This window comes from Mesorhizobium loti (assembly GCA_014189435.1).
Classification (GTDB): Bacteria; Pseudomonadota; Alphaproteobacteria; order Rhizobiales; family Rhizobiaceae; genus Mesorhizobium; species Mesorhizobium loti_G.
The window spans coordinates 3,206,735-3,437,420 of the sequence record CP050293.1 but is presented as its reverse complement, the minus strand read 5'-3'; the positions used below and the strand labels follow the sequence as shown (position 1 = coordinate 3,437,420).

Here is a 230,686-nt window from a genome sequence, read left to right as displayed (position 1 = left end):
AATCGTCGCTGGAAGGGCTGATGGTGATCGCCCGCGCCACCCGCGACCGCGCCCCGCTGCAGGCCGTGGCCGACGAGGTCGCCGCGCTGATTGAAGCCGCGGTGCTTGCCGGCGGAGGCCGCAATCGCGACGCGGCGATTTCCGCGGCCTGATATCGCAACGCGCCTGATGTGGTCGTGCGGGTCGCCGGGGGCCGCGGGCTTTGCGCAGCTAATCTACAATGTCTTTGCGGGCGGCTGAAGCAAGGAAGGCTGAGCGTGTCTGTCCGCGTTCACGAGCCGTCGCATCGATAGCTTCGAGCAGGCCCAGATCGAACGACACGTTGATCCGCGTCGTTGATCCGCGATCACGGATCAGCGGAATGACAGTCGTCATGGCGCCGTCGCGATCCTCCGCAAGTTCGGGATCGCTCATGATGGCATCGAAGTCGCGCGGCGGGGGAACTGGATCGCCGTCCGCTTCCAGCATGCGGACATGGCCGGACAGCGCCTCTACGCCGTTGCGCACGGCTTCATCGATCGTATCTCCCGCCGAGATGCAGCCAGGCATGTCGGGGAAGCTCACGCCGTAGATGCTATCCGGGTCTTTGTGGATGAAGGCGATGTAACGCAAGCTTCTCACTTCTGGTTCAGGAGGCCCGCCTGCTTCAACAAAGCGCGAACGGTTCCTGTAGGCATGTCCTTGCGCGGATGCGGAATTGTAACCTTGCCCGGCTTCGTTGGGTGTTTGAAATGGTGGTGAGAACCGGTCACGCCAATTCTGAACCAGCCATCAGCCTCCAACAATTTGATCAGGGCGCGGCTATCGCGTTCCACAACTGCATTCTCCGTGTAAAATAATACACACGCTCACTGAAATCAACATTCACGAGTGCCGTGCCCTGTAGACATCAGCCAACACCCATTCCGACGCCAGCGGGAACATTAGTTTGACGTCGCGCCAAGCGTTCAGCGCGGTGCGTCGCTCCAATTCAAGTCCTTGTAGTACCATTAGTGAAGTAAACGTCTGGCAAAACAAGAAAGGGCGCCTTTCGGCGCCCTTTCCGTATGCACAAGCCAGATAGCTTGGATTAGAAATCCATGCCGCCCATGCCGCCCATGCCGCCGCCGCCCATGCCGCCAGGCATGCCGCCGCCAGCCGACTCCTTCTTAGGAGCCTCCGCGATCATGGCTTCGGTGGTGACCAGCAGGCCGGCGACCGAGGCCGCGTCCTGGAGAGCGGTGCGAACGACCTTGACCGGATCGACGATACCCATGGCGATCATGTCGCCATACTCGCCGGTCTGGGCGTTGTAGCCGAAGGTCGCGCCCTTGTTCTCAAGGATCTTGCCGGCAACGATCGATGCTTCCGCACCGGCGTTGGCCGCGATCTGGCGGGCCGGAGCCTGCAGCGCACGACGAACGATGTTGATGCCGGCGGCCTGGTCTGCGTTGACGCCGGTGACCTTGATGTTGGCCGAAGCGCGCAGCAGGGCTACGCCGCCACCAGCAACGATGCCTTCTTCGACGGCCGCACGGGTCGCGTTGAGGGCGTCATCGACGCGGTCCTTCTTTTCCTTGACTTCGACTTCCGTCGCACCGCCGACGCGGATCACCGCAACGCCGCCCGCGAGCTTCGCGAGACGTTCCTGCAGCTTCTCCTTGTCGTAGTCCGAAGTGGTCTCTTCGATCTGCTGCTTGATCTGGGCGACGCGGCCCTGGATCTCGGCCTTCTTGCCGGCGCCGTCGACGATGGTGGTGTTCTCCTTGGAGATCGACACCTTCTTGGCGCGGCCGAGCATGTTGAGGCCGACGTTCTCGAGCTTGATGCCGAGGTCTTCCGAGATGACCTGGCCACCGGTGAGGATGGCGATGTCTTCCAGCATGGCTTTGCGGCGATCACCGAAGCCCGGCGCCTTGACGGCGGCGATCTTCAGGCCGCCACGCAGCTTGTTGACGACGAGCGTGGCCAGAGCCTCGCCTTCGACGTCTTCCGAGATGATGAGCAGCGGCTTCGAGGTCTGCACGACGGCTTCGAGAACCGGCAGCATGGCCTGGAGGTTGGAGAGCTTCTTCTCGTGCAGGAGGATGTAGACGTCCTCGAGCTCGGCAACCATCTTGTCGGCGTTGGTGACGAAGTAGGGCGAGAGGTAGCCGCGGTCGAACTGCATGCCTTCGACGACTTCGAGTTCGGTCTCGGCGGTCTTGGCTTCCTCAACCGTGATGACGCCTTCGTTGCCGACCTTCTGCATCGCTTCCGCGATCATCTTGCCGACCGACTCGTCGCCATTGGCCGAGATCGTGCCGACCTGGGCAACTTCCTCGGAGGTCTTGATCTTCTTGGCAGCCTTGCCAAGTGCTGCGACGACTTCGGTCACGGCCAGATCGATGCCGCGCTTCAGGTCCATCGGGTTCATGCCGGCGGCAACGGCCTTGTGGCCTTCCTGGACGATCGACTGTGCCAGAACGGTTGCGGTCGTGGTGCCGTCGCCGGCGATGTCGTTGGTCTTCGAAGCAACTTCGCGGACCATCTGCGCGCCCATGTTCTCGAACTTGTCTTCAAGCTCGATTTCCTTGGCGACGGTGACGCCGTCCTTGGTGATGCGCGGGGCGCCGAACGACTTGTCGATGACGACGTTGCGGCCCTTGGGACCGAGCGTGACCTTCACCGCGTCGGCGAGGATGTTGACGCCGCGCAGCATGCGCTCGCGGGCATCACGGGAGAATTTTACGTCTTTGGCAGCCATTTTTAGCTCCTGGCAAGGGCTTGGGTTAAGCCCGGGAATTCAGTTGACGGTGAGGCCGATATTCAGCCGATGATGCCCATGATGTCGGATTCCTTCATGATCAGAAGGTCTTCGCCATTGAGCTTGACTTCGGTGCCCGACCACTTGCCGAACAGGATGCGGTCGCCAGCCTTGACGTCCAGCGGGACCAGCTTGCCAGCTTCGTCACGAGCGCCGGAGCCGACAGCGATGATCTCGCCTTCCTGCGGCTTTTCCTTTGCCGTGTCCGGGATGATGATCCCGCCGGCGGTCTTGGATTCGGATTCGACCCGGCGAACGACCACGCGGTCATGAAGCGGGCGGAACTTCGACTTTGCCATTTTTTCTTCCTCGATGAGAACGGTGAGAAACAGTTCCTCCATCCGGCGGCGCCGGACATGTGGTTAGCACTCACCAATGGAGAGTGCTAACGTGGCGCTGAAATAGGCCGCTGACCCGCCAGAGTCAAGGCGCGCGGCGCCGACCGGGAGCGTGAAATTTTTCTACGGATCGCAGCCTACAGAAACAGCCGCAGCTGCGTGTGGATGATCGAACGGTAATCTTCGATCGTGCGGCGGCTTTCCGCTTCGCCCTCGGCAAGCGCCAGGCGCACCACGCCGCCGGCGAGCTGGAAGATCAGAAGGACAATGCGTTCGAACTGCTCGCGCTTCTCGGGCGCGAGCAGTTCGATGACATGGTCGCAGAACATTTTGGCTTGATGTCGGGTTTCGGCGATGTCGAGATTCTTGAGCGCCTTGTCGGCCTGGATGGCGTTCTGCAGATCCTGGATGGCCGGATCGCCGGCAACACGGCTGAGGTAATCGTCAAGCAACCGGTCCGCGGCCACGATCACGTCCTTCGCTTCGCGGATGTCAGTGATGATCGTTGTCAGCCGTGCGCGGCTGACCTCTGAAAACCGCTCATAGAGCATTGCCAGGATCGCCGATTTGTTGGGAAAATAATGGTAGACGGTGGCGATCGGCCCGCCCGCCAGCATGCCGACTTCCTTCATGGTGACGGCGTCGATGCCCTTCTCGCCGATCAGCCGCATGGTCGTCGACAGGATCGCATCGATGCGTTCGCGGCTGCGTTCCTGCTTGGGCCTGCGCCTTGGCTCGGTCGCCATTCTCTTCACGTCCGTCATGCACCGATCTTTCGCACGGGTTTCCAAATTCCGGTTGACAAAAAATATGATCAAGTATCAGTTTCTGAAATGCTGACAGGTTGTCAGCTTTTTTGCCGCGCGGCAAGGACGTTGGGAGGCGCCTTTGACTTCGACAAATACCGGCCACGCAGGCAATGGCGACTGGCTGGTCGGCAATCCGACCGGCTGGCAGCTTGCCGCGGCCCTGTGGATCGGTTCGGTCGGCCTGCTCATTCTAGGCCTGCAGCCGGTGCTGCTCGGGGCGCTCTACACCGAGGGCCATGTCAGCGGCGATGAACTGGCGCTGGTCGCCACCGCCGAGATGATCGCCATCGCCATCGGTTCGGCTGTCGTGGCGATGCTGCTCTCGGCGCGCAACATGCGCTGGAAAAGTGCCGTCCTTCTTCTGCTGCTGGCGCTGGCCAATGTGTGGACGGCCTATGCCGCAAGCGCCGGCACGCTGATAGCGGCCCGCGCCCTGGCCGGACTCGCCGAAGGCGGTCTGGTCGCTGTCGCCACCGAACTGATCGCCCGTTCGCGGCGCGCCGAGCGCATCGGCGGCTATTTCGTCACCATGCAGACGTTGGCGCAATGCGCGCTTGCCCTGCTGCTGGCGCTCTATGTCATCCCGGCCGCCGGATCGGCGGGCGGCTTCATCGTTCTCGCCGTCGTCTGCGTCGCGTCGCTGGCGGTCGCCTTCACCGTACCCGGTGACTATGCCGAACTCCCCAAGGAGGAGAACCTGGCCAATGTGCTGACGGTTCCTTCGCTCACCGCGCTGCTGTCGGTCTTCTGCTACTTCATGTTCTTCGGCGCGGTCTGGGCCTTTCTGGAGCCGCTTGGCGCCCAATACGGCATCGATGGCCGCACCGTCGGCCTGATCGTCTCGGCCAGCCTCGCGGTGCAGGTCCTGGGCGCGATGACGGCGACCGTGTTCGAGGCGCGCATCGATTATCGCGCCACCATCGCCACGATCGGTGTCGTGGCGATGGTCAGCTCCCTGGTTCTGGCCAGTGGGCCAGGCCTCGCGACATTCTGGATCGCCGCCCTGGTCATGGGCTTCATCCTCTTGTTCATCGTGCCCTACCAGATCCGGCTGGCGATCACCGCCGACGAGACGCGCACCGCCGTGCTGCTGGTGCCGGCAGCCCAGCTGTTCGGCCTGGCGATCGGGCCGATCGCGGCGTCATTGCTGATCGACGGCAAGGATTTCCGGCCGGTGCCGGAATTCGCCGCCGCCAGTGCTGCTGCCAGCGTGGCACTGCTCGTCGTGTTTGTCCTCGTGGCGCGGCGCCGCCGCGCCGTTGCCTGAACTGGGAGCGCCATGTCGAACAGCTGGAGCAACTGGTCGGGCTTTGTTCGCGCCGAGCCGAAACTGATCGCCAGCCCCGCCGATGCGGGCGAACTGGGTGATCTCATTCGTACCGCACCTGGCCCGGTGCGCGTTGTCGGCGCCGGTCATTCCTTCACCCCGCTGGTAAAATCCGAGGGCACGATCCTGTCCCTGGAGAGACTGGAAGGGCTGGTCTCGCACGACGCCGAAAAACAGCAGGCACGGGTGCGGGCAGGGACCCGGCTCGGCCCGCTGATGCACATCCTGCAAGGCATTGGCCAAGGCCTGCCCAATATGGGCGACATCGACCGCCAGGCGATCGGCGGCGCGCTGGGTACAGCCACGCACGGCTCGGGACCGACGCTCGGCGCCTATCACACGCAGCTGGAGACGGTGCAGATCGTCGACGGACTTGGCAAGGTCCGCGACTTCAAGCGAGCAGGGGATCAGGACATGATCCACGCCATCGGCGTCGCGCTCGGCGCCTTCGGCGTGCTGAGCGAAGTGACGCTGAACAACATCGCGACCTACCGGTTGCGCCGCCGCAAATGGGTGCTGCCGATCGCCGAGATGCTGCGCGATTTCGAGACGATGATGGCCGCGCATCGCTCGGCCGAATTCTACTACATTCCGTTTTCCGGCCATGCTCAGTTCATCGCCAGCGATTTTAGCACCGCGGAGACCGCCACGCGCCCGACCGATGATGATGAGGCGGGGTTGAGGACGTTGCGCAGGCTTCGTACCGCACTTGCCTGGCTGCCATCGCTACGCCGCCGGCTGATCCTGGGCGCCGTCGCGAAAGTGCCGGCCGAGGACTACGTGCAGGACTGGCTCAACGTCTATGCCAGCGACCGCCAGACCAAATTCAACGAGATGGAATATCATCTGCCGTTCGAGGAGGGGCCGAAGGCGCTGACCGAGATCATCGAACTGACCGAAAAGCGTTTTCCCGAGGTCTATTTCCCGATGGAGGTGCGCTCGGTCGCACCGGACCAGTTCTGGCTCTCGCCCTTCCACAACAGGCTCACCTGCTCGATCGCCATCCACCATGACGCGGCGAACGATCCGCTGCCGTTCATGCGGGCGGCCGAACCGATCTTCCGCAGATACGGCGGCAGGCCGCATTGGGGCAAGATGCACAGCCTGAAAGCGGCGGAGCTGAAAAAGCTCTACCCGCGCTGGGACGATGCCATGGCGGTGCGCCGCGACATCGATCCGGAAAACCGCTTCGTCTCGCCCTACATGGCCGGCCTGTTCGGCATCGAGACATGAGCGCCTATTTTTCCACCCTGTCGGATGCGCTGAAGGAAGCTGGCATCTTTCAACCCTGCCTGCTGCTCGATCGCGACCGGCTGGACAGCAACATTGCCCTGGTAAAGCGGCGACTGGATCCCGGCCTTGCCGTGCGGTTGGTCGACAAATCACTCGCCTGCCTGCCGCTGCTTGCGCATATTGGCAAGGCGCTCGGCACCAATCACGTCATGACCTTCCATCCGCCGATCAGCGAGGCGGTGCTGAAGGCGTTTCCGGATGCCGATCTCTTGTATGGCAAGCCGATGCCGATCGGCGCGGCAAGGGCGGTGCTGGTGAAAGCTGACGCCGACTGGTCGCGTGTCTGCTGGCTGATCGACAGCGAGGAGAGACTGGTGGAATATGGCGCGCTGGCAGCCGAACTCGACATCGAACTGCGCATCGCTTTCGAGATCGATGTCGGGCTGCATCGCGGCGGCTTTGCTGATCCCGAAGCCTTGTCGAGGGCATTGAATGCGCTCCAGGCCTACAAACGGCTGCGTTGCGAAGGCGTCATGGCTTACGAGGCGCATGCGCCGCTCATTCCGGGTCTGTTCGGTGGGCCGGCGAAAGCCTTGGCAAAGGCGTCGGCGCAGGCCGCCGCGTTCGTCGCTCGTCTCGGCGCCGACCAGCGCGGCATCCTCAACATCGGCGGCAGCAAGACCGCGCTGCTTCATCACGGCGGCGCGGCCAATGAAGTGTCGATGGGCTCGGCCTTCGTGCTGCCCAGCGACTTCGATACATCAGGCCTCGAAGGCTTCCAGCCGGCGGCTTTTGTCGCCACGCCGATCCTGAAAGTGGTCGAGCCGATGCTGCCCGGCCCGCCGGCGGTCACCCGCCTGCTGCGGGCGATTGGCCGGTTTCCGAGCAAGGGTTGCTTTCTCTATGGCGGCAAATGGATGGCCGAGCCGGTGTTCCCCGAAGGCTTGATGACGAACGGCCTGCTCGGCCTGTCTTCCAACCAGCAATTCATGGGCCTGCCGGCCGATGCGACGGCAAGGCCAGGCGATTACGCCTTCCTGCGCCCGACGCAGAGCGAGGCCGTGCTGCAGCAATTCGGATCGATCGTGGTGTTTTCCGGCGGCAGGATCACCGATCGCTGGCCGGCATTGCCGATGGCGTGATCGCCTAGCCCTTCACCGGTATCCAGATCTCCAGCCCGCCATTGCCGCTGCGCGGATCGAATTCGGGGCCGTAGCGTTCGAATTCCGGCGCATCCGATATCTCGTGGCCGGAGGCCGGCAGCCATTTGTTCCAGATCGTGTTGACCGTGCGCCGGATGGTCGAGATGTGTTCGCGGTGGACAAAGACCGCATATTTCCGTGCCGGCACGCGCACCCGGCTGAATTCCTTGGGCAGGTCGGAAAAGTCCGACACTTCGACGCCGGCGATGTAGTCGAAATTGCCGGCATCGTCGCCATTGACGCAGACGCCATAGGCGACATCGCCGGTCTCGCCCGGAATGTTGCCGATATAGGGGCCGAAGCGCTGCCACTGCATCGGAATGGCGGCGCTGGTTTCGCAGCTGTAGCGTTCGCCGAGGCCGGCGATGAGGAACGGCCGGCTGATCTCGAAACGCGGCGGTTCGAGATTGGGGAGGAAGGACTGGTCCATCAGGATCGGCTCCACGAGGTCGAGCTTATCGAGTGTGCCTTGCGCGCGCACCAGTTCCGGCGTGGTGCCGAACTGGTCGCGGAAGGCACGGGTGAAAGCCTCATGCGAATTGTAGCCGGCGTCGAGCGCGACGCTGAGAATGTCGGGCGCCCCGCCGGCCAGCTTGCGCGCCGCCTCGGTCAGCCGGCGTGAGCGCATGTAGCCCATCACCGAGCGGCCGGTGGCAGCCCCGAAAGCCCGCGTCACGTGAAAACGCGACACGCCGCTGCTTTGGGCGACATCGTCGAGCGAGATCGCTTCCGGCAGATGGCTCTCGACGAACCACAGCGCTTTCTCGATCGGGTTCATTTTTCTCCTCGCATTGGCCAGATCATTATGCCGCTCCCTGGCGCGGTCAGTTTGATCGAAATTGCGCATCCGGCGCAATCCGCGCTGATCCCGTCGCAGTTCGCGCACCGATATGGCCCAACACGTCAAGCGCTTCGCTTGACAGCGCTAGGCGATATCTTCTAGAATGTTATATTATTACAAGCTGCGAGCATGCAATGTCTGCCTCCCTCACGTGGCCCATCACTCCGTCCGAGAAATCCGTTGCGATGCGATCGGCGCAAAACTACGCTGAGGCGGTGATGGTCCCCGAGTCGAAAGGCGAGGGGTGAAAAGGGAACACGGTGAGATCCCCAGGGATCGAGGCCGTGGCTGCCCCCGCAACTGTAAGCGGCGAGCAAAATCCGTGAATGCCACTGGCCGGCAAGGCTGGGAAGGCAGGATGGCGCAACGACCCGCGAGCCAGGAGACCTGCCATCACTGAGTTGACCGGACGGGGTGTGCCGGGAGGAAACGCGAATCTCGGTCTTGTCGGCCGGTTCGCCAGCTTCCTTCCGTCGCCAATTTTGGAAAGTGACGGAAGTGGCCGGCTCCATCGATCCTATCCATCGCATCATCGTGTGCACGCTTTGCCGTGACCTCGTGACCGGGGTCAGGTCCGGGGAAGACCTTTGCAGCGATTTGCGCTCCCGGCTTTCGGCCCACAACGAGCCGGCCGTGGCGCTGGGCTTCGCGGTCGAAGGCGTGGCCTGCATGGCAGGCTGCTCGCGACCGCTGACGGTCGCCTTCCAGGCGCCAGGCAAGGCTGCCTATCTCTTCGGCTCCATCGACGCACGAGCCGATGTCGGCGACCTCGTGCGATTCGCCAGGCTCTACGCGTCGCTCATCGATAGCTGGTGCAGTTCCGGTCAGCGTCCGGCGGGATTGGCGGGCAAGACGCTGGCCCGCATCCCCGGTTCGGGCAATCCGGCGGGCAGCAGCAGATGACCGTGGCGCTTCTCGAAGCACATGACCTCTGCGCCATGGCGAATGGGCGGGATCTGGTTCAGGCGGTCAGCCTGGCGGTGGCCGCTGGCGACCGCCTTGCCATCATCGGCCCCAATGGCGCCGGCAAGACGACGCTGCTGCGCATGCTGTCGGGCATGCTGCGGCCGAGTTCCGGCGAGGTGAAGCTCGGCGGGCGCCGGCTGGACAGGATTTCGGCGGCCGAGCGGGCGTTGCACATCGCCGTTGTCGGCCAGACCGACCAGCCCGATCCGCGGCTGGCGGTGATTGATTATGTCGAGCTTGGCCGCGTCCCGCACGCCGGGCTGAGACGCAGGAGCGAGGAACGCGATATCGTCGTCGATGCGCTGCGCCGGACCGGCCTGCTGCCGCTGCTTGGCCGAACCATCGGCTCGCTGTCGGGTGGCGAGCGCCAGCGCGCCCAACTGGCGCGCGCCATCGCCCAGCAGCCAAAGATCCTGTTCCTCGACGAGCCGACCAACCATCTCGATCCGCGCGCCCGCGGCGAACTGCTCGAACTCGTGGCCGGCTTCGAGATGACGGTGATCGCGGTGCTGCACGATCTGGCGCTGGTGGCGCCGTTCGCAACCAGGGTGGCGGTGATGAACCATGCCCGTCTGCAGGCGCTCGCCGCGCCGCGCGAAGCGCTGACCCAACAGCTGATCCGCGAGATTTTCGGCATCGATGTGCTGCATCTGCGCCATCCGACCGAGGACCGCGAACTGACGGTGTTCGAGGTGCCGAACCGTGCCGCGCCACCGTCCTGACTGAAGCCGTTCCGTATTCGACCCAATCCCATCCACAAAGGAGCAAAACCCGTGAAACGCCTTGCCTTTTCGCTTGCCTTCTCGCTGCTGGCCTCGACCGCCTTCGCCTTCCCGGTCACCGTCGACAGCTGCGGCAAGCCGCTGACCTTCGATGCGGCGCCGAAGCGCGCCGTCATCCACGATCTCAACATGGCCGAGATGGCTTTCGCGCTGAAACTGCAGCCGTCTATCGTCGGCCTGACCGGCATCACCGGATGGTATAAGGTCGGCCCCGAATTCAAGGCCGAGCAGGGTTCGATCCCGGAACTGGCACCAAAGTATCCGACGCTCGAAAACCTCGTCGCGGTCGAGCCCGATTTTTTCTTCGCCGGCTGGTACTACGGCATGAAGCCGGGCGGTGAAGTGACGCCCGACACGCTTGCCCCGCATGGCATCAAGACGCTGGTGCTGACGGAAAGCTGCGTCCATCTCGACAAGAACCGCCCCGCCGCCTCGATGGACCTGCTCTATGGCGACGTCGAAAAGCTGGGCAAGATCTTTGGCAAGGAGGCCGAGGCGGAGAAGCTCGTTTCGGACTGGAAGACGCAGCTCGCCGATATCACGGCCAAGGTCGGCAGCGCCAAGGGCACGCGGGTGTTCCTCTATGATTCCGGCGAGGACAAGCCGTTCACCGCGGGCAAGTTCGCCATTCCGAGCGCCATGATATCAGCCGCCGGCGGCGACAACATCATGGCCGACATGGACACCAGCTGGGGCAACACGGACTGGGAAACGGTGGCGTCGCGCAATCCGCAATTCCTCATCCTGCTCGATTACCAGGACGGTGGCGGCTACAAGAAGCTGCTCGATTTCCTGAAGGCGCATCCGGCGATGAAAGAGACGGACGCGGTCAAGAACGAACGCTTCGTCGCATTGCGCTACGCCGAACTGACTCCCGGACCGGCCAACATCGAAGCAATCGACAAGATCGCCAAGGCCATGCATCCGGAAGCATTTTGAGCTTGCGGCACAAGGCATTCGCACTGGCCATGATGGTGGGAGCGGCGGCGATCGCCGCTCTCGCTCTGCTGTCGATCGCCTATGGTTCGACGCTGATCCCGCTGACCGACGTCGTTGCCGCGCTTGGCCGTGCAATCGGCTTCGGTGGGCACGACGTGGCCGGGCCGGTCGGCAAGATTGTCGTTGATCTGCGGCTGCCGCGCACGATCCTGGCCATTTGCGTCGGCGCGGGCCTCGGCGTCGTCGGTGCGCTGCTGCAGACGGTGACCCGCAACGATCTTGCCGATCCATTCCTGTTCGGCCTGTCGTCGGGAGCCGCTGCCGGCGCGGTTTCCGTCATCACGGTCTTCGGCGACAGCTTTGGCATTTGGACGTTGCCGGTCGCGGCCTTCACCGGCGGTATCTTGGCTGCCGGTGTCGTCCTGCTGCTGGTCGCGCGGGTGAGGGGGCAAGGCCCGGAGCGGCTGATCCTTGCCGGCCTTGCCGTCTCGTTCATGTTCACCGCCTTGACCAACTATTTGGTCTTTGCCGGCGACCAGCGCGCCGCTCATTCGGTGCTGTTCTGGACGATGGGCGGCCTTGGCCTGGCGCGCTGGGACAATATCTGGCTGGGCGCACTGGGTGCGGGCACCATCCTGGCCTACGCGCTGTGGAACCACCGCCGGCTCGATGCTTTCCTGGCCGGCGAAAACGCCGCCGAAAGCCTTGGCGTGCCGGTGGCGCGCATGCGCCGGACGACCTTTCTCGTCGCCGCCTTCTCGACGGCGATCCTTGTTTCGGTCGCCGGCGTCATCGGCTTCGTCGGGCTGATGATCCCGCATCTGTCACGGCCGCTGGCGGGCCCCTTGCATCTGCGCCTGGTTGCCAGCTGTGCCGTCTTCGGCGCGGTGCTGTTGCTGGCCAGCGATCTTCTGGCCCGAACGCTGCTGCCGCCGCAGGAACTGCCGATCGGCATCATCACCAGCTCGGTCGGTGCGTTCTTTGTCGTCACCATGCTCATCCGCAACCGGCTGTGACGGGCAAGAGTTCGCCAGCTCCGAGCTCTCAGACCGTCCAGAAATAGCGCACAATGTGAAAGAACACCGGGGCGGCGAAGACCAGGCTGTCGGTGCGGTCCATCATGCCGCCATGGCCTTCGATCAGATGGCCCCAGTCCTTGACGCCCTGGTCGCGCTTGATAGCCGAGGCGACCAGCCCGCCGAGAAATCCCATCGAGCAGGCGACGAAGGCCACGGCCGCCGCCTGCAGCGGCGAGAAGGGCGTCACGAACGACAACAGCGCGCCGAGCAGGCTCGCCGACACCAGTCCGCCGATCAGGCCTTCCCAGGTTTTCGACGGCGAGACGTTCGGCGAAAACCGGTGTTTTCCAAACAGCTTGCCGAAGATGTACTGCAGCACGTCGCTGCCTTGCACGACGATGATCAGGAAGGCGATCAGCAGCAGGGTGCGGCCTTCGAAGCCAGGCACGTTGAGTGTCAGCAGGGCAGGGACGTGGCTGACGCAATAGACCGAGATCATCACCGCCCATTGCTGCGCGGCGATCCGCTCGAGGAAGCGTTCGGTGTCGCCATGCAGCGCCGTGATGGCCGGCATCAGCAGGAAGCAGTAGACTGGAATGAAGATGACGAAGAGCCCGTACCAGGCGGTCCACACCAGCCAGTACTGAAACGGTATGATAATGCCGAACATGCCAAGCAGCACCCAATGGTCGCTGCGGCGCGTGTGTGTCAGCGTCACGAATTCGCGCAGTGCTGCGAAGGAAATCAGCGCAAACAGGATGGTCATCCCGTAACGGCCGAAGAAGAAGGCGACCGTCATCAGCGCCACCATCACCCACCAGGCATTGATGCGCTGGGTGAGATTGACCAGCGTCGAACTGAGCGGCTTCGGCGCCCGCGCCGAAAGGATGGCGGCGACGATGCTGGCGGTGGTCAAAACCGCCAGCAGGCCGATGATCAGGATGGAAATCTCGTGGCGCATCAATCGTCTCGCTCGGGACGCGGGTTGAGCGCCAGAAGCGTGGCGTGGGCGCGCTCGAGAAAGGCGCGGCGTTCTTCGCCCGGGCCAACCGCGACCGGCGCGCCGAAAACGACGCGGCACAGCAGCGGCACCGGCAGGAACTGGCCCTTGGGCAGCACGCGCGACATGTTCTCGATCCAGCACGGGATCAGTTCGACCTGTGGCCGTGCCATCGACAGATTGTAGAGCCCGGAGCGGAAGGCCAGCAGCGGCTCTTCCGTCATGTTGCGGGTGCCCTCGGGAAACAGGATCAGCGAGTGGCCCTGGTCGAGAACCGACAGCATGATCTCGATCGGGTTTTCCTCAGGCGTCGTCCATTGCCGGTTGATGAGCACGGACGACAGCATGTCCTGCGCGATAAAGCGGCGCAGCCGCGATTTTCCCCAATATTCGCCGGCGGCAACGGCATGGGTGATCGCGCGCTCCTTTTCACTGAGGCAGGCCGACAGCAAGATGAAGTCGCCATGGCTGGTGTGATTGGCGAAATAGATGCGCTGCCGGTCGGACGGCAGGCTGCCGTTCCAGATCGGACGGACCCCGGTCACCATCCAGGCAAGCGCCGAGAGGCCGACGGAGGTTACCGTCTGCAGCAAGGTGAAGGTCTTGAGCGAAAGCTTGTTCATCGCGGCGCCCAGAACGCCGCAGCGAAAAGCATCGCCAGGAACAGGCAGAAGGCGACGCGCTGCTTGAACAGCAGGCGGCGCGTGCCGGCTATCCGGTCATCGAGCGAGCGGGTGGTAGGCGGCGAGGGTTTCAGGCGCATGCGCGCCAGTATGTCATCGATCGCGGCGCCGCCGGAAGCTTCGTCGTCGTGACTGGCCATGATCCGGAACAGCAGCGCGTCGAACGCCAGCAATGCCGACAGCGCCAGCACGGCCACCGCGCTCGCGGCGGCGAGCGACAGAGGAAGAGCCGCACGCAAGGTGTCGAATGCACCGCGCTCCGACGCCGCCAGCGGCTCGAGGATGTTTCCGGCTACCACGACCGCGGCCGGCCACGACGCCTGGACGATCAGCATACGGGCAAAGCGCGTGGTACGGTCTTGATAGGCATTGCCGGTCATGACGAGGCCGGCTCCGCGGCCAGATGCACCGGTCGGCCGGCGGCGGTGAGCATGTTGAGGGCATCTGCCGGCGTTTGCGCCCTGCCGGTCGCCACCAGCCATTCGGCGACGACGCCGGCGCTGCGCTGGAAGCCGAGCGCGCAGCACACCAGCACGGGACCGTCGCGGCGCGCAGTCTCCAGCGCGCCGGCTGCCTGCTGCTGTATTGCCGCCGGCGGCGGCAATAGGTCGATCATCGGAAGGCTGATCCAGCGTCGATCGGCTCCGGTCGGTTTTTCAAGTTCGGCGGCGAGGTCGATGACCGTGCCGAAGCCGTTGGCCTCGCGTGCTGTGGGAAAGCGCCCGAGAAAGACGCCGTCGGCAATCGCTACCTGAGGAGCAAGTTTGCGCGTCCACGCCCATATGTTTGTCCTGGCGCCAAGGCGGTAAGGCAAGAGCAGGATGCGACTTGCAAGCGTGATGTTGCCATCGGCGAATTTCTGGAACACCTTTGCGCCGGCCCCGGCATAGGCGAGGGCGACGATGGCCAGCGCCAGCGCCGGCCAAAGCAGGAACAGCGCGACGGCGCAAAACAAGGCGCCGAGCGCGGCGCCCGCCAGCGCAAGAACGGCGCCCAGCGCATAGAACAGCGCCAGCCGTCGCGCCTTCGCATCATCGGTCAATTGGGTGCCCGAAAACGGCAGTTCGCCACTGCGCGGAAACAGCCACAGCGCAAAAAACCCGAGCAGCGCGCCGGTCGGGATGTCGATGAAATGATGCTGCCAGGTCGTCAGCACCGAGGCGCCGATCAGGAAGCACCAGCCATGCCAGAGCGGCAGGAGAAAGCCGCCGAGCCGGTGGCGCCAATGATCCCAGATGATCACCAGCAGGGCGATGTGCAGCGAGGGCGCCTGGTTGAACGGCTTGTCGAAACCGCCGAGCACGGCAAACAGGAAGCCGGGCAGGCCGGTCGTTGCCGGCCGCACGAAGGTCGCCGTCAGCGGGAACAGGATGAAGCAGGCAACGGCGACGATCTGCGCGGTGAGGTAGCGCCCGGCCAGGCGGTCGACCCCTTGCCTGTCGTTGTTGAGCAGCAGCGACAGGCCGTAGAACAGGTTGATCGACCAGTAGGGCACGATGGTCCAGGCGACGAACGGGATGCGGTGTTCCCAGGAGAACACGATGCTGCCGACGTCGTCGCGCCGCGACGCCAGCCAGTTGGCGAAGCCGTAGCTGAGATAGAAGAACGGCGCCAGGAAGGCCAGCCACAGGGCTGCCCTGATGATCACCCGGCTATAGGGTTCGGCACGCGCCACGGATGCAGGCGATGAGACCATGCTGTTCAGCGGCGCCGCGCAAGCGAGACGGTGAAGATGCCCCATTGGTCGATGCGCTGGTCGAGCTTGTCGAAACCGGCGGCTTCGACGAGCTGGTCCATCTCGCCTTGCGTACGCCGGCGCATCACCCAGGCCTCGCCGCCGCGATGCGAGGTCAGGCTGCGGGCGATCATCTCGAGCTGCGGGTGCCAGGGCTGATTGGTGTAGAGCAGCAGGCTGCCCGGCTGCATCGCGCTGGCCAATCCACCGAGCGAGCGGGCGATCATCGCATTGTCGGAGAACAGCTCGTAGAGGCCGGAAACGATGGCGAGGTCGGGCGCCGGAGCGATCGAAGCGAGCATGTCGGCATCGAAGGCGTCCGCACGCTGGAACGAGACATCAGCCGGCAATTGCCGATCGGCGATCAGCTTGCGGCCAAGCTGCACGTTGAGGTCGGAATAATCCTGCAGGCGCACGCTCGCCGGCTGGTCGGGGCTCTTCACGATGGCGTCGAGAACATAGCGGCCGTGGCCGGCGGCGATGTCGAGAATGTGCGCTGGCCGGCCAGTGGCCTTGAGCGTCGCCAGGCAAGCGCCGATGAGTTCTTCGAGATGCAGCTTGCGCTGGCGGATGCCGCGCCAGCCGATGGCCTCCAGGAAGACACGGTCGACGACGCGGCCGAGAGGTGTAAGACCGCGCGCGTCGTTTTCGTAGACATAGTCCAGCGTCGAGCCGGAATCGAAGCCGGTGGTGACGCCGGCCCTCATGCCCTGGGAAACCCAGGCACCCATGCGAATGGAGGCGCGGCTGAAGGCCCAATAGAGGCCCTTGGGCGACATGAGATCGAGCGGCGAGGCAAGCCTGTCGGCCTCGTCGCGGGTGTAGCCGGCAATGTCCGCCTGCTTCAGGTCGACCGGCGCGTCCGGTGCCGCGAACTGCCTGGCCAGGAATGGCCGGATCAGCTCGAGGGCTTTTGCCCGGTCGCGCTCGCCCAGCGTGTCGTGGAAGAAGCCCGGCAACACGTGGCGTTCCTTGGTGCGGCTGCCGAGATTGACGAAGAATTCGTGCTGCGGGCCATGGCGCACCACCCAGTCGCTGCCCGAGAGCAGAAGCTGCGTCGGCACGGTGATGGCGCGGGCGTCAGCGACGATGCGCGCGGCGTGCTGGTAGAGCTCGACCAGGATGTTGGAGGCGATCGGCCGCGTGATCAGCGGATCGCTCTCGAAAGAGGCGATGCGCACGGGATCGTGGGTCAGGAATTTCGCCTTGACGTAGGAGTTGACGAAGAAGCGGCCCTTGATCTTCTGCCAGAGCGCGATGCCTTCCTTGGCGAAGGGCACGTAGAGCTTTACCGAAAAGGCCGGTGAGGCCAGCACCATGGCGCGCAGCTTCGGCGCATAGTCGTGCACCCAGGCGGCGGCAAGCACGGCGCCGAAGGACTGCGCGATCAGCGCGACATCCTGCGTGGCGAAGCCATCCCTGGCGGCGATCTCGCGCATGAAGCAGTCGATGTCGCGCACCAGGGCCGAGAAGGAGGGGGCATAGCCACGCTCGCCGGACGAACGGCCATTGCCACGCGCATCCCAGGCATAGAAGGCGTGGTCGGGCATCTGCAATTCGTCGACGAGATGGGCCATGCGGCCGCCATGCTCATGGCCGCGATGGAAGAGCACCACCGCGCCCTTGGCATCGGCGGAAGCTGCCGGCCAGAAGCGGTAGAAGATCTCCGTCCCGTCATGGCTGCGGAAGACCCGCTCCTGTGCCTGCCGCTCAAGGTTTTCCGTGGTCGCGGTGGCGATCGGTTCGTGCATCATGGTCTTTCCCTTTGGCGGCATGGCGAGCCTCGATGCTCAACTGGCGCTGCCAATAAGGCCGGCGCGTATCCGGTTTATGGCGGTCAGCAGCGAAAGCGTTGCCATGGCTGGAAACACAAATGGCGCGATGGATGCCGGCCAAAGCCCGGCGGCGCACAAGACGGCGACCACGCCGAGCGCCAGCGCCCTGTCGCTCTTGCCGAACGGCCCGGCATAATTACGTCCGATCTTGGCAGCGATGCCGAGCACGCCGGCGAACTCGGTCAGCACGGCCGATATCGCGAAGGCGACGACGCCCCATGGGGCAAACTGCGGAAAGACGGCAAAAGGGAGAATGAGCGCGAGATCCGAAACGACATCGCACAACTCGTTCAGATACATGCCGAGCGTCGAGGCTTGGCCATGTTCCCGTGCCAACATGCCATCGACGGCGTTCAGCGCCATGCGCACGAACATCACTGCGGGGATCAGCAGCAGCAGCCAGCGCCATTCATGCAGGATCGCGATCGCCGCCCCGGCCGCGACCGACATCACGGCCGCCAGGATGGTGATGCTGTTTGCGGTCACCCCGATTGCCGCCAGCCGATTGACCAGTGGCCGCAGTCGTCCCTGGAAAGCCGGCTTGAGAGCGTAAAGCGTCGGCATTTTCGTGATCCCCCGATCCTGACAGCGGCTGTACATCAATATCTCGGACGCTGCCAGCGTCTCCAAAGGGCGGGGCGCGATCCGACCGACCGCGCACGCTAGCCGTTGCGAAATTGCTAACCATGATTTGCCCGGCATGGCTGTCATGCACATTTGCCCAGCTTTGGCGAAATACGGCACCTTGAATAGTAAGCACGCTTATTATATATCCCGCTCATGGTTTCCGATGGCATCGACAGATTGGGCTTCTTGATCCACGACGTGCAGCGCTTGATGCGCAAGCGCTTCGAGGCGAGGGCCAGTGGCTTGGGGCTTTCTTCGGCGCAATGGCGGCTTCTGGTCCGCGTCGCCAAGGAAGACGGTGTGGCGCAGGCGCGGCTGGCCGAACTTCTCGAAATCGAGCCGATCAGCGTTTCGCGCCTGGTCGATCGCATGGAGGAGGGCGGCTGGATCGAGCGTCGTCCCGACGCCACCGATCGCCGCGTCCGCATGATCTTCCTGACACCTAAGGCAAGCGACGCCTACGCCGTGATCAAGAGCATTGCCGGGGAAGTCTATGAGGAATCGCTGGTCGGCGTGAAGCCGGAAGCCCGTCGCGTCCTCGTCGAGGGGCTTGAGGCGATGGTTCGCAACCTGACCGACGACGAGACGCCGTCCATCGAAAAAGTAAAGAATACAGAGGGCGCAGCAGCATGAACGCGGTAGCCAAGATAGACGAGAATGTGACCGAGTTGGAGATGGAAGCGCCGGCGCAGCCGGCCGCGGCCCCGGTGGCGATTGCTCCTCCGGTGCAGCCAGCCCCGGCGCCTGTGAAGAAAAAGCGTCGGCTGGGCCGTCTTCTGCTGATGGTCGCGCTGCCCGCGGCACTGGCTGTCGGCGGCGGCTATGTCTGGGTCACCGGCGGCCGCTACCAGGAAACGGAGAATGCCAATCTGCAGCAGGCCAAGGTGTCGATCGCTTCCGACACGGCCGGCCGCATCGTTAAGGTCGACATCTTGGATAACCAGCTGGTCAAGCAGGGTGACGAACTGTTTGCCATCGACCCCGAGCCATACCGGATCGCTCTGGCGCAGGCCGACGCGGCGGTGGCGGGAGCGCGTCTCAATGTCGAGCAGCTGCGCGCCGCCTATGGCCAGTCGATGGCTCAGCAAAAATCCGATGCCAGTCAGGTCGTCTTCGCCCAGTCGCAGTTCGACCGCGCCGCCGACCTTGCCCAGAAGGGCATCAACGCCAAGTCGTCGCTGGACGAAGCCAAGAACGATCTCGACAAGGCCAAGCAGCAGCTCGCCGTTGCCGAGCAAGGCATCATCAGCGCCAAGGCAGCCCTTGGCGGCAATCCCGACATCGAGACCGACAAGCACCCGACCGTGATGGCCGCGCTCGCCGCTCGCGACAAGGCGGCCTACGATCTGGCGCAGACCACGGTCAAGGCGCCGGCTGACGGCGTCGTCAGCCAGGCCTCGTCGTTCAAGGTCGGCCAGTATGTCGGCTCCGGCACGCCGCTGTTTTCGCTGGTCGAGACCGGCGACACCTGGATAGAAGCCAATTTCAAGGAAACGCAGCTCACCCACATGACAACAGGCCAGAAGGCCGAGATCATGGTCGACACCTATCCGGGGCGCACCTTCGAGGCGACGGTCAAGGCGATCGGCGCCGGCACGGGAGCCGAATTCTCGCTGCTGCCGGCCCAGAACGCCACCGGCAACTGGGTCAAGGTCACGCAGCGCATTCCGGTGCGTCTCGAACTGACCGATGCCGACGCCAAGATGGCGTTGCGCACCGGCATGAGCGCCACCGTTACCGTCGACACCGGCGTTGCGCGTGGCCTGCCGTCGATCTTCGGTCACGCCAACGCCGGCGAGGCCGCGCAGTAAAAAGTCAACAGAATCCCGCGGGGAACCAGCGGGTGGAGGTGAATGGCAGGATTGGTCTGATGGGAGGAGCTGGAAGGATCAGCGTTTGGCGAAGCCGCGTCGCGGCTCGACCGAAATCTGAAATCTTCGACGCAGACCCGTCGGTCCTCATGTTTCCGGGCGGCAGGCATCCGCTCATTAGAGACTTTCAGTCGATGTAACCCCCACATCGACAATCGCGTCCCACCGCGACGAGGGTCTCTCAACGGAAGGCTTTGCCGCCCGGAAACCCATTGTACACGTTTTTGTTACCTGCTGGAAGTTCCACGTCATGAGCACGCCCGAACCCTTCAAAGAAGTGCCGCATCGCGGCCTGATCACGGTTGCGCTGATGCTGGCGACGGTCATGCAGGCGCTCGACACGACGATCGCCAATGTCGCGCTGCCGACCATGACCGGCGATCTCGGCGCCTCGCCGGACAACATCAACTGGGTGCTGACCTCCTACATCGTTGCCGCCGCCATCATGACGCCGGTCACCGGCTGGCTGGCCGACCGCTTCGGCCGCAAGGAACTGTTCCTGACGGCAGTGGTCGGCTTCACCGTGTTCTCGATGCTGTGCGGCATCGCCTGGAGCCTGGAGAGCATAGTGTTCTTCCGGCTGATGCAAGGCGTGTTCGGCGCGGCGATCGTGCCTCTGTCGCAAACGTTCCTGCTGGACATCAATCCCAGGGAACGCCATGGCCAGGCGATGGCCATCTGGGGCGCCGGCATCATGCTGGGGCCGATCCTGGGTCCGACGCTGGGTGGCTGGCTGACCGAGAATTTCAACTGGCGCTGGGTGTTCTTCATCAACCTGCCGGTTGGCATCGTCGCCTTTCTCGGCATGGCCGCCTATTTGCCTGCCGTTGCCCGGCGCGTGCGCGGCTTCGATTTCTTCGGCTTCGCCATGATATCGCTTGGCGTCGGCGCGCTTCAGCTGCTGCTCGATCGCGGCGGCGAGGTCGACTGGTTTTCATCGGTCGAGATCTGGATCGAGCTTGGTCTTTCCCTCACCGGCTTCTGGGTGTTCATCATTCACACGATGACAGCGGAACACCCCTTCATCGATCCCAAGATCTTCCTCGACCGCAATTTCGTCACCGGACTGGCGTTCATCTTCGTCATGGGTGTGCTCATCCTGGCCAGCATGTCGCTGCTGCCGCCGATGCTGTCGACCATCTTCGGCTATCCGACCGTCACCATCGGCGTCGTCATAGGACCACGCGGTATCGGCACGATGATTTCGATGCTCGTCGTCGGCCGGATCATGAGCAAGATCGACGCCAGGATCCTCGTCGTCATCGGCTTCCTGCTGACCGCGCAGTCGCTCTACACCATGTCAAGCTTCACGCCGCAGATGGACAACTGGCTGATCATCAGCTCCGGCATCATCCAGGGCCTCGGCATGGGCATGGTGTTCGTGCCGCTGTCGACCGTCGCCTTCGCCACGCTCGACGTGCGCTTCCGCACCGATGCCACGGCCTTGTTCAGCCTGGTGCGCAATCTCGGCTCGTCCATCGGCGTGTCGGTCGTAACGGTCCTGATGGTGCGCAACACGCAGATCAACCACACCGAGCTTTCGGCCTTCATCAATCCGTTCAACCCCAACCTTTGGGCGGTCTCTCCGGCAGCCGCGAGCGGTGATCCAATGGCGCTTTCGCAGGTCGATCGCATGGTCAATCTCCAGGCGATGATGATCTCCTACGTCAATGACTTCAAAATACTCATGGTGATGACGCTGCTTGCCATCCCGTTTGTTTTCCTGCTGCGCAAGCCAAAGCAGGCACCTGCCGGTGGCGCACCAGCCGCCGCGCACATGGACTAGATGCAGTCGTCCGCGACGTTGTAAGTCTCCATGGCAACGAGGAGACCATCGCCATGCAGCCTGCCTTCCCGGTGTTCGATCTCGGGCGGTTCGAAAGTGCCGGCGCCGAGGAGAAAAAGGTGCTCGGCGCCGAGGTCGATCGCATCTGCCGCAGCACCGGCTTTCTGGCCGTGAAGAACCACGGCATTCCGCAATCTGTGATCGATGCCGCCTGGTCGAAAGCGCGTGCTTTCTTCGACCTGCCGCCGGAGCAGAAGCAACGCTCGAAGGCGCCTTACAAGGGCTATCCCTACGGTTATCTCGGGCCTGAGCTGGAGGCGCTTGCCAAATCGCGCAACGTCGATACGCCGCCTGATCTGAAGGAGAGCTTCAATGGCGGACCGCTTCGCGTACCGCCAGGCATGAGCGACCCGGAAGCATTGGCCTTCTGCTATGCCGATACGATCTGGCCGGAAGCGCCGGACGGCTTCGTCGATGCCTGGAAGGCCTATTATTCCGCGCTGGAGGATCTGGCGGTGCGCATCATGCGTGTTTTCGCCACCGCGCTTGGTCTGCGCGAAGACTATTTCGACGGCGTCCTCGGCGCGCCGATCAGCGCTCTGCGGGCCCTCAATTACCCCGAGCAGCATGTCGCGCCGAAGCCCGGCCAGATCCGTGCCGGCGCCCATACCGACTATGGCAGCCTGACCATCCTGTTGCCGCAGGCCGGGTCGCGCGGCCTTGAGATCATCACCCCGGACGGCGCGTGGACCGAAGTGCCGCCGATACCGGGAGCCTTCGTCATCAACATCGGCGACCTGATGGCGCGCTGGACCAACGACCGCTGGGTTTCCACCGTCCATCGCGTCGTCAATCCAGCAGCGGAAGAGGGCGGCCGAGGGAGCGGCCAAGGGAGCGGCAAGGACCGGCGCCAGTCCATGGCTTTCTTCCACCAGCCGAACTGGCATGCCGAAATCAGGGTTCTGGACGTTTGTCTCGCGCCGGGAGAAGCGCCGAAATACGAGCCGGTTCTGTCCGGCCCCTACCTCATGGCAAAGTTCAGGGCGACGACCAGGTAGGGGCGATCGGGCGCAGCATCGGGACGCCTCCTACTTCCCGAGCACGAGGCTCCAGTAGCGGAGGTTGGCGTCGCTGCCGTCGCGTACATAGGCAAGGCCGAAGCGGGTGAAGCGCGGGTCGAGCATGTTGCGGCGATGGCCTGATGAATGCACCCAGATATCGAACAGCTTCTGTTGGTCGAAACGGCCCTCGGCAATGTTCTCGGCGGCCGCACCCGCAATGCCATTGCCCTTGACGCGCGAGGCGAAATCCTTGCCCCAGCCGGTGGTGTGGCTCATGCGACGGCGCTGCGCCATGTAGCCGGCCTGCTGCAGGGCGGCCTGCTCGAGCTGCCGGTCGGGGACCAGCGGCGCCAGCCCGGCCGAAGCGCGGATGCTGGCCAGCGTGCCGGTGGCGGATGAGGAAACTCCGGCACCGTCGCCGGTCGGCAGCGAAACCGTACTACAGGCGGCGAGACCGGCCAGCGCGACGAGGCCGGTCAGCACCATGCGCCTGCTCGGCACCGGACGCGGTTCGATGGAATGGGAATGATCAATGGCCATTCTTGTCTGAATAGTCGCGATCATGGCTTTTGACGGGCAAGCGGTGAAAATTGCGCGAGAACCCCATGCGTTGGTTTCGCAAAATGCATCGCGTAGTGTTGAAACGCTCCCTTTCGGGCAAGATAATCCAGACGGCCCATGTGACGTGAGAATCCGATGCCAAAGACTGTCCGCACATTCCCGACGCTCTCCACCTCTCGCCTGCTGCTGCGCGCCCCGACCGCCGAGGATATCGCCGCTTTCCGGGATATACTGTCGGTTCCTGAGGTCACCCGGTTCTCGAACTGGCGGGATGCGCCGTCCAAGGCGGTGGCGGATCGGGCGATGAGATGGATGTGCAAGGCCTTTCCCACCGGGAAAGGCTGCGCCTGGATCATCGAGGATCGCGCTTCGAAGACCATTGCCGGTGCGGTTCGGTACAATTGGTTCGTCCCCAAATCGAAGTGCGGCGAGATCGGCTACGAGCTGCATCCGGATTTCTGGGGCAAGGGCCTGATGACCGAAGCGGCTGCTGCCGTCGCTCTTTGCGGCCATCAGTTCTTCGGCCTCAATCGCATCGAGGCGTGGACGCTGCCGGGCAACACCGGATCGGACCGTGTGCTGGAAAAAGCCGGGTTCCGCTATGAGGGCACGCTACGGCAGAAAGCCCGGTTCAAGGGCGCCTATCACGATCTCAGGATGTTTGGGCGGCTGGCCGGCGACCACGCGGGCCAGAACTGAACAGAGTGCTGGCTGTTCGAAGTCGTTCGAACATGCCTCAAAAGGTTTTTTGCTAAGATGCTCCATCACGTCTCCTTCGGCGTTTCGAATATAGAGCGCGCGACTGCCTTCTACGACGCCGTACTGGGACCGCTCGGCTATATCAGGGTCTGGGACGATCTCCGGCCCGGCGAGCCCGATCAGGCGGTGGGCTATGGGCCTGCCGGTGGCGGCGACAAGCTGGCGATAAAACTTCGCCCGAAAGGGCAGCGTCCGCCCGGTCCGGGTTTTCATCTGGCTTTTGCCGCCCCGGATCGCCAGAGCATCGCGCAATTTCATGCGGCCGCGCTTGCACATGGCGGCCGTGACAACGGTGCCCCCGGCCTGCGCCCAGACTACGGTCCGCACTATTATGCTGCCTTCGTCGTCGATCCGGATGGACATCACATCGAGGCAGTTTTCAATTTGCCGGAGTGATTGTCTCCACTGTCGCCGTGCCGGGATAGGTTTCCAGCATCGGCGAGACCTGGCCGCTCCGGTCGTCTTCGGTCCGTTCCCACCACGAGCCCAGCGCGTCGATGAGTGGCACAAGCCTGCGGCCCGGCGCGGTAAGATCGTAGTCAACCCGCAGCGGATAGCCCGAGCGGGCCGTTCGCCGCACGATACCGGCGTCCTCCAGCTTGCGCAGTTCCAGCGCCAAAATGCGGTGCGACACCGTCGGGTTGTCGCGCCTCAGCTCGCTGAACCGCTTGGTCCCGTCCTTCAGATAATAGAGCAGCAGTGTGGGCCAGCGGCCGCTGAGCACGCGCATGGTCTCTTCGATCGGGCAGCGTGAGACGACGTCTTTCATGGGCGGGTCCTGGTTACAGAATTGTGCGTAATTTACATGGGGCGACCAACGTTTAGGGTCAAGTTTCGCTGCGCGGCGTAATCCCCTCAATCATGGAAGAAAACAATGGAACCTATCCTCCTTTACGGCTTCCCGGCGGGAAGCTCGATGGGGCTCGTCGCCGCCTTTGAACGCGTCGGCCAACCCTATCGCCTGTGCCGCGTCGACATGCTCACCGAGATGAAGAACGACGCTTATGCCGGCATCAATGGCCGGCAGGAAACGCCGGTTTTGATCACCGACGAAGGCACGGTGCTGACCGAGACCATGGCCATCGCCGCATGGCTCGAGGTGCGTGACACGCAACGCCGTATCAGCTTCGACCCGGGCACGCCGCAAGCCGACCGCATGCACCAGTTGATGGCCTTCGTGAACACCGGTTTCACCGCCGCTTTCAGCCCGCTCTGGGTTGCATTGGAAATGGCGGCGGACGAACCGGCGCTGAAGGCGACCTTGCGCGACTTCGGCCGCAAGGCCGTTGCCGAGCGCCACGACCGCCTCGAAGAGATGATCGTCGATACGGACTTCCTGGTCGGCGATCGGCTGACGCTGGCCGATACCACGCTGATTGGTGTGGCCCGCTGGGCAGAGTTCCACCAGGCGGTCGACGGCGCTGTTTATCCCAGGCTGGCCGGGCTGCGCCGCCGCATCGAAGCTGATCCGGTCGTGCGATATGCCCTGGCTGTCGAGGATGGCGAACAGCCCGCCGGTTCGGGTGCCTGCCTTGGCCACGTCCTTCTGGCCGATGTGATCGATCGCTTCGCTGCACCGGCGCAACCGTAGCGATGCTCATTTTCAACTGAATGTGCCTTTGTGAAAGGCACTTGTCTGCCGGAGTGCGGTTGCCGCACTCCGGCGTTGTCGAACGCGACCGCCATTCTTCTCAACGCTGCCGTCGGCGCCTCCGGACGTCAGGTCAAACGTTGGGAGCGGTCTCTCATTTCACGAGAGTGATCATCCGGTCAGCATACACCGCGCGATTTCCAAGCGCAGCCGCGCAGTCCGACGCGACGGACGAGTTTCCGGTCATCTGCACCGTATTTCCGATAAGCCTGAGACAGTCGCCTTGGGCGCTCATATCAGAGTTGCCGGCGTAGGAAATGGGCGCGTCCGGCGCGTAGATGAAACCGCTGAGCACGGAATTTGCGCCGCCATTCAACGTCAGGGCAGACGTATTGCCGTGGTCCTGGAAAATGGTGATACCAGCATAAGGGCCGCTGGTGGGCGGGGAAAGGTCCACCTTCTCATTGGCATTTATGTAGATCTGAGCGCTTTCCATGAGGAATATGGTCACGCCCTGGCCAGTCAGGCTGCCGTTTCCGCCTGGCTTTATGGTGGTGCCGCGCATGATGTAGACGCCCGGATTAAGCGTGATGTTCCCCGACAATGTCTTGTCGCAATAAGTGCCGGGCGACAGCGTGTAGGTTTTGCCGTTCGGGACCTGCAAACACAATGTGTAAGGGGGAGGAACCACGTCGGCCAGTGGATCAAAAGAGGCGTACCGATGTTCGTGCGGCGTTCCGCAGGCGAGACTGGCGCTGGGTGGCAACAGCCCGCTGGTGCCGCCGACGGTCGAGACACAACCCGCCGAAACCAGTGCGGAGCCGCCTCTACTGACAGAATCGGGCGCGTCCGAGTTCGCCGCGATCACGCAATTGTCCATCGAGACGTTGGTCGAGCCCTGCAGGTTCACGGCGGCGGAGGCATGCGGATCGAGCGCCAGAACGCAGGCTTGAGCGCCAGGTTTTATCTTGACCAAGGTCGAGCGGTAGGCTGGCCAGGGGGCCGAGTCGCCGATGAAACTTGGGTGGCTTATGCTCGACGACAGCGAGACAAAGTAGGCGCTTGGGCTGCCACTGGCCGTTGCCGAGAAAGCCGAGACGCCGCCCGAATATTCCTGCGGGTCGGCCGCGCTCAAATTTGCGGCGAAGAATTGCAGGCCAAGCTGCTGAACATCGCCAGCCGCCATCTCGGGAGAGAACTTCGTGCCGATGGCGAGCCCCGCCGCGTCCAGCGAGTTCTGCAATTGCGATGCGTCATGGCTCGTGCCGATCAGATCAATGGCGCCAGCCAAACCAATCATTATCGGCAGTATCGCTATGGCTGTCGCCATGGCAAAGTTGCCACGCTCCGACGACCAGAAGCCTTTCAATGCGAACATCGCCCCTCGCCAAAAACTTGTAGAGCTCAGGTGATACGCCAGGGGTCTCTACGAGCCATTTAAGGAAAAGCTAAAATACGTAAATGCTAAAATGCAGCATAATGGTTGGCCAAAAAGAAAGCCTGCCAAGGCAAGGGCCATGTGAGAGGCGATACGGAGAGATGAGCACAATGAGGAGCTGCTCCCCAGGCCATTGACGCGGCGACAATCGCCGCCAACTCTGCTATCGTGCCTCTCGTTCTTGAAGTGGCAGCTCTGGCGGCCATCCTGGCGGTGACCGCCCCGACACACGGGAGGAAGGTTATGGCCGGCTTTCATGTCATAGCGGACGCACGCGGAATGCATGTGCAGCCCACGGTGCGCCGCATCACCACGTCGGACCTTTGGGATGCGCTGCGCCTCGGTGCCGAGGATTTCTGGGCAAAACCCTCGCACTACGTGTTCCTATGCCTGATCTATCCCATCGTTGGCCTGATCCTGACGCGGTGGACGTCTGGCGCCAATGCCATCCAGCTTATCTACCCCCTGATGTCTGGTTTCGCGCTGGTTGGGCCGTTTGCCGCGATCGGCCTCTACGAGATCAGTCGCCGGCGCGAACTCGGCATGAACACCTCCTGGCGGCATGCACTCGATGTGCGCCGCTCGCCGGCGGTGCCGTCGATCGTGGTGATCGGCATCATGCTGGTCGCGCTGTTCCTGTTGTGGCTCTACACCGCGCAGTCAATCTACACCGGCCTGTTCGGCGATCAGCCGCCGGCATCGATTGGCAGCTTCGTGCGCGAGGTGCTGACGACCGGCAAGGGCTGGACGCTGATCCTTGCCGGCAATGCCGCGGGCTTTGTCTTCGCCGTGGTCGTGCTGGCCACCACCGTGATTGCCTTCCCGCTGCTGCTCGACCGTGATGTCGGCGCCGTTTCGGCGATCGAGACCTCGGCCCGGGCGGTGATGGCCAACCCGCTGCAGATGGCGCTGTGGGGCTTGCTGGTCGCCGTGCTTCTGGTGGTCGGCTCGATCCCGCTGTTTGCCGGGCTCGCCGTGGTCATGCCGGTGCTCGGCCATGCCACCTGGCATCTCTACCGCAAGGTCGTCGAACCGGAGCGGGCGCAGCAGATAAGGCGGCCGATGTAACGAAGCGCTCTCAGCGCTGCGCGTCCGTCGCCATCTTCAACGCGAGTGCCGCCAGCACGGTGCCCATCATCCAGCGCTGGATGACCAGCCACAAGGGCCGCCCGGCGAGGAAGGTGGCGATTGAACCGGCCGTCACCGCGATGATGGCATTGACGCTCAGGCTGATCGTGATCTGCGTGGCGCCCAGCACCAGAAGCTGCGACAGGACATGGCCCTTGCCCAGGCTGATGAACTGCGGCAGCAGCGACAGATAGAGCACGGCCACCTTCGGATTGAGCAGATTGGTCATCAGGCCCATCGCGAACAGCTTGCGCGGCCGATCCTTTGGCAGTTCGCGCACCTGGAATGGCGAACGCCCGCCCGGCTTCACCGCCTGCCATGCCAGCCACAGGAGATAGAGCACACCGGCAAAGCGCAGCGCGTCATAGGCATAGGGCACGGCGAGCAGCAGCGCGGTGATGCCGAAGGCCGCCGCCAGCACATAGAAGAGAAAGCCCAGCGCCACGCCACCAAGCGAGATCAGTCCCGCCTTCGGTCCTTGCGACAGGGAACGCGAGATCAGATAGATCATGTTGGGGCCAGGCGTCAGCACCATGCCGAGGCAGACCAGCGCGAAGGCGAGATGATTGGCGGTTTCGGGCATGGAGGCGTCTCCTGGAAGCGGAGACGATACTCACCATGCGCTTTGGCGCACCGCAAGAGCATCACGACGGGAGCCTTTGCGCCAGTGTCGAGAACTGGCGAAGGCAATGAAGCGCTGATCTCCCCTTTGCGGGCTACGGGATGCACACATTTCCAAGCGGCTGGTCTTTGGCGATAGCGTGCATGGCCGCTTGGCGCATGCCATTGTCTTATGCTGCGCTGGTCGACCCCCACTCCGTCTCGGCTTCGCCGAGCCACCTCTCCCCCGATCGACGGGGTAGAGGAAAGGCGCCAGGCTTTTGCTGTCAACGCTCGTCCAGAAACGCTCCCTTCCTTTCCCTCCGGAGGGGAAGGTGGCGCTGCCAAGCAGCGACGGATTGGGGGAACCACCTGGCAATCAAGCCTCGGGCCGATCAGTCATGCCAGTCGCGGAAGATGTGTGTATAGCGTAGCCTTGCGGGGGAGATTGGCAGTTCCAGCGCTTCAGCCGACGACGCGCAGGTTCGACAATTCGTTGCCGATTTCCTTGAAGTCGTTCGACAAGGTGGCGCCGGTCGCATTCCAGAACAGTTTGGCCGGCTTGCTGGGGTCTGTCGGATCCTTGCGGAAGCGTGAGCCCGACGAGCACGATTTCAGCGCATCGATCGCCTGCTTGTCGGCCGTATTGGTCGTGGACAGGTCAAGCGCCACTGTCATCACCATGATGTTGGCTGCCTTGGCGTTGTTGCAAAGCGTCGCCATCTGCTCGTTGAGTGCGTTGGTATAATTGCCGTTCGAATAGTCGAACTGGCCGATGGTGCTCGACGTGCCCATAAACAGGCGGCCGACCGAAGTGCCGTTATAGCCGGGGTTGAGATAGCCGTAGGACGCATAGGTCGACTTCGAGTCGGCAGGATCGGAATAACCCAGCGATGAGGGCGTGTAATAGGTGTTGGCGCCGTCGGTCAGCACGATCACGACCTTGTCGTTGCCTCTCTCGGTTTCCGGGCGCCCTTGCGTGAACGGCTCGCCGCTCGAAACCACCCGCCAGCCCCAGGCCATGCCCTCGGGAACATTGGTGCCGCCATCCGGCTTCATCAGATCGATCGCGGCCTTGATTGCGGTAAGCCCATCGGCGACGCTGACGTCGGTCAGTGGCGTGATCGGGTTGGTGGAGCAGCTGTAGTTCGGGCCATTGCCGGCCGGCAGCGCCGGTGCATCGATCGGCCGCGGCTGGAAATATTTGGCCATGTTGCGCAGCCGGGATTGGCCGGTGCTGCTCGTCGGATCGTCATTCCACCAGCTGTTGACGGCGTCATAGGTCGTCGGCGCGTCCTCGTCCGGATCCTGGGTGAGCCTCCAATGATTGCCGGGCTCGTCGGGGGCGAACATCGGCACGAACATCGTTGCCGGATCGCCAACCCCTATGCCGGTGTTCGCCGAGCCGCCGGACGGCGCGGCATCGTTGACATTGTAGGGATAGGGCCGGGCCTCGACGCAACCCTGCCAACTGGCGAACGGACCATAGGTATCGATGTAGTCATATTCATCGTGGCTGTCGCTGCAGGTGCTGTTGGAATTGTATTCGTCGCAAACCACACGCTTGCTGCCTTTGACGCGCTCGTGGTTGGTGACAACCTTCATGTCGCGGTAGAGCGAGAACCGGGTCAGCATCTGGCCCTCGTCGGCACCCCATCCCGAACCGCGCTTGTACCAGATGCCATTGGTCTGCTGGGCGTATTTGGTGGCTGTGTTCAGCGTTGACCAGTCGAAATTCTCGTTCGATACCGGCGACAGGCCTTCGGTGTCCATCCAGGGCGCGTTGCCGTTGCCGGGGCCGACATTGACCGCTGCGGCAAACGGCACGAGGCCGAACTGCACCGGTCTGTCGACCTGCTTGATCATGGCCGCCTGCAGGGCCAGCGTGTCGACCAGCTGTTTGGCCGCGGTTTTGAGAAGGTCGATGCGCTTTTGCCCCGAGCCTGTTCCTGTCTTGGTCATCGATCCGGAATTGTCGAGCACCAGGGCAACTTCCAGAGTGTTCTTAAGCCGCACTTCCGAAGTGACGTTGAAGCTGATCGTCTGGTTCGCGTCGGTTGCGGATTTGCCGACGAGCTGGCCGAAGGCGGGATAGAAATAGGGCTTGTAGTCCAGCCGCGCGCTCATCTTGAGCAAGCCGCCACCGGTGGTGTTGCTTGGCAAGGTGACGCTGAGCGTCGTGTTGGCGGGATCGACCTTGTTGAGGTTGGCATTGAAGAAGTCGAGCGCATAGGCTCTCAACTGGTCGTCGGTCGCGCCTTCCGTCAGCCTGCGCGCGGTGGCGAAGTTGGCGGCATCGAGCGCATTCAACACCGTCTGTTTTTCACGGCTCATCTCGGTGAAATCGACCGCTATCGCCAGGCTGCCCATCAGCGGAACCATCGCAACGACCGTCATAAGAGCATAGTTGCCGCGTTTGTCGCGGCAGAACTGACGCCAAAGTTCATGCATGTCTTGCAGCGGCCCCCGCCGACGGATTCTCGGTCGACGCCAGCTTTCCCACAAAACGCTGAAGGCCGTGTTTGGGAAATCGCTCGATTGCCGGGTCAGCGCTTCACCAACCGCTAACCAGTGGGCACCCTCGCTGACGCTGCGCAGATGCCCGGCGAAAGCTGGTGACAGGCCGGGGCGGTTCGGCTAATCCGAACCGGCTGCGGCGAACCGTCGGTCGTGGCGGTCGCAATGATCATGACTGAAGGAAACGGCATGGCGGATTCGCCTGAAATCATCGGCTCGCTCGAAGACGTGTCGAAAGCCTATTCGGCAATCCTGTGCGATGTCTGGGGCGTGGTCCACAATGGCGAGAGGCATTTCCCTGTGGCGGCCTCGGCGCTGGCAAGGGCTCGAGAGGCGGAAATCCCCGTCGTCCTGATCACCAATTCGCCGCGCCGAAGTGCCGATGTCGTGGCGCAGATGAACGCGATCGGTGTTCCGCCATCAGCCTACGACAGGGTGGTCACCTCAGGCGACGTGACCCGGGATCTGATCGCCGAAGGGCCGCGCAAGATTTTCCATATCGGCGCCGACCGCGACTTCACGCTCTATGAAGGTCTCGACGTCGAGCTTGTCGAGGAGTTCGAGGCGTCCGGCGTGGTCTGCACCGGCCTGTTCGACGACGAGGTCGAGAAGCCCGAGGATTACACCGAGCTTCTGCGGCGGCTGCGCGCCAGGAACCTGCCTTTCATCTGCGCAAATCCCGACATCGTGGTCGAGCGCGGCGAGCGCATCATCTGGTGTGCCGGTGCATTGGCACGCGACTATGCCCAGCTCGGCGGCCGCACCTTGATCGCCGGAAAACCTTACGCGCCGATCTATAACCTCGCGATGAAGGAGGTTGCCGAGATTCTTGGCCGGCCGGTCGAGCGCGGCCAGGTGCTGGCCATCGGCGACGGCATGATGACCGATGTGAAGGGCGCCGCCGACAATGGCTTCGATGTTCTCTATGTCTCCGGCGGTATCCATGCCCGCGACTATGGCGATGCACTGCAACCGGATCCGGCAAGGCTGGCGACCTTCCTGGAAAAGCATGGGTATCGTCCGGTGGCCGTCATTCCCAGACTGCGGTAGGTGACGATGGCAACCTTCCAGCGCATTCTGGCAACCGCGCCGCTGCCCGCGGACCTGCGCGGCGGCGTAGTGGCGATCGGCAATTTCGATGGTGTTCATCGCGGCCATCAGGCGGTGCTCGAACGGGCCTCGACTGAAGCCCGGCGGCGCGGAGTGCCGGCCCTGGTGCTGACATTCGAACCGCATCCGCGCAAGATCTTCAGGCCTGATATCCCGTTGTTCGTGCTGACGCCGCCGCCGATGAAGGCGCGGCTCTTGTCGCGGCTGGGCTTTGCCGCGCTCGTCGAGCAGCCGTTCACGCGCGACTTCGCCTCGCTGTCGGCGGAGGCATTCGTCACGGATGTGCTGGAAAGGAACCTTGGCATCACCCACGCCGTGACCGGGTTCGATTTCCATTTCGGCAAGGATCGTCAAGGCGGCCCGGCCTACCTGATGGCGGCCGGCGAGCGTCACGGCTTCGGCGTCACGCTCGTCGACGCCTTCCGTGACGAGGGTGCCGAGGTGGTGTCGTCCAGCCGCATCCGCGGGTTGCTGAGCGAGGGCGAGGTGGCCGAGGCCGCCGGACTGCTCGGCTATCGCTTCACCGTCGAAAGCGAGGTGGTCGGCGGACAGCAGCTCGGCCGCACGCTCGGCTTTCCGACCGCCAACATGAGGCTTTCGCCCGAAGCGACTCTGAAGGAAGGGATTTATGCCGTCCGCTTCCGCCGCGCCGACGGCACGCTTCACGACGGTGTCGCCAGCTTCGGCCGTCGCCCGACCGTCGATGACAATGGCGCGCCGCTGCTGGAAACCTTCGTCTTTGATTTCTCCGGCGACCTCTATGGCGAGGTCTGCCAGGTTTCCTTCTTCGGTTTCCTGCGCCCGGAGGTGAAGTTCGAAGGGCTCGATGCACTGGTCGTACAGATGAAGCGCGATGAAGCCGAGGCACGCGCACTGCTTGCCGGCGTCAAGCCGCTCTCCGACCTCGACGCCGCCATGGCGTTTTGAATCCAGGCGTGATCCCGGTTACTTCTTCAGCGCCAGACCGACGGCGATGAAGGTCCAGCCCTGGAAGATCAGGTCGATCGCCAGGAACAGTCCGAGCACCCACAGGCTGTTGACCGGCCAGCCCATGGCGATGATCAGGCCGGCAAGGGCGCTGATGACACCGGCCGCGACGACCCAGCCCCAGCCGCGTTCCGGCCGGTGGCTGTAGCCGACCCAGGCCCGGAGCACCCCTGACGCGACCAGCGCGATCGCCAGCAGGAACGTCAGCACCGCTGAAGCAAGCAGCGGATTGTCGAAAGCGAAGAAGCCGGCAACGGCGTAGAGCAATCCGCTGAGCAGCCAGTAGAAGAAGCGGCTCCAGGTCTTGACGCCGAACGCATGCACGATCTCGATGATGCCAGCCATCAGCATCAGCCACCCCACGACATAGACGGAAGCCACCGTGGCGATGAACAGATTGCCAAAGGCAATACCGCCGAAGATGAGCAGCAGAACGCCGAGCGCGACAAACCACCCCCATTTTGTCCGTGTCTGCTCGATCGCGATTTTCAGGGCGTCGCCATGCAAGGTCATTGTCGCGGTCTCCATCGAGGGCTGCGGGATACTGCCGGATGGAAGTTAGTCCCGCCATGGGCCAACGTCCAGTCGACGACCGGCGGCGGGATCGCGGCAAACCGCGAGCGGATGTCTCGGGTTTAAATCAAATTTTACCAAACGGCGGTCAAAGCTGTCACCGGTAACCGTGTGTATTGTGTTAGTGGAGTGGCCATGAGTCCGGTCGGAAGAATCTCTCTGGTGTTGGCCGCAGCAGTGCTGGGTGGCGCGGGCGTTGCCAATGCGGGCGAGGGCAGCTGGCTGTCCGGCGACTGGTATCTGACCGTTGGCGCCACTGGCATGATGGCGCCGAATTTCGAGGGCGGCAAGAAGTACCTGCTCAGCGCCTCGCCGATCATTTCGTTGGGCAAGGCCGGGCCGGCGGCGCGCTTTGTCTCGCGCAACGACAACATCTCGCTGGCGCTGGTCGACGACGGCGGTGTCCGCGCTGGCCTGACCGGCAAGTTCCTGTTCTCGCGTGACGATGGCAATGCCGATGAGCTGAAGGGTCTCGATCCGGTGCGCTGGGGCGGCGAAGTCGGCGGCTTCTTCGAATTCTATCCGACCGATTGGCTGCGCGCCCGCGCCGAGTTGCGCCACGGCATTCGCGCCCACAACGGCTTTGTCGCCGACATCGCTGCCGACGCCTTCTATGATGTGACGCCAACCGTGCGGATTTCGGGTGGGCCGCGTGTTTCCTTCGCCTCGGGCAACTATTTCGACGCCTATTATGGCGTCAATGCGCAGGAGGCCGTGGCCTCGGGCTTGAGCGAATATCATCCCGGCGGCGGCCTGAAATCGACCGGCCTTGGCGGCGCCATAACCTGGAAGGTGACCGAGCCGATGACCGCCAGCCTGTTTGGCGAATATTCGCGCCTGATGGGACCGGCGGCCGATTCCAGCCTGGTCAAGGAACGCGGCGACCGCAATCAGTTCATGATCGGCGTGTCGACCACATATCGCTTCGATTTCACGATGTAAGTGAATCGAACGAGAGACGCTTTATTCCTGCGCCTATCTCCGCTAAAAGCCGGGGCATGACGAGCTTTTCGCGCCTCTGCGGGCTGACGATACGAATTATATGCCCGGTGTTCCGGGCGGCCTGAGCGCCGCCGGAGCCGCCGGGAATGTTGCGCGCGGCCTCTCGCGCTTTTTCCAAATCATCAGGCACGTCGCCCAAAGTGGCCCCGGTTTTGGGAAAACGACATGCTCAAAAAGTATAGTTCAACGCCCGAGCTCCTTTGCCGCCGGGCAATGCACATGGCAGACCAATGACCGACACCGCTGAAACGATCGACTATTCCAAGACGCTTTACCTGCCGCAGACGGATTTTCCGATGCGCGCCGGCTTGCCGGAGAAGGAGCCGCTGCTGGTCAAGCGCTGGCAGGACATGGACCTTTACCGCAAGCTGCGCGAAAGTGCTGCCGGCCGCACGAAATACGTGCTGCATGACGGCCCGCCCTACGCCAACGGCAACATCCATATCGGCCATGCGCTGAACAAGATCCTCAAGGACGTCATCACCCGCTCGTTCCAGATGCGCGGCTACGACTCGAACTATGTGCCCGGCTGGGACTGCCATGGCCTGCCGATCGAATGGAAGATCGAGGAGCAGTACCGCGCCAAGGGCAAGAACAAGGACGAGGTGCCGGTCAACGAATTCCGCAAGGAATGCCGCGAGTTCGCCGCGCACTGGATCACGGTGCAGGGGGCTGAGTTCCAGCGGCTCGGCGTCATCGGCGACTTCAAGAATCCCTACACGACGATGGCTTTCCATGCCGAGTCGCGCATCGCCGGCGAGCTGTTGAAATTCGCCATGTCGGGCCAGCTCTACCGCGGCTCCAAGCCGGTGATGTGGAGCGTGGTCGAGCGCACGGCACTGGCCGAGGCCGAGGTCGAGTACCAGGATTATGAGTCCGACACGATCTGGGCGAAGTTTCCGGTCGCCAGCCTGGTCCGTCCCATCGATGATGGTGAAACCAAACTGACGGAGGGAGCGCTCGATCTGCTGCAGGCCCACGTCGTCATCTGGACAACTACGCCCTGGACCATCCCAGGCAACCGGGCGGTCAACTATTCGCCGCGCATCAGCTATGGCCTCTACGAGGTCACGGCGGCCGAGAACGCGTTCGGCCCGCAGCCGGGCGAAAAGCTGATCTTTGCCGACGCACTGGCCGAAGACGCCTCGGCCAAGGCCAAGGTCACCTTGAATCGTATCCGCAGCGTTTCGGCGCAAGAGCTTGGAAGCCTTACGCTTTCGCATCCGCTCAAGGGCTTTGGCGGCGGCTACGAATTTGCCGTTCCGATGCTCGCCGGCGACCATGTCACCGACGATGCCGGCACCGGCTTCGTTCACACCGCGCCCGGCCACGGCCGCGAGGACTTTGACGCCTGGATGGATGCGGCGGTGGATTTGCGCGCACGCGGCATCGACAGCGCCATCCCGTTCACCGTCGACGATGGCGGCTTCTTCACCAAGGACGCGCCGGGTTTCGGCCCGGATCGCGAGGGTGGACCGGCGCGCGTCATCGACGACAACGGCAAGAAGGGCAACGCCAACCAGGCCGTCATCGACGAGCTGATCAAGCGCAACGCCCTGTTCGCGCGCGGCCGGCTGAAGCACAGCTATCCTCACTCCTGGCGGTCCAAAAAACCGATCATCTTCCGCAACACGCCGCAATGGTTCGTCTACATGGACAAGGACCTCGGCGACGGCTCGACGTTGCGCAGTCGTGCGCTGAAGGCGATCGACGACACCCGTTTCGTGCCCGCCGCCGGCCAGAACCGCATCCGCGCCATGATCGAGGAGCGCCCGGACTGGGTGCTGTCGCGCCAGCGCGCCTGGGGCGTGCCGATTGCCGTGTTCGCCGATGCCGACGGCAATGTGCTGAAGGATGAGGCGGTCAACCAGCGCATCATGGACGCCTTCGAACAGGAGGGCGCCGACGCCTGGTTCGCAGCCGATGCCAAGGAGCGTTTCCTCGGCAATCACGATGCCTCCAAATGGAAGCAGGTGATGGACATCCTCGACGTCTGGTTCGATTCGGGCTCGACGCATGCCTTCACGCTGGAGGATCGTCCGGATCTGAAATGGCCGGCCGACGTCTATCTCGAAGGCTCCGACCAGCATCGCGGCTGGTTCCATTCCTCGCTGCTGGAAAGCTGCGGCACCAGGGGCAGGGCGCCTTACGACACCGTCGTCACCCATGGTTTCACCATGGACGAGGATGGCCGCAAGATGTCGAAGTCGCTCGGCAACACCGTCGTGCCGCAGGACGTCATCAAGCAGTCGGGCGCCGACATCCTGCGTCTGTGGGTGGTGACGACCGACTACTGGGAGGATCAGCGGCTCGGCAAGAACGTGCTGCAGACCAACATCGACGCCTACCGCAAGCTGCGCAACACCATCCGCTGGATGCTGGGCACGCTCGCCCATGACGATGGCGAGGAGCTGCCGCTGGAGAAGATGCCGGAGCTGGAGCGGCTGATGCTGCACCGGCTGGCCGAGCTCGATGAGGTCGTGCGCTCGGGCTACGACGCCTTCGAATTCAAGCGCATCACCCGCATGCTGCTCGATTTCATGGTGGTCGAGCTGTCGGCGTTCTATTTCGACATCCGCAAGGACGCGCTCTATTGCGACGGGCCGTCGAGCGTGAAACGCAAGGCTTCGGTGCAGGTGGTGCGCCATCTCTTCAATTGCCTGGTGAAATGGCTGGCGCCAATGCTGCCCTTCACCATGGAAGAGGCCTGGCTCGATCGTCATCCCGACGCCGTCTCGGTGCATCTCGACCAGTTCCCGCAGATCCCGGCGGACTGGAAGAACGAGGCGCTGGCGGAAAAATGGCGCCAGGTGCGGCAGGTGCGGCGTGTCGTCACCGGCGCGCTGGAGATTGCGCGCGCCCAGAAGGTGATCGGGTCGTCGCTGGAAGCAGTGCCGGTCGTCACCATCAACGATGCAGCGCTCGAAGCGGCGATAGCCGATGTCGACATGGCCGAGATGGCGATCACCAGCGATCTGGTGATCGCTCATGGGCAAGCGCCTGCGGGTGCCTTCACGCTTGACGACGTCAGGGGTGTCGCCGTGGTGGTCGAAAAGGCCTGGGATCGCGGCCTGGTGAAATGCGCACGGTCCTGGCGCTACACCGCCGATGTCGGCCAGGATCCGGAATTCCCGGATGTTTCGGCGCGCGATGCGGCGGTGCTGCACGAATTGAAGGCGCTTGGCCGGCTTTGACAGGCCGGCCGGCTAGCTTGATCGGTGCACAAATGCCACGCCGGGCGGGCGAAAACCGCCCGCGCGTTGCCCTTAACGAGTGGTTGAGGTAAACACGCGAAACTCCGGAAGACAAATTGTCGCCGGATTTCCGTCGCAAGTGCTTGGACGATGGGGACTGGTCATGAGGCCGGTGGCAATCGAGAGGCTGTCTACAGTGGGACTTTTTGGCATGACCGAGAGATATAATGCGCGCCTGGCGCTGTTGGCGCCGCTTGTCGCATCGGGCCTGGCTTTGTCCGGCTGCATGGGCTCTCCGACCTATGGCACCGACAAGACCGCCGGCGAACAGCTGGCCGGCGATATTTCGGGCGCCTTTTCATTCGCGCCGAAGCGCAAGGAACAGATCGACTACAAGCCGCGCCCGACGCTGGTGAAACCGGCGCCAGGCCAGAAGGAAGCGCTGCCGGCGCCACAGGACAGCATCGAGACGGCGAGCGCCGAATGGCCCGAATCGCCCGAGCAGCGCCGCGCCCGCCTGCGCGCCGACGCCACCGCCCATCAGAACGATCCGGCCTATCAGTCGGAGATCATCGACGACGTGCAGACCGATCCGGTCTCGGTGAAGAAGGCACTGGCGGAGTCAGGCTCGAGCCACCCGCCGGCGTGGTCGCCCGCGGATTCCGACAAGGGTCGCTCCGCCGAGATCCAGCGTCGTCTCGCCGATAGCAAGCAGGGTGACCCGAACACCCGCAAATACCTCAGCGAGCCGCCGGTGCAGTATCGTGTCGCGGCCGGCACGGCGCCGCAGGGCGAGCTTGGCGAGGACGAATACAAGAAGGAACGCCGTCTCAAGAAAGAGGCGGAAGGCAAGAAGGGCAGCGGCTGGTTCGACTGGATGCCGTCCCTGTAAAAAAACCGCCTCTTTGTTGTTTCTTGCCGAAGGGCGCCCGGTTCAGCCGCGCCGTTCCCGGAAAAATTCTTTGAGCAGCACGGCCGCTTCGGTCTCGCCCATGCCCGGATAGATGTCGGGCGTGTGGTGGCAGGTTGGCGAGGCAAAAAAGCGCACGCCATTGACCACCGCGCCGCCCTTGTCGTCGGCGGCGCCGAAATAGAGCCGGCGCAGCCGGGCAAAGGAAATGGCGCCGGCGCACATGGCGCAAGGCTCAAGCGTCACATAGAGATCATGGCCGGTGAGCCGCTCGGCTGACAGTTTGCGGCAGGCTTCGCGGATGACCAGCATCTCGGCATGCGCGGTCGGATCGGCAAGTTCGCGGGTGCGGTTGCCGGCGCTGGCGACAACGCCATCGCCATTGGCGATGACGGCGCCGACCGGCACTTCGCCACGCAAGGCGGCAGCTTCGGCCTCCTTCAGCGCCAGCGCCATGAAATCGGGCCGCGTCACGCGATTTCCATTCCGATTATCTCCTCGCCACCTGACGGTGATCCTGTTATTGAGCGCATGACCTCGAAAATCGGGACTCGGTTTTCGAAAATGATCATGCGCCACATCAAAAGTGCTACAGCGTTCGTTGCGCGCCCGAAAGGATGCGCCACGCTGTAGCAGCGCAAACGGATAAAGGCCACATGGACGACAACGACAAGAAATTCCGACCCAAGAAGGGGCCGGCCAGGAGTGGCCCGAAAGTCGCGGGACCGCGCGGCCGTGATAGCGGCGCCGGCAAAGGCGGCAAGCCGTCCTTCGGCGCCAAGAAACCTTACACACCGCGTGGCGATCGGCCGATGGCTGCCGATGGCGAGCGGCCGAAGCGCGACTTCAAGGGCGGCGACAAGCCATTCAGCAAAGGTCCGCGTCCCGAAGGCAAACCCTTTGAGAAGCGTGAAGGGCCACGCAAGCCCTATGCACCGCGCGGCGACCGTCCGGTGGCCGCTGAAGGCGAGCGTAAGCCGTATGAAAAGCGCGAAGGGCCACGCAAACCCTACGCACCGCGCGGCGACCGCCCGGTGGCTGCTGAAGGTGAGCGCAAGCCCTATGAGAAGCGCGAAGGCCCACGCAAACCTTATGCGCCGCGTGGCGACCGGCCGATGGCCGCCGAAGGCGAGCGCAAGCCCTATGAGAAGCGCGAAGGACCGCGCAAACCTTATGCGCCACGTGGCGACCGGCCAATGGCGGCCGAAGGCGAACGCAAGCCTTATGAAAAGCGCGAAGGGCCGCGCAAACCTTATGCACCGCGTGGTGACCGGCCGGCTGCGGCGGCAGAGGGCGGCGAAAAGCGCTTCGACCGTCCCAAGCGTGATTTTGGTGACCGCGCCCCGCGCGACTCCGGCGATCGCCCGAAGCGTGACTTCGCTGACCGCCCCAAGCGTGATTTCGGCGATCGTCCCAAGCGGGATTTCAACGATCGGCCGCAAGGCGCGTCAGGCGGCAGCTTCAAGCCGCGCCCGCGTCCCGCCGAGGCTGCGGAAGAGGCAGGCGAACGCATCGCCAAGCGGCTGGCGCGTGCCGGCCTCGCCTCGCGCCGCGATGCCGAGGAACTGATCGCCGCCGGTCGCGTCAAGGTCAATGGCCGCGCCCTGACTTCGCCGGCCTTCAACGTGATGCCTGATGACATCATCCATCTCGACGGCATGGAAATCCCGCCGATCGAGCGCACCCGGCTGTTCCTGTTCCACAAGCCGGCCGGCGTCGTCACCACCAACCGCGATCCCGAGGGCCGCAAGACCGTCTTCGACGTGCTGCCGGCTGAATTGCCGCGGCTGATGACCATCGGCCGGCTCGACATCAACACCGAAGGCCTGTTGCTGCTTACCAACGATGGCGGCCTGTCGCGCGTGCTCGAACTGCCGGCAACCGGCTGGCTGCGCCGCTACCGCGTGCGCGTCCACGGCAAGGTCGAGGAGAGCGCGCTTGCCGGCCTGCGTGAAGGCATTGCCGTCGACGGCGTGTTTTACGGCGCCATCGAAGCGACGCTCGACCGCGAGCAAGGCACCAATGCCTGGCTGACGATCGGCCTGCGCGAGGGCAAGAACCGCGAAGTCAGGAACATCCTCGGCTCGCTCGGCCTCGATGTGACGCGGCTGATCCGCATTTCCTACGGCCCGTTCCAACTCGATGACCTCGCCGAGGGCCATGTGCTGGAGATCAAGGGCAGGGTGTTGCGCGACCAGCTTGGCGAGCGCCTAGTCGAGGAATCAGGCGCCAATTTCGACGCCGATGTCACCAAACCGTTTTCCAACAAGCCGGTGCGGCGCACCGAAATCCGCGAGCCGGAGCCGGAACGGCCGAAGTTCACCCGCGATGGCGAGCGCCGTCCGATCGGCGAGGGCGGCTTGATCAAGAACCGCAAACGCCGCGAAGGCAGCCGCGACGAGGCGCTGGGCAAGCTGTCGACAAGTCCCGACAGAAGCGCAGGGTCCGAGAAGAGCTTTGGCGAACGCGGTCCGCGTCCCGAACGCAGCTTCGGCGACAAGCCCCGTGGTAGCTTTGGCGACAAGCCGCGTGGCGGCTTTGGTGACAAACCGCGTGGTGCTTTTGGCGGCAAGCCGGGCGGCGGCAAGAAATCCGAGCGCGAGCAGCGGCCGATCGAGCCGCCCGGCCAGCGCAAGGCCAATGTCTGGATGGCGCCGGGCGCGCGGCCGATCGGCAAGGGCCGGGCAGAAGCGGACGCCGCCAAGGCGGCTGACGCCAAGGCGCGCAAGGCATCGTTCAAGCCGTCCTATGGCAAACCCGCCGGCGCAAAGCCGTTCGGCAAGCCGCGCGGCGAGCGTCCGGGCGGTGCCGGCGGTGGTGACCGTCCGCGCAATGGTCCCAGGGGCCCCAAGGCGAGATGAGAATCGTCGGCGGTGAGTTTCGCGGGCGTCCGCTGGCGACGCCTCGCTCGAGCGCCATCCGTCCGACGACCGATCGCACCCGCGAGGCGGTCTTCAACGTGTTGGCGCATCGCTTCGCGGAGCAATTGGACGGCGCGCGTGTGCTCGACCTGTTCGCCGGCACCGGCGCTCTGGGACTCGAAGCACTGTCGCGCGGTGCCTCCTACGGCGTCTTCATCGAGGAATCGGCCGAAGGTCGTGGCCTCATCCGCGACAATGTCGAGGCTTTTGGCCTGACCGGCCGCACCAAGATCTTCCGCCGCGACGCCACCGGCCTTGGCGAGGCCGGCACGCTGGCGCCGTTTGGCCTTGTCTTCGCCGACCCACCCTATGGCAAGGGCCTTGGCGAGCGCGCCCTGCAGTCGGCGAAAGCCGGCGGCTGGCTTCGCCCCGGCGCGCTGTGCGTGGTCGAGGAGGCCGCGGTGGCCGCTTTCGAGCCAGGTCCCGGTTTTTCCGTGCTGGACGAACGCAACTATGGCGAGACCGTCATCCGCTTCATCGAGGCGGCCTGATAAGCCTGCGTTCGTGGCCGGCCTCTTTGCCGCCGCCTTTGCCGGCAACATGACCAACAATTCACTTTGCTTGTCGCCAACACCCTGCCTATCGTCCTGCCTAGAGCAATTCCAGGAAAAGTGTGAAGCGGTTTTCAGTCCGGAATTGCGTCAAAACAAAGAGATAGAGCGGTCAACGTTTCCGTGAAACGATGATCCGCTCTACGAAATCGGAGCCGTTGATGACATTTAGGGCTGAATGGCTGCGCGCAACGCTGCTGGCGACGTCGCTGGCTTTCACGATCACAGGCCCGGTGCTGGCCGAGAGCGCGCCGGACGCGTTCAAGGTGACGGACTTCCTGCTCGATAATGGCATGGAGGTCGTCGTCATTCCCGACCATCGCGCGCCGATCGTCACCCATATGGTCTGGTACAAGATCGGCAGCGCCGACGAGCCGCCCGGCAAATCGGGCATCGCGCATTTCTTCGAGCATCTGATGTTCAAGGCGACGACCCACCATGCGGCGGGCGAGTTCGACCGCGCCATCTCCGACATCGGCGGCTCCAACAACGCCTTCACCTCCTACGACTACACCGCCTTCCACGAGACGGTGGCGCCGTCGGCGCTCGAACTGATGATGAGCTTCGAGGCCGACCGCATGCGCAACCTCATCCTCACCGACGATGTCATCAAGACCGAGCGCGATGTCATCCTCGAGGAGCGCCGCTCGCGCATCGACAACAATCCGGAGGCGGTTCTGGACGAGGAGGTCGATGCCACGCTGTGGCAGAACCAGCCCTATCGCATTCCGGTCATCGGCTGGATGCAGGAGATGCAGCAGCTGAACCGCACCGACGCGACCGCCTTCTATGACAAATACTACCGGCCCAACAACGCCGTGCTGATCGTCGCCGGCGATGTCGAGCCGGACACGGTGAAGGCGCTGGCCGAAAAGACCTATGGCAAGGTGGCGCGTGGCCCCGATCTGCCGCCGCGCATCCGTCCGGTCGAACCGGAGCAGAACACCAAACGTACGGTCACGCTCGCCGATGCCCGCGTCAGCGTGCCGAGTTTTTCCACCCAGTGGGTGGTGCCGTCCTATCATTCCGGCAAGCCGGGCGAGGCGGAAGCGCTCGACCTCTTGGCGGAAATCCTCGGCGGCGGCAATCGCAGCCGGCTTTACCAGGCGCTCGTCGTCCAGCAGGGCATCGCCTCCAGCGCCGGCGCCTTTTTCCAGGGCACGATGCTCGACGACACCAATTTCACCATCTACGGCGCGCCGCGCGGCGATGCCAAACTCGCCGACGTCGAAGCGGCGGTCGACGCGGAAGTGGCACGCATCGTCAGGGACGGTGTTACGCCATCGGAGCTGGAAAAGGCCAAGGATCGCTATGTCAGATCGATGATCTTTGCCCGCGACAAACAGGATTCGATGGCCAACATCTACGGCTCGACACTGGCCACCGGCGGCAATGTGCAGGACGTCCAGCAATGGCCGGACCGCATCCGCAAGGTTACGACAGATGAGGTAAAGGCCGTCGCCGCGCGCTATCTGGTGCTTGCCCGGTCGACGACCGGTTATCTCTTGCCGCAGCAACAGGCGGGGAATTGACGATGATGTCGAGATTGAGCGTTGGCGCTGCCCCTCACCTGCCTGCCGGCATCCTCTCCCCGTATAGTGACGGGGAGAGGGGCGCTGTCGTCACCGGTTTCGCCAATCACCAGCGTTGCAAGACGAGCGCCGAGGGTGCGGCCAGCCTCCTTCTCCCCGTCACTATACGGGGAGAAGTGCCCGGCAGGGCGATGAGGGGCGGCGCCGACGTCGACAATTGTTCGTCTGGAACACAAGTTGGAAACTATCATTTGCCTGTAGCGACTATCCCGAGCCGCGCCGCCGCCCCACTGATCACATTACTCCTCTCCATCCTCTTCCTGGTCCTGCCCGTACTCACGGCGCGTGCCATGGACATCCAGTCCGTCACCTCGCCAAAAGGCATCACCGCATGGCTGGTCGAGGACTATTCCGTGCCGATCGTCGCCATCCGCTTCGTCTTCGGCGGCGGCTCGACGCAGGATCCCGTCGGCAAGGAAGGGCTGGCCAACCTGATGACCGGCCTGTTCGACGAAGGTGCCGGCCCGCTCGATTCGGAAGGTTTTCAGATCAAGCTCGACGATGCCGGCGCCGAGATGGGCTTCGACGAGAGCCGCGACGGCATCTATGGCTCGATGCGCATGCTGGCTGAGCAGCGTGACCAGGCGTTCGAGCTGTTGCGGCTGGCGGTCAACGAGCCGCGCTTCGACCAATTGCCGATCGACCGCATCCGCTCCCAGATACTGTCCGGCATCATCGCCGGCGAGAACGACCCCGACACGGTCGCACAGAACAAATGGGCGCGCGCCCTCTATGGTGATCATCCCTATTCCCGCTCCGACCAGGGCACCAAGGAAAGCATCGCCACCATCACGCCGGACGACCTGAAAGCCTTGCACAAGGCGGTTTTCGCGCGCGGCGGCCTGCATGTCGCTGTGGTCGGCGCCATCGATCCCGAGACGCTGAAGAAGAAGCTCGACATGGTGTTCGGCGACCTGCCGCAGAACCAGGCGCTGAGGCCGGTGGCCGATATCGACCCGAAGCTGGCGCAGCATGTCGAGGTCGACTACGACCTGCCGCAGACCTCGCTGCAGCTCGCTTTTCCCGGCGTGAAGCGCAAGGCGGCGGATTTCTTTCCAGCCGTGCTTATGAACGAGATCCTCGGCGGCGGCACCTTCACCTCGCGCCTGTTCCAGGAGGTGCGCGAAAAGCGCGGGCTGGCCTACAGCGTCAACTCCTCGCTGATCAACCAGGACCACGCCAGCGCGCTGATCGTCAGCACCGGGACGCGGTCGGACCGGGCGGCCGAGACGCTGGGCATCGTCCGCGACGTGGTCAAGCAGCTGGCCGAGCAAGGCCCGACCGAGGCGGAGCTTGCGGCGACCAAGAAATATTTGACCGGCGCCTATGCCATCAACAATCTGGACTCGTCGAGTTCCATCGCCGCGACGCTGGTCGAGCTGCAGCTCGACGATCTCGGCATCGACTACATGCAGCGCCGCGCCGGCTACATCAACGCGGTGACGCTCGATCAGGTCAAGGCGGCGGCGAAGAAGCTGCTGTCGGCCGAGCCGACCATCATGGTCATAGGACCGAAACTGGCCGGAGCCGGCAAGGGATGAGCCCGACCTTCGGCATCGCCTTCGGCGGCGGCGGCGCGCGCGGACTGGCGCATATCCATGTCATCGAGGCGCTGGACGAGCTCGGCATCCGGCCGGTGGCGATAGCTGGCTCGTCGATCGGCGCCATCATGGGCGCCGGCATGGCCTCTGGCATGACCGGCAAGGATATCCACGACTATGCCCGCTCGATCCTCGGCCGCCGCGCCGAAGTGGCAAGCCGCATGTGGCGGGCGCGGCCGGGCACCATCGCCGAAGCCATGCAGAACGGCATCCGCGTCAGCCAGTTCAACGTCGAGCGCATCCTGAAAGCCTTTCTGCCCGAGGCCATTCCCGAAACCTTCGCCGAGCTGAAAATCCCGCTCAAGGTGACCGCGACCGACTATTTCGGCCATAAGCTCGCTGTCTTCGAAGACGGCGACCTGCACTCCGCATTGGCGGCCTCTGCGGCCATCCCCGCCGTGTTCCGCCCGGTGACGCGCGACGGCAGGCTGCTGATCGACGGCGGCATCTACAACCCCGTGCCGTTCGACCTGATCGAGAACGATGCCGACATCATCATCGGCGTCGACGTGGTCGGCGCGCCGGAAGAGGCCGACCGCAAGCAGCCGACCTCCGTCGACCTGATGTTCGGCGCCACCCAGCTGATGATGCAGTCGATCATCGCCAACAAGCTGAAGCAGTGCCGCCCCGACATCCTGGTTCGCCCGGCGGTGTCGAGATACCGCGTCCTCGATTTCCTGAAGATCGACGCCTTGATGAACGAGACGGTGGATATCAAGGACGAGCTGAAGCGGCAGGTGGAGAAGGCGGTGGAGGCGAGGAGCGGGGCTGCCGTCAAGGGGCGGCGAGGGAAGAAGGCCGGGTAAGGAGCGGGCGCGACGTCGGATTGTCCAGGGTCGAGCGCTGTTGTCATACAAGCCTGGAAGCCGACTACGACTTCGTCGCCACCGGCGCATACTCCAGCGCCACAACGCCGTTGCTGAACGGCGTGGCCGAAATCAACTCGAGCGGCAGCGACTCGCCGGCTGGGAACAGCGGCTTGCCCTGGCCGACGGCGCCCGGATAGCTGAGCAGCCTGACGCGGTCGACCAGGCCATGGCGCAGCAATTCCTGCGCGACGCTGAGGCTGCCATGCACACAGATGTTGCCGCCGCTGCCTTGCTTCAGGGTCCTGACCGCTTCGGGCAGCGGTCCCTTCAGCAATTCGGCCGGCTTCCAGTCGAGCGTCTTCAGGCTGGTCGAAGCGACATATTTCGGCAGCGCGTTGAACCGGTCGGCAAAATCTCCGGTTTCCTTGGGCCATGATCCGGCAAAGATCTCGTAGGTCGTGCGCCCCAAAAGCATGGCGCCGCTATCGGCAAGCTCGTCTTCCTTGAACCTGTTCATCTCATCGTTCCAGGTCACGCTGGGCAGCTTCTCGACCTCAGCAATGCCATCGACGCTGATGAATTCGGTGACGATAAGTTTTCGCATGGTGCTCTCCTTCTTCCGTCAGAGGACGAACCGCGCAGGGCCTTTGCGACAGGCTTCGTGAAAAATATCGCTGCGCGGTGGAGAGGAGGGGGGAGACGCGCCGCTATCAAGCGGGGGTGGACCGCAGCATCCGGTGCGGAGGGGACGAGAACCACGAGGGTGAGGACGTGAAGAGAAGACGGCCGGGCTGGCGCGAGACAATCGCGAGCCCAGTGAAATGTGGAGATGGCTGGGAAGCCCGTGATCCCAGCGCCGCCCCCTCAGTCCTTCGCCCGCTCCACATAAGCCCCATCGGCCGTCATCACCACCACGCGGGTGCCCGGCGCGATGTGCGGCGGCACCAGCGTGCGCACGCCGTTGGAAAGCACGGCCGGCTTGTAGGAGGAGGAGGCCGTCTGTCCCTTGGTCGTCGGCTCGGTTTCCACCACTTCGAAGGTGGCGCGCTGCGGCAGCACCAGGGAAATGGCGATGCCGTTGAACTGCGACACCTGCACGGCCATGCCTTCCAGCAGGTAAGGCGCCATGTCACCGACCACGGCTTCCGACACCGCGACCTGGTCGTAGCTTTCCGGGTTCATGAAGTGAAAGCCTTCGCCGTCGCGATACAGGAACGTGTGCTCGCGCTCTTCCACATAGGCGCGCTCCACCTGCTCGGTGGTGCGGTAGCGCTCGGACACCTTCACCCCGTCGCCGATGCGGCGCATGTCGAGCTGCGTTACCGGCGTGCCCTTGCCGGGGTGGATGTTTTCGGCAAAGAGGATCACATAAAGCTTGCCGTCCTTGTCGACGACATTGCCTTTGCGGAGCGAACTGGCGATGACTTTCACCACGGTTTTAAATCCTGCAAGAAGAGTTGACCGGCGTTTGCCGGCTTGTGCGGCGCTGGATGGGGGCCTACCGCATCTTGGCCGCCGCCGCCAGCCCCATTCCACCATGATCTGAGCCCCATGACCGAAGCTTCGCCCTGGTGGACGCCGCATGTCCATGCCGACCGCCGCCCGCGGCTGATGCTGCGCAACGCCATTGCCGCCGGCCTGCGCGACTGGTTTGCTGCCCATGATTTCATCGAGGTGGAAACGGCCGCTCTGCAGGTCTCGCCTGGCAACGAGGCGCATCTGGCGGCTTTCGCCACGCAAGCGATCGGGCCGGACGGCGCGCGGTCGCCGCTCTATCTCCACACCTCGCCGGAATTCGCCTGCAAGAAGCTGCTCGCCGCCGGTGAGCAGCGCATTTTCAGCTTTGGTCCGGTCTACCGCAACCGCGAGCGCGGGCCCTTGCACCATCCTGAATTCACCATGCTGGAATGGTACCGGGTGGGCGAAGTCTATGAGAGCCTGATGCAGGATTGCGCGGCCTTTCTGGTGCTGGCCGCGACGAGGGCAGGGGCGACGCGCTTTTCCTTCCGGGGCCGCGACTGCGATCCGTTCGCCGAGCCGGAACGGCTGACGGTGGCGGACGCTTTCACCCACTATTCCGGCATCGATCTGCTGGCCACGGTCGCCGCCGACGGCAGCACCGACCGCGATGCGCTGTACGCCGCCTTGATCCGCGCCGGCCTGCGCACCGCGCCCGACGATAGTTGGGCCGACCTGTTCAGCCGGGTCATGGTGGAAAAAATCGAACCGTTTCTCGGACAGGGGCGGGCGACCATCCTGTGCGAATATCCGGTGGCGGAGGCGGCATTGGCGCGGCCGAGCCCGCGCGACCCGCGCGTCGCCGAGCGTTTCGAGCTCTATTGCTGCGGCGTCGAGCTCGCCAACGGCTTTGGCGAACTCACCGACGCCGAGGAGCAGCGCCGGCGCTTCATCATCGAGATGGACGAGAAACAACGCATCTATGGCGAGCGTTATCCGCTGGACGAGGATTTTCTCGCCGCCCTCGCCATCATGCCGCCGGCCAGCGGCATCGCGCTCGGCTTCGACCGGCTGGTGATGCTGGCGACCGGCGCGCAAAAGATCGAAGACGTCATCTGGACGCCGGTCGCCTGACGCGCGGGAAGATCTGGCCCATTCGATTTCAGGGATGAAGGCTGGACCCTGACCCCGAACCAAGAGACCACATGATCGGTACGGGATTTCAAGGTCAATCGGGAAGATCCAGCAGTGGCAGCACAGGAAACCGTTGAAATCGCCATTGTCGGCGCTGGCGTGGTGGGGCTGGCGACGGCGCTCCGCCTTGCCGCGGATGGCCGCGAGGTCCTGCTCATCGACCCCAACGAGCCTGGCTCCGGCGCCTCATCAGGCAATGCCGGAACGATTGCCGAATACGCTTGCATGCCGGTCGGCACGCCTGCCGTGCTGCGCGCTTTGCCAAAGCTGCTGCTTAATCCCGACAGCCCGTTTTCGCTGCGCTGGCCGGCACTGCTGCAGCTGGCGCCATGGCTGGTCCGGTTCATGCGGCAATCGCTGCCGGCGGCGACCCGGGCCAATGCGCTGGCGCTTGCCGGACTGCTGGCCGACGCCTTGCCGGCCTGGGAGGAAATGGCTGGGGCGGCCGACCTCGGCGGTCTGCTGCGCCGCAATGGCTGCCTCTACCTCTATCGCCGCGAAAGTGATTTTGCCGCCGGGGCCGGTGGCCGGGCCATGCGCGCCGGCTTCGGCATTCACCAGGAGATTTTGAAGTCCGACGAGGTGGCAGCACTCGAGCCCGGCCTGCCGGCGAGCGGGACGCGTGGGCTGTACTTCCCGGATTCGATGAATGTCACCGACCCGAAGGCGGTGATGCAGAGATTGCTGGGCGCAGCCACCGCCCGTGGTGTGTCGGTGACGCAAGCTGAGATTACCGGGCTGCAGGTCGAGGCAGGCGGTGTCCAGCTCCGCGGCCCCGGCTTTCGCATCAAGGCGGGTACGGTGGTGATCGCCGCCGGTGCGCGCTCGCGCGCGCTGGCTGCGCAAGCCGGCGACAGGATTCCGCTCGAGACCGAGCGCGGCTATCACCTGGAATTCCAGATCGACGCGCCGCTGCTGACCAGGCCGGTCTGCCCCGTCGATCTCGGTTTCTACCTGACGCCGATGACTGGCCGCTTGCGGGTCGCCGGAACCGTAGAGCTCGGCGGGCTCACCGCGCCGCCAAATCCGCGCCGGCTGGCGCTGCTCGACCGTGGCGTCAGGCAAATCTTTCCCAAGCTCGGCTCACCGTCGTCGCAATGGCTCGGCTTCCGGCCGTCCCTGCCGGATTCCCGACCGGTCATCGGCCCTTCATACGGCAGTTCCCGGGTGATCCATGCTTTCGGTCATGGCCATCTCGGCCTGACGCTCGCCCCGATCACGGCGCGGCTGGTCGCGGACCTGATCGGCGGACGCGGCGATCCCGCGCGCCTCGCACCCTTTGCGGCGGATCGTTTCGGTCGTTGATCGGCCGGTGCCTGCGTCCTGATTTAGTGCGCGAAAACCTGCTCCAGCGAACGAAAGCCCTTGAATTCCAAGGCATTGCCCGAGGGGTCGCGGATGAACAGTGTTGCCTGTTCGCCGGGCTCGTCCTTGAAGCGGACCATCGGCCGTTCCAGCCAGTCGATGTCGTCGCGCGCCTCCAGTCGCGTCGCCAGGCGCTGCCAGTCGTCCATCAAGAGCACGGCGCCAAAATGCGGGATCGGCACGACAATGCCGTCGACCTTGCCGTCGCTGGGCGCCTGTGCGGCCTGCGGCCGCAGATGCGCCGACATCTGGTGGCCGAACAGGTCGAAGTCCACCCAGGTCGCCGACGAGCGGCCGATCGCGCAGCCCAGCACCTCGCCATAGAAAACGCGGGTTTCATCGAGATCACGGACCGGGAAGGCGAGATGGAAAGGCGTCATCGAAAATGCTCCGAGCGGGCGATAGGGCCAGGTTGCGATGCGACAGTTCGCGATTTGAACCGTCAACCCTGCATCTTGATTGAAGCCTATGCCATTGCACAAGCCGGACCGGAACAATAGATGGGTGGGCAGCGGCCAGACGCCGGCCGCACCAGCAGGATTTCAGGCATGACCGATATATCAGACGCAGCAAAATTGACCGACCGCGTCGCGGCTCTGGTCGAGGCTGCCAAAAAGGCCGGCGCCGATGCCGCCGACGCGGTGGCTGTGCGCGGCCGCTCGACCGGCGTGTCGGTGCGTCTCGGCAAGGTCGAGGGCACCGAATCGTCCGAGAGCGAGGATGTCGCGCTGCGCGTCTTCGTCGGCGGTCGGGTGGCAAGTGTCTCGGCGACAGCGGCCTCGGATCCGAAGGTGCTGGCCGAGCGCGCCGTGGCGATGGCAAAGGTGTCGCCGCAGGACCCCTATCAGGGGCTGGCCGACCCGGCATTGCTCTCCAAACAGACGCGCGATCTCGACCTGTTCGACGCCACCGAAGTCTCGGCCGACCAGTTGAAGGAGGCAGCCCTGGCGGCGGAAGCGGCCGCCCTTGCCGTCAAGGGCGTGACCAATTCGGCCGGCGCCAGCGCCGGTGCCGGCCTGGGTGGTCTGGTGCTGGCCACCTCGCACGGCTTCCTCGGCCATTATGTGGGTTCGCGTTTCTCGCGCTCGGCCAGCGTCATCGCTGGCGAGGGCACGGGCATGGAGCGCGATTATGAATTCTCCTCGCGCCAGCATTTTGCCGATCTCGATGCGCCCGAGGATATTGGCCGCAAGGCCGGCGAACGCGCCGTGCGCCGCATTGGCGCGCGCAAGGCGGCGACCGGACCGGTAGACGTGGTGTTCGACCCGCGTGTCGCGCGCGGCATCGCCGGCCATCTTGCCGGCGCCATCAACGGCGCCTCGGTCGCGCGCAAGACCTCGTTCCTGCGCGACATGATGGGCAAGCAGGTGGCTGCGTCCGCCATCACCGTCACCGACGAGCCGCTCAGGCTGCGTGGCCAGGCCTCGCGTCCGTTCGACGGCGAAGGCGTCGAAGGCGAAAAGCTGTTGATGGTCGAGAAGGGCGTACTCAACCACTGGTTCCTGTCGACATCGGCCGCGCGGGAACTGGGCCTCGTCACCAATGGGCGCGGCGCGCGCGGCGGTTCTTCCGTCTCGCCATCCTCCACCAATCTCGCCATCGAGCCTGGCGAGCGGTCGCCGGAAGAGCTGATCAAATCGCTCAAGACCGGATTCTACGTCACCGAGGTGTTCGGCCAGGGTGTCGATATGGTCACCGGTGAATACAGCCGTGGCGCCTCGGGCTTCTGGATCGAGAATGGTGAACTGGCCTATCCGGTCGCCGAGGTCACGATCGCCTCGAACCTGAAGACCATGTTCCTCAACATGGTGCCGGCAAGCGATCTCGACCGCAATTTCGGCACCGCGGCCCCGACGCTCCTGATCGAAGGCATGACCCTTGCCGGAGCATGACCTCATCACTGCCGGGGCCACCGAAGACTTGCCGTTGCTGCGCGATGCCGCCCGCGAGGCAGGGGTCATCGCCATGCGCTACTTCGGCAACAGCCCACAAGTCTGGATGAAGGGCGGCACGTCGCCGGTGAGCGAGGCCGACCATGCCGCCGACGCCTATCTGCGCGAAACGCTGCTGGCAGCGCGGCCGGACTATGGCTGGCTGTCGGAAGAGACAGTCGACGATCCGGTTCGGCTTTCGGCACGCCGCACCTTCGTCGTCGACCCGATCGACGGCACGCGCGGTTTCCTGGAAGGCCAGCGCACCTGGTGCGTCAGCGTTGCCGTCGTCGAGCAGGGCCGCACGCTGGCCGGCGTGCTGGAATGCCCGGCGATGGAGGAGACCTATTGGGCGCTGCCTGGCCAGGGCGCCTTCCGCAACGGCAAACGCATCGCGGTGCGCAAGCTGGGGGATACGGCCGAGATTTCCGGGCTGAAGCAGCTGACAGACCTGATGCCGGCCGAATGGCAGGCGCGGCTGAAGCGGGCGCCCTACAGCCCTTCGCTCGCCTATCGGTTGGCCATGATCGCCAATGGCGCGCTGGATGCCACTTTCGTCAAGCCGAACGCGCATGACTGGGACATTGCTGCGGCCGATCTCATCCTTCGCGAAGCCGGCGGCCAATTGCTCGACCAGCATGGTCGCGCCCCGCTCTACGCGGGCGAAGTGACCCGCCACGGTGCGCTTGCCGCCGGCAGCGGTGAATTGCTGGCCGTGCTCGCCGGCGTCATCGCTGGGCTGGATGCGTGAAAGCGTTTTCCCGTGCGAGATGAATTCATCTCGCTCTAAAGGTTCCAAAGTCGGCGGCTTTGGTCTAGACCTGTCACAAACTCACGATATGTGAAGGACCGACATGGCCGCGGAAGACGGAAAGAAACAGCTTTTGCATCTGGTGTTCGGTGGCGAACTGAAGAAGCTTGGCGGCACCGAATTCCGCGATCTCGACGGGCTCGACATTGTCGGCATCTATCCCGACTATCAATCCGCGCACACGGCGTGGAAAGCCAAGGCGCAAGCCAGCGTGGACAACGCCCACATGCGTTATTTCGTCGTTCATCTGCACCGGCTGCTCGACCCCGACGACAAGGCTGCCGGTTGACTTCGATGGAGCATGATCTGGCGAAAGGGCCAGCGAGCGAGGCCGCCCCCACCGGCAGGGGACGCAGCCGCACGACCAAGGCCTTTTGGCGCAAGATTCGCCAACCGCTGGCGCAGTCACGATTCGTCAAGAACGCCATCGCCAGCCTGTTCGCCCAGTTCGTCCGGTTCGTGCGCCTCACCAATCGCCTCGTCGAAGGATCGGCGCGGTTTTCAGGCGGGGCTTATACCGAGTTCGAGCCGGGCATCATCGCCCTGTGGCACGGCCAGCATCTGCTGACGCCAGCCTACTACCCCAAGCGCAAGCCGCTGGTCGCCATGGTCTCGCGTAGCGCCGATGCCGAGCTCAACGCGTTGATGCTGGAGAAATTCGGCATCGAGGCGGTGCGCGGTTCGGGTGGGCGTGAAAACGCCAGGCATCTCGACAAGGGCGGGGCAAAAGCGCTTATCGCCCTGAAAAAGTCGCTCAGTGCCGGCAAGAACGTCGCCATGATAGCAGACATCCCGCATGGTACGCCGCGAGACGCAGGACTTGGTATCGTTCTGCTGGCGCGGCTCTCCGGTCGGCCGTTGCTGCCTGTCGCCATCACCACCAGCCGCCGCAAGGTGCTGGAGAAGAGCTGGGACAAGACCACCATAAACCTGCCGTTCGGCCGCTCGTCGATCGTCATTGGCACGCCGATCTTCGTGGCGGCCGGCGCCGATGAAGCCGAAATGGAGCGCAAGCGCCAGGAAGTGACCGTCGCGCTCAACGCCGCGACCGCCGAGGCCTACCGTCTCGTGGATGCTCCGCGATGAGCGGTTTCTGGGCGCGAACCATGCTGTCGGCATATCGTTTTGCCGGTGCCGCCGCCTATCCGCTGGTCGGACCCTATGTCGCCTGGCGCACCTCGCAGGGCAAGGAAGACCGCAACCGCCGCCGCGAGCGCTATGGCGTCGCCGGTCGCGCGCGCCCCGACGGGCCGGTGATCTGGATCCATGCCGCGAGCGTCGGTGAGACAATAGCCGTCGTGCCGCTGGTCGAAAGCATTCTCGACTATGGTGTCAACATCGTGCTGACGACCGGCACGGTCACCTCGGCGCAGGTTGCCGACGAGCGGCTCGGCGATCGCATCATCCACCAATATGTGCCGCTTGACCTCAAGCCGGCAGTCAGCCGGTTCCTCGATCACTGGCAGCCGGATTTGGCGATCATCGCCGAATCCGAGATCTGGCCGATGACCATCCTCGAGCTTGGTGCGCGCCGCGTGCCGCAGGTGCTGGTCAATGGCAGGCTGTCCGACCGCTCGTTCAAGTCGTGGAAGAAACGGGCCAACATCGCCGAGGCGTTGTTCGAGAACCTGGCTCATGTGGTGGCGCAGTCGGATGTCGATGGCGAGCGGTTTCTCGCGCTCGGCGCGCGGCCGGTCACCGTGTCCGGCAATCTCAAGGTCGATACCTCGCCGCCGCCGGTCGACGAACGGGCGCTGGCAACGCTGCGGCGGCAGATCGGCGCGCGCCCGACCTGGGCGGCGATCTCGACCCATGACGGCGAGGAGGTGGTCGCCGCGGAAGTCCACGCGACGCTGCACAAGCGTCACCATGGTCTTCTGACGATCGTCGTTCCGCGCCATCCCGATCGCGCCGAGGCGCTTGCGGCACAGATTTCCGGCATGGGCCTGAAGGTTGCGCGGCGCAGCAAGGGCGACAGGATCGCTGCCGACACCGACATCTTGCTTGGCGATACGATCGGCGAGATGGGGCTCTATCTCCGGCTGACCGAAATCGCCTTCGTCGGCCGCTCGCTGACCTCCGAGGGTGGCCAGAACCCGCTGGAGCCGGCCATGCTCGACACGGCGGTTCTCGCCGGGCGCAATGTGCAGAATTTTCGCGAGGCCTACCAGCGTTTGCTCGACAGCGGCGGCGCCAAGCTGGTGCGCGATCGCGACATGCTGGCCGGCGCCGTCAATTTCCTCCTGACCAACGAAGTGGCGCGCCACGAGATGATGGCGGCGGGTGTGGCGACCGTCGACGAGATGCGCGGTGCGCTGGCGCGCACGCTGAAATCGCTTGAGCCCTACATCCAGCCGCTGGTCGTCAAGTCGCGCCTGAAGGGCGCGAACGGGCGCTAGCGTGGCTTCCGAAGCACCACCATTCTGGTGGGAAGAGCCGGACTGGCGGGTCCTGGCACTGTCGCCGCTATCGGCCATCTACGCGGCCGCCGCCGGTCGCGGCATGCGGCGGGCCAAGCGCGAGAAGATCGAGGCACCGGTTCTGTGCATCGGCAATTTCACCGTCGGCGGCACCGGCAAGACTCCCGTGGCCATCGCGCTCGCCCAACAGGCCAAGCGCATGCATCTGAAACCCGGCTTCCTGTCGCGCGGTCATGGCGGCTCGTTTGCCGAGCCGCATGTCGTTGATATCCATCACGACAGCGCCAGGCATGTCGGCGACGAGCCGCTGCTGCTGGCCGAACACGCGCCGGTGGCGGTGACGCCGAACCGCGCCGCCGGCGCCCGGCTGCTGCTGGAACGGCATGGCTGCGATTTCCTGATCATGGACGATGGGTTCCAGAGCGCCCGCATCCACATCGACTACGCGCTGGTCGTCGTCGATGCGCGCTATGGGATCGGCAATGGCCGCGTCATTCCGGGCGGTCCGCTCCGCGCCAGGGTCGTCGACCAGCTGGTTTTCACCAGCGGGCTGTTGAAGATGGGCGAGGGCACCGCCGCCGATGCGGTGGTGCGCCAGGCGGCCCGCGCCGGCCGGGCGATCTTCGAAGCCCATACTGAACCAAGCCGCAAGCAGGGGTTTGCCGGCAAGCGGTTCCTCGCCTTCGCCGGCATCGGCCATCCCGACAAATTCTTCGACACGGTGCGCGAGGCCGGCGGCGAGGTGGTTCTCTCCAAACCCTTTCCGGACCATCATTTCTACGCCGAGGACGAGCTCGCCGAACTGGCGGCGACTGCGCGCGCCGAAAGCCTCGGCCTCATCACCACCGCCAAGGACGCCGCCCGGCTGCGCCATGGCGCCTCGCAGGACTTTCTCGACCGGCTCGAGGTGCTGGAGATCGACACGGTTTTCGAGCTCGACAATGTTCCCGAGCGCATCATCGGCGAGACGCTCGATGCCTGGCGCCAGCGCAAGCTGAAGGGCTAAAGCAATTCCAGGAAAAGTGTGAAACGGTTTTCCCGGGAAAAGCGCATAGCGCTTTCCCTTGGGAATTGCGTCAAAACAACTAGCCCCGCTTACGCAGCTCCGGATGCATCTCGATTTCACGGCGCAGCGAAGCGGTGGCGTTCACGTAAGGCTCCTGCCTGGCGACGCTCCAGTATTTCAGCTCATCCAAGGGGATGTTTTCCCCGGTCACCGCGCAGCGCACGAATGCGCCGGGGCTGGTGACCTGGAAGTCGCCATCGAGGTAGCGGATGCGGGCTTCCTTGCCGCCGGGGCCTTCGAAACGGTTCATCATGCGGGGACGCCGAGGTTCATGGGGATTTCATCGCCATAAATTCCCGGCGAGGTCAAGCATGTGACAAGCCTGAGACAATGCTGCCCCCCTATTGTTGGGGAGAAAAATGCTGATGTCGGGGCACTATGGACATTTCCTCCGCCCGCCTTGCCGCCTTGCTTAGGGAAACGATGACGCCCCAGGCCGTGCCGTCGGCAAAGGCCGACCCAGCCATGACGGCACTGGTCAAGGCGCTGGTCCAGCCGCCTGCGCCGTCCATGCTTGCGCAACAGACAGCGCCGGCATTGTTGGCTTTGCCGGCGGCGCCGATGGTCGTCAAATCGCAACAGATCGCGTCGGCTGGCATCGTCGAGGCCTACCTTGCCCAGCTCGAGACGGGAGAAGAGGCGGCATTGGCAACGGCCGTGGCGAGAAAGGCAGAGCCGCAAGCCGAAACGCAGCGAGCCGTCTTGCCGCCTTCGGCAACGGCCAATGACAATGCCCCCGCCAGGGTTGCGGGGTTGTCATTGCTCTCGCTTATCCCGCCGCAGGCTCCGGTCCCGCGCAGCGCTGCCGCCCTGGATACGCCAGCGGGCCGGCACTGGCCGGCCAATCAATCCCGTGGCGGTGCGGCGCCGAACCCCGAGCACCTGCTGGTGAAAATCGGCTTCGTTTCGACAATGGCCGGTTTGCTGGGAACCGTGGTCCTGGGGTTTGTTCTGTTGTTGCTTCGCTGAGCTTCGAAGCGGCTGGGTTTTGGGATGTGCCGGGCGGAAGGCCTACCGCTCGGCCTCGATGAAGGCCTCCATCTTTTCCGGCGCCAGCCCTGCCTGCACCGCGACACGGCGCGCCAGTTCCGCCGCGGCGGCACGTGGCCGTCCCATCGGCCGGTCGAGCCAGTAGGATACCGGATTGAGCGCGGTGCGCTCGTCGACGGGAGTGATGCGGCCCGACTTCAGCTGATGTTCGGTCAGCGGCGGGCGCGCCAGCGCGATGCCGAGCCCGTAGGCAGCGGCGTCGAGCACCAGATTGTAGTCCTCGAAGCGGCGGTCCTGCGGGCGCGGGCGGTAGTCCATGCCTTGCGCGGCAAACCAGGCGCGCCAGGCCGACGCGTCGGAATCGTTGATCAGCGGATATTTGAGCAGCCGGGCAGGGTCGCCGCGGCCGATCTCGCGGGCAAGCTCGGGTGACGCGACGGGGAAGACATGTTCCTCGAAAAGCTGCACCGAGATGCGGCCCGGAATGCCCCCGCGGCCACAGCGGATAGAGAGATCGATGCCCTCATCGGCAAGGTCGGCCTGACGGATATCGACGTCGAGCACGATGCGCAGCTTGGAGGGATTGTTCTCCAGCGCCGCCATGCGCGGCATCAGCCACAGCCCGCTGACCGAGGGGATCGAGGTCAGCCGCACCACCGCCGTGCCGCGCGGCTCGACCCAGCGGTCGGAATGGGTAGATATCAGCGCGAAGGCTTCCGCCGTGCGCAGATGCAGCCTGTTGCCCTCGATCGTCAACGAGACGCCACGCGCGCCGCGATCGAACACTTTCAACCCCAGCCAGTCCTCGAGCTTGGCGATCTGCCGGCTGACGGCGCCGTGGGTGATGTTGAGCTTTTCGGCCGCCGCCGAAAAGCTGCCTGTCCGCGCCGCCGCATCGAAGGCGCGCAAGGTTTCAAGTGGTACCATTGTGTCGGAGCTGTGATCCATAGTCACAGGTGATCCTCGATTTGGTCGTTTGTCAACTGGCCTGAAATGGCGTTTTCTGCACCTCGAGACGGAAGAACACGAGGACAGTGAGATGAGCGCGATGACGGGCACGTTGAATTCGACACAGCGGATGGACACCACGGCAGCCATCGCCGTGGCGCTGACGGTGGTTGGCTGGGCCTCTGCCTTTCCGGCGATCCGCGCCGGCCTCGCCGCTTTTGGACCACTGGAACTGGGTGCGTTGCGCTTTGCCATTGCCGCCGTGCCGGCGGCGATCTTCCTCGCCGTCAAGCGCCCGGCATTGCCCAGGCTGGACGAAGTGTGGCGCCTGGTCTTTGGCGGCGCCATCTTCGTCGCGCTCTACACCGTCATGCTCAATTTCGGCGAACTGACCGTCTCGGCCGGTGCCGCCGGCTTTATCATCAATGTCAGCCCGATCTTCACCGCCATCATGGCAATGGCGCTGCTTGGCGAGCGTTTTTCGGGCATGGCCTGGGCAGGCACCGTGATTTCCTTCGCAGGCATTGGCATCATCGCCATGGCCGACGGGCAGGGCCTGTCTTTTAACACCGGCGCTCTCCTGGTGCTTGGCTCGGCCTTGTGCTCGGCCGTCAACACCATCGTCCAGAAGCCGCTGTTTGCCCGCCATCATCCATTGACCATTTCAGCTTCCAACATGGTGCTCGGCGCACTCTGCCTGTCGCCCTTCCTGCCGAGCGGCTTTGCGCAGGCAGCGGTTGCCGACGCCGCCGGCCTAGGCGCTGTGATCTTTCTCGGCATCGTGCCCAGCCTGATCGCCTATGCCGCCTGGGCAACCGCGCTGTCGCGTCTGCCGGCCGCACGTGCGTCGAACTTCCTCTATCTGGTCTCGCCCATGTCTGCCCTGATCGGCTTCTTCTGGCTGGGCGAAGTGCCTACGCTGCTTGGCATAATCGGCGGCGCGCTGGCGCTTGGCGGCGTCATCGTGGTGAATTTGAAGCGTTAAGTCAGAGGGTTGGGGGTATTCCTTGACGCGACAAGAGCCGCTGAAAGCGGCTCTTGTCGGACCCCACCCCGCTGCTTCGCAGCGACCCTCCCCACAAGGGGGAGGGTGAGGAAGCGCGGCGCCGACTCTGCATAAAAGCGCTCTTGTGGAGATGCGGAAAAAAGCTCGGCGCCCTACCTCCCCCTTGTGGGGAGGTCGGACCGAAGGTCCGGGTGGGGGGTGCTTGGCGCAAACCTCAATAGGTCTGCTTACCGCCTCCCGAACAGCCTTTCGATGTCCGCCAGCTTGAGCTCGATATAGGTCGGGCGGCCGTGATTGCAGGTGCCGGAGCCGGGCGTTGCCTCCATCTGCCGCAGCAGGGCGTTCATTTCCTCGGCCTTGAGCAGGCGACCGGAGCGCACCGAGCCGTGGCAAGCCATGGTCGCGGCGATCTTGTCCAGCCGTTCCTTCAGCGTGTCGACCGTGTCGTTGTCGGCAATCTCGTCGGCGAGGTCGCGCACCAATTGCCCGACATTGGTCTCGCCCAGCATCGACGGCGTCTCACGCACGGCGACGGCGCCCGGGCCGAAGCGCTCGATGCCGAGGCCGAAGCGGGCCAGTGTTTCCGAATGCAGCGCAAGCCGCTCGGCATCCTCTTCCGGCAGGTCGATGATTTCAGGCAGAAGCAGCATCTGCGAGGGCACGGGGCGCGAATGCAGCGCATTCTTCAGCGCTTCGTAGACCAGCCGTTCATGCGCCGCATGCTGGTCGACGATGACGAGGGAATCCCTGGTTTGGGCGACGATGTAGTTCTCATGCACCTGCGCACGCGCCGCACCCAGCACCGCGCCAAGCAACGTCTCGGCCGCCTCATCCTGCCCGGCGCGCGCATCGGCGCTGTGCTGCGGGCCGGCATCGAACGCTGCCTGCTCGCTCTCACGCAAACCACGATGCTCGAAGCCCGCGCCCTCGAAACCCCTGTCGAGCGGTCGTTGCGGCGACCGGGCCGGGTCGAAGCCGGACGGGCCTGACGCGCGGTAGGCTGCGTCGTAGCTGCGGTGGCCGTTTGCCGGGCCGCCGTGACCGTAGGATGCGGCGCCGGGCCGGAAGGCCGCCATCATGCCGGCAGCACCCGTCGTCGCTGAACGGATGCCGGAATCGGCCAACGCCTGGCGGATGGCGCCGACGATCAGCCCGCGCACCAGGCCGGGATCGCGGAAACGCACATCGGCCTTGGCCGGATGGACATTGACGTCGACGATGGCCGGATCGAGCGACAGGAACAGCACCGTCACCGCATGGCGATCGCGCGGCAAGACGTCGGCATAAGCACCGCGAATGGCGCCGGCGATCAGCTTGTCGCGCACCGGCCTGCCGTTGACATAGGCATATTGCTGCAGCGCATTGGCGCGGGTGAAGGAGGGGATCGACACATGGCCGGTCAGGTGCACGCCCTCGCGCATCGCCTCGATGGCAATGGAATTGTCGGGAAAATCGGCACCCATCACCTGGGCGACGCGACGCAGGCTGCCTGCCGCGCTGTCGTCGGTCGCCGGCAGTTCCAGCGTCGAGCGGTCCGAGCCGGCCAGCGTGAAGCGCACGGCAGGGAAGGCGATGGCGATGCGCTTGATCACATCGCTGGTCGCCGAGCTTTCGGCGCGCTCGCCCTTCATGAATTTCAGTCGGGCCGGCGTGGCGAAGAACAGGTCGCGCACCTCCACCGTGGTGCCGCGATTGGCTGCCGCCGGCCTCACGGGCAAGACGCGGCCGCCATCGATGCCGATCTCGGCGGCACTGTCGCCGGCGGCCGTACGCGAACGGATCGACAGCCGTGACACCGAGCCGATCGACGGCAGCGCTTCGCCGCGGAAGCCGAGTGAGCGGATGTCGTTGATATCCTCGGTGAGCTTGGACGTGCAGTGACGCGCAATCGCCAGCGCCAGCTCCGGTTCGGGGATGCCGGAGCCGTCATCGGTGACGCGGATCAGGTTGAGCCCGCCTCCGGCGGTGACGATCTCCACTTTGCCGGCACCGGCATCGAGCGCGTTCTCGACCAGCTCCTTGACCACGCTTGCCGGACGCTCGATGACTTCGCCTGCGGCGATCTGGTTGATCATCGTGTCGGAAAGCTGGCGAATGGGCATGGAACCACTATAGGCGGATTCGTAGCTCGTGCGGAAGCTTTCGATGCTGGCGGGCCAGCACCCTCCTCTGGCCTGCCGGCCATCTCCCCCGCAAGGAGGGAGATCGGATGTCGCCACGGCTTTCGCCAATCTTCAGCGCTGCAGGAAGGGCGGCGAGGTTGGAACTGCCAATCTCCCCACTTGCGGGGGAGATGTCCGGCAGGACAGAGGGGGGTGCTGTCCCGCCGACTTCCAAGGGACTGGGAGGCACTGCCCCTCAAGCCTGCGCGGCCAGCCAGTCGCGCACCTTGCGCGCATTCTCACTAAGCTCCCGGTTCTTCGGCCAGACGACATAGAACGCCTTGCCCGTCCTCAGCACATGATCCGTCACCGGCACCAGCAGGCCGGATGCCAGCAGCCGCTCGGCAAGGTGCCGCCAGCCAAGCGCGATGCCTTGCCCTTCCATGACGCCCTGGATCACCAGGCCATAGTCGTTGATGCGCAGGCCGCGTGCGGTATCGTTGAGACTGGCGCCGGCCGACTGGAACCATTCGTCCCAGCTCGCGGCCTCGCGATACGGCTCTTCCAGATGGATGAGCCGGTGCGTGGCCAGTTCCGCAGCGGATTTGGGCAAGCCGAACTTAGCCGCATAGCTGGTGCCGGCGACGGGAAAGATCTCCTCGTCGGCCAGCGGCAAGGAGTGATAGTCCGGCCAGTCCCGCGGTTCGCCGCCGCGCACGCCGAGCGGGATGCCTTCCGCGATGATGTCGAGGTCGCGGTCGGCGGTCTGGATGCGCAGGTCGATGCCCGGCAGTTCGTCGCGGAACTGCTGCAGGCGTGGCATCATCCAGAAGGAGCCGAAGGCGGTCGACGCGGCAAGCGTCACATGGCCGCCGGTCGCCTGCAGGCGCAGATCCTCCGCCGACTTGCGGATATGCGACAGGCCGAGCGACACGTCGGCATGGAAGCGCTCGCCGGCCTCGGTCAGGATGACCTGGCGGTGACGGCGCTGGAACAGCTTGGCGCCAAGCTGTTCTTCCAGTCCTCGCACGGCATAGGAGACGGCGGCCTGCGTCATGCCGAGCTCACGCCCGGCGGCGGTGAAGCTCGACAGGCGCCCGGCGGCCTCGAAGACGATCAGGCTGCCGGCGGAAGGCAAGAGGTGGCGTAGGCTTCGCATAAGCCCAGCTTATACAAGAGATCAGGATTTTCCAGCGTCACATCCCCATTTTGTCTGCGTAGATTGTCCTCAGGAACAAGATGGAGGCTCCATGAACGCACCGGCCGCCGAGACGACAATCGAACCCGCCAAGCGGCGTGAGCGCGGTGGTGGCCGCATCGCCCGGCGTGAACTGCGTTCACACGGCTCGGAAGGGCTCAGCCGGCCCTACATCGTGCGCAACATCCCGACCTACGACATCCTGTCGGAAGAGAACCTGCTTCGTATCGAGGCGACCGCCGACCGGATCCTGGCCGAGATCGGCATAGAGTTCCGCGACGACCCAGTGGCCCTGGCGCACTGGAAGCGGGCAGGGGCGTCGATCGACGGCGTGCTGGTCAAATTCGAGCCGGGCATGTTGCGCGAGATCCTCAAGACGGCGCCGGCGAGCTTCACCCAGCATGCCCGCATTCCGGCCAATTCGGTCGAGATCGGTGGCAAAAGCGTCGTCTTCTCGCCGGCCTACGGCTCGCCCTTCGTCATGGATATCGACAAGGGCCGCCGCTACGGCACGATCGAGGATTTCCGCAACTTCGTGAAGCTGGCGCAGTCCTCGCCCTGGCTGCACCATTCCGGCGGCACCATCTGCGAGCCGGTCGACGTGCCGGTCAACAAGCGCCATCTCGACATGGTCTACAGCCACATCAAGTATTCCGATCGCGGCTTCATGGGCTCGGTGACGGCAGAGAGCCGCGCCGAGGATTTCGATCGACATGGCGCGCATCGTCTTCGGCCGGGATTTTGTCGACAAGAACTGCGTCATCCTCGGCAATGTCAACGTCAATTCGCCGCTGGTCTGGGATGCGACGATGACGACGGCGCTGCGCGCCTATGCCCGCGCCAACCAGGCGGCTGTCATTGTGCCGTTCATCCTTGGCGGCGCCATGGGCCCGGTGACCAATGCCGGCGCCATCGCCCAGTCGCTCGCCGAAACCATGGCCGGCTGCGCGCTGACCCAGCTCGAACGGCCCGGCGCGCCGGTCATTTTCGGCAATTTCCTATCATCGATGTCGCTGCGTTCGGGCTCGCCCACCTTCGGAACGCCGGAGCCGGCGATCGGCTCGATGGTCATCGGGCAACTGGCGCGGCGGCTGAACCTGCCGCTGCGCTGCTCCGGCAATTTCACCACCTCGAAATTGCCCGACGCGCACGCCATGAACGAAGGCACCATGTCGATGCTGGCGGCCGTGCATTGCGGCGCCAATTTCATCCTGCATTCGGCCGGCTTCCTCGACGGCCTTCTGTCGATGTCCTACGAAAAATTCGTCATGGACGCCGATTTCTGCGGCGCGCTGCACACCTATCTCGACGGGGTGAAGATCGACGACAACCAGCTGGCGCTCGACGCCTTCAGGGAGGTTGGTCCCGGCAGCCATTTCTTCGGTTCGGCCCATACCTTGGCCAATTACGAGACGGCCTTCTGGGATTCCGAGATCGCCGACAACGAACCTTACGAGAAGTGGGAGGCTGCCGGATCGGAAGATGCCGCCATTCGCGCCAACCGGCGCTGGAAGAAGGCGCTGGCCGAATACCAGGCACCGCCGCTGGACCCTGACATAGACGAGGCACTGCAGGACTTCATGGGCCGTAAAAAGCTTGAGATGGCGGACGCCTGGTACTGAGCATCCGAGAAGGGCGATCAACGCCACGCATCGAACAAGGAAAAAAGCGGAGGAAAAAATGACATTCTTCAGAAGCAGTGGCGATCGCGTGCCGAGCGCTATCAAGGCGATGGCGCAAGACGCCCGCGCGGGTAGCATGGACCGGCGCGAGTTCCTGGCGCTGGCAAGCGCCTTCGGCGCATCGACCGCGCTTGCCTATGGCATGATCGGCCTTGCCGTGCCGGATCGGGCCTTGGCCGAGGAGCCGAAGAAAGGCGGAACGCTGCGCGTCTCGATGTCGGTGAAAGGGCAGAAGGATCCGCGCACTTACGACTGGGTCGAACTGGCCAACATTTCGCGCTGCTGGCTGGAGCCGCTGGTCCGCTACACCAGACAATTCACATTCGAGCCGGTCCTGCTCGAAAGCTGGGATATCAACGACGACGCCACTGAATATGTGCTGCATGTGCGCAAGGGCATCACCTGGAACAACGGCGATGCTTTCAACGCCGATGACGTTGCCTACAATCTGACGCGCTGGTGCGAGAAGGGCGTCGCCGGCAATTCGATGGCCGCCCGTGTCGGCGCGCTGATCGACGCAAAGACCGGCAAGGCCAGGGACGGCGCGATCACCAAGGTCGACGACAACACGGTCAAGCTGAAGCTGAGCGAGCCCGACATCTCGCTGATCCCGAACTTCACCGACTATCCGGCGCTCGTCGTGCATCGCAACTTCGATGCCTATGGCGCAGACCCGATCAAGAAGCCGATCGGCACGGGAGCGTTCGAACTGGTCTCTTACGATGTCGGCCAGAAGGCGGTCGTCAAGCGCCGTGAGAATGGCAAATGGTGGGGCGGTGAAGCGCCGCTCGACAGTGTCGAATTCATCGACTACGGCACGGATTTCAATGCCTCGATCAATGCATTCGACTCCGGCGAGATCGACCTCAATTTCGAGACGCCCGCCGACTTCATCGACATCCTCGACAAGATGGGTCTGGTGAAATCGGAGGTCGCCACGGCGACGACGCTGGTTGCCCGCACCAACATCACCCACAAGCCCTATGACGACCAGCGGGTGCGCAACGCCCTGCAAATGGCCGTCGACAACAATGCGGTTCTCGAACTTGGCTATGCCGGGCGAGGCACGCCAGGTGAAAACCACCACGTCGCCCCGATCCACCCGGAATACTACCCGCTGCCCAAGAAGACACGCGACGCGGCCGGCGCCAAGAAGCTGATGGCGGAAGCCGGACAGGCCGACTTCGAGCATGAACTGATCACCGTCGAGGACGATTGGCAGAAGAACACGGGCGACGCCATCGCCGGCCAGCTGCGCGATGCCGGGATCAAGGTCAAGCGCACGGTGCTGCCCGGTTCGACCTTCTGGAACGACTGGACGAAATATCCCTATTCCATGACGATCTGGTACATGCGCCCGCTCGGCGTCCAGGTGCTGGCGCTCGGCTACCGCACCGGCGAGGCCTGGAATGAATCGGCGTATTCCAACCCAGACTTCGATGCCAAGCTCAAACAGGCGCTTTCGCTGATCGACGTGGCCAAGCGCAAGGAGGTGATGAAGGACGTCGAGCAGATCCTGCAGGATTCGGGCGTCATTGTGCAGCCGTTCTGGCAGAAGCTCTTCAGCCACATGAACAAGAAGGTGAAGAATTACGGTGTCCACCAGACCTTCGAGATGGATCTCCAGAACGTCTGGCTGGACGGCTGAAACGAGGCGCTGCGGGACTTCATGAGTCGCAAAAAAGCCGATATGCAGGATGCGTGGTGTTGATAGGCTCAAGCCATCAAAAGCCGGAGATTCTGCATGAGACGGACAGTGCTCGTTGCCGCCCTTTCGATAGCCATGCCGGCGGCCGCGTTTGCCGGACCGGCGTCCAACGCCGTGAAGTTCTTCTATGTTCCGGCGGTCAAGTTCGAGGCCGACGAACAATATCGGGATCGGTTCACCGAGCCGGTGACGAAACTGTTCGACCTGAACGACCAGGCAACGAAAAAGAACCCGGACGAGGTCGCCTGCATCGATTTCGATCCAGGTCTCGACGCCCAGGATTTCGATCAGAAAGCCGTCTCGAAAACGCTGAAACTGTCTGAGAAGCTGGATGGCGACAACGCAGAGGTTACAGCGTCCTTCAGCCTTTTTCGGAAGGCGACGATTCCAAACGTGAAATGGTCTGGTCGCTCAAGAAGATCGACGGCAAATGGAAGATATCGGACATCGCCTCCAAGACCAGCGACTGGACGCTCAGCGCGCTGGAATGCATGGCCGGCCAGACACCGGAGTGATGCGATGGCCCTTCGCCCGTTCCTGGCACTGTCGACCATGTGCCTGCTGGCGGTGGGTCTGAGCGGCGCCGCCGCGCAAGGGTTGTTGGGTGCGCCGCCGGCAAACGCCCCGGCTGACGCTGCGCCGGGTGACGGCGGGACACTGCCCGCAAATGTGCCCGGAACCGGGGTGGAACCGGCAACGCCCCCGGTTGGATGGTCGCCAGCCGAAGCCGCGCCGGCGGCACCCATCCAGCCCGGGTCGCCGACGGCGGTGGTGCGGCCGTTTTACGATCAGGTCGGGCTGGAGATCGATCCGGCGCAGCGAAGCCATTTCATCGACCCGGCCAAAACCGTTCTCGACAAGAGCGACGCCTTGCGCAAGTCCGGGCAGGGCGAGTGCCTCGACCCCAACATGGCGCTCGACAATGCGGATTATGACAAGGCCGAGATCGACAAGAGCCTGAAGACGCTCGAGGCGATCAACGGCGACCAGGCCAAGGTTATCGTCGCCTTCGTTGTCGCTGGCAATCCGCACCGGCTGGAGTGGAAATTCAAGAAGGTCGACGGCGACTGGAAGATCACGGACCTGTTGTCGGTGACCGGCGAATGGGCACTCAGCCAGTATCAGTGCGAATGATGGGCGAGCTAGCCGCGCCCGCGATAAGGCGCGACGCCGGTGTCGGGCAGCCAGCTGCCTTCCGGTGGCGCGCCGGTCTGCCAGAACACGTCGATCGGAATGCCGCCGCGCGGATACCAATAGCCGCCTATGCGCAGCCACAGCGGCTTGGTTGCCGCCACGATGCGCCGGCCGATCATGACCGTGCAGTCTTCATGAAAGGCGCCGTGGTTGCGGAACGAAGTCATGAACAGCTTCAGCGACTTCGATTCCACCAGGGCCGCATCGGGTGCGTAGTCGATGACGATATGGGCGAAATCCGGCTGGCCGGTAACCGGGCACAGCGAGGTGAATTCCGGGCAGGTGAAGCGCACGATTGCCGGCGGCCCGTCGCCGCGTGTGTACGGCACGGTCTCCAGGACCGCTTGTTCGGGGCTCTGTGGCGTCTCGACGTGGGCGCCGAGCTGGGTGAGGGTTTTGGTATCGATCATCGCGGTTGTCCTTGGATTTGCCGCTCATTAGCACAATTTGAAAAAGCAGGAAGACGATGACGAGTAACGATCCGCTTCTCCAGCCCTACCAGCTCAAACATCTGACGCTGAAGAACCGGGTCATGTCGACCAGCCATGAGCCGGCCTATTCGGAAGACGGCATGCCCAAACAGCGCTACCGGCTCTACCATGCCGAGAAGGCCAAGGGCGGCATGGCGCTGACCATGACCGCCGGCTCGGCGATCGTTTCGCGCGACAGTCCGGCCGCCTTTGGAAATCTGCACGTCTATGACGACAGGATCGTGCCGTGGCTGGCCGAACTCACAGAGGCCTGCCACGAGCACGACTGCAAGGTGATGATCCAGATCACCCATCTCGGCCGTCGCACCGGCTGGAACAAGGCCGACTGGCTGCCTGTGCTCTCGGCCTCGCCGGTGCGTGAGCCGGCGCATCGTGCCTTCCCCAAGACCATCGAGGACTGGGACATCGAGCGCATCGTCGCCGACTATGCTTCGGCCGCGCAGCGCTGCCAGGCCGCCGGTCTCGACGGCATCGAGTTCGAAGCTTACGGCCATCTGATCGACGGCTTCTGGTCACCGGCCACCAACCAGCGCGACGACGAGTTCGGCGGTTCGCTCGACAACCGTCTGCGCTTCACCAACATGGTGCTGGATGCCGTGCGCGCGGCGGTCGGCGAGAAATTCGTCGTCGGCATCCGCATGGTCGCCGACGAAGACTTCGACAAGGGCCTATCGAAACAGGAGGGGGTCGAGATCGCCAGGCGGCTGGCCGGCTCCGGCAAGGTCGATTTCCTCAACATCATCCGTGGCTCGATCGAGAGCGACGCGGCACTGACCAAGGTCATCCCGGTGGCCGGCATGCGTTCTTCGCCGCATCTCGATTTCGCCGGCGAGGTGAGGGCGGCGACAAAATTCCCGACCTTCCACGCGGCACGCATTTCCGACGTCGCCACCGCGCGCCACGCCATCGCCACTGGCAAGCTCGACATGGTCGGCATGACCCGCGCCCACATCGCCGATCCGCACATCATGAAAAAGGTGATGGAGGGCCGCGAGCACGAGATACGCCCATGTGTGGGCGCCACCTATTGTCTCGACCGCATCTACGAAGGCGGCGAAGCGCTGTGCGTCCACAATGCGGCGACCGGCCGCGAGGCCGATCTTCCGCACATCATCGTCAAGACAGAAGGGCCGAAACAGAAAATTGTCGTGGTCGGCGCTGGCGCCGGCGGGCTGGAGGTGGCGCGGGTGGCGGCCGAGCGCGGCCACAAGGTGACGGTGCTTGAAGCGTCGAGCCAGGCCGGCGGCCAGGTGCGACTAGCGACGCAGAACCCGCGCCGCAAGGAATTGATCGGCATCATCGACTGGCGGCTGGCTGAACTCGACCGGCTCGGCGTCGAGATCCGCTACGACACCTGGGCGGAGAAGGATGACGTTCTGGCGCTGTCACCCGACGTGGTGGTGGTCGCCACCGGCGGTCTGCCGCAAAATCCGCCGCTGACCGCGGGCGACAACCTTGTCACCTCAAGCTGGGACATCATGGCCGGCAGCGTCAAGCCCGCCGAAAACGTGCTGCTCTATGACGACAATGGCGGCCATCAGGGCATGGGCGCGGCCGAGCTGATCGCCAATGCCGGCTCGAAACTCGAACTTGTTTCGCCGGAGCGCTTCTTTGCCCCGGAAATGGGTGGCATGAACCACGTGCCCTACATGCGTGCCTTCCAGGAAAAGGGTGTCACCATCACCATCAACACACGGCTGCGTTCGGTGCGGCGCGAGGGCAATCAGCTGGTCGCGGAGCTGGCCTCGGATTTTGCCGACGGTTGGCGCGGCGAAAGGTGGGTCGACCAGGTGGTGGTCGAGCATGGCACGCTGCCGCTCGACGAACTCTACCTCTCGCTGAAGCCGCTGTCGAAGAATGGCGGCGCGGTCGACTATGAGCGTCTGGTGAGCGGTGGCGACATCTTTCCGGCCCGCAATCCGCAAGGCGGCTTTGTGATGTTCCGCATTGGCGACGCGGTCGCCTCGCGCAACATCCATGCCGCCATCTATGACGGCATCAGGTTCGGCTTGCGGATCTGAAATCAGCTATCGCGAGGATCGGTGGCGCGCGGTCGGACCTGCGTACGAGAGCCCGTGTACCTCAGTCTGACCGCGCGCCCGCACGTCATTGGCTCGTCGCCAGACAACGTACGATTCCGTGAAATTGTGCTGCGTCTCAGACCATCCTCGCGACAGCCATGCACAGCACCGTGACGACCAGCAACCAGGCGGCAATGCGTTCGCCCGTTGCCATTCTGGCGCGCAGTTGCGTTTCGGTTTCCGCATTCGCACCGGCAAGTCGTCTGCTGGGCGCCCTGACCATGGCGCCGAGCACGCCGGCGGCGGCGAAAGCGGCAAGGATGCCAAGCGCCAGCACCATTTCCGTCGAGCCGAAATAGGCGCCGTGAAAGAAGTACCACAGCAGCGCTCCGGTCAGGAAAACCATGCCGGCCGCGCCCATCTGCGGCTGGATGAAGCGTTCGACCCGGATGTCAGGATCGCGCGCCAGCGTGATCGTGGTGCCTGCCCAGAAAACACCGGCCATGACGTGAAGGCCGATAACGACGATGTAGACATACTGCATGACCGGATCTCCTCTCGCGTCTGCCGTCGCAAACAGTTAGGTATCGAATGATTAGATGTCAATGTATAAAAGACAGCCAGTTCCCTCTGCGGAAAACACCGTCTAGTGTCCTGTAATGACACCCTTCGAACGCCCGCCAATCGGCATGAATCTCGGCCGAACCGCCAAGCTGGTTGCCCAGGCTTTCGACGCCGCCTTGGTCGAGGCCGGCGGTACGTTGCCGGTCTGGCTTACCTTGCTGTCGGTCAAGTCGAGCAAACTTGCCAATCAGCGCGAGCTGGCCGGCATGATCGGCATCCAGGGGGCGACGCTAACCCACCACCTCAACGCGATGGAGGCGCAGGGCCTGCTGACGCGCCGCCGCGATCCCGTCAACCGCAGGGTTCACCTGGTCGAATTGACTGCGGCCGGAGAAGCGGTGTTCGAGACCTTGCGCCAGGCCGCGCTTGTCTTCGATAAGCGGTTGCGCGTGGGGTTGTCCGACGAGCGTCTGGCGGAGTTCGCGCAGGTGCTGGCAGCGTTGCGGGGCAATGTGGGAGGGTAGGCGTGCGCGCCGATCATCGGCTCAGTCGTCGTAGCCCTGGATTGTCCCAAAGGTGTAATGGCGCAGCTTCAGCGCGGTGATCAAATCGGTCAGGTTCGTCTTGCCGTCGAAGCGGTCCTGGAACATCTCGTCATGCATCAGCAGGATCAGCTTGCCGGGCTTGACGAAGCGGCCGTAGCCGAACAGGTGATCGATCTCGCTGACCAGATGGTCGACGCTCTGCACCGGCTCGCCGCTGTCCTTGTGCACCCATTCATGGTCCCATCCGTAGAGATAGAAACCCGAGGCCGCGACAAACTCGTAGTCGGGTTCTTCTCGCCCCTCCTGGGCGAGGCCAAGCGAGGTATCGTTCTTCGACATAGAGGGCAGCCTGAACACGTCGCGTCCCGGCAGCCGCGCATGCACCACGGGCTTCAAGCCAAGCACGGCGTTTGCCCGCATCATGTCGGCGACGACCCCTTCGGTGTCGGCGTAAAAATGCTGGTAGCGGTTGTTGGCGTGGCTGTAGCTGTGGTTGCCGAGCGTCACCAGCGCAAGCTGCTTGGCACGCCGGACGAGCGCCCCGTTGCCGGCGCTCGCCTGCGCATGCATGCCGACCATGAACATGGTCGCCGGAACCTGCTCGGCCTCCAGCACATCGAGGATGTTGCTTGTGCCGTTCAGCGGGCCATCGTCGAAGGTGAGATAGATGGTGCGATCGGCGCCATGGGCGGGGAACGCAAGGATCAACAGTGCCGCCAGGACAAACCGAAACGGTGTCATCACCCGCAATATCCGGTTGCAATCACGACAGGCGGCCATGCCCACAACGGCTTGTCAAGGCGAGCCGGTGCATGTCGCCCAAAAGTGCGCAGCGGTTTTGGGACAACGACATGCACAAACAAAAGGCAGTACCTACGCCAGGCTTCCCTGCAGCACTGTCAGCTTGGCTTTCTTCGGCATGCGGGCGGTCAGCCATTCCAGCGCCTTGTCGTGCGGCATCGGGAAGGCGATGGAGTAACCCTGCACCTGGTCGCAGCCGATCGCCATCAGCGAATTGAGCTCGGCCTCGGTTTCGGCGCCTTCGGCAACGATCGAGATGCCAAGGCCACGCGCCAGTTCGGTGATGGCGCGCACGATCTTCGAGTTGTCGCCATTCTCATGGATGTTCTGGACAAAGCGGCGATCGATCTTCAGCCGGTCGATCTCGTTCGGGTTGACATGGCTGAGCGAAGCATAGCCGGTGCCGAAATCATCGAGTTCGAGATGCACGCCGGCTGCCCTGATGTGGCGCAGCTTGGCGGCGATGCCCGTTTTTTCGTCGTCGAGAATGACGGATTCGACAATTTCCAGCGACAGTTTCTGCGGCGGCAGCCCGGCCTTTTCCAGCGTCTCGAACAAAAACGCATCGAAATCGTGTTCGCGCAGTTCTGTTCCGGAAACATTGACGGCAAGCCGCCCGAAGGCAATCCCGGCGCGGTTCCATTCGGCCGCCTCGTTGATCGCCTTGGTGATGACGATGCGGCCGATCTCGGGCATGAAGCCGCATTTCTCGGCGACCGGAATGAATTCGCCGGGTGGGATCATGCCGCGCTCGGCATGGTTCCAGCGCACCAGCGCCTCGATGCCGCTGATAGTGCCGTTGGTCAGCGAGACCTGCGGCTGGAAATAGACCTGGAAGGCCCGCTCCGCGATGGCGACCTTGATGTCGTGCTCAAGCTGCTTGCGATAGTCGAGCTCGCGGCGCAACTCCTCGGAGAAGAAGGAGAAGTTGCCGCCGCCCAGCTTCTTGGCGGAGTAAAGCGCCAGATCGGCGTGGACCAGCAGGTCCTGGGCATTGTCGGCGTCGATCGGATAGACGGCGATGCCGGCGCTGGCGCCTGGGAGAATGGTCGTGCCCTGGAAAACGATCGGCTCGTTGATGTGCGCCAGGATGCGCCGGGCGAGCATGTTGATGTCTTCGGTGCCGCCGGCGCCGCCGAGGATCATGACGAACTCGTCGCCGCCCAGGCGCACGCACAGATCCGACGCCCGGCAGGAATCGCGCATGCGCTGCGCCGTGATGACCAGCACATAGTCGCCGGCTGCATGGCCGAGCGTATCGTTGATCTGCTTGAACCGGTCGAGGTCGAGCTGGACGACGGCAAGACGTTCGCGACGCCGGTGCGTGCCCTTGATCAGCGTGTCGAAATGATCGGTCAGGAAGGTGCGGTTGTGCAGGCCGGTGAGGCCGTCATGCACCGCGATGAAGGCCATGGAATTGCGCGCGTCGATCAGCTCATGCGTCTTGCGCAGGATGGCGTTCGACATCGGCCTGAAGATGAAGAGCGCCACCAGGATGATGACGCCGAGCGTGGCATAGAACAGCGTGCGATGGAGGGCGAGCAGCTTCTCCGAGCGCTCGTCGGCGTCGGCGCTGATGCGTTGGCCAAGCGCGGCGTAGCCCGACAAGGTCGCGTTGGCGACAGAGGCATCGAGATTGACGCGCTCGTCGCCGCCCTTGTAGCCGCCATTGCCGGTGAATCGCGATTCATAGGCCGAGATCAGGCGATCGCCATTGGCGATCAACCCGATCGAGAAATAGTCGAGGTGGAAGGGCTTGGCGAAAAGGACGCTTTCGATCGACTTCGGGTCTAACTTGGCCGGCGATTGCGGATCGGCTCCCGTCTGCTCGAGCAGCAGATCGTAATTCGTCTCGAACTCCGCTGTTGCCTGCTTGAGTGCGCTGACCAGCGCCGGCTGCTTGTCGCGCGAACCGGCACCCGTTGCACTGGCAAGGAAGACGATGCGCTGCGACAGCGTCTTTTGCGTGCTGACAATGTCGAGCAAGGTGTGGTTGTGCTGTTGGGTGGCCATCATCTGCTGCAGCAGGATGAAGGAGGCTATCACCATGGCCGCAATGATCAGCAGGGCCAGCCAATAGCCAGCCTTGATCAGCAGTATGAGCTTGCCTGAAACGGTCTGCACCGGCTGCTGCGACATGTTCGGGGGCGGCCCTCTCGCCAACGGATTCCTGTATGAGCACCATTGAACTGCAAACGTTAACAGGACTGGAAATCGACAGCCGGCCGGCAAGGGGGAGCCGTGGAAAGATCGCGAAATGGTTATCGGCTCGTTTAGCGCTCTACCGGCATTTGAGCGGTCGTCGGCCTGCCGCCTTTGTCGTGGCCTCGCTTCTGCGGCCGCATGACAATCCACATCGCAGCAACATCGGGCCGCTTGCCACCGATCCGGTCGTTTTTGCGATGGATTTTTCGCGCGGACGAGACGACAGTCGGCCCACGTCAAACGAGGCTAGATCATGACCGCAGCATTCCTCTCCCACATCGACAGCGAGCTCGCGGGGCTCAAATCGGCGGGCCTCTACAAATCCGAGCGGGTGATCTCTTCGACCCAGTCAGCCGAGATCGAGGTCGGCGGGCAGAAAGTGCTTAATTTCTGCGCCAACAACTATCTCGGCCTCGCCGACAGCGCCGACCTGCGTGCGGCGGCCAGCCAGGCGCTCGACCGGTATGGCTACGGCATGGCATCGGTGCGCTTCATCTGCGGCACGCAAGTGGAGCACAAACAGCTCGAGGCGACGATTTCATCCTTCCTCGGCCTGGAAGACACAATCCTCTACGGCTCTTGCTTCGACGCCAATGGCGGCCTGTTCGAAACGTTGCTCGGTGAGGACGACGCGATCATTTCCGATGCGCTGAACCACGCCTCGATCATCGACGGCGTGCGGCTGTCGAAGGCCAAACGCTTCCGCTACGCCAACAACGACATGGCCGATCTCGAGGCGCGTCTGAAGGAAGCCAAGGACTGCCGCTTCCGGCTGATCGCCACCGATGGCGTGTTTTCGATGGACGGCATCATCGCCAATCTCGGGGGTGTCTGCGACCTCGCCGAAAAGTACGACGCCATGGTGATGGTCGACGACAGCCATGCGGTCGGCTTCGTCGGCCAGAACGGCCGCGGCTCGGCCGAGCATTGTGGCGTCGAGGGCCGGGTCGACATCATCACCGGCACGCTCGGCAAGGCGCTCGGCGGCGCCTCGGGTGGCTACACCTCGGGCAAGAGGCCGGTGGTCGACTGGCTGCGCCAGCGCTCACGGCCCTATCTCTTCTCCAACACGCTGATGCCGGCGATCGCCGGCGCTTCGATCAAGGTGTTCGACCTTGTCCGCAATGGCGATGCCTTGCGCCAGCGCCTCTATGCCAATGCGGCGCGGTTCCGGTCGCAGATGGGCAAGCTCGGCTTCACGCTGGCTGGCGCCGACCATCCGATCATTCCGGTGATGCTGGGCGACGCGACGCTGGCGCAGGAGATGGCAGCGCGCATGCTGAAGCGCGGCATCTATGTCATCGGCTTTTCCTTCCCGGTGGTGCCGAAAGGCCAGGCGCGCATCCGCACGCAGATGTCGGCGGCACATTCCAGCGCCGACATCGACCGTGCGGTGGAAGCGTTTGCCGCCGTCGGGCGCGAACTCGGGGTCATTGGATAAGGCTTCTTAACCTCCCCCTTGTGGGGAGGGTCGACGAGCGACCGCTTGCAAGGCAAGTGGTCGGGAGACGGGGTGGGGGTACGCACAGATCTCCACCAACAACTTTTGGACCCCCCACCCGGCCCTTCGGGCCACCCTCCCCACAAGGGGGAGGGTAAGGAGCTAGATATGTCGAACATGATGAAGGCGCTGGTAAAGGCCAAGGCCGAACCGGGCATCTGGATGGAAGAGGTGCCGGTGCCGGAAATCGGCCCCAACGACGTGCTGATCAAGATCAAGAAAACGGCGATCTGCGGCACCGATGTCCATATCTACAATTGGGACCAGTGGGCGCAAAAGACGGTGCCGGTGCCGATGGTGACCGGCCATGAATTCGTCGGCACGGTCGCCGATTTCGGCGCGGCGGTCACCGAATACAAGGTCGGCCAGCGCGTGTCGGGCGAAGGCCACATCGTCTGCGGCCATTGCCGCAACTGCCGCGCCGGGCGAGGGCATCTCTGCCGCAACACGCTCGGTGTCGGCGTCAACCGGCCCGGCGCCTTCGGCGAGTATCTGGCGATCCCGCAGCACAATGTGGTGCCGATCCCCGACGATGTGCCCGACGAGATCGCCGCCATCTTCGATCCCCTGGGCAATGCCGTCCACACGGCACTCTCCTTCGATCTGGTCGGCGAAGACGTGCTGGTCACCGGCGCCGGGCCAATCGGGATCATGGGCGCGCTCGTCGCGCAGTGCGTCGGCGCGCGAAAAGTCGTCATCACCGACATCAACCCGGTACGGCTGGCGCTGGCGAAGAAGCTCGGCGTCCAACATGTCGTCGACGCGTCGAAGGAAAAGCTGCGCGATGTCATGCCGGCGCTCGGCATGACCGAGGGTTTCGACGTCGGCCTCGAAATGTCGGGCGCCGCCCCCGCCTTCCGCGATATGATCGACACCATGAACAATGGCGGCAAGATCGCCATTTTAGGCATCGCGCCGACCGGCTTCGAGATCGACTGGAACAAGGTCATCTTCAAGATGCTGCATCTCAAGGGCATCTACGGCCGCGAGATGTTCGAGACCTGGTACAAGATGATCGCGCTGGTGCAGGGGCCGCTCGATGTTTCCGGGCTTATCACGCACCGCATCGGCATCGATGATTTCCAGGCGGGCTTCGATGCGATGCGCAGCGGCAGCTCCGGCAAGGTGGTGATGGACTGGTAGGCGCAGAGAAGCCCCGGCGGGGAGACCGAATTCGTTCGGTAGCGATCCTTCGCGCCCCCCTCTGTCCTGCCGGACATCTCCCCCACGAGGGGGAGATTGGCGGCTTCGGCGCTCCGCTCGGCCCTGCGACGTTCGAGACCGGCGGAAGCCGAGATGACGTTCGATCTCCCCCTCGTGGGGGAGATGTCCGGCAGGACAGAGGGGGGCGCTGTCCCGCCAGCGTATCAACAATTCTGATGGTATCTAACCCTTGCCCAATGCTGCCTCCAGCGCAGCCAGTCCTTCGGCGATCGCCTCACGCTCTCCGACGCTCAGCTTTGCCAGCAACTCCCGCTCGAACGCCTTCGCCAGCGGCACCATTTCGCGATAGGCGGTAAGGCCGGCCTTGGTAAGCGCCAGATGTTCGACCCGGCGGTCTTTCTCATCAGGTGTCCGCACAAGCCAGCGCCGCCGTTCCAGTTCAGCCACGGCGCGCGACACCTTGGTCTTGTGCATGGCCGATTGCTCGCCGATTGCGGACGCGGTCATCGTTCCATGCTGCCCCAGCCCCGAAAGGGTGCGCCATTCGGGTCGCGTCAAGCCATGGCTGTCCTTGTATATCCGCGAAAATTCGCGGCTGACGGCGTCGGCAAGCCGGTAGAGCCGGTAGGGCAGGAAATCTTCCAGATTGAGAATTTCAGGCGCGTCGGACGCCTCGCTCTTGATCGCCATTTTTCAAAGCCGCCATTGATGGTTACATTTTCAATGGTTACAAATGAAACCAGTTTGGTCAATTGAGATCCATTCCGGGAGGAAGCGATGGCCTTTTCCTACATGCCGGGTTTCGGCAACGATTTTGAAACCGAGACGCTGCCCGGTTCGCTGCCGCAGGGGCGCAATTCGCCGCAGCGGCCGGCCTACGGGCTCTACGCCGAGCAGCTTTCGGGTTCACCCTTCACCGCGCCGCGCGGCACCAATGAGCGCTCCTGGCTCTACCGGATCCGGCCGAGCGTGAAGCACACCGGCCGCTTCAAACCGGCAAACTATCCGCTGTGGAAGAGTGCGCCCAATGTCGGCGATCATGAACTGGCGCTTGGCCAGTATCGCTGGAACCCGGTGCCGATGCCTAAGGAGCCAACCGATTTCATCGCCGGGATGCGCTCGATCACCACAGCCGGCGACGTGCTCGGGCAGACCGGCATGGCGGCTCATGTCTATGTCGCCAACCGCTCGATGGTCGACGACCATTTCTTCAATGCCGACGGCGAGTTGCTGGTCGTGCCGCAGGTCGGCGCCTTGCGCTTCGTCACCGAGATGGGTGTGATTGAACTGCGGCCCGGCGAGATCGCCGTGCTGCCGCGCGGCCTGGTCTTCAAGGTGGAGCTCGTCGATGCCGAAGTCCGCGGCTATGTCTGCGAGAACTACGGTGCCAAGCTGACGCTGCCCGACCGCGGCCCGATCGGCGCCAATTGCCTGGCCAATCCGCGCGATTTCAAGACGCCTTGCGCCTGGTTCGAGGAGAAGGAAACGTCGTGCCGGCTGACGGTGAAATGGTGCGGCAATTTCCACGTCACCGAGATCGGCCATTCGCCGCTCGATGTCGTTGCGTGGCACGGCAACTATGCGCCTTACAAATATGATCTGGCGACGTTTTCGCCGGTCGGAGCGTTGCTGTTCGACCATCCGGACCCGTCGATCTTCACGGTGCTGACGGCGCCGAGTGGCGAGGAGGGTACCGCCAACATCGACTTCGTCATCTTCCCGCCGCGCTGGCTGGTGGCCGAAGATACGTTCCGGCCGCCCTGGTACCACCGCAACATCATGAGCGAGTTCATGGGCCTGATCCACGGCCAGTACGACGCCAAGGAAGAGGGTTTTGTGCCCGGCGGCATCAGTCTGCACAATCTGATGCTGGCCCATGGGCCGGATGCGCCTGGCTTCGAAAAGGCCTCGCGTGCGGATTTGAAACCGGTCAAGCTCGACAACACCATGGCCTTCATGTTCGAGACCCGATACCCGCAGATGCTGACCCGCTACGGCGCCGAACTGGAAACAAGGCAGGACAATTACATCGACTGCTGGGCGGACCTGAAGAAGCGTTTCAACGGCACGCCCGAGGGCGACTGGTCTTGAGCACCGAGCCAATCCCGGATCGGCTGGTGATTTTGGGTTCGAAGGGCGGCCCGGCGCTGCGGCCGGGTGGTCCATGGCCGAGTTCGTCGCTGCTTGAGATCGGCGGCCGCAGCATCGTCGTCGACTGCGGACTTGGCGTGACGCGTGGTCTGGTCGATGCCGGCATCAGCCTGAAGGCGCTCGACCTGATCTTCATCACGCATCTGCATTCCGACCATGTGCTGGAACTGGGGCCGTTGATCCACACCGCCTGGACGGCGGGTCTGGCGACGCCCGTCGGCGTGTTCGGCCCGCCCGGCACGGGTCATTACTGGCGGCGCTTTTGTCAGGCGATGGAGTTCGACATCGAGATCCGCATCGTCGACGAGGGCCGGCCGGATATTCGTGAGCTGGTTTCGATTGTCGAATTCGGCGAAGGCCAGGTGGTCGAGCAGAGCGGCTTGACGGTTTCGGCGCTGCGCGTCGAGCATCCGCCGGTGACCGACTGTTTTGCGCTGCGCTTCGAGCATGGCGGGAAAAGCGTGGTGTTCTCCGCCGATACGGCCTTTTATCCGCCGCTCGCCGATTTTGCTCGGGGCGCCGATATCCTGGTCCACGAAGCCATGCTGGAAGAAGGCATCGAGCGGCTGGTGGCCAGGACCGGCAATGGCGCGCGGCTGAAAGACCATCTGCTGGCCAGCCACAGCTTTGCCGAGGAGGCAGGCAGCATCGCAAGCGATGCCGGCGTCAAGAGGCTGGTGCTCAATCATCTCATTCCGGCCGATGATCCCGGGATCGGCGAGGCCGACTGGATAGCCGCTGTCAGGAAAACATGGGCCGGCGACTTGACGATCGCTCGCGACGGCCTTGTTGTGGGGTTAAGCAGCGCCAAAGCTGCAGCAGGAGAGGAAACCGCATGAAGCTTGCCACATTGAAGGACGGGACGCGCGACGGAAAACTCGTCGTCGTCTCGCGTGACCTGACACGCTTCACCGACGCCTCGTTCCTGGCGCGCACGCTGCAGGCGGCGCTCGACGACTGGCTGCGCATCGCCCCGCATCTCGCGACAATAGCGGAATCGCTGGAGAACAATGCGGTGCCGGCGGAGCGCTTCCACGAGCATGACGCCCATTCGCCGCTGCCGCGTGCCTATCAATGGGCCGACGGCTCGGCTTACGTGAACCATGTCGAACTGGTGCGCAAAGCGCGCGGCGCCGAGATGCCGGCGAGCTTCTGGACCGACCCGCTCATCTATCAGGGTGGCGCGGACTCCTTCATTCCGCCGCGTGATCCGATCCGCATGGCTGACGAAGCCTTCGGTATCGACATGGAGGGCGAAGTCGCCGTCATCGTCGACGACGTGCCGATGGGTGCAAGCCTCGATGAAGCGCGTGCCGCGATCCGGCTGGTCATGCTGGTCAACGACGTTACGCTGCGCGCGCTGACAGGGCCGGAGCTCGCCAAGGGATTTGGCTTCTTCCAGTCAAAGCCGTCCTCGGCGTTTTCGCCTGTCGCGGTCACGCCGGACGAACTGGGCGACGCATGGGATGGCGGCAAGGTCAGCCTGCCGTTGCTCGCCGATCTCAACGGCAAGCCGTTCGGCCGGGCCAATGCCGGCATCGACATGACCTTCGATTTTCCGGCGCTGATCGTTCACGCCGCCAGGACAAGGCCGCTGGCCGCCGGCACGATCATCGGTTCCGGCACCGTCTCCAACAAGCTCGACGGCGGGCCGGGCAAGCCTGTTTCGGCCGGTGGCGCCGGCTATTCTTGCATCGCCGAACTGCGCATGATCGAGACCATTGTGTCAGGCCAGCCCAAGACGCCGTTCCTGCGCTTCGGCGACACGGTGCGCATCGAGATGAAGGACAAAGCTGGGCATTCGATCTTCGGCGCCATTGAGCAGAAGGTCGAGAAATACGAGAGGTAAGGGCATGACGGGGGTCTATCTGCTGGCCGGTGTCTGGGCACTCGCCATACTGGCCGTGTTCATCCAGGCGATCCGGCTGAGCTACCACATCGAGGCGCGCTCGCCTGACCTGACCAACCGCAGCGGCTTTCCGCGCAAGGCGATGATGTTCCACACCATCACCAACATGAAAGTCGCGCGGGATGAGGAGACGCAAGCCATGCGGCGACGCATGAACGGGCTGCTGTTGATCGTTCTTGCCGGATTCGCGATTATGGGGGTGGGCTTGTATCTGGTGCGGTCAACCGGATGAATTCATGAACCTGCTGGACCACCTGCGCCGCATGGCCGGCAACAATCTCTGGTCGAACGACCGGCTTTACCGTGCCGTGTTGCAACTCAGGCCGGGCGAGTTCGAGGTGGAACGCACCAGCTTCTTTCCATCGATCAAGGCAACGCTCAACCACATGCTGGCGGTCGATTATCTCTATCTCGATTTTCTCGAAGAGGGTGGTCTCGGTGCTGCCGCCCATGACGACTTCGTGCCGCTCGACGAACCACAGGCGTTGTTTGCCGCCCAGGTCGCAGCCGATCGGCGGCTGATCGCCTTTTGCGACAGGCTGTCGGCCGACGATCTCGACCGTCGCGTGATCACCGACCGGCGCGAGGACGGCATGATTCCTGAGCGCATCGGCGATATCCTCGCCCACGTCTTCCTGCACGACATCCATCACCGCGGCCAGGTGCACGCCATGCTGTCCGGCACGTCGGTCAAGCCGCCGCAGTTGGACGAGTTTCTGCTCGATTATGATGTGAAGCTGAGGGAGGTGGAAGTCGAGCGGCTTGCGGTTGGCGGTGGTCAATTATTGTAGTTACGAAAATTGTTGACTTAATTGTTGTAGGTACATAAATTCCCATGAAGATCGTTTGGGACGAACCAAAGCGGTTGGCCAACATCGAGAAACACGGCTTGGATTTTGCCGCACTGGATGGCGAATTCTTCTTGGGCTCGACGATCCGGGCGGCCAAGGCCGGTCGTTTCATGGCAATCGGGCAGGTCGTCGACGGCGTGGTTGCCGTGATCTTTGCCCGACTTGGCTCCGAGGGCATTTCGATAGTTTCGATGCGCCGGGCCAACCCGGTTGAAAGGAGGTTGTTCGATGACAAAGCGTAAGTTGAGGACTGAATTCCAAGCGGGTCGCGGCTACAGCAAGGAAGACTGGGATGCCGTTTTGGACAATCCCGGATGGAGTGAGGAGGACTTCCGAAATGCCCGTCCCTTTGCCGAAGTGTTCCCGGAACTCGCCGAAGGGATTCGTCGTTCGCGCGGACGGCCAGCGCTCGACAATCCGAAGAAGCAGGTGACGCTCCGGCTGGACAGCGATGTGGTTGCCCAGTTTCGTGCCGGCGGTCCCGGTTGGCAGAGCCGGATCAACGACATTCTGCGCAAGGCAGTGGGCCTCGCCAAATAGACGCTTGCGCCTCGCGCGGTCGGCCTACTCCGCCGCCTGAACCTTGATCACCCCGCGCTTGATCTGGTCCTGCTCGATCGATTCGAACAGCGCGCGGAAATTGCCCTCGCCAAAGCCTTCGTCGCCCTTGCGCTGGATGAACTCGAAGAAGATCGGGCCGATCACCGTCTTCGAAAAGATCTGCAGCAGGATCTTGGTCATGCCGCCGTCGACGACGCCTTCGCCGTCGATCAGGATGCCGTGCTTCTTCATCCGCTCGATCGGTTCGTCATGGCCGTTCACCCTGGAATAGGACATGTCGTAATACGTCTCCGGCGGGCCGGGCATGAACTTCAGCCCGTTCTCGGCCAGCCTGTCGGTGGCGGCGTAAATCTCGTCGGTGCCGACAGCGATGTGCTGGATGCCCTCGCCATTGTACTTCTTCAGATATTCGGCGATCTGGCTGGTCTCGTCCTTGGACTCGTTCAGCGGAATGCGGATCTTGCCGCAAGGCGAGGTGATGGCGCGGCTGACCAGGCCGGTGATCTTGCCGTCGATATCGAAGAAATGGATCTGCTTGAAGCCGAACAGATTGCGGTAGAAATCCCACCATTTGTCCATCTGGCCGCGATAGACATTGTGGGTCAGGTGATCGAGATAATAGAAGCCGACGCCTTCCGGCCGTGGGTCGCGCGCACCCAGCCACTCGAACTCGGCATCATAGGCCGAACCCTTCTTGCCGTAGGTCTCGATGAAATAGAGCAGCGAGCCGCCAATGCCGACGATCGCCGGCACGTCGAGCGCCTTGTCGGTGCCTTCGTAAGGCGTGGCGCCCTTGGCAACGGCATGATCGAAGGCGTGCTTCGCATCAACCACCCGCCAGGCCATCGAGGCAGCACAGGGCCCGTGCTTGTCGACGAACTTCATCGCATGCGAGCCGGGCTCGGCATTGACGACATAGTTGATGTCGCCTTGGCGCCAGATGGTGATGTCTTTGGAACGGTGCCTGCCTACCGCGACATAGCCCATGCGGGTGAACAGTTCGGCCAGTTTTTCCGGCTCCGCATGCGCGAACTCGACGAACTCGAAACCGTCGGTGCCGGCCGGGTTGTCCTTGCTGATCCTGGCGGGTGGGGCGTCGTGCGGGAAGGGACCCATGGTATTCCTCCGAAAGCTGGCTTGGCCTGAAAAGGCTCATCTTGCGCCATCATAGCGCCGATGGCGTGCATGGTGCTTGCATTCAAACGCTTGAAATGATCATCTCATGCGCGAAGTGTGCATGATATGAGATAAAACCATGGATGAGACGCGCATTGATCAGTTCGACCGCAAGATAATGGCGCTGTTGCAGGGTGATGCGCGGCTGACCAACAACGATTTGTCGGAGCGGGTGAACCTGTCGGCGTCGCAATGCTCGCGCCGCCGTCAGCGGCTCGAGGAAGACGGCTTCATCAAGGGCTATCGCGCCGTTCTCGACCGCGACAAGCTCGGTTTTTCGCTGGTCAACGTCATCTCGGTCACGCTCGCCACCCATAACCGCGACAATGCGCGGCGCTTCGGCGAACTGGTGGCGCGGCTGCCCGAAGTGCAGGAAGCGCACGCTCTGACCGGCGAGATGGATTACATCCTGAAAGTGGTGACGCCCGATTTGAAATCGCTGTCGGAATTCGTCAACGGCGTGCTGCTGCCGCATGAATCGGTGCAGCATGTGAAGACGGCGATCGTGCTGGAAACGCTGAAGGAAACCGGCGCGCTACCGATTTAATCTGAGCGATTCTATTGGATGCGTCGGCGGGACGGCGCCCCCTCTGTCCTGCCGGACATCTCCCCCACAAGGGGGAGATCGGATAGCGCGCCGGCTTTCGCCAACCTCAGAGGTCGCAAGATTGAGCGAAGCGCAGAAGCTGCCAATCTCCCCCCTCGTGGGGGAGATGTCCGGCAGGACAGAGGGGGGCGCGAAGGAACGCTTACCTCGAGAAAGTGGCTTCGCGAGAAGCCAATCACCCTCTCTGCTGCTGGATCAGCCCATAGAGATTGGTGCAGCGCGCGCCGGAGCGGCAATAGGCGAAGACCGGGCCGTCGAGCGCGTCGAGCGCTTCGGCCTGATCCTCGACATTCTCGGCCGTGATCTGGCCGCTGATGACGGGGATGTAGCGGAAGGCAAGGCCTGCGGCTTCCACCGCTGCCTTGACGGTGTCGGCGGAAGGCTGGCCGGGCTGTTCGTCATCGGGCCGGTTGCAGATGATGCTCTTGAAGCCGGCTTCCTTGATGGCGGCGACGTCTTTCGGCTGGATCTGGCCCGAGACCGAATAGTCCTCGCTGATTTCGCGGTATTCCATGGCAGTGTCCTCGCAATCTGATTTGGCTGGAGTCTTGCCACTCCCTGACGTGGCCGGCAACTCGAATCCTATGCCGCGGCCGGTTGAGCGAGCCTTGCCCTGGCGAAACGCGCCACGACGATGCCGGCAATCACCGCCGCAACGAAGATCGCTGTCGCCGAATAGCCAAGGCCAAGGGCAGGGATGGCTCCGCCGGGACAGAAGCCGGCAATGCCCGAGCCGATGCCGAAGACAGCGGCGCCGCCAACCAGTTCCGTGTCGATGACGCGCTTTGTCGGTAGTGCGAAGGCGGTTTCGAACACCGGCGTCTTGCGCCGAGCGAATACGAGGCGATAGCCGACGAAGGCGACCGCAAGGCCGCCAGCTATGACGAAGATCAGGCTTGGATCCCATGTGCCGGCAATATCGAAGAAGTTCAGCACTTTTGCTGGATTGATCATGCCGGAAATGGCGATGCCGAGGCCGAAAACTCCGCCGATCAGGAATGCCGAGACGAGCTTGGTCATCGGCTCAGCCTCCGATCACGTGGCGGATGATGAAGACGGTGGCGAAGGCGGTGACCATGAAGGTCGCGACGGCGACGATCGAGCGTGGCGACAGGCGCGCCATGCCGCAAATGCCGTGCCCGCTCGGGCAGCCGCCACCGAAATGCACGCCGATGCCGACCAGGAACCCGCCGGCCACAAGTGCCAGCGTTGGCACCGGCACGCTGAAGGCGATCTGCCCGCCGATGGCGAGGAACACAAGCGGCGCCGCCACGGCGCCGGCAAGAAAAAGCGGCCCGCCATTGCCAGTCAGGTGCAAGCGGCGGGAGGATTCCGGTCAGAATGCCGGTCATCCCGGCAATCCGGCCATGCAAGGCCATCAAGAGCACAGCCGACAGGCCGATGAGAGCGCCGCCAAGCAGCGATTGAAGAGGCGTGAAGTCTGTCATGCCGGCTTTCGATCCGTGGTCCATCCGCGTTCTGTGCGGACCGACATCATAGCGCAGATCGGCATCGCCGGCACAACATCCGGTTTCAGCCTGCCCACGCAGGAAAGGGATCGGGCAACCCGCGCCAGAGTTCAGGCAGGAAATCCTCGTCCTCGACCAGGCAGTCATCCAGCTCGGCACGGATCTGGGCCTCGTCCATCGGCTCGCAGCCGATGAAGACCAGTTCCTGGCGGCGATCGCCCCAGACGGGATCGAGATAGGGGGCCATGCTTTCGCGCCATTCGGCATGATCGGGCCATCGGCTTTGCGGAACGGCCGCCCACCAAAGGCCACGCCTTTCAGTTCTGACCAGCGCTCCGGCATGGCTCATTTCGCCGACATGACGTGGCCGTGTCGCCAGCCAGAAGAAGCCCTTGGCGCGAACCACGCCTGGCCATGGGCGATCGATGAATGCCTGGAACCTGGTCGGCTCGAATGGCTTTCGCGCCCGGTAGACGAAGGAGCGGATGCCGTATTCCTGGGTCTCTGGAATATGGTCGCGAAAGCCGTTGAGCTCCTTGAACCAGAGCGGGTTCTGCTGCGCCTTGTCGAAGTCGAAACGGCCGGTCGCGAGCACCTTGTCGAGCGGCACCTTGCCGAAATCGGCTTCCACGATCTCGGCGGCGGGATTGAGCGCCCGCACGATCAGCCGCGCCATATGCAGCTGATGCCGGCTTGCCGCGCCGATCTTGTTCAACACCACAATGTCGGCGAACTCGATCTGCTCGACCAGAAGGTCGACCAGCGCGCGCCCATCCTGCTCGCCGAGCGACTGGCCGCGTTGCTTAAGAAAATCGGAGGACGAATAATCCTTGAGCAGGTTGAGCGCGTCGACGACAGTCACCATTGTGTCGAGGCGGGCGACATCGGAGAGGCTGTAGCCGTTCTCGTCACGGAAATCGAAGGTCGCCGCGACGGGCAGGGGCTCGGAAATGCCTGTGGATTCGATCAGCAGATAGTCGAAGCGACCCTGTTCAGCGAGCGCGCGAACCTCCTTCAAGAGGTCGTCGCGCAGCGTGCAGCAGATGCAGCCATTCGACATTTCCACCAGTTTCTCGTCGGTGCGCGACAGGTCGGCGCCGTCACGCACCAGCTCCGCGTCGATGTTGATCTCGCTCATGTCGTTGACGATGACGGCAACGCGGCGGCCTTCGCGGTTCGACAGGATGTGATTGAGCAGCGTGGTCTTGCCGGCGCCGAGAAAGCCGGAGAGCACGGTGACGGAAAGGCGTTTGAAGTCGGGTGTTTGAAGCATGATCTGTTTCCGGAGGTTCGGACAAAATGAGCACTGACTTGTGATTTGTAATGTTATTTAATAACAGGTGATGATCTAAAAAAGGCGGAGACTTGCTCCGCCTTTCCGAGAAGAGCTTTGATCAGCTGCCGAGAATGGCGCCTTTGATCTGACGGATGTTGTTGTGCATCATGTCGATATAGGTCGCAGCCGGGCCGTCGGGCTGCGACAGCGCATCCGAATAGAGCGTGCCGCCCACCTTGATGCCGGTCTCGCTGGCGATCTGCTCGATCAGGCGCGGGTTGGTGATGTTCTCGACGAAGATCGCCGCGGCCTTGTCTTGCTTCACCTGGGTAACCAGCTTGGCGACGTCGGCGGCGGACGGTTCCGAGTCGGTCGAGATGCCTTGCGGGGCAAGGAAGGTCAGGCCGTATGCGTGCTCGAAATAGCCGAAGGCGTCATGCGAGGTGATGACGACGCGCTTTTCCTGCGGGATCGAGGCGATTGCCGCTTTCACTTCGCCTTCGACCGCATCGAGCTTCTTGGTGTAGGCGGCGGCATTGGTCTGGTAGCTGACGCAGCCTTCCGAATCGGCCGCGCAGAAGGCATCGGCGATGTTTTTCACATAGATCCTGGCATTGGCGATCGACTGGAAGGCGTGCGGATCGGTGACCGTCTTGCCGCCGCCGGTGCCGGCGCCTTCGACCGCGTCGGCATCGGCGAATTCAGGCTTGAAATCGATCGGCGTCACGCCCTTGGTCAGGGTGATGATCGAGGCCTTGGTGGCGCTGGCATCGACCAGCCGCTGCAAAAAACCTTCGAAGTGCAGGCCGTTGACCAGCACGATGTCGGCCTTGGCCATGGCCACCGCATCGGCCGGGCTCGGCTCGTAGACATGGGCGTCGCCATCCGGCCCGACGATGGTGGTGACATCGATGCGGTCGCCGCCGACATTTTTGGCGAAATCGGCAATGACGGTGAAGCTGGCGACCACTTTCAGCGGCGCCGCGAAGGCTGACGATGCGCCAAAGGCGGTTAATGTTATAACGCTCATCGCCAGGGCGGCATGGATCGATTTCAGCATGGACGGGTCTCCTTCTAGGGGCGGGGGATCAGGCCGTTCTGTGACGGTGGTGGATGATGCGCGCGCGCAGAATGCCGCGCGTGCCAAACAGGATCGAGGCGAAATAAACGACGCCGGCCGACAGGATGATCGCCGGGCCGGATGGCAGCGACGCGTGATAGGACAGAAGCAGCCCGGCGACGCAGGACGCAAAACCGATCAACACGGCCAGCACGCACATAGGCTCGACGCGCACCGTCCAGAAGCGAGCAGCGGCGGCCGGCAGCATCATCAGTCCGACCGAAAGCAGCGTGCCGAGCGCCTGGAAGCCGCCGACGAGGTTGAGCACGACGAGGCCGAGAAAGATGAAATGCACCGGACTGCCGAGCCGGCTGACCGAGCGCAGGAACAGCGGATCGAGGCATTCGGCGACCAGTGCCCGCCAGAAGATGGCAAGGCTGACCAGCGTCACCGCGACGATGCCGCCGATCAGCGTCAGGGCTTCATCGTTGAGCGCCAGCACGGTGCCGAACAGCACATGCATGAGATCGACGCTGGAGCCCCGGATCGACACCATCAGCACGCCGATGGCGAGCGAAATCAGATAGAAAGCCGCCATCGAGGCGTCCTCGCGCTGGATGGTGAAGCGCGAGACGGCGCCGGCGCCGAGCGCGACGATGACGCCAGCGATCAGGCCGCCGATGGTCATCGGCAGGATTTCCAGCCCATAGAACAGGAAGCCGGCGGCCGCACCCGGCAGGATGGCATGCGCCATGGCGTCGCCCGACAGGCTCATGCGCCGCAGCATCAGGAAGACGCCGATCGGGCAGGCGCCGAGCGACAGCATCAGCGAACCGATCAGGGCCCGCTGCATGAAGCCGAAATCGGCGAAGGGTGCGATGAAAAGACCGTAAAGCGTATCCATCAGGCAGCCCTCGGTCCGACGCCATGGTGATGGTCATGGTGGTCGTGATCGTGGCCATGACCATGAGCGTCCTCGCCTGGCTCGCACCAGGGCGCATTCTCCTCCCAGGGTTCGTGGAAGCGGCGGGCGCGCAGCAGGTTTTCCGGCTTCAGCGTTTCCCTGGTTTCGCCCCAGGCAATCGGCTGGCGGGCAAGCAACAGTGTTTCCGGGAAATTCTGGCGCACCAGGTCCAGATCGTGGACGACCACCATGATGGTGCGTTCCTCGCCATGCCAGTGCTTGATCAGGGCAATAAGGTCGCCGACCGTCTTGGCGTCGACGGCGTTGAAGGGTTCGTCGAGCAGGATGAGGTCGGCGTCCTGCAGCAGGACGCGCGCAAACAGCGTGCGCTGCAACTGGCCGCCCGACAGGGTATCGATCGGCCGCTTCTCGAAGCCGCCGAGGCCGACCGCCATCAGCGCCTTGCTGACGTCATCGCGATCTTGCTTGGTGTAGCGGCCAAGCAGGCCGCGCCGTGGCCACAGGCCGAGCGAAACCAGATCCACCACCCGCGCCGGAAAGGAGCGGTCGAGCTCCGATTGCTGCGGCAGATAGGCGGCGCGAACGCCGGGCGCGCGGATAACCTCGCCGGCCATCGGCTTCAGGACGCCGACAATACCTTTCATCAGCGTCGATTTGCCGGAGCCGTTGGCGCCGACGACAGCCGTCAGCGAGCCCTTGCGGATGGTGCCGTCGAGATGATGGATCGCAGGATGGCTGCCATAGCCAAGCGTCAGGTCGCGGAATGTCAGGCAGGTGTTTGTCATTCTGCGATCCGTGGGGGCGGCGAAATCCGGCTGCGGGCAGCGGTCGACTGGATATGTGATGTTATTACATTAGTCAACAAGCCAATCCGGCGCAATTGCGGCTGGCGGTCAACTTGCCGTGTGTGGATATCATATGCCCTTGGCCCAAGGGGATTCGACTTGGCGACCTTGCCCGAAGCCGGCCGCAACTCTAAAGAGGCGCAACCGCCACAGGAAGGAACCATCCAATGAGCATTCGTCGCATCGATGTTGGCCCGCGCATGAGCCAGATCGTCATTCACGGAGATACCGTCTATCTGGCCGGCCAGGTCGGTCAGCCGACCGGCAACGTCGCATCGCAGACCAGGGACATCCTGGCGGCCGTCGATGGGCTGCTGGCCAAGGCCGGTTCCGACAAGACCAAGATCCTGCAGGCGATCATCTGGCTGGCCGACATGAGCACCTTTGCCGAGATGAACGCGGAATGGGACAAGTGGGTGCCGCAAGGCAACACGCCAGCCCGCGCCACCGGCGAAGCAAAGCTCGCCGGCCCGGAATATCTGGTCGAGATTATTATTACGGCGGCGATTTGAGGCGTGAAGCTGCCAATCTCCCCCCTTGTGGGGGAGATGCCCGGCAGGGCAGAGGGGGGCGCTGTCCCGCCAGCTTTTCTGTTTTCTATATATAAATTCCCGGCAGGCACATTCGAAGTTCGTGCTCTACGGCGCCCCCCTCTGGCCTGCCGGCCATCTCCCCCCACAAGGGGGAGATCACTCACCCCTGCGACGGCCTGAACCTTGCCACCAGCGTGTGGCTCTCGGCCGCGTAGGTAAAGCGCACATGGGTGACCGGGTGATCGGCGCTCCATGTCCGACGCTCGACCACCAGGCACGGCGCGCCGGCTGCGATATCGAGCGCAGCCGCGATATGCCTGTCGGCGGCGACAGCGCGAATCCGGTGCTCGGCCTCGCTCCACGGCACGCGGCCAATCAGCCATGGTCCAGGTGCGATGGCCAGGAATTCCTCGTCCGCCGCTTCGGGCACGGCGGTGAGATTGATCAGCCGCTGTTCATGCGCGAACGGCCGCTCGCCGGCGAAATGCCCGCACTCCAGCGCCAGCACCGGCCCGGCCACGCCCAGCTCCAGCAGGGCGCGATCCTCGGCGTTGCTGCGCCTTTTGTGTCTCGCGACGCGCTCGTAGCGGTAGGGCAGGCCGAGCGCTTCAACCTCGATCCGGATGTCGTGGATTTCCAGCACCGCCGCTTGCGACTGCGGCCGGCGCACAAAGCTGCCGGAACGGCGGCGCCGCTCGATCAGTCCGGCCTTGGCAAGCTGCGACAGCGCCTTGTTCACCGTCATGCGCGAGCAATTGTATTGCGCGCTCAGTTCGTGCTCGAACGGGATGCGGTGACCAGGCGCCCAGGCGCCGGACATGATGCGTTCGCTGATGTCGGACAGGATGCGCTGGTGCAGCGAGACGCCAGCTTCCGCATCCGCGGTCTCGACAATGCTCATGCCGAAAGCGCCGTCATCACGCTGCGAAACCGTTCAGCAACGGCCTCGCGCTTGACATGTCTGCCGCCGCTGACCTGTTTGAGGCCGTGCACCCAGACGCAGTCGACCTTGCTGCCATTGGCGAAGATCCAGGCGTCGAGGATCGCGTCACCGCTCTTGCCGGCCAGCGAGGGATTTTTGGGATCGAGCGAGACGAGATCGGCGGATGCGCCGGCGGCGATCTGCGAGGCGTCGGCGCCAAGCGCTACGCTGCCGCCGTCAAGCGCGGCGTCGAACAGCGCCCGGCCGGTCGAGCCGCCGGCGACCGCCAGCACATTGCGGGCGCGGTGGGCAAGGCGCTGCGAATATTCAAGCTGGCGCAACTCGTCGGGCAGGCCGATCAACACGTTGGAGTCGGAGCCGACCCCGAAGCGGCCACCATGTTCCCTGAACAGCGGCGCGGCAAATGTGCCGTCCCCAAGATTAGCCTCGGTGATCGGGCAGAGGCCGGCGATGGCGCCGCTTTTGGCCATCGCAACGGTTTCCGCATCGGTCATGTGGGTGGCGTGGATCAGGCACCAGCGCTTGTCGACCTTGGCGTTGGCGAGCAAAAACTCCACAGGCCGCGCGCCGGACCAGGCAAGACAGTCTTCGACTTCCTTCACCTGCTCGGCAATGTGGATGTGGATCGGCCCGTCCGGCGCAATCGCTGCAACGGCGGTGAGTTCCTCCGGTGTCGCGGCGCGCAAGCTGTGCGGAGCAACGCCAACGACAGCCTGATTCAACACGCGAACCGATTCGCGGCATTTCTCAACAAGCCGGGCGAACCTGCCCACATCGTTGATGAATCGCCTCTGGCCTTCGTTTGGCGCGGCGCCGCCGAAAGACGAGTGCGCGTAAAACACCGGCAGCAGCGTCAGGCCGATACCCGTCTCATTGGCCGCGGCCGCGATGCGCTCGGCCATCTCGGCAAGATTGGCGTAGGGTTTTCCATCACGGTCGTGATGCAGGTAGTGAAATTCGCCGACGCGTGAAAACCCAGCCTCCAGCATCTCGACATAGAGTTGTGCTGCAACCGCCTCGACCTGATCGGGCGCCATCGACAGGGCGAAACGGTACATCACCTCGCGCCAGCTCCAGAAACTGTCGGCGGAAGGGCCGCGAAGCTCGGCAAGGCCGGCCATGCCGCGCTGGAAGGCGTGGCTGTGCAAATTGGGCATGCCGGGCAACAGGATTGCGTGACGTTCGTCGCCGGCTAGCGCGGTAGCTCCAGGCTCGACGGTCGTGATGCGTCCCTTGGCGAAGGTGAGCCGCACATTGTTGTGCCAGCCATTGGGAAGGAGTGCCTGTTCCGCAAAGATCGCTGCCACTTTTCTCTCCAGTTCTCTGTCTCTCATGCGATGATGGCACTTGCAGTGCGTTTCAATATGTATATACATAATCGCCGTCGATTGAAACGGAAAAGATGATGGCTGCAGAGAGCAAAGACCGGGCAGGGGCGGTTCGCATCTGGCGCAATGCGCGTCTGGCGACCATGGCCGAAGGGTCTGCCGGACTAGGCATCGTCGAACGCGGCGCGGTCGCTGCCCGTGACGGGCGCATCGTCTATGCCGGCCCCGAGTCGGAGCTGCCCTCAACACTTGCCCAGGGCGCAGGGGCGGTCGATTGCGAGGGCCGCTGGATCACGCCTGGCCTCATCGACTGCCACACCCATCTGGTCCATGCCGGCAACCGGGCCAACGAGTTTGAGATGCGGCTGGCTGGCGCGACCTATGAAGAGGTCGCCAGGGCCGGTGGCGGCATCGTCTCCTCGGTCAAATCGCTGCGCGCCGCCAGCGAGAGCGAGCTGGTTACCCAATCGCTTCCGCGCCTCGATGCGCTGATCGCCGAAGGCGTAACGTCAGTGGAAGTAAAGTCGGGCTATGGCCTCGACCTCGAAAACGAGAAGAAGTCGCTGCGTGCGGCCCGCCAATTGGGTGAACGGCGACCGGTGACGATTCGCACCACCTTCCTCGGCGCTCACGCGCTGCCGCCGGAAGCCAAGGGCGACAAGGACGCATTCATCGATCTGGTCGCCAAAGAAATTCTTCCGTCGGTTGCCGCCGAGGGACTGGCCGACGCCGTCGACGGGTTTTGCGAGGGCATCGCCTTTTCGCCGGACCAGATGGCGCGCGTCTTCGATGCGGCCAAGGCGGCCGGCCTGCCGGTCAAGCTCCATGCTGACCAGCTGTCCAACCTGCATGGCGCCGAACTCGCCGCCCGTTACGGTGCGCTGTCGGCTGACCATCTCGAATACACCGATGAGGCGGGTGCGGCGGCGATGGCCAAGGCAGGAACCGTGGCGACGATCCTGCCCGGCGCCTACTACTTCATTCGCGAAACAAAAAAGCCGCCGATCGGCCTGTTTCGCCAGCACGGCGTCAAGATGGCTGTCGCTACCGACAACAATCCCGGCACCTCGCCGCTGACCTCGCTGCTTCTGACCATGAACATGGCCGCAACCCTGTTCGGCCTGACCGTCGACGAATGCCTTGCCGGCGTTACCCGAGAAGCTGCCCGTGCGCTTGGTTTGCTGGGGGAAACCGGCACGCTCGAAGCCGGAAAATCCGCCGACTTGGCGATCTGGGACATCGAGCGCCCCGCCGAACTCGTCTACCGCATGGGCTTCAACCCGCTGCATGCCCGCATCTGGAGAGGACAATGACCGAACTGACCCTGAAGCCCGGCAATGCGACGCTGGCCGACTGGCGCGCGATCTATCGTGGCGCCGCACTGAGGCTGGACGATGCCTGCCGGCCGAAAATCAAGGCGAGCGCCGAGGCTGTCGCCAGGATCGTTGCCAAGGGCGAGCCGGTCTATGGCATCAACACCGGCTTCGGCAAACTGGCCAGCGTCCGCATCCCGGCCGCGGATCTCGAGACCTTGCAGCGCAACATCGTGCTGTCGCACGCCGCCGGCGTTGGCGAGCCGATGCCGGTTGCCGTTTGCCGGCTGATGATGGCGCTGAAGCTCGCCAGTCTGGCGCAGGGCGCCTCCGGCGTGCGGCCGCAAACCATCGAGTTGCTCGAAGCGATGCTGGCCAACGACGTCATCCCGGTGGTGCCGGCGCAAGGCTCGGTCGGTGCGTCGGGCGACCTTGCCCCGCTGTCGCACATGACGGCGGTGATGATCGGCGTCGGCGAATGCTTTACCCCGCATGGCCGCTTCCCGGCCAAGGTCGCCTTTGTCTCGCACGGGCTGAAGCCGGTGACCTTGGGCGCCAAGGAAGGCCTGGCGCTGCTCAATGGCACCCAGTTCTCGACCGCCTACGCGCTGGCCGCTTTGTTTGAGGCCGAAGTGCTTTACCAGTCGGCGCTGGTCGCCGGCGCCTTGTCGACCGACGCGGCTAAGGGCTCCGATGCGCCCTTCGATCCGCGCATCCATGTGCTGAGAAAGCATCCCGGCCAGATCGAGACGGCGGACGCGCTGCGCAATCTGATGGCCGGCAGCGCCATCCGTGAATCGCACCGGGTTGGCGACGAGCGCGTGCAGGATCCATATTGCCTGCGCTGCCAGCCGCAGGTGATGGGCGCTGCACTCACCGTGCTGCGCCAGGCGGCCGACACGCTGGGCACCGAGGCCAATGGCGTCACCGACAATCCGCTGATCTTCGCCGAGGATGACACTGCCCTTTCCGGCGGCAATTTCCACGCCGAACCAGTGGCTTTCGCCGCCGACATGATCGCGCTTGCCGTCTGCGAGATCGGCTCGCTGTCGGAGCGTCGCATCGCCATGCTGGTCGACCCCGCGCTGTCGGGCATGCCGGCCTTCCTGACGCCGAAGCCCGGCCTGAACTCCGGCTTCATGATCCCGCAGGTGACGGCGGCGGCGCTTGTCTCGGAAAACAAGCAGAAAGCCTATCCGGCGAGCGTCGATTCTGATCCCCACCTCGGCCAATCAGGAAGACCACGTTTCGATGGCGGCGCACGGCGCACGCCGGCTGATCGGCATGGTCGAGAACGCCACCGCTGTCATCGGCATCGAATTGCTGGCTGCGGCGCAAGGCTGCGATTTCCATGCGCCGCTGGCGTCGAGCGCGGCACTTGAGGCCGTGCGCAAGCTGGTCCGGGCCGAGGTGCCGCATCTCGACAATGACCGGCATTTCCACCCCGATATGGAAAAGGCGATAGCCATGGTGCGCAGCGGCGCGACCATCAAGGCAGCCGGCGCGATAGCGCTGCCGTCGATTTCTGGAGCGGCATGATGACGGGGACACCCTGGCTTACGGTGACGCGCGGCACGTCCCCGCTGCTGGTGTCGATTCCGCACACCGGAATCGATCTCGCCGGCCTGGAGAACCGGCTGGTGTCACCCTGGCTCGGTCGCCGCGATTGCGACTGGTGGATCGAAAAGCTCTACGATTTCGCGACCGACCTCGGGGCGACTGTCGTGCATACGGCGATCTCGCGCACTGTTATCGACGTCAACCGTGATCCGTCCGGCGCCTCGCTCTACCCCGGCCAGGCGACGACCGGTCTCTGCCCGACCGAGACTTTCGATGGCGATCCGCTGTATCGAGAGGGCGAAGAGCCGGGGCCGTCGGAGATCGACGAGCGCCGCGAAAAATTCTTCGTGCCCTACCATGCCGCCTTGCAGGCCGAGATCGGCCGCTTGCGGGGGCTGCACGAAAAGATCGTCCTCTATGATTGCCACTCGATCCGTTCGGTGCTGCCGCGCCTGTTTGAAGGCACGCTGCCGGTGTTCAATCTCGGCACCAATGACGGCAAGAGCGCCGATCCGACGTTGCGGGCGATAGTCGATCAGATCATGGCCGAGACCGGCGAGACCTCCGTCGTCAACGGCCGTTTCAAGGGCGGCTGGATCACGCGCCATTTCGGACAACCTCAAGATGGCGTGCATGCGCTGCAGATGGAGCTGTCCAACCGTGGCTACATGCGCGAGCCGGAAGGCAAGGGCGTGCCGGACAACTGGCCGGTGCCTTACGATGCCGAGTTTGCAGCACCGATCCGCGCCACGCTGCGGAAAATCCTCGAGACCGCGACATCCTGGGCGCGCGGCTGACATCGATCCTTTTATGGAGTGACGCCATGAACAATCCTCGCCACAATATCCGTGAAGTCCGCAGCCCGCGTGGCACCGAAATCAGCGCCCGCTCCTGGCTGACGGAAGCGCCGTTGCGGATGCTGATGAACAATCTCGACCCGGACGTCGCCGAAAACCCCAACGAGCTGGTCGTCTATGGCGGCATCGGCCGGGCGGCGCGGACCTGGAACGATTTCGACCGCATCGTCGCCTCGTTGAGGACACTGGCCGATGACGAGACTTTGCTGGTGCAGTCCGGCAAGCCGGTCGGCGTCTTCCGCACCCATCCCGATGCACCGCGCGTGCTGATCGCCAACTCCAACCTGGTGCCGCACTGGGCGACCTGGGAAAAATTCAACGAGCTCGATAAGAAGGGCCTGATGATGTACGGCCAGATGACGGCTGGCTCGTGGATCTACATCGGCACGCAAGGCATCGTGCAGGGCACCTACGAGACCTTCGTCGAGGCCGGCCGCCAGCACTATGGCGGCAATCTCAAGGGAAAATGGATCCTGACCGGCGGTCTCGGCGGCATGGGTGGCGCCCAGCCGCTCGCCGCCGTCATGGCCGGCGCCTGCTGCCTGGCGATCGAATGCAACCCGGACTCGATCGATTTCCGCCTGCGCACCCGCTACGTCGACGAGCGCGCCGACACGCTCGACGAGGCGCTGGAAAAGATCGAGCGCTGGACCAAGGCCGGCGAGGCCAAGTCGGTCGGCCTGCTTGGCAATACGGCCGAGATCGTCCCGGAAATGTTCAGGCGTGGCATTCGCCCCGATATGGTCACCGACCAGACCTCGGCGCATGATCCCATCAACGGCTATCTGCCGAAGGGCTGGACGATGGCCGAGTGGCGCGAGAAGCGCGTGAGTGACCCCAAGGCGGTCGAGAAGGCGGCTCGCGCTTCGATGCGCGAACATGTCGAGGCGATGGTGGCGTTCTGGAACGCCGGCGTGCCGACGCTCGACTATGGCAACAACATCCGCCAGGTGGCCAAGGAGGAGGGGTTCGAGAACGCCTTTGCCTTCCCCGGTTTCGTGCCGGCCTATATCCGTCCGCTGTTCTGCCGCGGCATCGGTCCGTTCCGCTGGGCAGCGCTTTCCGGCGATCCCGAGGATATTTACAAGACCGACGCCAAGGTGCGCGAACTGACGCCCGGCAACACCCATCTGCACAACTGGCTGGACATGGCGCGCGAGCGCATCGCCTTCCAGGGCCTGCCGGCGCGCATCTGCTGGGTCGGCCTCGGCGACCGGCATCGGCTCGGCCTCGCCTTCAATGAAATGGTGGCCAAGGGTGAGTTGAAAGCGCCCGTCGTCATTGGTCGCGATCACCTCGATTCCGGTTCGGTCGCCTCGCCGAACCGCGAGACGGAATCGATGAAGGACGGCTCGGACGCGGTGTCCGACTGGCCGCTGCTCAACGCGTTGCTCAACACAGCGTCTGGCGCCACCTGGGTGTCGCTGCACCATGGCGGCGGCGTCGGCATGGGTTTTTCCCAGCACGCCGGCATGGTCATCGTCGCCGACGGCACGCCGGACGCAGCAAGGCGCCTGGAGCGGGTGTTGTGGAACGACCCGGCGACCGGTGTCATGCGCCACGCCGATGCAGGCTACGACGTCGCCATCGAATGCGCCAAGGAGCACCAGCTCAACCTGCCAGGCATTCTCGGCTGATTGACTGAGCCGATGCGCATCCTGCGGGCAGCCGAATACCGGTCGATGCCGTGGAAGAACGGCGGCGGCGTGACGACGGAAATCGCCGTCTCGCCCAATGGTGCCGGTCTCGACGACTTCGACTGGCGCGTCTCGATGGCGCGCGTCGAATTGAGCGGTCCTTTCTCGCAGTTTGCCGGTATCGATCGCACCCTTGCCGTGCTTGAGGGCGAGGGGATCGTCCTCGAGATTGCCGGCTATCCGCCGACATCCATAAACAGGGCAACCGCCCCGTTTTCCTTCCCGGCCGACGTGCAGACCTCGGCCACGCTGATCGGCGGACCGATCACCGATCTCAATGTCATGACCCGCCGAAGCCGGATGACGCATTCGGTCGAACGCCTGGTGATTTCGGCTCCCGTGGAAATCCGGACTGAGGCCGGCACAACCCTCATCCTGTGCTTGAACGGCGACGTCATCGTGCTCGCCGACGAACCGGTTCACCTCGGGCCACTCGACACGCTGCTGCCCGATCCGGACAGCGCCAGCCTGCTTGTCCAGCCAGCCCACGAGGCAACGCTGTTCGTGATCCGGATCGGCCCCATCTCCGGCAACGATTAACGCTTGTTTCCAAACATGATCGCGATGCCGGCGAATTATAGCGTAAGCTGACGGCGGGCATCACGAAAAAGCCCGAATCCTCTCCGTCGATCGATCTCGACGGGAGGAGGGGTGCTCGTCATTGTTTTTCGCTGAGGGATGACGCCCTGTCGTGGTGCGGAAACAAACTTTCGGCAAATGGGGTTTATGCAACCAATTGCATTTGAATCGGTTTTAGGGCCATTGCCGTGGCGGTGACGCCGCTGACTGCCCGCTTACGGAATTTTCAATGAATATTCAGACGAACCCTGCCCAGATCGAGAAGACAAGCGCCAGCTTCCCGGCCATCACCGAAGAGCCGATCCGCTCCAATTACCTGCCCGAAGAGCGCCTTCGGCTGCTCGGTGAAAGCCTGGCAAAAGGCGACCTCACCGATCTGTTCGGCCTGACGCCCTTCGATTTCCAGGCCCGTATCCGCGACAGCGCCAAGAAGATCCTGGAGGTCTACCGGTCGACCAATGCGGCGCAGGCCAGAGGCGAGACGATCACGCCGGCGGCACAATGGCTGCTCGACAACAATTATCTGGTCGAAGAGACCATTTTCCAGGTCAAGCGCGACCTGCCACGCCGGTTCTATCGTCAGCTGCCTACCTTGAAACTGCCTGACGGCGGCAGCGTGCCGCGCGCACTGGCACTGGCCTGGACCTATGTGGCGCATTCGGACAGTTCCGTCTCGGCGACGATGTTCAAATCCATCGTCCAGGGTTTTCAGTCGGTCGAGCCGCTCAAGATCGGCGAACTCTGGGCGCTGCCTTCGCTGTTGCGCTTCGTCCTGATCGAAAATCTCCGCCGGCTGGCGGTCAGGGTCAACCGCACCCGCCAGATGCGCCAGATCGCCAACGATGTGGCGGACAAGGTTCTGGCGACCGACGACAGCGCCGACCGGCAGGCGATCCTGTCCAACTTCGGCGCCCACGCGCAGGACACCACCTTTGCCACCCAGCTGCTCTACCGCTTGCGCGATGGATCGCAGAATGCCGGCAAGGCCCTGGAATGGCTGGAAGGCGAGCTCGAAAAGACCGGCTCCGACGCCGAGGAAATCATCATTTCCGAACATCACACGCTGTCCAGCGGCAATGTGACGACGGGCAACATCATTCGCGGCCTGCGCCTCATCAACGACGTCGATTGGACGGTGTGGTTCGAAGGCGTCAGCCGCATCGATACCGTGCTGCGCGAGCGCACCGATTTCGCCGCGCTCGATTTCTTCTCGCGGGACCAGTACCGGACCGCGATCGAGGAACTGGCGCGCCGCTCGGACCTTTCGGAATATCGTGTCGCCGAGATGGCCATCGAGCTGGCCGGCCACGCCACCGGCGAGACCATCACGGGCGATGCTGAAGGCACTGCCGTCCCAACCGCGTCCGCCCACACAGATGTCGGGTTCTTTCTCGTCGGCCCACGCCGGCTGGAACTGGAGAAGGCGATCGGCTACCGGCCCACCATCAGCCAGACGATCAAGCGCGCCTTCCGCAAGACCGGATGGCTCGGCATCGTCGTACCGGTGTTTGCGCTGACGGCCCTGCTTCTCGTCCTCTCCGGCAACGCACTCGCCAATCTCGGCCTGTCGGTGCCGTCGATCGTCCTGATGCTGGCGCTGTTTGCCGTGCCGGCCAGCGAGGGCGCGCTCGCCTTCTTCAACACTGTCGTTTCGCTGTTCCTCAAGCCGACGCGCCTCGTCGGCTACGATTACAGGCACGGCGTACCGCCCGAGGCGCGCACGCTTGTTGTGGTGCCGTCGCTGATCGGCTCGCGCGACGACGTCGAGGAAAACATCCGCAACATCGAGGTGCATCATCTCGCCAACACGGCCGATGAAATCCATTTCGCGCTGCTGTCGGACTGGCCAGACAGCAAGACCGAGATCGATGCGGCGGATACCGAAATCCTCGAATTCGCCCGCGCCGAGATCGCCCGTCTCAACGCCCGCTATCCCTCCGAAGGCGCACCGCGTTTCTACATCCTGCACCGGCGCCGGCTGTTCAATGCCGCTCAAGGGTCCTGGATGGGCTGGGAGCGCAAGCGCGGCAAGCTGCACGAGCTCGACCTTCTGCTGCGCGGCGACAGCGACACCACATTCCTGCCGCTCGACGTGCCGCTGCCGGAGAACGTTGTCCATGTGATGACGCTCGATGCCGACACGCGCACCACCCGCGATGCGGTCGCGACCCTGGTCGGCAAGCTTTGCCACCCGCTCAACCGCCCGCATTTCGATGCCAGCAGGCGCGTCGTCACGGCGGGCTATGCGATCCTGCAGCCGCGCATCACCGCGTCGCTGACATCAGGCGACGATGCATCGTTCTTCCAGCGGGTCTTCTCGGCCAATCGCGGCCTCGACCCCTATGTCTTTGCCGTGTCCGATCTGTATCAGGACGTCTTCGGCGACGGCTCCTTCACCGGCAAGGGCCTCTATCACGTCGACGCCTTCGAGGCGGCGCTGCAGGGCCGCATCGAGGAAAACACCATCCTCAGCCACGATCTGCTGGAAGGCGCGCTGGCGCGCTCGGCGCTGGTCACCGACGTCGAGCTGGTCGAGGATTATCCGACGCGCTACTCGGTCGATGCCTCGCGCCACCATCGCTGGGCGCGCGGCGACTGGCAGCTGCTCGGCTTCATGCTCGATCCGCGCTCCGGCGTGCCGGCCCTGTCGCGCTGGAAGATGATCGACAATCTGCGCCGCTCGCTGACGCCGATCTTCTGGGTGATGGCGGCGATCGCCGGCTGGACGCTGCTGCCCTTCACGCAGGCCGCGCAATGGCAGGCTTTGCTGATCCTCAGCCTGTTCATGGCGCCGACATTCGACATCATCAACGCCATCCTGCCCAAGAGCGGCGACCAGACGCCGCGTGGCCATTTCTCGGCCCTGGCGCGCGACGTCGCCTTCGGCACCGCCATGGTGGCGCTGAAGATCGTGCTGATGGCGCATAACGCCTGGATGATGGGCGATGCCATCGTGCGCACGCTCTACCGGCTGTTCGTCAGCCGCCAGAACCTTTTGGAATGGCGCACCGCCTCGCAGGCGCACAAGGCGGGCGACAATGATATCGGATCGTATTACGGCATGATGTATGGCGCCGTGATCATCGGCTTTGTCGGCCTTGCCATTCCGGTGCTGGCCGATTCTGACCGGCGCCTTCGTTGCCTTCTTCTTCGCCCTGTTCTGGATTGGCTCGCCCGCCATCGCCAGCTGGATCAGCCGTTCGGCTGAAACCGAGGATCGCTTGCGCATATCGCAGGCTGATATCCATACGTTGCGCACGGTGGCGCGGCGCACATGGCACTATTTCGAAAGCTTCGTGACCGCCGAGCATCACCATCTGCCGCCGGACAATTTCCAGGAAAGCCCGGCGCCGGTCGTGGCGCCTCGCACCTCGCCGACCAATATCGGCGTCTACCTGCTGTCCGTCGTCTCCGCCCGCGACTTCGGCTGGATCAGCCTGTCCGACGCCATCACCCGCATCGACGCCACCATGTCGACCATCGAGGGCATGCCGCGCGATCGCGGCCACCTCTTCAACTGGTATGACACGACGACGCTGAAGCCGCTCTATCCGCTTTACATCTCGGCTGTCGACAGCGGCAATCTCGCCGGCCATCTGGTGGCGGTGGCGGCGGCTTGCGCCGAATGGGCCGAAGCGCCCTCCGTCCATCTCCAGGGCGATTTCGAAGGCATTCTCGACACCGTCACCATTCTCAGCGAAAGCCTTGACGAGTTGCCCGACGACCGTCGCCAGCTACGCCCCCTGCGCCAGCGCCTCGCCGACCGCCTCGACGGCATGCGGCGCGCGGTCGACACCATCAAGGCGCAGCCGGAAATGGCGTCGATCCGCACCATCAACCTGGCCGTGCTGGCTGGCGAGATCCGCAAGCTTGCCACCGCCATCCATACCGAGGCGGCATCGCCGCAGAGCGACGTCATCGTCGACTGGGCGGCAAGGCTCGAAGCCACCTGCGAAGCGCATGTGCATGACGCACACAGCGACGACAATGCCGTCGAGGCGCTGCGTGCCAAGCTGCTCACCTTGCGCGAGCGCACGCGCCGCTACGCCTTCGAGATGGATTTCTCCTTCCTGATGCGGCCGGAGCGCAAGCTGCTGTCGATCGGCTACCGGGTCGAGGAACACCAGCTCGATGAAAGCTGCTACGACCTTCTGGCCTCCGAGGCGCGGCTGACCAGCCTGTTCGCCATCGCCAAGGGCGACCTGCCGACCGAGCACTGGTTCCGGCTGGGCCGGCCGATCGTCGAGATCGGTTTCCAGGGCGCGCTGATGTCCTGGTCCGGCTCGATGTTCGAGTATCTGATGCCGCCGCTGGTGATGAAGGAGCCGCAAGGCTCGATCCTCAACCAGACCAGCAAGCTGATCATCAAGCGCCAGATCCAGTATGGCCGCCAGAAGAACGTGCCATGGGGCATTTCGGAAGCGGCCTACAACGCCCGCGACCGTGAACTGACCTACCAGTACACCAATTTCGGCGTTCCCGGCCTCGGGCTGAAGCGCGGCCTTGGCCAGAACACGGTGATCGCGCCATACGCCACGATACTTGCGGCCCAGTTCAACCCGCGCGAAGCCGTACAGAACCTCGCCCGCTTGCGGGAGATCGGCGCGCTTGGCCGTCACGGTTACTACGATGCCGTCGACTTCACGCCGCAGCGCGTGCCGGAAGGCACCGATCATGTCGTCGTGCAGAACTACATGGCGCACCATTCGGGCATGTCGATCGCGGCGGTTGCCGACGCCATCTTCGAAGGCCGCATGCGCGACCGCTTCCACAGCGATCCGGTCATCGAATCGGCCGAACTGTTGCTGCAGGAGAGGGCGCCACGCGACATCCCGACCGCGACCGTCAGGACCGAGGCCGACGAACGCGCCAAGGACGAGACCGAAGTCGAGAGCCCCGACACCCGCATCGTGCTCAACCCGCTGCAGTCGCTGCGCTCGACCAGCGTCATGTCGAATGGCCGCTATTCGGTGATGGTCACCGCGACCGGCTCGGGCTACAGCCGCTGGGGTGACCTCTCCGTCACCCGCTGGCAGCCGGATCCGACCGAGGACCGGCTCGGCTCCTACATCTTCCTGCGTGACGCCGGCACCGGCGACTGGTGGTCGGCGACGTCAGAGCCGAAGCGTGCGGCCGAGGAAAAGGCGCAGACCCTGTTTTCCGACGACAAGGCGAGCTTCGTCAAATCGGTGGGCACGTTGCGCTCCGAGGTCGAATGCATCGTCATCTCGGAAGGCAATGGCGAGGGCCGTCGGGTCACGCTCTACAATGACGGTCCGTCCGATCGTCACATCGAAGTGACCTCCTTTGCCGAACTGGTGCTAGGCCTGGAAGCATCCGACAATGCGCATCCGGCCTTCTCGAAGATGTTTGTGGAAACCGAAATCGCATCGAATAACGCGGCGATCTTCGCCACGCGGCGCAAGCGCGAGACCAGCGAACCCGATGTCGCCATGGTGCATTTTGTCACCGATCCGTCCGGGTCGGCGCGCGATGCCGAGGCCGAGACCGACAGGCGCGCCTTCATCGGCCGTGGCCGTACCATTGTCGACGCGGCCGCCTTCGATCCAGGCGCCAGGCTTGGCGGCCATTCAGGCTTCACGCTCGATCCCGTCGCCTCGCTGCGCCGCCAGGTGCGCGTGCCGGCCAACAAGAAGATATCGCTGACCTTTTGGACGGTCGTCGGCGCCGGCCGCACTGAACTGGACGAGGCCATCGCCCGCCTCGACCACCCGGAGAGCTTTGCCCGCCAGGCCATGCTCGCCTGGACGCGCAGCCAGGTGCAGACCCGCCATATGGGCCTCAGCCTGACCGATGCCGCCAATGTGCAGAAGCTGGCGCGCTATCTGATCTATCCGGATCCGTTCCTGCGTCTTCCCGCTGAATCCATTGCTACGGGGCTGGGCAAGCAGTCGAGCCTGTGGCCGACCAGCATTTCCGGTGATTTCCCGATCTTCCTGGTCAGGATCGGCGACGTCGCCGATCTCGAAATCGTCGCCCAGGCGCTGCGTTTCCAGGAATATATGCGCACCCGCGGCATGATGATCGACTTCGTCGTCGTCAACGAGCAGGCATCCTCCTATGTCCAGGACCTGCAAAGGGCGGTCGAGACGCTGTGCGAAAACAGCCGTCTGCGCGGCAAGGAGCTCGGACCTCGCCAGCACATTTTCGCGGTGCGCCGCGACCTCATGGACGAGACGACCTACAAGACGCTGCTCGCCGTCGCCCGGGTCGTCCTGCACACGCGCAACGGCACCATCTTCGACCAGATCGAGCGGGCCGAGGCGGCGGCCCTGCAGGCGCGCGACGCCCTGCTGCCGGCAGCATTGCCGGTTCCGCGTGAACTGCCGTTGCTGACACCCACGACGCATGCATTTGCCTCGCAGGCGGTGGCGAATGTCAGCGCCGATGGAAGCGGGCTCAGCCAGTGGAACGGGTTTGGCGGTTTCGATGGCGATGGGCGGCACTATGTCGTGCGCCTGGCCGGCCGGCGCACGACGCCGCAGCCATGGATCAACGTCGTCTCCAACGCCTCGTTCGGCTTCCACACCTCCGCCGAGGGGGCTGCCTTCACCTGGAGCCGCAACAGCCGAGACTACCAGTTGACGCCATGGTCGAATGATCCGGTCTCGAACCGGCCGGGCGAGGGCCTCTACATCTACGATCAAGCCAGCGGCAAGGCGTTCTCGCCGCTCGCCGCCATGGTGCGCGATCCCTCGATGACCTACGAGGCATGGCATGGCCAGGGTTTCTCGACCTTCCGCTCGAAGCGCGGGCCGTTGTCGATGGACCTCACCCATGTCGTCGACCCGGTTGATCCCCTGAAGATCTCTCGGCTGCGCATACAGAATTCCGGCTCGGTGCCGGCGCGGCTGCGTGTCTATGCCTATGCCGAATGGGTGCTCGGCGGGCATCGGTCGCGCACGGCGGCAACCATCGTCCCGTCGCGGGACGCCGCCACCGGTGCGTTGCTGGCACAAAACCCCTACGGGCTCGATTTCAGCGAGCGGGTGGCCTTCCTCGCCGCCGACGGCGGCGTCCATTCGGTTACGACCGACCGCTCCGAATTCCTCGGCCGGCATGGCTCCAGCGAGCTTCCACAGGCGGTGCTGAGCGGTGCTGCGCTATCTGGCCGTGTCGAGGCCGGCGACGATCCGTGCGCGGCGATCGCCCGCGACATCGAGATTCCGGCCGGCGGCGACGTGACCCTGCTCTGGCTGCTCGGCGACGCCGAGTCCGCCGAGGAGGCGAGCGCGCTGGTCCAGGAGCACCGGGTCAAGGACTTCGACCAGCGGCTGGCCGACAATGAGCGCGTGTGGCGCGGCTTCCTCGACACCATCCAGGTCGAGACGCCGGACAAGGCGCTCGACGCCATGGTCAATCACTGGCTGCCTTACCAGAGCCTGGCCTGCCGCATCCGTGCCCGCTCCGCCTTCTATCAGGCCAGCGGTGCCTTCGGCTTCCGCGACCAGTTGCAGGACACGCTGGCGTTGCTGGCGCATGATCCGCAGCTGGCGCGCGACCAGATCCTCAACGCGGCGCGGCGGCAGTTCCCCGAAGGCGATGTGCAGCATTGGTGGCTGCCGCGCACCGGCGCCGGCGTGCGCACGCTGATCTCCGACGACGTGGTCTGGCTGGCCCACGCCACGGCGCGCTACCTGCTGGTCACCGGTGACGCCACCATCCTCAAGGAGCAATTGCCCTTCATCGACGGGCAGGCGCTGGGCGAGGGCGAGCACGATGCCTTCTTCACCCCGGAAATTTCGAAGAAGACGGCGTCGCTCTACGACCATTGCGCGCGTGCGCTCGACCTGGCCATCAAACGCAGCAGTCCCGCGGGCCTGCCGCTGATCCTCGGCGGCGACTGGAACGACGGCATGAACCGTGTCGGCGAGCACGGCAAGGGCGAGAGCGTCTGGCTCGGCTGGTTCCTGCTGAAGACGCTGGGCGACTTCGCCCCCGTTGCCAAGACCGAAGGCGATGCCAAGCGTGCACAGGCCTGGGCAAAACATGCCGATGTTCTGAAGCGGGCGCTTGAGAGCACGGCATGGGACGGCGAATGGTACCGGCGCGGCAGTTTTGATGACGGCGCGCCGCTTGGTTCGCGCACGTCTCAGGAGTGCAAGATCGACTCGATCGCCCAGTCCTGGAGCGTGCTTTCGGGAGAGGGTGATCCGGCACGGTCGACGACGGCGATGGAGCGGGCGACGAAGCTGCTCGTCGACGACAAGCTCAACATCGTCAAGCTGTTCACGCCGCCCTTCTCGAAGACGGAGAAGGATCCGGGGTACATCAAGAGCTATCCCCCCGGTGTGCGCGAGAATGGCGGCCAGTACACCCACGCCGCCACATGGTTCGTCATCGCGCTCGCCGAGATGGGGCAGGTCGACGAGGCCTATCGTTGTTTCTCGATGCTGAACCCGGTCAACCATGCGACCGACGAGGCCTCGGCCGAGCACTATCGTGTCGAGCCCTATGTCGTGGCGGCCGATATCTATGCCGGGGACGACAATGCCGGCAACAGCAAGGGCGGCCGTGGCGGCTGGACCTGGTACACCGGCTCCGCGGGCTGGCTCTACAGGGCGGCGGTCGAAGGCATTCTCGGCATCGAGCGGCGCGGCAAGCGCGTCCAGTTCAAGCCGAAGCTGCCAAGCCACTGGGATGGCTATTCGGCAAATCTCAAGATGCTGGGTGCGGAACTCAGGGTTCGTGTCATCCGCGACAATAAGGCCAAGGCCGTGTCGCTGGAGGTGAATGGGGCCAAGACCAAGGGTTCGGCAGTCGAACTGAAGGACGGCGAAGTTGCCGAGATCCTCATCAGGATCCCGGCCTGAGGCACTTCACCCAACTATAATCCCCTCGGGCTCAAGCCCGGGGAGGGAGCGGTTTTCGGCCTCACGACAGCATGAAAGGGCGGCATGCCGCCCCTGTTGCCATCGGCTCGGCCGAAGGGCACATGGCTGAGAAGCCCATAAAATCAAAGGCTTGATGCGCATCGCAAGGAGCGTCCCAGGCGGCGAGGCTCGGCGTCCCGTATCCTTGGGCGCGCGCAAGGCCGCTTAGTTTCGCTCTATACTGTGCAAAAGGCGATTTCGGCCTTAGTCATCCGCCCGACATTGTTGCTGATTAAAATTGTGGCAGCACGTGCCAACTGCCATGATTTCGCCGCATGCCTGACATTTTACCTGTCTTCTCAAACCGTTAGGTGATCACGGCAGATTTCGGAACGTCGCCATCTTTTGTTCGCTCTGAGGGAACTGAAGAGGTACACGGCCATTGTTTTGCGACGTATCAACCGGTACGAGTCAAATGATGCAGTGCACAATAAACAGCGTGGCGGAGTAACTGGGGTGACCCTTCTGCAAATCTACTGGCGAGCTCTCGGTTATCTGGCCGCGGACAGGAAACGCGTTGCGTTGATCTGTTCGGCCAACGTGGCTCTCGCCATTGTGGCGCTTCTCGAGCCGATCATGTTCGGTCGCGTCATCGGCGCCATCTCCGAGCGTGGCTCTGTCTTCACCACGCTGGTCATGTGGGCCGGTCTTGGCGCCTTCAACATCGTTGCTTTCGTCATGGTGGCGCGCGGCGCTGACCGCTTTGCCCATGCACGGCGCAGCGAAGTTCTGTGCCAGTCCTTCGAGCGCGTGATCACCATGCCGCTCGCCTGGCACCATCAGCACGGCACCTCCAATGCGTTGCACACGATGCTGCGCGCCGTCGAAACCCTGTTCAGCCTTTGGCTTGAATTCATGCGCCAGCATCTGTCCACGGCTGTCGCCCTCGTACTGCTGGTCCCAACCGCGATCAGCATGGACCTGCGCATGTCGCTGGTGCTGCTTGGCCTCGGACTGCTCTATGTCGTCATCGGTCGGATGGTCATGCGCCGCACCAAGGCGGGCCAGGCTGCGGTCGAGCGCCACTACCACCAGGTGTTCGCGCATGTGACCGACTCGGTCAGCAACGTTGCCGTGCTGCAGAGCTACAACCGCCTCGGCCACGAGGCCGATACGCTGCGCCGCTACGTCAAGAACCTGCTCGACGCGCAGAACCCTGTGCTCGACTGGTGGGCGCTGGCCAATGCCTTGCACCGTCTGTCGTCGGCAATCTCGATGCTGATCGTGTTGTCGATCGGCGCCTATCTCGTGACTCATGGTCAGTTGGGTATCGGCGACGTCATCGCCTTCACCGGTTTTGCCACGATGCTGATCGCTCGCCTCGACCAGATGTCGGCTTTCGCCAACCAGATTTCCGAGGCGCGCGCCAAGCTTGAGGATTTCTACCAGCTCGAGGACTCCGCCGCCGACGCCGCCGAGCCGGATGGGTTGCGCGATCTCGCCAATGTCACCGGCCATGTCCGCTTCGAGAATGTCGGCTTCGAATTCGCCAATTCGGGCCAGGGCATCGACGACGTGTCGTTCGAAGTCCAGGCCGGTCAGACCGTCGCCATCGTCGGACCGACCGGCGCCGGCAAGACCACGCTCATCAATCTGCTGCAGCGTGTCTTCTCGCCGTCCCATGGCCGTATCCTGATCGACGGCGTCGACACCCGCACCGTGACCCGCAAGTCGCTGCGTCATTCGATCGCCACCGTGTTCCAGGACGCCGGCCTGCTCAACCGCTCGATCGAGGACAACATCCGCGTCGGCCGCGCCGAGGCGACCAATGACGAGATCCATGCCGCCGCCGACGCGGCCGCGGCGCGGGACTTCATCCTGTCCAAGAGCAATGGCTACGACACGGTGGTCGGCGAACGTGGCGGCCAGCTGTCGGGTGGCGAGCGTCAGCGCATCGCCATTGCCCGCGCCGTGCTGAAGGATGCCCCGATCCTGGTGCTCGACGAGGCGACCAGCGCGCTCGACGTCGAGACCGAGGACCGCGTCAAGGATGCGATCGACGAATTGCGCCGCGACCGCACCACCTTCATCATCGCCCACCGCTTGACGACCGTCCGCGACGCCGATCTGGTCGTGTTCATGGACAAGGGCAGGGTGGTCGAAATGGGTGGCTTCGCCGAGCTGTCGCTGCGCAACGGCCGCTTCGCCAGCCTGCTGCGCGCCGGCGGCCTGCTCAACGACGAGGAGGTTCGCCGCCTCAGCCGCACCGTGCAGCAACAGCAGGAAGCGGCCGCCTGAGCTTCTTTCTTCCATCTCCCCCTTGTGGGGAGGTCGGACCGTAGGTCCGGGTGGGGGGTACAGGCGCCACCGCCGCTCCCCCACCCCGCTGCTTCGCAGCGACCCTCCCCACAAGGGGGAGGGTAAGCAGCCCTGCGACACCACCGCTCGATTGCCCCAAACGCACCGGCGGTCTATGTAGAGCCGCATGAGCGACACGACTTCACGCCTGACCGGCTGGATGGATCTTGCCAACCCGACGCGCTTCGTCGGGCTGGCCGACAGGCTCGTGCCGTGGCTGGCGTCCATCGCCGCACTCATCCTCGCCGTCGGGCTCTATATGAGCTTCGCCGCACCTGAGGATTTCCAGCAAGGCATTACCGTCCGCATCATGTACATCCACGTGCCTTTCGCCTGGCTCGCCATGATGTGCTACACGCTGATGGCGGTCTCGGCGCTCGGCACGCTCGTCTGGCGGCATCCGCTGGCCGATGTCGCGCTGAAATCCGCCGCGCCCATCGGCGCCGTCTTCACCGCGCTGGCGCTGATCACCGGCTCGATCTGGGGCAAGCCGATGTGGGGCACCTGGTGGGTCTGGGACGCGCGGCTGACCTCGGTCTTCGTGCTGTTCCTGATGTATCTCGGCATCATCGCGCTGACCCGCGCGCTCGACGATGCCGGGCGCGCCGCCTGGGCCGCCGCCATCATCACGCTGGTCGGCTTCATCAACATCCCGATCATCAAATTCTCGGTCGACTGGTGGAACACGCTGCATCAGCCGGCCTCGGTGTTCCGTATGGGCGGCTCGACCATCGACCCCAGCCTGCTCTGGCCGCTGCTGGTGATGGCGCTCGGCTTCACCGCGCTGTTCTTTACGCTGCACCTGATGGCGATGCGCACCGAAATCCGCCGCCGCCGGGTCATCGCCATGCGCAGGGTCGCGGCACGCCAGGCGGAGCGGTCGTAGGGCTAGCCGACGCCCGTCGAGTTCCTTCGCGCCCCCCTCTGTCCTGCCGGACATCTCCCCCACGAGGGGGGAGATTGGCTGTCGCGTATCGTTTCGCCAATCTCCAACGCTGCAAGAGAAGAGCCGGCGTCAAATCTGTCGATCTCCCCCCTCGTGGGGGGAGATGGCCGGCAGGCCAGAGGGGGCGCTGTCCCGCTGGCGTTCAAAGAACAGTGCTTGTAGCGTGCTTCTCACCCCATCCTTCCGCGCGCCGCCACCGGCAGGGTTTCCAGCACCTTGTCGCCGTCGATCAGATTGACCTCGTTGAACAGGTTGGTGACGACGCAGCAATGGTCGGGCACGACACGCACGCGATCGCCGATGCGCAGCTTGCCATCGCCCGAAAGCGTGACGGTGCCGTGCTCCTCGCTCAAGCCCGTAACCCGCGCACCGGAAATGCCGAGCAACTCGCCGAAATCGACGAGCCCCAGCGTGTCGCTGGACAGCGCCTTGCTGCCGGCATCGAGGATGGCGCGCGTCGCTGTGGGGTGGCTGACCACTGTCGACAGCACTGTCAGCGCGCAATCGTCGAGAGTGCCGACGCCTTTGGCGACCTGATAGCGGTCGAGATAGATGTAGGTGCCTGGACGATACTCCGTGACCACCGATGCCTCGCTCGAGCGCCACATATCCGGCGTCCCGCCGCTGGAGAGGCGTTCGCAGGCGAGGCCTGATGCGGCCAGCGCCTGCTTGGCCTTGGCGAGCCAGGTTTCGGCCTCGGCGGCGCGACCGGCGGCCGGGTAAGTCATCAGTCCGCCGAAGGCGAGGCCACCGGCTCTGTCGATCTGTCTTGCCAGCACAACCGCCTCGTCAGCCGTCTGCACGCCGCAGCGGCCCATGCCGGTGTCGCATTCGACCAGCACCGGCAGGCGATGACCGGCATCGGTGAAAATGGCAGCCAACCCTTCGAGTGTCTCTGTGCTGTCAGCCGTCACCGACAGCGTCACACGGCGATGCAGCGCCAAAAGCCGCTCCAGCTTGGCGCGCCCAAGGATATTGTAGGGAAGAAAAATGTCGGTCAACCCGGCGTCAGCCATCACCTCGGCCTCGCCGATCTTCTGGCAGGTGATGCCGACGGCGCCTGCCGCGACCTGCTTCTTCGCCCAGTAGGGCAGTTTGTGTGTCTTGATATGCGGCCGCAGCTTCAGCCCGTTCTTGTCGGCATGGGCCTGCGCACGGGCAATGTTGGCTTCGGCGCGCGCGGCGTCGATCAGGATCGATGGCGTATCGAGGTCGTGGACGGTCGGCATCATCTGTCACCCTGTGAAAATCCGCAGGGGTTATGGCCCTGAAAGAGCGTGATGTCACGCGGCCAGCGAAGCGGATCTGTGGTCCATGCCAAGGCGTAAGGCGAGGCCGGCTGGCAAGATGGATCGACACCGGATCGGCGTTCGGCTATGCGATTTGCCAGACAAATCCATACGAAGGACCATGATCATGAAACGCTCCGCCATCAACGACATCATCCGCGAAGCCGACGCTTTCATCCGCTCTTTCGGCTACATCATGCCGCCCTTCGCCTACTGGTCGCCCGAGGAGGCGAAGGCGCGCCAGGCCGACTCCGCGGCCGTGTTTACCTCGCGGCTCGGCTGGGACATCACCGATTACGGCCAGGAGAAATTCAAGGAGCTCGGCCTGTTCCTGTTCACGGTTCGCAACGGCCGCTACGAGGACATGAAGAAGGGCATGGGCATGCTCTATGCCGAGAAGATCATGATCTCGCGCAAGGACCAGCTGTCGCCGATGCACCGCCACAACATCAAGGCCGAGGACATCATCAACCGTGGCGGCGGCAAGCTGGTGCTGGAACTGTTCATGCACGATCGCGACGGCGGCATCGATCCCAAGGCCGAGGTCTCGGTGCCGGTCGACGGAACCATCCACAGGCTGCCGGCAGGCGGGCTGTTGAAGCTCGACCCGGGCCAGAGCGTGACGCTGCTGCCGGGCGTCTGGCATGCCTTCTGGGCCGAGGGCAAGGATGTGCTGATCGGCGAGGTGTCGACCGTCAATGACGATCTCACCGACAATGTCTTTCGCGAACCGATCGGCCGTTTCTCCAACATCGATGAGGACGTCGCCCCAGTGCACCTGCTGGTGTCCGACTATGAGAAGTGGCTGGGCTGAGAGAGAGTCGAGAGGCCGGCGACGGTTATTCTTCCCAGTTCAGCTGCTGATGGAACGTCCAGATACTGATCGTGCTGTCGTCGCGCTCGCTCACGCTTTGCATTGACAGAATGATGTCCACGAGCGGCGGAGCCTCTATCCTTGTTATGATGAAGCGGGCTCCGTCAGGTAGTATTTCTACACCGGAGGCCATTTTCCAATTCACTTTCGACGCCTGAAGCCGTTGGGAGGAATCTTCAAATTGCTCCTTCATCGATGCATCGTTCGGAAAAGGTGCATCGGTGAGATTGCTGAATTCTTCCCAGGAACCGGAGATTGCGGCTCGAATTGCACGTTCGATTCTGGCGTTCTCGGCATGGCTGGTTTTGAGTTGCACTTTTGTCAGGACCTCCATCTACCGTGCGTATCTTCATTCCAAAGGGCGTCTCACGCAGCCTCAATGACAACACCTTGGCGCTGACTGAACGCTCGTCCGGCACAGGCAGGATGAGGTGATCGGCACATCCGCCTTGGCCAGTGTGATGGCGAGCCTTGCCTGCAGCACCGGCAGTTCTTCGCTCTCGCCGCGTCGTTTCAGGCATTCCACCAGCCCGTGCAGCGCCCAGACATTGTTGGGGTGCTGGGCGCAACGCTGCACCTTGCCGCTGAGACCCAGATCGTCGCGATAGACCTGTTCTGCTTCCTGCGCGTGGCCCTGGTCGAGAAGCAGTGCCGCCAGCGCATGGCGGGGCGGATGCATCCACGCCCATGGCTCGGTGTAGGACAGATTGTCGTCGAGCTCGACTGCTTGCCGCAGATGGCCGTAGGCCTCATCATGCCGGCCTTGGTGATAGGCAAGCTCGCCGTCGAGCAGGGCGGCACCGACAGCCAGCGAAGCCCGTGTCGGGTTGCTGAGAAAACGTCGCTCGGCTGGAATGCCTTCCAGATGCCGGTGGAACCTTTCGCGCGCTCGCTCGGCCTCGGTGAAATGCCCGAGCGTCGCATGCGCGACACCCTTGGCATAATGCTGCATGGCCGCCGTCAGCACATAGAGGCCCGGCTCCGCGGTTTCAGGCTCGTCGATGATCTCCTGCCAGCGGCCGAAGCGCACCTGCACATGCGATTTCATCGCATGGTAGCCTTCCACCGTCTGGGTGAGCTTGGGCCGGTCCTGGATGGCGACCACGTCGCGCGCGACCAGGCTGCGCACCTTGTCGGCGGCCCGCAGCGCCGGCTGGTACTGGCCTGACAACATGCACGTGAACATCATCAGATGCAGGTCATGGCAGCAGCCGAGCAGGTAGTAGGTCGGCTCGTCCGCATAGGCGAGATAGAGGTCGTTGGCGCGGACCGCCTTCTCGCTGGCAAGCTTCGCCTTCTCGTACTCGCCGCACAGCACATAGATATGCCCCGGCATGTGGTTCATGTGCCCGGCATCGGGGCACATTTCGCCGAGCAGATCCGCCGAGCGCATGCCGCGTTCCGGCATGATGGACATTTCCAGGAGATGGATGTGCAGGTGAACGATCGCCGGATGCTGGGCGATGCCGGCCTCGTCGGCTGACCGGATTGATCGCTCGCACACCTCAAGCGCCTCAAGGACATCCGAATTCGGCGCCGGCGCGCCGGTCTTGAGGTTCCAAAGCCGCCGCACGGTGCGCATCATCAGCGCCTCGACGAAAAGCGCCATCACATCGTGGTCGTCGGGAAAGCTCTGGTACACAAGCCGCATCGCGGCGGCATAGGCGTCATCCCACTGTTCGAATTCCTGCGGCGTCACCCGGTGCGGTTTCTGGAAACGGCACGCCAGCGCCTCGATCAAGCGCCTTTCGAGCTCGCTGGCGGCAGCCGCATGGGCGCGGGCAAGCTGGACATGTTCGAAACAGCGCTTGGTTGCGCTGTTGGCCTCGGCCTCGCCATGCTCCTTCCAGGTCAGATTGTAGAAAGGCCCGGCGGCATAGGCGATGCCCCAATGCACCATCGAACAGTCAGGATCTGTTTCGAGCGCCTTCTCAAAACACTTGATGCCTTCCTCATGGTTGAAGCCGTAGCACCAGTTCAGCCCGATATCGAACCAGCGCTGGGTTTCCGCAGAGCGAGTGGAGATGGGGCGGCGGTAGGCGCCGAGGTTGAAGCGGTCCATGGAGTCTCATTTCAATTCTGATCGCCAGCGCGCCGGGCTCTGGTCAGATTCCTTCGTCATCAGTGTGTGACGAAATCTCCAGGCATGGCAAACGCAACGCGTGCCGCCCCTAGCTGGTCCCTTCGGGCGGTGTTTCATTTTGCCAGCCAGCCAGCTCAGGCAGGTCGTCCAGCCAACTTTTTTCCGTCATCAGGGCATCGCCGGCCTGCGGGGCAGCCTCGGTGGCATTTTGAATGAGCCAGTCCATCCACTTCCGATAGGCAACCGGGTCCAGCTGGGGCGGCAGCACCTTGGCCTTGGCCAGCATGCGTTTGCGGAAACTAACCTGCCTGCGGAGTTTGGTCGTCGTGAATTTGATTGCCTTGCCTTGGTATTCAACCGTCCAGCGCCCATCTCCATGGCTGGTGAGCCTGTCGATGGCGAAACCGGCATCGACCGGCCTATCCCGCCAAGGAAGCTCGACGGCATTCTTCCTTAGATCGAGTGCCCATCGCCTGTACGCGGTTCCGGCACGCTGGGGCGGCAGCACACCGGCCTGTTCGAGTATCTTCCTGCGGAAGGTAGGCTGCTTCTTGAGTTGGCCTGTCGTCAGCTCAACGCGATGCCCACGAAATTCGACGTGCCATCGGATCCTCCCGTTGCCGAAATACTTCACCAGCCTGTCGATGACGAACTCGTCGTCGGTAAGCATCACGCAGCCTTGGCTGATGCTTTCGAGAATGTACTGGCTATCACTGGGCATTACGCGGCCTCGTGCAGGAATCTTTCACGAAGCTTAGCCGTTGGCACGCACGGGCGGCCACCAATTTGCTCCGGGAATCTCGCCTGCCTCAATCAGCCCGAACTGATGCGCGGGTTGCCATAGATATGCAAGGAGAGGTGGCACGCGCATCGCAGACGACAGGCTTGGAGGGAGCGTAAGGCCCGTGGACGAGCGGCTGAAGTTCATAGCCCCGCTGCTGGACGGCGCGACGCTCGTTACTTCTGGCGAAACGCGGAGTGGAACGACACAACCAGTGGGCCCAGAATGTAGTCGAGTGCCGTGCGTTCCTCGGTGACGATCATGACTGACGCGGGCATGCCCGGATAAAGCGCAATCTGTGGGGCTGCAGCCAATTCCGCCGGATCGACCGCCACATCGGCAAGATAGTAGGGAAACCCGGTCTTGCTGTCGGTGATGCGATCCGCCGAAATGCGGGTGACGCGTCCATGAATTATGGGTATCGAGCGCTGCTTGTATGAGGTGAAGCGAACTTCGGCTGCCATGTCGGGTCGCAGGTTCGATATGTCCTCGACGCGAACCTGCGCCTGGACGATCAGCGAATTCTCGGTCGGCACGATATCGAGGATGGTCTGGCCCGGCGAAACGATCGCGCCGATCGAGAAGACGCTGAGATCCATCACCTGGCCATCATAAGGCGCGCGCACTTCGGCTCGGTCCATGGCAGCCTGGGCGGCAAACATCTTGGGCACGAGGTCGGCAAGGCTCGATTGCGTATCGATCAGCATGGCAGACAGCTTGGCTCGGCGCTCATTGGTCAATTGTGCGATCTGGCTATCGAGTTCGGCTTTGCTCTGTTTGCTGCCGGCTATGGCGCCGAGGTTCTCGTCGATCAGGCCCTGCAGATCCGAGGCGGATCTTTCCAGTTCCAGAATGCGCGGGCGGGTCGTCAATCCGGCCTTGAGCAGCTTTGACAGGCTGGCCTTCTCGTCGATCGTCGATTTCAGCTGGGCCTGGTAGGATTCGACCCGGGACTGCTTGCCCTGGATCTGCTCCTCAAGCTCGGCAATCCGCCGCTCGAGGATCTGCCTGGCGCCGGCCATCGAAGCGCGCTGGCTTTCCAGGTCGGCGATCTGGTTTGCCATGGCATCCCTAAGGTAGGCCTCGTGCTCCTTGAGGATGTCCTTCGGGAAGGCAACAGCCTCGCTGCCGTCCAGTTCGGCCCGGATCCTGGCATCAGTTGCACGCAGCAGCGCATATTGCTGGGCATAGAGATTGAACTCGGACCGGATCCTGGTGTCGTCCAGCTTCAGCATGATGTCGCCCTTCCTGACGACGTCGCCATCCTTGACGCGGATTTCCTTCACGGTTCCGCCGTCGAAGTGCTGTACGCTCTTGCGATTGCCTTCCACCTTGACGACGGCGTCGGCGAGCACGGCGCCGTTCAGCGGGGCAAAAGCCGCCCAGCCGCCGAAGATGCCGAAGAAGGCAACGATGATCAGCAGGCCGATATAGGCTGGCACCCGGATCGAATCAGGGGCCAGGATACCGGTTTCGCCGGGCAGGCTCCGGTAGGTGAGGGCGCCGTCGCTCATCGATCTCTCCGGCCACAGCTCATTGGGTTGCTACCGCCATTGGAGCCGCGCGCTGGTTGAGCAGCGCCACGATCTCGTTTCTCATGCCGAAGGCCTCGACGGCGCCATCGCGCAACAGAAGGATCTTGTCGACATTCGCCAGGGTCGAGGGCCGGTGCGAGACGATGATCACCGTGCTGCCGCGGCGCTTGAGCTCGATCGCGCAGTCGCTCAGCGCGCGGTCGCCATCGGCGTCGAGATTGGAGCTCGGCTCGTCGAGAATGATCAGGTTCGGCGTTCCGAACACCGCCCGGGCGAGAGCGATCCGTTGCCGATATCCTCCCGACAGCACTGCGCCGCCTTCGCCGATCTGGGTCTCATAGCCCTGCGGCAGGCGGATGATCATCTCATGCACGCCGGCGAGCCGCGCGGCCTCGATCACCTCCTGGTCGACATTGGTCTTGAAGCGGCCGATGTTGGCGGCGACCGTATCGGAGAAGAGTTCGATATCCTGCGGCAGGTAGCCGATGTGGTCGCCGAGCGCGTCGTGCCCCCATTGCGACAGATCGGCGCCGTCCAGCCTGACAGTGCCACGGCTGGGTTGCATGACGCCCGCGAGATGACGCGCCAGCGTCGACTTGCCGGCGCCGGAAGGGCCGACGATTCCCAGCGTCTCGCCTGCTTCGAGCCGGAACGATACGTCCCGGAGAAGCACTTTCTGCTGGCTGGCAATTGCAAAGCTGACCTGCTCGACCGAAATCTTGCCGGTGGGCTTGGGCAGATTGAACGATCTTTCGTTCCGCGCGCCCCCGTCCAGCAGCTTTTCGACCCTTGCCAATGCCGCCCGCCCCAGGATCAGGTTGCGCCAAAGGCCGACGATCTGCTCGACCGGCTGTAGCCCCCGGCCCAGCAAGAGGCTGGCCGCGAACATGGTGCCGCCGGTGATCTGCCGCTCGATCACCAGATAGGCGCCGAGGCCGAGGATCAGCGACTGCATGGTGAGCCGCAGGAAACGGATCAGGCCGGACATCAGGGCGGCGCGATCGCTTGCCTCCGCCTGGCGCCGCAGCGCCAGGTTGCGGTCGCGCCCCCAGCGGCGGATGAGACCATCGATCATTCCCATGGCGCGAACGACTTCCGCGTTTCTGAGGCTCATCTCGGTAAAGTTATAATTGGTCGTCGCCAGGTCGTTGGCCTGCTTCAGCGGCGAACGCACGATATACTCGTTGAGCACCGCCATGGCGATCAGGAGCAGCGAGCAGCCCAGCGCGAAGAAGCCGAGCCAGGGATGCAGCAGGAAGATGATGCCGATGTAGATGGGCGACCATGGCAGGTCGAACAGGGCATGGATGCCGCTGCCGGTGATCATCTGCCTGAACGTGTCGAAATCGCGGATCGGCTGGCTTTGCGAGGAGCCCGGCGATGGCGTCTCGACCGACGCGGCGAGGACTTTTGCCGAGAGCAACCGGTCGAGCCGCGCGCTGGCACGCGTCAGGATGGAGGCGCGCACCAAATCGAGGCCGGCCAGCGAAAGGAAGGCCGCCAGCAACACCAGGGTCAGCATCACCAGCGTGGTTTCGCTGCCGCTGGTGACGACCCGGTCGTAGATCTGCAGCATGTATAGTGGGGACGCGAGGTAGAGCAGATTGATCGCCAGGCTGAATGCCGCCGCGACCAGGAAATAGCGGCGGCAGGCCCGAAGCGCATCCTTCACAATTCGCGATTTGCTATCCACTTCCAGAACCCCACTCGATACGCGTCAGGCCAGGTGAGCCGCCGCTGACGGCGGCCCTTTTGGTTCACACCACGAAGTCACTTGAAATTCCTCCATTGCCGACGCCCGTCAGCGTGAACTCCGCCGGATTGTACGAAACGGCGGTATGGCCTTGGCCGTCATCGGCGAGCTTGAAGCCGTTTGCATCATAGGAGCCGACCAGATGCAGCGCGGTACCGTGGGTGCCGTCCGAAACGGTCAGCGTTCCGCCGCTGCCATCCTGGTTTGCCTGATAGACGGCCGTCGTTCCCGCACCGAACAGGATATCCTCGAGCTCCAGCCTGTCGTCATTGGTGATGCCGCCGATCCGCCCGCTGAAGTCGAAGGAATCGTCGAGCTGCAGCGTGCCGGCCGCATCGTGCGCGAAGGTGACGTCCGTCGAGGAGGCACCGCCGAATTCGAGCTTCGACAGATCGCCGATCGTGGCATCGCCGTCGCCGGTAACCTGGCCATGGATGACGATGTCGCCGCCATTGGCCAACAGCATGCCGGAATTCGCCAGCCCGCCGGTGATCGTCAGGCCGCCTGAACCGGTCGCCTCCAGTGTGCCGGAGTTGGTGACGACGCTGCCCCCGGTATCGATGACCAGCGCATTCGAGCCGGAGGCGATGATGGTGCCCTGGTTGTCGAGGCTCAGCATCCCGCCGCCCAACTGGCCGGCGCCCGATATCGTGTTGTCGACATTGACCAGAGTGACATCCGGCCCCGTGCCGGAGATCATGTTGGCGGCGCTGTCGGACAGCAGGACCTGCCCGCCACCCTGCAGGGTCACGCCATGCTGGATGATTTGCAGCAGCGTTTCACCGCCGCTCGAGTCCAGCGAGATAAGGCCGCTATTGTTGATCGTGCCGCTCAGCGGCAGCAAGGCGCCGTCGCCGATCGTCATGGTCCCTGGATTGTTGACCACCGGTGTCTGGTCGAAGACGAAATTGCTTGCCGTCAGCGCGCCTGAGTGCACGCCATCCAGTGTGATCGACTGCCCGTCGCCGAGCGCGATCACCGCGTTGCCGTTGGCATCGTCGGCTATGTGCGTCTGGAGATCGGAGAAGCTTGCCAATCCATTGTAGCCGATAAGGTCGATCTGGTCAGCCGCGGCGTCGAAATTATGCACCGTGTCGAAGCCGATCGGCTGCGAGAAGACAAAGAGATCGTTGCCGCTCGATCCGGTCAGCACGTCGTCACCGGACCAGGCGAAGATCGGCGAGCCCTGGGTATAGGCCTCGACATTGTCGGCAACCGACATGCTTCCCGTCGTGCCGTCCGCGTTGATCCAGGTCATCGAGACATCAAGCACTGCTGCACCGGTGAATTCTGACGGCGTGGTGACCGTCAGGGCTTGTAGGTCGTTGGTCTGTGTCGTCCAGGTTCCGTCGGCGTTGTGCGTCGCGCCGTCGATGGTCCAGCCCGAAGGCACGTCCTTCACCGTGACCGTGATGAGCGCGCCCTCATGCGAGGGGTCGGTCAAGGCGAGATTGATGGGCTCGCCGGAGGTGCCGGCGGGCGCTTCATGCGTCATCGAGAACGTGTTCCCGGCTGGATCCGTAGCAGTTACGGTCAACGTGTGGTGTTGGAGCTGCGCCCCATTTGCGATATCTGTAAAGGTCCAGGTGGTACCGATCTTGACTATCGAACCCCAGGTGAGCGGTGTTCCGGCATCGGTAATGGTAAAGCTGGAGACCGCGTCGGAAACGCCTGTCACCACAATCCTTTTGCCCGATCCGCCGGATGTCTCGTAAGTCCATGCCGTAAATGTCGGATTCTCCCGGTCGATCGCAACGGTGTCGGAGCCAGCACTACCGGTGTTGCCGGCGGCGTCAGTGTAGCTGCCAGCCGTCACTGACACTGACCCGGTCGCGGAAATCCCGTCTGTCGCCGTGAAGGTGGCGTGGTAAGTGGTCGCGGTGTCCTGCGTGATCGGACCCAGTGTCCCACCCGCCATCGTCAGATCGCTGGCGTCAAAGCCGACCGGTGCCTCACTGAAGGTGAAAGTCACATTCGAGCTGGGGGTGCCGTCGCTGAGCGAAGCCGCCACGATGTTGACCCCGACGGTCGGGTTGAGCCTGTCGATCGCAACGGTGTCGGAGCCAGCACTACCAGTGTTGCCGGCTGCGTCGGTGTAGCTGCCGGCCGCCACTGACACTGACCCGGTCGCGGAAATCCCGTCGGTCGCCGTGAAGGTAGCGTGGTAAGTGGTCGCGGTGTCCTGCGTGATCGGACCCAGTGTCCCACCCGCCATCGTCAGATCGCTGGCGTCAAAGCCGACCGGTGCCTCACTGAAGGTGAAAGTCACATTCGAGCTGGGGGTGCCGTCGCTGAGCGAAGCCGCCACGATGTTGACCCCGACGGTCGGGTTGAGCCTGTCGATCGCAACGGTGTCGGAGCCAGCACTACCAGTGTTGCCGGCTGCGTCGGTGTAGCTGCCGGCCGCCACTGACACTGACCCGGTCGCGGAAATCCCGTCGGTCGCCGTGAAGGTAGCGTGGTAAGTGGTCGCGGTGTCCTGCGTGATCGGACCCAGTGTCCCACCCGCCACCGTCAGATCGCTGGCGTCAAAGCCGACCGGTGGCTCACTGAAGGTGAAAGTCACATTCGAGCTGGGGGTGCCGTCGCTGAGCGAAGCCGCCACGATGTTGACCCCGACGGTCGGGTTGAGCCTGTCGATCGCAACGGTGTCGGAGCCAGCACTACCAGTGTTGCCGGCTGCGTCGGTGTAGCTGCCGGCCGCCACTGACACTGACCCGGTCGCGGAAACCCCGTCGGTCGCCGTGAAGGTAGCGTGGTAAGTGGTCGCGGTGTCCTGCGTGATCGGACCCAGTGTCCCACCCGCCATCGTCAGATCGCTGGCGTCAAAGCCGACCGGTGCCTCACTGAAGGTGAAAGTCACATTCGAGCTGGGGGTGCCGTCGCTGAGCGAAGCCGCCACGATGTTGACCCCGACGGTCGGGTTGAGCCTGTCGATCGCAACGGTGTCGGAGCCAGCACTACCAGTGTTGCCGGCTGCGTCGGTGTAGCTGCCGGCCGCCACTGACACTGACCCGGTCGCGGAAACCCCGTCGGTCGCCGTGAAGGTAGCGTGGTAAGTGGTCGCGGTGTCCTGCGTGATCGGACCCAGTGTCCCACCCGCCATCGTCAGATCGCTGGCGTCAAAGCCGACCGGTGCCTCACTGAAGGTGAAAGTCACATTCGAGCTGGGGGTGCCGTCACTGAGCGACGTGGCGACGATGTTCACGAGCACCGTCGGCGCAGTTGCGTCGATGATCTGCGCTGTCGCCGTGCCGGTGCCAACCACCAGGTGTTCGAAGTTGCCGCCCGAGGTGCCGGTGATGGCGGCGGTCAGGCTTGATGCGTTGGGGGTTGCAATCACCAGAGTACCAACCGTCTGGCCGTTGGCGATGGTGATGTCGCCCTGGTCGGTGTGGATCGTGGTGACGCCATGCGAGGCGTCCGATAGCGTCGCCGTGAAGGTGACGTTGGCATCGTGATCTGTGACGTCGGACGTGCTCAGGTCGACCGTCGCGTCGGTGATGGTGTCGTTGACGTTGGCCGTGGCGCTCGCCGTGCCGATCGTCAGGTTCTCGAAGTTGCCGCCCGAGGTGCCGGTGATGGTGGCGGTGAGGTGCGAGGCGTCGTTGTAGACGTCCTCGCCATTGCCCGAGGCGATCGTCAGCGTGCCGGTGGTCGCGCCAGCCAGGATCGTGATGTCGCCCTGGTCGGTGGTGATGGTGACATCGGTCCCGGCCGCATGCGACAGCGTCGCCGTGAACACATAGCTCGTGTCGGCGGCATTCTCGAGCACTGTCGAAGCGCTCAGGTCGACCGTCGTGGCGGTGATGGTGTCGTTGACGTTGGCCGTGGCGCTCGCGGTGCCGACCACCAGGTTCTCGAAGTTGCCGCCCGAGGTGCCGGTGATGGTGGCGGTCAGGTGCGAGGCGTCGTTGTAGACGTCCTCGCCATTGCCCGAGGCGATCGTCAGCGTGCCGGTGGTCGCGCCAGCCAGGATCGTGATGTCGCCCTGGTCGGTGGTGATGGTGACATCGGTCCCGGCCGCATGCGACAGCGTCGCCGTGAACACATAGCTGGTGTCGGCGGCATTCTCGTTCACCGTCGAAGCGCTCAGGTCGACCGTCGTGGCGGTGATGGTGTCGTTGACGTTGGCCGTGGCGCTCGCGGTGCCGACCACCAGGTTCTCGAAGTTGCCGCCCGAGGTGCCGGTGATGGTGGCGGTGAGGTGCGAGGCGTCGCTGTAGACGTCTTCGCCATTGCCCGAGGCGATCGTCAGCGTGCCGGTGGTCGCGCCAGCCAGGATCGTGATGTCGCCCTGGTCGGTGGTGATGGTGACATCGGTCCCGGCCGCATGCGACAGCGTCGCCGTGAACACATAGCTGGTGTCGGCGGCATTCTCGAGCACTGTCGAAGCGCTCAGGTCGACCGTCGCGTCGGTGGCGGTGTCGTTGACGTTGGCCGTGGCGCTCGCCGTGCCGATCGTCAGGTTCTCAAAGTTGCCGCCCGAGGTGGCGGTGATGGTGGCGGTGAGGTGCGAGGCGTCGCTGTAGACGTCCTCGCCATTGCCCGAGGCGATCGTCAGCGTGCCGGTGGTGGCGCCAGCCAGGATCGTGATGTCGCCCTGGTCGGTGGTGATGGTGACATCGGTCCCGGCCGCGTGCGACAGCGTCGCCGTGAACACATAGCTGGTGTCGGCGGCATTCTCGAGCACTGTCGAAGCGCTCAGGTCGACCGTCGTGGCGGTGATGGTGTCGTTGACGTTGGCCGTCGCCGTCGCGGTGCCGATCGTCAGGTTCTCGAAGTTGCCGCCCGAGGTGCCGGTGATGGTGGCGGTGAGGTGCGAGGCGTCGCTGTAGACGTCTTCGCCATTGCCCGAGGCGATCACCAGCGTGCCGGTGGTCGCGCCAGCCAAGATCGTGATGTCGCCCTGGTCGGTGGTGATGGTGACATCGGTCCCGGCCGCGTGCGACAGCGTCGCCGTGAACACATAGCTGGTGTCGGCGGCATTCTCGAGCACTGTCGAAGCGCTCAGGTCGACCGTCGTGGCGGTGATGGTGTCGTTGACGTTGGCCGTGGCGCTCGCCGTGCCGATCGTCAGGTTCTCAAAATTGCCGCCCGAGGTGCCGGTGATGGTGGCGGTGAGGTGCGAGGCGTCGTTGTAGACGTCTTCGCCATTGCCCGAGGCGATCGTCAGCGTGCCGGTGGTCGCGCCAGCCAGGATCGTGATGTCGCCCTGGTCGGTGGTGATGGTGACATCGGTCCCGGCCGCATGCGACAGCGTCGCCGTGAACACATAGCTGGTGTCGGCGGCATTCTCGTTCACCGTCGAAGCGCTCAGGTCGACCGTCGTGGCGGTGATGGTGTCGTTGACGTTGGCCGTGGCGCTCGCGGTGCCGACCACCAGGTTCTCGAAGTTGCCGCCCGAGGTGCCGGTGATGGTGGCGGTGAGGTGCGAGGCGTCGCTGTAGACGTCTTCGCCATTGCCCGAGGCGATCGTCAGCGTGCCGGTGGTCGCGCCAGCCAGGATCGTGATGTCGCCCTGGTCGGTGGTGATGGTGACATCGGTCCCGGCCGCATGCGACAGCGTCGCCGTGAACACATAGCTCGTGTCGGCGGCATTCTCGAGCACTGTCGAAGCGCTCAGGTCGACCGTCGTGGCGGTGATGGTGTCGTTGACGTTGGCCGTGGCGCTCGCGGTGCCGACCACCAGGTTCTCGAAGTTGCCGCCCGAGGTGCCGGTGATGGTGGCGGTGAGGTGCGAGGCGTCGTTGTAGACGTCCTCGCCATTGCCCGAGGCGATCACCAGAGTACCAACGGTCTGGCCGTTGGCGATGGTGATGTCGCCCTGGTCGGTGTGGATCGTGGTGATGCCTTGCGAGGCACTGCTCAATGTCGCCGTGAAGGTGTAGTTGGCGACCGCTCCCTCGTTCACCGTCGAGGCGCTGAGGTCGACCGTCGCGTCGGTGGCGGTGTCGTTGACGTTGGCCGTGGCGCTCGCGGTGCCGACCACCAGGTTCTCGAAGTTGCCGCCCGAGGTGCCGGTGATGGTGGCGGTGAGGTGCGAGGCGTCGCTGTAGACGTCTTCGCCATTGCCCGAGGCGATCACCAGAGTACCAACGGTCTGGCCGTTGGCGATGGTGATGTCGCCCTGGTCGGTGTGGATGGTGGTGATGCCTTGCGAGGCACTGCTCAATGTCGCCGTGAAGGTGTAGTTGGCGACCGCCCCCTCGGCGACCGTCGAGGCGCTGAGGTTGACCGTCGCGTTGGTGACGGTGTCGTTGACGTTGGCCGTGGCGCTCGCGGTGCCGACCACCAGGTTCTCGAAGTTGCCGCCCGAGGTGCCGGTGATGGTGGCGGTGAGGTGCGTGGCGTCGTTGTAGACGTCCTCGCCATTGCCCGAGGCGATCGTCAGCGTGCCGGTGGTGGCGCCAGCCAGGATCGTGATGTCGCCCTGGTCGGTGGTGATGGTGACATCGGTCCCGGCCGCGTGCGACAGCGTCGCCGTGAACACATAGCTGGTGTCGGCGGCATTCTCGAGCACTGTCGAAGCGCTCAGGTCGACCGTCGCGTTGGTGACGGTGTCGTTGACGTTGGCCGTCGCCGTCGCGGTGCCGACCACCAGATTCTCGAAGTTGCCGCCCGAGGTGCCGGTGATGGTGGCGGTCAGGTGCGAGGCGTCGTTGTAGACGTCTTCGCCATTGCCCGAGGCGATTGTCAGCGTGCCGGTGGTGGCGCCAGCCAGGATCGTGATGTCGCCCTGGTCGGTGGTGATGGTGACATCGGTCCCGGCCGCATGCGACAGCGTCGCCGTGAACACATAGCTGGTGTCGGCGGCATTCTCGTTCACCGTCGAAGCGCTGAGGTCGACCGTCGTGGCGGTGATGGTGTCGTTGACGTTGGCCGTGGCGCTCGCCGTGCCGATCGTCAGGTTCTCGAAGTTGCCGCCCGAGGTGCCGGTGATGGTGGCGGTGAGGTGCGAGGCGTCGTTGTAGACGTCCTCGCCATTGCCCGAGGCGATCACCAGCGTGCCGGTGGTCGCGCCAGCCAGGATCGTGATGTCGCCCTGGTCGGTGGTGATCGTTACATCGGTCCCGGCCGCATGCGACAGCGTCGCCGTGAACACATAGCTGGTGTCGGCGGCATTCTCGTTCACCGTCGAAGCGCTCAGGTCGACCGTCGTGGCGGTGATGGTGTCGTTGACGTTGGCCGTGGCGCTCGCGGTGCCGATCGTCAGGTTCTCAAAATTGCCGCCCGAGGTGCCGGTGATGGTGGCGGTGAGGTGCGAGGCGTCGTTGTAGACGTCCTCGCCATTGCCCGAGGCGATCGTCAGCGTGCCGGTGGTCGCGCCAGCCAGGATCGTGATGTCGCCCTGGTCGGTGGTGATGGTGACATCGGTCCCGGCCGCATGCGACAGCGTCGCCGTGAACACATAGCTGGTGTCGGCGGCATTCTCGAGCACTGTCGAAGCGCTCAGGTCGACCGTCGTGGCGGTGATGGTGTCGTTGACGTTGGCCGTGGCGCTCGCGGTGCCGACCACCAGGTTCTCGAAGTTGCCGCCCGAGGTGGCGGTGATGGTGGCGGTGAGGTGCGAGGCGTCGCTGTAGACGTCTTCGCCATTGCCCGAGGCGATCGTCAGCGTGCCGGTGGTGGCGCCAGCCAGGATCGTGATGTCGCCCTGGTCGGTGGTGATCGTTACATCGGTCCCGGCCGCATGCGACAGCGTCGCCGTGAACACATAGCTGGTGTCGGCGGCATTCTCGTTCACCGTCGAAGCGCTCAGGTCGACCGTCGTGGCGGTGATGGTGTCGTTGACGTTGGCCGTGGCGCTCGCGGTGCCGACCACCAGGTTCTCGAAGTTGCCGCCCGAGGTGCCGGTGATGGTGGCGGTCAGGTGCGAGGCGTCGCTGTAGACGTCTTCGCCATTGCCCGAGGCGATCGTCAGCGTGCCGGTGGTCGCGCCAGCCAGGATCGTGATGTCGCCCTGGTCGGTGGTGATCGTTACATCGGTCCCGGCCGCATGCGACAGCGTCGCCGTGAACACATAGCTGGTGTCGGCGGCATTCTCGTTCACCGTCGAAGCGCTCAGGTCGACCGTCGTGGCGGTGATGGTGTCGTTGACGTTGGCCGTGGCGCTCGCGGTGCCGACCACCAGGTTCTCGAAGTTGCCGCCCGAGGTGCCGGTGATGGTGGCGGTCAGGTGCGAGGCGTCGCTGTAGACGTCTTCGCCATTGCCCGAGGCGATCGTCAGCGTGCCGGTGGTCGCGCCAGCCAGGATCGTGATGTCGCCCTGGTCGGTGGTGATGGTGACATCGGTCCCGGCCGCATGCGACAGCGTCGCCGTGAACACATAGCTGGTGTCGGCGGCATTCTCGTTCACCGTCGAAGCGCTCAGGTCGACCGTCGTGGCGGTGATGGTGTCGTTGACGTTGGCCGTGGCGCTCGCGGTGCCGACCACCAGGTTCTCGAAGTTGCCGCCCGAGGTGCCGGTGATGGTGGCGGTGAGGTGCGAGGCGTCGTTGTAGACGTCTTCGCCATTGCCCGAGGCGATCGTCAGCGTGCCGGTGGTGGCGCCAGCCAGGATCGTGATGTCGCCCTGGTCGGTGGTGATCGTTACATCGGTCCCGGCCGCATGCGACAGCGTCGCCGTGAACACATAGCTGGTGTCGGCGGCATTCTCGTTCACCGTCGAAGCGCTCAGGTCGACCGTCGTGGCGGTGATGGTGTCGTTGACGTTGGCCGTGGCGCTCGCGGTGCCGACCACCAGGTTCTCGAAGTTGCCGCCCGAGGTGCCGGTGATGGTGGCGGTGAGGTGCGAGGCGTCGCTGTAGACGTCTTCGCCATTGCCCGAGGCGATCGTCAGCGTGCCGGTGGTCGCGCCAGCCAGGATCGCGATGTCGCCCTGGTCGGTGGTGATCGTTACATCGGTCCCGGCCGCATGCGACAGCGTCGCCGTGAACACATAGCTGGTGTCGGCGGCATTCTCGAGCACTGTCGAAGCGCTCAGGTCGACCGTCGTGGCGGTGATGGTGTCGTTGACGTTGGCCGTGGCGCTCGCGGTGCCGATCGTCAGGTTCTCAAAGTTGCCGCCCGAGGTGGCGGTGATGGTGGCGGTGAGGTGCGAGGCGTCGTTGTAGACGTCCTCGCCATTGCCCGAGGCGATCGTCAGCGTGCCGGTGGTGGCGCCAGCCAGGATCGTGATGTCGCCCTGGTCGGTGGTGATCGTTACATCGGTCCCGGCCGCATGCGACAGCGTCGCCGTGAACACATAGCTGGTGTCGGCGGCATTCTCGTTCACCGTCGAAGCGCTCAGGTCGACCGTCGTGGCGGTGATGGTGTCGTTGACGTTGGCCGTGGCGCTCGCGGTGCCGATCGTCAGGTTCTCAAAGTTGCCGCCCGAGGTGGCGGTGATGGTGGCGGTGAGGTGCGAGGCGTCGTTGTAGACGTCCTCGCCATTGCCCGAGGCGATCGTCAGCGTGCCGGTGGTGGCGCCAGCCAGGATCGTGATGTCGCCCTGGTCGGTGGTGATGGTGACATCGGTCCCGGCCGCGTGCGACAGCGTCGCCGTGAACACATAGCTGGTGTCGGCGGCATTCTCGAGCACTGTCGAAGCGCTCAGGTCGACCGTCGTGGCGGTGATGGTGTCGTTGACGTTGGCCGTGGCGCTCGCCGTGCCGATCGTCAGGTTCTCAAAGTTGCCGCCCGAGGTGGCGGTGATGGTGGCGGTGAGGTGCGAGGCGTCGTTGTAGACGTCCTCGCCATTGCCCGAGGCGATCGTCAGCGTGCCGGTGGTGGCGCCAGCCAGGATCGTGATGTCGCCCTGGTCGGTGTGGATGGTGGTGATGCCTTGCGAGGCACTGCTCAATGTCGCCGTGAAGGTGTAGTTGGCGACCGCTCCCTCGTTCACCGTCGAGGCGCTGAGGTCGACCGTCGTGGCGGTGATGGTGTCGTTGACGTTGGCCGTGGCGCTCGCGGTGCCGACCACCAGGTTCTCGAAGTTGCCGCCCGAGGTGCCGGTGATGGTAGCGGTCAGGTGCGAGGCGTCGCTGTAGACGTCTTCGCCATTGCCCGAGGCGATCGTCAGCGTGCCGGTGGTCGCGCCAGCCAAGATCGTGATGTCGCCCTGGTCGGTGGTGATCGTTACATCGGTCCCGGCCGCATGCGACAGCGTCGCCGTGAACACATAGCTCGTGTCGGCGGCATTCTCGTTCACCGTCGAGGCGCTGAGGTCGACCGTCGCGTCGGTGATGGTGTCGTTGACGTTGGCCGTGGCGCTCGCCGTGCCGATCGTCAGGTTCTCGAAGTTGCCGCCCGAGGTGGCGGTGATGGTGGCGGTGAGGTGCGAGGCGTCGTTGTAGACGTCCTCGCCATTGCCCGAGGCGATCGTCAGCGTGCCGGTGGTGGCGCCAGCCAAGATCGTGATGTCGCCCTGGTCGGTGGTGATGGTGACATCGGTCCCGGCCGCGTGCGACAGCGTCGCCGTGAACACATAGCTGGTGTCGGCGGCATTCTCGAGCACTGTCGAAGCGCTCAGGTCGACCGTCGTGGCGGTGATGGTGTCGTTGACGTTGGCCGTGGCGCTCGCCGTGCCGATCGTCAGGTTCTCAAAATTGCCGCCCGAGGTGCCGGTGATGGTGGCGGTGAGGTGCGAGGCGTCGTTGTAGACGTCCTCGCCATTGCCCGAGGCGATCGTCAGCGTGCCGGTGGTGGCGCCAGCCAGGATCGTGATGTCGCCCTGGTCGGTGGTGATGGTGACATCGGTCCCGGCCGCATGCGACAGCGTCGCCGTGAACACATAGCTGGTGTCGGCGGCATTCTCGAGCACTGTCGAAGCGCTCAGGTCGACCGTCGCGTCGGTGATGGTGTCGTTGACGTTGGCCGTCGCCGTCGCGGTGCCGATCGTCAGGTTCTCGAAGTTGCCGCCCGAGGTGCCGGTGATGGTGGCGGTCAGGCTGGTGGCGTCGTTGTAGACGTCCTCGCCATTGCCCGAGGCGATCGTCAGCGTGCCGGTGGTGGCGCCAGCCAGGATCGTGATGTCGCCCTGGTCGGTGGTGATGGTGACATCGGTCCCGGCCGCGTGCGACAGCGTCGCCGTGAACACATAGCTGGTGTCGGCGGCATTCTCGAGCACTGTCGAAGCGCTCAGGTCGACCGTCGTGGCGGTGATGGTGTCGTTGACGTTGGCCGTGGCGCTCGCCGTGCCGATCGTCAGGTTCTCAAAATTGCCGCCCGAGGTGGCGGTGATGGTGGCGGTGAGGTGCGAGGCGTCGTTGTAGACGTCCTCGCCATTGCCCGAGGCGATCGTCAGCGTGCCGGTGGTCGCGCCAGCCAGGATCGTGATGTCGCCCTGGTCGGTGGTGATGGTGACATCGGTCCCGGCCGCATGCGACAGCGTCGCCGTGAACACATAGCTGGTGTCGGCGGCATTCTCGTTCACCGTCGAAGCGCTCAGGTCGACCGTCGTGGCGGTGATGGTGTCGTTGACGTTGGCCGTGGCGCTCGCGGTGCCGACCACCAGGTTCTCGAAGTTGCCGCCCGAGGTGCCGGTGATGGTGGCGGTGAGGTGCGAGGCGTCGCTGTAGACGTCTTCGCCATTGCCCGAGGCGATCGTCAGCGTGCCGGTGGTGGCGCCAGCCAAGATCGTGATGTCGCCCTGGTCGGTGGTGATCGTTACATCGGTCCCGGCCGCATGCGACAGCGTCGCCGTGAACACATAGCTGGTGTCGGCGGCATTCTCGTTCACCGTCGAGGCGCTGAGGTCGACCGTCGTGGCGGTGATGGTGTCGTTGACGTTGGCCGTGGCGCTCGCGGTGCCGACCACCAGGTTCTCGAAGTTGCCGCCCGAGGTGCCGGTGATGGTGACGGTGAGGTGCGAGGCGTCGTTGTAGACGTCTTCGCCATTGCCCGAGGCGATCGTCAGCGTGCCGGTGGTCTGGCCGTTGGCGATGGTGATGTCGCCCTGGTCGGTGTGGATGGTGGTGATGCCTTGCGAGGCACTGCTCAATGTCGCCGTGAACACGTAGGCTGCCGTCGGCCCCTCGGCGACCGTCGAGGCGCTGAGGTTGACCGTCGCGTTGGTGACGGTGTCGTTGACGTTGGCCGTGGCGCTCGCCGTGCCGACCACCAGGTTCTCGAAGTTGCCGCCCGAGGTGCCGGTGATGGTGGCGGTGAGGTGCGAGGCGTCGCTGTAGACGTCCTCGCCATTGCCCGAGGCGATCACCAGAGTACCAACGGTCTGGCCGTTGGCGATGGTGATGATGCCCTGGTCGGTGGTGATGGTGGTGACGCCGTGCGAGGCACTGCTCAATGTCGCCGTGAAGGTGTAGTTGGCGACCGCTCCCTCGTTCACCGTCGAGGCGCTGAGGTCGACCGTCGCGTCGGTGGCGGTGTCGTTGACGTTGGCCGTCGCCGTCGCGGTGCCGACCACCAGGTTCTCGAAGTTGCCGCCCGAGGTGCCGGTGATGGTGGCGGTCAGGTGCGAGGCGTCGCTGTAGACGTCTTCGCCATTGCCCGACGCGATCACCAGAGTACCAACGGTCTGGCCGTTGGCGATGGTGATGATGCCCCGGTCGGTGGTGATGGTGGTGACGCCGTGCGAGGCGTCCGACAGCGTCGCCGTGAACACGTAGTTGGCGACCGCCCCCTCGGCGACCGTCGAGGCGCTCAGGTTGACCGTCGCGTTGGTGACGGTGTCGTTGACGTTGGCCGTCGCCGTCGCGGTGCCGATCGTCAGGTTCTCGAAGTTGCCGCCCGAGGTGCCGGTGATGGTGGCGGTCAGGTGCGAGGCGTCGCTGTAGACGTCCTCGCCATTGCCCGAGGCGATCACCAGAGTACCAACGGTCTGGCCGTTGGCGATGGTGATGATGCCCTTGTCGGTGGTGATGGTGGTGACGCCTTGCGAGGCACTGCTCAATGTCGCCGTGAACGTATAGGCCGCCGTCGGCCCCTCGCTCACCGTCGAGGCACTGAGGCTGACCGTCGCGTCGTGTTTGAGGTCGATGTTCTCGATCGCCGAGATCTTGAGGTTAATCGTCTTGAATTCATAGACGGATTGGTCCGCCTGGCCCGTGTTCTTGTTCGCGTGGGCCGGAAGCCAGACATTTTTGAAGTAGGCGATCTCAGCGTTCAGAGCCGCCATGAATGTGGCATCGTTAGACTGTTGGACGCTGACGACAATTCTGAGCGTGTCGATCTCGGCCGTACCGCCTTTTGCGGTTCCGTTGCCACCATCATAATTGTCATATCCGGTGAACGCCGTTTGCCCGGTTTGCAGCACGCCATCGTTGTATATGGCGCTGCCTAGGCGGTACTGGTTCTCATAGGATCGGAAAATCAGAGTATCGGCACCCGACCCACCTAGAAGAGTGTCGATACCGCTCCCGCCGTCCAGGGTGTCAGCGCCAGACCCACCATTAATATAGTCATTACCGTCACCGGCGTAGATGACGTCGGTCTCGCTCCCGCCGATAAGCTTGTCATCCCCATCAGTCACCACGCCGACGTAGCTGCTGCCACTCGCACCCATACTAACCTCCCAAGATCATGGATTGAGACGGGAAGGCGATGACGACCGTATCCTCGGCTAAATTGAAAACGTCATCCTTCGCCTGCGGCGTGTTTGAAAAAGACGCAGTGGTTCCACCGGCATCGGCGATTTTAGAAGCCATTTTCAACCCCCCTTTTTAAGAACAGACGCCCCATCTGTTTTATCGGCAGTACTGAACGACCGGCTGCTTCCAGCCGAAGAATGACCGCGCGATCGGTATGCGAATTCGGGGAGGCATCAATTGTCAGCGCCATCCAGACGAGCCACCGCATTAAACAACCGGCTTGCGCTGGCTATTCACGGATGGATGGTGGCTCGATAATGATGGCAGCGACGACTTTGGTCGCCGCGCTGCTTGTTCCTACCCCGACTGCAACGTCTTAACTCGTTGGTTACCGATCACGAGTTTTAGAAAGCCCGTATATTAGGAGATTCTTAACCCTACCGCAGGGCGAGCGTCAATGGCCAACTTGACGGAACAGTTAATAGTCGAAGTGAAAGTCAAAGTATCCCCAGCGGTCCTACTGGCCGGCTGGAGTTTTCCCACCACATATGTAAAAGACCGGCGGGCACGTTTGTAGACCGACATCGCCGGCATTGGAGCTCGGCATTCATCCTGGACGTCTGCTCGGCGATCCGCGCGAAAGCTGCAGCCTCAACCTCGGCGGCCGACAAGCCTGTGAGCGCCACGTCGTGGGCGCCTCGGGGTAGGTGCCAGCCAGCGAAACAAGTTCGCCGTCACACAAGTCCATAGGGGAGCAATGCCACCGCGTGTTGCAGTCGTGCGGCACTGGCAGCAGGCTGGGATACGTCCGGACAGCAAGGTTGGGCACTGCGGGGCTAGATACAACACGACCGTGTCGCGGCGATGCCATCTAACTACCTGATTGTATTGCCTAAATAGCTGGCTGGGAACCTGGATTCCCGGACAGAGAAATGCCGCATCCAGCTAGATCATTGAGATCGCTAGGAAATTCAGTCTACCAAAGTGGCTCTGCCACAATTTGTGCATCACCTGTGTGCCCAGACCCGCAGGCGGCGTCAAGAGCCCGATTTCAGGGATTTGAAAGATCAAGCGGAAGTCTCAGAGATCGCTGGGCAAACTTTGCCTAGGTCCGAAGTCGACCCGAAAACGACTTCGGTCGGCCACCGCGTGGACGACCGCTTTGCGCCTCATAGCGGCTGTAGAACCCCGTCCTGCTAACTACTAAAGGCAGACGTTGACGGCGACCACGCTGGAGGTCGCGGTTGCGTCACGACGATGTAAGAGATAGCCCGGCCTAACCCCGCGGTCGAGTGGTCGAGCCGCGGACCAAGAGCTCGACCGGTATGATCACCTGGCTCGGGGCGCCGTTTGCAAACACCGTCGTGGCGGCAAGTCTCCCCTTCCCGACAATGTCTTGGGCCACTGTCGTGAGCGGAGGCGTGGTGCGCGAAGACTCTGCGGTGCCATCGAAGCCGACGACCGACATGTGCTCGGGTATCTTGATATTGCGCCGACGCGCTTCGTCCAGGACGGTGATTGCCTGCCAGTCCGACATAGTCAAGATCGCCGTTGCTTGCGGAACCCGGTCGAATACGACCGCTCCTGCCGAAGGCTCACCTGGAGTCGTCTCGATGATCGGGACATTGTCGATTGACAGACCGAGCTCAGCCAAACCCTGGGCGAAGCCGAAGAGTCTCTCGTGATCAAGTTGAAAACCGGCAGAGATAGCGCGCGGGGCATTGCCCGGCAAATGGACGATGGGCGGCCCCGATGTGCGCCGAATGGACAGGATTGCAAAACGCTGATGTCCAAGAGCAGCCAGATGCCTGATGGCCGCCAGAGCCCCGCTCCTGCCGTCTATCCGGATCGAATTGACGTCCGGACCGGCATCGCTTTCGAGGATGACGAAGGGCAGCCGCCGGCGCCGTAAAGAGGCGATCAATTCGATGTCCGCGCTGTGGCCCAGGATGAAGCCGTCAACCAAGGCCTCGCGAATGGTGGAGATGCGCGTTTCATCCGTACCATTGACCAAACTCAGCGTCGCTCCAGCCTCGTCACAAGCAAGCGAAACGCCAAGCACCAGCTCCCGCAGATATGGGCTCCTGATCATGTCGGCAATAGCGTATGCACCCGGGGGATCAGGCCGATGGCGTTGAACTTGCCGTCGCGCAGCACGCGTCCTCTCGGGTCGGGGCCATCGTAACCAAGCTGGCGCGCCGCGGCCTCAACGCGCTGACGCAGATCGGACCGCACTAGGTCCGGATGGTTGAATACATTGGAGACAGTACCGCGGGAGACTCCCGCGACCCGGCCGACATCGGCGAGCGTAGGCATTTTGGAAACATTCATTTCCCTCAGTTAGACAATTTTTTGGAGCGCTCCAAGTTTTTTCTTGACGCTAAGCCTTAAATGTTGGATTTTGCATTTGGAGCGCTCCAAAGATTGAAAAATTGCAGGGTTTCGGCATCTGCGCCGAACATCGGCCAAGCGTGCCTGATTTCGCAAAATCATCGAGGAGGATTAGGATGACTACGACCAATGGTGCCCCGACCTCGCTCGTCGGGAAGACTTTTGATTGCTCGTTCGGACAGTTCGTACCGAGGTTGACGGTCCTGTCGCCGACCGAATTGCGGGTGCAGGCGACGATCGGCGCTACCGAGATCGACGAGGTCGTTCAGAGCAATCTGACCGGCGTTCGACCCGGACTTTTCATCATGAGTTGGACCGAGCAAGGCGGCAACTTCGTCGTGCAGGTTCAAGATCACGAGAACCAGATCGTTCATAACTATGCGCGACTGGCGGACGGGCAGCAGTTCTGCGCGCAAGGTACAATTCATCCGGTGGCGACGACGTGATGCCCGCCTGTGTATCTGAGAGGAGATTACGCCATGACCACCAACATGATCGACCAGACCGACCCTCTGCAGTGGGACCCCAAGCTTGACGCCGTGATCGCGGCGCCCGCAAACCACAAGGTATTGTTTGAGAATGACCGGCTACGTGTGCTTGAGGTAATCCTCAAGCCCGACGAGGAAGAGCCGACACATCACCACCGCTGGCCTTCAGTATTCGTGTTCGATCAGGTGGAAGGCCCTATCCACGACTTCGCGCCGGATGGGACCATGATGCCGCCCAATCGAGATGTCATCCAGGCGGTCCAGGCATGGGACGGCCAAGGCTGTCTCGTGGTGCATATGGCCCCCCAACCGGCGGGTCGCGTGCTCAACGCTTCGAGCAAGACCCTGCATGGTATCCGTGTCGAGATGAAGTCATAAGCAGACTTGACCCTGGCCACCGGAACTCGCGCACGCTGAACGTCCACTTTTGACGATTCAAGCCTTAAAGCTGCCAGTCCGCTTGCGGCCCATAGGGGAAACCTCAGTGGCTTTCGGCGGTTTGGATATCCTCGTCAACAACGCTGGCTATGGCCTGTTCGGCGCGATCGAGGAAGCGACGCCCAATGAAATAGACGAAATCAAATGGCTATAAGAACTCGTGTGCAACAGCTGCACACGAAAGTTCTCCTTCTCTTCCATCTCCGTTCTTACGATGAGGTGGCCGAGAGGCCTCCTAGACCTGCGACCGTCCGGCACAACGCTAAAGAACATCTGCACAGCAGCGAAGTCGAACCTGACCTCGCCGCTGTGACAGCGCCGCCGGCGCGATCAGAAGAAGCCGAGTTTTTTCGGGCTGTAGCTGACCAGCATGTTCTTGGTCTGCTGATAGTGGTCGAGCATCATCTTGTGGGTCTCGCGGCCAATGCCGGACTGCTTGTAACCGCCGAACGCGGCGTGCGCCGGATAGGCGTGGTAGCAGTTGGTCCAGACGCGGCCCGCCTGGATGGCGCGACCGAAGCGGTAGCAGCAATTTGCATCACGGCTCCAGATGCCGGCGCCGAGGCCGTAGAGGGTGTCGTTGGCGATCGACAGCGCCTCTTCGTCATCCTTGAAGGTGGTGACGGAGACCACCGGTCCAAAGATTTCCTCCTGGAAAACGCGCATCTTGTTGTGACCCTTGAACACGGTCGGCTGGACGTAATAGCCGCCGGCAAGGTCGCCCGGAAGTTCGGCGCGCCCGCCGCCGGTCAGCACCTCGGCGCCTTCCTGGCGGCCGATGTCGAAGTAGCTCAATATCTTTTCGAGCTGCTCCGAGGACGCCTGCGCGCCGAGCATGGTGGCCGGATCGAGCGGATCGCCCTGCACGATCGCCTGGACGCGCTTCAGGGCCGTCTCCATGAAGCGGTCGTAGATCGACTCGTGGATCAGTGCACGGCTCGGGCAGGTGCAGACCTCACCCTGGTTGAACGCGAACATGACGAAACCCTCGACCGCCTTGTCGAAGAAGTCGTCGTCTTCCGCGAGCACATCCTGGAAGAAGATGTTGGGTGACTTGCCGCCGAGTTCGAGGGTTACCGGAATGAGGTTCTGGCCGGCATATTGCATGATCAGCCGGCCGGTGCTCGTCTCACCGGTGAAGGCAATCTTGGCGATGCGCGGCGACGACGCCAGCGGCTTGCCGGCTTCAAGGCCGAAGCCGTTGACGATGTTCAGGACCCCTGGCGGCAGAAGATCGCCGATCAGATCGGCCCAGAGCAGGATCGAGGCCGGCGTCTGCTCGGCCGGCTTCAGCACCACGCAGTTGCCGGCGGCAATCGCGGGCGCCAGCTTCCAGCACGCCATCAGCAGCGGGAAGTTCCAGGGAATGATCTGGCCAACCACGCCGAGAGGCTCGTGAAAGTGATAGGCAACGGTGTCGTCGTCGATCTGGGAGAGGCTGCCCTCCTGGCTGCGCAGTGCGCCGGCGAAATAGCGGAAATGATCAATGGCGAGCGGCACGTCGGCGGCGGTCGTTTCGCGGATCGGCTTGCCATTGTCCCAAGTCTCGGCGAGGGCGAGGAGGTCCAGATTGTCCTCCATGCGATCGGCGATGCGGTTGAGGATCAGCGCACGCTCGGCAACGCTGGTGCGGCCCCAGGCGTCCTTGGCGGCATGCGCGGCATCGAGCGCGGCTTCGATATCGGCCGCGTCGGAACGAGCGACTTCGCACAGCAGCTGGCCGTTCACCGGCGAATGATTGTCAAAGTACCGGCCGGCGTGAGGCTCGGCCCATTTGCCGCCGATGAAGTTGCCATAGCGCTTGGCAAAGGGGACCTTCACCGCGCGCGAAAATTCTACCTTGTTCATGTCTTCCTCCCGAAAGCGACGCCGCGGGATGCGGACGTTCCGGTTGAAAGCGTTGCAGGATGGATGCAGCAATGTCAGCCCCGTCCGGGCGCCGGACCAGGCCGACCTGTCGCAGAACTGCGACAGGTCGGGGCGCGAACATCAGTGTGGGCGGCGGATACCGAACCGGGCGAGCTTGCGATGCAGCGTGGCGCGAGAGATGCCGAGGTTCTGCGCGGCTGCAGAAACGTTGCCCTCTGACCGGGCAAGCGCGCGCTGGACGGCGGAACGCTCGGCTTCCGTCAAGTCTTCCGATGCCGCCGGCGCGTCGCCCAGGAGGTCGGCGGCGGGCAATGGCTTGGCCAGGCAATCCTGCGTGATGCCAAGCGCCAGCCGCGCGGCACGGGTCGCTCCGACCACGAGGTCGTCGGCATCGACCGCCACCAGCGCGCCTGTACTCCTATCGGCGACCGGTGCCAGCAGGATGCGCGCTTTCGGAAACGCCATGCGGAAATTGTCGGCTTCGATACGTCGGGCGGCTTCATTGACAGCCATGGCGATCAGATTGACGAAGCCCTCCGTCAGGTCGGCCCGACAAGACGACACGTCGAGCGCGGCGACGAGGTTGCCCAGATGATCGTAGACTGGCGCCGTGGTGCAACTGAGCAGCGTGTTGCGGGTGAAGAAGTGCTGGTCGCGGTGGATGGTGAGTGCGCGCTGCTCTACCAGGCAGGTTCCGATGCCGTTGGTGCCCTCGCTGTGTTCACTCCACACCGAGCCGGTCCACAGGCCCCAGGAATGAAAGGTATCGTCGTCGACCGGCGCACCACGGCGATCGACCGGCACACCATCGCGATCGGCCAGCAACACGCAGCAGCCGACACCGCCGACGGCAAGATAGAGCCTGTCGAGACTGGACTGGGCGGCAGCGAGCAGAGGCTCGACCTTTTGCCGGGCGACGCTCAATTCGATGTCCGTCAACCGCCGGGGTGACTTCTGCCCTGCAGGATCAAGCCTGTGCAACGAGGCCGAGCGCCGCCACGAAGCGACCAGCGCCGATTTTGCAGCGGCATCCGATGCGATCGATGCTTGAATACGGTCCGCATGCAATGTGGCCATGTGCCGGTCCATGCCTTCCTCCCGAAGCCTGAACGCCGATAGACTTGCCCACTGTTTCCTCAATCTTCCAGCGGCAAAAAATAGATGTCCTCCGCGCTGCTATCTTGCTCTTGGTGCCCCGCTGTCAATTGGTCTGAAGTGCTAGAACCATCCAGGAGTCGGAGCGCAGCTCATTCGCTCATCGCATGAAGCGCATCATGCCTGACGATTTCGATGCTGCGCAGGCTGAGCAGGCGGATGACGCCCTTGTCCTTCAGCCGGGTGAAGATCCGCGATACCGTCTCGATGGTGAGGCCGAGATAATCGCCGATGTCCATGCGAGACATCGGAAGTTCGACCTGCCGCAATCCGCCCTGCCGTTCCGCTATGTCGACGAGGAACGCGGCGACGCGTTCGATGGCGCTCTGGCGACCCAGGACCAGAAGGTGTTCCTGAGCTCTGGTCAACCCCTTGAGCGCCAGGGGCAGCAGCTGACGGGACATATCCGCTCCAGCCGTCAGGCGGAAGGCGCGGACCCCGGTGGAATTGATCGCCTCAGCAAAGAAATGGTGCGTCGAATCGGCTTCGAAACCGAACGTCTCTCCGGCGAGGTGAAAGGCACTGATCTGCCGGCGTCCGTCAGCAAGCAGGCGGTAGACGCGGACGGCGCCGAATTCCACCTGGTAGAAGGCTGCGGCCTTTTCGCCCTGGGCGTAGATTTCCGCGCCGGCGGGATAGAAGCCGAGTGGTTGCAGCGGCGCGGGCTCGAAAGCCTCCGACAGGTTGGGCAGCGCAGACCGTGACGGCAGCGAAATTCTGGAGGCGGTGTAGGCGTGCATGGCTGTCTTCCCGGTTGATCCGTGACACAGCAATCGCGCGAATCCGCGGGTCGCGAAATTCGGTTTTATCCCTACGGGAAACTACCTAGAGCCGCTCCTCCCGAACCGGTCCAGCGCCGGTAGCGGCAGTGACGGCAGCTATTCACTTGCTTCGCGGCCCGACACCTGTTCGATCAAGATACGGAAAAAAACGTGGGGTGCGCTGTCCGACACCGGAGGCATGACAGGCTTGAGGGCGCCGGGCTCCCACCAGTCAGCATGCTTGCTCAACACCGACCATGCATGGTCGCGCTCGAGCTTGTGACCAATCCGGTCCGGCAGTTCCTCATAACGGCCATCGACGACGACGCTTTTCCAGCCTCGGCCCTGGCCGCGTTCACCCACCTGGACGGACACCAGCGGATTGGCACGCATCCAGTCGATCTTCTTGCCGGGCATGGAAAACGCGTAGAGGTGATTGTCGGCGTGCGCATAGTGCACCGGCACCACGTAGGGCTGCCCATCCTTCGCGCATGCCAGATGGCCGACACGGTTGGCGGTCAGCAATTTCGTGCATTCCAGGGCGGATAATGTGCGGATCAGCATGTGCGATCTCCTGAGTTTATTGATCGTCCCACCGACTGTTGGCCCAGTCGCCGGGGGCGGTCATTGATCGCGATCAAGGCAGGCTTGCCGCTCGCGCGCAGCGGTACCAGCACAATTTCGGAAAATGATTCAAATCAAGGCGCTGCTTGCCACTTCCCCCGATCATGGGGAGATGTGGAAGCCAATCCTGAGCGCTCCGTTTGGTCGCGAACTCGAACTCGCCGTCTTCGACGAGGACGGCGAACATGCGCTCGTATTTCCCTGCATAAAAGGCTGGCAGGGTTGGAAGCACGCCGGGACTGGTGTGCGCGTCGATATCCGCCCGACCCATTGGCGTTACTGGAAGTCGAAGACAGTGCCGACAGACGACGGCAAGTCTGTCGGGGACGCTTGCTAGGGTTTGGATTCCACAATCAACGCCATACGCACGAGATGCGACAGGCTGCCCGCGGCCATCTTGCTCATGACATTGGCACGATGAATCTCGACGGTGCGCGGACTGATACCCAGATCATAGGCGATCGTCTTGTTCGGCAGACCCGAGACAAGCCCATCCAGAACCTGCCGCTCCCGCTCCGAAAGTGTGGCCAGGCGCCCGTGGATTTCAGCGGATTGCGGATGCGTTGCACCTGCCTGATTGCGGTTGTCCAACGCCGAGCGGATCGCATCGATCAAAACCTGGTCGTCGAACGGTTTTTCAATGAAATCGGAAGCGCCTTCCTTCATCGCCTGAACGGCCAGCGCCACATCCGCGTGCCCCGTCATGACGATCACCGGGAGCGTATGCGAGCGCATTCTGAGTTGGCGCAGGAACTCGATGCCGTCAATGCCGGGCATGCGCACGTCGGTCACGATACAGCCGTCGAGCTGGCCTGTCGCCGTGGACAGAAATGCTGTGGCCGATTCGTGCAGGCGCACGGCGAAGTCGGCCGTTCCTAGAAGAAAGCCAAGCGATTTGCGGACGTCCACATCGTCGTCCACCACATGCACGACATCGTTACCGGCCATTGGCAACCTCTTCCCTTTCAACAATGCGCAAGGTGAAGCGGAAAGCTGTGCCTCCACCGGGAACGGCTTCTGCCCAGATGTGGCCGCCATGCGACTCGACGATGGTACGGCAAATGGAAAGACCGACACCCATACCCTGCTTCTTGGTGGTGACAAAGGGCTGGAAAAGCTGGGCCGAGACTTCCGGCGCAATCCCTGTGCCCGTATCGATCACGCTTACCTCGGCCATCCCGTCATTCCGGGCGACGGTCATGACATGCAATTCGCGGCGCGGCACACCTTGCATGGCCTCCACCGCATTGCGCATCAGATTCAGCAGAACCTGCTGGATCTGGATGCGGTCGGTCAGGACCAGTTCGGCGGCGGGATCAAGCTTGTAGCTGACGCGCATATCGATTTCCCGTGCACCGACCAAAGCAAGTGAGGAGGCTTCGTCGATCAGCACCGGCAGATGCTCGACCTGACGCTCGCTCTCGCCTCTCGCGACGAAATCCCTGAGGTGCCGGATGACATCTCCGGCGCGCAATGCCTGCTCGGCGGCCTTTTCGACGGCCTCACGCAGCATCGGCGCGTGCTCATCAGAGCTCTTCTCGAGCAGCCGCCGGCTGCCCTTCAGGTAGTTCGTGATGGCGGTGAGCGGCTGGTTGATCTCATGCGCGAGCGTTGAAGCCATTTCGCCGAGCGCGGTGAATCGCGCCATGTGGAGCAATTCCAGCTGCTGTTCCTGGATTCGCGCTTCCGCCCTGTGGCGCTCGGTCAGGTCGCGGCAGAAGCCGGTAAAGAAGCGCCCGGTTCCCGGATTCATCTCGCCGACGGAAAGCTCCATCGGAAAGGTCGAGCCATCCTTGCGCATCCCGGTGACGGTGCGACCAAGCCCGATGATCCGCCGTTCTCCCGTCGTCAGGTAGCGATGAAGGTAGGCATCATGCTCGCCACGATAGGGTGACGGCATCAACATGTTGACGTTCTTGCCGATGACTTCGCCTGACTGATAGCCAAAAAGCGTTTCGGCAGCGGTGCTGAAGGATTGGATCCGGCCTTGTTCGTCGATGACGACCATTGCGTCAGGCACAGTCGCCAGGATCGATCGCAAATGATCTTCGCGCAATTGAAGAGCGGCGTTTGCGAAGGAAAGCTCGCTCACGTCGGTGCCTTCGACAAAGATAGCCGTGATGCGGCCGTCATCGGCCTTGATGGGCTGATAGACGAAATCGAGAATGCGCTCTTCGGCAGGTTCGTCACCCTTGCGAAGCGCGACTTTCACGGCCCGTCCCCTGTACGGTTCACCCGTTTCATAGACCTGGTCCAGTAGTTCGTAGAAGCCTTGGCCTTCGAGTTCGGGAAGGGCGTCGCGCACCGACTTTCCAATCACTTGCCTGTGGCCGATCAGCCGTTGGTAGGCAGTATTGGTCAGTTCGAAGACATGATTTGGCTCACTCATGAGAGCCATGAAGCTCGGAGCCTGTTCGAACATTTGCGACAAGACTGTCTTAAGCGTCATCCCGCCGGCCGACAAAATAGGCGCTTCGTCTTGGCTCACCCGAGATCCCTGGATTCGATACGCCTACAAGAGAGGCTAACTATCACTTCTCTCCATACACGCAAAACGGATCGAGGCCGACGTTTTCGCCTGCGGATGCAATTGGCGGGTTCCTTGACGTGCATCAAGGCCTCGTGAGCTGGCGAATGCAATTCATCGCGTCGTTGCCACAATCGATACGGACCGCGACGAGAGCATCCGCGACAGTCTCGCCGATGTCGCGGTTTTTCTGGAACATCACGGCATCATGGCACGAACCGAACTGATTGCCGGCGAGGCTGACGGCGATCAGTTGCTGACATTTGCGCGGTCGATCCATGCCGACCTGATCGTCTCGGGTGCCTATGGGCACAGCCGTCTGCGGGAATGGGCGTTCGGCGGGGTCACGCGCTCGCTGATTGAGGAAAGCGGCATCAACCGCTTCATGTCGTATTGATGGGTCGACGTCCCAGCAGCCGCGTGCGCGGCGGTGGGTTCAGGAACTTCAATCTACCCCCTTCGCCGCCTTGGCCTGGCAACGGCTCCGTCTGTTGACCGAGATCAAGTCGTTGGCCGTCTGCATTGCTATGAGTCTCAAAAGGCAGGAGTGACCAAGATGAGCTTTCTCGATTATCTGATTTCAGTCGACGCCAGGGCCGCGTTGATGGGTCGCATGATGCGCAAGCTTGGTGTCGACAGGCAGTTGAAAGTGGTGGCGGACCACGCAGCCGTCACCGATCGGGCGGTCAACCGCTGCCGATCCTGCGGCCATCAGGACGAATGCTCGACTTGGCTCGATCAACACGAGCAAGCCGATGCTCCGCCAGATTATTGCCGCAACCGCGACCTGATCGCACGGCTGCAGCATGCGGCCGGCCAGCGTTAGAACGTCGAGCGGCTAAGCACACAGTTCGCCTCGGTAAAATGCTGGCGGTACCCCTTGGCTACGAGACCAGGATGACGGACAACGGCTCGGCGCAAAATAGATTGTCCTCAACGCCTTTGACGCCGGCGACATTTTCCGCCGCGACGATGGCCGCCTGGCGCTCGCGTTCGTCGAAGATGGCGCCGCTCAGTTTTACGATCCCTTTGTCGACAGTGACATTGATCAGGTCCTCGCCAGCCCATTTCTGCGCTGCAAGCTCCGCGACGATGCTCTGGCGTATCTGTTCGTCGTCAATGGCTGTCGAGGTTGAGGCCGGCTGCGTGCGGAGCAGCGCACGAAGAAGATCGGAGCGGGCAATCATGCCGACAACTTTACCACCGTCGACGACCGGGACACGTTTGATGCGGTGATGCGTCATCAACTCGACGACCTCGGCAAGCGATGCATTGGGGGGTGCCGTGACGACGCTGTCGGTCATCACCTCCTCGACCCGCCGTCCGTTGGCGAGGACATATTCTTCGGCAACTCTTCCCGGGCTGACAAGAAACTCCAGCCAGCGTGGGCGCTTGCGCTGAGTGCCCAACTCTCCGCGGCGCAGGAAATCACCCTCGCTGATAATGCCCACCAGCGCGCCGTCGCTGCGAATGACGGGAAGCCCGCTGATCTTGCTGGAGAGCATCAATCCGGCCGCTTCGGCGATCGACGCAGACGGATCTATTGCGACGACCGGTGTGGTCATTATGGCTTTGGCCTGCATGCCAACCTCCTCAGATACTTTATCCCTTTGCTTATCGAGATCGCGCGCGCCGTGTCTTGATCTGAATCATTTTCAGATTGCGAAAGCGCAACGAAGGCGACCAAAGCGGGATTTATGAAGAGGCCTCGCAAATCGCGGAGACTTCATCGTGAAGCAGCGCAGTTCGATCAGTCCGGACACTGTCGTTGACGAAATCATGAGAAAGTGGCCGGCAACGGTGGCAGTGGTGCTGAGATACAAGATGCTCTGCGTCGGCTGTCCGATCGGCACATTCCATACCGTGGCCGAAGCATGCCGGGAACATCGGATCGATGAGGCCGACTTTCTTTTGGACTTGGAATCGGTTGTTCGAGGAGAACGGTGACGGTCAGCCCTTGTCCCGGTTCTCAGCCAGAACCACTAGGCGATGCGCATCCTTGATTGTGACTTTCTGGCGCCCGCTGACGATGATCCCCTTCTCTTCCCACTTGCTGAGCAGCCGGCTGACGGTGTGAAGCGTCGTCCCTGTCATCTCGGCGATGTCCTGCCTGGAAATCGGGAAGTCGATTTCGATGCCGCCGTCGGTCTTTCGGCCGGTCTGGTTCGCCAGTCGCAGCAGTGCATGCGCAACCCGCTGCTCCACCTGCTCGGTGGACATCTCCACCACCCGCGTCTGCGTCTCCTGCAGCCTGCTTCCAACCGTCCTGTAGGTAGCCGCCCCAAACACGGGGAAGCGTCTCGCCAACTCCGGCCACAGGGCGTTGGGCCACGCCAACACCACGCAGTCCACCGCCGCGACTGCGCTGGCGGGGTAGGTCGCCCGGCCAAGGGCTGCGGCGACGCCAAAGATCTCGCCTTCGCTGATGTATCGGGCGATGACCTGCTGCCCATCCGGCGTGGTGCGGACGACGCGTATGTGCCCGGCGATCAGCACGAAGAAGGAGTGAGCCCCGGCCTCCTGCTCGAAGACTGCTGCCTCCTTGGCATAGCGAGACGACCGCGCATTTTGCAGGATCTCGCTCTGCTCGTCAGGTGTCAGCCCCTGGAAGAGCGGCAGCCGCGATATCAGCGATCGGTCCAGCGCAGCCAAGCGGATCCCTCACAGCCCTGTAGTTCCGCATCAGTCATGCGGGAGACCTTTCTACCCCGAGTTTGCGCCAGCGCAAATTCTGCTGGGGCTTATCAGGCTAAATGGCATGGAACGGCCAAATGCCGCGAAGACGAAACAAAGGACAAACCGATGAAACTCTCCATCCTCGCCGCCGCAATCTCCATCCTCGCGCTCGCCGGCGGCGCAAGCGCGGAAGAGCATGTGGTGCAAATGCTCAACAAGGGCGAAAAGGGCGCCATGGTTTTCCAGCCGGCCTTCGTCAAGGCAGCCCCCGGAGACACCGTCAAGTTCGTGCCGACCGACAAGACGCATGATGCCGAGTCGATCAAGGGCATGCTTCCGGACGGCGCCGAGCCTTTCAAGGGAAAGCCCAGTGAGGAAATAACCGTCACGCTGACGAAGGAGGGCGTCTACGGTGTCAAATGCGCGCCCCACTACGGCATGGGGATGGTGGCGCTGATCGTTGTCGGCAAACCGGCCAACCTCGATGCCGCCAAGGCGGTCAAACACCCCGGGAAGGCCAAGACGGTGTTCGCCGACCTGTTCACCCAGGTTCCGGCCAACTGACCAGCATACAGCCTGCCTGCCATAAATGGGGTGGGCATGGGCCGGACGGACCGAGGGCGGCGGTTCATCCGGCCCTGTTCATTTGGAGACGCAAATCATGGGGATTCCACGCCTGCGGGCCTACACAGGGCCTGCATTTCTTTCTTACGGATTCAGGCCCTTCTTCTTCCTCGGGTCGCTGTATGCCGCGCTCTCCATTCTGCTTTGGCTGCCGATCTATGCCGGCGAACTCGATGCCCACAGTGCGTTCGTTGCCGTCGACTGGCACATTCACGAGATGCTGTTCGGCTACCTGCCGGCGATCGTTACCGGGTTCCTGCTGACCGCCATCCCGAACTGGACCGGCCGGCTGCCCGTGCAAGGCCTGCCGCTGCTGGCGCTGGTTGTCCTGTGGCTTGCCGGCCGCGCCGCTGTCTTCTTCTCGGCGGATATCGGTTGGCAAACAGCCGCTGTAGTCGATGGCTCTTTTCTGCTGGCGGTCGCTGCGGCGGCGGCACGCGAAATCGTCGCGGGACGCAACTGGCGCAACCTCAAGGTGCTGCTGCCGCTTGCCGTTCTGGCGTGCGCCAACGGCGCGTTCCATATCGAGGCGCACAGCCAAGGCATATCGGACATCAGTCGCAGGCTCGGTATGGCTGCGGCGATCGTGCTCATCTCGCTGATCGGTGGGCGCATCATTCCGAGCTTCACGCGCAACTGGCTCGTTCGCGAAAACCCGGGCAGGCTGCCTGCGCCGTTCGGCCGTTTTGACATCGTATCGATAGTCATCTCAGCTATCGCGCTGGGAGCATGGACGTTCGCCCCCGACAATCGCGCCTCGGGAATGCTTATGGCCATCGCTGCAATCTGTCAGGCGTGGCGTCTGTCGCGCTGGGCTGGCGAGCGCACATTGCGGGATCCGCTCGTGCTCATCCTCCATCTTGCATATGCCTTCGTGCCGGTCGGCCTCGCCCTTATATCGGCTTCGATCTTCTTTCCTGCCGCCGTGCCGGCCGCTGCAGGGCTCCACGCGCTCGGAACGGGTGCGGTCGGCGCCATGACGCTCGCCGTGATGACCCGCGCAACGCTCGGGCACACCGGACGAGAACTCAAGGCTGGGAACGGCGCCTCGTTCATCTTCGTGGCCGTCCTGCTCGCGGGATCATTGAGAATCCTGGCCGCTTTCGTCCCCTCAGGCGCGGTGATCGATATGGCCGGCGCCGCATGGGTGGCGGCATTCGCCGGCTTCCTCCTGATCCACGGAACTGCGTTGACGACACCAAAGGTACGGTGAGGCGAGGGAAGGGCGACGGGCGGGCTCGCGACGGTCGAGAAGACGTGGCCCGCTATTCCTGCTTTCAGACGATGCCAAGCCAGCCAAGAATCCGGCTTGCCCATCCCGAATGGTCCCGGACCAATCTGAATCCCAGATTGTCGGGAGGCGTGCCAACCGCACAGCCTCCGCTTTTCCCGTCACTGACGAAGTTCGACATGTAGGCTCTGTGAAGCCCTTCAAGCACGTGGACGCCGCAATTGTCGACCGAGCTCGCAACACCGCTTCCATCCGCAGCCAACGTGGTGCGCACATAGCAGGTCGAAGTCCACTCCCAGACGTTGCCGGAAAAGTCGGCGAGGCCCAGGGAATTGAAACCAAACGAGCCGCGGCTCTTGGGCATCGGGTCCGGTTTGCGATTGAGGTCCACCTCGGCCTTGTAGCTGGTGAGCCAACGTCTGGCGGGGTTGCTGGCATCGTTTTCGACACCCTCGAATTCGCCTGCGAACCGCTCCGCGGCGGCAAAGGCCCACTCTTCGTCGGATGGCAGCCGCCATTGGCCGCCGGTCACATGCGAATACCACCGGGCGTAGGCATTCGCATCGAGATAGCTCACTCCGGTGACAGGAGCATTGCTCGGGATCGCGCGCGTCTCCTGTGTCGGGTGACAGGCGCTAGCCGACACGCAGTCCGCATAGTCGGCTGCGCCGACCTGGTAGGCCATGATTTCGAGAGGTCTGTCGAGTTGCCGCTCGAGGCGGGGATTGCCTTGCGGGCGTCCCTCTTTCAGGAACTCGCCCGGAGTCGGATAGATGATCGAACCGGAAAGCAAGATAACCGTCGTGGCGATGGGGTGGGGTTGTCGATCTCCGAAGGCCGCCTGTAGCGAGAGCCCTACAGGAACAGCAGCGGCGGCCAGGGTGACCGGCAGGACCTTCAGGATGAAAAGAGACATGGCTTTTGTCCATGCCCGGACAGCGACGCCGTCCGGGCATTTTGGAGTGCCGTCAGTTGATGGCTATGGGTTTGGGCGCCTCGACCTGCGTCATCAGGTCGTCATCCCACTCGCCTTCGACCATGAAGTGAGCGGTCGCTCCGAGTTCCACAGCCTCAATCAGATTGTGATTGACGTAGGCGTAGACACCCGGCTGCAGGAATGTGTAGAGCGCCGAGCCCGCCGAGCCGCCGCGGATGAACCAGGTTTCCAGGTCCTTGGCCGGCGGGTTGGCGAATTTGCCCTGTTCCCAGACATAATCGCCGTGCCCGCCGATCAGATGCGGCCGGGTATCGCGGTTGGCCTGCGAATGGACGATCAACACGGTCTCGCCGACTTTCGCCTTCATGGCGTTGTCGCCGGTCAGGGAACCGACCTTGCCGTTGAACACGACATGCGTCGGGATCAGCCCGCGCATGACCTTGACGATGTCATCGTACCCGTCGCCGGCCGATTCGTAGCTCTTGAAATTGCCCTTGTCGTCGCGCGGAATATAGAAGTCGTTCTCGCCGATGTAGAAGATCTTATCGTATTTGACCGGCTCGCCCTTGTCGTTCCTGAGCCCATCGCGCGGCAGCACCATGATTGCGCCGCTCATGCCGGAGACGACATGCCAAGGGATCATCGCGCCACCAGGCGCGCAGTGATAGACGAACGTTCCCGTCCGCGTTGCCTTGAAGCGCAAAGTCACCTGTTCCCCGGGATTGATCAGCGTGAGACCGCCGCCGCCCAGAGCGCCCGTCGCGGCGTGGAAGTCGATGTTGTGGGCGAGTGAGTTGGTGTCGGGATTGATGAGCGTCAGCTCGAGATAGTCGTCCTGATGCACGACCATCAGCGGGCCCGGGATCGAGCCGTTGTAGGTCATCGCATTGAGCGTCGTGCCGTCGGCGTCGATGACAAGAGGCTTTTCCTCGATCGTGATGGTGAACTCGACGATCTTGGGTCCACCCTTGGCGACCTGATCGTGCGGATGCACGAAGGGCGGCGCGACGAGCTTGATCTTTTCGCGGGCGAGCCCTCGAATGTCCGCCTTTGCCACAGGTGCCGAAAATGCAGGCAGTGCTGCCACGGCGGCAGCGCCAATCGCTGCCCCGAACAGAGCTTCACGTCGCGTGATCATGTCAGTCTCCTATCCCTCAACCGTTGCGGATGAGCAGAACCTAGCTGACCTGACGCAGCGTTTCTTTGCGCTGGCGCAAATTGGCGGAATTCAGTCTTGGGAGGCAAGAGCCTCGGATGCATCGATCTTGCGCGCGATAGTCAAGGTCGAGAAGGTCGTGGTTCGGTTATTTCACCAGCACTTGGCTGACGGCCGAGCTTGTCTTCCCGATCGATAAGGATCCGCTCGGCGGCGCCGTCGAGATCTTCGTACTGGCCACTCTTCAAAGCCCACAGGAAGCCCCCCAGGCCAAGCGCACCAAGGAAGAGGGCCACAGGTATGAGGTAGGCAAGGGTCGTCACGAGAATCGAGCCAATCTGGTGATGTCGGAACGGCTGTCGCGCCGCACATTTTTCGCTGGCGAACTTGGTATGGAGCTCTGCAGACGCAGCGCATTTCCGATCACAAGCAGCGAAGAAGCGGACATGGCAATCGCTGCGATAAGAGGCGTGACGTGACCCAGGATGGCGATCGGCACGGCGACGGCATTGTAGACGATCGCAATCGCGATGTTCTGGCGGATCAGGTGTCCCGCCTTGCGCGAGACGTCCAGCGCGAGAGGCACTGCCAGAAGGCTTTCGCGCAGGAATACGAAGTCGGCCGCATTGCGGCCGATGTCGGCGGCGGTGGCAGGTGCGATCGAGACATGCGCCGCGCTCAGTGCGGGCGTGTCGTTGAGGCCGTCGCCGACCATCAGAACCTTGTGTCCGTCTTTCGCCTGGGTCTCGATGCATTCGACCTTGCCGGACGGCAGCAGGCACGGAACGAAGTCGTCGACACCCAGCATTTCTGCAACTTCGCCGCAGGCGCCCGCGGTATCGCCCGACAGCATTTGCACCGACACCCCGGCATCGCTCAATTGCCCGATCGCCGCCTTGGCGTCGGCGCGCGGAGCGTCCTCAAAATCGAAGGTGGCGACAATGAACCCGTCTCTTGTCAGCACCGTTCCGCCATAGCCATGTTTGCCTTCGCCGCCGGTCCGGGCCTTCCATCCAGCCCATCCGCGTCGACCCAGCCGCCAGATACTTCCGGCGACAGTGGCTTCGATTCCGAACCCCGGATGTTCGGTGACGGCATCGAATTTGCGCTGCCCGCTAGGGGCAGCAAAACCGGCTATGGCCTTTGAAAACGGATGCCGGGAATGCGCGGCCATGTCTCCTGCGATTGCCAGCATGCCCGGATCAATCGAGCCTGCATTGACCAGCCGGGGCTGGCCGAGCGTGAGCGTTCCGGTCTTGTCGAACACCGCTGTATCAATCGTCGCCAGGCGCTCCATGGCCGAACCGTCCTTGACCATGATGCCGTTCTCGAACAGGCGCCGCGCGGCGACCACCTGAACGATCGGCACGGCGAGGCCGAGCGCGCACGGGCATGTGATGATAAGAACGGCAATGGCGATGGTTATCGCCCTATGCCAGTCGCCGGTTGCCGCCATCCAGCCAAGGAACGTCACGAAGGCGGTCAGATGAACCACCGGAGCGTAGAGCGCCGAAACGCGGTCGGCGATCCGGCGATAATGCGCCCGGCCGCCCTCCGCAGCCTCCATCAGCCGAACCATTTCCGCCAGGAACGAATCCTTCGCGGCGGCTGTCGCCTCGATTGTCAGCGAGCCGGTAAGATTGAGGACGCCGGCCTGCACGGGTCCGCCTGGCGCCACGTTTCGGGGCGTGCTCTCGCCAGAAACCAACGAGCAGTCCAGATCCGAGGTCCCCTGAATGATCTTGCCGTCGACGGGGATCCTTTCGCCGGCTGCGATCAGCAGCAGCATGCCTGGTTCGATCTCGCCAACCGGCAGGTAGTCGCGTGTACCATCGCTGCGCAGAACCATGGCGCCACGCGCCGCCAGCTGCGACAGGCCTTTCACGGCGGTCCGGGCGCGCTCCCGCATGACATGATCCAGCGTGCGGCCGATCAACAGGAAGAACAGCAGCGATACCGACGCGTCGAAATAGGCGTGATCGCCATGGTTGATCGTCTCATAGAGGCTCATGGCGTAGGCAAGCGACACCCCGACCGCGATCGGCACGTCCATGTTCATGCGGCCGTGGCGCAACGCGTTCCAGGCCGACCGGAAGAAGATGCCGCCGGCGAAGGCCAGTGCCGGGATCGCGATCAGCGCTGAGACCCAATGAAACAGATCCCGCGTTGCGCCTTCGGCGCCGGACCAGACCGAGACTGAAAGCAGCATGATATTGCCCGCCGCAAAGCCGGCGACAGCAACGGCGCGGATCAGCTCCGAAAGCGTCTTGTCCCTGTTGTCGACCTCGGGGTCGAACAGATGCGCCTCGTAACCCAGCCGTCCCAGCGCGGCGACGAATAGTGGTACCTGGTTTCCACGCCAGCGGACCGCGACCCGCTTCGTCGACAGGTTGACACGAGCGCTCTCGACTTGATCGAGCTTTCCCAGTGCTGTCTCGATCGCCTGGATGCAGGCCGCGCAATGAACCGCGGGGACTGAGAGGTCGGTCTGGTGAAGATCATCGCCAAGCGATCGGCTCGCTAGCCTGATCTCCTGGCTGGACGGCAGGACCGATCCGGTGTTGACCAGATCAAGCGCCATTTCGGCGCCCGGTGCACAACAGCTCATTGCAGCGCTCCATGGGAAATCATGATCCGGCGCACGTCGCGGTATGGTTTATCCAGACCGGCATCGGCGTCGACCTCGACAATCCAGACGCCGTCTTTCGGCATGTGTTGGGCTGCGAATTCCTGGTCCGAGGAGGGTGCGAGGGTGACCGACTTGTCCTCTTTCTCGTAGGCGGGATGGCGAAACAGCACCTTGACGCCGTGCAAGGGAACCGGCTTGCCGGCGTCGTCGGTGAGGCCATAGCGAACTTCACCCCATGCGATGGTCAGCTTGCCGGTCCAGCCAAGGGCTGCCTGCGCGCGACCCTCCTCGGCCTTCTTGTTGAATTGCTGGCTCGCCACATAGGTGTTTTCGACGACAAGGCCGGTCCAGCTCGTATTGGCGAGCGTGGCCATCGTCAGATTGACCGCGATGACCACCCCGAAGAAGGCAAGGATGGTGAACAGCATATGCCTGCCTGTGAATTCGCGGGTTTTTTGAGTTCTGACGCTCATCTGGCAGTCTCCGGCGCGTTGAAGGTGGCGGTGTATTCGTCCGACTCGAAGCTCGCTCTGTCCTCGACACGGAACGTGAAGGTCTGCGCTGTGCCCTGGATTTGATCCGCCGGCTGGCGCACGAAGACCTTCAGCATTTTCAGGCGATCAGGCTCGACCGGGATGGCAAAGGAGCGGCCTGCCTTAATGTCGTCCCCGACCACGCTCATTTCGCCCCCTTGCAAGCCCTGCATAGTGACAACAATGGTCCGCGGTTCGGGGATCATGTTGAGCAGCTTGACGGTGTAGCCGTTGCGGATCGAGCCGTCGGACAGCGTGACGAATTGCGGATTGCGGTCATGCAGCACGTTGACTTCGAGCCGATCGCGCGTCAGCAACGAATAGAGCAGACCCAGGCCGATCAGCGACCACATACCCATGTAGACGTAGGTGCGCGGCCGAAAGATCTTGCTGACATGGAAATGCGCCACCTTGTCGGAGAACAGGCCGTCAGCGGTCCTGACCAGCGACGGATTGACTGAACTGGAGCCGCCCGCGGTCGCCAGCATCATGTTGGCGTTGTAATCGGAGAGCGTCGCGTAGGAAATCAGCCCGCGTTCCCTGCCGAGCTTGTCCATGACGCCGTCGCACGCGTCGATGCAAAGCGCGCAGGTGATGCATTCGAGCTGCTGGCCGTCGCGAATGTCGATCCCCATCGGGCAGACCGCGACACAGGCATTGCAGTCGACGCAGTCGCCGACGGACTGTCCTGTGGCTTGCACCTTCTTCGCATGACGCGAACGCGGTTCGCCGCGCCAGTCATTATAGGTGACGGTGAGCGAACTTTCGTCCAGCATCGCTGCCTGGATGCGCGGCCATGGGCACATATAGGTGCAGACCTGCTCGCGCATCAGCCCACCGAACGTATAGGTCGTGGCCGTCAGCACGGCGACGGTGATGTAGGCGACGGGTGCCGCGGTGCCGGTGAAGAGTTCGCCAACCAGCGTCGGCGCATCGGCAAAATAGAAGATCCAGGCGCCGCCGGTCGCCGCTCCTATGACCAGCCAGATGGCGTGTTTCGATACCCGCAGCGCAAGCTTGCGGGCGGTCCATGGGCCGGCATCGAGTTTCATGCGTGCGTTGCGATCACCCTCGATGGCGCGCTCGACGACCAGAAACAGATCGACCCATACAGTCTGCGGACATGTATAGCCGCACCAGGCACGACCGATAGTCGACGTGATCAGGAAAAGACCGACGCCGGCCATGATCAGAAGGCCGGCTACATAGTAGAATTCCTGCGGCCAGATCTCGATGAAGAAGAAGTAGAAGCGCCGGTTGGCGAGATCGAGCAGCACGGCCTGGTCCGGGGCGAACGGGCCACGGTCCCATCGCAACCACGGTGTCAGGTAGTAGATACCGAGTGTGATCGCCATAACCAGCCACTTGAACCGGCGAAAGCTTCCCGTTGCCCGTTTCGGGAATATCTTCTTGCGCGCGGCATACATTGGCTGCCGCACTTTGGCGGAGTTCACCGCTTCGGCTTCGAGCCGCTCTACCTGCGTATTGTCCAGCACATGCATCTCCACTCGCGCAGGCGACAATCCGCCCATGCCCGGGCTGCCAGCGTATGGGAGTCTTGCCGCGGGGCGGGGGCAGGCGCGTTGATGCAAGTCAATTGCCGGTGCCGAATACAGGTCGAGGCCCGGCACGGCCGGGCCTCGTCGCTTGGTTGGCGAAGGGCCGGGAACAGGTCCCCGCTTTCTATTCCCCACCACCAAGCGAATGGATGTAGACGGCGAGTTCCTTGACCTTGGTCTCGCCCAGGCGCGCGCCCCAGGCCGGCATGACGCCCTGTTTTGGCGCACGGACCTGTGCGGCGATGGCTGCCTCGCCGGACCCGTAGAGCCAGATCGCATCGGTCAGATCGGGCGCGCCGAGCTCCTTGTTGCCCTTTGCATTGTCGCCATGACAGGCCACGCAATTTTCGGCAAAGACCTTGGCGCCGGGCTCGACGAGGCTGGCATCCTGGACCTTTCCCGACAGGCTGGCGACATAGGTGCTGACCTGAGTGATCTGGTCAGTGGTTATGATGTCGCCAAAGGCAGGCATTTCCGACAGGCGCGTGTCCGCATCGGACGCGAAGCGGATGCCGTGCGTAATCGTCTGCTGGATCTGCTCGGCCTTGCCGCCCCACAGCCAGTCGTCGTCGTTGAGATTGGGAAAGCCCTTGGAACCTTGGGCGCCGGAACCATGACATTGTACGCAATTGACCTTGAAAGCGGCGCCACCGGCGGCGATTGCGAATTCGCGCAAGCCATCGTCCGCGGCGATCTCCGAGACACTCTTGGACTCCACCGCCGAGATGTATTTGCCCTTGGCGGCCTCAGCCGCAGTCAGCTCGTTCCTGACCTCGTTGCGGCTGGAATAGCCGAGCAAACCCTTCGTCGCCGAGTGCAGCAGGGGCCATGCCGGATAGGCGATGGTGTAGCCTATCGCCCAGACAATCGTGACGTAGAAGGTCACGACCCACCAGCGCGGAAGCGGGTTGTTCAGCTCCCGGATGCCATCCCATTCGTGGCCGGTGGTCGAGACGCCAGAGATTTCATCGATGTGCTCGTCGCTCATGATCACTCGTCCTCAAGGGGAATCCGGGCAGCTTCGTCGGCCAGCTTGCGGCTGCCGGGGCGGAGCGCGAAGGCAATTGCGCCGACAAAGAAAAGTGCCATGGCGACCAGGCCCCAACTGTCCGCAAACTCTCGCATCAGATTGTAATCCATGGATAAAACTCCCTCAGCGGTAGCCGGCGGCTTCGTCGTAGTTCTTGAAATCGACCAGCGTACCGAGCATCTGGAGATAGGCGACGAGGGCATCCATTTCGGTGACCTGTTGCGGGTTGCCGTCGAAGTCGCCGATCTTGGCTTTGGGGTAGCGGGCTTCGAGGCCGGATGTATCGGCGTTGGGATCGGCTTGCGCCATCAGGTCGACATTGGCGTGGGCGATCATGTCATCGTTGTAGGGGACACCGACACGCCTGTTGGCAACCAGATGCGTCGAGAAGTCCTTCACCTCGATCGGCGTGTCTTTGAGGAACGCGTAGCTCGGCATGATCGATTCCGGCACCACCGAACGCGGATCCGCGAGATGCTCGACATGCCACACGTTCGAGTAGCGGTCGCCAACCCTGGCGAGGTCCGGCCCGGTACGCTTCGATCCCCACTGGAAAGGATGATCGTACATCGACTCGGCGGCCAGGCTGTAGTGACCGTAGCGCTCGACTTCGTCGCGGAACGGCCTGATCATCTGGCTGTGGCAGAGGTAGCAGCCCTCGCGCACATAGATGTTGCGCCCGACAAGTTCGAGCGGCGAATAGGGGCGCATGCCTTCCACCTTCTCGATCGTGTTGTCGAGATAGAAGAGCGGTGCGATCTCGACGATGCCGCCGACGGTCACCACAAGAAGAGAGCCGACGAGAAGAAGCGTGGCGTTCTTCTCAATGAGTGCGTGTTTGTCCATCAAGCCCATTGTCTGGCTCCTTATTCGGCAGGCTGAAGGGCGGGAACAGAGCCCGGCATCGGCTCCTCCTCGCGCTGGTATCCGAGGATGGTCATGGCGATGTTCCAGGCCATGATCAGGGCGCCGGAGAGATACATCGCCCCGCCAATGGCGCGCATGACATAGTAGGGATGCATGGCGGCCACGGTTTCGGCGAAGGAATAGACCAGGAAGCCCTGCTCGTCGTATTCACGCCACATCAGGCCCTGCATGACGCCGGAAACCCACATGACGGCGGCGTAGACGACGATCCCCAGTGTCGCCAGCCAGAAGTGCCAGGTGACGAGCCTCAGCGAGTAGAGCCGCTCCCGGTTCCAGAGCTTCGGCACCATGAAGTAGATCGCGCCGAACGAGATCATGCCGACCCAGCCGAGCGCACCGGAGTGCACGTGGCCAATGGTCCAGTCGGTGTAATGCGACAGCGAGTTGACCGTCTTGATCGACATCATCGGACCTTCGAAGGTCGACATGCCGTAGAACGCGATCGCCATCACCATCATGCGGATGATGGGGTCTGTGCGCAGCTTGTCCCAGGCGCCGGACAGCGTCATCAGGCCGTTGATCATGCCGCCCCATGACGGCATCCACAGCATGATCGAGAACACCATGCCGAGCGTCTGCGCCCAATCGGGCAGGGCGGTGTAGTGCAGGTGATGCGGCCCGGCCCAGATGTAGAGAAAGATGATCGCCCAGAAATGGATGATCGACAGCCGATAGGAATAGACCGGCCGGTTCGCCTGCTTGGGCACGAAGTAATACATCATGCCGAGGAAGCCGGCAGTGAGGAAGAAGCCGACGGCGTTGTGGCCATACCACCATTGCGTCAGGGCGTCCTGGACCCCGGAAAAGGCGGAGTAACTCTTTGAGCCCAGGAACGAGGCCGGCATCGACAGGTTGTTGATCACATGCAGCATCGCGATGGTCACGATGAAGGAGAGGTAAAACCAGTTGGCGACGTAGATGTGCGGTTCCTTGCGCTTGAAGATCGTGCCGAGGAACAGGATGAGATAGGCGACCCAGACGATGGTCAGCCAGATGTCCACGTACCATTCGGGTTCGGCGTATTCCCGGCTCTCGGTGATGCCGAGCAGATAGCCGGTCGCGGCCATGACGATGAAAAGCTGGTAACCCCAGAATACGAACCAGGCGAGATCGCCGCCGAACAAGCGCGCGCGGCAGGTGCGCTGCACGACGTACAATGACGTGCAAAGCAACGCGTTGCCGCCGAATGCGAAGACCACTCCGGACGTATGCAGCGGCCGCAAACGGCCGAAGTTGAACCAGGGCTGGATGTTGAGATCGGGGTAGGCAAGCTGCAGCGCGATGACCACGCCGACAAGCATGCCGACGACACCCCAGAACATGGTGGCGATGGCGCCGTAGCGGATTGGACCATCCATGTAAGCGGATGGGTCAATCGGAGCGGCCACCTCGAAATTCGTGTTGCGGATGAGGATGGCGACAAAACCAAGCAACACAAAAAACAGCACCCACATATGCTGTCGAAATGGCTGGTCCACGCCGAAGCCCGCGGCTACCAGGGCTGCAAATGTGAACAGGCCCAAAGCGAAGATTTGTGTGCCGAACTTCATGAGATATCCCCGACCTCGGATTCCGATGCGCGGACGCCAATCCGCGCAGACACCAATTCAGCAGTCGCGTCGTCGCCGCCTTGATCCATGTCAAAGCTCAGCCCTTTCTGATTGGGCAGCGTGGTCCTGCAAACGAACGGAGGCCGCCATTGAGCCGGAAGAAAGGGCTGGGATCGTCGCTGCCAGAAGCAGGCGATGAAAATCCCGCACCAACCGATCGATCCAACAGGGAAGCGGTCCCAGCCGCGGTGATGAAGCGCGCGCACAGGGAAAAGCTGCAACTCTGCGACGCCCTGGAAAGAGATCGCGGACGCCTTGCCCAGCGTCGATCGTCTGAAGTGTCTCGGCGCGGCTAACGCGATCGTTCCGCTGCTGCGCAACATTCATCAATACGAAGAGACGGTCATCTTTCCCGCTTACGAGGACGCCGTGGTCGGCAGCAATGCGAGCCTTGCCTCAACCCGGCGATTGCGGGTCGAACATATGGAAGATGAATGCTTCGCCGGCGAGGTAACCGAAATTCTGCTGGCCATCGGTCATGGCGAGACGGTCGAGAATCCCGAAGCCATCGGTTTCATGTTGCGCGGCCTGTTCGAGAATCTGCGCCGGCACATCGCGTTTGAACGCGAGCATGTCCTGCCGATGATCGGGATCGTCGACCGGGACTAGGCGTCGGAGATCAGGCGCCGGAGCGGCTCGCCAACCGGGCAAGGCTGTCCACAGTCACATGGCGGTTGTTGTCGATCCGGATCACGCCGTCTGTCCGCAGCCGGGTCAACTGGCGGCTCACCGTCTCGATTGTCAGGCCGAGGAAGTCGGCGATGTCGGCACGTGTGAGCGGCAGCTCGAAGCTCGTCGCGTTGGTGTTTGGATCGAGCGTGGGATCGATGTTTCTGGCAATCATCAGCAGAAAGCTCGCCACTTTTTCGGCGGCGGTCTTGCGTCCCAGCGTGACCATCCAGTCGCGTGCGTCGTCGAGTTCGTTCAGCGTCTGCTTGAGCAGGCGGTGCTCGAGCTCCGGCGACTCCCTCATCATCCTTTCGACGGACGCCCTTGGAAATGAACACAAGGAGACGGCCGTTGCCGCTTCCGCGTTGATCGCGCTTTCCACCTTGAACGGCCGTCCCAGAAAATCGGGAGCAAACTGAAGGCCGACGATCTGCTGGCGCCCGTCCGAAAGGCTTTTCGTCAGCTTCACCACGCCGGAAAGCACGTTGGAATAGCTGTCGACGGTTTCGGCGTCGCCAATCAGTTCTACCCCCGGTTCAATGGTGTGCTTTGACGAGGTCCTGGCGAGCCCGACCAATTGATCGGGATCGAGCGCGCCGCAGACACCATGGTGGCGCGCTTCGCATGATTGGCAAAGCACGGGAATGCCGGCGCTATGAACATCCTGACGCACTGTCATCACGATCGTCCGAGGATCCAGAGTATCGGTAAGATAAGCATCGGCCATTGAAAAAGCCTTGTGGCAGTTTGTCCGGTGCAAAGGCTTTGACCGAAATCAAGGTATCGGCGTGCCATTGCGGTCATTTTCCTGGCCATGCAACCACGGGGATGGCGACATGCGACCGGAACTAGCTGCCAGACTTGGCGAGAACGTGCCGCGCTACACGAGCTATCCGACCGCGCCGCATTTCCATCCGGGGGGTCGATGCCACTGTCTGTCGAGGCTGGCTGGAGGCGCTCGAGAACGGCGATGAGATTTCACTCTATCTGCATATTCCCTACTGCGACAGACTCTGCTGGTTCTGTGCCTGCCACACCAAGCAGACACGTCACTATGAGCCGGTAACTGCCTATCTCCGCTCGTTGCACGCGGAGATCGCCACCATTGCCCGTATTGTCGACGGCAAGGCTGGCGTGCGCGCCGTCCACTTCGGTGGCGGCTCTCCGACGATGCTGAAGCCCGAGGACATGGTGGTGCTGGGGAAAGCATTGCGGGCCAGCTTCGATTTCCTTCCGGACGCCAAGATCAGCGTCGAAATCGATCCCAATGATATGGACGACGCCCGCCTCGATGCGCTTGCCGAGATCGGGATGACCCGGGCGAGCCTCGGAGTCCAGGATTTTGACCTGAAGGTGCAAAAGGCAATCAACCGCGAGCAAAGTTTTTTGCAGACCAAAGCGGTCGTGGACGGCGTTCGTTCGCGCGGCGTCGAATCGGTCAATCTGGACCTGCTCTACGGCTTGCCGCACCAGACCAGGGAGAGCATCTCCTCTACCGTCGCGCAGGCACTGACCCTGGAACCGGATCGGATGGCATTGTTTGGCTACGCGCATGTGCCGTGGTTCAAGAAGCATCAGACGATGATCGACGAGGCATGGTTGCCGGGTCCGGCAGAGCGGTTTGCTCAGTCGCAACTGGCCGCGTGTCTTATGCTGAACGCGGGGTATGAGCCCGTCGGCTTCGACCATTTCGCCAAGCCCAACGATGCGTTGGCCGTAGCGGCCCGAACCGGCTGCTTGCGCCGGAATTTTCAAGGCTACACCGAGGATCGCTGCGAAACCTTGATCGGCCTCGGCCCATCATCCATCAGTCAATTTCGCCAAGGCTATGCGCAGAACATGCCGTCGACCGCGGAGTATGGACGCATGGTCTCAGACGGTGGGCTGGCGGCTGTCCGCGGTATCGCGTTTTCCGATGATGACCGCGCTCGCGGCTGGATCATCGAGCGGCTGATGTGCGACTTCGGCTTCTCGGCGATCGAACTGGTGGAGCGCTTTGGCGAAGTTGGCCAAAGACTTCTGATGAAAGCAAGTTCCACGGCTCTTCACGATCCTGCGCGGTTGCTTGAACTCGACAGTGACCGCTTCGTCGTGCCGGCGGAAAGTCGGCCCTTTGTCAGGAGCATCGCGGCAAAGTTCGACAAGTATTTTGAAACGGGCAAGGCCAGGCATTCGGTGGCGGTCTGAGCATCGCCATCAGAAATGCTCGCCGGCCTTGAATGGACCGATGCGCGTTCCGGCAGCGATCAGATAGGCGGTCGACCAGCCGATGAGCAGAAACCCGTTTACGCCCTCGAGCGCCGCCAGGACACGCCACGCATGAGCGGGCACGATGTCGCCGTAGCCGACCGTCGAAAAGGTGATGGTCGAAAAATAGAGTGCAGTCTCGAAGTCGGCGAAGATATCGAGCAACCGGTATAGCCCTGCCCACAGGACCGTCAGACTTATGACGATGGTACCGATGAGCAGATTGAGGACCATGCGCGGAACCTAGCCATCCAGAGGCCTTCCACCTGGAGCAGCAGCGCATTGAGCCGCCGCCCTACCAGTGACGCCTTCTTACGGTCGGAGAGCCTAAGGCTCAGTGAAAGCCGCGCGTTCCTAGTCGAGGCGGCAAGCCCCGCCGGGATGCGTGCCCGCCAGTAGAAGATCGGCCCCCTGAGGACGAGGTTTTCGACCTCATGCCTGCGCAGTCCCATCCGCCCTTGCTCCGCTGGTCCAGGGCGGATGGACACCAGCCCTGGACATCAGTTGTGGGCACCACTTGGGCAAGGCCGATTCGGCATGGAACGGCGGCGTTCCCGGAGGACCGGAATTTGGCGGATTTCAAGGATTTCTGAGAGCGGTTGGCTGGGGAACCTGGATTCGAACCAGGACTAACGGAGTCAGAGTCCGTGGGTCTACCGTTAACCTATTCCCCAGCAGGCACAGTCATGGACCGTGCGGGCCGAGCGGGCAAGCCGCTTGAGCGCTGCCTTGTAGCCGCCAGCGGAAAATAGTCAAGCCTGCTTTGCAGTTCAATCGCTACGTTTCGTCAGTCGGTTTCGGGCACGACGTTGCAGGCGGAGTCCGCGAACTCCGAGTTCAATCCTGCGCCCTCAACCCTCCGTCCGGCTGAACTGCGACCGCTCGAAGAACAGCACCACCCCCAGACCCAGAATCAGCGGGATGATCAGGTAGAACAGCCGGAACACCAGCAGCGCTGCCAGCACGCCAACCGGGTCCATGTCGGACAGGCCGGCGAGGAACACCACTTCGAACACGCCGAGCCCGCCCGGCGCATGCGAGATCTGCGCGATCGAGAAGGAGACGAGGAAGACGCCCAGCACGACGAAATAACCGGGATTGTGGGCTTCGGGCAGGGCAAAGAAGATGATCGCGGCGGCCGCCAGCAGTTCGATCGGGCCAATCAGCAATTGCCGTGCGACGATCGGCAGCGCCGGATAGTGCAGCTGGAAGCTGGCGATCTTCAGCGGGCGCAGGTGCAGCCAGCTACCGAATATGTAGGCGGCGACGAGGATCAGCATGGCGATGCCCGCCGCTTCCGACAGGCCGTGGTGGGCGATGCCGGAAAACCGGTCGAGTATCTGCGGCTCGAAGACCAGAACGAGCCCCGAGGCGAGAATCGTCGACAGCACGAAGGTGATCCAGCAGACCGCCACCAGCACGCCGACATCCTGTCCGGTCAGACCCCTGGTGCCGTAGGCGCGGTATCGGATGACGGCGCCGGAAAACACCGAGCCGCCGATGTTGTGCGACAGCGCATAGGTGGTGAAGGAGCAGAGCGTGACGAACAGCCACGACACGCGCTTGCCGATGTGCAAGAGCGCGATGTGGTCGTAGCCGGCGAGCGAGGCATAGGCGATGACCGAACTCACAGCCGCGAGAATCCAGCCGCGTGTCGGTATGGCTGATATGCCGTCCCAGACATCGTCGAGCGAAATGCCGCGCAATTCGTGCCAGAGCAGCAGCAGTGAGAAGATCACCGCCGCGATGCCGACGACCGGCCAGAAATAGCGTCTCCAGTTCATTGCCTGACTGCCATGCGTTGCGGGTCCGCTTCCTTTTCTGTTGGTGATGGGAGGAGACCGGTCGCGCCGGATTCTTCCGCACATTTCAGAAATGCCTCATCGAAGCCGGCTATTCAACCGCGAAGGTTTTTCGCGGTGGCAACCGGCAGGATTTGTCCGTGCTGCAAGCTGAAAGGGAGCCGGCAGGGGGTGCGCGTACCAATCCAGGCTTGCGGATACATTACGCAATGCTGCCGGAACGGTGGTTTGCTGGCCCAGCCGGCAAAATTCGGCACGCGGCTCTTGGTGATCGGGCGCGGCACTGTTAGTCTGGCGGCAACTTAAAACACTGAAGCGCCTGCTGCGTCCGTCATCGGTTCGCGCGGCGCCGGAAGGAACGACAGTGGAAGACCACGACACCGGCGCCGGCGCGCCGGAGGTGGGCGTGTCCAGCGCTTCCCATAGGTCAACCGGCCCGGGAGCCGCCAGCTGGCAGCAACGCCGCCCGATGGAGCCCCGCTCCGCAGACGGGCAGGCGGGCGACGCGCCCCAGAAGGGCAAGCCCAAGAAGCGGCGCAAGCGAAGGCGCGGGCGCAAGGTTTTTGCGCGCGACGAAGCGCGTCCCGCGGAGAATCGATCGCCGGCGCCAGGCAAAACCGGTGCCCCGGTGATGGAAGCGCACAGGCCGACGGAATCGGTTGCCTCGCCCGCCACTGTAGTGGCACGGCCCGAACAGGGCGCCCGTCGGCCGCCCGTTCACGAGCTGCCCGTGTTTGCGGCGCTTGACCTCGGCACCAACAATTGCCGGCTGCTGGTTGCGGTTCCGACGCGGCATGGCCAGTTTCGCGTCATCGACGCCTTTTCGCGCATCGTGCGGCTGGGCGAGGGGCTCACCGCCAATGGCCGGCTCGGCCAGCCGGCAATGGACCGCGCGGTCGAGGCGCTGAAGATCTGTGGCGACAAGCTGCGCAACCGCAAGATCCGAAAAGCCCGGCTGATCGCCACCGAAGCCTGCCGCACCGCCGACAACGGTGTCGAGTTCCTCGACCGCGTCGAGCGCGAGGCCGGCCTGAAGCTCGAGATCATCGATCGCCAGACCGAAGCGCGGCTGGCGGTTTCCGGCTGCGGCTCGCTGGTCGAGCGCGACACGCAAGGCGTCGTCCTGTTCGACATTGGCGGCGGCTCCTCCGAGATCGCGCTGATCGACCTCGCCGGCCGCCGCTCGCCCCGGCTCGCCAACCATATCGTGTCGTGGACGTCGCTGCCGGTCGGCGTCGTCTCGCTGGCCGAGCGCTTCGGCGGCCGTACGGTGACGCGCGAGATCTTTGCCGCCATGGTCGACGACGTCGCCGGCCGGCTGGCCAATTTCGACGGTCGCGACCGGCTGAGCCATCTCAAGGCCAGCCCGAATTTCCACCTGCTTGGCACGTCCGGAACGGTGACGACGCTGGCCGGTGTTCACCTCGACCTCGAGCGCTACGACCGCCGCCGTGTCGACGGGCTGTGGATGGACCGCGACAGCGTCGACCGCATGGTCGAAAAACTGGTCGGCTGGGATTTCCAGCAGCGCTGCGCCAACCCTTGCATCGGTGCCGATCGCGCCGATCTGGTGCTGGCCGGCTGTGCTATCCTCGAAGCGATCCGCGCCGTATGGCCGTCGGAGCGGCTGCGCGTCGCCGATCGTGGCCTGCGCGAAGGCATATTGAGCGAGCTGATGGCCGAAGACGGCGTCTGGCGCAACGATGGGCGTGGCCGAGCATGAATGGTCGACCCCCACTCCGTCGAGCTGCGCTCGACACCTCTCCCCGATCGACGGGGGAGAGGAAAGGCGCGAACTTATGCCGGCTGGCACCCTTCCTCTCCCTCCGGAGGGGGAGAGGTGGCGCTGCGAAGCAGCGACGGAGTGGGGGAAGCCGTTCATGAAACGGGCAGACGTCGAACAAAGACCACAACTCGGCGAGCGAGAAAACTCGGACCAGAAATCGGGCAATGACCAAGAAACCGGAAAAACCAGGATCCGCCAGCATTCGCGTGCTGAAGACGCGGATCAAGAAGAAGAGCGGGCTGAAGGAATCGTCGCGCCGCTGGCTGCAACGCCACATCAACGATCCCTATGTCCAGCGCTCCAAGGCTGACGGCTATCGCTCGCGCGCGGCCTACAAGCTGATCGAGATCGACGACAAGCACCATCTCCTCAAGCCCGGCATGAAGGTGATCGACCTCGGTGCGGCTCCCGGCGGCTGGTGCCAGGTTGCAGCTGCGCGCACGAAATCGACGGCCGACAAGCCGCACGTCATCGGCATCGATTATCTCGAGATGGACGCCGTGCCCGGCGCGCCGGTGCTGTTGATGGATTTCCTCGATCCGCTGGCGCCGCAAAAGCTGGCCGAGGCGCTGGGTGGCGATCCGGATATCGTGCTGTCCGACATGGCGGCCCCCACAACCGGTCACAAGCGGACCGACCACATCCGCACCATGCATCTGTGTGAGGTGGCGGCCGATTTCGCGCTGTCGGTGCTGAAGCCGGGCGGGCATTTCCTCGCCAAGACTTTTCAAGGCGGCGCCGAAAACGAGTTGCTCTCCATGCTCAAGCGCAACTTCCGCTCGGTCCATCATGTCAAGCCGCCGGCGTCGCGGGATGAATCGGTGGAGCTTTATCTCTTGGCCAAGGATTTCAAGGGGCGAGAGGCCGGTCCGCCGTCAGGCGGATCGGAACGTCCAGTGGACGTTCCGAAGGCCTCGAGCGCCCGGAGCGACAGCGAAGGGCAAGGGGGCTCCGAAGACTGATTGGCTCTCGCCGGCAGCCGCTAGGCCCAAAGGCGAATCGGAACGTGCAGAGGGCGAGCCCGAAGCGTGAGCCGCATCAATTGCCTGGCGGGCTTACCGCTTCCAACGTCTTGGGCGTGGTCAATCGACCATGTCCGGAGACAGCGTTGCCGGCATCTGGCGCCAGCCGCATGAACGACAGCGACGCGGCGGCGGAAATCACCGCGACGACGAAGAACGCGGTGTGGAAATCCGCCAGCGTCAGTGACCTGTCGTTCAGGCTCGTGGACACCTCCAGAATGCCGCCGGCCACCGCCACGCCAAGTGCGATCGACAGCTGCTGGAAGACGGCGGTAATCGGCGTTGCTTTGCTTGTGTCTTCAGCTGAAACCTCGGCGTAGGCGAGCGCATTGACGCCGGTGAAGAACATCGAGCGGATGAAGCCGCCGACGAGCAGCATGGCCAGCATCAAGAGATAGGGTGTGTCGGGCGTGAACAGGCCGTTGATGGCGATCGAGGCCGCGGCGACCAGCGAACCGACGACCAGCACGCGGCGGAAGCCGGCGACGCGGAAGATCAGTGCGGTGACGAATTTCATGCCGATGGCGCCGATCGCCGAGACGAAGGTGATCATGCCGGACTGGAACGGCGTCAGCCCAAAGCCGATCTGGAACATCAGCGGCAGCAGGAACGGCACGGCGCCAATGCCGATGCGGAACAGCCCGCCGCCAAGCACCGAGGAGCGGAACACCTGGTTGCGGAACAGTTCGAGCGCCAGCAGCGGGTTTTTGGCGTGGCGCGCATGCAGCAGATAGAGCGCGCCCGACACGAGGCCAACCGCTACGGTGACGACACCGACGATTGGCGGCAGATAGGGCAAGCTGACCACTGACAGGCCGAACACCACGCCGGATGCCGCCAATCCGCTCAGCACGAAGCCGATGAAATCAAGTGGTGGGGTCTGCGCGGGTTCGGTCTCCGGCAGGAAACGTGTCGCCAGCCAGATGCCGATCAGACCGATCGGCACATTGATCAGGAAAATCCAGTGCCAGGTGAAATAGGTGGTGATGAAGCCGCCGACGGGCGGACCGACCAATGGCCCGACCAGAGCCGGAACCGTCAGCCAGGACATCGCCGCGACGAGTTCGCTTTTCGGTGTCGCGCGCACCAGCACCAGCCGCCCAACCGGCGTCATCATGGCGCCGCCAATGCCTTGCAGGAAGCGCGATACCACGAATGCAGGCAGCGAACCGGAGAGCGCGCAGGCGATCGAGCCGACGATGAAGACGGCGATCGCGGCGCGAAAGACGTTCTTGGCGCCGAAGCGGTCGGCCATCCAGCCGCTGATCGGAATGAAGATGGCCAGCGACACCAGATAGGCGGTCAGCGCCAGCTTGAGCGCGATCGGGCTGGTGTGGATGTCGACGGCGATCGCCGGCAGCGATGTCGCGATAACGGTCGAATCCATGTTTTCCATGAAGAGAGCGACCGCCAGGATCAGCGGAATGGTGCGATTCACGAGCGCGTCCGGATGTTGGTTTGCGGCGCTGATTGGTTTGCCGGCCCTGGAGGCGAAACCGGCAGGAAAGGCGGTTATCACCCCTTGGCCGCGCTGTCGTGTTAATTTCCTGTCACGTTTGTGCGATCGGCCGGGTCGAATCCGTCGGTGTTGTTCGTGGCGGTCGATGCTCTCATGGCGGCATGTCCGCCCGCTTCACGGTAGTGTCTCGGTTTGATTCTACGTTTCGCCGTCAGACCGCCATTGGGGATCGGCATATGGAAGACTTGCAAGCGGCCATCACGGGCTCCGTGCGGTCCAGGGACGGCACCACCATCGGCTATCGGCAAATGGGCAGCGGCCCCGGTCTCGTTCTCCTGCATGGCGCGATGCAGAGTTCACATAATTTCACGGACTTGGCGGCGGCACTTTCCGACACGTTCAGCGTCTACATTCCCGATCGGCGGGGCCGCGGCCTGAGCGGACCGCACGGCGACGGCTATGCACTGCAAAAGGAGGTCGAAGATCTGGACGCATTGCTTGGCGCTACCGACAGCATCAATGTCTTTGGCCTGAGTTCAGGCGCCATCATCACCCTTGCCGCAGCACTTGCCGTGCCGTCCTTGCGCAGGATCGCGCTCTTTGAGCCGCCGCTGGACGTCGGCAACGTCCCGTCTCCGCAAGATTGGGTGCCCGGCTACGAGAAGGACCTGGCGAGAGGCGACCTGGCGTCCGCGATGGTCACCGCCATGAAAGGCACCGATCCGTCACTGTTCACCGCGCTGCCGCGCCTCATCCTGGTCCCGCTCATCAGGCTTGGGTTGCGAGCCAAGCCTGATGGGAGGGACAACGGCAAGGTGCCGCTGGACGTTCTCATTCGTTCGGTCCATTTCGACGCTTGCCTCGTCGCGGAGACCGTGGGCATGCTTGAGAGGTTCAAGGCCGTCAACGCCGACGTGCTGCTGCTCGGCGGCACCAGAAGCGTATCCTATCTGCCGGCAGCGCTTGACGCATTGCAGGGCGTATTGCCGACCGTGAAGCGGCGCGTCGCATTCCAGGGACTTGGCCATTTGGCAGCCGACAATGATGGCCAACCGAAGCGTGTCGCAAATGAGTTGCGCAACTTTTTCCTGGGGGCGTCGGTTTCAGGCTGAGACAATATCTGCCTCACCATCGGCTTTTCATCGGCGCCGGGACGTGGTACCAGCCAGCGCCAATCCTGAAAGGGAAGAAACGAGTCGGCGCTGTCCATTCCGGTCCAGCGCTTTTTTGTATTCCGAGGGCTGGCCATGGCAAAAATCATCGAAACGTCCACCGGCGCATTGGCGCTGACCTTTGACGACGTGCTGCTGCAGCCGGGTCATTCCGAGGTCATGCCTGGCGAAACCGATGTCCGCACCCGCATCGCCGGTGATATTGACCTCAATGTGCCGATTCTCTCGGCGGCGATGGACACCGTCACCGAGGCGCGGCTTGCCATCGCCATGGCCCAGGCCGGCGGCATTGGCGTCATCCACCGCAATTTCTCGCCGGCCGAACAGGCCGAGCAGGTGCGGCAGGTCAAGAAATTCGGATCCGGCATGGTGGTCAATCCCGTTACCATCGGTCCCGATGCGACGCTCGCCGACGCGCTGGGCCTGATGCGCAGCTACTCGATCTCGGGCATTCCCGTGGTCGAGAACGGCGGCAGCGGCGGCCACAAGATCGGACGGCTGATCGGCATCCTGACCAATCGCGACGTGCGCTTCGCGTCCGATCCGGCGCAGAAGGTCCATGAACTGATGACCCGTGACAACCTGATCACGGTCAAGGAGAACGTCGACCAGGACGAGGCTAAGCGGCTTCTGCATCAGCACCGTATTGAAAAGCTGGTGGTCGTCGACATCAGGGGCAATTGCGTCGGGCTGATCACCGTCAAGGACATCGAGAAGTCGCAGCTCAACCCGCACGCCAGCAAGGACTCGCAGGGTCGCTTGCGCGCCGCCGCCGCCACCAGCGTCGGCGATGACGGTTTCGAGCGCGCCGAACGCCTCATCGATGCCGGTGTCGACCTTCTGGTGATCGATACGGCGCATGGCCACTCGCAGCGCGTGCTGGACGCCGTCACGCGCGCCAAGAAGCTCTCCAACTCGGTTCGCATCCTGGCCGGCAACGTCGCCACCGCCGCGGGCACGCAGGCGCTGATCGACGCCGGGGCCGACGCCGTCAAGGTCGGCATTGGTCCGGGTTCCATCTGCACCACCCGCATCGTTGCCGGCGTCGGCGTGCCGCAACTCTCGGCCATCATGTCGGCGGTCGAAACAGCGCACAAATCAGGCGTCTCGGTGATTGCCGACGGCGGCATCAAATATTCCGGCGATCTCGCCAAGGCGCTCGCCGCCGGCGCAAGTGCCGCCATGATCGGCTCGCTGCTGGCCGGAACCGACGAAAGCCCGGGCGAGGTCTATCTGCACCAGGGCCGCTCCTTCAAGGCGTATCGCGGCATGGGCTCGGTCGGCGCCATGGCCCGCGGCTCCGCCGATCGCTACTTCCAGGCCGAGGTGCGCGACACGCTGAAACTAGTCCCGGAAGGCATCGAAGGGCAGGTTCCCTACAAAGGACCTGTGTCTGGCGTGCTGCACCAGCTTGCAGGCGGGCTGAAAGCCGCTATGGGTTATGTTGGTGGCCGCGACCTTGCCGATTTCCGCGAACGCGCCACCTTTGTACGCATATCCAATGCCGGACTTCGTGAAAGCCACGCCCATGACGTCACGATTACCCGCGAAAGCCCGAATTATCCCGGTGGAGCCTGACCAATACGGGCTCGGGCGGAGCCTGACGGCGACGATCCTGCGGCTGTCGCGCCACGCAGGCGCGCTCTGTTTCCTGTCGGCGGCGGTGTTCATCGCCATGACGGTGCTGGAATTCTTCTACTTTCGCCGGTTGAGCGGCGGCTTGCCGTCACTCGACATGCGTATTTTCGGTTTCACCCCGGACGAAGGCATGGCCTGGCTGACGGCGCTTGGCCGGCGCGGTGGCGAGATCATTCTCGTCTGGCACTATCTGACCTTCGATCTGCTGTTCCCGGCGCTGCTGTCGGTGACGCTGGTCAGCCTGATCCTGGCCACCGGCCGGCGATTGAAGGCTTTCCGCGTGCTGCCGGCGCAGCTGCAGTCGATCTTCGCGATGGTTCTGGTGCTGCCCTACACGCTTGCCGACTACGTCCAGAACATCGCGGTGGCGCGGCTTCTGTCCGATTTCCTGTCGGCGAACCCGGATTCGCTGTCTTTCGCCTCGTCGCTGATCGTGACCAAGTTCGCGCTTTTCGCCATCCCGGTGATCGTCATCGCCGCCTTCTGGCTGGCAGGCCAGAAACGCCAGGCTTGATGCCGTACGCAAGGCCCAGCCGGGCAGGGGACGCTTCATGAACCAGACCACGATCTTCTGGCCTGTTCTGGCGCATGTGCTGCTGATCTACATGGTCTACGGCGTCCTGGGTCGCCGCAGATACGGCGCAGTCAGGTCGGGCGAAGCCAAGGCCGGTCAGTTCAAGGTGCGCTCGACCGAGCCGGCCTCCAGCGTCACCGTTGCCGCCAATCTCACCAACCAGTTCGAACTGCCGGTGCTGTTTTATGTGCTGTGCCTGACGCTGCACCTGACCAATGGCGTCAACTATCTGACCCTGGCGCTGATGTGGATTTTTGTCGCGTCGCGCTATTTTCACGCCTGGGTTCACCTGACCAGCAACAACCTGCTGCTGCGCCGCCGCTCTTTCTTCGTCGGAGCAGTGATTCTCTTGCTGGGATGGATCTGGTTCGCGCTGCATCTGCTCGGGGCAGTCTGAAGCCACCTGCACGGCTGTGAGGCGTCATAACTGGGTTGGTTTTCGTCAGTCGAGTCTGAGTCGGAAGTTGAACGACAGCCCCGTCACAAGCCCAACGGCGCCCCCTTCGATCCTTCGACGAAATCTATGCTCGACCGCCCAGGCCACGAACGCCGCCAAGCCGAGCACGACGGCAAACGCTACGCCGATTCGAAGACACGGTGAGCCGATCCACTGAGCCAGCCACCGTATGATGGCGACACCGATATTCTGGTGCAGAAGATACAGTGGATAGCTGATAAAACCGACATAAGTCACGCATCGCCAAATCCTGATGTCGCGCAACTGAACCCCGATGACACCGAGAATCGAAAGCGCAATTACCCATACGGTGAATGTGGTGACGCCCCACAACCCGACGGCGATTGCCAAGCATCCTGCCGTTACAGCCATCTGCACGATCCAGTTCGATCGGCGCGCCGCAATACCCATCAAAAAGAAAAGGCTGTAAGGGAAGAAAAAATAGCTGATGGCGACGCCCTGGAACGGATGGATCAAAGCTTGATGGTCCGCCCATAGGCCTGAAAAGTGGACTGCCGCGCCCACTGCAGTGAAGCTTGCGAACAGGACAAGTGCGCCTTTCGCCCAAAGATAGAAGATGAGGCCGAATACGAGGTAGAACTTTGCCTCCGCAAACAGGGACCAGTAGGCGCCGTCGACAAGTGGCGTGGAGAAAAACAGAGGTCCCCAAGCTGCGTTGCGCAGGCCATCGGCGGCTGAAACCTCTCTATCGGGAAGACCTAAGATCGCAACTATGACAAGCGTGATCGCTATGCTGGCGATGAGCGCGGGTTCCAGGCGTGCGAACCTGCGCAGCCAAAACGTCCAGATGGTTTCCGCCCGCTCTGCCGTCCTCGCAATGCAGTAACCGCTGATGATGAAAAAGAGAAAGACACCAACGATTCCGTTCCATGGCACAGTCATCTGATGCGGGAAACGGATGTAATCGGCGGGGAAGCGCGACGTATAGTGGAAAATCAGAACCAGCATCACCGCGATTGCGCGCAATGCGTCAATCGCATCGTATCTTCGGTTCTCGTCCTGATCCGAATTCATCGCAACGAACTAGCAGCATTCGACACGGACGAACAGATTGCTCCGATGCCTCAGCTCCGGAGTCTCTACAGGTCGAACACGGCGATCTTGCGCTTGTCGAACTTGATGCCGATCTCGCCGCGCACCAGCTTGAGCGCCGCCTCGCCGAACACCGCGCGCCGCCAGCCCTGCAGGGCGGGTACGTCGGCTTCCTCGCCCTCGGCGGCGATGCGGTCGATGTCGTCGCTGGAGGCCAGCACTTTCGAGGCGACGCCCTCTTTTTCGGCGACGATCCGCAGCAGCACCTTCAACAGCTCCGCCGCGGCGTTCGAGCCCTCGGGCGGCTGGAAATTCTTCGGCAGTTTCGGCATCTGCTCCTTGGGCAAGGCAAGCGCGGTGTTGACCGCGCCGAGCAGCGCCGTCGCCGTCGAGGAGCGCTCCCAGCCCTTCGGCGTCGTGCGCAGTTTGCCAAGGGCTGCCGCGTCGCGCGGCGCCTGCTGCGCCACCTCGTAGATCGCATCGTCCTTGAGCACGCGGCCGCGCGGCACGTCGCGTTCGCGCGCTTCGCGCTCGCGCCATGCCGCCACGCCCTGCACGATCGCCAGTTCCTGCGGCTTGCGCAGCCGCATCTTCAGCCGCTTCCAGGCGTCCTCGGGATGCGGGTCATAGGTCTCGCGCGAGGTCAGGACCTCCATTTCCTCGTTGAGCCAATGGGCGCGGTTTTCCCGCACCAGCTCGGCGCTGAGGTGCTGATAGACCTCGATCAGATGGGTGACGTCGGCCAGCGCGTAGTCGAGCTGCTTGTCGGAAAGCGGCCGGTGGCGCCAGTCGGTGAAACGCGATGACTTGTCGAGCCGCGCCCCGGTGATCCGCTGCACGAGCTGATCATAGGAAACACTGTCGCCGAAGCCGCAGACCATCGCCGCCACTTGCGTGTCGAACACCGGATGCGGAACCAGATCGCCGAGGTGGACGATGATTTCGATGTCCTGCCTTGCGGCGTGGAAGACTTTGACCACCGCCTCGTTGGCCATCAGCTTGAAGAACGGCTTCAGGTCGATATCAGGCGACAGCGGATCGATCAGCGCCGTCACGCCGGGCGCGGCCATCTGGATCAGGCACAGGATCGGCCAAAAGGTCGTTTCTCGAATGAATTCGGTGTCGACGGTGACGAAATCCGACTTTTCGAAAGCGGCGAGAACGGTCTCGAGTTCTTTCTGGGTGGTGATGACGTGCATCAAATCGCTTTTGGCAGGAGTAAGGTCTTCCTAGATTTCAGCCGGCGGGGCTTTCGTCAAGCGTTGGCGCCATCGTCACGACCCGGCCGGCCCGTCGGAATCGCTGTTTCTCTTGGCCAGCCGTGCGAAAACCGTCGAAGTGCGCAACAGTGCGGTGAAGCGGCTGCGCCTGCCTGCCGGCACGCCGGACCGGGCCTGCATCCGGTAGAGAATGACGGCGATGAAGATCGCATAGACGACGGCGCTGAACACGAACAGCGCGCTCGGCCCGAAATACTGCATTGCCGTCGAGGCGGCGAACGGGCCGCCAATGGCGCCGAAGGAATAAAACAGCATCAGGGCCGCGTTGATCAGCACGAACTCGCCGGTGTCGGCGCGATCGTTGGAATGCGCCGCCGACAGCGAATAGAGCGGCATGGCGAAACAGCCGAAGATGAAGATGATGATGAAGTTGAGCAGCGGATTGCTGCCGGCGATGAACACCAGCGCCAGCGCTGAAAGCATCGCGCAGCAGGTGGTGATCAGCAGCACCCTGCGCCGGTCCCAGCGGTCGGAGAGGTAGCCGAGCGGATACTGGATGATGGCGCCGCCGAAGATGCCGACGCTGACGAAGGTGACGATATCGGCGACCGACATGCCGATCTGCTCGGCGTAGACCGGCGACAATGTGCGAAAGGCGCTGTTGGTGACGCCGACGGCGATGCAGCCGAAGCAGCCCAGCGGCGAAATCCGCCAGACGCGCGCCAGGTCGAGCTTGACGTCCTCGGGCGGCGTCGGGTTGGAGCGGTCGCCGAGCGATACCGGCACCAGCGACAGCGTGATCATGATCGACATGATGGCGAAGATGGTGAAGCCGCCGGCGCCGAAGACCGGGATCAGGAACTGGGCGCCGGTGACAGAACCGGTGTCGACCATCCGGTAGATCGCCAGCACGCGGGCACGATCCTTGTTGGCGACGCCGGAATTCAGCCAGCTTTCGACGATGGTGAACAGCCCGGCAAAGCAGAAACCGCCGGCAAAGCGCACCGCGCACCACATCACCGGATCGAGAACCAGCACCAGCAGCAAGGTGCCGACCGAGGCGATCGCCGCCAGCGCCGAAAATGCCCTGATGTGGCCGACCGCCTTCATGATGCGGGTGATCGCCAGGCAGCCGAGCAGGAAGCCGGCGAAATAGAAGGTGCCCATCAGACCGATGTCGGAGGCCGAAAACCCCTCCTGCGCGCCACGCAGCGCGATCAGCGTGCTCTGCAGCCCATTACCGCCAAGCAGGATGCCGGCGGCGAGAAGGAGCGGGATCAGTGGGCGGATGGAGGACATGAAGCAATCACGTGTCGGTGATCCCTTCTTGAACCATCGCCTTGGCCAATACCAGCGGCAATTCCTGGCTAACTACAGCAAGGATCTGTCCAATTGCTCGTGGAAGGCCACCCGCGTCACGAGAACGGTCAAGCCTCGCCGGTCCGCGCCAGCATCTTGCCCCGCTTTGGTTGGAGCAGCTCGTCAGCCGGCGCGGCGGGTTTGACCGCGGGCGGCCGCCGCCCCAGCGATCCCGCCGTAACCAGGCTGAGCACGATGAACGGAATGCCGATGGCAAAGGCCGAGCGGATGCCCCAATGGTCCGAGGCGAAGCCGAGCAGCGGCGGGCCGAGCAGGAAGGCGACGAAGGAGATCTGCGACAGCGCCGCGACATTGATTGCCGCTGGGCGATCCGTCCGCTGAGCGGCGGCGGAGATCGCCAGCGGGAAGAGGGCGCTGGTGCCGATCCCCAGGAAGGCAAAGCCCAGCATGGAGAAGAACGGCGCGGGCGAGAAAAAGATTATCAGCACGCCCGCGGCCATCATCACCAGCAGCACCCGCGCCACGCCGCTTGGCGAGTAGCGGTCGACGAAACTGTCGGCGAAGAAGCGCGTGGTTGCCTGGGAAAGGGCGAACAGCGCCACGGTGAAGCCGGCGACGAAGGGGCCTGATTCAAACACGGTGCGCATATAGATCGCCGACCAGTCGATGCTGGCGCCTTCCATCAGCATCGCGGAGAGCGTCACGGCCACGAGGACGAGGATCGGCAGCGTCGGCCGCGCCAGCACGGGTGCCTTCTCGCCCGTGCCGGCGAAACGGCTCGGCGCCGGCTGGTAGCCGCCGAGGAACAGCGCCATCGAGGTCGCGACGATCGGCACGATCAGCGCCAGATGCAGTTGCGGCGATATGCCGAGATGCGCGAGCGCCGCGCCGAACAGGCCGGCGCCGAAAAAGCCCATGCTCCAGAATGAATGCGCGCGGTTCATGATACGGCGCTTGACCAGGAATTCGGTCCGGTCAGCCTCGACATTGAGCATGATCTCGACGCTGCCGATCATCAGGCCGACGGGAAGGAGCATCAGGAAAAGCGCAAGCGGGCCCGGCGCATGCACCGCGATGGCATAGGCAAGCGCCACCAGCGGGACCAGGACAAGCAGCGCGCGGCGGAAGCCGACGCGCTCGAGAAGCGGTGTCGCCAGCGTCAGCGCGGTCAAGGTGCCGATCGGCGTTCCGATCAGGCTGAGCCCCAGCGTGCCATCCTCGATACCCATTGCGTGTTTGATGTCGGGCAGCCGCGGAAAGATGTTGCCCATCGCGAACGAATAGATCGCAAACCCGGCATAGACCCGGTGTTGGGGAGCAAGGTTGAGGCTCATGGCGCGGTGCTTTCGACGAAAGAGAAGACGTTGGTGGGTTGTCCAGCAGCGGAATGCCTGTCTCCTTGCATAAACGTGCATAACATGCAAGAACACGTATAAAGAAGCAGGATCATGCAATGTTGACCGATGAGCGGCATCGAATCATCCGCGACCGCCTGGCGGCGGAGGGAAGTGTGTTGGCCGGTGAACTGGCGGTCAGCTTCGGCGTCTCGGAGGACACCGTCCGCCGCGACCTGAGGGAGCTGGCGAAGTCCGGTCAATGCCGCCGCGTCTATGGCGGCGCGGTCGCGCCTGCACCTTTCGCGACCACGCCGGTTGGCCTGCGCGCCAGCCATGCGGCCGAAGAGAAGACGCGGCTGGCCCGAGCGACTGTAGCGTTGCTCGTGCGCGGACAGACTTTGTTCATCGACAGCGGCACGACCAATGCCGCGATCGCCAAGGCCATCCCGCGTGACCTCGATCTGACCGTCGCCACCAATTCGCTCGAAGTTGCCTCGGCGCTTTCAGACCACGCCCTGATCGAGCTGACTGTGCTGGGAGGCAGGTTCGATCGCCACCTCGGCGCTTGCGTTGGCGCCGACACGCTTGCCGCCGTCGCGCAGCTTGGCGCGGACCTTTTTATTCTGGGCTCCTGCGGTCTCGATGCCTCGCGTGGCGTGACGGCCTTCGATTCAGCGGAGGCCGAGGTGAAACGGGCCATGGTCAAAAACAGCGCAGGCATCGTCATCGCCGTCACCAATGACAAGCTGGCAACCGCGGCGCCCTATCGCGTCGCCGGGGCCGACGCGATCCGCCATCTGGTGGTCGAAAAGACTGCATCGGCCGCAATCCTTGCGGATTTCGAACGTCAGGGCGCTGAAATCCACTTCGCTTGAGGTGGGACGAGACGGGACCGGTCACGGCACTTTGGTTTCGGGTTCGGCCGAAGTCCCGGGCTGAAGCGAAAGAAGCGCGGGCGACCTGCTTGCCTTGACAAATCCAACCTCCCATGCGCTTTTCGCGCAAATTTTCAGGCCGGGCCGTGATGCTTCGGCCCGCAACCCAGCACCCCGGACTTTACCAATGACAATGCACCGTTACCGCAGCCATACCTGTGCCCAGTTGAGGAAGAGCGACGTTGGCTCGACCGTTCGCCTGTCTGGCTGGGTGCATCGCGTGCGCGATCATGGCGGCCTGCTCTTTATAGACCTGCGCGACAATTATGGCCTGACCCAGATAGTCGCCGATCCGGATTCGCCGGCCTTCAAGGTCGCCGAGACCCTGCGCGGGGAATGGGTCGTTCGCGTCGACGGCGAGGTCAAGGCGCGCTTGGCGGAGACGGCGAATGCCAATTTGCCGACCGGCGAGATCGAGATTTTCGCCCGCGAGATCGAAGTGCTGTCGGCGGCCAGGGAATTGCCGCTGCCGGTGTTCGGCGAGCCTGACTATCCCGAAGACATCCGGCTGAAATACCGTTTCCTCGACCTGCGCCGCGAGACGCTGCACAAGAACATCATTGCGCGGACAAAAATCATCGCTGAAATGCGCAAGCGCATGGGCGATGTCGGCTTCACCGAATTCTCGACTCCGATCCTCACCGCCTCGTCGCCGGAAGGCGCGCGCGACTTCCTGGTGCCGTCGCGCATCCATCCCGGCACCTTCTACGCGCTGCCGCAGGCGCCGCAGCAGTACAAGCAGCTGATCATGGTGTCGGGCTTCGACCGCTACTTCCAGATCGCCCCCTGCTTCCGCGACGAGGATCCGCGCGCCGACCGTCTGCCCGGTGAATTCTACCAGCTCGACCTCGAAATGAGCTTCGTCGAGCAGGACGACGTGCTGTCGACCATGGAACCGGTCATGCGCGGGGTCTTCGAGACTTTCGCCAACGGCAAGCCGGTGACGCAGAAATTCCAGCGCATTCCCTATGACGTCGCCATGCGCAAATACGGTTCCGACAAGCCGGACCTGCGCAACCCGATCGAGATGCAGGCCGTCTCCGACCATTTTCGCGACTCCGGCTTCAAGGTGTTCGCCAACATCCTGGCCAACGACCCGAAGGCCGAGGTGTGGGGCATTCCGGCAAAGACCGGCGGCAGCCGCGCCTTCTGCGACCGCATGAATTCCTGGGCGCAGGGCGAGGGCCAGCCGGGGCTCGGCTACATCTTCTGGCGCAAGGAAGGTGACAAGATCGAGGGTGCCGGTCCGCTGGCCAAGAACATCGGCGAGGAGCGCACCGAGGCGCTCCGCCTTCAGCTCGGCCTCGCCGACGGCGACGCCGCCTTCTTCGTCGCCGGCGATCCGAAGAAGTTCGTCTCCTTTGCAGGTGCCGCGCGCACGCGCGCCGGCGAGGAGCTGAACCTTGTCGACCGCGAGCGTTTCGAACTGTGCTGGATCGTCGACTTCCCGTTCTTCGAGTGGAACGAGGAAGAGAAGAAGATCGACTTCGCCCACAATCCGTTCTCGATGCCGCAGGGCGGCATCGATGCGCTGAATGGCGAGGATCTGCTCGGCATCAAGGCGTTTCAGTACGACATGGTCTGCAACGGCTTCGAGATTGCCTCGGGCGGTATCCGAAACCATCTGCCCGAAACCATGGTCAAGGCGTTTGAAACGGTCGGGCTGGATCGCGCCACGGTCGAGGAGCGCTTTGGCGGCCTCTACCGCGCCTTCCAGTATGGCGCGCCGCCGCATGGCGGCATGGCTGCAGGCGTTGACCGCGTCGTCATGCTGCTGCTCGGGGCAAAGAACCTGCGCGAGATCACCATGTTCCCGATGAACCAGCAGGCCTATGATTTGTTGATGAACGCGCCTTCGGAGGCAAGCCCGCAGCAGCTTCGCGACCTGGCGCTGCGCGTTGCTGTGCCCAAGAAGGACGCCTGATCGCGCTCGGGCGATGCTTTAAAGAACCGCCCGAACCGATTCTTTCGATTCGCTAATCCCATGAAAAAGCCCGGCATCGCTGCCGGGCTTTTCGCATATTGGGATCGCTTCGATCAGTCTTCGTTGGCCTTGACGGTGACGCCGAGCGTCTTCGGCAGGTCGAGCGGGTTGGACATGGCGCCAGCCATGATCAGCGCGAACGGCACCGATGCCGGCGGCTCGGCCGAGACTTCGAGGCTCTTCGGATCGTCGAGATACTTGCTGACCGCGGCTGTGACCTGTGCCGTCAGCTCTGGATTGTTGAGCTGCGCCATGCCGAACGGCACGATCGCCTTGGCCTGGTTGGCGATGTCCTTGCCGGACATGCCTTGCTGCTTGCCGACATAGTCCAGCACCTTGTTGGTCAGCGAATCGTCGTCGAAGCGGATCGAGGCGCTGTTGAACGAAAGCTGCTGCAACAGGCCGAGCATCGCCATGCCTTGCGCCGAATTGTCGGCGCCTTCGGGCTGTGCCGCCATCTTCTTCTGCATTTCCTGCAGCGACTTGATGAAGTCCATCGTGTAGCCGCCGAGATCGAAGGTCATGCCGAGCGTGCCTGCATTCTCGACGGAGATGTCGTATTTCGACAGTTCCATTTTGCCGTCGGTGGGCTGCCAGGTGCCGGCCATCTCGAGATTGCCCGCGATGTTCTGGTAGCCGAGCGCGTTGATGACTTCCTTGGACTTGGGATCGTCGACCAGCGTCAGGTCGGCATTGAACTTTTCCGTGGTGGCGGTGAATTCCATCGCCTTGCCGTCCGCCGGCGGCGTGATCTCGATGGCAAGCCCGTCCATCGAGAAGGCGGTCTTGTCGGCGACCTTGACGGTCATGTTCGAGAGTTCGGCGGACTTGTACATCATCAGCGAGCCCAGCGGGCTGCTGGAACCATCCGCCGGAACGGTCATGTCATGGATGACGAAGGGGCTGAGGTCGAGGGTGACGCCGTCCTTGCTGTGCGTGAAGGCCGCGGTCGACACGGTGGCGATCTCATAGCCGCCATTTGCCTCGGTGACCCCTTCGAGTTTGACGTCGCCGATGGTGAGCGCTTCCTTTTCCGCCGCCGGTTTGACGGCAACGCCCTGCAGCACCATGCTGGTGTTGTCACCGGTCACGCCGGTCCAGGTGATGTCGACGCCCTGGGCGGAGAGTGCCGCCTTCAGCCGGTCGGCAACCGCCGCATCCTGGGCGAGGGCGGCGTTGAGCGGCAGGGTGAGCAAAAAGGTCGAAAGGGCGAATTTCCTAAGAGTTGAGCGTTTGATTGTCATCGCAAGGTCCCTGAGAGTGTGCTGAAATTGTTTTTCAATTCTTTGCGCCATCACCATTCCGTGACGAACTGGACGGGAAAAAGGCGTGTCCCGGCACAATGGTCAAAAATCACGGTGAAAGGCAAACTCGATCCCACCGTCTTTGCGCAAACCGGTGAATTTGTCATGAAGAGCCGGTAGTCAGATATCATCAGGCTTGGCCATAGAACTCGCATGTAACAGGCTGATGTTGGCCGGCATCCCTTGGCGCATGGTTTCATGTTGCAGAAGGGGCGGCATAGCGGTCTGCCTCTTGCCGCGAATCACCCGCTCGGCTAGTCCCAGCCCATGGCAAAAGGGTTTTGCCGCCTCAAGATGGCGGCGGCGATCACATTGAACCGGTGGATCTGAAGAAGGCGCTGGAAGAGCGCTATCTGGCCTATGCGCTGTCGACCATCATGCACCGGGCGCTGCCCGACGTGCGCGACGGACTGAAGCCGGTCCATCGCCGCATCATGCACGCCATGCGCCTGCTGCGGCTCAATCCGGACCAGGGCTTTGCCAAATGCGCCCGCATCGTCGGCGAGGTGATGGGCAAGTTCCATCCGCATGGCGACCAGTCGATCTATGACGCGCTGGTGCGGCTGGCGCAGGATTTTTCGATGCGCTACCCCTTGGTCGACGGACAAGGCAATTTCGGCAACATCGACGGCGATAACGCCGCCGCCATGCGCTACACCGAAGCGCGCATGACCGACGTGGCGACCGAACTCTTGTCCGGCATCACCGAGGACGCCGTCGACTATCGGCCGACCTACAATGAAGAAGACGAGGAGCCGGTGGTTTTGCCCGGCGCCTTCCCGAATCTGCTGGCCAACGGCTCGTCCGGTATCGCGGTGGGCATGGCGACATCGATCCCGCCGCACAACGCGGCCGAGCTGTGCGACGCGGCACTGCACCTGATCGAACACCGCGACGCGACGGTGGCGAAGCTGATGGATTTCGTCCAGGGCCCGGATTTCCCGACCGGCGGCATCATCGTCGACAGCCGCGCCTCTATCCTCGAAGCCTATGAAACCGGCCGCGGCGGTTTTCGCGTGCGGTCGAAGTGGATCCAGGAGGACCAGGGCAGGGGCACCTGGAGCATCGTCGTCACCGAAATCCCTTATGGCGTGCAGAAGGCGCGGCTGATCGAGAAGATCGCCGAGCTCTTGATGGCACGCAAGCTGCCGCTGCTCGAGGATATCAGGGACGAGAGCGCCGAGGACGTCCGCGTCGTGCTGGTGCCGAAGAGCCGTTCGGTCGATCCCGGCATCCTGATGGAATCGCTGTTCAAGCTGACCGAGCTCGAAAGCCGCTTCCCGCTTAACATGAACGTCCTGTCGCGCGGTAAGGTGCCGAACGTGCTGTCGCTGAAGGGCGTGCTGCAGGAGTGGCTCGAGCACCGCCGCGAGGTTCTGGTCCGCCGCTCGAAACATCGGCTTGGAGAGATCGAAAGACGGCTGGAGATCCTTGCCGGCTACCTGATCGCCTACCTCAACATCGACGAGGTGATCAGGATCATCCGCGAGGAGGATGAGCCGAAGCAGGTGATGATGGCCCGCTGGTCGCTCACCGACACTCAGGCCGAAGCCATCCTCAACATGCGGCTGCGCGCTCTGCGCAAGCTTGAAGAATTCGAGATCCGCAAGGAATTCGACGGCCTGAGCGCCGAGAAGAAGCAGATCGAGGCGCTGCTTGCCTCAAACGAGAAGCAGTGGGCGACGATCAAGTGGGAAGTCACCAACATCCGCGACAAGTTCGGCCCGGAGACCGAGCTTGGCAAACGCCGCACCCAGTTCGCCGACGCGCCCGAGCATGATCTGACCGACATTGCGCATGCCATGATCGAGCGCGAGCCGGTCACCGTGGTCGTGTCGGAAAAGGGCTGGCTGCGGGCGATGAAGGGGCATCTGGCCGACCTTTCGACGCTGACCTTCAAGGAGGGCGACAGCCTCAAGCTCGCCTTCCATGCCCAGACCACCGACAAGGTGCTGGTCTTCACCACCGGCGGCAAGTTCTACACCATCGGCGCCGACCGGCTGCCCGGCGGGCGTGGCCATGGCGAGCCGATCCGCATCATCGTCGACATGGACAATGACCAGGACATCGTCACCGCCTTCGTCCACGACCCGAAACGCAAGCTGCTGCTGGCCTCGCACGACGCCAATGGTTTCATCGTGTCGGAGGAGGAAGTCGTCGCCAACACCCGTAAGGGCAAGCAGGTGATGAACGTCAAGGCGCCGGACGAAGCCAAGCGCTGCATCCCGGTCACGGGCGACCATCTCGCCATCGTCGGCGAGAATCGCAAGATGCTGGTGTTCGCGCTCTCCGAGATTCCGGAAATGGGTCGCGGCAAGGGCGTGCGGCTGCAGAAATACAAGGACGGCGGCCTTCTCGACCTCAAGCCGTTCACGCTAGAGAGCGGCCTCTCCTGGCAGGATTCAGCCGACCGCACCTTCACAAGGTCGCGCGAGGAACTGGCAGAATGGATCGGCGCGCGTGCCTCGGCCGGCCGCATGGTGCCGAAGGGATTCCCGAGGACGGGGAAGTTTGGGTAGCGGGTGAAGCTGCCAATCTCCCCCTCGTGGGGGAGATGTCCGGCAGGACAGAGGGGGGCGCTGTCCCGCCGACTGTCGAGGTCACAGATACCTAATTGTGCCGGTTGCGGTTCGTCACGGTCCAAACCCAAGGCTGCGATCCTTGACGCCCCCCTCTGTCCTGCCGGACATCTCCCCCACGAGGGGGGAGATTGGCAGCTTCTCCATCATCATTTGGACTATCGTCACGATTGCTGCACTATATCAGTGCATAGAAGGGAAGGGTGTTTGGGAGAGCCAGGCGTTTGAAGGAAGCAAGAATCCAGAAGCCGGAACGGCAGCAGCGCCTGTTCGGCCTGTCGACGCCGCTGCGGGCCGCCGTCATTCCGCCGCTGTCGGCGGCGCGCTGGCTGCTGGTGCTGATCGTCGCCGCCGGCGTCTATTTCTTCCACGGCTTCCTGTTTCCAGTGCTGGCGGCGCTCGTCATCGCTTTCGCCAGTTGGCCGCTCTATCGCCGCCTGCTCGTTGCAGTCAGCGGCAACCGCACCATCGCCGCGACCTTTGCCATCCTCTTCATCCTCGCCTTCCTGGTGATACCGATCGCGCTCGCCGGCACCTATGCGATCAACGAGGTCCGCGAATGGGTCGCCTGGGCGATCGAGACCAACCGTCACGGTGCCGTGACACCGCACTGGATCGCCACCATGCCTGTCGTGGGCGAGTGGCTGAACGAGCAGTGGACGACCAATTTTGGCCATCCCGGCGGCATTGGTGAGCTGATCCAACTGGTCAGCGGCGCCAACATCGGCAGCATCTATCGCGGCGTGTTGGCCGCCGGCGGCAGTGCTTTCGGCCTGCTGTTGACACTCTTGTTCATGATGATCGCGCTGTTTTTCGCCTATCGCGACGGCGAGCACTTTGCCGGTCAGGTCGACCGCCTTGGCGAGCGCATCCTGCCGACCAGATGGGAGCGGATCTCGCGCGTCGTGCCGGCGACGATTTCGTCGACCGTGACCGGCATGACCGTCATCGCCATCGGCGAAGGTCTGGTGCTGGGTATTGCCTACTGGCTGGCCGGCGTGCCGTCGCCGGTGACGCTCGGCGCCCTGACCGGCGTCATGGCGCTGATCCCAGGCGGTGCCCCATTGTCCTTCACGCTGGTCTCGATCTACCTCGCCGCCAGCGGGTCGCCGATGGCCGGGCTGGCGCTGTTCCTCTGGGGGGCGGTCGAACTGTTCATCGTCGACAAGACATTGCGCCCGAAACTGGTCGGCGGGCCGATAAAACTGCCCTTCCTGCCGACCTTTTTCGGTCTGATCGGCGGCGTCAAGACCATGGGTTTTCTCGGCCTGTTCATCGGCCCGGTGCTGATGGCCCTGCTGGTCGCGATCTGGCGCGAATGGCTGCGCGAGGTGGAACTGACCGACGAAATCGCTGCAGCGGCACCCGTGGAACTGGAGGGTGGTCCACCGCAGATCGAGATCGTCGCCGATAAAAAGGCCAGTGCCTGAAGACCCCGCTCACTGAACTATCCGCCGCGACCCCGAGCGACTATTGATCCATTTCCGGTCAGAAATAATATCCTGCGCATGTTTTTGCGATTTGTTCGGTCAAATGCCATTAAGGGAACGCATGCGCGCGAAGGTTTTTTGGCGCTGCCTATGAATTGCAGGGTCAACCGGATGTTGATCGACATACATTGGACCAGCTGGAAGACAGTCTTGCCTGGTTTCGACAGAACCTCGCAATACCGCCGCGTTTCAACCTCTCAAGATCGAAAGGTTTCTACCGGAGAGAGACGACCCAAGGATTGAGCTGGTTCAAACCAACGGCAACGGAACATCTGGCAAAGGCCTTTGACCTCGCGGCGCTCCTCGCGCAGCACGGGCATCATGTTGACGTCATGAAGAGTTCTCGTCTGGGATATGTCATCTATGAGGACGAATACCAGATCGTTGCAGAGCCTTTTTCAGATACGGCAACCGGTTGATCGCACCTGGCATATCGGCACTAAGATGCTCAGACTGGATGATGCACCGCAAGGTCGCTACGGCGTTTGCGGCCCTCGTGCAATTGCCACAGCGAATGCGCAATCAGCGTGACGATCAGGATGGCGCCGCCGATCAGGCTGTTGCGGGTCGGTGTTTCGGCAAAGATCATCCATACCCAGACCGGCGCCAGCACGGTTTCGAGCAAATAGAACATCGCCACTTCAGGTCCCGAAATGTATTTCGGCCCATTGGCGAGGCAGAAGAACGCTATCGGCATGATGACGGCGCCGTTGAGGATGATCCACCATGGCGCCTCCACCTGAAAGCCGGTCTTGGAGACCATGAATGCCGCCAGCCCAAAAGGCAGGATGACGCCGATCAGCGCGGTAAAGCCCATATCCTTGCCGCTGGCGCGCGAGATGGTGATGGCGCAGGCGATCAGGAAGGCCGAGCACAATGCCATCAGGTCGCCGAACAGATTTCCGGTGCCGACGGAATCGCCGACGATGATGGCGACGCCGACGATCATCATTGCCAATGCCGCAAGGGTCAGCGGCCGCGGCCGCTCCTTCAGGAACACCCACGACAGCAGTGCGGCGAACATGGTGGTGAAGGCCAGGATGAAAACCAGATTGGCGGTCGAGGTGTTGTAGACGCCGGTGATGAAGGCAGTCGCACCGAGTCCGTAGATCGCGGCAACGATCAGGCCCGACCAGCCCGGGATGAGCTGAGGCGCATTCTTGCTGAACGAGCGCCAGACGGTCCACACGATCAACGCCGCAGCCAAGGTGCAGCCGGTGCGCAGCAGCAAGATCGTCCACGCCTCGCCATGGGCGAGCCGGATCAACGGGATATCCACGGTCAGCGTCAGCCCGCCAAATGCGGTGAGCAGAAGTCCTTTGGTGTGAGCATCGTGAGACGACATGCAGCGACTTTCGCAATGAATTCGGGAGAGGACGGCGGGTCGGCGCAATCGCCCACTCTCCGCCAACCAGCGGAAAGACCGGCATCATCTCAAGTGAAAAATGTTTAGGCCCGGACTTGGGAAAGGATAGTTAGCGCGTGACCGCTTCGTTGGTGTAGCGCTCCCAGCCTTTCGGGCCGAGATGCTCCTGCGGCATGAAGCGCATCTTATAATTCATCTTGCGCGAGCCGTTGACCCAGTAGCCGAGGTAGACATGGGGCAGGCCCATCGCCCTGGCGCGGGCGATGTGGTCGAGGATCATGAACGTGCCGAGCGACCGCTCGTCGAAATCGGGATTGAAGTAGGAATAGACCATCGACAGGCCGTCGGCCATCTTGTCGGTGAGCGCCACCGCGATCAGCTCACCCTGTCCCTTGCCCGTGATGAAGGTGTCGGGCCCGCGCCGCCGATACTCGATCACCTTGGTGTCGACATGGGTGTCCTCGACCATCATGGCATAGTCGAGCACCGTCATGTCGGACATGCCGCCACGGCGATGGCGGGCATCGAGGTAGCTGCGGAACAGGGAATATTGTTCGGTCGAGGGTTCGGCATTGTGCATGTGGCCGACGAGATCGGAATTGTGCTGCAGCACGCGTTTCATGTTGCGGCTGGCGACGAATTCCTGGGCCAGGATGCGTACCGAAACGCAGGCGCGGCAGGTCTCGCATGCCGGCCTGTAGGCAATATTCTGCGAGCGCCGGAACCCGCCTTGCGTCAGCAGGTCGTTCATCTCCGCCGCCTTGTCGCCGACCAGGTGCGTGAACACCTTGCGCTCGAATTGGCCGTCGAGATAGGGACACGGCGACGGCGCGGTCAGGAAGAACTGCGGCGACTGGGTCGGATGCTGCGTCATCGAGCCTTGGAAACACTCCTTCGAATCGCTCTACCTTTGGCGCGGATGGCGAAAAATTCAACAGGATTGTGGAGGCGTGGTCGACTTGACGCCTTCACATTTGCGCTCAATCGGTTGCGACTGCTCTTTAGAGGGCCGTTTCAGCGGTCGGTACGGCTGACGACCGTGCCAAGCAAAAGGTCGTGCAAGGTGCGCTTGCGGTCGGAAAACAGCGTTACCAGCAGCACGAGCGGCGACAGGATGACGTTGCCGGCCCAAAACAGCACCGAATGGACGACCGCAGTGAGGCCGTCGATCGGCCTGCCGTCGAGCCGGTCGAGCCGAATGCCCATCATCTTCATGCCCGTGGTGGCCTGGTCGGTGCTGCCCAGCGTGTTCCAGATATAGAGGATGGCCACAGCCGGCACCAGGATGCCGAACAGCATCCAGCCAAGGCCGAGGGTCAAAAGCCCGAGGAAGAACACCAATATGGCAAACGGAATGGTGAGCAGCGCGACGATGATGTAGTCGATCACGAAGGCCAAGATACGCTTCGTGCGCACGCCGTCATAGGCCCTGACATCGTCAAGCCTGCTGGTGATGATTTCGCCGTCGAGAACGCGCGCGTTCATGTCATTTCCTCGTAACAGGAGCCCTGCATAGGGTGCTGGCTGCTCAGCAATGAAATGGTGAGGGCCCGGCGCGGAATCAAGATCGGGCTTTTTACGGCGCACGAGCTCAAACAGCGCGGGATGCAATCTGAACCGGTTGAATTTGCGGCGCGGATGGCATTAGCTTGCTGCGGCGCAACAAAGCGCTCAGGTGGCGCAACAGCGCTCAGGGGTAGGGGACGGGGCAAGATGGACTACGACATGCTGGTCATCGGCAGCGGCCCTTCCGGTCGCCGTGCTGCGGTGCAGTCAGCCAAGCTCGGCAAATCGGTGCTGGTGGTCGACCGCGGCCGGCGCCTGGGCGGTGTCTCGGTGCATACCGGCACCATCCCGTCGAAAACGCTGCGCGAAACCGTGCTCAACCTCTCGGGCTGGCGCGAGCGCGGCTTCTACGGGCGCGGCTACCGGGTCAAGCAGGACATCTCGGTCGGCGATCTGGTCGAGCGCCTGCACAAGACGCTCGACCATGAGGTCGAGGTGCTGCAGCACCAGTTCATGCGCAATACGGTCAAGAGCGCCCGCGCCGCGGTGAAATTCCTTGGCCCCAACAAGGTCAGCCTGACCACGGATACCGGTGACTACAGCGAGGTTGGTTTTGCCAATGCGCTGATCGCGGTCGGCACCAGGCCGCACCGGCCGCGCGACGTGCCGTTCGACAAGACCCGCATCTTCGACAGCGACGAGATGCTGGAGCTTGATCGTTTGCCGCGCACGCTGACAGTGATCGGCGCCGGCGTCATCGGCGTCGAATATGCGACGATCTTTTCCGCGCTCGACGTGCCGGTAACCTTGGTCGAGCCGCGCAACTCCATCCTCGATTTCGTCGACCGCGAGCTCGTCGACGATTTCATTCACCAGATGCGCGATCGCGGCATGACCATCCGGCTGGGCAGCGCGGTGAAGGAAATCCGCTCCAAGCCGGACGCCGCCGAGGTCGAACTGGCCGATGGCCGCACCATTCGTTCCGAGGTCGTGCTCTACGCCGCCGGCCGCACCGGCAATGTCGGCAGCCTGGGCCTGGATGTCGTCGGCATCGACGCCGACTCCAGGGGGCGTATCAAGGTCGATCCGCAATCCTTCCAGACCAGCGTGCCCAACATCTACGCCGCCGGCGACGTCATAGGCTTTCCGAGTCTGGCCTCGACGTCGATGGAACAGGGCAGGGTGGCCGCCTGCCATGCTTTCGGCGTGCCTTTGCCGCCGCCGCCGGAAACCTTTCCCTACGGCATCTATGCGGTGCCGGAAATTTCGACGGTCGGCCAGTCCGAGGAACAGGTGCGCGAGAGCGGTGCGGCCTATGAGGTCGGCGTGGCGCGTTTCCGCGAGACCTCGCGCGGCCACATCATGGGCGTCAACACCGGATTCCTGAAACTCTTGTTCTCGATCGAAACGCGCCGCCTGCTCGGCGCGCACATCATCGGCGAGGGCGCCACCGAGCTCATTCACATCGGCCAGGCGGTGATCAACCTTGGCGGCACCGTCGACTTTTTCGTCAACAACACCTTCAACTATCCGACGCTCGCCGAAGCCTACAAGATCGCCGGGCTGGATGCCTGGAACCGGATGGGACGAGGGTAAATCTACCCTTCCATCTGGGCGAGCAGCGCTAGCATCACATCGGCCGAGGGCATCGGCAGCACAGCCTCGATTTCGGCCGGGCGTACGCCGGCGATCGCTGCATCGGCGCCGCCGGTGACGGTGCCGAGCGGTCCGCGAAACCCGTGCTTCGACCAGGCGAGCTCCTGCAGCTTCGCGCTGGTCAGCGCCTCCAGCAGCCTGTCGGCGGCCGGATCGATGACGATCAGCGGATGCGCCGAGTAGACGGTTGGTCTGGGATAGAGGATCTCGGGCTTGGCGCCCATGCCGGCCTGCACCCTTTGCCAGCGTGCCGGATCGGCGAGTGCCCACTCGACCAGCTGGTTTTCATAGCCGACCACCATCGGCTCGGCGCCGAGGCCACCGGCAATGTACTGGTCGAACAGCTTTCCCGACGACGACGACTTCAGTCCCATGCTGCGGAAGATCGCCTTGGCTTCGTCGCCATGCTGCGCCAGCAGTTCCCGCGTCGCCACGTCGCCGCTCAGCAGGCTGAGCACAAGCCCGGCGAACATGAAGCCGGAATTGGATCGGTTTGGGTCGGTGGAGACGATGCGCGCCCGGCCATAGAGCTCGTCTATGCCGAGATCCGACCAGTTCTTGCCGGCCAATATGGCGTCAAGCAGCGCCTTGAGGTCGAGCTGGTTATAGCCACCCTTGGCGGCGACCGTGACCAGCCCGCTCTTCTTCAGCCCTTCGACCACCGGCCCCCATGTGTAGACGACGATCGGCGAGTTGAGCACCACCTGGTCGTTGCGGATCGCCACACCGCTTTTGCGCGCCAGGTCGACCATGATCGACGATGACGGCCACAGGAACTGCGGCTTCTGCGACAGAAGTGCGGCTTCCCGCACCATTTCGACGGAGCCGGCAACGCGTGCGTCGAGTTCCAAGCCATAGCCACCCAATGCACGGACGACATCCGGATCGGCCAGGAAGGCCTGTTTCTCGCCGCCGATGAAGCCGAACAGATGCGCCTTGTTGCCGAGATAGCCGCGGAACTCCGGGCGGTCCTTGAGTGTCAGGTAGCCGCCGGTGCCGGCGGCGGCGGCACCCAGCAGACCCAGTCCGAAAGCGCGGCGCGAAATGGCCATCAGCGACCGATATCCTCTTTCAGCGACTCCTGTATGAGTCGCAGATCAACGTCGAGCGTGCCGAGTTCACTGTCGGCCAGGCTGTCGGCATAGTGCACGAAGGCGTCCTGAAGCTTGGTGATCACCGCGCCGACATTGGAGAGCCGTGCCTGACTTGGCGCACGCCGGTTCGCCAACGCCGCGTAACCTTCCGACACCTCGGCCGCCTGTGGCACGTAATAGGTGAGAAATCGCCGCACGGCAGGTGCACTTTCGGGCTTGGCTTCGACCCTGGCGATCACATCGGCGGCGATGTCCGACAGGTTCTTCACCTTCGCCGCCATGTCCTTGTCTGGAATGGTGCGGGCGGTTGCGGCCAGGCGGTCCGCCGCCGGCTGGGCCTGCGCCAGCAGCTCACGCGCAAACGCAACCCGGCTGCCACTGAGCGAGCTGAGGTCGAGCCCTTCGAACAGCTGACGCGGGGCCAGCACGAACACAAGCCCGGCGAAGACCAGCGCGGCGATAACCGCCGACACCAGGAACGGGAAATGCGTGAGAAAACTCAAGCCGATCAGCAGCGCCGCCGAGACGAGGCCTGCCACGATCCAGTTCCAGTCATTGCCGAACAAGCCACGCATCCTAGCCGCGCATCTCAGTTGTAGCCTCGGGCGGCGCGGAAAGCCCCTGCCAGATCGCCGCTGCCATCGAATACGCGCGCCGAAGTTGCCTTGGCAAGGCTGTCGAGCTGGCTCTTGTCGGCATCGCCGAAGGTGATGCCGAACACCGGCACGCGCACCGGCGCGCTGCGCCACTGGCTTAGAAACAGGTCGGCGCTGCCATCGGTGCGGCCATCGGTCATGATGACGATCGCCGGCAGATATTTCGACAGATCCGCTGTTGCCGTGATCTGCTGCAGCGCCTGCTGGGCACAGGCATACATGTCGGTGCCGCCGCCGGCATGCTGGTCCGCGACGGCAGCCAGCAAGCGGGCTTGCCCGGCAGCATCGCCGGTCGCTTCGAAATTGGCGCGCACGGCACTGTCGAAAGGCAGCACGAAGATGTGGTCGGACGGCGTCCATTGCACCAGCACCTCGCTGGCTTTTTCCGGCGTGAACAGGAACTGCGCCGCCGCCTGCAACTGCTTCTCGCCCTGGTCTTCCATGGAGCCGGAGAAGTCGAAGCACAGCGCCGTCAGCGAAGGCTTGCGCAAGGCTTCCTGATAGAGATCGAGCGCCTTGCGGATCACCGCCGGCTCCGGCATGCGGATCGAGGTCACCAGCTTGCCCGGATCGAAATTCCAGTCGGGGTCGGCCGCGGCCTGGATCGCCGAGCCGCCAAGCGGCAGCCGCCGGCCGGTGTCGGCGATGCGTTTGCGCACCGCATCCGACTGCAGATAGGCGAGCAGGTCGGTGAAGAATTTTTCGACCTCCGGGCCGCGCCCATGGTCGATGAAGCCGAGCGGCGAATCGCCGACCGCGACGCCGTCGGCCGGATAGACGGCATAGAGCGGTTCCTTGCCCATCTGCTTCAGTTTGTCGTTGGTCTCCTTCAGCGTCGCCTCATAGTTCCACATGGCGTCGTAGACGGTGCCCTTGCCGGCGCTGTCGACATAGAGGTCTGCCAGCCAGCCCGAGGAACCTGACGAGCGCTCGACGCCTTGCAGCAAAGCGCTCACCGTCTCACGCACATTGGGATTGTCGAGATCGCCGGGCTCGATCACTTCCTTGCCGCCGAGTGCGCTGGAGAGCATGGCGAGATAGGCGCTGGCGCCGGAATTGGATTGCGTCGCCGACGTCATCAGGAATTTGAGCTTGCCGTCCTTCACCGCGGCCAGAATGTCCTTCATGAAAACGGGCTTGCCGACCCAGCCGAGCTCCGCGGCCTTGGATTTGCGCACGCCCAGAATAACCGGCATCTGCGCGATCGAGGTCAGGTTGCGCACCTTGCGGCCGGAATCGAACAGGTCGACCCAGACGCTCGAGGCCGGCCAGACCGCGTCCGCGTCGAGCCCCGCGGGTCGTTGCAGGCCCAAGCCGATGTCGAGCGAACCCTCATAGGCGAAGGTACAGGTGGCCCCCTGTTTGTCGCAGAACTCCTGCACGATCGGCTGCAGCACCGTGTTTTCCGAGCCCGAAACGATGGCGAATTTGACGTGGCTGGCGTTGCAGGCGGCCAGCAACATCGCGAAGGCCAGCAGCAGAACGGACGTCAGCGTCTTCGGCATGGCGGTTCCGATCAGGACTGGGTCAGCGCTTTCTTCAGATCAATCGTCATCTGGTCCATCTGCTTTTCGGCATCGGCCCGCTTCTGGCGGCCCTCCTGCTGGACCTTCAGCACGCCCTGCACGGTGTCGATGAGATCGCGGTTGGCCTGCGCAAGCGTCTCGACATCGACAATGCCGCGTTGCGCCTGCTCCTCGATCGAGATCGCCTGATCCTTCATCATCTTGGAGGTCTGCCGGATCATCTCATTGGTGGCGTCCGTCACTGTCTTTTGCAGTTCGAGCGCTGATTTCTGATTGGTCAGACCAAGCAGGATGACCATTTTCTGCTTCCAGGCCGGCACGGTGAGCGCCGAGGTCGCTTGCAGGTTCTCGATCAGCGTCTCGTCGCCGGACTGGACGATGCGGATCTGCGGCAATTGCTGGATGCCGAGTTGGCGTGCCTGCACCAGGTAGAAGACGCGCTTTTCCAGACGATCCAGCGCCTGAACCGCATCCTGGTAGGTCTGCGCCTCCAGCGTGCCGCCGACATCGCCGCCGGACGAATCCGCCGCGGCCTTCAGCTTGGGCAATTCGTTGGCGCGATAGTCCTCGACGAATTTCTTGCCTGCCTGCACATAGGCGTCGAGCTTGAGGATCGAGTCCTTGGTCTGCTCATGCAGGTCGTCGAGCACGGCGATGTCGCGCCGCAGCGTGTCCTTGTGGCGGTCGAGCTCGAGGCCGATGCGGTCGATCTGGCCGGCGACGTCCTCATACTTTTCCTTGAAGCGTTCGAGCCGCGCCTTGAAGGAGGAAAACAGATTGCCGAGAAACCCTTCGTCGTTCAGCGAAGCCGGATCGAGGTTCTTGGCCTTCATGATGATGTCGGTCAGGAGATTTCCGGTGTCGCCGAGATCGCGATTGCGAAGCTGGCCCAGAATCTTGTCGGCATAGTCGCTGACAGCCTGCTGGGCACGGTCGCCATAGACCGAAATGCCGGCGCGATCCCTGACGTCGATCGTGCTTTCGATCCTGGCGATGTCGGAGGGATTGGCAACGATTGCCGGCAATGTCGAGGTGTCGTCAAGCAGAGTGGTGCTGTTCTTGTCGGCCATGCAGACCTCTCCTCAAATGAACAGTATCTCCATAGGCTGTGTGTGACAGGGATATGTCGGCATTGTGGATAAGGGAAGGGGCCGACCCGGCTCTGGGCGCAAAACATGCGGGTTTCAGCCTGAAAACGGGCAGAGTTTGCGGGGATTCGATCCGGTGGACAAGTTCAATCCGCCGGCTACTGTCCATCAGTCTTGTGCGACGGCGGCGGGCAGCCATTGCCTGACGATCGCCGCGTCGGCGCTGCCGAATTCATGACCCGATGCAACAATCCGGGCATCGATCTCCGCGCCATGCTGGCTGAGCAATGTCACCAGCGCCGGCGCGAACGGGGCGTAGGTAAGGTCGGCGGCGCCGGCGATCATCAGCACCCGCACCTTTGACAGATCCGTCTCCGGCACGTGATCGAGCACCGGCATCGGCCGCAGCAGTGCGGCGCGCTCGACAAGACCCGGATGCAGCAGCATCAGGCTCGAAACCAGATTGGCGCCGTTCGAATAGCCGAGGAAAATCGTGCGGGAGAGATCGAGATGGTGGCGTGTGGCCGCGGCGGTGACGAAGCCCGCAAAGGCATCGGTTTCGGTGCGGATGCTGTGCTGTTCGAAGCGCGTCGGCGTGATCCGTGCGAACCAGCGGAAACCGTCCTCCTGGGCGATGCGGCCACGCACCGCGATCAGCATGGCACGCGGTGCGATCTCTTGTGCCAGTGGCACCAATGTCGTCTCGTCGACACCCGACCCATGCAGCAGGAAGAAGCATTCGCCAGTCGAATCCCCCGGGCTGTAAAGGCGGTAGCTGAAGGCGAGATCCCGCCGCAACGCACCATTTTGCGAGGTCTCTTCGATCATGGCCCCATCCTCTTGATTATATGAGGTTTCGCTCAATTTGCCGGCTTCAAAACGCAATATTTTCAAGCTCCGCGAAAGTTGATTGAACCGGGCGCATTCCAGTCCGTTTCTTCGCCGATACCATTGCTTCGGGAGGAATCGAAGCGGTGCGCCGGGGGTCGCATTGCCGGCATGAACAACCAGCTTTGAGGCCTTTTGTCGATGACCACCCCCATTTCCCCAGACCGCGATTCGCGTGTCCCGGACCGCGATTCGCGTGTCCCAGAGCGCGACACGCGTATCGCCGATCGCGACACACGTATCGATGTGTTGCGCGCTCTCGCTCTGCTGACCATCTTTGTCGACCATGTGCCAGGCACCGCCTTCGAGTCTCTGACCTACAAGAACTTGGGCTTTTCGGACGCGGCGGAGGTCTTCGTGCTGATCTCCGGCATCTCGGTCGCGCTCGCCTACGGCAAGAAATTCCAGCCTGGAAACCGGCTGTTGGCAACCTTGAAGATGTGGCGAAGGGCCGGTGTGCTCTATGCCACCCACATCGTCACCACCATGGTGGTGATGGCCATCTTCTGCGCCGCGGCGGTATTCGCCAGGCGGCCGGAGCTTTTGACGATGATCAACATGGAGCCGTTGATCAAGAATACCCCACAAGTGCTGATCGGCATCGTGACGCTCGGCCACCAGCTCGGCTACAACAACATCCTGCCGGTCTATGCCGTGCTGTTGTTGTTGGCGCCGGTCTTCCTGCTCTTGGTCAGCTACCGGCCATTGCCGGCGCTTGCCGCATCCGGCGCGCTGTGGCTGGTCGCTGGGATCTACCAGATTGCTCCGCCCAACTATCCCGAGCCCGGCTTCTGGTTTCTCAACCCGCTGTCGTGGCAGTTCCTTTTCAACATCGGCCTGGCAGGCACGCTGCATGTGCGTCGCGGCGGCACTATCCCGGTCAATCGCTGGCTGGTTGGCGCGGCCTTGGCCTACACCGCGACCGCGCTAGTCTGGGTGCACAGCCCGCTCTGGGGGCAGATCTCCTGGTTGGGCCTGCCTCCGGTGCTGACCGGCTTCGACAAGACGTTCCTGTCGCTGCCGAGGCTGCTGCATATAGTGGCGGTGAGCTACCTGATCGTGGCATTCCCCGCCATCTCGAACCTGTTTCGCACCGGGCGCGATCATCCGCTTGCGATATTGGGCAAACGATCGCTGCCGGTTTTCATTGCCGGCACGGTGCTCGCAATGGCGGCGCAGGTGCTGAAGCTGATCAATCCGGGCGGATTTGCCTATGACAGCCTGTTGATATCGGCCGGCATCGTCATGCAGTTCGCGCTCGCCTACTATCTCGAATGGCTTTCGGACCTCGGCTGGTCCGGGAAAAGCAGGCCGGCTCACAACGCCGCACCGCCCGCCCATGCGTCCTTCGGCATGTCGTCGATGGCGACAAGGATGGGGCGTTGAGGTGTCGCCGGCTCAGGCGGGCGAGGGGCCGGATGAGGCTCGCACCAGGAGTTCGACCGGCAGCGATTGCCGGCTGAACGAGCCGTCATTTTCAAGGATCGCCTTGACGGCAAGGCGGCCCATCTCGGCGATCGGCTGGACGATCGTGGTCAGCGGCGGACTGGAAACCGCTCCTTCCGGAACACCGTCGAAGCCGACGATCGAAACGTCGCCCGGCACCGCGATGTCACGCTGCCGCAGCCAGTCCAATGCATGCAAGGCCATCCTGTCTGACATGGCCAGGATGGCGGTCGGTGTCTCGGCGCCGGCGAAAATATGATCGAGGCCGGCCCACACGCTCTCCTCGTCATTGACGGTTTCATAGATCGGCACACGCTCGACGTCGATGTCGACGCGGGAGAGTTCCGCGAAATAGCCACGCAGGCGGTCGCGCGTCCCGGAATAGAGGGCCTTCTCCATCTGCTCCCTTGTGGTGGGGCCGAAGCCGGAGTCCGCGACGGGCAGGGCAAGCACGGCAAAGCGACGATGCCCAAGCTCTGTCAGATGTCGGGCCGCCAGGCCGGCCCCGGCGATGTTGTCGACACCGATGGCGGCGACCGCCTCGTCGTCGTCTGAATCGAGATCGAGCGCCACGAAGGGGAGTTTGCGGTCGCGCGCCAGTTCGACCAGCTTTGAACCGCCATCGACGCAGAAGACGATGAAGCCATCGACAAGCGCGCTCTGGATGTTCCAGGCGAGCTGCTCATTGTTGGCGGCGGAGACCAGCGAGATCCCCGCACCGGTCGCATCGCAAGCCTGCGAGATGCTGGCCATCATCACCCGGGCGAAAGGGTCGTTGAAGAAATAGGACAGCGGCTCCGCGGTCGCGACACCGATGGCGTTGACCTTGCCGGCGCGCAGCAGCCGGCCCTTGGGGTCGGGCCCGCCATATCCCATAGCCTCGGCTGCCGCCTTGACCCGTTCACGGACCTCCTCGCGCACGATCTCCGGGCGGGCGAAGACGTTGGACGCGGTGCCATGCGAGACGCCGGCCGCTTTGGCAATGTCTGCCAGCCGGACCGGTCTTGTCTTTCCAGAGGCCAATGGCGCCATCTTCGTCTCCTCAATTCATCCCATCTAACACTTTCGTTGGATCGGTTCAAATTTTGACTTGATCAAGGGATCGGCGCGGTGTATATTTGAATCGATCCAATCCTTAGCCGTTCTTTTGATTGGATCGATTCAACAACCGGAAAGGGAGATGTGTCATGCACCCCGTCAATTTTCTGTTCGAAGACATTTATCGCAACGACTGGAGCATCTCGTCGAACACCACGACGCAGAAGCGCCGCGGCAAAGCCAGTCCATGGGTCCGCGAACTGCGGTTCCTTGTGGAGCGCAAGCGGAGCTGATCGGGCTCGGTTTTTCGCGCCCACTGATTGGATCGATTCAAGTACTGAAAGGAGTGCACATCATGCATCCCGTGAGCTATCTGTTCGAAGACATCTATCGCAACTACTGGGGCATCGCGCCGGCTTCCGAACGGCCGGAGCGGCGTCGGTTGGCAAGGCTGCGGCGGCGCAATCGCGAATTGCTCATCCAGCCCGAGCGCCGGCAGGACTAACGGCACTGCAAACGACGTTTGACAGGCGGAGGTCTGTTATCGGGCAGGGCGCCCAAAGGCGTCAGGAACGCACGCGCACCAGCCCCGAGGCGGCGATCGCCAGCCAGCCGGCGATGAGCAAGGTGCCGCCGATCGGCGCCGACAGCGGGAACAGCCGCGACCCGATAAAATCGCGGGCCAACAGGTCGCCGCAGAACAGCAGAAGCCCGACTAGCAGGATCAGGCTGCCGATGCGCAGGATCCGGTTCGCGCCAAGCAATCCGGCGGCGAGGAAGACCGGCGCATGCATGATCAGGAAGGATGCGGCAGTGCCGACGAAGGCCCCGCCCAGATGCGCCGCCGCGGCCGACAGCGCCACGCCGGCGGCGCCGCAAAGACCCCCGGCCAGGACGAGGATACGGCCGATATTGCCGGAAGGTTGCTCGGCCGTGCTCATGTCCGTGGCTCCGTGATATCAGAGGGATATGCCGACCCCGTCAGGGCTTGCCGGCGTTGGCGAGCATGTCCTGCGCGCGGCGTGACTGCGCCAGCCAGTTATACACCGCGCCCCCGGCCATCAAGACGGATGTGCCCAGAAACACAGAACGCATGCCGAAATGGCCACCGGCAAAGCCGCCGAGCAAGGGGCCGGCGACCTGCCCGACATACTGGGCGGAGATCGACAGCCCGAGCACGTTGCCGCCGACCCCATCGGGAACATTGTGGCGGATGACGCTGGTGATGCAGGGCAAGAGACCGCCAAGCGCGAGGCCCATCAGGAAGCGCAGGCCGATGAGTTGCCAGCTCTGCGTGACGAAGGCCTGCGGGATCAGCAGCAGCGCCGAGACGGCAAGCGCGCCGATGATGACGTTCCAGTGGCCGACGCGGTCGGCGAGCTTGCCCAGACGCGAAGCCGACAGGATGGCGCCAAGGGCCGCCGCCGACATGACGATGCCTGATATCAGCGTGACGCGGCTCTGGTCTTCGATCAGCTGCTGCACATAGACGGTGATGATCGGCTCGATCGACATGGTGGCGAAACTTAACAGCATGCCGGTCGCCAGCATGGCGACGACAGGCCGTTTGTCGGGGATTTGTGCCCAGCCGCCTTTCGGCTTCTGCTTCGACGCGGCTTCTGCTGTTTTCGGCCGGGGATTCTCCTTGATCAGAAACGTGGTCGCCAGGAACGCCAGGAAGATGACGCCGCCGGACAACAGGAAGGTGGCGCGGATGCCGATCAGCGGCGGCAAGATACCGCCAACCAGTGGGCCGACCAATGCCCCAGCCGTGATGCCGGCAGACAGCAGGCCGAGCGCCCAGCCGGAACGCTCCTTCGGCGTCTGCATGGCGACGAGGATGGTCGATCCCGACGAATAGCCGCCGGCAAAACCGATCAGCAGCCGCAGCAGTACCAGTTGCCAGACGGTCTGCACCATGCCGGTCAGCGACATGCATATGGCCATGCCGAAGCTGGCGCGAACCAGCATCACCTTGCGGCCGTAGCGGTCGCCGAGACGTCCCCAGAGCGGCGCCACCAGCGCTGCCGCGAAGAACGTCGCGCCATAGGCGATCCCCGACCATTGCACGATCGCTGCGTGGCCCTGGGCACCGAGCTGCTCGATATAGAGCGGCAGGAACGGCAAAAGCAGCGTCATGGCGACAAGCGTCGAAAACGAACCGGCGAAGCACACGAACAGATTGCGCCGCCAGTGGATGTTGTAGGTGCTGTCGGTCGCCGGGGGCGTATTCTGCGGCATGTCATGTGTCCTGTCCGAGCAACGCGGAGCTGTGGGTTGCTGCGGATACCAATTTGGGATACCAAGATGGTGCCCGTCATGGACGCAAGCTTGGCCGCTGTCAATGTGGCCCTGTCAGTCGTGAACGGGAACCGCGGCCGGCAAGCCGATCGCCGGCAACGGCCCGAACCAGCAACCGCCAGAAAATGGAAACGACAATGTCGCAGATGCAGAGCGTCGAAAAACAGCTTCGGCAGATGATCCTGGGCCTCGAGCTCGGTCCCGGCGAGAAGCTGACCGAGCGCTGGATCGAAAGCCGCTTCGGCGCGTCGCGAACCCCGGTCAGGGCAGCACTGCTGCGGCTCGAGACCGAGGGCCTGGTCGGCAGGGACGGACGTGGCTGGACGGTGTCGCCCATCAATCTGGCCGAACTCGAGCAGATCGCCGTCTACAGGGAAGCGGTCGAGGTTGCGGCACTTCGCCTGACATGCGGCTTGGCGGATAGGAGCGCCGTCGATGTCATCGAGGCGATGCTCGAATCCTGCGACAACGACACGCCGCGCGAGGAATGGCATCGGGTCGGCATGGATTTTCACATCGAACTGGCGCGTCTGTCGGGCAACGAATTCCTGTTCCGGGCGGTCCGCGATGCCATGACGCGCCTGTCGCGGGCGCGTTGGCTGGAGGTTCGCGACGAAGCGGCCCTTGCCCGCGCCTGGGTCGAACATCGCGCCATTCTGGCGGCGGCACGCCTTGGCGATGCCGATGAAGCCGCGCGCCTGCTTTCAGGCCACATTGTCGGTAGCCGCGACCGGCTGGTGACGTCGCTCGCCAACGATCGCCGCGGTCTTCGCGCCAGAGGCTTTGCCGTCGTCGCCGCCTAAGGCGGGGCGCGCAAAAGGCGACATCCGGATCTATGGTTACTTTCGGCCTCGCTTCACAGACGCCGATGGCGTAAGGAGCGGCGATGGAAAACAACCGATTTGAAACACCTGTGACTGTGAAGTCAGTCGCGGCGGGAAGCACTCAGCTCTTGCGTACGGCGCGTGAGGCTTCCGACTACCTTCTCAACAGCTGGCCCGGCAAGCGCAGCCCCAAGCATCGCGCGGCGCTGCAGGCCTGCCATGACGCACTCGCCGGCGACAAGCCGGCGATGAACGCCAGGCGCGCCTTCATCGCGGCAGCGCGCGAAGTGGACGTCTTTGTCAGCGACAAGGCGCCGGCCTGACACAAGCCGGCCATCGGCGATCTGATTGAGGCATGGCCCGCATCCGCGGGCCTTTTGCCGTCACTTCGCCGTTTCGGTTTCGCCTTCGGTCTCGTCCTCGGGCTTCGAACGTTCCCGCGCCGCAACCTTGGCTGCCAGCTTCTCGGCCTTCTTGGCCGCCTTCTGGCGGTCGCGTTCCTTGCGTTCCTGATCGTAATTTGGTGGTCGCGCCATATCGGCTCCTTTTCACTGCCTCGCGGCTCTGGTCCTGCCTAGGAGCATTAGCCGTCAAACACAACAGCTGAAGCGATCGTGCCCGGCCGTTCGCGTCGATCACGGCCCGGGGCTTGCAAGATGCACGACACAATGGTGTAGGAGAGCCGGGGCACCAGTCTATTGCGAGCTGCCCGTTTGTTTTTGATCAAGTGACCGATGGCCACAATTGCGCGAACGACGGCAAAGGTTTTCTACTACGCGCGAAACCTCGCGTGCGATGTCGCCCCACAGGCACTGTTTCGCCGCAGATTGGCCGCCCGCCTCGAAAGGGCCAGCCTCTCGGACGACTCGGTTCGCCGGCGGCTGAATTACTACAACAAGCTGCACGATGCGTTTACGCCCAGCCCCAATGCCGTACGCGTCGGCCAGCTGCCTTTTACACCGACCATGTACTATTACGACCTGAAGGAGTTTGCCCGCTACTTCGACACCGAATTGCTCATCGATGTGGAATTCGGCGATGTCATCAAAGTGCCGAAGGTGCCGACGATCGTCAAGGATCGGCCGATCCGCGTTGATAACAGCAATGCGGTCATCATGAAGCTCGACAAGTTTCGTCACTTCCAGATGCCTGCCGATGCAACCGCCTTCGCCGACAAGCTCCCAGCCGTGGTCTGGCGCGGTGACCTCAACAATTCGAAACGGACAGCATTTCTCGACGCCGTGCGTGACTTGCCGTTCTGCGATGCCGGCTCACACAAGCCGAACGCGCCGGCCGAGTATAGCAAGCCCTTTCTCAGCATCAGCCAACAGCAGCGTTATCGCTACATCGTCTCACTCGAAGGCAACGACGTGGCGACCAACCTCAAATGGATCCTGAATTCGAAATCGCTCTGCCTGATGCCGTTGCCGACATACGAGACATGGTTTGCCGAAAAGCAACTCGAGGCCGGTGTCCACTATGTGCCGCTCGACCCGGATTTCGCCGATGTCGCGGACAAGGTGCGCTATTTCGAGCGTCATCCGGCCGAGGCGCAACGCATTGTCGCCGCGGCCAATGCCTATTGCCGCCAATTCTCCAACGAGCAGGACGAGCAGGCGATCTCCCTGCTCGTCCTCTACAAATATTTCGTCCTCAGCGGCCAGATCGAGCCCGACCCCGAGGTCTGGCGTTTTGTCCAGGGTTAGAACGTCGCCCCTATCAAACCTCGCTCGTCAGATGCCGCTGCGATCAAGAACAAGATCGGCGGGGCCGAAGCGGTCCTTTGCCGTCAATTGCTGGTGCCAGTAGGGGTAGAGCAAGGGCGGCCGGCTGACTGAATCGAGGCGGCTGCGTTCGTCGTCGGTGAGCACTAGGCTCGCCGCCGCAAGGTTGTCCTTCAGCTGGGCTTCGTTGCGGGCGCCGATCACCAGCGAACTGACAGCCGGCCGGCCGAGCAGCCAGGCCAGCGCCACCTGCGCCGCCGACACGCCGCGCTGCGCGCCGATCTCGACAAGCACATCGACGATCCGCCACAGCCGGTCCTCGTCGCGGATCGGCGGTTCGGACCAGCCGGCGAGCTGGCGGGCAGTGGGGCTGTCGCGGCGGTATTTGCCGGACAGCAATCCGCCGGCAAGCGGGCTCCAGACCAGCACGCCCAGCCCCTGATCGACGGAAATCGGCAGCAATTCATACTCCGCCTCGCGCGCTTCCAGCGTGTAGTGGATCTGCTGGGTGACGAAGCGCGGCTGGTGATGGCTGTCGCTGATGCCGAGCGCCTTCATCACCTGCCAGCCGGAATAGTTGGAACAGCCGACATAGCGGATCTTGCCTTGGGCAACCAAAGTATCGAGCGCCGCGATGGTTTCCTCCAGCGGTGTTGCGCCATCCCATTCGTGCAGGAAGTAGATGTCGATGACGTCGGTCTTGAGCCGCTTCAGGCTCTTCTCGCATTCGCGGATCAGGTGATGGCGCGACAGGCCTTCATCGTTCGGACCGTTACCGATCCGCATCCGCGCCTTGGAGGCGATCAGCACGTCGCCCTTGCGCTTGCCGCCGAGCGCTTCGCCGATGATCTCTTCCGAAATGCCGTTCGAATAGACATTGGCGGTGTCGATGACGTTGATGCCGGCATCGATACAGAGATCGATCATCCGGCGTGCCTCGTCGAGGTCGGTCTTGCCGACCGCCGAAAACGCGCCGGCGCCGCCGAAAGTCATGGTGCCCATGGTCAGTGTCGAAACTTTCAGGCCGGAACGGCCGAGGGTGCGGTATTCCATGTCAGTCCTCGCGATTGCGTTGGGAAGGGGGCTGGGGAGGGCGCCCCGAATGTGGCCGCTATTTGTAGGACAATTTGGGCGACTTGTCGCCATGCCAGGACGACGGATCGATCATGCCTGGCGGGATTGGCGGCGGCGGTGATCACGCTGCCACTGCAATAAAACCGTCATTGCCGGCCTATATTGAAGTCGGCTCAGGTGTTCCCGTTCCGGGCCGTAAGCCGGGAGTTTGGGGCGCCGGACATGGATCGACAGAGCTTGCAACCGGAGCAGCCGATATGACCGAGCTAAGACAGAATTCTCCTGCCAAGGACTGGCTGGAAGCCGAACTCGCCGACACGCTCGACGAGGACTATGAGCTCGAAATGTCGGAGCCGGCGCTGTCGATGGAGATCGCCAAGATCTACAAGAACGCGCATCCGCCTTCGATCGATCGCATGCAGTATTTTCGCGACCTGATCACCTTGCAGTCGGAATTGATCAAGCTGCAGTCCTGGGTCGCCTACCACAAGAAGAAGCTGGTGGTGATCTTCGAGGGTCGCGACTCGGCCGGCAAGGGCGGCGTCATCAAGCGCATCACCCAGCGGCTCAATCCGCGCATCTGCCGTGTCGTCGCACTGCCGGCGCCCACCGAGCGCGAGAAGTCGCAATGGTATTTCCAGCGCTATGTGCCGCATCTGCCGGCCGGCGGCGAGATCGTGCTGTTCGACCGCTCCTGGTACAACCGCTCCGGCGTCGAGCGCGTGATGGGCTTTGCCCAACCCGATCAGGTGGAAGAATTCTTCCGCGACGTGCCGGAGTTCGAGCGCATGCTGGTCCGCTCGGGCATCACCGTGGTCAAATACTGGTTCTCCATCACTGACGAGGAGCAGCAGATGCGCTTCCTGATGCGCATCCACGATCCAATGAAGCAGTGGAAACTGTCGCCGATGGACCTGCAGTCGCGCGTGCGCTGGGAGCAGTACACCAAGGCCAAGGAAGAGACCTTCGTGCGCACCAACATCCCGGAGGCCCCCTGGTTCATCGTCGAAGGCAACGACAAGAAGCGGGCGCGGCTGAACTGCATCGACCATCTGCTCCAGCAGATGCCCTATGAAGAGGTTCCACACGAAGAGATCACGCTGCCGGAGCGCGTCTTCAATCCCGAATACGAGCGCCAGACGCTGCCGCGCGAGCTCTATGTGCCGGAGAGGTATTGAGGGGAGCTCCCTTCTCCCCGTCACTATACGGGGAGAAGGTGCCGGCAGGCGGATGAGGGGCGGCGCTGACGTCGACAGTTGGCTCCGGATAAGTCGCTGCACGGGCCAAACTTAGTCCGCCGCCATATTGCCGCCTGTGGCATTCCCGACAACACAATATTCGACCGGTAGCGCTGCCCCTCATTGCCCTGCCGGGCATTTCTCCCCGTATAGTGACGGGGAGAAAGGGGCCTGCACCGAGGGTTTCGCCATCAAGCCCGCTTGATGACCACCGGGCTTAAGCCCGCTTGATGGTGACGTGCGTGGCGAGCGGCGTCGCCACCTGCTCGCTGCAGACATAGCCGAGCTTGAGCATGTCGAGGCCGGCAAAAAGGTTCTCGCCTCGGCCGAGCAGCAGCGGCGAGATCGCCAGATGCATCTCGTCGATCAGCTTCTCCTGAAGATATTGCCGGATGGTGGCGACGCCGCCGCCCACCCGCACGTCCTTGCCATCCGCCGCTGCTTTTGCCTGTTCAAGCGCCGAATGGATGCCATCGGTGATGAAATGAAAGGTCGTGCCGCCCTCCATTGTGATCGGTTCGCGCTGGTGGTGGGTCAGCACGAAAACCGGCACGTGGTACGGCGGGTTGTCGCCCCACCAGCCCTTCCAGCTGTCGTCAGGCCATTCGCCGCGGATCGGCCCGAACATGTTGCGGCCGAGGATCCAGGCGCCGACATTCTCGAAGCTGCGCGCCGCGAACGCCTCGTTGATGTCGTTGGTGCCGCCATCTTGTCCGAGCACCATCTCACGGAAGGTGCGGGTGTCGACAAACCACTTGTGCAAGGATTCCCCGCCGACACCGAGCGGATTTTGCAAATCCTGATCGGGACCGGCGCCGTAGCCGTCGAGCGACAGGGTGAAAGCGTTGACGCGTAGTTTGGACATGCGAGCCTCCTCGGAAACCAGTTGTCTTTTGCAAGTGGTATTTTGATAGCAAACTGATTGCGAATTGCAAGTGGTATTTTCGAGCGGACAATCGGACTGTCGGTTCTGAAGTCAAGCCGGCAGCCGCGCCGGCGAAACAGGACGCGGCCGCAGCCTGTCTGTTAGCCACAATTATTGGCGCTGCGATGCTTCGAGCATACGTTCAACAGCAAGACGTAGTGGCGGCAGGCTGTCGGTCACCACAGCCCATACTATCGCCCCCGAGGTCTTGTGATATTCGTGACGCAAAATGTTGCCTATCCCACGAACTTGTTTCCATGGAATCTCGGAGGCAAGGGCTGCCAGATCCTCCGGAATGTGCCGGGCAGCCTCGGAAATGATTTCGATCCCGCGCTCGATGCCATGTCGAAGCAGCCAGTCGCGATTGAAGTCATCCAGAGTCTTGCCTGCGGTGGCAGCAGCGATGCCGTCCAAGGCCTCTATGATTTCGGCTAGAATCGGTTCGATCCGGCGCACTGCCATCAGAATATGCGCACGGCAGATCGTTCGATATCGGCCTTCAACATGGGATTGAGGCTGTCGCGGGTGGTGATATCGATCTCCGCTGACATCTTCTCTTCAAGGAATTGCTTGATGCCGACCAGATCGATCAGCGAAAAGCGCCTTGCAGGATCATAATCGATGAAGAGGTCGAGATCGCTATCGGGCCCTGCGTCGCCCCGCAAAGTCGATCCGAAGAGATAAAGCGAAGTCGCGCCCATGCCTTTGATGGCATCTGCATTTCTCAGCAACCGCTTTATGACCTCATTCCTGCTCATGAATTCATTCTAGCGGATTGCGTAAAAATTCCAAAACGACCTAGCGGCTATCCCTTCAGCAGCTCCGCCACCTCTGGCGCGAAATAGGTCAAAATGCCGTCGCAGCCGGCGCGCTTGAAGGCGAGCAGCGATTCCAGCATCGCTTTCTCGCCATCGATCCAGCCATTGGCGGCGGCCGCCTTGATCATCGAATACTCGCCCGACACCTGGTAGGCGAAGGTCGGCATCTGGAATTCGTCCTTGAGCCTTCGGATGATGTCGAGATAGGGCAGGCCGGGCTTGACCATCAGCATATCGGCGCCTTCGGCAATGTCCTGTTCGGCCTCGCGCACCGCCTCGTCGGAATTGGCGTGGTCGATGTAATAGGTCTTCTTGTCGCCCTTGAGCAGGCCGGCGGTGCCGACGGCCTCGCGATAGGGGCCGTAGAAGGCCGAGGCGAATTTGGTCGCATAGGACATGATCGCCACATCCTGGAAACCATTGGCGTCGAGTGCGTCGCGGATGGCGCCGATGCGGCCGTCCATCATGTCGGATGGGGCAATGATGTCGGCGCCGGCTGCCGCCTGGATGACGGCCGCGGCGGTCACCTGTTCCACCGTCTCGTCGTTGACGATGATGCCGTCGCGCAGGATGCCGTCATGGCCGTGGCTGGTGAACGGGTCGAGCGCGGCGTCGGTGATGATGCCGATCTGAGGCACTGCGTCCTTGATCGCGCGGGTGGCGCGGTTGATGACGTTGTTTGGGTCGAGGATGTGCGAGCCGGTCTGGTCGCGCAGCGAGATGTCGACATTGGGGAAGGTGGCAAGGGCGGGAATGCCGAGCTTTGCCGCGCGTTCGGCCTCCTTGACCGCGAGATCGATCGACAGGCGGAAGACGCCCGGCATGGCGGCGATCGGCTCGCGGATATTCTTGCCGTCAACGACGAAGATCGGCCAGATCAGGTCGTCGACCGAAAGCCTGTTCTCCTGCACGAGACGGCGCGACCAGTCGGCCTTGCGCATGCGGCGCAAGCGGCGGCTGCCGGTGATATCGTCGACGCTGCGCGCGCCGGCTGGCTTCGTCAGGGTGAATTTGTTCATCGCCAAAACTCTCGTTCGGCGACTTTTACCACGAGGCCTTGCCGCTGACCAATGCGACACGTTTGTGCCAGGCCGAAGCTTGGGTTCCTCGCCCCACGGAAGTGGGGAGAGGTGGCTCGGCGAAGCCGAGACGGAGAGGGGACTGCGCCCTACGAAGCCCTCTCTCCGGCCGCTGCGCGGCCACCTCTCCCCGCGCTTCGCGGAGGGCGAGGAACCCAAGCTGGAATTAAGGTTGCCCGTTGCCCGAAAGAATCTGCGCCGCGCCCTTGATAGCAACGCGGAAAGCCTCATCGAAGCTGACACCGCGCACTTGCCAGATGTAGGTCTTGCCGGCCATGGCCAGCCGCCAGTCGGCGATCCACCCCAACTCCTTGTCGCTCCACACGACGCTGCCGGAAAGTGCCTGGTCGGCACCGGCCTTCGTCGCGATGGTATCCAGCTTCGTCATCTCGGCGTTGCGAAGCGCCTGATCGGCCAATCCAGCCTGCGACAGCAGCGCTGCCGTGGGAAAAGCCACCCGCATCGCCAGCGGTGCTGCGGCATTGCTGAACGATTCGCGCATCAACACGCCGCGCTCGTCGTCGGCATCGAGCGCGAAATTCTGGGTACCGCGCTCGGTCGCCAAAAACACCGCCAGCCGTGGCCGCTCGGTCAGCCACGGCCTGCTGCCGAGCGAAGCCAGCACCAGGTCGATGTCAGCAGGCTTGTACTGGCAGTAGAGGTTGTGAGGCCGATCGTACGTGCCCTGATCGTCATGGTTGGGAATGCCTTCCATGCGGTCGCGGTAGCTAAAGCTGGCAACGAAGCTGCCGGCCTTGTCGCGCAGTGCCGCCATCTCCGGTTTCGCCGGCAGGCGCTGATCGCCGGAAACCCGGACCAGAACCGCGTCGAGGCAGCGCTTGAAGCCGGCCTGGCGGTTTTTCTCGTACTTGCCGTTGACGATGGTCTGGGAGCTGTAGAGGTCGTCGATGGAGGCCGCCCTGGCCGGGCCATTGGCGGCTAAGAGAACTCCAGCCAGAACAAGGGGTACGCGCAAAAGATACCGCATGGCTCACCGCCCGGTTTGAGGCCTGTCCATCTATATGCTGGATCACTCTGCATCCAGCCTCGAAGGCGGCAGGTTACAACGCATGTCGGCCCTATCTAAAGTCAAATCCTTTGGATTCGACACACTGTACATGAGCACCCGCTGGGATTGGTGGAAGGGTTATTATTGCGTCTCTTCTCGTCAGATCTTCCAATAAGTGCCCAAAGCACTCATCAAATTTATCGGTGTTGAGTTCGATCGCGGATTTAAAGCAAGAAACAAATTGCTCATCATGGTACCTCGCGTTCTCGCCGGAGGAAACGCGCATAACAAGGGCTTGAACAAGAGTTAGAGGGACAAGCAAAGAGTCAACCTTATAGCCTTCGCCCAATTCTTCCAATTTAGGAATTTGCCCGTAGCGGTGAGCCAGAGCCGCCAGGGAAAAAGCAATGTCGTCATTTTGCTTTGCGTCTGCTGGTTGCCAAGGATGCTCTCCTCTGGCCGCGAGAGCCGAGAGCATAAGATACGAATATGTCTCATTGTTTTCACGGGTCGACCAAAACAGATGCCAAGCCCCGTCGCAGTCGTTGATTTCGTTGAACTTTGACAGCTTGGCGTTGACGGTATCCCACGTTTCGCCTGATGCCGGTTCTGCGGGCGAGCATCCTATAGCCAGGGCGGCCGTCAAAAAACCTGTCGCAAGAAACTGTTTTGCAATCATCTTTGCCACCCTCCGTCCCCTTGCATTCTAAGTCGCGGCCGCGTTCTGAACAAATCTCGTGAAGTCGGTTGGCGGGTGTCCGGTCAAATGCTCGCAGGCGGCCGCAACCCGCTGGTAGCGGCCCTCTTCAATGGATCCGCAAAGCGTCGAAAAGGCATGCGGCCAAGGATCCTGCATTTCCGACCAGGCGCGTTGAAGGTAGTCGGCTGGCGAACAGGGAGCGAACTCAAGACGACGACCGAAGGCCGAGCCTGCGGTCTCGGTCATTTCGTGAAACGACAGCTTCCGTGGCCCCGTCAGCTCATAGATCTTTCCTGCATGCTTCTCTGGTGATGCGACCACCGCCGCTGCCGCCAGGGCAACATCCTGTCGCGATACTGGCGCAACCTCTCCAGCGCCCGTGGGAAGCGAAAGCGTTCCAGACGGAAAGGCGGGTTTGATCCAGCTGTCCAGAACGAGATCCGAATACAGGCCGCATCTCAGGATCGTCCAGGCCAGCCCGCTCTCGCGCAACCTGCGCTCCGCATCCCGGTAGACGGGTGTGAAATAGAACGGCGAGTCCGCGTCGATATCGATGATGCTGGTGAAGACGATCGAAGACACTTTCAGGGAAGCGGCTGCCTCTATCGCATTGGCGTGCTGGCGAAGGAGGTCCCGGCCGTCTGCGTCGCTCGACACGAGCAGCAGCGTCGAGACGCCTTCGAAGGCGCGCGACAAACTCCTGGGATCGTCGTAGTCCGCGATCCGCAACGGCGTTTCGGCAGGCAGGCCCGCTACACGCTTTCCGGTGGCCCTGACCATGCCCGCCGCCGGAAGGTCCTGGCGCGACAATGCGGCAAGCGCTTTGCTCCCGACATATCCGGACGCTCCGGTTACAAGGATCATGCGTTCGCCCTTGAGCCTCACAGACGGATAAGTTGCACCCATTTGGCCTGAGCGCAAAGGATAGCGGCCGGGCTTGGCATTGACGCACCCATGCGCCACGCTTTAGCACTTCAGTCCCGCCGGCGCGGGGGAGGGATTCTTTCACGATGGATTTTGGCGGCGGCGACGAGATCCGCTTCGAACATCTGGGCCGGGCCGGCGTCGTCACCTTGACGCGGCCGCAGGCGCTCAATGCCTTGACGCACCGCATGGTCAGGGCGCTCGACGCTGCTCTCTCCGCCTGGGAGACCGACCAAGGCGTCGACGTCATCGTCGTCAAGGCCGAGGGCAGGGCCTTTTCGGCCGGCGGCGACATCCTGCATGTCTATGAGACCGGCCGGGCGGGAAACCCGCCGGTCGAGTTCTTCGCCGACGAATACCGGCTCAACGCCCGCATCAACAGTTTCAGGAAACCCTATGTCGCCCTGATCGACGGCATCGTCATGGGCGGCGGCGTCGGCATTTCCTTCCACGGCTCGCACCGGGTGATGACCGAGAATGCCCAGTTCGCCATGCCGGAGGTCGGCATCGGCTTTTTCCCGGATGTCGGCGGCAGCCACCTGCTGCCCGATCTCGGCGGCTCCTTCGGCATGTATCTGGCGCTGACCGGCAATCGCATCCGCTATGGCGATGCGCTGTGGTCGGGTCTGGTCACCCATACCATCAAGGCCGAGGACCAGGGCGGCTTCCTCGACCGGCTGACGCTGACCGGCGACCCGGAATCGGTGCTGCGCGGCTTCTTCGTTCAGGCAAGGCGGGAGACCGACAGGCCGACGCTGGAGGCGATATCCAGCCATTTTTCGCGACCATCACTGAAACACGTCGTCGACAGCCTGGAGCGCGCGGCGGGTGCCGACGAGTTCGCGGCAAAGACGCTGGCAACGATCCTGACCCGCTCGCCGACCAGCCTGCGCGTCGCCTGGCGCCAGATCAGCGCCGGGCTGACCCTGTCGATGGAAGCATGCATGAAGATGGAGTTCCGCATCCTCAACCGGATGCTGGCCGGCCATGATTTCTACGAAGGCATCCGCGCCGCCATCATCGACAAGGGCTCGAAGCCGCAATGGCGGCCAGCGAGCCTCGCTGCGGTCAGCGAGGCCGATGTCGACGCCTATTTCGCTCCGCTGGGCGAAAGGGAGCTCTTGATATGAGCGAGGTAACCTCGAGACGCGTCGTGCTGCAGCCCTCCGGAGTGGAGGTGATCTTCGCCTGGTTCCAGCGCGTCATCTCAGGCTACTGCCTGCTGTTCGGCATTCTCTACTGGATCAAGCTGATCGGCTTTTATCCGGGCTCGCTGTGGCGTTTCGACCTGATGCCCGTGCACTGGCAGGTCGCGGCGGTGGTGCTCGCAGTTTTCTTTCCCTTCGCCGCTGCCGGCTTGTGGATGCTGGCGTCCTGGGGCCCGGTGATCTGGTTCATCTGCGCGGTGACCGAGACGGTCATGTATGCCGGCTTTCCCGAGCTTTTCGGCCACCGGATGCTGATTGTCGTCTCTCATGCCGCGGTGGCGGTGCTCTACATCGTCTTCCGCGTCGTCATCTACCTGCAGAAGCGCCCTGTCCGCCACTAAGCCCTTGAGCACATTGACGACCTGGCGGTGGCCTGGATTCGGTCTCCAAATTGTTGCCGAAATCTTTAGGTTAATTATCCTTGCTTGGGTGACCGTTCGTTAAGCCTCTTTCGAAACCTCTTACCGGTAAGCTCTTGTTAGCCCTAGCGTTTAAGTCGAATTTTATGAGTATTCGATAGTGTCGCGATCAAGGTGAAAAACAAAAAATCACCAGGGCGACAAACGAGAGGCAAAGACAATGATCAATTCGCGTCCGGCGGCGAAGACCGCCAACGTATCCGACGATCGCCGCGAGGCTATCCGTTCCCTGTACATGGAATCGCTGCAGCTTGTTGAGCGGCTGCACCGCCGCCTGCTTGATGTGATCAAGGACGAGTTCGACCGCAACGGCCGTTCCGACATCAATGCCATCCAGGCGCTGCTGCTGTTCAACATCGGCAATTCCGAGCTGACCGCCGGCGAGCTGCGCTCGCGTGGCTACTATCTCGGCTCCAACGTCTCCTACAATCTGAAGAAGCTGGTCGATCTCGGCTTCATCAACCACCAGCGCTCGCGCATCGACCGCCGTTCGGTCCGCGTCTCGCTGACGCCGAAGGGCAACGAGGTGGCGGAGGTCGTCGCCGGCCTTTACGAGCGTCATGTCGGCTCGATCGAGCAGGTCGGTGGCATCAACACCGACGAGTTCAAGCAGATGAACCGCGCTTTGCAGCGGCTCGACCGCTTCTGGAACGACACCATCGCCTACCGGATGTAAGGCGCGCAGAGATCCGGCCCGTGCCATAGAAGCGCGGCCGAAATATCGACCTTCAGTCAGGGCCGGTGCCGAAAGGCATCGGCCTTTTCTTTTCGTGCCCAAAGCCCCGGCGCCCGGCAGGCACGATCCTGCCAGGTTTGCTTTCGCTGCAGCAGTGCCTAATGTCATGGCCTGGAGGGCGGCGCATGACGGGTCTGGGAAAACGCTCGCAGATTTGCGCGGTTGCGGTGGCGCTTTTGTTGGTCTCGCAAACGGCTTTTGCCGAGGAGTGGTGGAAGGATTCCTTCGCCGGGGAAGGCAGCGAGCCCTGTGACAACAATGACTCGATCGTGACGGTTACCGACAAAGCGATGGAGATGTGGGAGGTCCGCTGCACGCTGGACAAGGTTCAGAAGATCAACCGCCTCGATGTCGTCATCCTGGACATGACATGTACGGACGGTGAGAGCACAGACAAGAGACGGGAGCTGCTGCTCAAACTGGAGGACGACAAAGTCCTGCGCTATCCCCAGCATGAGGTGTTGCAACGGTGTTCGGAATTGAAGGCGAAGCCGGGTCCGGACTCAAACGTTGAAGCCCCACGCTGAGGCATCCTGAGATAGTCAGTCGGACGGGATCCTGAAAGGTTCGTCGGCCTGCTGCCCGTATCGGGATCGCGCCCTGTTCCAGGCCATGCACGAAACAGGCGACCGTCTCCTCCGGCGTCGGTGGGCTGGCGTTCGGGCCTCCGGCCAAGGCGAATGCCGCGATGGCTGCAATGGCACCAGGCATAGCCTCGTTCCTCGCGTTGGGCGAGATGTCGGTGTATCATCAAGTGCTTGTGGTTCACCGGTCGATATTGGCGGGCGATCGCGGATCGGTGCCGAAAAAGCACGGGTCTTTTCACTTCGCTGCGCTTGCCGGGCCAAATTCAACCGAAAGCCACGTTGCCGCCATATTCCAATGGAACCGAGGATGCCGGTGATGCTGCGGTCAAGGCCGCGCGTCACCCGGAACCCGTATCGTGCCCCGAGCGTTTGTGGCCGAACTGATACGGACATGGTTGGCGGATTGTTAAGATTGCCAACTCTAGAGTACGGGCAAGAGCGCCCTATAACCTGATGCAGCAGATCGAACGCTACAAGAAATGTCTGGAACGTCCATGAAAGCCAGCCGCCGCCTTTTCCTCTCCGGAGCCTCCGCGCTCGCAGCCGCGATGGTTGCTGGCGGCGCCAATGCGCAGGACGTGATCGGGGATATCCTGAAATCCTCGACGCGCGGCAATTGGGACGACCAGTTCGACGCCCGCGCCAGCGAGGGCGGCAAGGTGGCCTCGACGCTGCCGATCTTCAGCCCGCAGACCGTCGCCTTTACGGAACAGGCGGTCGCACAATATCAGAACATTGTCGGGCAGGGCGGCTGGGTCGAGGTTCCCGCGACCAAGAAACTGCAACTCGGCGTCGATGATCCCGATGTGGTGCCGCTGCGCAAGCGCCTGATGGTCGCGGGCGACCTGTCGCAGAGCGCCGGCATTTCGACGGCTTTCGACTCCTATGTCGACTCGGCGGTCAAGCGCTTCCAGTTGCGTCACGGCCTGCCGGCTGATGGCTCGATGGGCAAGTACACCTATGCGGCGATGAACGTTTCGGCGCAGATCCGGCTTGGCCAGCTGCAGACCAATCTGCAGCGGCTGCGCGAGAAGGCCGGTACGCTGGGCAGTCGCTATGTGCTGGTCGACATTCCGGCAGCACAGATCGAAGCGGTCGAGAACGACCGCGTCGTGCTCCGTCACACCGCGATCGTCGGCAAGATCGACCGCCAGACGCCGATCGTCAATTCCAAGATCAACGAGATCATCGTCAATCCATACTGGAACGCGCCGGTCTCGATCGTGCGCAAGGACATCATTCCGCTGATGCGGAAGAATCCCGATTATCTGAAGGACAGCCATATCCGCCTATTCGCGCCGGACGGCAGCGAAGTCGATCCGATGAATGTGGACTGGTCGACCGACGACGCGGCCAAGTATCGCTTCCGCCAGGATCCGGGCGCGGGCAATGCGATGGCGTCGGTTAAGATCAATTTCCCGAGCCCCGACGGCGTCTACATGCACGATACCCCACAGCAGAGCCTGTTTGGCAAGATGATGCGCTTCGATTCCTCGGGCTGCGTGCGCGTGCAGAATGTGCGCGACCTCGTCACCTGGATCCTGCGCGACACGCCGGGCTGGGACCGTCAGCATTTCGAGGCGGCGATCAAGACCGGCGAAAACACGCCGATCCAGATTACCAACCCGGTGCCGGTCCACTTCCTCTATCTTTCGGCCTGGTCTACGGCCCCAGGCGTCGTGCAGTTCCGCGACGACGTCTACGCGCTCGACGGCAACAATGAGCTGCAGATCACGTCATCGCTTTAAGTAGCTGATTTTCTTATAGAAAAGGCCGCCGTTCAGGGCGGCCTTTTTCGTTGTTCGGGTGCCGCTGCGTTTTTTCGCGGGAGGGGCGGCTGGACGGATCGGCCGGCTTTGCGCATGGTCGGCTGACAAGTCTGGAACCGGATCATGGAAGTCGCCGTCTTCATTCTGGTCGTGCTCGTCTTCGTCGCGCTTTCCGGCGCGCTGGTGCGCCTGGTGCGGGTGCCGCTGCCGGTGCTGCAGATTGCCATCGGCGCGGCACTCGCCTGGCCGGTGCGCGGCATCCATGTCGAGATCGATCCGGAGCTGTTCCTGCTGGTGTTCATTCCGCCGCTGCTGTTTGGCGATGCCTATGGCGCGCCGAAGCGTGAACTGATGGCGCTGCGCGGACCGATCCTCGATCTTGCCATCGGGCTGGTGTTCTTCACCATCGTCGGCTTCGGCTACGCCCTGCACTGGCTGGTGCCGAGCATCCCGCTGGTGGTCGCCTTCGCGCTCGCCGCGGTGCTGTCGCCGACCGACGCTGTGGCCGTGTCCTCCATCGTCGACAAGAATGTCGTTCCGGCGCGGCTGATGCATATCCTCGAAGGCGAGTCGCTGCTCAACGATGCTTCCGGCCTCGTCATGTTCCGTTTCGCCGTCGCAGCAGTGTTGACCGGCAGCTTTTCATTCGCCGCCGCTTCGCTCAGTTTCCTCTATGCCATCGTCGCCGGCATCCTGGTCGGCGTCGCGGCGCTGTTCGTCGCCGCCAAGCTGCTGCAACTGCTCAACCGCATCGGCGGCGTCCCGGCAGAGGCGCAGGTGCTGGTGATGATCCTGCTGCCCTTCATCGCCTATCTCGGCGCCGAGCACATCGGAGCGTCCGGCATCCTGGCGGCGGTCACCGCCGGCCTGCTCACCGGCGGCTCGGGCGTGTTCCGCTTCCTCGGCGTCTCGGCGCGCATGCAGACGATGTCGCTGTGGACGACGCTTTCCTTCGTTTTCAACGGCGCTCTCTTCATCGTGCTCGGGCTGCAGCTTCCCGATATCATCCGCCATGTGCCGCCGGAACTCATGAACATGCATCCGATCATCCAGCCGATCGCGACCGTCATCGCGCTGACGCTGTGCCTGATCGCGCTGCGCTTCCTGTGGATATGGGTCGGCGATATCGCTGCCGGCATTGCCGCGCGTCTGGGCAAGCGCAAGGTGGAGCCTTTCGGGCTGCGCGTGCGGCTCGCCGGTTCGGTGGCCGGTGTGCGTGGCGCGATCACGCTCGCCGGCATATTGTCGCTGCCGCTCGCCATGCCGGACGGTTCGCCGTTTCCGGCGCGTGACCTGGTCATCTTCCTCGCTGCCGGCGTCATCATCTGCTCGCTGGTTTTTGCCAGCCTCGCTTTGCCAACGATCGCCAGGGGACTGGTCGAGCCCGGTGAGGATGCCGGTGCCGCCGAGGAGCGCCTGGCGCGTGTCGGCGCCGCCAAGGCGGCAATCGCGCGCATCGAAAGCATCGCCGGAGCAACTGATGATGAGGGAGGCGAGGTGCCCGGCGCCAGGCTTGCCGCCGCCGAGAACATCGTCGCCGGCTACCGGCGCCGCATTGCCGCCTCTGACGAAGCGGATGAAGCCCGCGCCCAGGCCCGCGAAGCTGGAAGGCTGGAGCTGGAACTGCGGCTCGCCGGCATCGAGGCCGAGCGCGCAGCCGTGCGTGACATGTTTCGGAGCGGCGAGATCAACGACCACACGTCGCAGGCGCTGTTTACCGAGATCACGCTCACCGAGGCCTTGCTGAGGGGCCGGAAGGCGAGGAAATAGCGACCTGAAGGCTTCGCTGGCGCAATCCGGCCAGCAAATTTCGCGTGGCAAACGTGGCGGGGCGAAAACAACTGTGTTAATGGCGCGGCAAATGCATGTCGCCCAAAAGTGTGCAGCGGTTTTGGGACAACGACATGCATAAATCAAAAATTGCCCCCGAACCCCGAGGATTTCAGGCCATGGCAACAGCAGCGGCAGTGTCGAACAAATTCGAGATCCTTCTTCGAAACCACGCTGGCCGACGCCGATCCGGAGATTTTCGGCGCCATCCGCAACGAACTCGGTCGTCAGCGCCACGAGATCGAGCTGATCGCCTCGGAAAACATTGTCTCCCGCGCCGTGCTTGAAGCGCAGGGTTCGATCATGACCAACAAATATGCCGAGGGCTATCCGGGCAAGCGCTACTACGGTGGCTGCCAGTTCGTCGACGTGGCCGAGGAACTGGCCATCGAGCGCGCCAAGAAGCTGTTCGGCTGCAACTTCGCCAACGTCCAGCCGAATTCCGGCAGCCAGATGAACCAGGCCGTCTTCCTGGCGCTCTTGCAGCCCGGCGACACGTTCATGGGCCTCGACCTCAATTCCGGCGGCCATCTGACCCACGGTTCGCCGGTCAACATGAGCGGCAAATGGTTCAAGGTCGTCTCCTATGGCGTGCGCCAGGATGACCATCTGCTCGATATGGACGCCATCGAGAAGACCGCGCATGAGACCAAGCCGAAGCTGATCCTGGCCGGCGGCACTGCTTATTCGCGCGTCTGGGACTGGAAGCGTTTTCGCGAGATCGCCGATGCGGTCGGCGCCTATCTGATGGTCGACATGGCGCACATCGCCGGCCTGGTCGCCGGCGGCGTGCATCCGTCGCCGCTGCCGCATGCCCATGTCGTGACCACCACGACGCACAAGTCGCTGCGCGGCCCGCGCGGCGGCATGATCCTGTGCAATGACGAGGACATCGCCAAGAAGATGAATTCGGCGGTGTTCCCCGGCCTGCAGGGCGGCCCGCTGATGCATGTCATCGCCGCCAAGGCTGTCGCCTTCGGCGAGGCGCTGAAGCCTAGCTTCAAGGTCTACGCCGAGAGCGTCGCCGCCAACGCCAAGGCGCTTGCCTCCAGCCTCAAGGAGACCGGTCTCGACATCGTCTCCGGCGGCACCGACAACCATCTGATGCTGGTCGACCTCAGGCCCAAGAACGCCACCGGCAAGCGCGCCGAGGCGGCGCTCGGCCGCGCCAACATCACCTGCAACAAGAACGGCATCCCGTTCGACCCGGAAAAACCTTTCGTCACCTCCGGCGTGCGTCTCGGCACCCCGGCCGGCACCACGCGCGGCTTCGGCCAGGCCGAGTTCCGCGAGATCGGCAAGCTGATCGCCGAAGTGCTGGATGGTCTCAAGGTCGCCAATTCCGACGAGGGCAACGCCGCTGTCGAAGCAGCGGTCAAGGCCAAGGTCGTGGCGCTGACCGATCGTTTCCCGCTCTATCCCTATCTCGGCTGACGCGATAGGAAGTCTTACCGCCTGCTGCGGACGACAAGCGTCGTCTCAGCAGGCCGGGGCGACCGGCAGGAGCCTTGATGATGCGACTATTTCGTTTCGCCGACCTTGGCGCCGTTGGCGTCCTGACCGCTTTGATTGTCCTGCCGCTCTCCGGCGTCGCCCTGGCGCAAACTGCACCCGCTCAGCCGACGCAACCCGCACCTCCGGCCGCACCCGCTTCGCCCGCCCAGGCGGCACCCAAGCTCGAAACCTTTGGCAGGTGGTCGACCCTGGTTGACGAGGTCGACACCGGTGAGGATCTGCGCAAGACCTGCGCTGCCTCGACCGCCTTTGTCGGTGCCGGTGGCGTGCCCGGTACCCTGACGCTCATCATCACGAACGGCGATGCACTGCCGCCGGATGCCTACCCGTCCGTAACGATCGCCGTCGACAACAAGGATCTGCCGGCCGGCAAGTCCGTCGCCGCCACCTTCGGCGACGACAAGGGCCACGTTGCCGCAAAACTCCATTCCGATGGCGCCGTCAACGGCCGGCTCAGCTGGACCGTGGACAACCAGGCCAAGACCAGCCTGGCGCTCTTGCGCGCCATGCGGCGGGCAGCGGTGCTTGATGTCTCCTTTGGCGACGCGCCGGTTGGAAGCATATCCATGGACGGGTTCACCAAGGCCTATCGCAGTCTCGGCGCATCGTGCGGGTTTCCGACCGCCGACGTCGCCCCCTGAGGCGACCGGACGGATCTTTCCAGGAGGCATTCGATGGACATTGTCTGGAAAGGCCTGATCGGCGGGCTGGTTACGGCTCTGATCGTCTGGGCATCGAAACGCGGCAATGTGCTGCCTGGCATCTTGCCCCTGGCGCCCACCTTTGCTGTCATCGCCTTGCTGGCAGTGGGCGCCAAGGGCAGTGCATTCGGCTTTCGTGAGGCCTGCGTTGCCGGCGTGAAAACCATTCCAGCCTATCTTGCCTTCCTCGGCGCCTGTTGGCTTTTCATCGACAAGGTCGACTACCGGCTGGCTGTGCTTGGCGGCATCGTCGTCTGGCTGGTTGCGGCCCTCGCAATTTTCCTTGCGCCTCGCTATCTCTGAGGGGCGAGGGGCTGGTGGCAATACTTTGCCATCGTTGCAAAAACCTCTAAGCCTTTCGCTTCACCAGATTCGCCAACCAAAGGCTTCTCCATGCGCTGTCCCTATTGCCAGTCAGAAGATACGCAGGTGAAGGATTCGCGCCCCGCCGAGGATGGCGCGGCGATCCGCAGGCGCCGCGTCTGCCCCGATTGCGGCGGCCGCTTCACCACCTTCGAGCGCGTGCAGTTGCGCGACCTCGTCGTGGTCAAGAAATCGGGCCGCAAAGTGCCGTTCGACCGCGACAAGCTGCTGCGCTCGGTGGAGATCGCCGTTCGCAAGCGCAATGTCGATCCCGAGCGCATCGATCGCGCGGTGACCGGCATCGTGCGCCAGCTCGAAAGTTCCGGCGAGACCGAAGTTGCTTCGGGAGAAGTCGGCCGGCTGGTCATGGAAGCGCTGAAATCGCTCGACGACGTCGCCTATGTCCGTTTCGCCTCGGTCTACCGCAATTTTCGCGAGGCCAAGGATTTCCACGAATTGCTGGGCGAACTCAAGGGCGACGAAATCAAAGGTGAAGAGGAAGCCAGCTGAGTATGACTGCAAGCGAACAGGCCGCCCTCGACCACCGTTTCATGGCGGCGGCACTCAGACTGTCGCGAAAGAATGCCGGGCGAACCGCGACCAACCCGTCTGTCGGCACGCTGATCGTGCGCGATGACGGCAATGGCCCGATGATCGTCGGCACCGGCGTCACCGCCGTCGGCGGTCGCCCCCATGCCGAGACCGAGGCCCTGGCAGAGGCCGGCGAGCTGGCGCGCGGCGCCACCGCTTACGTCACGCTCGAACCTTGCGCCCACCATGGCCGCACGCCGCCTTGCGCCAATGCGCTGGTCAACGCCGGTGTTGTGCGCGTCGTCGGTGCGGCCAGCGATCCCGATTCGCGCGTGTCCGGCAAGGGCTACGCGATCCTGCGCGACGCCGGCGTCGAGGTGGTCGAGAAGGTGCTGGCGGCGGAAGCCGCCGAGCAGATGGCCGGCTATTTGATCCGATCGTTGAGAAAACGCCCCGAAGTGATTCTCAAGCTTGCGCTTTCCAGCGACGGCAAGATCGGCAGGGAAGGCGGTGGGCAGGTGTCGATCACCGGCGATATTGCGCGCCGCGAAGTGTATCTGATGCGGGCCGAGGCGGATGGCATACTGGTTGGTATCGGCACGGCCCTTGAGGATGATCCGGCCCTGACGGTGCGTTTGCCGGGGCTGGAGAACCGTTCGCCCGCCCGCATCGTGCTCGACCGCCAGATCAGGTTGCCGGAGGCCTCGAAGCTGGTTTCGGGCGTGGATCGGGTGCCGCTCTATGTCGCCGCTTGCCTGGAGGCCGATCCGCTGCGGCGGGCAGCACTCGAACGCGCCGGCGTGCGCTTCATCGGCACCGAGACGCATGAGGGCGGCGTCGCGCTGCCGGAACTGCTCGAGGATCTGGCCGCGCTCGGCATGGCCAGCGTGCTGGTCGAAGGCGGCGCCAAGGTGGCGAGCGCCTTCCTGGCCGATGGGCTGGTTGACCGCATCGTGCTGTTCCAGGGGCCGGAAGCGATCGGCGATGACGGCATTGCATCGCCGATCGACGCTGACCATATCCCGGCAGGATTTCGCAAGCTGCGCGAGATGCGTTTCGGCGAAGATAGTTACGCCGAGTGGGTAAGAGACCTCTAGGGATCAGCATCGATGTTTACCGGAATTGTCACCGATGTCGGCACTGTCGCTTCCGTCAAGCCGCTCAGGGAAGGGGTGGGTTTGCGCATCGACACCGCCTATGACCCAAACACCATCGCCATCGGCGCCTCGATCTCCTGCGGCGGCGTCTGCCTGACCGTCACGGCCTTGCCCGACAGCGGCTCGAACGCACGCTGGTTCGAGGTCGAGGCCTGGGAAGAGGCGCTCAGGCTGACGACGGCGATGGGCTGGAAGTCGGGCACGCGGATCAATCTGGAACGGGCGCTGAAGATCGGCGACGAACTCGGCGGCCACATCGTTTCGGGTCATGTCGACGGCATGGCCGAGATCATCGAGCGCAAGGACGAGGGCGATGCCGTGCGCTTTACGCTGGAGGCGCCGCGCGAATTGGCGAAATTCATCGCGCCAAAGGGCTCCGTCGCGCTCGACGGCACATCGCTTACCGTCAACAGGGTAGAAGGCACGCGCTTCGATGTGCTTTTGATCCACCACTCGCTGACCGTGACCACCTGGGGCGAGCGCAAGATCGGCGACCGCGTCAATCTCGAGATCGACACCATGGCGCGCTACGCGGCGCGGCTGGTGGAGGCCGCGAAAGAAGGGCTTTGACGGCTTAAGGATAGACGGATCTCGGTTTTGCCGGAAGAGGAATACCGGCGACGGACGCCTGAGGCCTTGGCCGATGTGGACGCTGGTCGTGTGATTGATCATCAGGCCGTGCTGGCTTGGGTTGAGAGCCTCGACGGCCATCTCAAAAACGAGGTTGGTGAACCTGAATAGGTCGGCAAACCGGGCGCGCGTAACATCTTCGCTTGCGATGAACCCGGCTTCGGCCTAAGTCACCGGCAACCCCCGGAGACTTTTATGGCTGGTACATCCCAACACGGCAAAGCCTTCATTCGTCCGAAGACGAAGGCGCATCTGCTCATTGTCGAAGCGCGCTTTCATGACGACCTTGCCGACGCGCTGCTCGACGGTGCGACAAGCGCGCTCGATGAAGCGGGCGCGACTTACGACGTCGTCACCGTTCCGGGTTCGCTCGAGATTCCCGCGGTGATTACCTTCGCACTGGACGGTGCGGAAGGCGGCACACAGTATGATGGCTTTGTCGCGCTCGGCACCATCATCCGCGGCGACACCTATCATTTCGATATTGTGGCCAATGAATCCAGCCGCGCGCTTATGGACCTGAGCGTGCAGGACTCGGTCTGCATTGGCAACGGCATCCTGACCACCGAGAACGACGAACAGGCCTGGACTCGGGCCAAGCGCTCGGAAGGCGACAAGGGTGGCTTTGCCGCGCGTGCGGCGCTGACCATGATTGCCCTCAAGGAACAACTGGGAGCGCGATCGTGAGCGAGCCCGCTTCGCCCGGCCAGCCGGCAGTGCGCCACGCCAACAAGCGCGGCGCTGCCCGTCTGGCCGCCGTGCAGGCGCTCTACCAGATGGATGTCGCCGGCAGCGGCGTCTTCGAGATCACCGCCGAATACGAGGCGTTTCGCCTTGGCAAGGAAGTCGACGGCGCGCTGTACCGTGAGGCCGATGCGCAATGGTTTCGGGCCATCCTGGCGGGTGTCGTCGAGAACCAGAAGACCATCGATCCCATCATCCGCCAGGCGCTGACCGAGGACTGGCCGCTGTCGCGGCTCGATTCGACGCTGCGCGCCATCCTGCGCGCCGGCGTCTACGAACTGATGAAGCGCGAGGATGTTCCCGTCGCGGTCATCGTCTCCGAATATGTCGACATCGCCAAGGCTTTCTACGAGGAAGACGAGCCGAAGCTGGTCAATGCCGTGCTCGACCGTGTGTCACGCCGGGTGCGTGGCGAGGGGCGCGGCAAGGACGCATCATGACGGCAATCGCCGTCGAGGCAGCGGGCAAGGAGGCGCGGCGCACCGCGCTGATCCTCGCCGCCTCGCAGGCGATCATCGGCTCGGCCGCCCCCATCGCCATCTCCATGGGAGCGCTGGCCGGGCAATATCTGCTTGGTCCCGACAAATCGCTGGCAACGGCGCCGATCACCGGCTTCAACATCGGCGTGGCGCTCGGCGCGCTGCCCGCGGCGGCCATCATCCGCAGCATGGGGCAGCGCGGCGGCTTCATGACCGGAACCATCGTCACGGCGCTTGGCGGCCTCGTCGCCACGCTGGCGCTCTTTCAAGGCAGCTTCTGGCTGTTTGCCTTTGGCTTGCTCACGATCGGCGTCGGTGGCGCCTTCGTCCAGCAGTTCCGCTTCGCCGCCGCCGACAACGCACCGCCGGAGTTCAAGGCGCGCGCCATCTCCTTCGTGCTGGCCGGAGGCATCATCACCGCCATCCTCGGGCCGCAGATCGTCATCTTCACCCGCGAATTGTTGGCGCCGGTGATGTTTGCCGGTTCGTTCATCTCCATCCTGCCGCTGGCCGCGGTCGGCGCCATCATCCTGTCGTTCCTGCGGCTGCCGGCGAAAGCACCCGGCAAGGTGGAGATCGCCGCCAGCGACGCCAGGCCATTGGCCGAGATCGTCACGCAGCCGCGTTTCGTCGCCGCGCTTTTCTGCGCGGTCGGCAGCTACGCGCTGATGAGCTTCGTCATGACGGGCGCACCGCTGGCCATGGTCGGTTGCGGACTGTCGGAGACCGACGCGACGCTCGGCATCTCCTGGCACGTCATGGCGATGTTCGCGCCAAGCTTCTTCACCGGCTCGCTGATCCATCGCTTCGGAGCCGAACGCATCGTGGCCATTGGCCTGGTCCTGCTCATCGGCTGCGCCATTGTCGCCCTGTCGGGCCTGGCGCTGTGGCAGTTCTGGACGTCGCTGATCCTGCTCGGCCTCGGCTGGAATTTTGGCTTCATCGGCGCCACGGCGATGGTGGCGGCCAGCTACCGGCCCTCGGAAAAGGGCAAGGTGCAAGGCTTCCACGACTTCGTCCTGTTTGGTTCCGTCGCCTGCGCGTCGCTCCTGTCGGGCATGGTCTACAACGCCTGGGGTTGGGAAATGCTGAACTGGATGATCTTTCCGGTCACTGTGCTCTGTTTCGTGGCGCTAGGCGCGCTGAAGGTGACGAGCGCGCGCCCGGTTTGACGCCAAATCTATGCGTCCGGCGGCAACACCTGAAGCACCCGCGCTATGAACATGTGGAACTCAGCCATATAGTTGCGTAGGAAGTCCTCGGTGGATTCGACCGTCACTTCGCCATCGTCCGTTATCAGTCCCGGCGTGAACTGGATATAGGCTTCCGGCGCATTCATCTGAGGTGAGTTGCAGAAGCTCAGGACGCTGCGCAGGCTTTGTTGGGCAACAGCGGTTGCGATGGCGCCCGGCGATGTTCCGATGACGGCGGACGGTTTGCGCGCGAATGAATTCTTTCCATAAGGGCGGCTGGCCCAGTCGATCGCGTTCTTCAATCCGCCAGGGATCGAGCGATTGTACTCCGGCGTGACGAACAGCACGGCCTGAACGGAGGCGATCGCCTTTTTGAAATCCTGGGCGACCGGTGGGAAATCGGCGTCATAGTCGTAGCTGTAAAGGGGCAGATCCCTGAAGGCGATTTCCGTCATCTCAAGTTCCGGAGGAGCCAGTTGAACGAGCGCCTTCGCAAGCTTGCGGTTGATGGATTCCCGGGCAAGACTGCCGATGAGGTAACCGACTTTGTGTATGGCCATGACACGCTCTCCGTGTTTGCCACCCGCACCGTCTCTGCATTATCCGCCAGATGGCAGCAGATCGCCAGTGTCGCCTCGAAATTTGACCTTCCCAACAAAAATATTGCGTCTGTGCCTATTGTTATGAAACCGTGTGCCCCGACTGGCCGTTGAAGCCATGCTCATATGCGGCCACCGCATTTCGGTTCACAGCAAGGGGTTTTCACGATGTTTTCGGTCAAGGTTCTGGCCAGCGCGGCATTGGCGCTCGGCGTAACAGTGGTTTCCGCCAGCGCCCAGGTGGTTGTCTCTTCGAAGATCGACACTGAGGGCGGCGTGCTCGGCAACATCATCCAGCTCGTCCTCAACGCCAACAACATCAAGACATCAGACCGTATCCAGCTCGGCGGCACGCCGGTGGTGCGCAAGGCGATCACGGCTGGCGAGATCGACATCTATCCCGAATACACCGGCAACGCCGCCTTCTTCTTCGAAAAGGCCGACGACCCGGTCTGGAAGGATGCCGCCAAGGCCTATGAGACAGCCAAGAAGCTCGACTATGAGGCCAACAAGATCGTCTGGCTGTCGCCGTCGCCCGCCAACAACACCTGGGCGATCGCGCTGCGCAAGGAGGTTGCTGAGACCAACAAGCTCGCCACGCTCACCGACTTCGGCAAATATGTCGCGGGCGGCGGTCAGGTGGTGCTTGCGGCTTCCGCAGAGTTCGTCAATTCGGCCGCCGCTCTGCCTGCCTTCCAGACCACCTATGGCTTCACGCTGAAGCCCGATCAATTGATCACGCTCTCCGGCGGCGACACGGCTGCAACCATTGCCGCGGCCGCCAACCAGACCAGTGGCGCCAACGCCGCCATGGTCTACGGCACCGATGGCGGCATCGCACCGTCCGGGCTCGTCGTGCTAGACGACGACAAGGGCGTACAGCCGGTCTACCAGCCGGCGCCGATCATCCGCGAAGCGGTGCTGAAGGAACATCCCGAGATCGAGACGCTGCTGAAGCCGGTCTTCGCCAAGCTCGACCTCGTCACGCTGCAGGAGCTGAATGGCCGCGTGCAGGTCGGCGGCGAGCCGGTCAAGGGCGTCGCCGAGGACTTTTTGAGGAAGAACGGGTTTTTGAAGTAGTCAGCGCGTTTCAACAAAGTGACGTTGGTGCGAAGCACCCCCTCTGTCCCGCCGGACATCTCCCCCTCAAGGGGGAGAGTGGCAGCATCGGCGCCGGAACTCAGCTTGCACTGCTGAAAGTTGGCGAAAGCCATCGAGGCATCCGATCTCCCCCCTTGAGGGGGAGATGGCCGGCAGGCCAGAGGGGGGCGCCTCGCGCAGATGTCACAATCCTGTAGCTGCATCTTCCTCAGGGTACGTCGCTTTGCAGGCGCGCGCGCCATGACCCTCCGGTTCGACAAGCTCGGTGTGGTCATCGCCGCGATCACTGCCTATTCGGCGTTCCTGGCCCCTTTCGCTACGTTCCGCGCCAACCGCATCGTTCCTGGCCAGGCGCGCTCGATTCTCGAGGCGCTGCCGGCAACGACGGGCACGCTGCTTCTCGCCATCATCGTCGTTGCCGCGCTCGTTGCGCTGTTCAGGACACCGCTTGCGCTGCGCCTTGCCGCCAGTGTGGTGGCGCTTGCCGCGCTCGCGCTGTTGATCGGCGTCGCCGGCACATTTCTCACGCCGGCGGGCAACACCTTTGCCAGGATCTCACCGGCCTCCGGTTTCTGGATTCTTATCTTTGCCTTCACGCTTTTGCTCGCCGACGTACTGACACGGCTCAACCTGTCGCCTTTGGCACGAGTGGGCGTGCTTGTTGTCGCGGCTTTGGCGATCGGGCTGTTGTTGATTTCGGGAAGCTGGGACAATCTGTCGATCTTGAAGGAATATTTCAACCGCGCCGACAGTTTCTGGGCGGAGGGCTCCAAGCATGTGACGCTGGCGCTTGGTTCGCTGGCTGCCGCGGTGATCGTCGGCCTGCCGCTCGGCATTCTGTGCCATCGCGTCGAAAGGCTGCGGGCCGGCGTTCTCAACGTGCTCAACATCATCCAGACCATTCCCTCGATCGCGCTGTTCGGTCTGCTGATCGCGCCGCTTGGCTGGGTTGCCACGCATGTGCCGGGGGCGGCCGCGCTCGGTATTCGCGGCATCGGCACGGCGCCCGCCTTCGTCGCGCTGTTCCTCTATTCGCTGCTGCCGGTGGTGGCCAACACCGTGGTCGGTCTCGCCGGCGTGCCGCGTGCCGCTAACGACGCGGCGCGCGGCATGGGCATGACCGACAAGCAGCGCCTGTTCGGCGTCGAGTTTCCGCTGGCCTTTCCGGTGATCCTCACCGGCATCCGCATCGTTCTGGTGCAGAACATCGGCCTTGCCACCATTGCCGCGCTGATCGGCGGCGGTGGGTTCGGCGTGTTCGTCTTCCAGGGCGTCGGCCAGACGGCGATGGACCTTGTGCTGCTTGGCGCCGTGCCGACGGTCGCACTCGCCTTCGCCGCCGCCATTGTCCTCGATGCGGTGATCGAAATGACTGCCACCAAGCGCAGGGTTGAAACGGCATGATCGAGATCGAAGGCATTACCAAGCGCTATGACGCGACAACGGTGGTCGATGACGTTTCGATGGTCATCGAGCCGCGCACGATTTGCGTCATTGTCGGCACCTCCGGTTCCGGCAAGACAACGCTGCTGCGCATGATCAACCGGCTGGTCGAGCCGACCTCGGGCATCATCAAGCTCGACGGCGCCGACAACCGTTCGCTACCTGGTTACGAACTTCGCCGCAGCATCGGCTACGCCATCCAGGGCCATGGCCTGTTTCCGCATCGTACGGTGGCGCAGAACATTGCCACCGTGCCGGTGCTGCTCGGCTGGGACAAGGCCCGCATCAAGGCCCGGGTCGACGAGTTGATGACCCTCTATCAGCTTGATCCCGAAGCCTTCGGGCCACGCTACCCGCACGAACTGTCCGGCGGCCAGCAGCAGCGCGTCGGCGTTGCCCGCGCGCTCGCCGCCGAGCCCAACGTGCTGTTGATGGACGAACCGTTCGGTGCGCTCGACCCGATCATCCGCACCAAGGCGCAGGAGGATCTGCTGGCGATCCAGAAGCGCTTCGGCACCACCATCATCCTCGTCACCCATGACATGGAAGAGGCCGTGCATATGGGCGACAAGATCGCGGTCATGGATGCCGGCAAGCTCGTGCAATACGCCAAGCCCGCCGAGATCCTGGCAAAGCCGGCCAGCGCCTTCGTCGAGACCCTGGTCGGCGCCAGCGAAAGGCCGTTCCGGTTGCTGTCGCTCGGCCGGGTCCGCGATGCCGTGGAGAAGGGCTCCGCCGAAGGCGAGGCGATCCCCGGCGATGCCAGCCAGCGCGACGCGCTGGCCGAATTGTTGTGGTCGGGCCGGCCGGCGCTGCCGGTCAAAGGCGCCGACGGCAAGCCGCTTGGCCGCGTCACGGTCGACGGTCTGGTGAAGCGCGCGGCGAGGCCGGCATGAAGGCCTGGCTTCCATCGCTGCTCAGGCTGGCCTTGGTGGTGCTGCTCGTTGCCTTCGTCACCAATCCCGGCTGGTTCGAGCCGCTGCTGAAGCCGCTGACCGAGAACAATGCGCCGGTGATCTACAATCAGGGCAGCCTGCTGACGCTGACATTGCTGCATTTGCGCACGGTTCTGATCGCCACCGTGGCCGCCACCATCGTCGCGGTGGCGCTTGCCATCCTGGTTACCAGACCGGCCGGCGCCGAATTCCTGCCGCTGTCGCGCAGCCTGGTCAACATCGGCCAGACCTTTCCGCCGGTGGCAGTGCTGGCGCTCGCCGTGCCGGCCGTCGGCTTCGGCGAGAAGCCGACACTGATCGCGCTGTTTCTCTACGGCCTGCTGCCGATCTTCGAAAATGCGCTGACCGGCCTGACGACGCTGCCGGCCAATGTGGTCGAGGCGGCGCGCGGCGCCGGCATGACCGGTTGGCAAAGGCTCACCAAGGTCGAGCTGCCGCTGAGCGCTCCGATCATTCTGGGCGGCATCAGGCTGTCGGTGGTGATCAGCCTTGCCACCGCCACCATCGGCTCGACGGTGGCAGCAAAGACGCTGGGCGAAGTGATCATCGCCGGGCTGTTGTCCAACAATCTCGCCTTCATCCTGCAGGGCGGCCTGATCGTGGCGGCCCTTGCCGTGCTGATCTATGACGGTCTGTCGGCGATCGAGCGCTACACGGCGCGCCGCATGGGGCGGGAGGCGGAATAGCCGCCGGCGCACGGTGGCTTGGCAAGGCGGTCGAGAGTTGGCTCCAAGGAGCGCCGACTTCTCAAGCCCCTTTCGTTCTCAAGCCCCTTGCCATTGTCTTGAGAATTGCAAAGCTTGTTCAACGAAGGTGGGCACAACACAGCAGGCGCAACAGCAAGAGGTGAGGCGGGAACATGGATTGGCTGTCAGGCCTCGGCTGCCGGCTTTGGCGCCCCAGGCAGGCAAAACCGGCGCGGCCGGTCGATTTCCCGATTGCGATCCTTTCGTTCGACAGGCCGGACTACCTGTGCCGGGTGCTCGACAGCCTTCGCCCCCAGATCGCCGAGCCGGACAGGGTTGTGCTGTTTCAGGATGGCGGCTGGAACCGCTGGAGTGGTCGCCAGAAGGGCCGTGCCGAACTGATTGCACGATGCGTCGCGGCCTTTCGCCGGATTATCCCGTGGGGAGAGGTGGTCGAGGCGCCGGAAAACCTCGGCATCGCGATGAACTACGAACGCGCAGAGCGTCATGTGTTCGAGGATTTGCGGGCAGAGAAGGCCCTGTTTCTCGAGGATGACCTGGTGCTTTCGCCCAACTACCTCGGTGTTGTCGGGCAACTTCTCGATCTCGCCGAGCAAGATCAGCGCATAGCCTATGTCGCGGCCTATGGTGATCTCTGGGCCAGCCGGCGCGTGCAACGGCACCGAGCCCATGATCTCATCGCGATGCACGAGAACTGGGGCGCCGCGCTCACCCGGCGTGCCTGGCTGGCCGAGCGGCCGTTTCGCACGCAGTATCTCGAACTGGTCGGCGAGTGCGACTACTCCAGGCGCGATCATGAGGCGATCAGGGCTTTCTACGCCGGACGCGGCTGGAGCAATACGATCACCAGTCAGGATGCCGCCCGCTGGATAGCCTGTGCCGAGCGTGGCGCGGTTCGCGTATCCACGTTCGCCTGCCATGCACGCTACATCGGCAAGCGTGGCGAGCACTCCACTCCCAAGCTGTTCAAGGCGTCGAGATTCGGCAAGACGGTGATGTTCAGGGGCACTCCACCTGATCTGGCGGCCCCGACGGATGGGCAGGTGGCGCAGTGGCTGGGCGACGAGCGCCAGCGCTTTCAGGGCGGCGGCAAGCCGTTCTATGCCGGGCACGGTTTGGCCTGAGTGCAATTCAATCGGTTTGCACGAACGCAATGCGGCGAAAGCCGGGCAAAAACCGAACAATATCTTGACGTTCGCAGCCCTGTTTCGCATACACCGCTGCGAAGAGGCGGATTCCGTGCACGGAATCCGGTCTTTGTCTCAACGGCCCAGGGAGGGGTTCTTTTGGGCCATCAATCGAGGAAAATCCGGCAATGACAATTATTTCCGCCGTCATCGCCTGCGGCCTGCTTTCAATCCTTTACGCCATCTGGGCGACACGTTCGGTCCTTGCGGCCGATCAGGGCAATGCACGCATGCAGGAAATCTCCGCGGCCATCCGCGAGGGCGCACAGGCCTATCTGGCGCGTCAGTACACCACCATCGCCATCGTTGGCGTCGTCGTCCTCGTGCTCGCCTGGTGGTTGCTGTCCATCACCGCCGCGATCGGCTTCCTGATCGGCGCAGTCCTTTCGGGCGCCGCCGGCTTCATCGGCATGCATGTCTCCGTTCGCGCCAACGTTCGCACGGCGCAGGCCGCATCGAACAGCCTCGCTGCCGGCCTCGACATCGCCTTCAAATCGGGCGCCATCACCGGCATGCTGGTTGCTGGCCTGGCCCTGCTCGGCGTATCGATCTACTACCTCATCCTGACCCACTTCATGGGCCTTCAGCCCAATGACCGCATCGTCATCGACTCGCTGGTCTCGCTCGGCTTCGGCGCATCGCTGATCTCGATCTTCGCCCGTCTCGGCGGCGGCATCTTCACCAAGGGTGCGGATGTCGGCGGCGATCTCGTCGGCAAGGTCGAAGCCGGTATTCCCGAAGACGATCCGCGCAACCCGGCCACCATCGCCGACAATGTCGGCGACAACGTCGGCGATTGCGCCGGCATGGCCGCCGACCTGTTCGAAACCTATGCGGTGACCGTCGTCGCCACCATGGTTCTGGCTGCCATCTTCTTTGGCGGTACCGCCGTTCTGGGTGCGGCCATGCTTTATCCGCTTGCCATCTGCGGCGCCTGCATCCTGACCTCGATCGTCGGCACCTTCTTCGTCAAGCTCGGTTCCAACGGCTCGATCATGGGCGCGCTCTACAAGGGCCTGATCGTCACCGGCCTCTTGTCCATCGTCGGCCTCGGCGTCGCCACTCAGGTGACGCTCGGCTGGGGCGAGATCGGCACCGTTGCCGGCATGACTATTACCGGCAAGAACCTGTTCATCTGCGGCCTGATCGGCCTCGTGGTGACCGGTCTCATCGTCGTGATCACCGAGTACTACACCGGCACCAACAAGCGCCCGGTCAACTCCATCGCCCAGGCGTCGGTCACCGGTCACGGCACCAACGTCATCCAGGGCCTCGCGGTCTCGCTGGAATCGACGGCGCTGCCGGCCATCGTCATCGTCGGTGGCATCATCTCGACTTATCAGCTTGCCGGTCTCTTCGGTACGGCGATCGCGGTCACGACGATGCTCGGTCTTGCCGGCATGATCGTTGCGCTCGATGCCTTCGGTCCGGTTACCGACAATGCCGGCGGCATTGCCGAAATGGCCGGCCTGCCCAAGGAAGTGCGCCACTCCACCGACGCGCTCGACGCGGTCGGCAACACCACCAAGGCGGTGACCAAGGGCTACGCCATCGGTTCGGCCGGTCTCGGCGCACTGGTGCTGTTTGCCGCCTACTCGAACGACCTGAAGTTCTTTGCCGCCAATGGCGACAAATATCCCTACTTCCAGGGCATGGGCGAGATCTCCTTCGATCTCTCCAACCCCTACGTCGTCGCCGGCCTGATCTTCGGCGGCCTGATCCCGTATCTGTTCGGCGGCATCGCCATGACGGCCGTCGGCCGTGCGGCGGGCGCCATCGTCGAGGAAGTGCGCAAGCAATTCCGCGAGGATCCGGGCATCATGGCCGGCACCTCGAAGCCGAACTACGCCCGCGCGGTCGACCTGCTGACCAAGGCGGCAATCCGCGAGATGATCATCCCGTCGCTGCTGCCGGTGCTGGCGCCGCTCGTCGTCTATTTCGGCGTGCTGCTGATCTCGGGTTCGAAGGCGTCCGCCTTTGCCGCCCTTGGCGCCTCGCTGCTAGGCGTCATCGTCAACGGCCTGTTCGTCGCCATCTCGATGACTTCGGGCGGCGGCGCCTGGGACAA

203 protein-coding genes, 1 tRNA gene, 10 pseudogenes and 1 riboswitch (2 of these 215 cut by a window edge) are annotated in these 230,686 nt (G+C 63.2%); of the genes and pseudogenes, 114 read left to right on the top strand and 100 right to left on the bottom strand.

The features are described from left to right. A protein-coding gene (locus HB777_16855; GenBank protein QND65405.1) for a TetR/AcrR family transcriptional regulator crosses the window boundary here: on the top strand, positions 1–152 show its 3' end. 463 nt of this gene lie to the left of the window's left edge; only the last 152 of its 615 coding nucleotides appear in the window; the start codon falls outside the window, past its left edge; its stop codon occupies positions 150–152. A 58-nt stretch (positions 153–210) separates the two neighbouring features. Here HB777_16855 and HB777_16850 read toward each other — a convergent pair whose 3' ends face one another. The 5 genes from HB777_16850 to HB777_16830 all read right to left on the bottom strand — a co-directional run bounded on the left by HB777_16850 (position 211) and on the right by HB777_16830 (position 3,887). Further along, positions 211–612: a CopG family transcriptional regulator gene (locus HB777_16850; protein ID QND65404.1), complete on the bottom strand. Its 402-nt coding sequence runs from the start codon at positions 610–612 to the stop codon at positions 211–213. A gap of 5 nt (positions 613–617) precedes the next feature. Continuing rightward, on the bottom strand, positions 618–815 hold the full coding sequence (locus HB777_16845; GenBank protein ID QND65403.1) for a type II toxin-antitoxin system HicA family toxin: 198 nt from the start codon (positions 813–815) through the stop codon (positions 618–620). A 254-nt stretch (positions 816–1,069) separates the two neighbouring features. Then, the gene (groL, locus tag HB777_16840) at positions 1,070–2,725 is read right to left on the bottom strand and encodes a chaperonin GroEL (protein QND65402.1); all 1,656 of its coding nucleotides are present in this window, start codon (positions 2,723–2,725) and stop codon (positions 1,070–1,072) included. Between the two features lie 62 nt (positions 2,726–2,787). After that, the gene (locus HB777_16835) at positions 2,788–3,084 is read right to left on the bottom strand and encodes a co-chaperone GroES (GenBank protein QND65401.1); all 297 of its coding nucleotides are present in this window, start codon (positions 3,082–3,084) and stop codon (positions 2,788–2,790) included. 176 nt (positions 3,085–3,260) lie between these two features. After that, complete coding sequence (locus HB777_16830; protein ID QND65400.1) at positions 3,261–3,887, bottom strand: TetR/AcrR family transcriptional regulator; 627 nt, start codon at positions 3,885–3,887, stop codon at positions 3,261–3,263. A gap of 124 nt (positions 3,888–4,011) precedes the next feature. Between HB777_16830 and HB777_16825 the strand changes: the two genes are divergently transcribed. From HB777_16825 to HB777_16815, 3 genes are read left to right on the top strand one after another with little or no spacing between them, the layout of a single operon-like run. Continuing rightward, complete coding sequence (locus HB777_16825; GenBank protein ID QND65399.1) at positions 4,012–5,199, top strand: MFS transporter; 1,188 nt, start codon at positions 4,012–4,014, stop codon at positions 5,197–5,199. Between the two features lie 12 nt (positions 5,200–5,211). Then, positions 5,212–6,492, top strand: a complete 1,281-nt coding sequence (locus HB777_16820) for an FAD-binding protein (GenBank protein QND65398.1) — start codon at positions 5,212–5,214, stop codon at positions 6,490–6,492. Further along, a complete protein-coding gene (locus HB777_16815; protein QND65397.1) occupies positions 6,489–7,634 on the top strand; it encodes a DSD1 family PLP-dependent enzyme in 1,146 nt (381 codons plus the stop codon). The genes HB777_16820 and HB777_16815 overlap by 4 nt, the downstream gene beginning before the upstream one ends. 4 nt (positions 7,635–7,638) lie before the next feature. On the opposite strand, the gene HB777_16810 is transcribed toward HB777_16815, so the two are convergent. Further along, positions 7,639–8,472, bottom strand: coding sequence for an AraC family transcriptional regulator (locus tag HB777_16810; GenBank protein ID QND65396.1), 834 nt, complete (start codon positions 8,470–8,472; stop codon positions 7,639–7,641). Positions 8,473–8,737: 265 nt separating this feature from the next. Further along, a riboswitch (cobalamin riboswitch) is annotated at positions 8,738–8,945 on the top strand. A gap of 88 nt (positions 8,946–9,033) precedes the next feature. On the opposite strand from HB777_16810, the gene HB777_16805 reads away from it, so the two are divergent. The 4 genes from HB777_16805 to HB777_16790 are packed head-to-tail and all read left to right on the top strand — an operon-like array spanning position 9,034 to position 12,238. Continuing rightward, positions 9,034–9,438, top strand: a complete 405-nt coding sequence (locus HB777_16805; GenBank protein QND65395.1) for a DUF1636 family protein — start codon at positions 9,034–9,036, stop codon at positions 9,436–9,438. Then, positions 9,435–10,223: an ABC transporter ATP-binding protein gene (locus tag HB777_16800; GenBank protein ID QND65394.1), complete on the top strand. Its 789-nt coding sequence runs from the start codon at positions 9,435–9,437 to the stop codon at positions 10,221–10,223. The genes HB777_16805 and HB777_16800 overlap by 4 nt, the downstream gene beginning before the upstream one ends. A gap of 51 nt (positions 10,224–10,274) precedes the next feature. Then, on the top strand, positions 10,275–11,222 hold the full coding sequence (locus HB777_16795) for an ABC transporter substrate-binding protein (protein QND65393.1): 948 nt from the start codon (positions 10,275–10,277) through the stop codon (positions 11,220–11,222). A gap of 2 nt (positions 11,223–11,224) precedes the next feature. Continuing rightward, a complete protein-coding gene (locus tag HB777_16790; GenBank protein ID QND65392.1) occupies positions 11,225–12,238 on the top strand; it encodes an iron ABC transporter permease in 1,014 nt (337 codons plus the stop codon). A 28-nt stretch (positions 12,239–12,266) separates the two neighbouring features. Here the strand turns inward: HB777_16790 and HB777_16785 are convergent, their stop codons facing one another. Genes HB777_16785 through HB777_16760 form a run of 6 tightly spaced genes read right to left on the bottom strand, consistent with a single transcriptional unit; the run spans position 12,267 to position 18,058 of the window. Then, positions 12,267–13,202, bottom strand: a complete 936-nt coding sequence (locus HB777_16785) for a phosphatidate cytidylyltransferase (protein ID QND65391.1) — start codon at positions 13,200–13,202, stop codon at positions 12,267–12,269. Further along, complete coding sequence (locus HB777_16780; GenBank protein QND65390.1) at positions 13,202–13,864, bottom strand: 1-acyl-sn-glycerol-3-phosphate acyltransferase; 663 nt, start codon at positions 13,862–13,864, stop codon at positions 13,202–13,204. The genes HB777_16785 and HB777_16780 overlap by 1 nt, the downstream gene beginning before the upstream one ends. Beyond that, on the bottom strand, positions 13,861–14,304 hold the full coding sequence (locus HB777_16775) for a hypothetical protein (GenBank protein QND65389.1): 444 nt from the start codon (positions 14,302–14,304) through the stop codon (positions 13,861–13,863). Before HB777_16775 ends, HB777_16780 begins: the two co-directional genes overlap by 4 nt. Then, positions 14,301–15,620, bottom strand: coding sequence for a phosphatase PAP2/dual specificity phosphatase family protein (locus HB777_16770; GenBank protein ID QND65388.1), 1,320 nt, complete (start codon positions 15,618–15,620; stop codon positions 14,301–14,303). The genes HB777_16775 and HB777_16770 overlap by 4 nt, the downstream gene beginning before the upstream one ends. Positions 15,621–15,625: 5 nt before the next feature. Next, positions 15,626–17,410, bottom strand: a complete 1,785-nt coding sequence (locus HB777_16765; protein ID QND68796.1) for an alpha/beta fold hydrolase — start codon at positions 17,408–17,410, stop codon at positions 15,626–15,628. Positions 17,411–17,449: 39 nt separating this feature from the next. After that, positions 17,450–18,058, bottom strand: coding sequence for a CDP-alcohol phosphatidyltransferase family protein (locus tag HB777_16760; GenBank protein ID QND65387.1), 609 nt, complete (start codon positions 18,056–18,058; stop codon positions 17,450–17,452). Between the two features lie 216 nt (positions 18,059–18,274). Between HB777_16760 and HB777_16755 the strand changes: the two genes are divergently transcribed. The 4 genes from HB777_16755 (at position 18,275) to HB777_16740 (ending at position 22,836) form a co-directional block, all read left to right on the top strand. Continuing rightward, the gene (locus HB777_16755) at positions 18,275–18,754 is read left to right on the top strand and encodes a MarR family transcriptional regulator (protein QND65386.1); all 480 of its coding nucleotides are present in this window, start codon (positions 18,275–18,277) and stop codon (positions 18,752–18,754) included. Beyond that, positions 18,751–19,932: an HlyD family secretion protein gene (locus tag HB777_16750; protein ID QND65385.1), complete on the top strand. Its 1,182-nt coding sequence runs from the start codon at positions 18,751–18,753 to the stop codon at positions 19,930–19,932. The genes HB777_16755 and HB777_16750 overlap by 4 nt, the downstream gene beginning before the upstream one ends. Before the next feature lie 310 nt (positions 19,933–20,242). Then, positions 20,243–21,778 (top strand): DHA2 family efflux MFS transporter permease subunit, encoded by a 1,536-nt coding sequence (locus tag HB777_16745; GenBank protein QND65384.1) that lies wholly within the window; start codon positions 20,243–20,245, stop codon positions 21,776–21,778. A gap of 53 nt (positions 21,779–21,831) precedes the next feature. Further along, positions 21,832–22,836 (top strand): isopenicillin N synthase family oxygenase, encoded by a 1,005-nt coding sequence (locus HB777_16740; protein QND65383.1) that lies wholly within the window; start codon positions 21,832–21,834, stop codon positions 22,834–22,836. Positions 22,837–22,866: 30 nt separating this feature from the next. On the opposite strand, the gene HB777_16735 is transcribed toward HB777_16740, so the two are convergent. After that, entirely contained in the window at positions 22,867–23,379 is a 513-nt protein-coding gene (locus HB777_16735) for a CAP domain-containing protein (protein ID QND65382.1), read from the bottom strand. 156 nt (positions 23,380–23,535) lie between these two features. Here HB777_16735 and HB777_16730 point away from each other — a divergent pair, with 156 nt between their 5' ends. Further along, positions 23,536–24,099 (top strand): GNAT family N-acetyltransferase, encoded by a 564-nt coding sequence (locus HB777_16730; protein QND65381.1) that lies wholly within the window; start codon positions 23,536–23,538, stop codon positions 24,097–24,099. A 57-nt stretch (positions 24,100–24,156) separates the two neighbouring features. Continuing rightward, positions 24,157–24,555: a VOC family protein gene (locus tag HB777_16725; GenBank protein QND65380.1), complete on the top strand. Its 399-nt coding sequence runs from the start codon at positions 24,157–24,159 to the stop codon at positions 24,553–24,555. Here the strand turns inward: HB777_16725 and HB777_16720 are convergent. Beyond that, the gene (locus HB777_16720) at positions 24,539–24,928 is read right to left on the bottom strand and encodes a helix-turn-helix transcriptional regulator (GenBank protein QND65379.1); all 390 of its coding nucleotides are present in this window, start codon (positions 24,926–24,928) and stop codon (positions 24,539–24,541) included. The genes HB777_16725 and HB777_16720 overlap by 17 nt on opposite strands. 105 nt (positions 24,929–25,033) lie before the next feature. On the opposite strand from HB777_16720, the gene HB777_16715 reads away from it, so the two are divergent. Next, positions 25,034–25,750 carry a glutathione S-transferase family protein gene (locus tag HB777_16715; GenBank protein QND65378.1) on the top strand — a complete coding sequence of 239 codons (717 nt, stop codon included), beginning with the start codon at positions 25,034–25,036 and terminating at the stop codon, positions 25,748–25,750. Positions 25,751–25,904: 154 nt separating this feature from the next. On the opposite strand, the gene HB777_16710 is transcribed toward HB777_16715, so the two are convergent. After that, on the bottom strand, positions 25,905–27,128 hold the full coding sequence (locus HB777_16710) for a pilus assembly protein (GenBank protein QND65377.1): 1,224 nt from the start codon (positions 27,126–27,128) through the stop codon (positions 25,905–25,907). A 303-nt stretch (positions 27,129–27,431) separates the two neighbouring features. Between HB777_16710 and HB777_16705 the strand changes: the two genes are divergently transcribed. Continuing rightward, positions 27,432–28,256, top strand: a complete 825-nt coding sequence (locus HB777_16705) for a DUF2189 domain-containing protein (GenBank protein ID QND65376.1) — start codon at positions 27,432–27,434, stop codon at positions 28,254–28,256. A 10-nt stretch (positions 28,257–28,266) separates the two neighbouring features. Here HB777_16705 and HB777_16700 read toward each other — a convergent pair whose 3' ends face one another. Together HB777_16700 and HB777_16695 are read right to left on the bottom strand one after the other, a co-directional pair. Then, positions 28,267–28,899 carry a LysE family translocator gene (locus HB777_16700; GenBank protein QND65375.1) on the bottom strand — a complete coding sequence of 211 codons (633 nt, stop codon included), beginning with the start codon at positions 28,897–28,899 and terminating at the stop codon, positions 28,267–28,269. 482 nt (positions 28,900–29,381) lie between these two features. Continuing rightward, positions 29,382–31,367 (bottom strand): pilus assembly protein, encoded by a 1,986-nt coding sequence (locus HB777_16695; protein ID QND65374.1) that lies wholly within the window; start codon positions 31,365–31,367, stop codon positions 29,382–29,384. A 255-nt stretch (positions 31,368–31,622) separates the two neighbouring features. On the opposite strand from HB777_16695, the gene HB777_16690 reads away from it, so the two are divergent. Continuing rightward, complete coding sequence (locus HB777_16690; GenBank protein QND65373.1) at positions 31,623–32,483, top strand: TIGR01459 family HAD-type hydrolase; 861 nt, start codon at positions 31,623–31,625, stop codon at positions 32,481–32,483. A 6-nt stretch (positions 32,484–32,489) separates the two neighbouring features. Next, the gene (locus tag HB777_16685; protein ID QND65372.1) at positions 32,490–33,470 is read left to right on the top strand and encodes a bifunctional riboflavin kinase/FAD synthetase; all 981 of its coding nucleotides are present in this window, start codon (positions 32,490–32,492) and stop codon (positions 33,468–33,470) included. Between the two features lie 18 nt (positions 33,471–33,488). Here HB777_16685 and HB777_16680 read toward each other — a convergent pair whose 3' ends face one another. Beyond that, positions 33,489–34,043 (bottom strand): HdeD family acid-resistance protein, encoded by a 555-nt coding sequence (locus HB777_16680; protein QND65371.1) that lies wholly within the window; start codon positions 34,041–34,043, stop codon positions 33,489–33,491. Between the two features lie 195 nt (positions 34,044–34,238). Between HB777_16680 and HB777_16675 the strand changes: the two genes are divergently transcribed. The 3 genes from HB777_16675 (at position 34,239) to HB777_16665 (ending at position 39,191) form a co-directional block, all read left to right on the top strand. Then, positions 34,239–35,045 carry a MipA/OmpV family protein gene (locus HB777_16675; protein QND65370.1) on the top strand — a complete coding sequence of 269 codons (807 nt, stop codon included), beginning with the start codon at positions 34,239–34,241 and terminating at the stop codon, positions 35,043–35,045. Between the two features lie 260 nt (positions 35,046–35,305). After that, a complete protein-coding gene (locus tag HB777_16670) occupies positions 35,306–38,299 on the top strand; it encodes an isoleucine--tRNA ligase (protein ID QND65369.1) in 2,994 nt (997 codons plus the stop codon). A gap of 139 nt (positions 38,300–38,438) precedes the next feature. Then, positions 38,439–39,191, top strand: a complete 753-nt coding sequence (locus tag HB777_16665; protein QND65368.1) for a hypothetical protein — start codon at positions 38,439–38,441, stop codon at positions 39,189–39,191. Between the two features lie 42 nt (positions 39,192–39,233). On the opposite strand, the gene HB777_16660 is transcribed toward HB777_16665, so the two are convergent. Further along, entirely contained in the window at positions 39,234–39,683 is a 450-nt protein-coding gene (locus tag HB777_16660; GenBank protein ID QND65367.1) for a nucleoside deaminase, read from the bottom strand. 182 nt (positions 39,684–39,865) lie between these two features. Between HB777_16660 and HB777_16655 the strand changes: the two genes are divergently transcribed. The 5 genes from HB777_16655 to HB777_16635 all read left to right on the top strand — a co-directional run bounded on the left by HB777_16655 (position 39,866) and on the right by HB777_16635 (position 46,680). Next, entirely contained in the window at positions 39,866–42,070 is a 2,205-nt protein-coding gene (locus HB777_16655) for a pseudouridine synthase (protein QND65366.1), read from the top strand. After that, the gene (gene rsmD, locus HB777_16650; protein QND65365.1) at positions 42,067–42,621 is read left to right on the top strand and encodes a 16S rRNA (guanine(966)-N(2))-methyltransferase RsmD; all 555 of its coding nucleotides are present in this window, start codon (positions 42,067–42,069) and stop codon (positions 42,619–42,621) included. Before HB777_16655 ends, rsmD begins: the two co-directional genes overlap by 4 nt. 221 nt (positions 42,622–42,842) lie before the next feature. Further along, positions 42,843–44,213 carry an insulinase family protein gene (locus HB777_16645; protein ID QND65364.1) on the top strand — a complete coding sequence of 457 codons (1,371 nt, stop codon included), beginning with the start codon at positions 42,843–42,845 and terminating at the stop codon, positions 44,211–44,213. Positions 44,214–44,464: 251 nt separating this feature from the next. After that, positions 44,465–45,814 (top strand): insulinase family protein, encoded by a 1,350-nt coding sequence (locus HB777_16640; protein ID QND65363.1) that lies wholly within the window; start codon positions 44,465–44,467, stop codon positions 45,812–45,814. Continuing rightward, entirely contained in the window at positions 45,811–46,680 is an 870-nt protein-coding gene (locus tag HB777_16635; protein QND65362.1) for a patatin-like phospholipase family protein, read from the top strand. The genes HB777_16640 and HB777_16635 overlap by 4 nt, the downstream gene beginning before the upstream one ends. 64 nt (positions 46,681–46,744) lie before the next feature. Here the strand turns inward: HB777_16635 and HB777_16630 are convergent, their stop codons facing one another. Together HB777_16630 and efp are read right to left on the bottom strand one after the other, a co-directional pair. Continuing rightward, positions 46,745–47,287, bottom strand: a complete 543-nt coding sequence (locus HB777_16630) for a dihydrofolate reductase (GenBank protein ID QND65361.1) — start codon at positions 47,285–47,287, stop codon at positions 46,745–46,747. Between the two features lie 260 nt (positions 47,288–47,547). Next, the gene (gene efp / locus HB777_16625; protein QND68795.1) at positions 47,548–48,114 is read right to left on the bottom strand and encodes an elongation factor P; all 567 of its coding nucleotides are present in this window, start codon (positions 48,112–48,114) and stop codon (positions 47,548–47,550) included. A 120-nt stretch (positions 48,115–48,234) separates the two neighbouring features. Here efp and genX point away from each other — a divergent pair, with 120 nt between their 5' ends. After that, on the top strand, positions 48,235–49,275 hold the full coding sequence (gene genX, locus HB777_16620; GenBank protein QND65360.1) for an EF-P lysine aminoacylase GenX: 1,041 nt from the start codon (positions 48,235–48,237) through the stop codon (positions 49,273–49,275). A gap of 114 nt (positions 49,276–49,389) precedes the next feature. Next, positions 49,390–50,640, top strand: a complete 1,251-nt coding sequence (locus HB777_16615; protein QND65359.1) for an FAD-binding oxidoreductase — start codon at positions 49,390–49,392, stop codon at positions 50,638–50,640. A 23-nt stretch (positions 50,641–50,663) separates the two neighbouring features. Here HB777_16615 and HB777_16610 read toward each other — a convergent pair whose 3' ends face one another. Next, positions 50,664–51,080 (bottom strand): dioxygenase, encoded by a 417-nt coding sequence (locus HB777_16610; protein QND65358.1) that lies wholly within the window; start codon positions 51,078–51,080, stop codon positions 50,664–50,666. Between the two features lie 168 nt (positions 51,081–51,248). Between HB777_16610 and HB777_16605 the strand changes: the two genes are divergently transcribed. From HB777_16605 to HB777_16580, 6 genes are all read left to right on the top strand, one after another. Further along, complete coding sequence (locus tag HB777_16605; protein ID QND65357.1) at positions 51,249–52,592, top strand: TldD/PmbA family protein; 1,344 nt, start codon at positions 51,249–51,251, stop codon at positions 52,590–52,592. Next, positions 52,579–53,382, top strand: coding sequence for a 3'(2'),5'-bisphosphate nucleotidase CysQ (locus HB777_16600; protein ID QND65356.1), 804 nt, complete (start codon positions 52,579–52,581; stop codon positions 53,380–53,382). The genes HB777_16605 and HB777_16600 overlap by 14 nt, the downstream gene beginning before the upstream one ends. Positions 53,383–53,485: 103 nt before the next feature. Then, complete coding sequence (locus HB777_16595) at positions 53,486–53,731, top strand: DUF4170 domain-containing protein (protein ID QND65355.1); 246 nt, start codon at positions 53,486–53,488, stop codon at positions 53,729–53,731. Between the two features lie 5 nt (positions 53,732–53,736). Next, positions 53,737–54,528, top strand: coding sequence for a DUF374 domain-containing protein (locus tag HB777_16590; protein QND65354.1), 792 nt, complete (start codon positions 53,737–53,739; stop codon positions 54,526–54,528). Beyond that, complete coding sequence (locus tag HB777_16585) at positions 54,525–55,841, top strand: 3-deoxy-D-manno-octulosonic acid transferase (protein ID QND65353.1); 1,317 nt, start codon at positions 54,525–54,527, stop codon at positions 55,839–55,841. The genes HB777_16590 and HB777_16585 overlap by 4 nt, the downstream gene beginning before the upstream one ends. Position 55,842: 1 nt before the next feature. Further along, the gene (locus tag HB777_16580; protein ID QND65352.1) at positions 55,843–56,868 is read left to right on the top strand and encodes a tetraacyldisaccharide 4'-kinase; all 1,026 of its coding nucleotides are present in this window, start codon (positions 55,843–55,845) and stop codon (positions 56,866–56,868) included. A gap of 79 nt (positions 56,869–56,947) precedes the next feature. On the opposite strand, the gene HB777_16575 is transcribed toward HB777_16580, so the two are convergent. Next, positions 56,948–57,181 carry a DUF2093 domain-containing protein gene (locus tag HB777_16575; protein ID QND65351.1) on the bottom strand — a complete coding sequence of 78 codons (234 nt, stop codon included), beginning with the start codon at positions 57,179–57,181 and terminating at the stop codon, positions 56,948–56,950. 125 nt (positions 57,182–57,306) lie between these two features. Here HB777_16575 and HB777_16570 point away from each other — a divergent pair, with 125 nt between their 5' ends. Then, positions 57,307–57,897 (top strand): hypothetical protein, encoded by a 591-nt coding sequence (locus tag HB777_16570; protein QND65350.1) that lies wholly within the window; start codon positions 57,307–57,309, stop codon positions 57,895–57,897. A 42-nt stretch (positions 57,898–57,939) separates the two neighbouring features. On the opposite strand, the gene HB777_16565 is transcribed toward HB777_16570, so the two are convergent. Further along, positions 57,940–58,845 carry a LysR family transcriptional regulator gene (locus HB777_16565; GenBank protein ID QND65349.1) on the bottom strand — a complete coding sequence of 302 codons (906 nt, stop codon included), beginning with the start codon at positions 58,843–58,845 and terminating at the stop codon, positions 57,940–57,942. A gap of 112 nt (positions 58,846–58,957) precedes the next feature. Between HB777_16565 and HB777_16560 the strand changes: the two genes are divergently transcribed. Beyond that, a complete protein-coding gene (locus tag HB777_16560) occupies positions 58,958–59,851 on the top strand; it encodes a DMT family transporter (GenBank protein QND65348.1) in 894 nt (297 codons plus the stop codon). Between the two features lie 248 nt (positions 59,852–60,099). Here the strand turns inward: HB777_16560 and mutL are convergent, their stop codons facing one another. Both mutL and HB777_16550 read right to left on the bottom strand, forming a co-directional pair. Then, positions 60,100–61,974 (bottom strand): DNA mismatch repair endonuclease MutL, encoded by a 1,875-nt coding sequence (gene mutL / locus HB777_16555; GenBank protein ID QND65347.1) that lies wholly within the window; start codon positions 61,972–61,974, stop codon positions 60,100–60,102. 256 nt (positions 61,975–62,230) lie between these two features. Next, the gene (locus HB777_16550; protein QND65346.1) at positions 62,231–63,133 is read right to left on the bottom strand and encodes a LysR family transcriptional regulator; all 903 of its coding nucleotides are present in this window, start codon (positions 63,131–63,133) and stop codon (positions 62,231–62,233) included. A gap of 91 nt (positions 63,134–63,224) precedes the next feature. Here HB777_16550 and HB777_16545 point away from each other — a divergent pair. The 4 genes and pseudogenes from HB777_16545 to HB777_16530 all read left to right on the top strand — a co-directional run bounded on the left by HB777_16545 (position 63,225) and on the right by HB777_16530 (position 67,696). Continuing rightward, positions 63,225–64,794: pseudogene (locus HB777_16545) on the top strand (trimethylamine methyltransferase family protein). A 58-nt stretch (positions 64,795–64,852) separates the two neighbouring features. Further along, positions 64,853–66,502 (top strand): ABC transporter substrate-binding protein, encoded by a 1,650-nt coding sequence (locus HB777_16540; protein ID QND65345.1) that lies wholly within the window; start codon positions 64,853–64,855, stop codon positions 66,500–66,502. Positions 66,503–66,598: 96 nt separating this feature from the next. Next, a pseudogene (locus HB777_16535) lies at positions 66,599–67,077 on the top strand (DUF3828 domain-containing protein). Positions 67,078–67,081: 4 nt separating this feature from the next. After that, positions 67,082–67,696 (top strand): hypothetical protein, encoded by a 615-nt coding sequence (locus HB777_16530; GenBank protein QND65344.1) that lies wholly within the window; start codon positions 67,082–67,084, stop codon positions 67,694–67,696. An 8-nt stretch (positions 67,697–67,704) separates the two neighbouring features. Here the strand turns inward: HB777_16530 and queF are convergent, their stop codons facing one another. Then, complete coding sequence (gene queF / locus HB777_16525) at positions 67,705–68,166, bottom strand: NADPH-dependent 7-cyano-7-deazaguanine reductase QueF (GenBank protein QND65343.1); 462 nt, start codon at positions 68,164–68,166, stop codon at positions 67,705–67,707. A gap of 56 nt (positions 68,167–68,222) precedes the next feature. Between queF and HB777_16520 the strand changes: the two genes are divergently transcribed. Next, the gene (locus HB777_16520) at positions 68,223–70,268 is read left to right on the top strand and encodes an NADH:flavin oxidoreductase (protein ID QND65342.1); all 2,046 of its coding nucleotides are present in this window, start codon (positions 68,223–68,225) and stop codon (positions 70,266–70,268) included. Between the two features lie 136 nt (positions 70,269–70,404). Here the strand turns inward: HB777_16520 and HB777_16515 are convergent, their stop codons facing one another. Further along, positions 70,405–70,812 (bottom strand): hypothetical protein, encoded by a 408-nt coding sequence (locus HB777_16515; protein ID QND65341.1) that lies wholly within the window; start codon positions 70,810–70,812, stop codon positions 70,405–70,407. 115 nt (positions 70,813–70,927) lie between these two features. Between HB777_16515 and HB777_16510 the strand changes: the two genes are divergently transcribed. Then, positions 70,928–71,356, top strand: a complete 429-nt coding sequence (locus tag HB777_16510) for a winged helix-turn-helix transcriptional regulator (protein QND65340.1) — start codon at positions 70,928–70,930, stop codon at positions 71,354–71,356. 21 nt (positions 71,357–71,377) lie between these two features. Here the strand turns inward: HB777_16510 and HB777_16505 are convergent, their stop codons facing one another. Next, entirely contained in the window at positions 71,378–72,121 is a 744-nt protein-coding gene (locus tag HB777_16505; protein ID QND65339.1) for a polysaccharide deacetylase family protein, read from the bottom strand. Positions 72,122–72,250: 129 nt separating this feature from the next. After that, a complete protein-coding gene (locus HB777_16500; protein QND65338.1) occupies positions 72,251–74,317 on the bottom strand; it encodes an EAL domain-containing protein in 2,067 nt (688 codons plus the stop codon). Between the two features lie 35 nt (positions 74,318–74,352). Here HB777_16500 and HB777_16495 point away from each other — a divergent pair, with 35 nt between their 5' ends. From HB777_16495 to tdh, 3 genes are all read left to right on the top strand, one after another. Then, complete coding sequence (locus HB777_16495; protein QND65337.1) at positions 74,353–74,640, top strand: hypothetical protein; 288 nt, start codon at positions 74,353–74,355, stop codon at positions 74,638–74,640. Continuing rightward, entirely contained in the window at positions 74,637–75,824 is a 1,188-nt protein-coding gene (locus HB777_16490; GenBank protein QND65336.1) for a glycine C-acetyltransferase, read from the top strand. Before HB777_16495 ends, HB777_16490 begins: the two co-directional genes overlap by 4 nt. Positions 75,825–75,992: 168 nt before the next feature. Then, positions 75,993–77,027, top strand: coding sequence for an L-threonine 3-dehydrogenase (gene tdh / locus HB777_16485; protein ID QND65335.1), 1,035 nt, complete (start codon positions 75,993–75,995; stop codon positions 77,025–77,027). A 243-nt stretch (positions 77,028–77,270) separates the two neighbouring features. Here tdh and HB777_16480 read toward each other — a convergent pair whose 3' ends face one another. Continuing rightward, positions 77,271–77,738, bottom strand: a complete 468-nt coding sequence (locus HB777_16480; GenBank protein ID QND65334.1) for a MarR family transcriptional regulator — start codon at positions 77,736–77,738, stop codon at positions 77,271–77,273. Between the two features lie 87 nt (positions 77,739–77,825). On the opposite strand from HB777_16480, the gene HB777_16475 reads away from it, so the two are divergent. Genes HB777_16475 through HB777_16445 form a run of 7 tightly spaced genes read left to right on the top strand, consistent with a single transcriptional unit; the run spans position 77,826 to position 82,499 of the window. Then, positions 77,826–79,139 carry a homogentisate 1,2-dioxygenase gene (locus HB777_16475; GenBank protein QND65333.1) on the top strand — a complete coding sequence of 438 codons (1,314 nt, stop codon included), beginning with the start codon at positions 77,826–77,828 and terminating at the stop codon, positions 79,137–79,139. Then, positions 79,136–80,038 carry an MBL fold metallo-hydrolase gene (locus HB777_16470; GenBank protein ID QND65332.1) on the top strand — a complete coding sequence of 301 codons (903 nt, stop codon included), beginning with the start codon at positions 79,136–79,138 and terminating at the stop codon, positions 80,036–80,038. Before HB777_16475 ends, HB777_16470 begins: the two co-directional genes overlap by 4 nt. Then, positions 80,035–81,048, top strand: a complete 1,014-nt coding sequence (locus tag HB777_16465) for a fumarylacetoacetate hydrolase family protein (protein QND65331.1) — start codon at positions 80,035–80,037, stop codon at positions 81,046–81,048. The genes HB777_16470 and HB777_16465 overlap by 4 nt, the downstream gene beginning before the upstream one ends. Before the next feature lie 4 nt (positions 81,049–81,052). After that, on the top strand, positions 81,053–81,340 hold the full coding sequence (locus tag HB777_16460) for a hypothetical protein (protein QND65330.1): 288 nt from the start codon (positions 81,053–81,055) through the stop codon (positions 81,338–81,340). 4 nt (positions 81,341–81,344) lie between these two features. Next, on the top strand, positions 81,345–81,899 hold the full coding sequence (locus HB777_16455; GenBank protein QND65329.1) for a damage-inducible protein DinB: 555 nt from the start codon (positions 81,345–81,347) through the stop codon (positions 81,897–81,899). Between the two features lie 44 nt (positions 81,900–81,943). Next, positions 81,944–82,201, top strand: coding sequence for a hypothetical protein (locus tag HB777_16450; GenBank protein QND65328.1), 258 nt, complete (start codon positions 81,944–81,946; stop codon positions 82,199–82,201). Continuing rightward, positions 82,188–82,499, top strand: a complete 312-nt coding sequence (locus HB777_16445) for a BrnA antitoxin family protein (GenBank protein ID QND65327.1) — start codon at positions 82,188–82,190, stop codon at positions 82,497–82,499. Before HB777_16450 ends, HB777_16445 begins: the two co-directional genes overlap by 14 nt. Positions 82,500–82,523: 24 nt before the next feature. Here HB777_16445 and hppD read toward each other — a convergent pair whose 3' ends face one another. Next, on the bottom strand, positions 82,524–83,636 hold the full coding sequence (gene hppD, locus HB777_16440) for a 4-hydroxyphenylpyruvate dioxygenase (GenBank protein QND65326.1): 1,113 nt from the start codon (positions 83,634–83,636) through the stop codon (positions 82,524–82,526). A gap of 139 nt (positions 83,637–83,775) precedes the next feature. Between hppD and HB777_16435 the strand changes: the two genes are divergently transcribed. Beyond that, a complete protein-coding gene (locus HB777_16435) occupies positions 83,776–84,243 on the top strand; it encodes an Lrp/AsnC family transcriptional regulator (protein ID QND65325.1) in 468 nt (155 codons plus the stop codon). Positions 84,244–84,478: 235 nt separating this feature from the next. Here HB777_16435 and HB777_16430 read toward each other — a convergent pair whose 3' ends face one another. The 7 genes and pseudogenes from HB777_16430 to HB777_16400 form a co-directional block, all read right to left on the bottom strand. Continuing rightward, positions 84,479–84,817: a TIGR01244 family phosphatase gene (locus HB777_16430; GenBank protein ID QND65324.1), complete on the bottom strand. Its 339-nt coding sequence runs from the start codon at positions 84,815–84,817 to the stop codon at positions 84,479–84,481. A 68-nt stretch (positions 84,818–84,885) separates the two neighbouring features. Next, on the bottom strand, positions 84,886–85,323 hold the full coding sequence (locus HB777_16425; protein QND65323.1) for a YeeE/YedE family protein: 438 nt from the start codon (positions 85,321–85,323) through the stop codon (positions 84,886–84,888). Between the two features lie 4 nt (positions 85,324–85,327). Next, positions 85,328–85,751 (bottom strand): annotated as a pseudogene (locus HB777_16420) (YeeE/YedE family protein). 85 nt (positions 85,752–85,836) lie between these two features. Continuing rightward, positions 85,837–87,045, bottom strand: coding sequence for a GTP-binding protein (locus HB777_16415; protein QND65322.1), 1,209 nt, complete (start codon positions 87,043–87,045; stop codon positions 85,837–85,839). A 121-nt stretch (positions 87,046–87,166) separates the two neighbouring features. After that, entirely contained in the window at positions 87,167–88,108 is a 942-nt protein-coding gene (locus HB777_16410) for a metal ABC transporter substrate-binding protein (protein QND65321.1), read from the bottom strand. 28 nt (positions 88,109–88,136) lie between these two features. Next, entirely contained in the window at positions 88,137–89,012 is an 876-nt protein-coding gene (locus HB777_16405) for a metal ABC transporter permease (protein ID QND65320.1), read from the bottom strand. Next, positions 89,012–89,818, bottom strand: a complete 807-nt coding sequence (locus tag HB777_16400) for a metal ABC transporter ATP-binding protein (GenBank protein QND65319.1) — start codon at positions 89,816–89,818, stop codon at positions 89,012–89,014. Before HB777_16400 ends, HB777_16405 begins: the two co-directional genes overlap by 1 nt. Before the next feature lie 227 nt (positions 89,819–90,045). Between HB777_16400 and HB777_16395 the strand changes: the two genes are divergently transcribed. Further along, positions 90,046–90,390, top strand: a complete 345-nt coding sequence (locus HB777_16395) for a RidA family protein (GenBank protein ID QND65318.1) — start codon at positions 90,046–90,048, stop codon at positions 90,388–90,390. A gap of 181 nt (positions 90,391–90,571) precedes the next feature. Here HB777_16395 and hutC read toward each other — a convergent pair whose 3' ends face one another. Together hutC and HB777_16385 are read right to left on the bottom strand one after the other, a co-directional pair. Next, positions 90,572–91,312, bottom strand: a complete 741-nt coding sequence (hutC, locus tag HB777_16390) for a histidine utilization repressor (GenBank protein ID QND65317.1) — start codon at positions 91,310–91,312, stop codon at positions 90,572–90,574. Then, positions 91,309–92,661: a formimidoylglutamate deiminase gene (locus HB777_16385; GenBank protein QND65316.1), complete on the bottom strand. Its 1,353-nt coding sequence runs from the start codon at positions 92,659–92,661 to the stop codon at positions 91,309–91,311. Before HB777_16385 ends, hutC begins: the two co-directional genes overlap by 4 nt. A 98-nt stretch (positions 92,662–92,759) precedes the next feature. Between HB777_16385 and HB777_16380 the strand changes: the two genes are divergently transcribed. The 8 genes and pseudogenes from HB777_16380 (at position 92,760) to HB777_16345 (ending at position 110,766) form a co-directional block, all read left to right on the top strand. Further along, a complete protein-coding gene (locus HB777_16380) occupies positions 92,760–93,995 on the top strand; it encodes an imidazolonepropionase (GenBank protein ID QND65315.1) in 1,236 nt (411 codons plus the stop codon). Beyond that, positions 93,980–95,534: pseudogene (hutH, locus tag HB777_16375) on the top strand (histidine ammonia-lyase). The gene HB777_16380 and the pseudogene hutH overlap by 16 nt, the downstream one beginning before the upstream one ends. Next, the gene (gene hutG, locus HB777_16370; GenBank protein ID QND65314.1) at positions 95,534–96,352 is read left to right on the top strand and encodes an N-formylglutamate deformylase; all 819 of its coding nucleotides are present in this window, start codon (positions 95,534–95,536) and stop codon (positions 96,350–96,352) included. The pseudogene hutH and the gene hutG overlap by 1 nt, the downstream one beginning before the upstream one ends. A gap of 26 nt (positions 96,353–96,378) precedes the next feature. Continuing rightward, positions 96,379–98,049: a urocanate hydratase gene (locus HB777_16365; protein QND65313.1), complete on the top strand. Its 1,671-nt coding sequence runs from the start codon at positions 96,379–96,381 to the stop codon at positions 98,047–98,049. A 12-nt stretch (positions 98,050–98,061) separates the two neighbouring features. Beyond that, complete coding sequence (locus tag HB777_16360) at positions 98,062–98,649, top strand: HutD family protein (protein ID QND68794.1); 588 nt, start codon at positions 98,062–98,064, stop codon at positions 98,647–98,649. Positions 98,650–98,917: 268 nt separating this feature from the next. Continuing rightward, positions 98,918–107,522 (top strand): annotated as a pseudogene (locus HB777_16355) (protein ndvB). Positions 107,523–108,038: 516 nt separating this feature from the next. Further along, complete coding sequence (locus tag HB777_16350) at positions 108,039–109,820, top strand: glucan ABC transporter ATP-binding protein/ permease (protein QND65312.1); 1,782 nt, start codon at positions 108,039–108,041, stop codon at positions 109,818–109,820. Positions 109,821–110,007: 187 nt separating this feature from the next. After that, complete coding sequence (locus HB777_16345) at positions 110,008–110,766, top strand: heme ABC transporter permease (protein ID QND65311.1); 759 nt, start codon at positions 110,008–110,010, stop codon at positions 110,764–110,766. Between the two features lie 230 nt (positions 110,767–110,996). Here HB777_16345 and HB777_16340 read toward each other — a convergent pair whose 3' ends face one another. Further along, positions 110,997–112,055: a D-TA family PLP-dependent enzyme gene (locus HB777_16340; protein ID QND68793.1), complete on the bottom strand. Its 1,059-nt coding sequence runs from the start codon at positions 112,053–112,055 to the stop codon at positions 110,997–110,999. 187 nt (positions 112,056–112,242) lie between these two features. Between HB777_16340 and HB777_16335 the strand changes: the two genes are divergently transcribed. Then, entirely contained in the window at positions 112,243–112,929 is a 687-nt protein-coding gene (locus HB777_16335; GenBank protein ID QND65310.1) for a D-lyxose/D-mannose family sugar isomerase, read from the top strand. 25 nt (positions 112,930–112,954) lie between these two features. Here the strand turns inward: HB777_16335 and HB777_16330 are convergent, their stop codons facing one another. The 9 genes from HB777_16330 to HB777_16290 form a co-directional block, all read right to left on the bottom strand. Then, positions 112,955–113,305, bottom strand: a complete 351-nt coding sequence (locus tag HB777_16330) for a hypothetical protein (protein QND65309.1) — start codon at positions 113,303–113,305, stop codon at positions 112,955–112,957. A gap of 60 nt (positions 113,306–113,365) precedes the next feature. Further along, positions 113,366–115,051 (bottom strand): hypothetical protein, encoded by a 1,686-nt coding sequence (locus tag HB777_16325; protein ID QND65308.1) that lies wholly within the window; start codon positions 115,049–115,051, stop codon positions 113,366–113,368. Between the two features lie 109 nt (positions 115,052–115,160). Further along, positions 115,161–115,793 carry a hypothetical protein gene (locus HB777_16320; GenBank protein ID QND65307.1) on the bottom strand — a complete coding sequence of 211 codons (633 nt, stop codon included), beginning with the start codon at positions 115,791–115,793 and terminating at the stop codon, positions 115,161–115,163. A 236-nt stretch (positions 115,794–116,029) separates the two neighbouring features. Further along, the gene (locus HB777_16315) at positions 116,030–117,367 is read right to left on the bottom strand and encodes an HlyD family type I secretion periplasmic adaptor subunit (GenBank protein ID QND65306.1); all 1,338 of its coding nucleotides are present in this window, start codon (positions 117,365–117,367) and stop codon (positions 116,030–116,032) included. A 19-nt stretch (positions 117,368–117,386) separates the two neighbouring features. Further along, positions 117,387–119,081, bottom strand: a complete 1,695-nt coding sequence (locus tag HB777_16310; protein QND65305.1) for a type I secretion system permease/ATPase — start codon at positions 119,079–119,081, stop codon at positions 117,387–117,389. A 64-nt stretch (positions 119,082–119,145) separates the two neighbouring features. Further along, positions 119,146–132,645 (bottom strand): hypothetical protein, encoded by a 13,500-nt coding sequence (locus HB777_16305; GenBank protein QND65304.1) that lies wholly within the window; start codon positions 132,643–132,645, stop codon positions 119,146–119,148. Position 132,646: 1 nt separating this feature from the next. Then, entirely contained in the window at positions 132,647–132,787 is a 141-nt protein-coding gene (locus HB777_16300) for a hypothetical protein (GenBank protein ID QND65303.1), read from the bottom strand. Positions 132,788–133,946: 1,159 nt separating this feature from the next. Then, the gene (locus HB777_16295; protein QND65302.1) at positions 133,947–134,732 is read right to left on the bottom strand and encodes a substrate-binding domain-containing protein; all 786 of its coding nucleotides are present in this window, start codon (positions 134,730–134,732) and stop codon (positions 133,947–133,949) included. A 26-nt stretch (positions 134,733–134,758) separates the two neighbouring features. Continuing rightward, positions 134,759–134,986 (bottom strand): LacI family transcriptional regulator, encoded by a 228-nt coding sequence (locus tag HB777_16290; GenBank protein ID QND65301.1) that lies wholly within the window; start codon positions 134,984–134,986, stop codon positions 134,759–134,761. A 191-nt stretch (positions 134,987–135,177) separates the two neighbouring features. On the opposite strand from HB777_16290, the gene HB777_16285 reads away from it, so the two are divergent. Both HB777_16285 and HB777_16280 read left to right on the top strand, forming a co-directional pair. After that, positions 135,178–135,507 (top strand): hypothetical protein, encoded by a 330-nt coding sequence (locus HB777_16285; GenBank protein ID QND65300.1) that lies wholly within the window; start codon positions 135,178–135,180, stop codon positions 135,505–135,507. Positions 135,508–135,540: 33 nt separating this feature from the next. After that, positions 135,541–135,927, top strand: coding sequence for a hypothetical protein (locus tag HB777_16280; protein QND65299.1), 387 nt, complete (start codon positions 135,541–135,543; stop codon positions 135,925–135,927). Between the two features lie 390 nt (positions 135,928–136,317). Here the strand turns inward: HB777_16280 and HB777_16275 are convergent, their stop codons facing one another. The 4 genes from HB777_16275 to HB777_16260 form a co-directional block, all read right to left on the bottom strand. Further along, on the bottom strand, positions 136,318–137,835 hold the full coding sequence (locus tag HB777_16275; protein QND65298.1) for an aldehyde dehydrogenase family protein: 1,518 nt from the start codon (positions 137,833–137,835) through the stop codon (positions 136,318–136,320). A gap of 141 nt (positions 137,836–137,976) precedes the next feature. Further along, positions 137,977–138,945, bottom strand: coding sequence for a sigma-54-dependent Fis family transcriptional regulator (locus HB777_16270; protein ID QND65297.1), 969 nt, complete (start codon positions 138,943–138,945; stop codon positions 137,977–137,979). Positions 138,946–139,103: 158 nt separating this feature from the next. After that, on the bottom strand, positions 139,104–139,751 hold the full coding sequence (locus tag HB777_16265) for a helix-turn-helix domain-containing protein (protein QND65296.1): 648 nt from the start codon (positions 139,749–139,751) through the stop codon (positions 139,104–139,106). Between the two features lie 138 nt (positions 139,752–139,889). Continuing rightward, positions 139,890–140,336, bottom strand: a complete 447-nt coding sequence (locus tag HB777_16260) for a pyridoxamine 5'-phosphate oxidase family protein (GenBank protein ID QND65295.1) — start codon at positions 140,334–140,336, stop codon at positions 139,890–139,892. 172 nt (positions 140,337–140,508) lie between these two features. Here HB777_16260 and HB777_16255 point away from each other — a divergent pair, with 172 nt between their 5' ends. Beyond that, complete coding sequence (locus HB777_16255) at positions 140,509–140,733, top strand: hypothetical protein (GenBank protein ID QND68792.1); 225 nt, start codon at positions 140,509–140,511, stop codon at positions 140,731–140,733. Here HB777_16255 and HB777_16250 read toward each other — a convergent pair. Both HB777_16250 and HB777_16245 read right to left on the bottom strand, forming a co-directional pair. Continuing rightward, the gene (locus HB777_16250; protein QND65294.1) at positions 140,730–141,344 is read right to left on the bottom strand and encodes a response regulator transcription factor FixJ; all 615 of its coding nucleotides are present in this window, start codon (positions 141,342–141,344) and stop codon (positions 140,730–140,732) included. The two genes, HB777_16255 and HB777_16250, sit on opposite strands and share 4 nt — an antisense overlap. After that, a complete protein-coding gene (locus HB777_16245) occupies positions 141,334–142,845 on the bottom strand; it encodes a PAS domain S-box protein (protein QND68791.1) in 1,512 nt (503 codons plus the stop codon). The genes HB777_16250 and HB777_16245 overlap by 11 nt, the downstream gene beginning before the upstream one ends. Before the next feature lie 199 nt (positions 142,846–143,044). Here HB777_16245 and HB777_16240 point away from each other — a divergent pair. Both HB777_16240 and HB777_16235 read left to right on the top strand, forming a co-directional pair. Then, positions 143,045–143,320: pseudogene (locus tag HB777_16240) on the top strand (universal stress protein). A gap of 159 nt (positions 143,321–143,479) precedes the next feature. After that, positions 143,480–143,749, top strand: coding sequence for a hypothetical protein (locus tag HB777_16235; GenBank protein ID QND65293.1), 270 nt, complete (start codon positions 143,480–143,482; stop codon positions 143,747–143,749). Between the two features lie 58 nt (positions 143,750–143,807). On the opposite strand, the gene HB777_16230 is transcribed toward HB777_16235, so the two are convergent. After that, a complete protein-coding gene (locus HB777_16230) occupies positions 143,808–144,506 on the bottom strand; it encodes a CBS domain-containing protein (protein ID QND65292.1) in 699 nt (232 codons plus the stop codon). A gap of 148 nt (positions 144,507–144,654) precedes the next feature. On the opposite strand from HB777_16230, the gene HB777_16225 reads away from it, so the two are divergent. Beyond that, positions 144,655–144,870, top strand: a complete 216-nt coding sequence (locus HB777_16225; protein QND65291.1) for a DUF1858 domain-containing protein — start codon at positions 144,655–144,657, stop codon at positions 144,868–144,870. 3 nt (positions 144,871–144,873) lie between these two features. Here HB777_16225 and HB777_16220 read toward each other — a convergent pair whose 3' ends face one another. Further along, complete coding sequence (locus tag HB777_16220) at positions 144,874–145,575, bottom strand: Crp/Fnr family transcriptional regulator (protein ID QND65290.1); 702 nt, start codon at positions 145,573–145,575, stop codon at positions 144,874–144,876. 150 nt (positions 145,576–145,725) lie between these two features. On the opposite strand from HB777_16220, the gene HB777_16215 reads away from it, so the two are divergent. Both HB777_16215 and HB777_16210 read left to right on the top strand, forming a co-directional pair. After that, positions 145,726–146,163: a pseudoazurin gene (locus HB777_16215; protein ID QND65289.1), complete on the top strand. Its 438-nt coding sequence runs from the start codon at positions 145,726–145,728 to the stop codon at positions 146,161–146,163. Positions 146,164–146,260: 97 nt separating this feature from the next. Then, entirely contained in the window at positions 146,261–147,436 is a 1,176-nt protein-coding gene (locus HB777_16210) for a short-chain dehydrogenase (protein ID QND68790.1), read from the top strand. A gap of 64 nt (positions 147,437–147,500) precedes the next feature. Here HB777_16210 and HB777_16205 read toward each other — a convergent pair whose 3' ends face one another. The 10 genes from HB777_16205 to ccoN form a co-directional block, all read right to left on the bottom strand. Continuing rightward, a complete protein-coding gene (locus HB777_16205; protein ID QND65288.1) occupies positions 147,501–148,370 on the bottom strand; it encodes a formylglycine-generating enzyme family protein in 870 nt (289 codons plus the stop codon). 52 nt (positions 148,371–148,422) lie between these two features. Continuing rightward, entirely contained in the window at positions 148,423–149,529 is a 1,107-nt protein-coding gene (gene nirK, locus HB777_16200; protein QND65287.1) for a nitrite reductase, copper-containing, read from the bottom strand. Between the two features lie 140 nt (positions 149,530–149,669). Continuing rightward, positions 149,670–149,870 carry a cbb3-type cytochrome oxidase assembly protein CcoS gene (gene ccoS, locus HB777_16195; GenBank protein QND65286.1) on the bottom strand — a complete coding sequence of 67 codons (201 nt, stop codon included), beginning with the start codon at positions 149,868–149,870 and terminating at the stop codon, positions 149,670–149,672. After that, on the bottom strand, positions 149,867–152,155 hold the full coding sequence (cadA, locus tag HB777_16190; protein QND65285.1) for a cadmium-translocating P-type ATPase: 2,289 nt from the start codon (positions 152,153–152,155) through the stop codon (positions 149,867–149,869). Before cadA ends, ccoS begins: the two co-directional genes overlap by 4 nt. Beyond that, on the bottom strand, positions 152,152–152,649 hold the full coding sequence (locus tag HB777_16185; protein ID QND65284.1) for a FixH family protein: 498 nt from the start codon (positions 152,647–152,649) through the stop codon (positions 152,152–152,154). The genes cadA and HB777_16185 overlap by 4 nt, the downstream gene beginning before the upstream one ends. Next, positions 152,646–154,205 (bottom strand): cytochrome c oxidase accessory protein CcoG, encoded by a 1,560-nt coding sequence (gene ccoG / locus HB777_16180; protein ID QND65283.1) that lies wholly within the window; start codon positions 154,203–154,205, stop codon positions 152,646–152,648. Before ccoG ends, HB777_16185 begins: the two co-directional genes overlap by 4 nt. 187 nt (positions 154,206–154,392) lie before the next feature. Continuing rightward, complete coding sequence (gene ccoP / locus HB777_16175) at positions 154,393–155,256, bottom strand: cytochrome-c oxidase, cbb3-type subunit III (GenBank protein QND65282.1); 864 nt, start codon at positions 155,254–155,256, stop codon at positions 154,393–154,395. Between the two features lie 2 nt (positions 155,257–155,258). Further along, positions 155,259–155,408, bottom strand: a complete 150-nt coding sequence (locus HB777_16170) for a CcoQ/FixQ family Cbb3-type cytochrome c oxidase assembly chaperone (GenBank protein QND65281.1) — start codon at positions 155,406–155,408, stop codon at positions 155,259–155,261. A gap of 13 nt (positions 155,409–155,421) precedes the next feature. Next, positions 155,422–156,153 (bottom strand): cytochrome-c oxidase, cbb3-type subunit II, encoded by a 732-nt coding sequence (gene ccoO, locus HB777_16165; protein QND65280.1) that lies wholly within the window; start codon positions 156,151–156,153, stop codon positions 155,422–155,424. Between the two features lie 11 nt (positions 156,154–156,164). Further along, positions 156,165–157,775, bottom strand: coding sequence for a cytochrome-c oxidase, cbb3-type subunit I (gene ccoN, locus HB777_16160; GenBank protein QND65279.1), 1,611 nt, complete (start codon positions 157,773–157,775; stop codon positions 156,165–156,167). Between the two features lie 251 nt (positions 157,776–158,026). Here ccoN and HB777_16155 point away from each other — a divergent pair. Then, positions 158,027–158,444, top strand: a pseudogene (locus HB777_16155) (hemerythrin domain-containing protein). Between the two features lie 10 nt (positions 158,445–158,454). Here the strand turns inward: HB777_16155 and HB777_16150 are convergent. After that, positions 158,455–159,183 carry a Crp/Fnr family transcriptional regulator gene (locus tag HB777_16150; protein QND68789.1) on the bottom strand — a complete coding sequence of 243 codons (729 nt, stop codon included), beginning with the start codon at positions 159,181–159,183 and terminating at the stop codon, positions 158,455–158,457. 157 nt (positions 159,184–159,340) lie between these two features. Here HB777_16150 and hemN point away from each other — a divergent pair. Next, positions 159,341–160,691 (top strand): annotated as a pseudogene (hemN, locus tag HB777_16145) (oxygen-independent coproporphyrinogen III oxidase). A 9-nt stretch (positions 160,692–160,700) separates the two neighbouring features. Here the strand turns inward: hemN and HB777_16140 are convergent. From HB777_16140 to HB777_16130, 3 genes are all read right to left on the bottom strand, one after another. Beyond that, positions 160,701–160,985, bottom strand: a complete 285-nt coding sequence (locus HB777_16140) for a two pore domain potassium channel family protein (GenBank protein QND65278.1) — start codon at positions 160,983–160,985, stop codon at positions 160,701–160,703. Positions 160,986–161,351: 366 nt separating this feature from the next. Beyond that, positions 161,352–161,425, bottom strand: a tRNA-Gln gene (locus HB777_16135). A gap of 177 nt (positions 161,426–161,602) precedes the next feature. After that, positions 161,603–162,535 carry a UPF0104 family protein gene (locus HB777_16130; protein QND65277.1) on the bottom strand — a complete coding sequence of 311 codons (933 nt, stop codon included), beginning with the start codon at positions 162,533–162,535 and terminating at the stop codon, positions 161,603–161,605. Positions 162,536–162,917: 382 nt separating this feature from the next. Here HB777_16130 and HB777_16125 point away from each other — a divergent pair, with 382 nt between their 5' ends. Beyond that, entirely contained in the window at positions 162,918–164,276 is a 1,359-nt protein-coding gene (locus HB777_16125) for a Ppx/GppA family phosphatase (protein QND65276.1), read from the top strand. Positions 164,277–164,503: 227 nt separating this feature from the next. Continuing rightward, positions 164,504–165,301, top strand: coding sequence for an RlmE family RNA methyltransferase (locus tag HB777_16120; protein QND65275.1), 798 nt, complete (start codon positions 164,504–164,506; stop codon positions 165,299–165,301). A gap of 76 nt (positions 165,302–165,377) precedes the next feature. On the opposite strand, the gene HB777_16115 is transcribed toward HB777_16120, so the two are convergent. Then, on the bottom strand, positions 165,378–166,799 hold the full coding sequence (locus HB777_16115) for an MFS transporter (GenBank protein QND65274.1): 1,422 nt from the start codon (positions 166,797–166,799) through the stop codon (positions 165,378–165,380). 257 nt (positions 166,800–167,056) lie between these two features. Here HB777_16115 and HB777_16110 point away from each other — a divergent pair, with 257 nt between their 5' ends. The 4 genes from HB777_16110 to HB777_16095 all read left to right on the top strand — a co-directional run bounded on the left by HB777_16110 (position 167,057) and on the right by HB777_16095 (position 170,601). After that, complete coding sequence (locus HB777_16110; GenBank protein ID QND65273.1) at positions 167,057–167,932, top strand: alpha/beta hydrolase; 876 nt, start codon at positions 167,057–167,059, stop codon at positions 167,930–167,932. Positions 167,933–168,067: 135 nt separating this feature from the next. Further along, positions 168,068–169,570, top strand: coding sequence for an IMP dehydrogenase (gene guaB / locus HB777_16105; GenBank protein ID QND65272.1), 1,503 nt, complete (start codon positions 168,068–168,070; stop codon positions 169,568–169,570). Between the two features lie 22 nt (positions 169,571–169,592). Further along, on the top strand, positions 169,593–170,144 hold the full coding sequence (locus HB777_16100) for a hypothetical protein (protein ID QND68788.1): 552 nt from the start codon (positions 169,593–169,595) through the stop codon (positions 170,142–170,144). A gap of 37 nt (positions 170,145–170,181) precedes the next feature. Beyond that, positions 170,182–170,601 (top strand): hypothetical protein, encoded by a 420-nt coding sequence (locus HB777_16095; protein QND65271.1) that lies wholly within the window; start codon positions 170,182–170,184, stop codon positions 170,599–170,601. A 45-nt stretch (positions 170,602–170,646) separates the two neighbouring features. Here HB777_16095 and HB777_16090 read toward each other — a convergent pair whose 3' ends face one another. The 4 genes from HB777_16090 to HB777_16075 all read right to left on the bottom strand — a co-directional run bounded on the left by HB777_16090 (position 170,647) and on the right by HB777_16075 (position 175,588). Then, positions 170,647–171,696: an acyltransferase gene (locus tag HB777_16090; protein ID QND65270.1), complete on the bottom strand. Its 1,050-nt coding sequence runs from the start codon at positions 171,694–171,696 to the stop codon at positions 170,647–170,649. A gap of 65 nt (positions 171,697–171,761) precedes the next feature. Next, positions 171,762–172,913 (bottom strand): ribonuclease D, encoded by a 1,152-nt coding sequence (rnd, locus tag HB777_16085; protein QND65269.1) that lies wholly within the window; start codon positions 172,911–172,913, stop codon positions 171,762–171,764. 75 nt (positions 172,914–172,988) lie between these two features. Further along, complete coding sequence (locus HB777_16080; GenBank protein QND65268.1) at positions 172,989–174,233, bottom strand: MFS transporter; 1,245 nt, start codon at positions 174,231–174,233, stop codon at positions 172,989–172,991. Between the two features lie 128 nt (positions 174,234–174,361). Further along, positions 174,362–175,588, bottom strand: coding sequence for an MFS transporter (locus HB777_16075; protein ID QND65267.1), 1,227 nt, complete (start codon positions 175,586–175,588; stop codon positions 174,362–174,364). 119 nt (positions 175,589–175,707) lie between these two features. Between HB777_16075 and HB777_16070 the strand changes: the two genes are divergently transcribed. Together HB777_16070 and aspS are read left to right on the top strand one after the other, a co-directional pair. Beyond that, the gene (locus tag HB777_16070; protein QND65266.1) at positions 175,708–176,466 is read left to right on the top strand and encodes a DeoR/GlpR transcriptional regulator; all 759 of its coding nucleotides are present in this window, start codon (positions 175,708–175,710) and stop codon (positions 176,464–176,466) included. A gap of 193 nt (positions 176,467–176,659) precedes the next feature. Then, a complete protein-coding gene (aspS, locus tag HB777_16065; GenBank protein QND68787.1) occupies positions 176,660–178,450 on the top strand; it encodes an aspartate--tRNA ligase in 1,791 nt (596 codons plus the stop codon). Between the two features lie 113 nt (positions 178,451–178,563). On the opposite strand, the gene HB777_16060 is transcribed toward aspS, so the two are convergent. Then, positions 178,564–179,754: a hypothetical protein gene (locus HB777_16060; GenBank protein ID QND65265.1), complete on the bottom strand. Its 1,191-nt coding sequence runs from the start codon at positions 179,752–179,754 to the stop codon at positions 178,564–178,566. Between the two features lie 341 nt (positions 179,755–180,095). Here HB777_16060 and parC point away from each other — a divergent pair, with 341 nt between their 5' ends. From parC to HB777_16045, 3 genes and pseudogenes are all read left to right on the top strand, one after another. Further along, positions 180,096–182,333 (top strand): DNA topoisomerase IV subunit A, encoded by a 2,238-nt coding sequence (parC, locus tag HB777_16055; protein ID QND65264.1) that lies wholly within the window; start codon positions 180,096–180,098, stop codon positions 182,331–182,333. A gap of 284 nt (positions 182,334–182,617) precedes the next feature. Continuing rightward, positions 182,618–183,823 (top strand): AI-2E family transporter, encoded by a 1,206-nt coding sequence (locus tag HB777_16050; GenBank protein ID QND65263.1) that lies wholly within the window; start codon positions 182,618–182,620, stop codon positions 183,821–183,823. Positions 183,824–183,901: 78 nt separating this feature from the next. Continuing rightward, positions 183,902–184,302 (top strand): annotated as a pseudogene (locus HB777_16045) (hypothetical protein). 29 nt (positions 184,303–184,331) lie between these two features. Here HB777_16045 and HB777_16040 read toward each other — a convergent pair. The 3 genes from HB777_16040 to HB777_16030 all read right to left on the bottom strand — a co-directional run bounded on the left by HB777_16040 (position 184,332) and on the right by HB777_16030 (position 186,734). Further along, positions 184,332–185,228, bottom strand: coding sequence for a DMT family transporter (locus tag HB777_16040; GenBank protein ID QND65262.1), 897 nt, complete (start codon positions 185,226–185,228; stop codon positions 184,332–184,334). 130 nt (positions 185,229–185,358) lie between these two features. Then, positions 185,359–186,123 carry an arginyltransferase gene (locus HB777_16035; GenBank protein QND65261.1) on the bottom strand — a complete coding sequence of 255 codons (765 nt, stop codon included), beginning with the start codon at positions 186,121–186,123 and terminating at the stop codon, positions 185,359–185,361. Positions 186,124–186,263: 140 nt separating this feature from the next. Further along, complete coding sequence (locus HB777_16030; GenBank protein ID QND65260.1) at positions 186,264–186,734, bottom strand: RDD family protein; 471 nt, start codon at positions 186,732–186,734, stop codon at positions 186,264–186,266. A gap of 228 nt (positions 186,735–186,962) precedes the next feature. Between HB777_16030 and sthA the strand changes: the two genes are divergently transcribed. Then, the gene (sthA, locus tag HB777_16025) at positions 186,963–188,351 is read left to right on the top strand and encodes a Si-specific NAD(P)(+) transhydrogenase (protein ID QND65259.1); all 1,389 of its coding nucleotides are present in this window, start codon (positions 186,963–186,965) and stop codon (positions 188,349–188,351) included. Between the two features lie 2 nt (positions 188,352–188,353). On the opposite strand, the gene HB777_16020 is transcribed toward sthA, so the two are convergent. The 5 genes from HB777_16020 to HB777_16000 form a co-directional block, all read right to left on the bottom strand. Then, positions 188,354–189,463, bottom strand: coding sequence for a solute-binding protein (locus tag HB777_16020; GenBank protein ID QND65258.1), 1,110 nt, complete (start codon positions 189,461–189,463; stop codon positions 188,354–188,356). Next, positions 189,463–190,080 carry a 5-bromo-4-chloroindolyl phosphate hydrolase gene (locus tag HB777_16015; GenBank protein ID QND65257.1) on the bottom strand — a complete coding sequence of 206 codons (618 nt, stop codon included), beginning with the start codon at positions 190,078–190,080 and terminating at the stop codon, positions 189,463–189,465. Before HB777_16015 ends, HB777_16020 begins: the two co-directional genes overlap by 1 nt. Before the next feature lie 14 nt (positions 190,081–190,094). Then, positions 190,095–191,666 (bottom strand): VWA domain-containing protein, encoded by a 1,572-nt coding sequence (locus HB777_16010; protein ID QND65256.1) that lies wholly within the window; start codon positions 191,664–191,666, stop codon positions 190,095–190,097. Between the two features lie 11 nt (positions 191,667–191,677). Further along, the gene (locus tag HB777_16005; GenBank protein ID QND65255.1) at positions 191,678–192,757 is read right to left on the bottom strand and encodes a toxic anion resistance protein; all 1,080 of its coding nucleotides are present in this window, start codon (positions 192,755–192,757) and stop codon (positions 191,678–191,680) included. 186 nt (positions 192,758–192,943) lie between these two features. After that, positions 192,944–193,603 (bottom strand): alpha/beta hydrolase, encoded by a 660-nt coding sequence (locus tag HB777_16000; protein QND65254.1) that lies wholly within the window; start codon positions 193,601–193,603, stop codon positions 192,944–192,946. Positions 193,604–193,804: 201 nt separating this feature from the next. Here HB777_16000 and HB777_15995 point away from each other — a divergent pair, with 201 nt between their 5' ends. Beyond that, on the top strand, positions 193,805–195,049 hold the full coding sequence (locus tag HB777_15995; GenBank protein ID QND65253.1) for an OpgC family protein: 1,245 nt from the start codon (positions 193,805–193,807) through the stop codon (positions 195,047–195,049). Positions 195,050–195,061: 12 nt separating this feature from the next. Here the strand turns inward: HB777_15995 and HB777_15990 are convergent, their stop codons facing one another. Continuing rightward, positions 195,062–196,141, bottom strand: a complete 1,080-nt coding sequence (locus tag HB777_15990) for a substrate-binding domain-containing protein (protein ID QND65252.1) — start codon at positions 196,139–196,141, stop codon at positions 195,062–195,064. A 155-nt stretch (positions 196,142–196,296) separates the two neighbouring features. Between HB777_15990 and HB777_15985 the strand changes: the two genes are divergently transcribed. Both HB777_15985 and HB777_15980 read left to right on the top strand, forming a co-directional pair. After that, complete coding sequence (locus tag HB777_15985) at positions 196,297–196,440, top strand: hypothetical protein (protein ID QND65251.1); 144 nt, start codon at positions 196,297–196,299, stop codon at positions 196,438–196,440. 62 nt (positions 196,441–196,502) lie between these two features. Further along, on the top strand, positions 196,503–196,652 hold the full coding sequence (locus HB777_15980; protein ID QND65250.1) for a hypothetical protein: 150 nt from the start codon (positions 196,503–196,505) through the stop codon (positions 196,650–196,652). 61 nt (positions 196,653–196,713) lie between these two features. Here HB777_15980 and HB777_15975 read toward each other — a convergent pair whose 3' ends face one another. Both HB777_15975 and HB777_15970 read right to left on the bottom strand, forming a co-directional pair. After that, the gene (locus tag HB777_15975; protein QND65249.1) at positions 196,714–197,088 is read right to left on the bottom strand and encodes a DUF423 domain-containing protein; all 375 of its coding nucleotides are present in this window, start codon (positions 197,086–197,088) and stop codon (positions 196,714–196,716) included. A 40-nt stretch (positions 197,089–197,128) separates the two neighbouring features. Then, positions 197,129–198,388: a multidrug efflux MFS transporter gene (locus HB777_15970; GenBank protein ID QND65248.1), complete on the bottom strand. Its 1,260-nt coding sequence runs from the start codon at positions 198,386–198,388 to the stop codon at positions 197,129–197,131. Positions 198,389–198,585: 197 nt separating this feature from the next. Between HB777_15970 and HB777_15965 the strand changes: the two genes are divergently transcribed. After that, positions 198,586–199,251, top strand: coding sequence for a GntR family transcriptional regulator (locus HB777_15965; GenBank protein QND65247.1), 666 nt, complete (start codon positions 198,586–198,588; stop codon positions 199,249–199,251). A gap of 83 nt (positions 199,252–199,334) precedes the next feature. Then, complete coding sequence (locus tag HB777_15960) at positions 199,335–199,595, top strand: DUF982 domain-containing protein (protein QND65246.1); 261 nt, start codon at positions 199,335–199,337, stop codon at positions 199,593–199,595. 60 nt (positions 199,596–199,655) lie between these two features. Here the strand turns inward: HB777_15960 and HB777_15955 are convergent, their stop codons facing one another. After that, complete coding sequence (locus HB777_15955; protein QND65245.1) at positions 199,656–199,808, bottom strand: hypothetical protein; 153 nt, start codon at positions 199,806–199,808, stop codon at positions 199,656–199,658. 198 nt (positions 199,809–200,006) lie between these two features. Here HB777_15955 and HB777_15950 point away from each other — a divergent pair, with 198 nt between their 5' ends. Then, on the top strand, positions 200,007–200,978 hold the full coding sequence (locus tag HB777_15950) for a lipopolysaccharide biosynthesis protein (protein ID QND65244.1): 972 nt from the start codon (positions 200,007–200,009) through the stop codon (positions 200,976–200,978). Between the two features lie 27 nt (positions 200,979–201,005). Here HB777_15950 and HB777_15945 read toward each other — a convergent pair whose 3' ends face one another. Further along, on the bottom strand, positions 201,006–202,049 hold the full coding sequence (locus HB777_15945; protein ID QND65243.1) for an aldo/keto reductase: 1,044 nt from the start codon (positions 202,047–202,049) through the stop codon (positions 201,006–201,008). Positions 202,050–202,327: 278 nt separating this feature from the next. Here HB777_15945 and ppk2 point away from each other — a divergent pair, with 278 nt between their 5' ends. Then, entirely contained in the window at positions 202,328–203,248 is a 921-nt protein-coding gene (ppk2, locus tag HB777_15940; GenBank protein QND65242.1) for a polyphosphate kinase 2, read from the top strand. Between the two features lie 277 nt (positions 203,249–203,525). On the opposite strand, the gene HB777_15935 is transcribed toward ppk2, so the two are convergent. From HB777_15935 to HB777_15905, 7 genes are all read right to left on the bottom strand, one after another. Then, positions 203,526–204,173 carry a dihydrofolate reductase gene (locus HB777_15935; protein ID QND65241.1) on the bottom strand — a complete coding sequence of 216 codons (648 nt, stop codon included), beginning with the start codon at positions 204,171–204,173 and terminating at the stop codon, positions 203,526–203,528. A gap of 171 nt (positions 204,174–204,344) precedes the next feature. Then, positions 204,345–204,695: a DUF86 domain-containing protein gene (locus tag HB777_15930; GenBank protein QND65240.1), complete on the bottom strand. Its 351-nt coding sequence runs from the start codon at positions 204,693–204,695 to the stop codon at positions 204,345–204,347. Continuing rightward, positions 204,695–204,991 (bottom strand): DNA polymerase III subunit beta, encoded by a 297-nt coding sequence (locus tag HB777_15925; GenBank protein QND65239.1) that lies wholly within the window; start codon positions 204,989–204,991, stop codon positions 204,695–204,697. The genes HB777_15930 and HB777_15925 overlap by 1 nt, the downstream gene beginning before the upstream one ends. A 47-nt stretch (positions 204,992–205,038) precedes the next feature. Beyond that, on the bottom strand, positions 205,039–206,070 hold the full coding sequence (gene hemB / locus HB777_15920) for a porphobilinogen synthase (GenBank protein ID QND65238.1): 1,032 nt from the start codon (positions 206,068–206,070) through the stop codon (positions 205,039–205,041). 226 nt (positions 206,071–206,296) lie between these two features. Beyond that, positions 206,297–207,118 (bottom strand): DUF2066 domain-containing protein, encoded by an 822-nt coding sequence (locus tag HB777_15915; protein ID QND65237.1) that lies wholly within the window; start codon positions 207,116–207,118, stop codon positions 206,297–206,299. Positions 207,119–207,209: 91 nt separating this feature from the next. Continuing rightward, on the bottom strand, positions 207,210–207,827 hold the full coding sequence (locus HB777_15910) for a hypothetical protein (protein QND65236.1): 618 nt from the start codon (positions 207,825–207,827) through the stop codon (positions 207,210–207,212). Between the two features lie 18 nt (positions 207,828–207,845). Beyond that, positions 207,846–208,703, bottom strand: coding sequence for an NAD(P)H-binding protein (locus HB777_15905; protein QND65235.1), 858 nt, complete (start codon positions 208,701–208,703; stop codon positions 207,846–207,848). Positions 208,704–208,849: 146 nt separating this feature from the next. On the opposite strand from HB777_15905, the gene HB777_15900 reads away from it, so the two are divergent. The 16 genes and pseudogenes from HB777_15900 (at position 208,850) to HB777_15825 (ending at position 222,604) form a co-directional block, all read left to right on the top strand. Next, positions 208,850–209,893 carry an enoyl-CoA hydratase/isomerase family protein gene (locus HB777_15900; GenBank protein QND65234.1) on the top strand — a complete coding sequence of 348 codons (1,044 nt, stop codon included), beginning with the start codon at positions 208,850–208,852 and terminating at the stop codon, positions 209,891–209,893. Then, a complete protein-coding gene (locus HB777_15895; protein ID QND65233.1) occupies positions 209,890–210,312 on the top strand; it encodes a hypothetical protein in 423 nt (140 codons plus the stop codon). Before HB777_15900 ends, HB777_15895 begins: the two co-directional genes overlap by 4 nt. Before the next feature lie 238 nt (positions 210,313–210,550). Further along, the gene (locus HB777_15890) at positions 210,551–211,066 is read left to right on the top strand and encodes a winged helix DNA-binding protein (protein QND65232.1); all 516 of its coding nucleotides are present in this window, start codon (positions 210,551–210,553) and stop codon (positions 211,064–211,066) included. A gap of 125 nt (positions 211,067–211,191) precedes the next feature. After that, positions 211,192–211,653: a hypothetical protein gene (locus HB777_15885; GenBank protein QND68786.1), complete on the top strand. Its 462-nt coding sequence runs from the start codon at positions 211,192–211,194 to the stop codon at positions 211,651–211,653. A 554-nt stretch (positions 211,654–212,207) separates the two neighbouring features. Next, positions 212,208–213,461: a L,D-transpeptidase family protein gene (locus tag HB777_15880; GenBank protein ID QND65231.1), complete on the top strand. Its 1,254-nt coding sequence runs from the start codon at positions 212,208–212,210 to the stop codon at positions 213,459–213,461. A gap of 144 nt (positions 213,462–213,605) precedes the next feature. After that, a complete protein-coding gene (locus HB777_15875) occupies positions 213,606–215,252 on the top strand; it encodes a Na+/H+ antiporter (protein QND65230.1) in 1,647 nt (548 codons plus the stop codon). 234 nt (positions 215,253–215,486) lie between these two features. Then, entirely contained in the window at positions 215,487–216,746 is a 1,260-nt protein-coding gene (locus tag HB777_15870; protein QND68785.1) for a serine hydroxymethyltransferase, read from the top strand. A gap of 77 nt (positions 216,747–216,823) precedes the next feature. Continuing rightward, entirely contained in the window at positions 216,824–217,468 is a 645-nt protein-coding gene (locus HB777_15865; GenBank protein QND65229.1) for a hypothetical protein, read from the top strand. A 33-nt stretch (positions 217,469–217,501) separates the two neighbouring features. Continuing rightward, the gene (locus HB777_15860; GenBank protein QND65228.1) at positions 217,502–217,831 is read left to right on the top strand and encodes a hypothetical protein; all 330 of its coding nucleotides are present in this window, start codon (positions 217,502–217,504) and stop codon (positions 217,829–217,831) included. Positions 217,832–217,921: 90 nt separating this feature from the next. Then, the gene (gene nrdR / locus HB777_15855) at positions 217,922–218,401 is read left to right on the top strand and encodes a transcriptional repressor NrdR (protein ID QND65227.1); all 480 of its coding nucleotides are present in this window, start codon (positions 217,922–217,924) and stop codon (positions 218,399–218,401) included. Between the two features lie 2 nt (positions 218,402–218,403). Continuing rightward, entirely contained in the window at positions 218,404–219,519 is a 1,116-nt protein-coding gene (gene ribD / locus HB777_15850; GenBank protein QND65226.1) for a bifunctional diaminohydroxyphosphoribosylaminopyrimidine deaminase/5-amino-6-(5-phosphoribosylamino)uracil reductase RibD, read from the top strand. Between the two features lie 12 nt (positions 219,520–219,531). Further along, on the top strand, positions 219,532–220,149 hold the full coding sequence (locus tag HB777_15845; GenBank protein QND65225.1) for a riboflavin synthase: 618 nt from the start codon (positions 219,532–219,534) through the stop codon (positions 220,147–220,149). A 33-nt stretch (positions 220,150–220,182) separates the two neighbouring features. Beyond that, a pseudogene (locus tag HB777_15840) lies at positions 220,183–220,320 on the top strand (CopG family transcriptional regulator). A gap of 84 nt (positions 220,321–220,404) precedes the next feature. Then, complete coding sequence (locus HB777_15835) at positions 220,405–220,896, top strand: 6,7-dimethyl-8-ribityllumazine synthase (GenBank protein QND65224.1); 492 nt, start codon at positions 220,405–220,407, stop codon at positions 220,894–220,896. Then, complete coding sequence (gene nusB / locus HB777_15830; GenBank protein QND65223.1) at positions 220,893–221,393, top strand: transcription antitermination factor NusB; 501 nt, start codon at positions 220,893–220,895, stop codon at positions 221,391–221,393. Before HB777_15835 ends, nusB begins: the two co-directional genes overlap by 4 nt. Then, positions 221,390–222,604, top strand: a complete 1,215-nt coding sequence (locus HB777_15825; protein ID QND65222.1) for an MFS transporter — start codon at positions 221,390–221,392, stop codon at positions 222,602–222,604. Before nusB ends, HB777_15825 begins: the two co-directional genes overlap by 4 nt. Before the next feature lie 8 nt (positions 222,605–222,612). Here HB777_15825 and HB777_15820 read toward each other — a convergent pair whose 3' ends face one another. Continuing rightward, positions 222,613–223,185, bottom strand: coding sequence for an NAD(P)H-dependent oxidoreductase (locus HB777_15820; protein QND65221.1), 573 nt, complete (start codon positions 223,183–223,185; stop codon positions 222,613–222,615). A gap of 207 nt (positions 223,186–223,392) precedes the next feature. On the opposite strand from HB777_15820, the gene HB777_15815 reads away from it, so the two are divergent. The 6 genes from HB777_15815 to HB777_15790 all read left to right on the top strand — a co-directional run. After that, positions 223,393–224,304, top strand: coding sequence for an ABC transporter substrate-binding protein (locus HB777_15815; GenBank protein ID QND65220.1), 912 nt, complete (start codon positions 223,393–223,395; stop codon positions 224,302–224,304). Between the two features lie 261 nt (positions 224,305–224,565). Further along, complete coding sequence (locus HB777_15810; GenBank protein QND65219.1) at positions 224,566–225,729, top strand: ABC transporter permease; 1,164 nt, start codon at positions 224,566–224,568, stop codon at positions 225,727–225,729. Beyond that, positions 225,726–226,664 carry an ABC transporter ATP-binding protein gene (locus HB777_15805; GenBank protein QND65218.1) on the top strand — a complete coding sequence of 313 codons (939 nt, stop codon included), beginning with the start codon at positions 225,726–225,728 and terminating at the stop codon, positions 226,662–226,664. Before HB777_15810 ends, HB777_15805 begins: the two co-directional genes overlap by 4 nt. Beyond that, positions 226,661–227,410 carry an ABC transporter permease gene (locus tag HB777_15800; protein ID QND65217.1) on the top strand — a complete coding sequence of 250 codons (750 nt, stop codon included), beginning with the start codon at positions 226,661–226,663 and terminating at the stop codon, positions 227,408–227,410. Before HB777_15805 ends, HB777_15800 begins: the two co-directional genes overlap by 4 nt. Before the next feature lie 173 nt (positions 227,411–227,583). Then, positions 227,584–228,555, top strand: a complete 972-nt coding sequence (locus tag HB777_15795; GenBank protein ID QND65216.1) for a hypothetical protein — start codon at positions 227,584–227,586, stop codon at positions 228,553–228,555. Between the two features lie 191 nt (positions 228,556–228,746). Beyond that, positions 228,747–230,686, top strand: partial view of a sodium-translocating pyrophosphatase gene (locus tag HB777_15790; protein QND65215.1) — the 5' portion only. Its footprint extends 202 nt past the window's final position; 1,940 of the gene's 2,142 nt are visible here — the first part of the coding sequence; it begins with the start codon at positions 228,747–228,749; its stop codon lies beyond the right edge, outside the window.

What these genes read in the sequence shown, in the direction of transcription:
- groL (QND65402.1), bottom strand. Translation starts at nt 2,725, where the DNA reads ATGGCTGCCAAAGACGTAAAATTCTCCCGTGATGCCCGCGAGCGCATG.
- HB777_16835 (QND65401.1), bottom strand. Translation starts at nt 3,084, where the DNA reads ATGGCAAAGTCGAAGTTCCGCCCGCTTCATGACCGCGTGGTCGTTCGC.
- HB777_16830 (QND65400.1), bottom strand. Translation starts at nt 3,887, where the DNA reads ATGACGGACGTGAAGAGAATGGCGACCGAGCCAAGGCGCAGGCCCAAG.
- HB777_16820 (QND65398.1), top strand. Translation starts at nt 5,212, where the DNA reads ATGTCGAACAGCTGGAGCAACTGGTCGGGCTTTGTTCGCGCCGAGCCG.
- HB777_16815 (QND65397.1), top strand. Translation starts at nt 6,489, where the DNA reads ATGAGCGCCTATTTTTCCACCCTGTCGGATGCGCTGAAGGAAGCTGGC.
- HB777_16810 (QND65396.1), bottom strand. Translation starts at nt 8,472, where the DNA reads ATGAACCCGATCGAGAAAGCGCTGTGGTTCGTCGAGAGCCATCTGCCG.
- HB777_16800 (QND65394.1), top strand. Translation starts at nt 9,435, where the DNA reads ATGACCGTGGCGCTTCTCGAAGCACATGACCTCTGCGCCATGGCGAAT.
- HB777_16785 (QND65391.1), bottom strand. Translation starts at nt 13,202, where the DNA reads ATGCGCCACGAGATTTCCATCCTGATCATCGGCCTGCTGGCGGTTTTG.
- HB777_16780 (QND65390.1), bottom strand. Translation starts at nt 13,864, where the DNA reads ATGAACAAGCTTTCGCTCAAGACCTTCACCTTGCTGCAGACGGTAACC.
- HB777_16775 (QND65389.1), bottom strand. Translation starts at nt 14,304, where the DNA reads ATGACCGGCAATGCCTATCAAGACCGTACCACGCGCTTTGCCCGTATG.
- HB777_16770 (QND65388.1), bottom strand. Translation starts at nt 15,620, where the DNA reads ATGGTCTCATCGCCTGCATCCGTGGCGCGTGCCGAACCCTATAGCCGG.
- HB777_16765 (QND68796.1), bottom strand. Translation starts at nt 17,410, where the DNA reads ATGCACGAACCGATCGCCACCGCGACCACGGAAAACCTTGAGCGGCAG.
- HB777_16760 (QND65387.1), bottom strand. Translation starts at nt 18,058, where the DNA reads ATGCCGACGCTTTACGCTCTCAAGCCGGCTTTCCAGGGACGACTGCGG.
- HB777_16755 (QND65386.1), top strand. Translation starts at nt 18,275, where the DNA reads ATGGTTTCCGATGGCATCGACAGATTGGGCTTCTTGATCCACGACGTG.
- HB777_16750 (QND65385.1), top strand. Translation starts at nt 18,751, where the DNA reads ATGAACGCGGTAGCCAAGATAGACGAGAATGTGACCGAGTTGGAGATG.
- HB777_16745 (QND65384.1), top strand. Translation starts at nt 20,243, where the DNA reads ATGAGCACGCCCGAACCCTTCAAAGAAGTGCCGCATCGCGGCCTGATC.
- HB777_16740 (QND65383.1), top strand. Translation starts at nt 21,832, where the DNA reads ATGCAGCCTGCCTTCCCGGTGTTCGATCTCGGGCGGTTCGAAAGTGCC.
- HB777_16735 (QND65382.1), bottom strand. Translation starts at nt 23,379, where the DNA reads ATGGCCATTGATCATTCCCATTCCATCGAACCGCGTCCGGTGCCGAGC.
- HB777_16730 (QND65381.1), top strand. Translation starts at nt 23,536, where the DNA reads ATGCCAAAGACTGTCCGCACATTCCCGACGCTCTCCACCTCTCGCCTG.
- HB777_16725 (QND65380.1), top strand. Translation starts at nt 24,157, where the DNA reads ATGCTCCATCACGTCTCCTTCGGCGTTTCGAATATAGAGCGCGCGACT.
- HB777_16720 (QND65379.1), bottom strand. Translation starts at nt 24,928, where the DNA reads ATGAAAGACGTCGTCTCACGCTGCCCGATCGAAGAGACCATGCGCGTG.
- HB777_16715 (QND65378.1), top strand. Translation starts at nt 25,034, where the DNA reads ATGGAACCTATCCTCCTTTACGGCTTCCCGGCGGGAAGCTCGATGGGG.
- HB777_16710 (QND65377.1), bottom strand. Translation starts at nt 27,128, where the DNA reads ATGTTCGCATTGAAAGGCTTCTGGTCGTCGGAGCGTGGCAACTTTGCC.
- HB777_16705 (QND65376.1), top strand. Translation starts at nt 27,432, where the DNA reads ATGGCCGGCTTTCATGTCATAGCGGACGCACGCGGAATGCATGTGCAG.
- HB777_16700 (QND65375.1), bottom strand. Translation starts at nt 28,899, where the DNA reads ATGCCCGAAACCGCCAATCATCTCGCCTTCGCGCTGGTCTGCCTCGGC.
- HB777_16695 (QND65374.1), bottom strand. Translation starts at nt 31,367, where the DNA reads ATGCATGAACTTTGGCGTCAGTTCTGCCGCGACAAACGCGGCAACTAT.
- HB777_16690 (QND65373.1), top strand. Translation starts at nt 31,623, where the DNA reads ATGGCGGATTCGCCTGAAATCATCGGCTCGCTCGAAGACGTGTCGAAA.
- HB777_16685 (QND65372.1), top strand. Translation starts at nt 32,490, where the DNA reads ATGGCAACCTTCCAGCGCATTCTGGCAACCGCGCCGCTGCCCGCGGAC.
- HB777_16680 (QND65371.1), bottom strand. Translation starts at nt 34,043, where the DNA reads ATGACCTTGCATGGCGACGCCCTGAAAATCGCGATCGAGCAGACACGG.
- HB777_16675 (QND65370.1), top strand. Translation starts at nt 34,239, where the DNA reads ATGAGTCCGGTCGGAAGAATCTCTCTGGTGTTGGCCGCAGCAGTGCTG.
- HB777_16655 (QND65366.1), top strand. Translation starts at nt 39,866, where the DNA reads ATGGACGACAACGACAAGAAATTCCGACCCAAGAAGGGGCCGGCCAGG.
- rsmD (QND65365.1), top strand. Translation starts at nt 42,067, where the DNA reads ATGAGAATCGTCGGCGGTGAGTTTCGCGGGCGTCCGCTGGCGACGCCT.
- HB777_16645 (QND65364.1), top strand. Translation starts at nt 42,843, where the DNA reads ATGACATTTAGGGCTGAATGGCTGCGCGCAACGCTGCTGGCGACGTCG.
- HB777_16635 (QND65362.1), top strand. Translation starts at nt 45,811, where the DNA reads ATGAGCCCGACCTTCGGCATCGCCTTCGGCGGCGGCGGCGCGCGCGGA.
- HB777_16630 (QND65361.1), bottom strand. Translation starts at nt 47,287, where the DNA reads ATGCGAAAACTTATCGTCACCGAATTCATCAGCGTCGATGGCATTGCT.
- genX (QND65360.1), top strand. Translation starts at nt 48,235, where the DNA reads ATGACCGAAGCTTCGCCCTGGTGGACGCCGCATGTCCATGCCGACCGC.
- HB777_16610 (QND65358.1), bottom strand. Translation starts at nt 51,080, where the DNA reads ATGACGCCTTTCCATCTCGCCTTCCCGGTCCGTGATCTCGATGAAACC.
- HB777_16605 (QND65357.1), top strand. Translation starts at nt 51,249, where the DNA reads ATGACCGATATATCAGACGCAGCAAAATTGACCGACCGCGTCGCGGCT.
- HB777_16595 (QND65355.1), top strand. Translation starts at nt 53,486, where the DNA reads ATGGCCGCGGAAGACGGAAAGAAACAGCTTTTGCATCTGGTGTTCGGT.
- HB777_16590 (QND65354.1), top strand. Translation starts at nt 53,737, where the DNA reads ATGGAGCATGATCTGGCGAAAGGGCCAGCGAGCGAGGCCGCCCCCACC.
- HB777_16585 (QND65353.1), top strand. Translation starts at nt 54,525, where the DNA reads ATGAGCGGTTTCTGGGCGCGAACCATGCTGTCGGCATATCGTTTTGCC.
- HB777_16575 (QND65351.1), bottom strand. Translation starts at nt 57,181, where the DNA reads ATGATGAACCGTTTCGAAGGCCCCGGCGGCAAGGAAGCCCGCATCCGC.
- HB777_16570 (QND65350.1), top strand. Translation starts at nt 57,307, where the DNA reads ATGGACATTTCCTCCGCCCGCCTTGCCGCCTTGCTTAGGGAAACGATG.
- HB777_16565 (QND65349.1), bottom strand. Translation starts at nt 58,845, where the DNA reads ATGGTACCACTTGAAACCTTGCGCGCCTTCGATGCGGCGGCGCGGACA.
- HB777_16560 (QND65348.1), top strand. Translation starts at nt 58,958, where the DNA reads ATGAGCGCGATGACGGGCACGTTGAATTCGACACAGCGGATGGACACC.
- mutL (QND65347.1), bottom strand. Translation starts at nt 61,974, where the DNA reads ATGCCCATTCGCCAGCTTTCCGACACGATGATCAACCAGATCGCCGCA.
- HB777_16550 (QND65346.1), bottom strand. Translation starts at nt 63,133, where the DNA reads ATGCGAAGCCTACGCCACCTCTTGCCTTCCGCCGGCAGCCTGATCGTC.
- HB777_16540 (QND65345.1), top strand. Translation starts at nt 64,853, where the DNA reads ATGACATTCTTCAGAAGCAGTGGCGATCGCGTGCCGAGCGCTATCAAG.
- HB777_16530 (QND65344.1), top strand. Translation starts at nt 67,082, where the DNA reads ATGGCCCTTCGCCCGTTCCTGGCACTGTCGACCATGTGCCTGCTGGCG.
- queF (QND65343.1), bottom strand. Translation starts at nt 68,166, where the DNA reads ATGATCGATACCAAAACCCTCACCCAGCTCGGCGCCCACGTCGAGACG.
- HB777_16520 (QND65342.1), top strand. Translation starts at nt 68,223, where the DNA reads ATGACGAGTAACGATCCGCTTCTCCAGCCCTACCAGCTCAAACATCTG.
- HB777_16515 (QND65341.1), bottom strand. Translation starts at nt 70,812, where the DNA reads ATGCAGTATGTCTACATCGTCGTTATCGGCCTTCACGTCATGGCCGGT.
- HB777_16510 (QND65340.1), top strand. Translation starts at nt 70,928, where the DNA reads ATGACACCCTTCGAACGCCCGCCAATCGGCATGAATCTCGGCCGAACC.
- HB777_16500 (QND65338.1), bottom strand. Translation starts at nt 74,317, where the DNA reads ATGTCGCAGCAGCCGGTGCAGACCGTTTCAGGCAAGCTCATACTGCTG.
- HB777_16495 (QND65337.1), top strand. Translation starts at nt 74,353, where the DNA reads ATGAGCACCATTGAACTGCAAACGTTAACAGGACTGGAAATCGACAGC.
- HB777_16490 (QND65336.1), top strand. Translation starts at nt 74,637, where the DNA reads ATGACCGCAGCATTCCTCTCCCACATCGACAGCGAGCTCGCGGGGCTC.
- tdh (QND65335.1), top strand. Translation starts at nt 75,993, where the DNA reads ATGTCGAACATGATGAAGGCGCTGGTAAAGGCCAAGGCCGAACCGGGC.
- HB777_16480 (QND65334.1), bottom strand. Translation starts at nt 77,738, where the DNA reads ATGGCGATCAAGAGCGAGGCGTCCGACGCGCCTGAAATTCTCAATCTG.
- HB777_16475 (QND65333.1), top strand. Translation starts at nt 77,826, where the DNA reads ATGGCCTTTTCCTACATGCCGGGTTTCGGCAACGATTTTGAAACCGAG.
- HB777_16465 (QND65331.1), top strand. Translation starts at nt 80,035, where the DNA reads ATGAAGCTTGCCACATTGAAGGACGGGACGCGCGACGGAAAACTCGTC.
- HB777_16460 (QND65330.1), top strand. Translation starts at nt 81,053, where the DNA reads ATGACGGGGGTCTATCTGCTGGCCGGTGTCTGGGCACTCGCCATACTG.
- HB777_16455 (QND65329.1), top strand. Translation starts at nt 81,345, where the DNA reads ATGAACCTGCTGGACCACCTGCGCCGCATGGCCGGCAACAATCTCTGG.
- HB777_16450 (QND65328.1), top strand. Translation starts at nt 81,944, where the DNA reads ATGAAGATCGTTTGGGACGAACCAAAGCGGTTGGCCAACATCGAGAAA.
- HB777_16445 (QND65327.1), top strand. Translation starts at nt 82,188, where the DNA reads ATGACAAAGCGTAAGTTGAGGACTGAATTCCAAGCGGGTCGCGGCTAC.
- hppD (QND65326.1), bottom strand. Translation starts at nt 83,636, where the DNA reads ATGGGTCCCTTCCCGCACGACGCCCCACCCGCCAGGATCAGCAAGGAC.
- HB777_16435 (QND65325.1), top strand. Translation starts at nt 83,776, where the DNA reads ATGGATGAGACGCGCATTGATCAGTTCGACCGCAAGATAATGGCGCTG.
- HB777_16430 (QND65324.1), bottom strand. Translation starts at nt 84,817, where the DNA reads ATGGAATACCGCGAAATCAGCGAGGACTATTCGGTCTCGGGCCAGATC.
- HB777_16425 (QND65323.1), bottom strand. Translation starts at nt 85,323, where the DNA reads ATGACCAAGCTCGTCTCGGCATTCCTGATCGGCGGAGTTTTCGGCCTC.
- HB777_16415 (QND65322.1), bottom strand. Translation starts at nt 87,045, where the DNA reads ATGCTTCAAACACCCGACTTCAAACGCCTTTCCGTCACCGTGCTCTCC.
- HB777_16410 (QND65321.1), bottom strand. Translation starts at nt 88,108, where the DNA reads ATGCTGAAATCGATCCATGCCGCCCTGGCGATGAGCGTTATAACATTA.
- HB777_16405 (QND65320.1), bottom strand. Translation starts at nt 89,012, where the DNA reads ATGGATACGCTTTACGGTCTTTTCATCGCACCCTTCGCCGATTTCGGC.
- HB777_16400 (QND65319.1), bottom strand. Translation starts at nt 89,818, where the DNA reads ATGACAAACACCTGCCTGACATTCCGCGACCTGACGCTTGGCTATGGC.
- HB777_16395 (QND65318.1), top strand. Translation starts at nt 90,046, where the DNA reads ATGAGCATTCGTCGCATCGATGTTGGCCCGCGCATGAGCCAGATCGTC.
- hutC (QND65317.1), bottom strand. Translation starts at nt 91,312, where the DNA reads ATGAGCATTGTCGAGACCGCGGATGCGGAAGCTGGCGTCTCGCTGCAC.
- HB777_16380 (QND65315.1), top strand. Translation starts at nt 92,760, where the DNA reads ATGGCTGCAGAGAGCAAAGACCGGGCAGGGGCGGTTCGCATCTGGCGC.
- hutG (QND65314.1), top strand. Translation starts at nt 95,534, where the DNA reads ATGACGGGGACACCCTGGCTTACGGTGACGCGCGGCACGTCCCCGCTG.
- HB777_16365 (QND65313.1), top strand. Translation starts at nt 96,379, where the DNA reads ATGAACAATCCTCGCCACAATATCCGTGAAGTCCGCAGCCCGCGTGGC.
- HB777_16360 (QND68794.1), top strand. Translation starts at nt 98,062, where the DNA reads ATGCGCATCCTGCGGGCAGCCGAATACCGGTCGATGCCGTGGAAGAAC.
- HB777_16345 (QND65311.1), top strand. Translation starts at nt 110,008, where the DNA reads ATGAGCGACACGACTTCACGCCTGACCGGCTGGATGGATCTTGCCAAC.
- HB777_16340 (QND68793.1), bottom strand. Translation starts at nt 112,055, where the DNA reads ATGCCGACCGTCCACGACCTCGATACGCCATCGATCCTGATCGACGCC.
- HB777_16335 (QND65310.1), top strand. Translation starts at nt 112,243, where the DNA reads ATGAAACGCTCCGCCATCAACGACATCATCCGCGAAGCCGACGCTTTC.
- HB777_16325 (QND65308.1), bottom strand. Translation starts at nt 115,051, where the DNA reads ATGGACCGCTTCAACCTCGGCGCCTACCGCCGCCCCATCTCCACTCGC.
- HB777_16320 (QND65307.1), bottom strand. Translation starts at nt 115,793, where the DNA reads ATGCCCAGTGATAGCCAGTACATTCTCGAAAGCATCAGCCAAGGCTGC.
- HB777_16315 (QND65306.1), bottom strand. Translation starts at nt 117,367, where the DNA reads ATGAGCGACGGCGCCCTCACCTACCGGAGCCTGCCCGGCGAAACCGGT.
- HB777_16305 (QND65304.1), bottom strand. Translation starts at nt 132,645, where the DNA reads ATGGGTGCGAGTGGCAGCAGCTACGTCGGCGTGGTGACTGATGGGGAT.
- HB777_16300 (QND65303.1), bottom strand. Translation starts at nt 132,787, where the DNA reads ATGGCTTCTAAAATCGCCGATGCCGGTGGAACCACTGCGTCTTTTTCA.
- HB777_16290 (QND65301.1), bottom strand. Translation starts at nt 134,986, where the DNA reads ATGCCTACGCTCGCCGATGTCGGCCGGGTCGCGGGAGTCTCCCGCGGT.
- HB777_16285 (QND65300.1), top strand. Translation starts at nt 135,178, where the DNA reads ATGACTACGACCAATGGTGCCCCGACCTCGCTCGTCGGGAAGACTTTT.
- HB777_16280 (QND65299.1), top strand. Translation starts at nt 135,541, where the DNA reads ATGACCACCAACATGATCGACCAGACCGACCCTCTGCAGTGGGACCCC.
- HB777_16275 (QND65298.1), bottom strand. Translation starts at nt 137,835, where the DNA reads ATGAACAAGGTAGAATTTTCGCGCGCGGTGAAGGTCCCCTTTGCCAAG.
- HB777_16270 (QND65297.1), bottom strand. Translation starts at nt 138,945, where the DNA reads ATGGACCGGCACATGGCCACATTGCATGCGGACCGTATTCAAGCATCG.
- HB777_16265 (QND65296.1), bottom strand. Translation starts at nt 139,751, where the DNA reads ATGCACGCCTACACCGCCTCCAGAATTTCGCTGCCGTCACGGTCTGCG.
- HB777_16260 (QND65295.1), bottom strand. Translation starts at nt 140,336, where the DNA reads ATGCTGATCCGCACATTATCCGCCCTGGAATGCACGAAATTGCTGACC.
- HB777_16255 (QND68792.1), top strand. Translation starts at nt 140,509, where the DNA reads ATGTGGAAGCCAATCCTGAGCGCTCCGTTTGGTCGCGAACTCGAACTC.
- HB777_16250 (QND65294.1), bottom strand. Translation starts at nt 141,344, where the DNA reads ATGGCCGGTAACGATGTCGTGCATGTGGTGGACGACGATGTGGACGTC.
- HB777_16245 (QND68791.1), bottom strand. Translation starts at nt 142,845, where the DNA reads ATGACGCTTAAGACAGTCTTGTCGCAAATGTTCGAACAGGCTCCGAGC.
- HB777_16235 (QND65293.1), top strand. Translation starts at nt 143,480, where the DNA reads ATGAGCTTTCTCGATTATCTGATTTCAGTCGACGCCAGGGCCGCGTTG.
- HB777_16230 (QND65292.1), bottom strand. Translation starts at nt 144,506, where the DNA reads ATGCAGGCCAAAGCCATAATGACCACACCGGTCGTCGCAATAGATCCG.
- HB777_16215 (QND65289.1), top strand. Translation starts at nt 145,726, where the DNA reads ATGAAACTCTCCATCCTCGCCGCCGCAATCTCCATCCTCGCGCTCGCC.
- HB777_16210 (QND68790.1), top strand. Translation starts at nt 146,261, where the DNA reads ATGGGGATTCCACGCCTGCGGGCCTACACAGGGCCTGCATTTCTTTCT.
- HB777_16205 (QND65288.1), bottom strand. Translation starts at nt 148,370, where the DNA reads ATGTCTCTTTTCATCCTGAAGGTCCTGCCGGTCACCCTGGCCGCCGCT.
- nirK (QND65287.1), bottom strand. Translation starts at nt 149,529, where the DNA reads ATGATCACGCGACGTGAAGCTCTGTTCGGGGCAGCGATTGGCGCTGCC.
- cadA (QND65285.1), bottom strand. Translation starts at nt 152,155, where the DNA reads ATGAGCTGTTGTGCACCGGGCGCCGAAATGGCGCTTGATCTGGTCAAC.
- HB777_16185 (QND65284.1), bottom strand. Translation starts at nt 152,649, where the DNA reads ATGAGCGTCAGAACTCAAAAAACCCGCGAATTCACAGGCAGGCATATG.
- ccoP (QND65282.1), bottom strand. Translation starts at nt 155,256, where the DNA reads ATGAGCGACGAGCACATCGATGAAATCTCTGGCGTCTCGACCACCGGC.
- HB777_16170 (QND65281.1), bottom strand. Translation starts at nt 155,408, where the DNA reads ATGGATTACAATCTGATGCGAGAGTTTGCGGACAGTTGGGGCCTGGTC.
- ccoO (QND65280.1), bottom strand. Translation starts at nt 156,153, where the DNA reads ATGGGCTTGATGGACAAACACGCACTCATTGAGAAGAACGCCACGCTT.
- ccoN (QND65279.1), bottom strand. Translation starts at nt 157,775, where the DNA reads ATGAAGTTCGGCACACAAATCTTCGCTTTGGGCCTGTTCACATTTGCA.
- HB777_16150 (QND68789.1), bottom strand. Translation starts at nt 159,183, where the DNA reads ATGACAGTGCGTCAGGATGTTCATAGCGCCGGCATTCCCGTGCTTTGC.
- HB777_16140 (QND65278.1), bottom strand. Translation starts at nt 160,985, where the DNA reads ATGGTCCTCAATCTGCTCATCGGTACCATCGTCATAAGTCTGACGGTC.
- HB777_16130 (QND65277.1), bottom strand. Translation starts at nt 162,535, where the DNA reads ATGAACTGGAGACGCTATTTCTGGCCGGTCGTCGGCATCGCGGCGGTG.
- HB777_16120 (QND65275.1), top strand. Translation starts at nt 164,504, where the DNA reads ATGACCAAGAAACCGGAAAAACCAGGATCCGCCAGCATTCGCGTGCTG.
- HB777_16110 (QND65273.1), top strand. Translation starts at nt 167,057, where the DNA reads ATGGAAGACTTGCAAGCGGCCATCACGGGCTCCGTGCGGTCCAGGGAC.
- guaB (QND65272.1), top strand. Translation starts at nt 168,068, where the DNA reads ATGGCAAAAATCATCGAAACGTCCACCGGCGCATTGGCGCTGACCTTT.
- HB777_16095 (QND65271.1), top strand. Translation starts at nt 170,182, where the DNA reads ATGAACCAGACCACGATCTTCTGGCCTGTTCTGGCGCATGTGCTGCTG.
- HB777_16090 (QND65270.1), bottom strand. Translation starts at nt 171,696, where the DNA reads ATGAATTCGGATCAGGACGAGAACCGAAGATACGATGCGATTGACGCA.
- rnd (QND65269.1), bottom strand. Translation starts at nt 172,913, where the DNA reads ATGCACGTCATCACCACCCAGAAAGAACTCGAGACCGTTCTCGCCGCT.
- HB777_16080 (QND65268.1), bottom strand. Translation starts at nt 174,233, where the DNA reads ATGTCCTCCATCCGCCCACTGATCCCGCTCCTTCTCGCCGCCGGCATC.
- HB777_16075 (QND65267.1), bottom strand. Translation starts at nt 175,588, where the DNA reads ATGAGCCTCAACCTTGCTCCCCAACACCGGGTCTATGCCGGGTTTGCG.
- HB777_16070 (QND65266.1), top strand. Translation starts at nt 175,708, where the DNA reads ATGTTGACCGATGAGCGGCATCGAATCATCCGCGACCGCCTGGCGGCG.
- aspS (QND68787.1), top strand. Translation starts at nt 176,660, where the DNA reads ATGCACCGTTACCGCAGCCATACCTGTGCCCAGTTGAGGAAGAGCGAC.
- HB777_16060 (QND65265.1), bottom strand. Translation starts at nt 179,754, where the DNA reads ATGACAATCAAACGCTCAACTCTTAGGAAATTCGCCCTTTCGACCTTT.
- HB777_16040 (QND65262.1), bottom strand. Translation starts at nt 185,228, where the DNA reads ATGTCGTCTCACGATGCTCACACCAAAGGACTTCTGCTCACCGCATTT.
- HB777_16035 (QND65261.1), bottom strand. Translation starts at nt 186,123, where the DNA reads ATGACGCAGCATCCGACCCAGTCGCCGCAGTTCTTCCTGACCGCGCCG.
- HB777_16030 (QND65260.1), bottom strand. Translation starts at nt 186,734, where the DNA reads ATGAACGCGCGCGTTCTCGACGGCGAAATCATCACCAGCAGGCTTGAC.
- sthA (QND65259.1), top strand. Translation starts at nt 186,963, where the DNA reads ATGGACTACGACATGCTGGTCATCGGCAGCGGCCCTTCCGGTCGCCGT.
- HB777_16020 (QND65258.1), bottom strand. Translation starts at nt 189,463, where the DNA reads ATGGCCATTTCGCGCCGCGCTTTCGGACTGGGTCTGCTGGGTGCCGCC.
- HB777_16015 (QND65257.1), bottom strand. Translation starts at nt 190,080, where the DNA reads ATGCGTGGCTTGTTCGGCAATGACTGGAACTGGATCGTGGCAGGCCTC.
- HB777_16010 (QND65256.1), bottom strand. Translation starts at nt 191,666, where the DNA reads ATGCCGAAGACGCTGACGTCCGTTCTGCTGCTGGCCTTCGCGATGTTG.
- HB777_16005 (QND65255.1), bottom strand. Translation starts at nt 192,757, where the DNA reads ATGGCCGACAAGAACAGCACCACTCTGCTTGACGACACCTCGACATTG.
- HB777_16000 (QND65254.1), bottom strand. Translation starts at nt 193,603, where the DNA reads ATGATCGAAGAGACCTCGCAAAATGGTGCGTTGCGGCGGGATCTCGCC.
- HB777_15995 (QND65253.1), top strand. Translation starts at nt 193,805, where the DNA reads ATGACCACCCCCATTTCCCCAGACCGCGATTCGCGTGTCCCGGACCGC.
- HB777_15990 (QND65252.1), bottom strand. Translation starts at nt 196,141, where the DNA reads ATGGCGCCATTGGCCTCTGGAAAGACAAGACCGGTCCGGCTGGCAGAC.
- HB777_15985 (QND65251.1), top strand. Translation starts at nt 196,297, where the DNA reads ATGCACCCCGTCAATTTTCTGTTCGAAGACATTTATCGCAACGACTGG.
- HB777_15980 (QND65250.1), top strand. Translation starts at nt 196,503, where the DNA reads ATGCATCCCGTGAGCTATCTGTTCGAAGACATCTATCGCAACTACTGG.
- HB777_15975 (QND65249.1), bottom strand. Translation starts at nt 197,088, where the DNA reads ATGAGCACGGCCGAGCAACCTTCCGGCAATATCGGCCGTATCCTCGTC.
- HB777_15970 (QND65248.1), bottom strand. Translation starts at nt 198,388, where the DNA reads ATGCCGCAGAATACGCCCCCGGCGACCGACAGCACCTACAACATCCAC.
- HB777_15965 (QND65247.1), top strand. Translation starts at nt 198,586, where the DNA reads ATGTCGCAGATGCAGAGCGTCGAAAAACAGCTTCGGCAGATGATCCTG.
- HB777_15960 (QND65246.1), top strand. Translation starts at nt 199,335, where the DNA reads ATGGAAAACAACCGATTTGAAACACCTGTGACTGTGAAGTCAGTCGCG.
- HB777_15955 (QND65245.1), bottom strand. Translation starts at nt 199,808, where the DNA reads ATGGCGCGACCACCAAATTACGATCAGGAACGCAAGGAACGCGACCGC.
- HB777_15950 (QND65244.1), top strand. Translation starts at nt 200,007, where the DNA reads ATGGCCACAATTGCGCGAACGACGGCAAAGGTTTTCTACTACGCGCGA.
- HB777_15945 (QND65243.1), bottom strand. Translation starts at nt 202,049, where the DNA reads ATGGAATACCGCACCCTCGGCCGTTCCGGCCTGAAAGTTTCGACACTG.
- ppk2 (QND65242.1), top strand. Translation starts at nt 202,328, where the DNA reads ATGACCGAGCTAAGACAGAATTCTCCTGCCAAGGACTGGCTGGAAGCC.
- HB777_15935 (QND65241.1), bottom strand. Translation starts at nt 204,173, where the DNA reads ATGTCCAAACTACGCGTCAACGCTTTCACCCTGTCGCTCGACGGCTAC.
- HB777_15930 (QND65240.1), bottom strand. Translation starts at nt 204,695, where the DNA reads ATGGCAGTGCGCCGGATCGAACCGATTCTAGCCGAAATCATAGAGGCC.
- HB777_15925 (QND65239.1), bottom strand. Translation starts at nt 204,991, where the DNA reads ATGAGCAGGAATGAGGTCATAAAGCGGTTGCTGAGAAATGCAGATGCC.
- hemB (QND65238.1), bottom strand. Translation starts at nt 206,070, where the DNA reads ATGAACAAATTCACCCTGACGAAGCCAGCCGGCGCGCGCAGCGTCGAC.
- HB777_15915 (QND65237.1), bottom strand. Translation starts at nt 207,118, where the DNA reads ATGCGGTATCTTTTGCGCGTACCCCTTGTTCTGGCTGGAGTTCTCTTA.
- HB777_15905 (QND65235.1), bottom strand. Translation starts at nt 208,703, where the DNA reads ATGATCCTTGTAACCGGAGCGTCCGGATATGTCGGGAGCAAAGCGCTT.
- HB777_15900 (QND65234.1), top strand. Translation starts at nt 208,850, where the DNA reads ATGGATTTTGGCGGCGGCGACGAGATCCGCTTCGAACATCTGGGCCGG.
- HB777_15895 (QND65233.1), top strand. Translation starts at nt 209,890, where the DNA reads ATGAGCGAGGTAACCTCGAGACGCGTCGTGCTGCAGCCCTCCGGAGTG.
- HB777_15890 (QND65232.1), top strand. Translation starts at nt 210,551, where the DNA reads ATGATCAATTCGCGTCCGGCGGCGAAGACCGCCAACGTATCCGACGAT.
- HB777_15880 (QND65231.1), top strand. Translation starts at nt 212,208, where the DNA reads ATGAAAGCCAGCCGCCGCCTTTTCCTCTCCGGAGCCTCCGCGCTCGCA.
- HB777_15875 (QND65230.1), top strand. Translation starts at nt 213,606, where the DNA reads ATGGAAGTCGCCGTCTTCATTCTGGTCGTGCTCGTCTTCGTCGCGCTT.
- HB777_15865 (QND65229.1), top strand. Translation starts at nt 216,824, where the DNA reads ATGATGCGACTATTTCGTTTCGCCGACCTTGGCGCCGTTGGCGTCCTG.
- HB777_15860 (QND65228.1), top strand. Translation starts at nt 217,502, where the DNA reads ATGGACATTGTCTGGAAAGGCCTGATCGGCGGGCTGGTTACGGCTCTG.
- nrdR (QND65227.1), top strand. Translation starts at nt 217,922, where the DNA reads ATGCGCTGTCCCTATTGCCAGTCAGAAGATACGCAGGTGAAGGATTCG.
- ribD (QND65226.1), top strand. Translation starts at nt 218,404, where the DNA reads ATGACTGCAAGCGAACAGGCCGCCCTCGACCACCGTTTCATGGCGGCG.
- HB777_15845 (QND65225.1), top strand. Translation starts at nt 219,532, where the DNA reads ATGTTTACCGGAATTGTCACCGATGTCGGCACTGTCGCTTCCGTCAAG.
- HB777_15835 (QND65224.1), top strand. Translation starts at nt 220,405, where the DNA reads ATGGCTGGTACATCCCAACACGGCAAAGCCTTCATTCGTCCGAAGACG.
- HB777_15825 (QND65222.1), top strand. Translation starts at nt 221,390, where the DNA reads ATGACGGCAATCGCCGTCGAGGCAGCGGGCAAGGAGGCGCGGCGCACC.
- HB777_15820 (QND65221.1), bottom strand. Translation starts at nt 223,185, where the DNA reads ATGGCCATACACAAAGTCGGTTACCTCATCGGCAGTCTTGCCCGGGAA.
- HB777_15815 (QND65220.1), top strand. Translation starts at nt 223,393, where the DNA reads ATGTTTTCGGTCAAGGTTCTGGCCAGCGCGGCATTGGCGCTCGGCGTA.
- HB777_15810 (QND65219.1), top strand. Translation starts at nt 224,566, where the DNA reads ATGACCCTCCGGTTCGACAAGCTCGGTGTGGTCATCGCCGCGATCACT.
- HB777_15805 (QND65218.1), top strand. Translation starts at nt 225,726, where the DNA reads ATGATCGAGATCGAAGGCATTACCAAGCGCTATGACGCGACAACGGTG.
- HB777_15800 (QND65217.1), top strand. Translation starts at nt 226,661, where the DNA reads ATGAAGGCCTGGCTTCCATCGCTGCTCAGGCTGGCCTTGGTGGTGCTG.
- HB777_15795 (QND65216.1), top strand. Translation starts at nt 227,584, where the DNA reads ATGGATTGGCTGTCAGGCCTCGGCTGCCGGCTTTGGCGCCCCAGGCAG.